At 39.3% G+C, this 230,686-nt stretch carries 211 protein-coding genes, 1 tRNA gene and 2 pseudogenes (2 of these 214 cut by a window edge); 155 read left to right on the forward strand and 59 right to left on the reverse strand.

Going from position 1 to position 230,686, the window contains the following annotated elements:
* Positions 1 to 1,772, reverse strand: partial view of an ATP-binding protein gene (locus ATS76_RS02125; protein WP_058550853.1) — the 5' portion only. The gene continues 889 nt to the left of window position 1, outside the view; 1,772 of the gene's 2,661 nt are visible here — the first part of the coding sequence; the start codon lies at positions 1,770 to 1,772; its stop codon lies off the left edge, out of view.
* Between the two features lie 425 nt (positions 1,773 to 2,197).
* On the opposite strand from ATS76_RS02125, the gene prfC reads away from it, so the two are divergent.
* From prfC to ATS76_RS02145, 4 genes are all read left to right on the forward strand, one after another.
* The gene (gene prfC / locus ATS76_RS02130; RefSeq protein WP_058403052.1) at positions 2,198 to 3,787 is read left to right on the forward strand and encodes a peptide chain release factor 3; all 1,590 of its coding nucleotides are present in this window, start codon (positions 2,198 to 2,200) and stop codon (positions 3,785 to 3,787) included.
* 62 nt (positions 3,788 to 3,849) lie between these two features.
* Positions 3,850 to 5,592: an arginine--tRNA ligase gene (gene argS / locus ATS76_RS02135; RefSeq protein ID WP_058550854.1), complete on the forward strand. Its 1,743-nt coding sequence runs from the start codon at positions 3,850 to 3,852 to the stop codon at positions 5,590 to 5,592.
* A gap of 364 nt (positions 5,593 to 5,956) precedes the next feature.
* Entirely contained in the window at positions 5,957 to 6,595 is a 639-nt protein-coding gene (gene pdxH / locus ATS76_RS02140) for a pyridoxamine 5'-phosphate oxidase (RefSeq protein ID WP_058550855.1), read from the forward strand.
* A gap of 21 nt (positions 6,596 to 6,616) precedes the next feature.
* A complete protein-coding gene (locus ATS76_RS02145; RefSeq protein ID WP_058550856.1) occupies positions 6,617 to 7,384 on the forward strand; it encodes a TatD family hydrolase in 768 nt (255 codons plus the stop codon).
* Here ATS76_RS02145 and ATS76_RS02150 read toward each other — a convergent pair.
* Positions 7,351 to 7,971 carry an AhpA/YtjB family protein gene (locus tag ATS76_RS02150; RefSeq protein WP_058550857.1) on the reverse strand — a complete coding sequence of 207 codons (621 nt, stop codon included), beginning with the start codon at positions 7,969 to 7,971 and terminating at the stop codon, positions 7,351 to 7,353. The two genes, ATS76_RS02145 and ATS76_RS02150, sit on opposite strands and share 34 nt — an antisense overlap.
* A gap of 142 nt (positions 7,972 to 8,113) precedes the next feature.
* Between ATS76_RS02150 and serB the strand changes: the two genes are divergently transcribed.
* Positions 8,114 to 9,133 carry a phosphoserine phosphatase SerB gene (gene serB / locus ATS76_RS02155; RefSeq protein ID WP_058550858.1) on the forward strand — a complete coding sequence of 340 codons (1,020 nt, stop codon included), beginning with the start codon at positions 8,114 to 8,116 and terminating at the stop codon, positions 9,131 to 9,133.
* Between the two features lie 18 nt (positions 9,134 to 9,151).
* On the opposite strand, the gene ATS76_RS02160 is transcribed toward serB, so the two are convergent.
* On the reverse strand, positions 9,152 to 11,629 hold the full coding sequence (locus ATS76_RS02160) for a PilZ domain-containing protein (RefSeq protein ID WP_058550859.1): 2,478 nt from the start codon (positions 11,627 to 11,629) through the stop codon (positions 9,152 to 9,154).
* Between the two features lie 358 nt (positions 11,630 to 11,987).
* On the opposite strand from ATS76_RS02160, the gene radA reads away from it, so the two are divergent.
* The gene (gene radA / locus ATS76_RS02165) at positions 11,988 to 13,373 is read left to right on the forward strand and encodes a DNA repair protein RadA (RefSeq protein WP_058403046.1); all 1,386 of its coding nucleotides are present in this window, start codon (positions 11,988 to 11,990) and stop codon (positions 13,371 to 13,373) included.
* Between the two features lie 75 nt (positions 13,374 to 13,448).
* A complete protein-coding gene (locus ATS76_RS02170; RefSeq protein WP_058550860.1) occupies positions 13,449 to 14,381 on the forward strand; it encodes a hypothetical protein in 933 nt (310 codons plus the stop codon).
* A 76-nt stretch (positions 14,382 to 14,457) separates the two neighbouring features.
* Here the strand turns inward: ATS76_RS02170 and serA are convergent, their stop codons facing one another.
* The 5 genes from serA to metK form a co-directional block, all read right to left on the reverse strand.
* On the reverse strand, positions 14,458 to 15,687 hold the full coding sequence (gene serA / locus ATS76_RS02175) for a phosphoglycerate dehydrogenase (protein WP_058550861.1): 1,230 nt from the start codon (positions 15,685 to 15,687) through the stop codon (positions 14,458 to 14,460).
* A 9-nt stretch (positions 15,688 to 15,696) separates the two neighbouring features.
* On the reverse strand, positions 15,697 to 16,350 hold the full coding sequence (gene rpiA / locus ATS76_RS02180; protein ID WP_058550862.1) for a ribose-5-phosphate isomerase RpiA: 654 nt from the start codon (positions 16,348 to 16,350) through the stop codon (positions 15,697 to 15,699).
* A 53-nt stretch (positions 16,351 to 16,403) separates the two neighbouring features.
* Entirely contained in the window at positions 16,404 to 17,000 is a 597-nt protein-coding gene (locus tag ATS76_RS02185; RefSeq protein WP_058550863.1) for a 5-formyltetrahydrofolate cyclo-ligase, read from the reverse strand.
* Between the two features lie 20 nt (positions 17,001 to 17,020).
* On the reverse strand, positions 17,021 to 17,569 hold the full coding sequence (locus tag ATS76_RS02190; RefSeq protein ID WP_058550864.1) for a hypothetical protein: 549 nt from the start codon (positions 17,567 to 17,569) through the stop codon (positions 17,021 to 17,023).
* Between the two features lie 167 nt (positions 17,570 to 17,736).
* Positions 17,737 to 18,888: a methionine adenosyltransferase gene (gene metK / locus ATS76_RS02195; RefSeq protein ID WP_058550865.1), complete on the reverse strand. Its 1,152-nt coding sequence runs from the start codon at positions 18,886 to 18,888 to the stop codon at positions 17,737 to 17,739.
* Positions 18,889 to 19,193: 305 nt separating this feature from the next.
* On the opposite strand from metK, the gene tkt reads away from it, so the two are divergent.
* From tkt to ATS76_RS02235, 8 genes are all read left to right on the forward strand, one after another.
* Positions 19,194 to 21,185, forward strand: a complete 1,992-nt coding sequence (gene tkt, locus ATS76_RS02200; RefSeq protein WP_058550866.1) for a transketolase — start codon at positions 19,194 to 19,196, stop codon at positions 21,183 to 21,185.
* Positions 21,186 to 21,369: 184 nt separating this feature from the next.
* Complete coding sequence (ppnP, locus tag ATS76_RS02205; RefSeq protein ID WP_058403038.1) at positions 21,370 to 21,684, forward strand: pyrimidine/purine nucleoside phosphorylase; 315 nt, start codon at positions 21,370 to 21,372, stop codon at positions 21,682 to 21,684.
* 171 nt (positions 21,685 to 21,855) lie between these two features.
* Complete coding sequence (gene hpf / locus ATS76_RS02210; protein ID WP_058403037.1) at positions 21,856 to 22,212, forward strand: ribosome hibernation-promoting factor, HPF/YfiA family; 357 nt, start codon at positions 21,856 to 21,858, stop codon at positions 22,210 to 22,212.
* 139 nt (positions 22,213 to 22,351) lie between these two features.
* Positions 22,352 to 23,587 carry an NRAMP family divalent metal transporter gene (locus ATS76_RS02215; RefSeq protein ID WP_058550867.1) on the forward strand — a complete coding sequence of 412 codons (1,236 nt, stop codon included), beginning with the start codon at positions 22,352 to 22,354 and terminating at the stop codon, positions 23,585 to 23,587.
* 76 nt (positions 23,588 to 23,663) lie between these two features.
* Positions 23,664 to 24,119 carry a GNAT family N-acetyltransferase gene (locus ATS76_RS02220; protein ID WP_058550868.1) on the forward strand — a complete coding sequence of 152 codons (456 nt, stop codon included), beginning with the start codon at positions 23,664 to 23,666 and terminating at the stop codon, positions 24,117 to 24,119.
* A gap of 78 nt (positions 24,120 to 24,197) precedes the next feature.
* Positions 24,198 to 24,530, forward strand: coding sequence for a type II toxin-antitoxin system RelE/ParE family toxin (locus ATS76_RS02225; protein ID WP_058550869.1), 333 nt, complete (start codon positions 24,198 to 24,200; stop codon positions 24,528 to 24,530).
* On the forward strand, positions 24,517 to 24,831 hold the full coding sequence (locus tag ATS76_RS02230) for a helix-turn-helix domain-containing protein (RefSeq protein ID WP_058550870.1): 315 nt from the start codon (positions 24,517 to 24,519) through the stop codon (positions 24,829 to 24,831). The genes ATS76_RS02225 and ATS76_RS02230 overlap by 14 nt, the downstream gene beginning before the upstream one ends.
* Positions 24,832 to 24,837: 6 nt before the next feature.
* A complete protein-coding gene (locus tag ATS76_RS02235) occupies positions 24,838 to 25,173 on the forward strand; it encodes a hypothetical protein (RefSeq protein ID WP_058550871.1) in 336 nt (111 codons plus the stop codon).
* Between the two features lie 723 nt (positions 25,174 to 25,896).
* Here ATS76_RS02235 and ATS76_RS02245 read toward each other — a convergent pair.
* The 3 genes from ATS76_RS02245 to ATS76_RS02255 form a co-directional block, all read right to left on the reverse strand.
* Complete coding sequence (locus ATS76_RS02245) at positions 25,897 to 27,084, reverse strand: vWA domain-containing protein (RefSeq protein WP_058550873.1); 1,188 nt, start codon at positions 27,082 to 27,084, stop codon at positions 25,897 to 25,899.
* A 266-nt stretch (positions 27,085 to 27,350) separates the two neighbouring features.
* Positions 27,351 to 28,199: an AAA family ATPase gene (locus ATS76_RS02250; RefSeq protein ID WP_058550874.1), complete on the reverse strand. Its 849-nt coding sequence runs from the start codon at positions 28,197 to 28,199 to the stop codon at positions 27,351 to 27,353.
* Positions 28,200 to 28,251: 52 nt separating this feature from the next.
* Positions 28,252 to 28,491 carry a DUF1653 domain-containing protein gene (locus ATS76_RS02255; RefSeq protein WP_058403032.1) on the reverse strand — a complete coding sequence of 80 codons (240 nt, stop codon included), beginning with the start codon at positions 28,489 to 28,491 and terminating at the stop codon, positions 28,252 to 28,254.
* 60 nt (positions 28,492 to 28,551) lie between these two features.
* On the opposite strand from ATS76_RS02255, the gene ATS76_RS02260 reads away from it, so the two are divergent.
* The 11 genes from ATS76_RS02260 (at position 28,552) to rpoS (ending at position 36,137) form a co-directional block, all read left to right on the forward strand.
* Entirely contained in the window at positions 28,552 to 29,031 is a 480-nt protein-coding gene (locus ATS76_RS02260; protein ID WP_058550875.1) for a DUF2947 domain-containing protein, read from the forward strand.
* A 74-nt stretch (positions 29,032 to 29,105) separates the two neighbouring features.
* Positions 29,106 to 29,738: a hypothetical protein gene (locus ATS76_RS02265; RefSeq protein WP_058550876.1), complete on the forward strand. Its 633-nt coding sequence runs from the start codon at positions 29,106 to 29,108 to the stop codon at positions 29,736 to 29,738.
* A gap of 40 nt (positions 29,739 to 29,778) precedes the next feature.
* Positions 29,779 to 30,066, forward strand: coding sequence for a cell division protein FtsB (gene ftsB / locus ATS76_RS02270; RefSeq protein ID WP_006791955.1), 288 nt, complete (start codon positions 29,779 to 29,781; stop codon positions 30,064 to 30,066).
* Complete coding sequence (ispD, locus tag ATS76_RS02275) at positions 30,056 to 30,757, forward strand: 2-C-methyl-D-erythritol 4-phosphate cytidylyltransferase (protein ID WP_058550877.1); 702 nt, start codon at positions 30,056 to 30,058, stop codon at positions 30,755 to 30,757. Before ftsB ends, ispD begins: the two co-directional genes overlap by 11 nt.
* Positions 30,754 to 31,251, forward strand: a complete 498-nt coding sequence (ispF, locus tag ATS76_RS02280; protein WP_058550878.1) for a 2-C-methyl-D-erythritol 2,4-cyclodiphosphate synthase — start codon at positions 30,754 to 30,756, stop codon at positions 31,249 to 31,251. The genes ispD and ispF overlap by 4 nt, the downstream gene beginning before the upstream one ends.
* On the forward strand, positions 31,248 to 32,300 hold the full coding sequence (gene truD / locus ATS76_RS02285; RefSeq protein ID WP_058550879.1) for a tRNA pseudouridine(13) synthase TruD: 1,053 nt from the start codon (positions 31,248 to 31,250) through the stop codon (positions 32,298 to 32,300). Before ispF ends, truD begins: the two co-directional genes overlap by 4 nt.
* The gene (gene surE / locus ATS76_RS02290; protein WP_058403026.1) at positions 32,281 to 33,045 is read left to right on the forward strand and encodes a 5'/3'-nucleotidase SurE; all 765 of its coding nucleotides are present in this window, start codon (positions 32,281 to 32,283) and stop codon (positions 33,043 to 33,045) included. Before truD ends, surE begins: the two co-directional genes overlap by 20 nt.
* Entirely contained in the window at positions 33,035 to 33,673 is a 639-nt protein-coding gene (locus ATS76_RS02295; protein WP_058403025.1) for a protein-L-isoaspartate(D-aspartate) O-methyltransferase, read from the forward strand. Before surE ends, ATS76_RS02295 begins: the two co-directional genes overlap by 11 nt.
* Before the next feature lie 9 nt (positions 33,674 to 33,682).
* Positions 33,683 to 34,261, forward strand: a complete 579-nt coding sequence (locus ATS76_RS02300; protein WP_058403024.1) for a YqaA family protein — start codon at positions 33,683 to 33,685, stop codon at positions 34,259 to 34,261.
* A gap of 41 nt (positions 34,262 to 34,302) precedes the next feature.
* The gene (locus ATS76_RS02305; RefSeq protein WP_058550880.1) at positions 34,303 to 35,127 is read left to right on the forward strand and encodes a peptidoglycan DD-metalloendopeptidase family protein; all 825 of its coding nucleotides are present in this window, start codon (positions 34,303 to 34,305) and stop codon (positions 35,125 to 35,127) included.
* A 35-nt stretch (positions 35,128 to 35,162) separates the two neighbouring features.
* The gene (gene rpoS / locus ATS76_RS02310; protein WP_058403022.1) at positions 35,163 to 36,137 is read left to right on the forward strand and encodes an RNA polymerase sigma factor RpoS; all 975 of its coding nucleotides are present in this window, start codon (positions 35,163 to 35,165) and stop codon (positions 36,135 to 36,137) included.
* Between the two features lie 85 nt (positions 36,138 to 36,222).
* Here rpoS and mutS read toward each other — a convergent pair whose 3' ends face one another.
* Complete coding sequence (gene mutS / locus ATS76_RS02315) at positions 36,223 to 38,805, reverse strand: DNA mismatch repair protein MutS (RefSeq protein WP_058550881.1); 2,583 nt, start codon at positions 38,803 to 38,805, stop codon at positions 36,223 to 36,225.
* Positions 38,806 to 38,826: 21 nt separating this feature from the next.
* On the opposite strand from mutS, the gene ATS76_RS02320 reads away from it, so the two are divergent.
* On the forward strand, positions 38,827 to 39,318 hold the full coding sequence (locus ATS76_RS02320) for a CinA family protein (RefSeq protein ID WP_058550882.1): 492 nt from the start codon (positions 38,827 to 38,829) through the stop codon (positions 39,316 to 39,318).
* 65 nt (positions 39,319 to 39,383) lie between these two features.
* The gene (recA, locus tag ATS76_RS02325; protein WP_058403019.1) at positions 39,384 to 40,427 is read left to right on the forward strand and encodes a recombinase RecA; all 1,044 of its coding nucleotides are present in this window, start codon (positions 39,384 to 39,386) and stop codon (positions 40,425 to 40,427) included.
* Positions 40,428 to 40,689: 262 nt separating this feature from the next.
* On the opposite strand, the gene ATS76_RS02330 is transcribed toward recA, so the two are convergent.
* Positions 40,690 to 42,813, reverse strand: a complete 2,124-nt coding sequence (locus tag ATS76_RS02330) for a TonB-dependent siderophore receptor (protein WP_058550883.1) — start codon at positions 42,811 to 42,813, stop codon at positions 40,690 to 40,692.
* Positions 42,814 to 43,341: 528 nt separating this feature from the next.
* The gene (locus ATS76_RS02335) at positions 43,342 to 44,511 is read right to left on the reverse strand and encodes a DcaP family trimeric outer membrane transporter (RefSeq protein WP_058550884.1); all 1,170 of its coding nucleotides are present in this window, start codon (positions 44,509 to 44,511) and stop codon (positions 43,342 to 43,344) included.
* A 435-nt stretch (positions 44,512 to 44,946) separates the two neighbouring features.
* Here ATS76_RS02335 and acs point away from each other — a divergent pair, with 435 nt between their 5' ends.
* The 3 genes from acs to ATS76_RS02350 all read left to right on the forward strand — a co-directional run bounded on the left by acs (position 44,947) and on the right by ATS76_RS02350 (position 49,542).
* Complete coding sequence (acs, locus tag ATS76_RS02340; RefSeq protein ID WP_058550885.1) at positions 44,947 to 46,887, forward strand: acetate--CoA ligase; 1,941 nt, start codon at positions 44,947 to 44,949, stop codon at positions 46,885 to 46,887.
* A 95-nt stretch (positions 46,888 to 46,982) separates the two neighbouring features.
* Complete coding sequence (locus tag ATS76_RS02345) at positions 46,983 to 47,636, forward strand: response regulator transcription factor (RefSeq protein WP_058403015.1); 654 nt, start codon at positions 46,983 to 46,985, stop codon at positions 47,634 to 47,636.
* A 316-nt stretch (positions 47,637 to 47,952) separates the two neighbouring features.
* Entirely contained in the window at positions 47,953 to 49,542 is a 1,590-nt protein-coding gene (locus ATS76_RS02350) for an AbgT family transporter (RefSeq protein ID WP_058550886.1), read from the forward strand.
* An 88-nt stretch (positions 49,543 to 49,630) separates the two neighbouring features.
* Here ATS76_RS02350 and purU read toward each other — a convergent pair whose 3' ends face one another.
* Positions 49,631 to 50,461, reverse strand: coding sequence for a formyltetrahydrofolate deformylase (gene purU / locus ATS76_RS02355; RefSeq protein ID WP_058550887.1), 831 nt, complete (start codon positions 50,459 to 50,461; stop codon positions 49,631 to 49,633).
* A 194-nt stretch (positions 50,462 to 50,655) separates the two neighbouring features.
* Complete coding sequence (locus ATS76_RS02360; protein ID WP_058550888.1) at positions 50,656 to 52,542, reverse strand: hypothetical protein; 1,887 nt, start codon at positions 52,540 to 52,542, stop codon at positions 50,656 to 50,658.
* Between the two features lie 187 nt (positions 52,543 to 52,729).
* On the opposite strand from ATS76_RS02360, the gene ATS76_RS02365 reads away from it, so the two are divergent.
* From ATS76_RS02365 to ATS76_RS02375, 3 genes are all read left to right on the forward strand, one after another.
* Positions 52,730 to 53,707 (forward strand): DNA topoisomerase IB, encoded by a 978-nt coding sequence (locus tag ATS76_RS02365; protein WP_058550889.1) that lies wholly within the window; start codon positions 52,730 to 52,732, stop codon positions 53,705 to 53,707.
* A gap of 277 nt (positions 53,708 to 53,984) precedes the next feature.
* Positions 53,985 to 55,241: a L,D-transpeptidase family protein gene (locus ATS76_RS02370; RefSeq protein WP_235590901.1), complete on the forward strand. Its 1,257-nt coding sequence runs from the start codon at positions 53,985 to 53,987 to the stop codon at positions 55,239 to 55,241.
* Between the two features lie 11 nt (positions 55,242 to 55,252).
* Positions 55,253 to 56,251, forward strand: a complete 999-nt coding sequence (locus tag ATS76_RS02375) for a D-Ala-D-Ala carboxypeptidase family metallohydrolase (protein ID WP_058550891.1) — start codon at positions 55,253 to 55,255, stop codon at positions 56,249 to 56,251.
* A gap of 57 nt (positions 56,252 to 56,308) precedes the next feature.
* On the opposite strand, the gene pelG is transcribed toward ATS76_RS02375, so the two are convergent.
* The 14 genes from pelG to ATS76_RS02445 all read right to left on the reverse strand — a co-directional run bounded on the left by pelG (position 56,309) and on the right by ATS76_RS02445 (position 76,195).
* Positions 56,309 to 57,673 (reverse strand): exopolysaccharide Pel transporter PelG, encoded by a 1,365-nt coding sequence (gene pelG / locus ATS76_RS02380; protein ID WP_058403009.1) that lies wholly within the window; start codon positions 57,671 to 57,673, stop codon positions 56,309 to 56,311.
* On the reverse strand, positions 57,661 to 59,178 hold the full coding sequence (gene pelF, locus ATS76_RS02385) for a GT4 family glycosyltransferase PelF (RefSeq protein ID WP_058550892.1): 1,518 nt from the start codon (positions 59,176 to 59,178) through the stop codon (positions 57,661 to 57,663). Before pelF ends, pelG begins: the two co-directional genes overlap by 13 nt.
* The gene (locus ATS76_RS02390) at positions 59,171 to 60,154 is read right to left on the reverse strand and encodes a tetratricopeptide repeat protein (RefSeq protein WP_058550893.1); all 984 of its coding nucleotides are present in this window, start codon (positions 60,152 to 60,154) and stop codon (positions 59,171 to 59,173) included. Before ATS76_RS02390 ends, pelF begins: the two co-directional genes overlap by 8 nt.
* Entirely contained in the window at positions 60,147 to 61,448 is a 1,302-nt protein-coding gene (locus tag ATS76_RS02395) for a PelD GGDEF domain-containing protein (protein ID WP_058550894.1), read from the reverse strand. The genes ATS76_RS02390 and ATS76_RS02395 overlap by 8 nt, the downstream gene beginning before the upstream one ends.
* On the reverse strand, positions 61,445 to 61,960 hold the full coding sequence (locus ATS76_RS02400; protein WP_058403005.1) for a hypothetical protein: 516 nt from the start codon (positions 61,958 to 61,960) through the stop codon (positions 61,445 to 61,447). Before ATS76_RS02400 ends, ATS76_RS02395 begins: the two co-directional genes overlap by 4 nt.
* A gap of 14 nt (positions 61,961 to 61,974) precedes the next feature.
* Positions 61,975 to 65,256: a tetratricopeptide repeat protein gene (locus ATS76_RS02405; RefSeq protein WP_058550895.1), complete on the reverse strand. Its 3,282-nt coding sequence runs from the start codon at positions 65,254 to 65,256 to the stop codon at positions 61,975 to 61,977.
* The gene (locus tag ATS76_RS02410; RefSeq protein WP_058550896.1) at positions 65,256 to 67,967 is read right to left on the reverse strand and encodes an endo alpha-1,4 polygalactosaminidase; all 2,712 of its coding nucleotides are present in this window, start codon (positions 67,965 to 67,967) and stop codon (positions 65,256 to 65,258) included. The genes ATS76_RS02405 and ATS76_RS02410 overlap by 1 nt, the downstream gene beginning before the upstream one ends.
* A 344-nt stretch (positions 67,968 to 68,311) precedes the next feature.
* Complete coding sequence (locus ATS76_RS02415; protein ID WP_058550897.1) at positions 68,312 to 69,301, reverse strand: sensor domain-containing diguanylate cyclase; 990 nt, start codon at positions 69,299 to 69,301, stop codon at positions 68,312 to 68,314.
* A 241-nt stretch (positions 69,302 to 69,542) separates the two neighbouring features.
* A complete protein-coding gene (locus ATS76_RS02420; protein WP_058550898.1) occupies positions 69,543 to 69,926 on the reverse strand; it encodes a DP-EP family protein in 384 nt (127 codons plus the stop codon).
* A gap of 16 nt (positions 69,927 to 69,942) precedes the next feature.
* A complete protein-coding gene (locus ATS76_RS02425; protein WP_058550899.1) occupies positions 69,943 to 73,194 on the reverse strand; it encodes an nSTAND1 domain-containing NTPase in 3,252 nt (1,083 codons plus the stop codon).
* Positions 73,195 to 73,349: 155 nt separating this feature from the next.
* On the reverse strand, positions 73,350 to 74,180 hold the full coding sequence (locus tag ATS76_RS02430; RefSeq protein ID WP_058550900.1) for a mechanosensitive ion channel family protein: 831 nt from the start codon (positions 74,178 to 74,180) through the stop codon (positions 73,350 to 73,352).
* Between the two features lie 37 nt (positions 74,181 to 74,217).
* A complete protein-coding gene (locus ATS76_RS02435; RefSeq protein WP_058550901.1) occupies positions 74,218 to 74,937 on the reverse strand; it encodes an LrgB family protein in 720 nt (239 codons plus the stop codon).
* Positions 74,930 to 75,283: a CidA/LrgA family protein gene (locus ATS76_RS02440; protein ID WP_058550902.1), complete on the reverse strand. Its 354-nt coding sequence runs from the start codon at positions 75,281 to 75,283 to the stop codon at positions 74,930 to 74,932. Before ATS76_RS02440 ends, ATS76_RS02435 begins: the two co-directional genes overlap by 8 nt.
* A 120-nt stretch (positions 75,284 to 75,403) precedes the next feature.
* Positions 75,404 to 76,195, reverse strand: coding sequence for a crotonase/enoyl-CoA hydratase family protein (locus ATS76_RS02445; RefSeq protein ID WP_058550903.1), 792 nt, complete (start codon positions 76,193 to 76,195; stop codon positions 75,404 to 75,406).
* A gap of 244 nt (positions 76,196 to 76,439) precedes the next feature.
* Between ATS76_RS02445 and ATS76_RS02450 the strand changes: the two genes are divergently transcribed.
* From ATS76_RS02450 to ATS76_RS02460, 3 genes are read left to right on the forward strand one after another with little or no spacing between them, the layout of a single operon-like run.
* Complete coding sequence (locus ATS76_RS02450; protein ID WP_006794135.1) at positions 76,440 to 76,760, forward strand: HI1450 family dsDNA-mimic protein; 321 nt, start codon at positions 76,440 to 76,442, stop codon at positions 76,758 to 76,760.
* A 44-nt stretch (positions 76,761 to 76,804) separates the two neighbouring features.
* Positions 76,805 to 77,617 (forward strand): DUF481 domain-containing protein, encoded by an 813-nt coding sequence (locus ATS76_RS02455; protein ID WP_058550904.1) that lies wholly within the window; start codon positions 76,805 to 76,807, stop codon positions 77,615 to 77,617.
* 25 nt (positions 77,618 to 77,642) lie between these two features.
* Positions 77,643 to 78,131, forward strand: a complete 489-nt coding sequence (locus tag ATS76_RS02460; RefSeq protein ID WP_058550905.1) for a hypothetical protein — start codon at positions 77,643 to 77,645, stop codon at positions 78,129 to 78,131.
* A gap of 38 nt (positions 78,132 to 78,169) precedes the next feature.
* Here ATS76_RS02460 and ATS76_RS02465 read toward each other — a convergent pair whose 3' ends face one another.
* Both ATS76_RS02465 and ygfZ read right to left on the reverse strand, forming a co-directional pair.
* The gene (locus ATS76_RS02465) at positions 78,170 to 78,655 is read right to left on the reverse strand and encodes an FKBP-type peptidyl-prolyl cis-trans isomerase (protein ID WP_058402994.1); all 486 of its coding nucleotides are present in this window, start codon (positions 78,653 to 78,655) and stop codon (positions 78,170 to 78,172) included.
* Between the two features lie 12 nt (positions 78,656 to 78,667).
* On the reverse strand, positions 78,668 to 79,579 hold the full coding sequence (gene ygfZ, locus ATS76_RS02470) for a tRNA-modifying protein YgfZ (protein WP_058550906.1): 912 nt from the start codon (positions 79,577 to 79,579) through the stop codon (positions 78,668 to 78,670).
* Between the two features lie 161 nt (positions 79,580 to 79,740).
* Between ygfZ and ATS76_RS02475 the strand changes: the two genes are divergently transcribed.
* Together ATS76_RS02475 and ATS76_RS19360 are read left to right on the forward strand one after the other, a co-directional pair.
* Positions 79,741 to 79,992, forward strand: coding sequence for an FAD assembly factor SdhE (locus ATS76_RS02475; RefSeq protein ID WP_058550907.1), 252 nt, complete (start codon positions 79,741 to 79,743; stop codon positions 79,990 to 79,992).
* Between the two features lie 55 nt (positions 79,993 to 80,047).
* Positions 80,048 to 80,404 carry a hypothetical protein gene (locus tag ATS76_RS19360; protein ID WP_058550908.1) on the forward strand — a complete coding sequence of 119 codons (357 nt, stop codon included), beginning with the start codon at positions 80,048 to 80,050 and terminating at the stop codon, positions 80,402 to 80,404.
* Here the strand turns inward: ATS76_RS19360 and nadB are convergent.
* Positions 80,379 to 81,989, reverse strand: a complete 1,611-nt coding sequence (gene nadB / locus ATS76_RS02485; RefSeq protein WP_058550909.1) for an L-aspartate oxidase — start codon at positions 81,987 to 81,989, stop codon at positions 80,379 to 80,381. The two genes, ATS76_RS19360 and nadB, sit on opposite strands and share 26 nt — an antisense overlap.
* A gap of 246 nt (positions 81,990 to 82,235) precedes the next feature.
* On the opposite strand from nadB, the gene rpoE reads away from it, so the two are divergent.
* The 10 genes from rpoE (at position 82,236) to pdxJ (ending at position 90,916) form a co-directional block, all read left to right on the forward strand.
* Positions 82,236 to 82,817 carry an RNA polymerase sigma factor RpoE gene (rpoE, locus tag ATS76_RS02490; protein WP_006794143.1) on the forward strand — a complete coding sequence of 194 codons (582 nt, stop codon included), beginning with the start codon at positions 82,236 to 82,238 and terminating at the stop codon, positions 82,815 to 82,817.
* A 1-nt stretch (position 82,818) separates the two neighbouring features.
* Positions 82,819 to 83,430: a sigma-E factor negative regulatory protein gene (locus ATS76_RS02495; RefSeq protein ID WP_058550910.1), complete on the forward strand. Its 612-nt coding sequence runs from the start codon at positions 82,819 to 82,821 to the stop codon at positions 83,428 to 83,430.
* Positions 83,431 to 83,434: 4 nt separating this feature from the next.
* Entirely contained in the window at positions 83,435 to 84,385 is a 951-nt protein-coding gene (locus tag ATS76_RS02500; RefSeq protein ID WP_058402990.1) for a MucB/RseB C-terminal domain-containing protein, read from the forward strand.
* 19 nt (positions 84,386 to 84,404) lie between these two features.
* A complete protein-coding gene (locus tag ATS76_RS02505) occupies positions 84,405 to 84,854 on the forward strand; it encodes a SoxR reducing system RseC family protein (RefSeq protein WP_058550911.1) in 450 nt (149 codons plus the stop codon).
* 250 nt (positions 84,855 to 85,104) lie between these two features.
* On the forward strand, positions 85,105 to 86,895 hold the full coding sequence (lepA, locus tag ATS76_RS02510) for a translation elongation factor 4 (protein WP_058402988.1): 1,791 nt from the start codon (positions 85,105 to 85,107) through the stop codon (positions 86,893 to 86,895).
* Between the two features lie 16 nt (positions 86,896 to 86,911).
* A complete protein-coding gene (lepB, locus tag ATS76_RS02515; RefSeq protein WP_058550912.1) occupies positions 86,912 to 87,847 on the forward strand; it encodes a signal peptidase I in 936 nt (311 codons plus the stop codon).
* 2 nt (positions 87,848 to 87,849) lie between these two features.
* Positions 87,850 to 88,527 carry a ribonuclease III gene (rnc, locus tag ATS76_RS02520; RefSeq protein WP_006794149.1) on the forward strand — a complete coding sequence of 226 codons (678 nt, stop codon included), beginning with the start codon at positions 87,850 to 87,852 and terminating at the stop codon, positions 88,525 to 88,527.
* Positions 88,517 to 89,449, forward strand: coding sequence for a GTPase Era (era, locus tag ATS76_RS02525; protein ID WP_058402986.1), 933 nt, complete (start codon positions 88,517 to 88,519; stop codon positions 89,447 to 89,449). The genes rnc and era overlap by 11 nt, the downstream gene beginning before the upstream one ends.
* Positions 89,450 to 89,469: 20 nt before the next feature.
* Positions 89,470 to 90,162, forward strand: coding sequence for a DNA repair protein RecO (recO, locus tag ATS76_RS02530; protein WP_058550913.1), 693 nt, complete (start codon positions 89,470 to 89,472; stop codon positions 90,160 to 90,162).
* Positions 90,163 to 90,184: 22 nt separating this feature from the next.
* On the forward strand, positions 90,185 to 90,916 hold the full coding sequence (pdxJ, locus tag ATS76_RS02535; protein ID WP_058550914.1) for a pyridoxine 5'-phosphate synthase: 732 nt from the start codon (positions 90,185 to 90,187) through the stop codon (positions 90,914 to 90,916).
* 74 nt (positions 90,917 to 90,990) lie between these two features.
* Here pdxJ and barA read toward each other — a convergent pair whose 3' ends face one another.
* On the reverse strand, positions 90,991 to 93,777 hold the full coding sequence (gene barA, locus ATS76_RS02540) for a two-component sensor histidine kinase BarA (RefSeq protein WP_058550915.1): 2,787 nt from the start codon (positions 93,775 to 93,777) through the stop codon (positions 90,991 to 90,993).
* 125 nt (positions 93,778 to 93,902) lie between these two features.
* On the opposite strand from barA, the gene rlmD reads away from it, so the two are divergent.
* The 5 genes from rlmD to eno all read left to right on the forward strand — a co-directional run bounded on the left by rlmD (position 93,903) and on the right by eno (position 101,394).
* Positions 93,903 to 95,228, forward strand: a complete 1,326-nt coding sequence (gene rlmD / locus ATS76_RS02545; RefSeq protein ID WP_058550916.1) for a 23S rRNA (uracil(1939)-C(5))-methyltransferase RlmD — start codon at positions 93,903 to 93,905, stop codon at positions 95,226 to 95,228.
* A gap of 8 nt (positions 95,229 to 95,236) precedes the next feature.
* The gene (relA, locus tag ATS76_RS02550; RefSeq protein ID WP_058550917.1) at positions 95,237 to 97,393 is read left to right on the forward strand and encodes a GTP diphosphokinase; all 2,157 of its coding nucleotides are present in this window, start codon (positions 95,237 to 95,239) and stop codon (positions 97,391 to 97,393) included.
* 2 nt (positions 97,394 to 97,395) lie between these two features.
* On the forward strand, positions 97,396 to 98,193 hold the full coding sequence (mazG, locus tag ATS76_RS02555) for a nucleoside triphosphate pyrophosphohydrolase (RefSeq protein ID WP_082664313.1): 798 nt from the start codon (positions 97,396 to 97,398) through the stop codon (positions 98,191 to 98,193).
* 151 nt (positions 98,194 to 98,344) lie between these two features.
* Positions 98,345 to 99,979 carry a CTP synthase gene (locus tag ATS76_RS02560; RefSeq protein ID WP_058402981.1) on the forward strand — a complete coding sequence of 545 codons (1,635 nt, stop codon included), beginning with the start codon at positions 98,345 to 98,347 and terminating at the stop codon, positions 99,977 to 99,979.
* Positions 99,980 to 100,095: 116 nt separating this feature from the next.
* Positions 100,096 to 101,394 carry a phosphopyruvate hydratase gene (gene eno, locus ATS76_RS02565; RefSeq protein WP_058550918.1) on the forward strand — a complete coding sequence of 433 codons (1,299 nt, stop codon included), beginning with the start codon at positions 100,096 to 100,098 and terminating at the stop codon, positions 101,392 to 101,394.
* 667 nt (positions 101,395 to 102,061) lie between these two features.
* Here eno and mutH read toward each other — a convergent pair.
* Positions 102,062 to 102,733, reverse strand: coding sequence for a DNA mismatch repair endonuclease MutH (mutH, locus tag ATS76_RS02580; RefSeq protein WP_058550921.1), 672 nt, complete (start codon positions 102,731 to 102,733; stop codon positions 102,062 to 102,064).
* A gap of 530 nt (positions 102,734 to 103,263) precedes the next feature.
* Between mutH and rppH the strand changes: the two genes are divergently transcribed.
* From rppH to ATS76_RS02630, 10 genes and pseudogenes are all read left to right on the forward strand, one after another.
* Positions 103,264 to 103,782, forward strand: coding sequence for an RNA pyrophosphohydrolase (rppH, locus tag ATS76_RS02585; protein ID WP_058402976.1), 519 nt, complete (start codon positions 103,264 to 103,266; stop codon positions 103,780 to 103,782).
* Between the two features lie 30 nt (positions 103,783 to 103,812).
* Positions 103,813 to 106,077 carry a phosphoenolpyruvate--protein phosphotransferase gene (gene ptsP, locus ATS76_RS02590; protein WP_058550922.1) on the forward strand — a complete coding sequence of 755 codons (2,265 nt, stop codon included), beginning with the start codon at positions 103,813 to 103,815 and terminating at the stop codon, positions 106,075 to 106,077.
* 91 nt (positions 106,078 to 106,168) lie between these two features.
* A complete protein-coding gene (locus ATS76_RS02595; RefSeq protein ID WP_058550923.1) occupies positions 106,169 to 106,978 on the forward strand; it encodes a sulfite exporter TauE/SafE family protein in 810 nt (269 codons plus the stop codon).
* A 12-nt stretch (positions 106,979 to 106,990) separates the two neighbouring features.
* Positions 106,991 to 107,794, forward strand: coding sequence for a prolipoprotein diacylglyceryl transferase (lgt, locus tag ATS76_RS02600; protein ID WP_008132732.1), 804 nt, complete (start codon positions 106,991 to 106,993; stop codon positions 107,792 to 107,794).
* Positions 107,795 to 107,801: 7 nt separating this feature from the next.
* Positions 107,802 to 108,377, forward strand: a pseudogene (locus tag ATS76_RS02605) (thymidylate synthase); the annotation flags it as partial.
* Between the two features lie 128 nt (positions 108,378 to 108,505).
* Positions 108,506 to 109,726: a tyrosine-type recombinase/integrase gene (locus ATS76_RS02610; protein WP_058550924.1), complete on the forward strand. Its 1,221-nt coding sequence runs from the start codon at positions 108,506 to 108,508 to the stop codon at positions 109,724 to 109,726.
* Positions 109,727 to 109,739: 13 nt separating this feature from the next.
* The gene (locus ATS76_RS02615) at positions 109,740 to 112,073 is read left to right on the forward strand and encodes a site-specific integrase (RefSeq protein WP_058550925.1); all 2,334 of its coding nucleotides are present in this window, start codon (positions 109,740 to 109,742) and stop codon (positions 112,071 to 112,073) included.
* The gene (locus ATS76_RS02620; RefSeq protein ID WP_058550926.1) at positions 112,073 to 114,142 is read left to right on the forward strand and encodes a site-specific integrase; all 2,070 of its coding nucleotides are present in this window, start codon (positions 112,073 to 112,075) and stop codon (positions 114,140 to 114,142) included. Before ATS76_RS02615 ends, ATS76_RS02620 begins: the two co-directional genes overlap by 1 nt.
* A complete protein-coding gene (locus tag ATS76_RS02625; RefSeq protein WP_058550927.1) occupies positions 114,142 to 114,618 on the forward strand; it encodes a hypothetical protein in 477 nt (158 codons plus the stop codon). The genes ATS76_RS02620 and ATS76_RS02625 overlap by 1 nt, the downstream gene beginning before the upstream one ends.
* A complete protein-coding gene (locus tag ATS76_RS02630) occupies positions 114,618 to 115,451 on the forward strand; it encodes a thymidylate synthase (RefSeq protein ID WP_058550928.1) in 834 nt (277 codons plus the stop codon). The genes ATS76_RS02625 and ATS76_RS02630 overlap by 1 nt, the downstream gene beginning before the upstream one ends.
* Before the next feature lie 438 nt (positions 115,452 to 115,889).
* Here the strand turns inward: ATS76_RS02630 and ATS76_RS02640 are convergent, their stop codons facing one another.
* The 5 genes from ATS76_RS02640 to ATS76_RS02660 are packed head-to-tail and all read right to left on the reverse strand — an operon-like array spanning position 115,890 to position 118,276.
* Complete coding sequence (locus tag ATS76_RS02640; protein WP_058550930.1) at positions 115,890 to 116,231, reverse strand: hypothetical protein; 342 nt, start codon at positions 116,229 to 116,231, stop codon at positions 115,890 to 115,892.
* A 39-nt stretch (positions 116,232 to 116,270) separates the two neighbouring features.
* The gene (locus ATS76_RS02645) at positions 116,271 to 116,831 is read right to left on the reverse strand and encodes a recombinase family protein (protein WP_058550931.1); all 561 of its coding nucleotides are present in this window, start codon (positions 116,829 to 116,831) and stop codon (positions 116,271 to 116,273) included.
* A 1-nt stretch (position 116,832) separates the two neighbouring features.
* The gene (locus ATS76_RS02650) at positions 116,833 to 117,132 is read right to left on the reverse strand and encodes a hypothetical protein (protein ID WP_058550932.1); all 300 of its coding nucleotides are present in this window, start codon (positions 117,130 to 117,132) and stop codon (positions 116,833 to 116,835) included.
* Between the two features lie 11 nt (positions 117,133 to 117,143).
* Positions 117,144 to 117,461, reverse strand: a complete 318-nt coding sequence (locus ATS76_RS02655; RefSeq protein WP_058550933.1) for a hypothetical protein — start codon at positions 117,459 to 117,461, stop codon at positions 117,144 to 117,146.
* The gene (locus tag ATS76_RS02660; RefSeq protein ID WP_058550934.1) at positions 117,458 to 118,276 is read right to left on the reverse strand and encodes a DNA-binding protein; all 819 of its coding nucleotides are present in this window, start codon (positions 118,274 to 118,276) and stop codon (positions 117,458 to 117,460) included. The genes ATS76_RS02655 and ATS76_RS02660 overlap by 4 nt, the downstream gene beginning before the upstream one ends.
* A gap of 390 nt (positions 118,277 to 118,666) precedes the next feature.
* Here ATS76_RS02660 and ATS76_RS02665 point away from each other — a divergent pair, with 390 nt between their 5' ends.
* The 20 genes and pseudogenes from ATS76_RS02665 (at position 118,667) to ATS76_RS02760 (ending at position 142,819) form a co-directional block, all read left to right on the forward strand.
* On the forward strand, positions 118,667 to 119,533 hold the full coding sequence (locus ATS76_RS02665) for a WYL domain-containing protein (RefSeq protein ID WP_058550935.1): 867 nt from the start codon (positions 118,667 to 118,669) through the stop codon (positions 119,531 to 119,533).
* Between the two features lie 50 nt (positions 119,534 to 119,583).
* Complete coding sequence (locus tag ATS76_RS02670) at positions 119,584 to 122,028, forward strand: type I restriction-modification system subunit M (RefSeq protein ID WP_058550936.1); 2,445 nt, start codon at positions 119,584 to 119,586, stop codon at positions 122,026 to 122,028.
* 1 nt (position 122,029) lies between these two features.
* A complete protein-coding gene (locus ATS76_RS02675) occupies positions 122,030 to 123,361 on the forward strand; it encodes a restriction endonuclease subunit S (RefSeq protein ID WP_058550937.1) in 1,332 nt (443 codons plus the stop codon).
* Between the two features lie 5 nt (positions 123,362 to 123,366).
* Positions 123,367 to 124,911, forward strand: a complete 1,545-nt coding sequence (locus ATS76_RS02680; RefSeq protein ID WP_082664314.1) for a DUF262 domain-containing protein — start codon at positions 123,367 to 123,369, stop codon at positions 124,909 to 124,911.
* Positions 124,908 to 126,959, forward strand: coding sequence for a DUF262 domain-containing protein (locus tag ATS76_RS02685; RefSeq protein WP_058550939.1), 2,052 nt, complete (start codon positions 124,908 to 124,910; stop codon positions 126,957 to 126,959). Before ATS76_RS02680 ends, ATS76_RS02685 begins: the two co-directional genes overlap by 4 nt.
* Positions 126,949 to 129,711, forward strand: a complete 2,763-nt coding sequence (locus ATS76_RS02690; protein ID WP_058550940.1) for an NERD domain-containing protein/DEAD/DEAH box helicase — start codon at positions 126,949 to 126,951, stop codon at positions 129,709 to 129,711. Before ATS76_RS02685 ends, ATS76_RS02690 begins: the two co-directional genes overlap by 11 nt.
* Positions 129,704 to 131,116, forward strand: a complete 1,413-nt coding sequence (locus ATS76_RS02695) for a DUF7017 domain-containing protein (protein WP_058550941.1) — start codon at positions 129,704 to 129,706, stop codon at positions 131,114 to 131,116. Before ATS76_RS02690 ends, ATS76_RS02695 begins: the two co-directional genes overlap by 8 nt.
* 12 nt (positions 131,117 to 131,128) lie before the next feature.
* The gene (locus ATS76_RS02700; RefSeq protein WP_058550942.1) at positions 131,129 to 134,206 is read left to right on the forward strand and encodes a type I restriction endonuclease subunit R; all 3,078 of its coding nucleotides are present in this window, start codon (positions 131,129 to 131,131) and stop codon (positions 134,204 to 134,206) included.
* Positions 134,207 to 134,238: 32 nt separating this feature from the next.
* Complete coding sequence (locus ATS76_RS02705) at positions 134,239 to 134,757, forward strand: hypothetical protein (protein WP_058550943.1); 519 nt, start codon at positions 134,239 to 134,241, stop codon at positions 134,755 to 134,757.
* Between the two features lie 3 nt (positions 134,758 to 134,760).
* A complete protein-coding gene (locus ATS76_RS02710; protein WP_058550944.1) occupies positions 134,761 to 135,639 on the forward strand; it encodes a DUF4868 domain-containing protein in 879 nt (292 codons plus the stop codon).
* 10 nt (positions 135,640 to 135,649) lie between these two features.
* Positions 135,650 to 136,255, forward strand: a complete 606-nt coding sequence (locus tag ATS76_RS02715; protein ID WP_058550945.1) for a hypothetical protein — start codon at positions 135,650 to 135,652, stop codon at positions 136,253 to 136,255.
* A gap of 46 nt (positions 136,256 to 136,301) precedes the next feature.
* Complete coding sequence (locus ATS76_RS02720) at positions 136,302 to 137,591, forward strand: HEPN domain-containing protein (protein WP_058550946.1); 1,290 nt, start codon at positions 136,302 to 136,304, stop codon at positions 137,589 to 137,591.
* Positions 137,592 to 137,715: 124 nt separating this feature from the next.
* Positions 137,716 to 138,015 (forward strand): annotated as a pseudogene (locus ATS76_RS02725) (thymidylate synthase); the annotation flags it as partial.
* Between the two features lie 21 nt (positions 138,016 to 138,036).
* Positions 138,037 to 138,915 (forward strand): UTP--glucose-1-phosphate uridylyltransferase GalU, encoded by an 879-nt coding sequence (gene galU, locus ATS76_RS02730; RefSeq protein ID WP_058550948.1) that lies wholly within the window; start codon positions 138,037 to 138,039, stop codon positions 138,913 to 138,915.
* A gap of 339 nt (positions 138,916 to 139,254) precedes the next feature.
* Positions 139,255 to 139,944: an SPOR domain-containing protein gene (locus ATS76_RS02735; protein WP_058550949.1), complete on the forward strand. Its 690-nt coding sequence runs from the start codon at positions 139,255 to 139,257 to the stop codon at positions 139,942 to 139,944.
* A gap of 77 nt (positions 139,945 to 140,021) precedes the next feature.
* Positions 140,022 to 140,621, forward strand: a complete 600-nt coding sequence (locus ATS76_RS02740) for an SPOR domain-containing protein (protein WP_058550950.1) — start codon at positions 140,022 to 140,024, stop codon at positions 140,619 to 140,621.
* A gap of 48 nt (positions 140,622 to 140,669) precedes the next feature.
* Positions 140,670 to 141,263, forward strand: a complete 594-nt coding sequence (locus ATS76_RS02745) for a FlgO family outer membrane protein (protein ID WP_058550951.1) — start codon at positions 140,670 to 140,672, stop codon at positions 141,261 to 141,263.
* Between the two features lie 13 nt (positions 141,264 to 141,276).
* Entirely contained in the window at positions 141,277 to 141,969 is a 693-nt protein-coding gene (locus tag ATS76_RS02750) for a FlgO family outer membrane protein (protein WP_058551053.1), read from the forward strand.
* 7 nt (positions 141,970 to 141,976) lie between these two features.
* Positions 141,977 to 142,669 (forward strand): FlgO family outer membrane protein, encoded by a 693-nt coding sequence (locus ATS76_RS02755; RefSeq protein ID WP_058550952.1) that lies wholly within the window; start codon positions 141,977 to 141,979, stop codon positions 142,667 to 142,669.
* 75 nt (positions 142,670 to 142,744) lie between these two features.
* A tRNA-Arg gene (locus ATS76_RS02760) sits at positions 142,745 to 142,819 on the forward strand.
* 173 nt (positions 142,820 to 142,992) lie between these two features.
* On the opposite strand, the gene ATS76_RS02765 is transcribed toward ATS76_RS02760, so the two are convergent.
* The 5 genes from ATS76_RS02765 to ATS76_RS02785 all read right to left on the reverse strand — a co-directional run bounded on the left by ATS76_RS02765 (position 142,993) and on the right by ATS76_RS02785 (position 148,065).
* The gene (locus tag ATS76_RS02765) at positions 142,993 to 143,400 is read right to left on the reverse strand and encodes a DUF1206 domain-containing protein (RefSeq protein ID WP_058550953.1); all 408 of its coding nucleotides are present in this window, start codon (positions 143,398 to 143,400) and stop codon (positions 142,993 to 142,995) included.
* Positions 143,401 to 143,494: 94 nt separating this feature from the next.
* A complete protein-coding gene (locus ATS76_RS02770; RefSeq protein WP_058550954.1) occupies positions 143,495 to 144,352 on the reverse strand; it encodes a hypothetical protein in 858 nt (285 codons plus the stop codon).
* Between the two features lie 404 nt (positions 144,353 to 144,756).
* A complete protein-coding gene (locus ATS76_RS02775; protein WP_010555880.1) occupies positions 144,757 to 145,689 on the reverse strand; it encodes an exopolyphosphatase in 933 nt (310 codons plus the stop codon).
* 145 nt (positions 145,690 to 145,834) lie between these two features.
* A complete protein-coding gene (locus ATS76_RS02780; protein WP_058550955.1) occupies positions 145,835 to 147,283 on the reverse strand; it encodes a dihydrolipoyl dehydrogenase in 1,449 nt (482 codons plus the stop codon).
* Between the two features lie 53 nt (positions 147,284 to 147,336).
* Positions 147,337 to 148,065 carry a glutathione peroxidase gene (locus ATS76_RS02785; RefSeq protein ID WP_058550956.1) on the reverse strand — a complete coding sequence of 243 codons (729 nt, stop codon included), beginning with the start codon at positions 148,063 to 148,065 and terminating at the stop codon, positions 147,337 to 147,339.
* Positions 148,066 to 148,176: 111 nt separating this feature from the next.
* On the opposite strand from ATS76_RS02785, the gene ATS76_RS02790 reads away from it, so the two are divergent.
* Entirely contained in the window at positions 148,177 to 149,076 is a 900-nt protein-coding gene (locus ATS76_RS02790) for a LysR substrate-binding domain-containing protein (protein ID WP_058550957.1), read from the forward strand.
* On the opposite strand, the gene ATS76_RS02795 is transcribed toward ATS76_RS02790, so the two are convergent.
* Positions 149,073 to 150,266 (reverse strand): flagellar assembly protein FlgT, encoded by a 1,194-nt coding sequence (locus tag ATS76_RS02795; RefSeq protein ID WP_058551054.1) that lies wholly within the window; start codon positions 150,264 to 150,266, stop codon positions 149,073 to 149,075. The two genes, ATS76_RS02790 and ATS76_RS02795, sit on opposite strands and share 4 nt — an antisense overlap.
* 139 nt (positions 150,267 to 150,405) lie before the next feature.
* On the opposite strand from ATS76_RS02795, the gene ATS76_RS02800 reads away from it, so the two are divergent.
* The gene (locus tag ATS76_RS02800) at positions 150,406 to 150,864 is read left to right on the forward strand and encodes an LPP20 family lipoprotein (protein WP_058550958.1); all 459 of its coding nucleotides are present in this window, start codon (positions 150,406 to 150,408) and stop codon (positions 150,862 to 150,864) included.
* A gap of 482 nt (positions 150,865 to 151,346) precedes the next feature.
* Here the strand turns inward: ATS76_RS02800 and flgN are convergent, their stop codons facing one another.
* From flgN to flgA, 3 genes are all read right to left on the reverse strand, one after another.
* Positions 151,347 to 151,778 carry a flagellar protein FlgN gene (gene flgN / locus ATS76_RS02805; RefSeq protein WP_058403566.1) on the reverse strand — a complete coding sequence of 144 codons (432 nt, stop codon included), beginning with the start codon at positions 151,776 to 151,778 and terminating at the stop codon, positions 151,347 to 151,349.
* On the reverse strand, positions 151,771 to 152,091 hold the full coding sequence (flgM, locus tag ATS76_RS02810; RefSeq protein WP_058403541.1) for a flagellar biosynthesis anti-sigma factor FlgM: 321 nt from the start codon (positions 152,089 to 152,091) through the stop codon (positions 151,771 to 151,773). Before flgM ends, flgN begins: the two co-directional genes overlap by 8 nt.
* Before the next feature lie 75 nt (positions 152,092 to 152,166).
* A complete protein-coding gene (gene flgA, locus ATS76_RS02815; RefSeq protein ID WP_058550959.1) occupies positions 152,167 to 152,874 on the reverse strand; it encodes a flagellar basal body P-ring formation chaperone FlgA in 708 nt (235 codons plus the stop codon).
* A 142-nt stretch (positions 152,875 to 153,016) separates the two neighbouring features.
* Between flgA and ATS76_RS02820 the strand changes: the two genes are divergently transcribed.
* The 31 genes from ATS76_RS02820 to ATS76_RS02970 all read left to right on the forward strand — a co-directional run bounded on the left by ATS76_RS02820 (position 153,017) and on the right by ATS76_RS02970 (position 183,512).
* Positions 153,017 to 153,949 carry a chemotaxis protein CheV gene (locus ATS76_RS02820; protein WP_058403539.1) on the forward strand — a complete coding sequence of 311 codons (933 nt, stop codon included), beginning with the start codon at positions 153,017 to 153,019 and terminating at the stop codon, positions 153,947 to 153,949.
* 20 nt (positions 153,950 to 153,969) lie between these two features.
* Positions 153,970 to 154,800: a CheR family methyltransferase gene (locus ATS76_RS02825; RefSeq protein ID WP_058403538.1), complete on the forward strand. Its 831-nt coding sequence runs from the start codon at positions 153,970 to 153,972 to the stop codon at positions 154,798 to 154,800.
* A 141-nt stretch (positions 154,801 to 154,941) separates the two neighbouring features.
* The gene (gene flgB, locus ATS76_RS02830; protein WP_006792698.1) at positions 154,942 to 155,349 is read left to right on the forward strand and encodes a flagellar basal body rod protein FlgB; all 408 of its coding nucleotides are present in this window, start codon (positions 154,942 to 154,944) and stop codon (positions 155,347 to 155,349) included.
* A gap of 5 nt (positions 155,350 to 155,354) precedes the next feature.
* Positions 155,355 to 155,786 carry a flagellar basal body rod protein FlgC gene (flgC, locus tag ATS76_RS02835; RefSeq protein ID WP_058403537.1) on the forward strand — a complete coding sequence of 144 codons (432 nt, stop codon included), beginning with the start codon at positions 155,355 to 155,357 and terminating at the stop codon, positions 155,784 to 155,786.
* A 13-nt stretch (positions 155,787 to 155,799) separates the two neighbouring features.
* A complete protein-coding gene (locus tag ATS76_RS02840) occupies positions 155,800 to 156,480 on the forward strand; it encodes a flagellar hook assembly protein FlgD (protein ID WP_058550960.1) in 681 nt (226 codons plus the stop codon).
* Between the two features lie 59 nt (positions 156,481 to 156,539).
* A complete protein-coding gene (gene flgE, locus ATS76_RS02845) occupies positions 156,540 to 157,901 on the forward strand; it encodes a flagellar hook protein FlgE (RefSeq protein ID WP_058550961.1) in 1,362 nt (453 codons plus the stop codon).
* Positions 157,902 to 158,069: 168 nt separating this feature from the next.
* Positions 158,070 to 158,813: a flagellar basal body rod protein FlgF gene (locus ATS76_RS02850; RefSeq protein ID WP_006792702.1), complete on the forward strand. Its 744-nt coding sequence runs from the start codon at positions 158,070 to 158,072 to the stop codon at positions 158,811 to 158,813.
* A gap of 20 nt (positions 158,814 to 158,833) precedes the next feature.
* On the forward strand, positions 158,834 to 159,622 hold the full coding sequence (flgG, locus tag ATS76_RS02855; RefSeq protein ID WP_006792703.1) for a flagellar basal-body rod protein FlgG: 789 nt from the start codon (positions 158,834 to 158,836) through the stop codon (positions 159,620 to 159,622).
* A 15-nt stretch (positions 159,623 to 159,637) separates the two neighbouring features.
* Positions 159,638 to 160,321, forward strand: a complete 684-nt coding sequence (flgH, locus tag ATS76_RS02860) for a flagellar basal body L-ring protein FlgH (RefSeq protein WP_006792704.1) — start codon at positions 159,638 to 159,640, stop codon at positions 160,319 to 160,321.
* A gap of 12 nt (positions 160,322 to 160,333) precedes the next feature.
* Positions 160,334 to 161,428, forward strand: coding sequence for a flagellar basal body P-ring protein FlgI (locus ATS76_RS02865; RefSeq protein WP_058550962.1), 1,095 nt, complete (start codon positions 160,334 to 160,336; stop codon positions 161,426 to 161,428).
* Between the two features lie 122 nt (positions 161,429 to 161,550).
* The gene (gene flgJ / locus ATS76_RS02870; RefSeq protein WP_058550963.1) at positions 161,551 to 162,546 is read left to right on the forward strand and encodes a flagellar assembly peptidoglycan hydrolase FlgJ; all 996 of its coding nucleotides are present in this window, start codon (positions 161,551 to 161,553) and stop codon (positions 162,544 to 162,546) included.
* Positions 162,547 to 164,550: a flagellar hook-associated protein FlgK gene (gene flgK / locus ATS76_RS02875; RefSeq protein WP_058550964.1), complete on the forward strand. Its 2,004-nt coding sequence runs from the start codon at positions 162,547 to 162,549 to the stop codon at positions 164,548 to 164,550.
* A gap of 2 nt (positions 164,551 to 164,552) precedes the next feature.
* Positions 164,553 to 165,785 (forward strand): flagellar hook-associated protein FlgL, encoded by a 1,233-nt coding sequence (gene flgL, locus ATS76_RS02880; protein ID WP_058550965.1) that lies wholly within the window; start codon positions 164,553 to 164,555, stop codon positions 165,783 to 165,785.
* A 334-nt stretch (positions 165,786 to 166,119) separates the two neighbouring features.
* A complete protein-coding gene (locus ATS76_RS02885) occupies positions 166,120 to 167,088 on the forward strand; it encodes a flagellin N-terminal helical domain-containing protein (protein WP_058550966.1) in 969 nt (322 codons plus the stop codon).
* A 496-nt stretch (positions 167,089 to 167,584) separates the two neighbouring features.
* Positions 167,585 to 168,556, forward strand: coding sequence for a flagellin N-terminal helical domain-containing protein (locus ATS76_RS02890; RefSeq protein ID WP_058550967.1), 972 nt, complete (start codon positions 167,585 to 167,587; stop codon positions 168,554 to 168,556).
* A gap of 164 nt (positions 168,557 to 168,720) precedes the next feature.
* The gene (locus ATS76_RS02895; RefSeq protein WP_058550968.1) at positions 168,721 to 169,689 is read left to right on the forward strand and encodes a flagellin N-terminal helical domain-containing protein; all 969 of its coding nucleotides are present in this window, start codon (positions 168,721 to 168,723) and stop codon (positions 169,687 to 169,689) included.
* An 86-nt stretch (positions 169,690 to 169,775) separates the two neighbouring features.
* Positions 169,776 to 170,201, forward strand: a complete 426-nt coding sequence (locus tag ATS76_RS02900) for a flagellar protein FlaG (RefSeq protein ID WP_058550969.1) — start codon at positions 169,776 to 169,778, stop codon at positions 170,199 to 170,201.
* A gap of 27 nt (positions 170,202 to 170,228) precedes the next feature.
* The gene (fliD, locus tag ATS76_RS02905) at positions 170,229 to 171,635 is read left to right on the forward strand and encodes a flagellar filament capping protein FliD (RefSeq protein ID WP_058550970.1); all 1,407 of its coding nucleotides are present in this window, start codon (positions 170,229 to 170,231) and stop codon (positions 171,633 to 171,635) included.
* A 41-nt stretch (positions 171,636 to 171,676) separates the two neighbouring features.
* Positions 171,677 to 172,105, forward strand: a complete 429-nt coding sequence (fliS, locus tag ATS76_RS02910) for a flagellar export chaperone FliS (RefSeq protein ID WP_058550971.1) — start codon at positions 171,677 to 171,679, stop codon at positions 172,103 to 172,105.
* On the forward strand, positions 172,095 to 172,370 hold the full coding sequence (locus ATS76_RS02915; RefSeq protein WP_058550972.1) for a hypothetical protein: 276 nt from the start codon (positions 172,095 to 172,097) through the stop codon (positions 172,368 to 172,370). The genes fliS and ATS76_RS02915 overlap by 11 nt, the downstream gene beginning before the upstream one ends.
* Complete coding sequence (locus ATS76_RS02920; RefSeq protein WP_058550973.1) at positions 172,363 to 174,483, forward strand: motility associated factor glycosyltransferase family protein; 2,121 nt, start codon at positions 172,363 to 172,365, stop codon at positions 174,481 to 174,483. The genes ATS76_RS02915 and ATS76_RS02920 overlap by 8 nt, the downstream gene beginning before the upstream one ends.
* 5 nt (positions 174,484 to 174,488) lie before the next feature.
* A complete protein-coding gene (locus tag ATS76_RS02925; protein WP_058550974.1) occupies positions 174,489 to 174,968 on the forward strand; it encodes a GNAT family N-acetyltransferase in 480 nt (159 codons plus the stop codon).
* Between the two features lie 119 nt (positions 174,969 to 175,087).
* Positions 175,088 to 176,413 carry an aminotransferase class III-fold pyridoxal phosphate-dependent enzyme gene (locus ATS76_RS02930; RefSeq protein WP_058550975.1) on the forward strand — a complete coding sequence of 442 codons (1,326 nt, stop codon included), beginning with the start codon at positions 175,088 to 175,090 and terminating at the stop codon, positions 176,411 to 176,413.
* Positions 176,413 to 177,165: a cytidylyltransferase domain-containing protein gene (locus ATS76_RS02935; RefSeq protein WP_058550976.1), complete on the forward strand. Its 753-nt coding sequence runs from the start codon at positions 176,413 to 176,415 to the stop codon at positions 177,163 to 177,165. Before ATS76_RS02930 ends, ATS76_RS02935 begins: the two co-directional genes overlap by 1 nt.
* A gap of 17 nt (positions 177,166 to 177,182) precedes the next feature.
* Positions 177,183 to 178,238, forward strand: a complete 1,056-nt coding sequence (gene pseI, locus ATS76_RS02940; protein ID WP_058550977.1) for a pseudaminic acid synthase — start codon at positions 177,183 to 177,185, stop codon at positions 178,236 to 178,238.
* 2 nt (positions 178,239 to 178,240) lie between these two features.
* The gene (locus ATS76_RS02945) at positions 178,241 to 179,611 is read left to right on the forward strand and encodes an FAD-dependent oxidoreductase (RefSeq protein WP_058550978.1); all 1,371 of its coding nucleotides are present in this window, start codon (positions 178,241 to 178,243) and stop codon (positions 179,609 to 179,611) included.
* Positions 179,604 to 180,566 (forward strand): glycosyl transferase, encoded by a 963-nt coding sequence (locus ATS76_RS02950; RefSeq protein ID WP_201023485.1) that lies wholly within the window; start codon positions 179,604 to 179,606, stop codon positions 180,564 to 180,566. Before ATS76_RS02945 ends, ATS76_RS02950 begins: the two co-directional genes overlap by 8 nt.
* Positions 180,559 to 181,227, forward strand: coding sequence for a class I SAM-dependent methyltransferase (locus ATS76_RS02955; RefSeq protein ID WP_008132655.1), 669 nt, complete (start codon positions 180,559 to 180,561; stop codon positions 181,225 to 181,227). Before ATS76_RS02950 ends, ATS76_RS02955 begins: the two co-directional genes overlap by 8 nt.
* Positions 181,218 to 182,153 carry a DegT/DnrJ/EryC1/StrS family aminotransferase gene (locus ATS76_RS02960; RefSeq protein ID WP_058550980.1) on the forward strand — a complete coding sequence of 312 codons (936 nt, stop codon included), beginning with the start codon at positions 181,218 to 181,220 and terminating at the stop codon, positions 182,151 to 182,153. Before ATS76_RS02955 ends, ATS76_RS02960 begins: the two co-directional genes overlap by 10 nt.
* Complete coding sequence (locus tag ATS76_RS02965; RefSeq protein WP_152995618.1) at positions 182,134 to 182,778, forward strand: class I SAM-dependent methyltransferase; 645 nt, start codon at positions 182,134 to 182,136, stop codon at positions 182,776 to 182,778. Before ATS76_RS02960 ends, ATS76_RS02965 begins: the two co-directional genes overlap by 20 nt.
* On the forward strand, positions 182,769 to 183,512 hold the full coding sequence (locus tag ATS76_RS02970) for a WbqC family protein (protein ID WP_058550981.1): 744 nt from the start codon (positions 182,769 to 182,771) through the stop codon (positions 183,510 to 183,512). Before ATS76_RS02965 ends, ATS76_RS02970 begins: the two co-directional genes overlap by 10 nt.
* On the opposite strand, the gene ATS76_RS02975 is transcribed toward ATS76_RS02970, so the two are convergent.
* Genes ATS76_RS02975 through pseB form a run of 3 tightly spaced genes read right to left on the reverse strand, consistent with a single transcriptional unit; the run spans position 183,501 to position 186,526 of the window.
* The gene (locus ATS76_RS02975; RefSeq protein WP_058550982.1) at positions 183,501 to 184,361 is read right to left on the reverse strand and encodes an aldo/keto reductase; all 861 of its coding nucleotides are present in this window, start codon (positions 184,359 to 184,361) and stop codon (positions 183,501 to 183,503) included. The two genes, ATS76_RS02970 and ATS76_RS02975, sit on opposite strands and share 12 nt — an antisense overlap.
* Entirely contained in the window at positions 184,358 to 185,509 is a 1,152-nt protein-coding gene (gene pseC / locus ATS76_RS02980; RefSeq protein ID WP_058550983.1) for a UDP-4-amino-4,6-dideoxy-N-acetyl-beta-L-altrosamine transaminase, read from the reverse strand. The genes ATS76_RS02975 and pseC overlap by 4 nt, the downstream gene beginning before the upstream one ends.
* Before the next feature lie 15 nt (positions 185,510 to 185,524).
* The gene (pseB, locus tag ATS76_RS02985) at positions 185,525 to 186,526 is read right to left on the reverse strand and encodes a UDP-N-acetylglucosamine 4,6-dehydratase (inverting) (RefSeq protein ID WP_058550984.1); all 1,002 of its coding nucleotides are present in this window, start codon (positions 186,524 to 186,526) and stop codon (positions 185,525 to 185,527) included.
* Positions 186,527 to 186,711: 185 nt separating this feature from the next.
* Here pseB and ATS76_RS02990 point away from each other — a divergent pair, with 185 nt between their 5' ends.
* Together ATS76_RS02990 and ATS76_RS02995 are read left to right on the forward strand one after the other, a co-directional pair.
* On the forward strand, positions 186,712 to 187,497 hold the full coding sequence (locus ATS76_RS02990; RefSeq protein ID WP_058550985.1) for a flagellin N-terminal helical domain-containing protein: 786 nt from the start codon (positions 186,712 to 186,714) through the stop codon (positions 187,495 to 187,497).
* Positions 187,498 to 187,658: 161 nt separating this feature from the next.
* A complete protein-coding gene (locus ATS76_RS02995; protein ID WP_058550986.1) occupies positions 187,659 to 189,095 on the forward strand; it encodes a sigma-54 dependent transcriptional regulator in 1,437 nt (478 codons plus the stop codon).
* Positions 189,096 to 189,413: 318 nt separating this feature from the next.
* Here the strand turns inward: ATS76_RS02995 and ATS76_RS03000 are convergent, their stop codons facing one another.
* On the reverse strand, positions 189,414 to 190,007 hold the full coding sequence (locus ATS76_RS03000; RefSeq protein WP_058550987.1) for a DNA-3-methyladenine glycosylase I: 594 nt from the start codon (positions 190,005 to 190,007) through the stop codon (positions 189,414 to 189,416).
* Positions 190,008 to 190,138: 131 nt separating this feature from the next.
* On the opposite strand from ATS76_RS03000, the gene ATS76_RS03005 reads away from it, so the two are divergent.
* The 31 genes from ATS76_RS03005 (at position 190,139) to ATS76_RS03155 (ending at position 220,631) form a co-directional block, all read left to right on the forward strand.
* Positions 190,139 to 191,251, forward strand: a complete 1,113-nt coding sequence (locus tag ATS76_RS03005) for a sensor histidine kinase (RefSeq protein WP_058551055.1) — start codon at positions 190,139 to 190,141, stop codon at positions 191,249 to 191,251.
* Complete coding sequence (locus ATS76_RS03010; protein WP_058550988.1) at positions 191,248 to 192,714, forward strand: sigma-54-dependent transcriptional regulator; 1,467 nt, start codon at positions 191,248 to 191,250, stop codon at positions 192,712 to 192,714. The genes ATS76_RS03005 and ATS76_RS03010 overlap by 4 nt, the downstream gene beginning before the upstream one ends.
* Positions 192,715 to 192,872: 158 nt before the next feature.
* On the forward strand, positions 192,873 to 193,205 hold the full coding sequence (fliE, locus tag ATS76_RS03015) for a flagellar hook-basal body complex protein FliE (RefSeq protein ID WP_058403505.1): 333 nt from the start codon (positions 192,873 to 192,875) through the stop codon (positions 193,203 to 193,205).
* A 20-nt stretch (positions 193,206 to 193,225) separates the two neighbouring features.
* Positions 193,226 to 194,941, forward strand: coding sequence for a flagellar basal-body MS-ring/collar protein FliF (fliF, locus tag ATS76_RS03020; RefSeq protein WP_058550989.1), 1,716 nt, complete (start codon positions 193,226 to 193,228; stop codon positions 194,939 to 194,941).
* The gene (gene fliG / locus ATS76_RS03025; protein WP_058403503.1) at positions 194,934 to 195,974 is read left to right on the forward strand and encodes a flagellar motor switch protein FliG; all 1,041 of its coding nucleotides are present in this window, start codon (positions 194,934 to 194,936) and stop codon (positions 195,972 to 195,974) included. The genes fliF and fliG overlap by 8 nt, the downstream gene beginning before the upstream one ends.
* Positions 195,975 to 195,977: 3 nt before the next feature.
* Positions 195,978 to 196,784, forward strand: coding sequence for a flagellar assembly protein FliH (fliH, locus tag ATS76_RS03030; protein WP_058550990.1), 807 nt, complete (start codon positions 195,978 to 195,980; stop codon positions 196,782 to 196,784).
* 18 nt (positions 196,785 to 196,802) lie between these two features.
* A complete protein-coding gene (gene fliI / locus ATS76_RS03035) occupies positions 196,803 to 198,137 on the forward strand; it encodes a flagellar protein export ATPase FliI (RefSeq protein ID WP_058403501.1) in 1,335 nt (444 codons plus the stop codon).
* Entirely contained in the window at positions 198,137 to 198,583 is a 447-nt protein-coding gene (gene fliJ, locus ATS76_RS03040; RefSeq protein ID WP_058403500.1) for a flagellar export protein FliJ, read from the forward strand. Before fliI ends, fliJ begins: the two co-directional genes overlap by 1 nt.
* A 95-nt stretch (positions 198,584 to 198,678) precedes the next feature.
* The gene (locus ATS76_RS03045) at positions 198,679 to 200,967 is read left to right on the forward strand and encodes a flagellar hook-length control protein FliK (protein ID WP_058551056.1); all 2,289 of its coding nucleotides are present in this window, start codon (positions 198,679 to 198,681) and stop codon (positions 200,965 to 200,967) included.
* A 57-nt stretch (positions 200,968 to 201,024) separates the two neighbouring features.
* A complete protein-coding gene (gene fliL, locus ATS76_RS03050; RefSeq protein ID WP_058550991.1) occupies positions 201,025 to 201,552 on the forward strand; it encodes a flagellar basal body-associated protein FliL in 528 nt (175 codons plus the stop codon).
* Between the two features lie 9 nt (positions 201,553 to 201,561).
* The gene (fliM, locus tag ATS76_RS03055) at positions 201,562 to 202,653 is read left to right on the forward strand and encodes a flagellar motor switch protein FliM (protein WP_010555915.1); all 1,092 of its coding nucleotides are present in this window, start codon (positions 201,562 to 201,564) and stop codon (positions 202,651 to 202,653) included.
* 20 nt (positions 202,654 to 202,673) lie between these two features.
* Entirely contained in the window at positions 202,674 to 203,072 is a 399-nt protein-coding gene (gene fliN, locus ATS76_RS03060) for a flagellar motor switch protein FliN (protein ID WP_006792745.1), read from the forward strand.
* Entirely contained in the window at positions 203,069 to 203,452 is a 384-nt protein-coding gene (gene fliO / locus ATS76_RS03065; protein WP_006792746.1) for a flagellar biosynthetic protein FliO, read from the forward strand. The genes fliN and fliO overlap by 4 nt, the downstream gene beginning before the upstream one ends.
* A gap of 4 nt (positions 203,453 to 203,456) precedes the next feature.
* Positions 203,457 to 204,197, forward strand: coding sequence for a flagellar type III secretion system pore protein FliP (gene fliP, locus ATS76_RS03070; RefSeq protein WP_058550992.1), 741 nt, complete (start codon positions 203,457 to 203,459; stop codon positions 204,195 to 204,197).
* A 40-nt stretch (positions 204,198 to 204,237) separates the two neighbouring features.
* Positions 204,238 to 204,507, forward strand: a complete 270-nt coding sequence (locus ATS76_RS03075) for a flagellar biosynthetic protein FliQ (RefSeq protein ID WP_006792748.1) — start codon at positions 204,238 to 204,240, stop codon at positions 204,505 to 204,507.
* Positions 204,508 to 204,510: 3 nt separating this feature from the next.
* Positions 204,511 to 205,290 carry a flagellar biosynthetic protein FliR gene (gene fliR / locus ATS76_RS03080; protein WP_006792749.1) on the forward strand — a complete coding sequence of 260 codons (780 nt, stop codon included), beginning with the start codon at positions 204,511 to 204,513 and terminating at the stop codon, positions 205,288 to 205,290.
* A gap of 9 nt (positions 205,291 to 205,299) precedes the next feature.
* Positions 205,300 to 206,430: a flagellar biosynthesis protein FlhB gene (gene flhB / locus ATS76_RS03085; protein ID WP_010555918.1), complete on the forward strand. Its 1,131-nt coding sequence runs from the start codon at positions 205,300 to 205,302 to the stop codon at positions 206,428 to 206,430.
* Between the two features lie 73 nt (positions 206,431 to 206,503).
* Positions 206,504 to 208,612 carry a flagellar biosynthesis protein FlhA gene (flhA, locus tag ATS76_RS03090; protein WP_058550993.1) on the forward strand — a complete coding sequence of 703 codons (2,109 nt, stop codon included), beginning with the start codon at positions 206,504 to 206,506 and terminating at the stop codon, positions 208,610 to 208,612.
* A 20-nt stretch (positions 208,613 to 208,632) separates the two neighbouring features.
* On the forward strand, positions 208,633 to 210,108 hold the full coding sequence (gene flhF / locus ATS76_RS03095) for a flagellar biosynthesis protein FlhF (RefSeq protein WP_058550994.1): 1,476 nt from the start codon (positions 208,633 to 208,635) through the stop codon (positions 210,106 to 210,108).
* Positions 210,101 to 210,961, forward strand: a complete 861-nt coding sequence (locus tag ATS76_RS03100) for a MinD/ParA family ATP-binding protein (RefSeq protein WP_006792753.1) — start codon at positions 210,101 to 210,103, stop codon at positions 210,959 to 210,961. The genes flhF and ATS76_RS03100 overlap by 8 nt, the downstream gene beginning before the upstream one ends.
* 26 nt (positions 210,962 to 210,987) lie before the next feature.
* Positions 210,988 to 211,698 (forward strand): RNA polymerase sigma factor FliA, encoded by a 711-nt coding sequence (locus ATS76_RS03105; RefSeq protein WP_058551057.1) that lies wholly within the window; start codon positions 210,988 to 210,990, stop codon positions 211,696 to 211,698.
* Between the two features lie 39 nt (positions 211,699 to 211,737).
* Positions 211,738 to 212,121 carry a chemotaxis response regulator CheY gene (cheY, locus tag ATS76_RS03110; protein ID WP_008132609.1) on the forward strand — a complete coding sequence of 128 codons (384 nt, stop codon included), beginning with the start codon at positions 211,738 to 211,740 and terminating at the stop codon, positions 212,119 to 212,121.
* Between the two features lie 18 nt (positions 212,122 to 212,139).
* On the forward strand, positions 212,140 to 212,907 hold the full coding sequence (locus ATS76_RS03115; RefSeq protein ID WP_058550995.1) for a protein phosphatase CheZ: 768 nt from the start codon (positions 212,140 to 212,142) through the stop codon (positions 212,905 to 212,907).
* Positions 212,908 to 212,922: 15 nt separating this feature from the next.
* Positions 212,923 to 215,184, forward strand: a complete 2,262-nt coding sequence (locus tag ATS76_RS03120; protein WP_058550996.1) for a chemotaxis protein CheA — start codon at positions 212,923 to 212,925, stop codon at positions 215,182 to 215,184.
* Positions 215,185 to 215,242: 58 nt separating this feature from the next.
* Positions 215,243 to 216,391 carry a protein-glutamate methylesterase/protein-glutamine glutaminase gene (locus ATS76_RS03125; RefSeq protein WP_058550997.1) on the forward strand — a complete coding sequence of 383 codons (1,149 nt, stop codon included), beginning with the start codon at positions 215,243 to 215,245 and terminating at the stop codon, positions 216,389 to 216,391.
* Complete coding sequence (locus ATS76_RS03130; RefSeq protein WP_058550998.1) at positions 216,384 to 217,148, forward strand: flagellar motor protein; 765 nt, start codon at positions 216,384 to 216,386, stop codon at positions 217,146 to 217,148. Before ATS76_RS03125 ends, ATS76_RS03130 begins: the two co-directional genes overlap by 8 nt.
* Position 217,149: 1 nt before the next feature.
* On the forward strand, positions 217,150 to 218,109 hold the full coding sequence (locus tag ATS76_RS03135; RefSeq protein ID WP_058550999.1) for a flagellar motor protein MotB: 960 nt from the start codon (positions 217,150 to 217,152) through the stop codon (positions 218,107 to 218,109).
* Positions 218,110 to 218,121: 12 nt separating this feature from the next.
* Positions 218,122 to 218,892 (forward strand): ParA family protein, encoded by a 771-nt coding sequence (locus tag ATS76_RS03140; RefSeq protein ID WP_058403489.1) that lies wholly within the window; start codon positions 218,122 to 218,124, stop codon positions 218,890 to 218,892.
* 3 nt (positions 218,893 to 218,895) lie between these two features.
* Positions 218,896 to 219,690 (forward strand): chemotaxis protein CheW, encoded by a 795-nt coding sequence (locus ATS76_RS03145; RefSeq protein ID WP_058551000.1) that lies wholly within the window; start codon positions 218,896 to 218,898, stop codon positions 219,688 to 219,690.
* Positions 219,691 to 219,714: 24 nt separating this feature from the next.
* Positions 219,715 to 220,212 carry a chemotaxis protein CheW gene (locus ATS76_RS03150; RefSeq protein ID WP_058403487.1) on the forward strand — a complete coding sequence of 166 codons (498 nt, stop codon included), beginning with the start codon at positions 219,715 to 219,717 and terminating at the stop codon, positions 220,210 to 220,212.
* A gap of 17 nt (positions 220,213 to 220,229) precedes the next feature.
* Complete coding sequence (locus ATS76_RS03155) at positions 220,230 to 220,631, forward strand: DUF2802 domain-containing protein (protein ID WP_058551001.1); 402 nt, start codon at positions 220,230 to 220,232, stop codon at positions 220,629 to 220,631.
* A gap of 35 nt (positions 220,632 to 220,666) precedes the next feature.
* On the opposite strand, the gene ATS76_RS03160 is transcribed toward ATS76_RS03155, so the two are convergent.
* Positions 220,667 to 221,320 (reverse strand): OmpW/AlkL family protein, encoded by a 654-nt coding sequence (locus ATS76_RS03160; RefSeq protein WP_058551002.1) that lies wholly within the window; start codon positions 221,318 to 221,320, stop codon positions 220,667 to 220,669.
* Between the two features lie 261 nt (positions 221,321 to 221,581).
* Between ATS76_RS03160 and dapE the strand changes: the two genes are divergently transcribed.
* Entirely contained in the window at positions 221,582 to 222,778 is a 1,197-nt protein-coding gene (gene dapE, locus ATS76_RS03165; RefSeq protein ID WP_058551003.1) for a succinyl-diaminopimelate desuccinylase, read from the forward strand.
* A gap of 50 nt (positions 222,779 to 222,828) precedes the next feature.
* On the opposite strand, the gene ATS76_RS03170 is transcribed toward dapE, so the two are convergent.
* Positions 222,829 to 224,535, reverse strand: a complete 1,707-nt coding sequence (locus ATS76_RS03170; RefSeq protein WP_058551004.1) for a lysophospholipid acyltransferase family protein — start codon at positions 224,533 to 224,535, stop codon at positions 222,829 to 222,831.
* Between the two features lie 155 nt (positions 224,536 to 224,690).
* Between ATS76_RS03170 and ATS76_RS03175 the strand changes: the two genes are divergently transcribed.
* On the forward strand, positions 224,691 to 225,611 hold the full coding sequence (locus ATS76_RS03175; protein ID WP_058551058.1) for a 2-hydroxyacid dehydrogenase: 921 nt from the start codon (positions 224,691 to 224,693) through the stop codon (positions 225,609 to 225,611).
* A 203-nt stretch (positions 225,612 to 225,814) separates the two neighbouring features.
* Here the strand turns inward: ATS76_RS03175 and smrA are convergent, their stop codons facing one another.
* From smrA to ATS76_RS03190, 3 genes are all read right to left on the reverse strand, one after another.
* Positions 225,815 to 226,393 (reverse strand): DNA endonuclease SmrA, encoded by a 579-nt coding sequence (gene smrA, locus ATS76_RS03180; protein ID WP_058428560.1) that lies wholly within the window; start codon positions 226,391 to 226,393, stop codon positions 225,815 to 225,817.
* 129 nt (positions 226,394 to 226,522) lie between these two features.
* Positions 226,523 to 226,768, reverse strand: coding sequence for a hypothetical protein (locus ATS76_RS03185; protein ID WP_006792771.1), 246 nt, complete (start codon positions 226,766 to 226,768; stop codon positions 226,523 to 226,525).
* A 107-nt stretch (positions 226,769 to 226,875) separates the two neighbouring features.
* Positions 226,876 to 227,319 (reverse strand): hypothetical protein, encoded by a 444-nt coding sequence (locus ATS76_RS03190; protein WP_006792772.1) that lies wholly within the window; start codon positions 227,317 to 227,319, stop codon positions 226,876 to 226,878.
* 113 nt (positions 227,320 to 227,432) lie between these two features.
* Here ATS76_RS03190 and ATS76_RS03195 point away from each other — a divergent pair, with 113 nt between their 5' ends.
* Positions 227,433 to 227,816, forward strand: coding sequence for a response regulator (locus tag ATS76_RS03195; RefSeq protein ID WP_006792773.1), 384 nt, complete (start codon positions 227,433 to 227,435; stop codon positions 227,814 to 227,816).
* Between the two features lie 65 nt (positions 227,817 to 227,881).
* On the opposite strand, the gene rpsT is transcribed toward ATS76_RS03195, so the two are convergent.
* Entirely contained in the window at positions 227,882 to 228,142 is a 261-nt protein-coding gene (gene rpsT, locus ATS76_RS03200) for a 30S ribosomal protein S20 (RefSeq protein ID WP_006792774.1), read from the reverse strand.
* Positions 228,143 to 228,436: 294 nt separating this feature from the next.
* Between rpsT and murJ the strand changes: the two genes are divergently transcribed.
* Together murJ and ribF are read left to right on the forward strand one after the other, a co-directional pair.
* Positions 228,437 to 229,975 (forward strand): murein biosynthesis integral membrane protein MurJ, encoded by a 1,539-nt coding sequence (murJ, locus tag ATS76_RS03205; RefSeq protein WP_039036801.1) that lies wholly within the window; start codon positions 228,437 to 228,439, stop codon positions 229,973 to 229,975.
* A gap of 83 nt (positions 229,976 to 230,058) precedes the next feature.
* On the forward strand, positions 230,059 to 230,686 hold the 5' portion of the coding sequence (ribF, locus tag ATS76_RS03210) for a bifunctional riboflavin kinase/FAD synthetase (protein WP_006792776.1). The gene runs 323 nt beyond the window's last position; the window shows 628 of its 951 coding nt (coding positions 1-628); it begins with the start codon at positions 230,059 to 230,061; the stop codon falls past the right edge of the window.

Raw genomic sequence — 230,686 nt, forward strand, 5'->3', positions numbered from 1 at the left:
CGTCGCGTGGTTGTCGCATCTGCTTGTTCAAATGGCTTAAAAACACGAGAAATTTGATGCTCAGACATACCAATACCGGTATCGGAGATTACAAATTCAATAAGGTTGCTTTTAGCATGATAATGTACACAAATAGTGACATGCCCTTGCTCTGTAAATTTAACAGCGTTGTTTGCTACATTAATTAAAATTTGCTTTAAGCGTGTTACATCCGTGTATATAGTTTGTGGTATTGGTAGGTCATAAATAATATTAAGTTCTAAACGCTTTTCTTGAGCCAGCGGCGTTATGATTGATTCAATATCATGAATTAACTGTACAACGCTCACTGAGGTTTGCTCGACAGCTAACTTTTCAGCTTCAATTTTAGATAAATCCAAAATATTGTTAATCAGTTCAAGTAAGTGCTTTGAATTTCGTAAAATAGTACTTAAATGTTGTTTGTCGTTTACTATTTTATCGTTATGTAGCAACTGCTCCGTAAAGCCCATAATAGCGGTGAGAGGGGTTCGTATTTCATGGCTCATGTTTGCTAAAAAGCGGCTTTTAAGTTGGTTAGCTTGCTCTGCTTGAGTAATGGCGAGTTCAAGTTGGCTGTTCATTGACTCAAGCGCTTGAGTTCGGCTTTCTACCTTGTCTTCTAGATGGTGTTTGTATTCTTCGAGCTGTTGCTGATAATGCCTAATTTGATTAACCATGTGATTAAAGTCGTTAAACAATATGCCCACTTCGTCATCGGTATGAGCAGGTAAGCTTACCGCTAAGTCTCCGTCACCGACTCTGTGGCTGGCTGCACCTAACAGTTCTATTGGGTTTAACAATAAGTTACGTACAACAACAAATATTAAAATGGGTAACGAGATCACTGAAATAATAACAATCAGACCTGTAATTAAACTAATTGCCTTGCCCGACTGGTGAAGCACCGCTTTGGGGATCGTTGATACGTAATAGTAACCACCGCTCATTTGTACGGCAAAAATCATACGTTCTATTTTATCTATACTCGACAGCTCAATAGTAGAGAGTGTGCCGATGTCAGCTAAATCATGAACCTTATTAAGTTCGTATTCGCTAATATATTGGCCACGTAAATTGTAGTTAGAGCTAAATAATATTTTACCGTCTTTGGTCAGTAACAAATTAAGCGTGTTGTTATAGGGCGCTTCTAAAATACTGGTATTTAAAATTGAAGGTTCAACATTTACAACAATAAAGCCAAGTTGTTGAGGACGCTTTAGGTAATAACCCACGCTGTCGATTCGCTGTACAAAATATAAGCTAGTGGTACCGTCGGGTTTTTGAACCATAAACTGCTGTTGGCTTAAATTACTTTGTATAACCTGATTAAAAAAGGGGTAGTTTTTAGGCGCTATAGTTAAATTATTTGAATGATAGGCGTCACTTTTACCGCTAGCCGACACTAAATTTATGCTAATAATATCAGGGTAGGCTTCATTATAACTGGCAAATACATCCATCAGAGCGCCAAGCCTACGTGTATAATTTCCGTCTGAAAGAGCGTCATTGGCTAAAAAGTCGTTAAGTACCGGAGAACGAGAAAGTAACTTAGTGGTAGAGTGAAAAGAGTCTATGTAGTTAAACGCTTTTTGTTGCTGCTGCTCAACAAAGCGGCTCATGATCAAATCGGCTTGTTTTTGAGTTGAGTTCGTTACATTAGTTAACGTAAAGCCACCTAAAAATAGCAGGGGCAATATAACAAGCGGGGTTATATACCATAATAATCTAATGCTTAACTTACTGGTTTTCATTAACTAACTAATATCCTTTACGCAATCTTTTTATAGTATGCGTTACAAGTTTATTAAACAAGCCTGCGATTTACTCATCGTTAAAATATACACTTTAGTTAGAGATATACGCTCCAATAAACAGAGGTTTTAATTACTTAATTAGTCGATAGTTTGTATTTAGGCAGCGTCTTATTTACAAACAAAATGGCTTAAGCTCAAATATTAATAAAAAAGATCAGTTAATAACTAACCATTGATTGTTTAAAGGGTCAAGATCAGCGAAAATAGTCTTTAATTACGATTAACATAACGGATCGCAAACGAGGCGCTAATTTGCTCTTTGTTTTGGTGTGTTGAGGTTTCGAGGTTTAGTTATTTTAGCCTTTAAACGTCTGCACACTTCATAGTGATATTATCCGTATTTAAACTATAAGAACTTTTTAATGGCAGACCAAAATCTCCTTAGCGAAATAAGTAAACGACGTACCTTCGCAATCATCTCGCATCCGGATGCGGGTAAAACCACCATCACCGAAAAAGTACTATTGTTCGGACAAGCGATTCAAAAAGCCGGCACTGTAAAAGGCCGTGGCTCTAATCAGCATGCAAAGTCTGACTGGATGGAAATGGAAAAAGAGCGTGGTATATCGGTTACGACCTCTGTAATGCAATTTCCGTATAACAATGCGCTGGTTAATTTACTTGATACTCCTGGACACGAAGACTTCTCAGAAGATACTTACCGCACGCTGACTGCGGTAGATTCGTGCTTAATGGTTATTGATGCCGCAAAAGGTGTAGAAGAACGTACTCGTAAACTGATGGAAGTTACGCGCCTACGTACTACCCCTATTGTTACCTTTATGAATAAGTGTGACCGTGATATTCGTGACCCAATGGAGCTCCTTGATGAAGTAGAAACAGAGCTAAACATTGCCTGTGCGCCTATTACGTGGCCAATTGGTTGTGGTAAAGAGTTTAAAGGTGTTTACCATATTCATAACGACGAAGCGGTTTTATATAAAACAGGCCAAGGCCATACTATTCAAGAAGTACGTACAGTAAAAGGCCTTGATAACCCAGAGCTTGATACTGCTATTGGTGAAGAACTCGCAGAGCAACTACGTGAAGAGTTAGAGCTTGTCATTGGTGCTTCAAACGAATTTGATCTTGAACTATTTTTAGCGGGTGAACTTTCGCCAGTGTACTTTGGTACCGCCCTTGGTAACTTTGGTGTTGACCACGTTCTTGACGGTTTAACGCAGTGGGCGCCTACGCCATTACCACGTGAAACAGAAGACCGCCAAGTCGTTGCATCAGAAGAAAACTTTACCGGTTTTGTGTTTAAAATTCAGGCCAATATGGACCCTAAACACCGTGACCGTATTGCTTTTATGCGCATTGTGTCGGGCAAATACAGCCAAGGCATGAAAATGAACCATGTACGCCTTGGTAAACAAGTCAGTATTTCTGATGCGGTAACGTTTATGGCGGGCGATCGTGAGCGTGCAGCAGATGCATTCGCAGGCGACATTATAGGCCTTCACAACCACGGTACCATTCAAATTGGTGATACCTTTACGCAAGGCGAAAAGCTTAAGTTTAGCGGTATTCCTAACTTTGCCCCTGAACTGTTTCGTCGTATTCGTTTGCGCGATCCGCTTAAACAAAAGCAGCTATTAAAAGGGTTGGTACAACTTTCTGAAGAAGGTGCAGTACAAGTATTTAGACCGCTGATTAATAACGATTTAATTGTAGGCGCGGTAGGTGTACTACAGTTTGACGTAGTGGTAGCGCGCTTAAAAGCTGAGTACAACGTAGATGCTATTTACGAAGGTGTAAACGTAAATACAGCGCGCTGGGTAAGCTCAACTGACGTTAAAAAGTTTGAAGAGTTTAAACGTAAGTGCGAAAGCAACTTAGCACTTGATGGTGGCGATAACCTAACTTACATAGCACCGAGCCGTGTAAACCTTAATTTATCAACAGAGCGTTACCCAGAAGTAACCTTTAACCATACGCGCGAAAACTAGAATCAACTGACTACAGTCAACTGAAAGCCTGCTTAGGCGGGCTTACAAAGGTAAATAATATAATGAACATTCGTACTATTTTAGTAGAAAAAGCCATTGCAGCTATGATCGCAGCAGGCCTACCTGAAGATACAAACCCAGCGGTTACACAAAGCACACGCCCACAGTTTGGTGATTACCAAATTAACGGTGCAATGGGCGCCGCTAAAAAAATGAAAAGCAACCCACGTGAGCTTGCGCAAAAAATTATTGATAACCTAGATGTGACCGACATTGCTGAAAAAACAGAAATTGCTGGCCCTGGTTTTATAAATATTCATTTAAAGCCTGAGTTTTTAGCCAAAAGCGTAGAAGCGGCTAACAGCGATGCAAAGCTTGCCGTAAACGAGCACGCTAACCCGCAAACTGTTGTGGTAGATTACTCATCGCCTAACCTTGCAAAAGAAATGCACGTAGGCCATTTACGTTCAACCATTATTGGTGATGCCATTGTACGCGCCCTTGAATTTAGAGGCGATAAAGTAATTCGTCAAAACCACATGGGCGATTGGGGCACACAATTTGGTATGCTAATCGCGCATTTAGAAGATCAAATTAGCCAAGGCGTGGACTTAGAGTCGGTAGCGCTTGCTGATTTAGAAACGTTTTACCGCGACGCTAAAAAACGCTTTGACGATGAAGAAGGCTTTGCCGATAAAGCCCGCGACTATGTAGTTAAACTACAAGGCGGCGATGCGCACTGTGAAAAACTATGGAAATTATTTATAGCAACCTCAGTTAAGCACTCTGAAGAAGTTTACAAACGTCTAAATGTAACGCTTACTCAAGCTGATATTATGGCTGAAAGTGCCTACAACAGCGAGCTTAACGATATTATTAGCTTATTAAAAGATAAAAACATTGCTGTAGAGTCGCAAGGCGCACAAGTGGTGTTTTTAGATGAGCTTGCAAATAAAGATGGCGAGCCATCTGCGTTTATCGTGCAAAAATCAGGCGGTGGTTTTTTATATGCAACCACCGATTTAGCCGCGTGTGATTACCGCTCAAATAAATTGGGTGCTGAACGTATTTTAATATTTGTTGATGCACGCCAGAGCCTTCACTTTAATCAGGTAGAGCTTACAGCACGTAAAGCTGGCCTTTTACGTGATGAAACAAGCTACGAGTTTTGCCCGTTTGGCACCATGATGGGCGCCGATGGTAAACCCTTTAAAACCCGTACTGGTGGCACTGTTAAACTTGCTGATTTACTTGAAGAGTCAATCAGCCGTGCAGCAACAAAACTAGCAGAGCGTGAATCTGACTTATCGGATCATGATCGCAGCGAAATTGCGCGTAAAGTAGGTATTGGCGCAGTTAAATATGCTGATCTTTCTAAGCACCGTACCAGCGATTACATATTCAACTGGGACAGCATGCTAAGCTTTGAAGGCGCTACAGCACCTTACTTACAATATGCTTATACTCGCGTGCGTAGTATTTTCCGTAAATCTGGTGTCGATGCCGCTACGCTAAATGCTGATGTAGCCATCGCTGAGCCGCAAGAAAAAGCGCTAGCGCTTAAACTACTTCAGCTTGAAGAAGTGCTTGATTTAATGATCAATGAGGCCACTCCGCACGTATTATGTGGTTACTTATACGAGCTAGCCAGCTTATACATGACATTCTACGAAGCTTGCCCAGTACTTAAAGAAGGCGTAGAGCCAAGCGTGCGTGACAGCCGTTTAGTGTTGTGTAATTTAGTGGCAGATACGTTAAAAACTGGATTGGATTTGCTGGGTATTGAAGTCATGGAGCAAATGTAATCACCGTCGTATTTTAACCTAATACTGCGTTATCCACCCCGACTTACCCTAATCACATACAAACCGTATGCTCATAGGGATAAGTAGGGTTGGATGCCTTGTCTTAGGCTAAACTACTTAGGTGAACGTCTGCTTCGTGTAGTTCGCTTTGACTGCGTTGTCGTGCTTTTTTAGCCTAAGTCACATACTAATTGTATGCTCCTTGGCATAAAAAATCATTTCGCCTTGTCAGCACTCCTACACTTGCAGATATTGTTAGGTGTTTATACTTGCCGTCTCCTATATGTGCATCAATTTTGTAGCTGATAGCTGATAGCTGATAGCTGATAGCTGATAGCTGATAGCTCTTTAGAAGGATTTGTTTATGAAACTCGAAGACATCCGTCGTGAATACCTGCAAGACGCGCTAAGCGAAGATAATTTGCAAGATGATCCATTCAAACAATTTGAAACGTGGCTTGAGCATGCTGTGGGCAGTAATATCCCAGACCCAACGGCCATGGTGGTCGCTACGGTTGATGAAACCGGGCAACCTTCACAGCGTATTGTATTGTTAAAACATTTAGACGATAACGGGTTTGTATTTTTTACTAATACCGGCTCACGTAAAGCACAAGAGCTAAAAGGTAATAACAAAATATCGTTGCATTTTCCGTGGCACCATATGGAGCGCCAAGTAATTGTGTACGGCGAGGCTAAACCGCTGCCTACATCTGCCGTGGCAAAATACTTTTTATCGCGTCCTAAAGAAAGCCAATTAGCGGCCTGGGCTTCAGCACAAAGCAGGCCCGTGTCGTCGCGAAAAGTACTTATGGAAACTTTTGCGAATATGAAAAGCAAGTTTGCCAAAGGTGAAATCCCATTGCCAGATTTTTGGGGGGGGTACTGTGTAGTGCCTACTAAAATTGAGTTTTGGCAAGGCGGCGCTCACCGTCTACACGACCGCTTTATGTACCAGCGCCAAGATGATAATAGCTGGCAAGTTACACGCTTAAACCCTTAATAAATAGATGATTAAGTAACCGTGCAATTTATTGACTCTCATTGCCATCTCGACTTTAGCGAGTTTGATTCAATTCGTGAATCGCTCATAAACGAGTGTATAGCAAAGGGAGTCAATCAGTTTGTTGTGCCGGGTATTACGCTCGCTCAATCGCATACTCTTATCAAACTCAAAGCTACTTTTCCAAGTATAAAAATAGCAGCAGGGTTACATCCTTACTTTTTAGATCAACATAAAGAATCGCACATAGAAGCACTTTTTGAGTTCGGGGTTGCAAATAAGCATCATTTAGTAGCTATAGGTGAGTGTGGGCTTGATAGAAGTATCGAAGACCTTGCAAAGCAAACGAGATTGTTTGAGCAGCAAATAAAAATTGCTAATGAGCTAAATTTGCCGCTTATTGTGCATCACAGACAAAGCCATGATTTAATTGCGCATGCGTTTAAGCGCTGCAAGCCAAAATATGGCGGGGTGATACATGCGTTTTCTGGCTCACTACAGCAAGCACGGTATTATATTAAACAGGGTTTTAAATTAGGTGTGGGTGGGATTATAACTTACGAGCGCGCAGCTAAAACCCGTAATGTAATTACTCAGATTGAACCTCAGCACTTAGTGCTCGAAACCGATTCGCCCTCAATGCCACTAAATGGTCATCAAGGTGAGATTAATACGCCGCTTCATATCCCTAATGTGTTCAACGTACTGTGTAGTTTAAAACAAAGTAGCGATAAAGAGGTGCTAGCTAAAATGCTCTACGACTCTTGCTCAGAGGTTTTTCGTATATAGCGGTTGACTTGCCAACGCTTTAAGCCACGCCCCAGTTGCCATGTGAAAATACATGCAATAACTAGCATTAACAAAACCTGACGACCCAAATCATGAAAATGGCTGTGGCTATCTGAAATAGCAGCTCGTGTTAAATAGGTTACGGAAACAAACCCTAGAGGGCGATCATCATCGCTTACAACGGGCTCTACAAAAGGGGTTTTTAGCTTACTTATTCCTGGAGTCGACTCTGGAAGTTGACCTAAAATGTGGTGTGACTGCCAATTATCACTGCTGGCGACTAAAATGCCTTGGTGATCATAAATGGTAGCCGAAAGTACAAATTCGTCTTTAGCTATATCGTTACATATCGCATTTAGTTCGGGTTTGTTTTTTTCTATCAGTGGCGTTTTAACATTTAATGCCATAAATTGGGTTAAACTTTTTGCCGTGTTATCGGCGCTATCGTACAACAATTGATGACTTTGAAAGCTACTATTTACACCAACCCAGCTAAGTAATACAAAACAGCCCGCAGCTAGCAATAACCGCAAGAGTCGCTTTTTTTGTGATGCTGATATTGGATTTTTTAGATGGTTATTTTTCATAGTCACCGTATATGCTGCTGACAGAATTTTGATTTGATGTTACAACTACTACTATAACCTTAAACTGACCCTGATGGCGAATTTAGCACTATTTTCATCAACTTTTTTAAATCAGGTAAATAAAAATAAACACGGAGATCCCATGTCGCAAATCAGCATGGCACAGCTTATTTCACAGCAATCATTATCAATGTTAACGCTTAACCAATGGTTTGCTCATAAAAATGGGGTTTTTACGCTGTTTGACGGTGTACCAAATACACAAGACGGATTATTTAGCATTGCGTTTGCAGGTGATTTTAATGCAACGAGTATAGATACATTCATTCAGTTTTTAGCTCACCATGGGCAAACGGTTACTGCGCTTTGCCAATATCAACCTGACTTAGGGTTATCACCAGCACTGTGCTTTTATACTCAAAATACAATGCAATCTATCAACCCACTAACGCTTAAAGCGTTTTCAGAAACACTAGAATGTCAACTAGTACAAATTAATACCCCGCCTAACCTATACGAGCCAGGCTTGCTAGTGATGGATATGGATTCAACAGCGATTACTATTGAATGCATCGATGAAATAGCGCGTTTAGCAAATGTTTATGATGATGTAGCATCCGTAACTGCACTTGCCATGGCGGGTAAACTTGATTTTAGTGAAAGCTTAAATCAACGAGTCGCTAAGCTTAAAGGCATTGAAAAAAGCCTTATAGATGAGTTAAAAAGTACCTTACCACTTATGCCAGGCATAAAAGCTTTATGCCAAGTATTAAAACATCACAATTGGTATTTAGCTATTGCCTCTGGTGGTTTTGTACCATTTGCAGAGCGTGTTCAGCAGCTTATTGATTTAGACGAAGTACATGCAAATGTGCTTGAATTCGAAGACGATAAGCTAACAGGTAAAGTGTTAGGTACTATTGTAGATGCACAGCAAAAGGCAGTTATTTTAGAGTCCTTGCAGGCTAAGTTAGGTCTTAAAACAACACAAACCGTAGCGATTGGCGATGGCGCTAACGATCTTGTTATGATGGCAAAAGCTGGCCTTGGTGTGGCAGTACATGGTAAACCTAAGGTTGTTGAACAAGCGCAAGCCGCTATTTGTAAAGGCTCGTTATTACAGTTACTTTATATGTTAGCTATTCCGCTAGGTAAAAAGTAATAGTCAATGTTAAACCGCTCAGCGAGAGCGGTTTAACCAAATCAGTTTCCGGCGTCCCATTTGGTCAACTTTTTGTTGATCGAACTCAAAATGGCTCAACGCTTCTTCGGTAATATCAACCACATCACCTACACCTGTTACAGACCATAAAGCTTCTTCTAACTCTTTGGCTTTATGCAGAGCGTATTGGCTAACATAGCTAAGCTCGTTAGAGAGGTAGTCTGTATCTGGGCGACCGGTACGTGAAATATATAAACGCATAACAAATATAATTTCGGATTTAATCCCTTTGCTAATTTGTTCGTTAAAACTGCTGTAATCTTCACCGAGTATGCACTGACTTTGGATTGCATCGGTGGCTTTATCTTTACGGGGATCAAAATTGATTGCGAGAGTAAACGCAAGCGGTGGGTCTTGCCTGCTGCGATCTTTTATATTTGGGGTGATCACATTTAAAATTTGCTCGTCTGTTAATATACTCGATACATCTGTTTTATTACTAAGTAAGCCAAAGTTTTGCAAAAGTACATGCAGCGGGTTTGAATAAAGACCGAAGCCAATTGCGCCCACTTTAAAATGTGCCGCTTCTTTATGTAAATACAGCGGGAATTGGCAAACACTTTTAGTGACCATGTTTCTTAATGCGGTTGAAAGCCCTTCTATTTTAGGCGCTTCTTCGCTTACTTTTAATTTATTTTTGTTATTTTCAATTAACTGCGTAAAAAAGCTAACGCCTGCATGAGGTAAATCAGCCACTCTATTTGCTTTTAAATTAACGGTGGTCAGTGATTTACTAATGGCCATAACTTCATACTTGAGCTCGCCCAATTTATGTTTTTTAGTTATTTTTTGTAACTCAGGAAATGTTAAAAGGACGATATCGCCTTTTTTAAAGTTAACAGGCTGATCGCACTCTAGCTGCAGTCCCATAACTGAAAAGTCACGAGTATGGCCATTAAGCACAGTATCATTTATATGCAATTTGACGTCGGTTTTATATAAATAACGCTTATGAGAACGTAAATTTACATACTCGAGCGCAACAATGTCTAAATAGGGAGCTGTTTTATGCTTTGCATGACCAAAAAGCTTAAGCTGATTAACAAGTGCCTTATCGTAAGTTCGCGCTTTATAATGAGCTTGCTCAACACTGTTACCTATACTGGTTAGCACCACAATATATTTTACGTCTTTTACTAGTCCTTCAACACGTGGGGAGGGCGGCTTATTGAGTTTTTCAATATTACTGCCCGCAGAGTTAGGCAGTGAAAGCGGTATGTATGCATCATCAGGATGACTTGGCATTATTTGAATTTTAAAACACTGCCAGCTTTCTTTTTGGCTACCAAATCCCAAGAATAAATCACGAAGTTTTGGGTTTTTATTAAGTTCGGTTCGTGTTGCAGAGTAAAAATAAACTTTCCCTGATGAGACGTGAGTAAATGTATACAGGTAATCTTCTTTTACTGCGGTTGTTTGTGTTAATAGTTCCGACACACGTTTGTGGTTAAGTATGTTATATAAACAAGGTACACTTTTTTCATCGGTAAAATAACGCTGAATAAAAATATTGTTTTCGGTGGTTAAGCTTAAGCTAGGATAATACTGGTCATCTTTTTTACTTAAAAACACATACAACGAAGTAACGCGAGGTATGTAATATTGCTCATACCCCTTAGATACAACGGCATCAAGCGTGTTATCTAAATTAACTTTGTAGCGGCGTTTATTTCCGTGGATAAAGCTTTCTAAAAAGTTATCAAAGGCTTCATTATTCTCAACATAAGTTCGCTTTAAGCGAATATGGTTGAATTCACGTGAAATATTCTCAACGGCAACCACTTCATATTGAATACCATTTTTTAAACCTAGTTCAAAGTCTTGTTCTAGGCCCACCAAACGCATTGCTATTAGTTGGCCTTTTCTAATTATATTTCGCTTTGCAAGCTTAATTTTACAGCCACTCAAAGAGATATCAGAGGTACTTGCCTTAATATTTTTGTTATCGTTATATTCAATTGTTACTTTAATTGAATAATTCATTCTTTCTTCTGCGCGGCTTTCGTAAGATGCAAACTTTATTACATTGGTATTTAGTAAATCTTCTTGCTCTTGCTTATTCCCTTTTTCGGCGGCTTCTTTTTGCATTACACGGTGATTATTTTCCGTATTCATAACCGCTTCATAGACAGCAAGTGTGTATTCGCCATGCTGTTTTAGAGCATTTTCAAACACTTCAATAGCCGTTTCATCCATAAAATGCTGTTTACCGTTGTGTTCGTAAGGTTTTACTTGCCCTGTAACTAAACCACGTAGATCGATAAAGCGCGCAACAGGCTGAGAAAGGCGCGACATTTCCATTTTAATCAAAAACTGCTCAGGCTTTGTAAGCTCTGCTGTTTTTGATTTAAAAATTAGGTCAAACTTAGCGTTGCCTAAATATTGTTTTAGCTCATTCACGAGGGACTCGTGTTTGAGCATGATGTCATCAGCCATTTATAAAACCATCACCGTCTCTTTGAAAAGTAGGTATACTATTAAATCCATTTATTAGAAATTCAATAAACGTAAATCATGCTATGTTATTAATATAGGTACGATTTTTTGAGTAACTACAATTTAGTCTTTATTATTATGTGTTATGCGCCATTTTATTGGCAAGTTACTTTTATTCAATTTTAAAGCAAAAACTGTGCCCTAAGATATATAAAAGCAAAACAGTTAATTAGGTAATGATTGTGGCTTAAGAAATTTCCACAGGCAAGCTATGTTGCTATGTAAATAGGTGAAATGGCAAAATAACAACAAAACAATACGTATTTTTAAATTCAATGATTAATAAATAAGGTTATTAATGGCTAAAGCGGCAAAAGTAGAGTTTGTTTGTACAGAGTGTGGCATGAATTACCAACGTTGGCAGGGACAATGTCGCTGCGGTGCTTGGAACACATTAGCTGAATTTAAACCCTCAGCAGGGCAAAGCAAAAAAACTGCAGCAAGAGCAAGTGTTGGCGGCTATGCCGGCGGAGTTGGTGGTGGTTCTAAAAAAATTAATGATATTGCGACCGTTGAAGCCGAAAAACAACTCACTGATATAGGCGAGCTGGATCGAGTGTTAAGTGGTGGTGTTACTACGGGCTCGGTAAATATTATTTCGGGCGATCCGGGTGCGGGTAAAACAACGCTTTTATCTGACTTAGTCGCAAGAATGTCAAAGCGTATGCCATCTCTATACTGTACAGCAGAAGAGTCTTTGTCGCAGTTTAAAAATCGCGTTAACCGCTTAAAGCTAGACTATGACGCCGACGAGCTTTATTTACTCTCAGAAACTAGCGTTGAAACCATTATTGAAGAGCTCGATAAAAATAAAATTAAGTTTGCAGTTATTGACTCTATTCAGGCTGTTGTTACCGATACAGCAAATGGTAGTCCGGGCTCACCTTCGCAAGTTAAAAGTGCAGCTCAAGCGCTTACCCAGTATTGTAAGCAAAATGACGTGACTATGTTTATTATTGCTCATGTGAATAAAAACAATGAAATAGCAGGCCCGCAAACTTTAGTGCACATTGTTGACGCGCTATTACACATAGACACCAATGACGGACAAATTCGTACCTTACGCGCCAATAAAAACCGTTTTGGTGATATTGATACGGTCGGTATTTTTAAAATGTGTGAACGCGGAATGTTAAGTGTAGATAACCCAAGTGAGATATTTTTGTCGGGGTCGACAACTGACTCTCCGGGTTCGTCTATTACCTGTATCCGTAAAGGTAATCGTAATTTATTACTAGAAATACAATGCTTAACAACAGAAACCGAAGCTGAATTTCCACAGCGCGTCTGTGTTGGTTTAAATATGAACCGAATAAAAATGCTTACCGGTATTTTACGCAAGCATACAAAAACTAAAATATTTCATGACACCTTTTTTAATATTGTAGGTGGTTTAAAAATTGATGAGTCAGAAACTTGCATAGATTTAGCGCTCGTTACCGCACTGCTTAGTAGCTTGAATGAATTTGTTGTACCACGCACAACGTGTATTATGGGCGAGCTTAGCTTAAATGGCGATGTCCGCCCAATAGACAGCGGTGTACCTCGAGTTAAAGAAGCTGCGCAGCATGGCTTTACAGAAATATTTATCCCGTTTCGTAATTACCATAAATCAATGGAAGGCTTAGGCGCTAAAATAACTCCAGTAAAAACGGTACATGAGTTATTGAGCCTAATTAATTAACGCTTACAGCGGTTGCTATGCAATGTTACTCTTAAGCAAGTACAATTTTTATAAAAAATAAAATAAGGAAATAACATGAAAAAATTAATAATAGCTGCAGCGATTATTGCCGCAGGTGTTGGCGGCGTTAGCTATGCTAACTATGTTGCAACCCAAGAGGTTCGTGCTGAAGTAGACAAGCAGCTGGCCATGGTGAGTGAGCAAACGGGTGCAACATTTAAATATGCAGGCTTATCAGCAAGTGTTATTTCAAAAAGTGTTGAAATTACAAACATGGAAGTAATAAGCCCTGAGGGCGAGAGTGTTGCCAACGTTCAAAGTATTGAAGTTAAAGGCTACGAAACCGATAAAATTTCACCGCATACATCGCTTGATGTAAAAAATCTGACACTGAGTAAAGACTTTATTGCCACACTGCCAGCTGACACAAACGCAATATTAGCGTCAGCAAGTTACAACCTGCATTCATCCTTAGATTATAATGAAGAGTCGGGTGAGAGCGATATGGTTGTAAAGCTTAATGCTAAAGATGTGATTAGTTTTAATATGGATATAGGATTAGCTAATTCTAAACCGCTTATGGATACGTCGCTTGCTATGAGCAAAGAGCAAAAGCAAGCGGGCGATACCCCTCTAACTTATGAGCAGCAGCTGCAACAACAAACACGTATGATGCAAGCAATGAGCAAACTTGAACCACGTAACGCAAGCTTTGTCATAAATAACCAAGGTAAACTTAAAGAGTTATTAGAAAGTGAGCTTTCAAAGCAAGGTATGACTATTGAGCAAATGCAAACAATGCTAGCCCAGCAGTTAGAGCAAGCACCTATTACTGAAGAAATTGCTAGTGAGTTAACAAGCTTTGCCAGCGGTTTAAATTCGTTAACTGTTTCAGCAAAGCTACCTGAAGGCCAAACTATGATGGAAGTTAACCAGCAATTAATGATGCTAGCTGGTAAGCCAGAAGAACTGGTTAAGTTTATAAATTTAGAAGTTAAGGGCGACTAATCACGATAAGTTGTTAAATCATAATTTAAAAAGCCGCACTTGTTTAATCAAATGCGGCTTTTATTATAGATAATGTTTAGTGAAGAATACGTGCTCTGATTGTTCCTTCTACTGCACTCAGCTCTTTTAGTGCTACTTCAGAGTGGTCGGTATCAACGTCAATTACCACATAACCAATTGCTTCATCAGTTTGTAAGTACTGAGCTGCAATGTTAATGCCGTGCTGAGCAAACGCTTGGTTAATTTGCGTAAGTACACCAGGGCGGTTGTGATGAACGTGCAATAAGCGGCTGCGGTTAGCAAGCTCTGGCAGAGATACTTCAGGAAAATTAACTGCAGTGATAGTCGAGCCGTTATCTGAATATTTAGCTAATTTACCAGCCACTTCAATACCAATATTTTCTTGGGCTTCTTGTGTTGAACCACCAATATGCGGGGTTAAAATAACGTTATCAAAATCACGTAGTGGCGAGATAAATTCTTCATCGTTAGATTTAGGTTCAACAGGGAAAACATCGATTGCTGCACCGCTTAGCTTTTTCTCAGTAAGTGCTTCTGCAAGGGCGTCAATATCAACTACCGTGCCGCGCGAGGCGTTAATTAAAATAGCGCCTTGTTTCATTACAGCAAGTTCAGCTGAACCAATTAAGTTTTTAGTTTGCGGTGTTTCTGGCACATGCAAACTAATTACGTCAGATCGCTGAAGTAGTTGAGTAAGATTATGCACTTGTTTTGCATTACCGAGTGTTAGCTTATCTTCAATGTCGTAAAACTCGACGTTCATACCAATGTTTTCAGCCATGATACCGAGCTGAGTACCAATGTGGCCATAGCCAATAATACCCAAGGTTTTACCACGAGCTTCAAACGAGCCTGTTGCTGTTTTTAACCACTCACCACGGTGAGCCGCAGCATTGCGCTCAGGGATCCCGCGTAGTAAAAGCAAAATTTCGCCAAGTACTAGCTCTGCAACAGAGCGAGTATTAGAAAATGGGGCGTTAAATACTGCAATGCCACGTTCGCGAGCACTATTTAAGTCAACTTGGTTAGTACCGATACAAAACCAGCCTATAGCAATTAGCTTTTCTGCTGCATTTAAAACAGCTTCATTAATATGAGTACGAGAACGCAGACCTACAAAGTGCGCGTCTTTTATACGCTCTTTTAGCTCGTCTTCAGGCAGCGATGTTTTAACGTAGTCTATATTGCTGTAACCATTTCGTTTTAGCGTTTCAACTGCGCTTTGGTGCACACCTTCAAGCAAGAGAATTTTAATTTTGTCTTTTGCTAACGATACCTTACTCATAACCTCATCCTATTTAATTTGAGGCCCATTTTTAGTGCCGATAATTACTTTATCAGCACCACGCATCGCAAATAGGCCATTGGTAACTACGCCAACAATTTGATTTATATCTGTTTCAAGTTGTTTAGCATTGGTAATATTTAAATTATATACGTCTAAAATAACGTTACCGTTATCGGTAACTACACCTTGGCGATAGACTGGATCGCCGCCTAATTTCAATAATTTACGTGCTACGTAACTGCGCGCCATTGGAATAACTTCAACTGGAAGTGGGAAGTCACCCAATGTGTCTACTAGTTTTGTGTCGTCAACAATACACACAAACTGCTTAGCAACTGCAGCCACAATTTTTTCACGGGTAAGTGCTGCACCACCGCCTTTGATCATTTCGTTTAGGGCGTTAATTTCATCCGCGCCATCGACGTAAACATCGAGTGTATCTACCTCGTTTAGCTCAAATACTTCAATGCCGAGTTCTTTTAAACGTGCAGTTGAGGCTTCAGAGCTTGATACAGCGCCTACCAAGGTATCTTTAACGGTGCCAAGGGCATCAATAAAGTGATTAACGGTTGAGCCTGTGCCTACACCTACTATGGTGTTTTCTTTTACAAACTCGAGTGCAGCCCATGCGGCTGCTTTTTTTAATTCATCTTGTGTCATTATTTTGTGCTCTTGTATGTCAAACGTGTGCTGTAAGCATGTGAATAATCACATCACCAGCAGTAATTTTTGCTCGGTGTTATTATAGTTTTAAGTGGTACGTCCCAAGATTCTACTGGTAATAAATCAACTTTTTGGCACTCATGTGCAAGGCCTATAAGTTGTGGTTTTTGCCAGTTTTCATCATGTAAACGAGCCAACGTTCTATCGTAAAACCCACCTCCCATTCCTAAGCGATTACCTTGGTTATCGAATGCAACTAACGGCATAAGTAAGTAGTCAAGCTTGGGTAAAGGGCATATTTGACTGCAATTTAGCTTAGGTTCAAAGATACCATAGCGATTTGCCCTCATGGGTGAGTTTTTCTCATAGCGCTGAAACAATAAGGTGGCGCCATTAAATGGGTGTATTACTGGTAGGTAAATAACGTGATTTAAGTTCCATAATTCTTTAATTAACAAGGAGGTATCAAGTTCTCCGTCATTACTTAAATAAATGGCGATATGCTGACTTTCAGCTGTTTTTTTTGATTTTAAGTATTGAATAAAATTCATACTTAATGATTGAGATGCTAAATTTTGCTGTTTACTAGACAAATTATTACGTAATTCGCGAATGGATTTTCTTATTTGGGCGCGTGATTCGCTCATTTTGTAAACTTACCACTTAGTTAAAAAGAAACCAGATCAGGAAACGCCAAGTACACCGCAAGTATAATAAGCAACGTAACAACCGTAGCAATTAACGAATAAAGCAATGCATTACTGCGTTTTTTAGGCTGAGTTATTAGCTCATCTTCAAGCAATAGCTCTTCGTCTTGCCATTCGTCTTCATCTACTTCAGGGTTTTTTGTTTGGTTTTCGGGTAGGCGCTGTTCTAAGTCTTCGAGTTTTTCTTCTAACCTAATTAAGCTGCTAGTTATGTAGTCTAGCGCATCAAAAATACGTTCATCTCGTTGGTTATCACTTACCGTTTGAGTGGCTTTTTCTGTACTTGTTGATACCGCTTGAAGTTTACTTTTAATGCCCAAACCCACAAGTAGCTTAGCTTGTTTTAACGCTTTGTTTTTATCGCTAGGCGCAAATAAAGGCTTACCATTAAAAAATAAGGCTACTTTTTCTTCTGAGATCTTTAGTTTTGCCGCCAGGTTTGTACACGCTGTTTTTGTGTCAACGTTATCAGCGAGTCCAGCAAACATAACGCGAAAATTATCGGTCATTTAAATATCCCTAAAGCTTTATAATTTAATGAGTATATACCTAAAGTATAAAAAAGTTCGAGGACCAATTAATAGTTATTTGTATAACCATAAATTAGCAGTGTTAAACAAAATAAGAAGCTATAAAAAACGGCCCTTAAAAGGACCGTTTTTTTATTGCTTTGGTCTTAAAGACCTGAAGCTGCGCGAAGTGCTTCTGCTTTATCTGTGCGTTCCCACGGGAATTCGTCACGGCCAAAATGGCCGTAAGCTGCAGTAGGAAGGTAGATAGGGCGCTCTAAATCAAGCATTTGAATTAAGCCGTATGGGCGTAAGTCAAAATGTTCACGAATTAGTTCGATTAAACGTGCTTCTTCTAATTTCCCAGTTCCAAACGTTTCAACACTGATTGAAGTAGGCTCTGCAACACCAATAGCGTAAGACACTTGTAATTCACACTTATCAGCAAGGCCAGCAGCTACTACGTTTTTAGCCACGTAACGTGCAGCGTATGCAGCTGAGCGGTCAACTTTTGATGGATCTTTACCAGAGAAAGCACCACCACCATGACGGGCCATGCCGCCGTAGGTATCTACGATGATTTTACGACCAGTTAAACCACAGTCACCCATTGGGCCACCAATTACAAAGCGACCTGTTGGGTTAATGAAGAATTTAGTTGCGCTTGTGATTAGTTCAGCAGGAAGTACTGGCTTGATGATTGTTTCCATCACTGCTTCAACTAAGTCATTTTGTGAGATATCTTCGTTGTGCTGAGTTGACAGAACAACTGCGTCAATACCAACTGGCTTGCCATTTTCGTATGCAAAAGTAACTTGAGATTTTGCATCTGGACGTAACCAGTTAAGCTCGCCGCTTTTACGCACTTGCGCTTGGCGTTGAACTAAACGGTGAGAATACGTTATTGGTGCAGGCATTAATACTTCGGTTTCGTTACATGCATAACCAAACATTAAACCTTGGTCACCAGCGCCTTGTTCTTCTGGGCTAGTGCGGTCAACACCTTGGTTAATATCAGGAGACTGTTTACCAATTGTGTTTAAAATTGCACACGAGTCTGCATCAAAACCCATGTCTGAATGCGTGTAGCCAATTTCACGTACTGTTTTACGTGTAATCTCTTCTATATCAACCCATGCGCTAGTCGTGATTTCACCACCAACCATAACCATACCAGTTTTCACGTATGTTTCGCACGCAACGCGGGCATGAGAGTCTTGCTCTAGGATAGCATCAAGAACCGCATCAGAGATTTGGTCGGCGATTTTATCCGGATGACCTTCAGAAACAGATTCAGAAGTAAATAAATGTTTTGCCATTGTATTTCTGCTCACAAATATTGCGCTTCACAAACGTCGGTATTAGCGCTAAAAAATTAAGGGGCGTATTTTATCTAAAACAAAACACCTTGCATAGTGTTTTTACGCCTAGACGTCTAAATAAAATTAGTTATGACATTATGGTCTTAAAAAATATTCATAATACCTCATTTTTATAGGGTTTTTAATTGCACACAGCCCCCACAATAAGTAAGAATGGTCGTTATAACAGTGCTCATATAATTTGAGTACATAAACGAACACATAAATACCCGCGCAAATACATATATAAGGTAGGAGAATTCATGCCATCTCGCAAAGAACTTGCAAATGCTATTCGCGTCTTGTCAATGGACGCAGTACAAAAGGCCAAATCTGGTCACCCTGGAGCCCCTATGGGCATGGCTGATATCGCAGAAGTATTATGGCGCGATTATCTAAAACATAATCCATCAAATCCAGAGTGGGCAGACCGAGATCGATTTATTCTTTCAAACGGCCACGGTTCAATGCTTATCTATTCTTTATTGCACTTAAGTGGTTATGATTTACCGCTGGACGAAATTAAAAACTTCCGTCAAATGCACTCTAAAACACCAGGTCACCCAGAATATGGTTATGCGCCAGGTATCGAGACTACTACGGGCCCATTAGGTCAAGGGATCACAAACGCGGTAGGTATGGCAATTGCTGAAAAAGCGCTTGCGGCACAATTTAACCGTGAAGGGCACGACATTGTCGATCACCATACCTACGCATTTATGGGCGACGGTTGTTTAATGGAAGGTATTTCGCACGAAGCCTGTTCACTTGCCGGCACATTAGGCCTAGGTAAGCTAGTTGCCTTTTGGGACGACAACGGTATTTCTATTGATGGTGAAGTTGAAGGTTGGTTTAGCGATGACACACCAGCACGTTTTAAAGCATATGGCTGGCACGTAATTAGTGATGTTGATGGCCACGACGGCGATGCGGTAAGTGCTGCAATAGCAGAAGCAAAAAGCGTTACTGATAAACCAACGCTAATTTGTTGTAAAACAATTATTGGTTACGGTTCACCTAATAAATCAGGTAGCCACGATTGTCACGGTGCACCACTTGGCGATGACGAAATTAAAGCGTCTCGTGAGTTTTTAGGTTGGACAGGCGATGCCTTTGAAATTCCTGAAGACATTTACGCACAGTGGGATGGAAAGGCTAAAGGTCAAGAGCTTGAATCAAGCTGGGACGAAAAGTTTGCAGCCTATGCAAAAGCACACCCAGAGCTTGCCGCTGAATACAAACGCCGTACAAATTCAGATTTACCTGCGGATTGGGCTGAAAAGTCTCAAGCGTACATTGAAGAGTTACAAGCAAACCCGGCGAATCCAGCGTCACGTAAAGCGTCACAAAATGCATTAAATGCATTTGGCCCATTATTACCAGAATTTATGGGTGGCTCTGCCGATTTAGCAGGTTCAAACTTAACAATTTGGGATGGCTCTAAAGGCCTAACTGCTGACGATGCAAGCGGAAACTACGTTTACTATGGTGTACGTGAGTTTGGTATGTCGGCTATTATGAACGGTATTGCGCTTCATAAAGGGTTTATTCCATATGGTGCAACGTTCTTAATGTTTATGGAGTACGCACGCAACGCAGTGCGTATGGCTGCATTAATGAAGCAACCAAGCATTTTTGTATACACGCACGATTCAATCGGTCTAGGTGAAGATGGTCCAACTCACCAACCAGTTGAGCAAATTGCCAGCATGCGTTTAACGCCTAACCTTTACAACTGGCGCCCATGTGACCAAGTTGAGTCGGCAATTGCATGGCAACAAGCTATTGAACGTAAAGATGGTCCTACATCGTTAATATTTACACGCCAAGGCTTAGAGCAACAAGCGCGTGACGCACAACAATTAAGCGATGTTAAAAAGGGTGGTTACATTCTAAGCTGTGATGGCAACCCTGAGCTAATTATTATTGCAACAGGCTCTGAGGTGCAATTGGCACAAGATTCAGCTACTGAATTACGCAGCCAAGGTAAAAAGGTACGTGTTGTATCTATGCCATGTACTGATGCATTTGAAGATCAATCTGCACAGTACAAAGAAAGCGTATTACCAGCAAGCGTTTCACGCCGCGTAGCGGTAGAAGCGGGTATTGCAGATTACTGGTACAAATACGTAGGCTTAAATGGCGCAGTAGTGGGTATGACTACTTTTGGTGAGTCTGCACCAGCTAACGAGCTATTTGAGCACTTTGGCTTCACAGTAGAAAACATTGTAAGCAAAGCAAACGCCCTTTTTTAATCGCTTTGATTAAGTAAGTTAAGCAATCTAAAAACCCGCATATGTTTGCGGGTTTTTTTATGCCTTATATGAAACAACTTCACCTTACCCCGTATCGCTTTTCTTGCAAGAAAGTGAGCTATCAGGCAAGGTAGTGCGATAAAATTTATGAATCATAATATTTAAATTAATAGCAGGAGCTAAAATGTCTCAGTTTGAAAATGTAAGTGTAGTTAAAAAAGCAAACGTGTATTTTGACGGTAAAGTATCGAGCCGTACGGTTGTGTTTAGCGATGGAACAACTAAAACACTAGGCTTTATGCAGCCGGGTGAATTTGTATTTGATACCAGTAAAAAAGAACTCATGGAGTTGTTAGGTGGTCAGTGGGATATTTTATTACCAGGCGAGAGTGAGTGGAAAACATTTAACGCGGGCGAATCGTTTAATGTAGATGCTAACGTAAGCTTTAAAGTAAAAGTAACAGACTTTGCCGATTACTGCTGTTCTTACACAGACTAAACGTTAGACGTCTGAAAGCCCATACCTTATGGGCTTTGCATAAAGTTTGCGCAACCTATGATTTAAATCAGATAAACGAGTAAATAAACCTCAAAAATCTCTCTTTTTTCCTTGTGTTAATCTAAATAGCCCCCAATACTATTTATGAGGTAACAAATAAAAGGATACCCTATGAAAATTAATCTTTCTGGTCACCATGTTGAAGTTACTGACTCTATTAGAGAGCACATCAACGAAAAATTTTCTAAAATTGAGAGCCATTTTCCATCACTTATTTCTCTCGATATGATCTTGTCTAAAGAGCATCATAAAATCCAAGCAGAAATTAGCACTAATTACGAAGGTGCGCGAATATCAGTAAAAGGGGAAAACGAAGTAATGTACCCAGCTATTGCAAGCGCAGCTAAAAAACTCGATGCAGCACTAAAACATCGAAAAGGCCAAATAAAAGCAAACTTACACGAAAAGCCTGTTAGTACAACACCAGAAATAGCTCATGAGATCATCCAAGAGATGGATCTTAAATAAACGGTCAAAATGTTACATAAAAAAGAGCCTTTAGGCTCTTTTTTATTGCCTGTAATTTAGGTAAGTTATTCGCTCTTTCGGTTTATTAATTGTAAAAGTTAATAAAAAGAACACACGGCACACATATTTTGAGAAATTAATGCAGCAAACACAAGCAATATGGAAATCTCGCATAGGCGCCCTTGGCCCGGGTATTTTAATGGCCACCGCCGCAATTGGAGGCTCACACTTAGTTGCATCAACTCAAGCAGGCGCATTATTTGGTTGGCAACTTTTTTGGCTTATATTGGCGGTAAACGTATTAAAATATCCTTTTTTTCGTTTTGGTATGGAATACACCTTAACCACTAAGAATAGCTTAGTAGAAGGCTATAAAAACAAAGGGCCCGTTTATTTTTATAGCTTTATAGGGCTTAACATACTTGCAGCCATAGTAAATACCGCTGGTGTATTACTGCTCACAGCAAGTTTACTGCATTATGCGTTGCCAATAGTGATAGAAGTAACGCTGCTATGTTGGATATTGCTCGGTGTATGCTTAGCCATATTATTGTTAGGGCACTTTAAAGCGCTAGACAGCGTTGCTAAAGGCATAATGGGGCTATTAACGTTAGCTACAGTTATTGCACTGGTTATTGCGTTTAGTAATGACCCAATGGCGCCAGCTGATTATGTTGGCCCATCACCTTACGAGCTGGCTATGCTAAGCTTTATGGTCGCGTTAATGGGCTGGATGCCAGCACCAATAGAAATATCGGCGCTTAGCTCGCTTTGGCTAAAAGAAAAACAAGCCCAGCAAACAGTCACTAAAAGCCAAGGCTTGTTTGATTTTAACGTAGGGTATTGGTTAACAGCGTGCTTAGCATTGGTGTTTTTTAGCTTAGGCGTGCTGGTGCAATACGGGCAAAGCAGCAATATAGAACTTGGCGGTGTTGCTTTTGCTAAACAACTTATCGATATGTACGCACTCACAATAGGCGAGTGGGCAAGGCCGCTAGTATCAGCCATTGCTTTTTTATGTATGTTTGGCACCACACTCACCGTGCTTGACGGCTACGCGCGTACACTTAACGAATCACAAAAACTACTTGGTTTTAAGCAATCAAAACACAGCTTAAATAGTTGGCTTGTACTACAAGCACTAGCTGGCATGGCCGTTATTTTATTTTTTAAATCAGCCCTTGGCCCCATGCTTACCTTTGCCATGACACTTGCTTTTGTAACCACCCCCGTTTTTGCATGGCTTAACTTTAGCCTTGTACGCTCAGAGCCCGCCATTAAACACAGCGTGCTATTACGCAGCTTAACGTGGTTAGGGCTAGTGTATTTAGTCGGTTTTGCTGCTGCGTTTGTAGTGTGGAAATTAGCAGCTTAAATTTCGCTATTTACTTAAGGGCTTTACTTAAGTGCATTAGTTAAAGCCCTAAAGCTTAAAATTAAACGAGGCATAAATGGATATAAGAACAGGCGAGCTTTCAAACCCCCACGTTATAAAGTTACTACAAGCGCATCATAACGATATGCTAAAACACTCGCCTGTAGAAAGCGTACATGCGCTTGATGTAACTAAACTCACTCAGCCCAATATAATCTTTTATAGCTTATGGATTGATAATAATTTGGCGGGTGTTGGCGCATTAAAAGCGCTCAATGCCACTCATGGCGAAATTAAATCAATGCGCACTTCAAGCAGCTATTTACGCCAAGGCATCGCTGCTAAATTGCTCACGCATATTATTGAGCAAGCAACTTTGCGAGGTTACAAAAAGTTAAGCTTAGAGACCGGCACGGCAAAGGCATTTTTGCCCGCACAAAAGCTTTATACTCAGTTTTGCTTTAAAGAGTGCGAACCGTTTGGTGATTATGAGTTAGATCCGTATAGCTTGTTTATGAGTAAAGTGCTTTAGCTAAAGCAAGAGATACCTGCCGCTACTTGTCTAAAATCTTTAATTGAATTTGTACGCTATCTGCGTATACTTTAATGTATGAAAAGCCTATTTGTTGAATCAAACATATTCGAAAAGTACCGAGAGTTGTACTTGAGTGATGACGAGTATCGTTTATTTCAAGCAGATCTCATGGTTAACCCAAAACAGGGCGATGTTATTCAAGGAACAGGCGGCTTACGTAAAATACGAGTTGCGAGCAAAGGAAAGGGTAAGCGTGGTGGTTCAAGAGTTATATATTATTACTTGGACGACAAAAGACGTTTTTATTTACTCACTATTTACAGTAAAAACGAAGTAACCGATTTAACAGTAGATCAGAAAAAGCAATTAAAAGAATTCTTAGAGGTATGGCGTAATGAGCAAACGTGATTTATTTTCAGAATTAACTACAGCACTTGTGGACGCCAAAGCGCATTCACAAGGAAAACTTACGTTACGTACTCATACGGTAAATGATATCAACGATCTTGCTATCTCACCTGATGAAATAGTAAATATTCGAGAAACATTTAATATGTCGCGTGGTGTATTTGCAAACATTTTACATACTTCAGCAAGAACGCTCGAAAACTGGGAACAAGGACGGAGTGCACCGAATGGGCAAGCGATAACTTTATTAAAGCTTGTGCAGCGACACCCTGAGACACTAAATCAGATAGCTGAGTTGTAGGGTTTTATGGAATACAACGCCATTGAAATTGAAACTATTCAGCTGAAAGTTATAACAGAGGCAATAGATGAAATGGTCAATCATGAGGCCATGAATTTCCCGAAACGAAATACTGATGTAATCGTAGGTTTTTCGTCAAGCACTCACAAAAAAGTTTTTAACATCTTACTTGTAGATTTCCTATCAAATCTTGATAAAGGTTTATTTAATAACTCTTCGTCTTGCCTCAAGGCATTAAGAGAAGTATGTAATAGCCCATCCTTCAATGCTAGCAACTCAATAGCCTGTCTTGAAAAAATGTTTTTATTTTTAAAGAATGGCTTGAGGAAGAAGTTAGCATAGATACGTGGTTTCCTTCTATTGAGCTGAATATAGACTTAAAAATTCGACGTTTTGATTTTATAAAAATCTGCGGTAATACCTGCAAGCACAGTCTTGGCAGACTTACTAAAACAGCAAATGATCTGCGCAAAATATTTCAAAATAATGGTAAAAACATATCAGAAGAAGAATCATTCCTAGCGCTTGAAGACTTCCATGAAAGGTTTCATACAGGCATATTAAGCTACCACGCTAGCTACCTTTGTGAAATGATAAATAATATTCGCTGGGGGATACATTTATATTTGCTTCCAGAGTTTCAGCGTAGTCATACATGGATAAATAGGGATGAAGGTAGTTATAAGTACTTGATTCCTTGTAATATAAAAACCCAGTTTACGAAAAACTGTTACTGGGAGTTAATGAATGAAGTTAGGAGGAAGCCTCATGTTCAACCGTTCTCCGCTGATAAAGATCTTAAAATTGAGTATTAAGTAGCTTTCGGGGTACAATAATTTTGTTGTTTTCGATGGCGCAATTTATGCGAGTGTTATTTGCAACTCGGTAAGTGGGTTGTTTCTAGTTAATTCATCATTTTTGGCGGATGCCGCGGCTTCGTCACTTATCCCACTTACGCCAAAAGTAACTTTGAAAAGGTTGGTTAAGTCGAAGGCGTCACCCAACAAAGTTATAGGCTCACGCCTGAAGTTCAGTTGCTAGCGTTGAGCCGAGGTAAATTAATATCTAGCTCAGCTCTTTTATTGCTCTACTTATCCCATCTAAACTCAGCGCATACATGCGGTTGTTCATTAGCTGCTTTATAAAATCAATTGATTGATAGTACGGCCAGTGTTCAACGGGTTGTGGGTTGAGCCACGCGACTTTATCAAAGTGATTTGTTATACGTTGCAACCATGCACTGCCGGGCTCTTCATTGTAATGCTCTACCGAGCCGCCCGGGTAGGCTATTTCGTATGGGCCCATAGTGGCATCACCCACAAATATTACTTTATAGTCGCTGGTAAACTTGTTTATGAGCGTCATGGTGTCAATAACGTTTGAATGGCGGCGCGCATTGTCTTGCCATACGTGCTCGTATAAACAGTTATGAAAGTAGTAAAACTCTAGGTGTTTAAATTCGCCGTGGGCGGCGCTAAATAATTCTTCGCAGGTATGAATGTAGTCATCCATTGAGCCGCCAATATCAAATAGCATCAATACTTTTACGGCATTATGGCGCTCGGGTGCCATTTTTACATCTAGCATGCCGCCTTGTTTGGCAGTTGCACGAATGGTCTCGTTTAAATCAAGGGTGTCGCTTGCGCCAGTGCGGGCAAATTTGCGTAGCTTTTTAAGGGCCAGTTTTATGGTGCGTGAACCAATTTCGAGGTCAGAATCTAGGTTACGGTATTCGCGCTTATCCCACACTTTTACTGCTTGGCGGTTGCGGTTGCCGTCTTGTCCTATACGCACGCCTTCTGGGTTATAGCCGTATGCACCAAAAGGTGATGTACCGCCGGTGCCCACCCATTTATTGCCGCCAGCGTGGCGTTTTTGTTGCTCTTCTAAACGCTCTTTCAGGGTTTTCATTAGCTCGTCTAGCCCACCCATCGCTTTTAGTTGGGCTTTTTCTTCATCGCTTAGGTGCTTTTCAAACTCTTTACGCAACCAATCTTCAGGTAGGTTGTGTTGCTGCTTTAAGCTCTCGAGCAGGTCTAAGTCGGCAATACCGCTAAAGTAGTCGCTAAAGGCTTTGTCAAACCTGTCAAAATGAGTTTCGTCTTTTACCATTATGGTACGGGCTAGATGGTAAAAGGCGTCTACGTCGGCAAATATAACGCCTTTTTTTAAGGCGTTAATTAAATCGAGCAGCTCGCGCAGGCTTACCGGTAGGCGGTATTTGCGCAGTTTGAAAAAAAACTGTACTAACATATAAGGGCCTGTTTATCTTTCGAGGTTAAATTTGCAGCAGTGTGTTTGGTATTTAGGCAAGGCAGAGCCTATGTAGTGTGGTTATTCCCCATAAATAGGCGATAACACAGCATAAATACCAAACACGCGCTGCCTGAAGGTTCGTTCTAGGGACGATTAACTCTTTGTTGCTCGGCTTTTACTTAGCCCACTAGGTTACAAACCTCGCGCCATGATTAAATCGTCCCTAGTTAGAACAAATTTTAATCCTGAAAGGTCAACAGGCCCTAGCGACGGCTCATAAACGCGAGTTTTTCGATTAGACTTATGTCTTGCTCGTTTTTAAGTAAGGCGCCAAACATTGGCATTAAACCGCCTTTTTGTGCTTTGTCGTGCAGTGTTTTTGCGTCTATGTCTTCTGCCATTAAAAGCTTTAACCAATCGAGTAATTCGCTGGTGGAGGGCTTCTTTTTCAGGCCATTGGCTTCACGTAAGTTAAAAAATACCTCTAGCGCTTGGCGTACTAAATCTTGTTTAACATTGGGGTAGTGTACGTCAATAATTTGCTGCATTTCGTCACTACTTGGAAAATCAATATAATGAAAAAAGCAGCGGCGTAAAAAGGCATCTGGCAATTCTTTTTCATTGTTTGAAGTGATGATCACAATAGGGCGCTCTTTGGCTACAATGCGCTCGTTGGTTTCATAAACATGAAACTCCATTTTATCGAGTTCGAGTAGTAAATCGTTTGGGAACTCAATGTCGGCTTTATCTATTTCATCAATTAAAAGTACAGGGCGTTTACCGTTAAGCTCGGCATAGTTAAACGCTTGCCACAGTTTACCTTTAACAATATAGTTGCCAATGTTGTGTACGCGTTCGTCACCGAGTTGGCTGTCGCGCAGGCGCGATACGGCATCGTACTCGTACAAACCTTGCTGCGCTTTGGTGGTCGATTTAATGTGCCACTGAATAAGCTCGGTATCTAAACTTTTTGCAAGCTCTTCGGCCAACATGGTTTTACCCGTGCCTGGTTCACCTTTAATTAATAATGGTTTTTCGAGCATAATGGCAGCATTTACAGCCTGTTTTAGCGAGCTGCTTGCGATGTAATTGTCAGTAGAATTAAATTGCACGGTTTACCCTTGTCTGGTCTGAGCAGTATTGAATGGGCTTATAATGCCACAGTTAATCTGCAGGTCCAAGGTAGGCAAAACGAGGTATAGTTTTACCCTCTTTTTCAACGGTTTCTAAAAACATACTAAGTGGGCGTGCCCAAATACCAAATTCACCGTACAAGGCCTGGTAAATAACTAGTTGCTCGTCTGTTTCGCTATGGGTTGCTTGATATAAAACTTTGTACTGCGGGCCTTTGTAGTGTTGATATAAACCTGATTTGAGGGAAATTGGTTTTATTGCTGTAGTCATGTTTTGATCTCTTGTATAATTTACGTTTGCACTTTGAATGCTAACTAATTTGCCAATATTATGAACTATATTTCGTTAGATGATTACAAAAAGGCGTGGGTTTTTCGCCATAAAGATATTCCGGTATCAAGCGATGACGCAGTTAAAATAAAACCAATGAGTGACGAGCGCGCAGCGGTGCTTTGGAGCACAATGGTAAGTCGTGAGTTTGACCACCCCGATTTTTTTGATGACAGCATGTGGTGCGGCCAAGATAAAAGCTTTAGTGGTGAAGTTAACTGGGAAGCTGCTTGGGAAAATGGCGATGCTTTACCACCTCAAGAAATTTTAGAGTTTTTAGGATGGGAAGCAAATACCACTGTTTATTTTTGTATGGCACGCGACAATATTATTGAGACGTCGTTTGATGTATTTAAACGTAATTGGCAAAATTTTATGTTTTTAGCCGATGGCAGTTTACTAATTGGTAAAAAACGCAACAGTGTTGTGCAATTTTTAGAGTCGGGGAAAGCTAAGTTAGGTGAAAAGCCAAGCGCTTAATTTATTATGCATGCTTAAAAACTATTCAGTACTGTGTTATAAAACAGTTATCTGAATGTTTTTGAGTAGAACAATTGGTCGCGAAAAATCAGTCACTTGGTGAACAGCAGCAAGTTGAAATTTGGCAAACTGATGCGCAAAAAGCGCTTTATGCGCAGTTGTGCAATGCATTTTATCAGCGAGAAGTTCAGCGGTTAGTTGCTGAACCTAATGCCGATAAGCTGCGTAGGCAGTTAAAAAGTTTGCCTTATTACATTGAACGAGCTGCATCGCTTGTAGTAAACGGGCATTCACCTTTTACGCTTGATGCACAAAATGGCACGTGGCTCGAAAAACAAAAAGCAACACCGCCCGATGTAAATGAACAAGCCAATGAACTTTTTTTTCATGCACATGCCAAAGTGGGGTTGATTGTTCCTGTTATAGTAAACCAATATGACAAGTTACACCTCAGAATAGACAGCATTGATCAGGTGTCTGAAAATAAGTTGCATTGCAACGAGCTAGGGTGGTTTGATTTTTTAGGTAATGCCCTAGAGCAGCAATATGCACAACTTTTAAAGCCAAGTAAGTTGAGTTTAGCCGCTGCGTGCTGTGGGCATCAGTGGCAGTTTTCAAAACGTTGCACGCCACGTATTTTATCATTACGTGAAATGCTACTGGCAGGGAATATTAACTGGCGCAATATAAAACGTCCTTTAGCTTAGTTAAGCTAAAACTTTTAAATTATTAAATAAGGAGTGTTAAATGCGTGTTTTTCAAGTTTGTTTACTGTGCTTAGCACTGTTTGTTCAATACAGATTATGGTTTGGCCAAAATGGTGTGCAAGACTACTCGCGCTTAAAAGGCGCGGTGGCAACCCACCAAGACACGAACGAAAAGCTAATAAAACGTAATAAAGTGCTTAAAGCCGATATAGAAGATTTAAAACTTGGCCTTGAAGGCATTGAAGAACGTGCTCGTAACGAATTAGGAATGATTAAACCGGACGAAACATTTATTCGTGTTTTACCGGGTAACCAATATGAGAAATAAACAAACCATAGTCGCGATTGTACCCGCAGCGGGTGTAGGCAGCAGAATGAAGCACAATGCACCTAAACAATATATACAATTAGCGGGTAAAACAATTTTAGAACACACCCTAACAAAACTATCTCAATTACCACAACTACAAGCTATTGTTGTTGCCCTCAGTGATACAGATCCATACTTTGACGATTTACTACTAACAGATGCTCGTATCGTTCGAACTACTGGTGGAAAAGAGCGAGCTGACTCAGTGCTAAATAGTTTGTTATTTTTAGCACCTAACCCACCAGATTGGGTATTAGTGCACGATGCAGCGCGCCCGCTGGTGGACATAACAGATATAGAGCGTCTGATTAATGAGTGCCTTAGTGCAAATGAAGGCGGGATTTTAGCCAGTAAAGTAAAAGATACCATTAAACGTGGCGGTACACACTCAAAGCAAACCGTACCAAGGGATGATTTATGGCAAGCGCTCACGCCTCAATTTTTTAAGTACAATGATCTTAAAGATGCGCTGCAAAATGCGTTACAAAATGGCGCAACTATTACTGACGAAGCCAGTGCTATTGAGTGGGTAAATCAACCAGTAAAGCTTGTAGCTGGTCGCAGCGATAACATTAAAATAACCACGCCAGAAGACTTAGCTTTGGCGGGGTTTTTATTAAATAAACAACAAAACGAGAGCGCAGTATGATACGAATTGGCCATGGTTTTGACGTTCATAAATTTGGCGGCGAAGGCCCGTTAACTTTATGTGGTGAAAAAATTGATTACCCGCAAGGCTTTTTAGCACACTCTGATGGCGATGTAGCTATTCATGCATTATGTGATGCTATTTTAGGTTCACTTGCTATGGGGGATATTGGTAAGCACTTTCCTGATACAGCGAGCGAATATGAAAATATAGACAGCCGTATTTTGCTTCGTCATGTTGTTAAATTAGCTAAAGACCAAGGTTACGTTTTAGGTAATGGCGATGTAACTATTGTGGCACAAGCACCAAAAATGCTACCGCACATACAGGCTATGCGCGTAAATTTAGCCAGCGATTTAAACTGCGATCTTAGCCAAATAAATGTTAAAGCTACCACAACCGAAAAGCTCGGTTTTGAAGGGCGCAAAGAGGGTATTTCTAGTCATGCAGTGGTTATTATGAGTAAAGAACCTACGAGTACAACAAACGCATGAGCGACTTAAATTATTTATACGGTGCGCCACTTTCTAAAGCTGATTTTAAAACCATTGCTGAAGACTTTATGGTGGATGAAGAGCTGGGTATTGAGTTTACTGGTAGTGGTGAGCATATATGCTTGCAGGTGGTTAAAAAGGGCGAAAATACACAATACGTGGCTAAAATTATCGCTCAAAAGGCCGGGGTATCGCCTCGTGAAGTAAGTTATGCAGGCATGAAAGATCGCCATGGTGTGTGTAGTCAATGGTTTAGTGTAAAAGTACCAATTAAAAAGCACATAGATTTTACAGAGCTTAACAGCGAGAGTATTTTTGTAGTATCTCAGCAGCGCCATGAGCGAAAGCTACGAACGGGTTGCCACAAAGGCAATAAATTTACCATTACTCTTCGTAATGTAACCGAGCCGCTTGATATATTATGCCGCATAAACGCGGTTCGCGCGGGTGTACCTAATTATTTTGGCGAGCAGCGTTTTGGTCGCGATGGTCATAATTTAGTGATGGCCGAAAAAATGTTTGCTGGCGAGCGTATTCGCGATAAAAAGTTACGCGGTATTATTATTTCAGCTGCGCGTTCACATATTTTTAATCAGCTTGTAAGTTTACGTGTAAAAGAGCACGGTCTGGCTAAAACGATGCATCGCGAAGTGTTTATGCTCAGTGGTAGCAATGCGTTTTTTGAAGATGCGATTAACGACGAAAACATAGAACGTTTAGCTTCTGGCGATATAGTTATGTCGGCACCAATGGCTGGTAAAAGTGATAAAGGGTTAACTGAGCAAGAAAAAATATGGCTTAAACCGTATCAAGCATGGTGCGATGGCTTAGGTGAGTTAGGGCTTAAAAATGAGCGCAGAATGTTACGTTTGATTCCTGATAGTTTAGCTGTAGAAACGCTAGATGACGCGACCCTTAAGCTCAGTTTTGGTTTACCCAAAGGGTGTTTTGCCACCGCGTTATTACGTGAGCTGGTGGACTATAAAGATGCAAGTCCCAAAGAGCGAAAAGATAAGGATGATGGCATAAATGAAAATACTGTTAAGTAACGATGATGGCGTTAATGCTAAAGGCATAGCGGTTTTATATAACGCACTTACGCAAATTGCAGACGTCACTTTGGTGGCTCCAGACCGTAATTGCAGTGGTGCGAGTAACTCGCTAACATTAATGAACCCATTGCGGGCAACACCGCTAGAAAACGGATTCATATCGGTCAATGGCACACCTACCGATTGTGTGCATTTAGGTGTTAATCAATTGGTTTCAGAAAAACCAGACTTAGTAGTGGCAGGTATTAACCATGGTGCCAACTTAGGTGACGATACGCTTTACTCTGGCACTGTTGCCGCTGCTACTGAGGGGCGTCATTTAGGGTTGCCTGCAATTGCGGTTTCCCTTTGCTCACACCATGGCGAGCACTTCGAAACAGCTGCAGCGGTCACAGTCAATATTATTAAAGAGCTTGCATCGCACCCATTACCAAAAGATCAAATCATTAATATTAACGTGCCCGATGTTCCGCTAAGCGAGTTAAAAGGTGTGCAGGTTACGCGTTTAGGTGCTCGGCATAAAGCCGAAACCATGACCAAGCAAACCGATCCATGGGGAAGAAGTATCTATTGGTATGGCTCGCTTGGTACTGAGAGTGATGCAGGCGAAGGAACAGACTTTTATGCAATTAATAATGGCTTTGCATCTGTAACACCTTTAAGCGTTGATATGACAGCGCACGACAGCATAAATGCCCTTGGAAACTGGTTATCTGATTTGGAAATAAACCGTGCTTGCTAATTACACACGCAGCGCGAAAGTATTATCAGATTTACTTAAACGTGAAGGCGTTGAGGATCAAGGTGTACTTGATGCTATTGCAAATATACCGCGTCATTTATTTATTGATGATGTGTTGCAACATAAAGCTTATGAAAATACTGCGCTACCTATAGGCCAAGGACAAACTATTTCACAACCCTATATTGTTGCCCGTATGACTGAGCTACTTAGGCTTGCAGGTGTGCGCGATAAAGTATTAGAAATTGGCACGGGCTCTGGCTATCAAACAGCGGTGCTTGCTAAAACGTTTACTAAGGTTTACTCGGTAGAGCGTATAAAAGCACTGCAATGGCAAGCAAAACGTCGCTTGCAGCAGCTTGATTTATACAACGTAACAATGAAGCATGGAGATGGCTGGCAAGGTTGGCAATCTCAAGCACCATTTAACGGTATTATTGTTACGGCTGCGGCTGCTACCTTACCTCAGGACTTGTTAAGTCAATTAGCCGATGGCGGTGTATTATTAGCGCCGATTGGTGAAGTTGAGCAAAAGTTAACAATGGTTATTCGAAAGGGCGAAAGCTTTACAGAACATGTTATTGCACCAGTAAGATTTGTACCTTTGGTGCCTGGTGATATTGAATAGGAATTCACTTTGAAGTTGTTTACTAAGTTGTACGATATGGCCCTAGTATGGGCAAAGCACCGTCATGCGGAGCGTTATTTAGCAGGAATGAGTTTTGCTGAGTCTGTTTTTTTTCCAATCCCACCAGATGTAATGTTAGCGCCAATGTCGCTTGCACAACCTAGCAAGGCGTGGCGTTTTGCAAGCTTTACTACCATTGCTTCTGTCCTGGGCGGTGTAATTGGTTATTTACTTGGATTTTGGCTTTTTGAACCTGTTGTAGAGCCGCTAATTGCACAAATGCATTGGCAAGAAAAGTTTGATGTAGCGTTAAATTGGTTTAAAGAGTATGGCGTTTGGGTGGTATTTTTAGCTGGCTTTTCACCCATACCTTATAAAGTATTTACAATTGGTGCTGGCGTTTTACAGATGGCATTTTTCCCCTTTTTAATCGCTTCAGCAATTGGGCGCGGCGCCCGATTTTTTCTGGTTGCAGCGCTTATGAAATGGGGGGGAGCGCAAATGGAGAAAAAATTACGTCAATATATTGAAGTGCTTGGCTGGGCATTAGTGGTATTAATTGCTGTTGCGTACTTTTTATTGCGTTAAGCTACATAAAATAGCGTTATTTAAACATGGAGAAAAGTACGATGAATAAACAATTTATACTTTATGTTGCTTTGTTCATTAGTGTTTTTCTCTTTGGTTGTTCATCTCGCCACGTTCCGGCTCCTGTTAGTAGTTTAAATAACAATGTTAATGACTCAAATCATTTAATTAACATTGTGGGTGGCAAATACACAGTACAAAAAGGCGATACGCTTTATTCTATCGCGTTTAGCGCAGGGAAGGATTTTAGAGAAATTGCTGAAAACAATTTAATTTCAAGCCCTTATGTTATATACCCCGGCCAGTCAATATCCCTGATATCCACGAGCAAAAAAATAAAAAGCTCAAAAAAATATACGAATTTGAGTAAAAAGTCTATAAAAAACACACAAAATAATAACAAAAAATTAAAGAAAGGACTTGATCAGCCAAAAAAACGAGAGTATGTTCAAAAACAAGCCAGTAATAAAGTTAGTAACCAAAAGCAGTTATCGAGCGGTAAATTAGCGTGGTTTTGGCCAGCAAAGGGCAAAATTACCAAACGCTTTTCTAATAAGGAAAACGGCTATAAAGGCTTACAAATTACTAATAAAATGGGGGCTACAGTTTTAGCCGCTGCACAAGGAACGGTGGTGTATGCGGGTAACGCTCTTCGAGGCTACGGTAATTTAATCATTTTGAAACATAATGATGATTATCTAAGTGCTTATGCACATAACTCGAAATTACTTGTAAAAGAAAAGCAAAAAGTTAAGGCAGGACAAAAAATAGCAGAAATTGGCAATTCAGAGTCTTCGGTTACCGCGCTTCGCTTTGAAATTCGTTACCGGGGGAAAGCTGTCAACCCTGCTAAATACCTTCCTTAGATTTTAGGTATTGATAATTGCTCTGGAGAAGGCTTATGGCTAATGCAGCAAAAATTGAAAAAAATATCAGCAATGACGACAAGTTTGATGAAAACACCGTTGAAGAAGCAACACCGTTACTTGAAAAAGTAGATGACGAAGACATATTTGCAAAAGAAGAAGTTACTAAAAACCTTGATGCCACACAACTTTACTTAGGTGAAATAGGTTTCTCTCCATTATTAAGCGCAGAAGAAGAAGTATTTTTTGCTCGCAAATCTTTAAAAGGCTGCGAAGCCTCTCGTAAACGCATGATTGAAAGCAATTTACGTTTAGTTGTTAAAATTGCCCGTAGATACAATAACCGTGGACTTGCACTACTTGATTTAATTGAAGAAGGTAACTTAGGTTTAATTCGCGCTGTTGAAAAGTTTGACCCTGAGCGCGGGTTTAGATTTTCAACTTACGCAACATGGTGGATACGTCAAACAATTGAACGTGCCATTATGAACCAAACACGCACCATTCGTTTGCCTATCCATGTAGTGAAAGAGCTTAATGTTTACTTACGTACAGCACGAGAGTTAACCCAAAAGCTCGACCATGAACCAACTGCTGAAGAAATAGCTGAGTGCTTAGATAAGCCAGTTGAAGACGTAACCAAAATGCTACGTTTAAACGAAAAAATAGCCTCGGTTGATATGCCTATTGGCGGCGAAAACGACAGCGTACTGCTAGATATTTTACCTGACGAAAAAGGCAATGGTCCAGAAGGTGAAGTACAAGACAACGAAATTAATAAGCACATTGTTGATTGGTTAGGAGAGTTAAACCTCAAGCAACGTGAAGTGCTCGCTCGCAGGTTTGGGTTACTCGGCTACGAGCCATCTACACTTGAAGATGTAGGCCGGGAAATAGGCCTAACACGAGAGCGAGTAAGACAAATACAAGTCGAAGCACTACGTCGTTTAAAAGATATTTTGCAACAAGAAGGGTTAAGCACTGATAGCTTATTTAATCAGTTTTCTTAATAGCACATTTAAGGCCTTACAAGGCTGGAATAAAAAAGCCGAAGAAATTAATCTTCGGCTTTTTTATGTTTTTTACAAGGCAAACTTAAAGCAATGTTTTTAATTTATAAAGCAATTCGTGAGCTTGTCTGGGTGTTAAGTTATCTGGATCAATTGACTTTAACTGTTCTTCCACTTGTGAAGGCTCAATAATTGCTTCGTTATTAAATGAAAATGTTTGTTGTTCTGTATTAGGCGCCGTTACACTTTGATGGTTTTCAAGTAGCTTAAGTTTTTGTTTAGCTTGCGCAATTACAGCTTTAGGTACGCCTGCAAGAGCGGCGACTTGTAAACCAAAGCTTTTGCTTGCTGCACCGTCTAGCACGGTATGCATAAATGCGATTGTGTCATTATGCTCTATTGCATCTAGGTGAACGTTTACAAGGCCTTGAGTTTGCTCTGCAAGCTCTGTAAGTTCAAAGTAGTGTGTTGCAAATAGTGTTTTAGCTGAAATTTTTGATGCTAAATGATCGGCCGTGGCATACGCAAGCGAAAGCCCGTCGTAGGTGCTTGTTCCTCGCCCAATTTCATCCATTAACACCAACGACTGCGCTGTCGCATTATTTAAAATAGTGGCGGTTTCGGTCATTTCAACCATGAAGGTTGAGCGGCCAGAGGCTAAATCATCACTTGCACCGATACGCGTAAATATACGGTCTATATTACCTATTTTCGCGCTATCAGCAGGCACATAGCTGCCAATGTGCGCCATGAGTACAATAAGCGCTGTTTGGCGCATATAGGTTGATTTACCACCCATATTTGGACCTGTAATAATCAACATTTTGCGCTGGCTATTCAGCTCTACAGGATTTGCAATGAAGGGTTCTTTCATTACTTGCTCTACAACGGGGTGACGGCCTTGTTTAATGCTAATGTTGTCGTTGTCGCATAACTCTGGTTTAGCATAATTAAGCGCAAAGGCGCGCTCTGCTAAGTTGTTTAGCACATCTAAGTCAGCAAGCGATGCGGCCATTATTTGCAGCTGTTCAATGTGAGGGGCTATAAATTCAAATAACTCTTCGTATAGTTGTTTTTCAAGCGCGAGTGCTTTTGATTGGCTACCAAGTACTTTGTCTTCATGCTCTTTAAGCTCAGGAATAATATAGCGCTCATTATTTTTAAGCGTCTGGCGACGAATGTAATCAGCTGGTACTAAATGAGAATTAGCACGGCTTACTTCTATGAAAAAGCCGTGCACTCGGTTATAGCCAATTTTTAATGTGCTAATACCTGTGCGTTCACGCTCGCGTTGTTCAAGCTGCTCAAGTACATTTGTGGCACCTTTACTTAGGTTACGCCACTCATCTAATTCACTATTATAACCAGGTGCAATTACGCCCCCATCACGAATAAGTACTGGTGGATTATCAATAACAGCACGCTCTAGTAATGCTTGTAGCTCAGGTAGTTCTGGCGAGTGTTTGATAATACTCGCTATGCGCGGGTCGCTCGCATCATTTAATAAGTTATGTAGTGGTGCAAGTGCCTGTAGTGCACTGCGCAGGCGTGTTAAATCTCTTGGGCGTGCAGTACATAATGCTAAACGCGCTATTACACGCTCTATATCACCAATATCTTTTAGCGACTCGTGTAATTCGCCGCAAAGTTGTACGTCTAAAATTGCGCTAATAGCATTTAGGCGAGAATTAAGCTCGTCTTTATTTCGAACAGGTGTATGAATGCGGCGTTTTAATAAGCGCGATCCCATTGCTGTAGCGGTTTTATCAAGTACTTGGGCAAGCGTATTTTCAAACCCGCCAGATAGGTTAACAGTAAGCTCTAAGTTTTTACGGGTTGCGGCATCTAAAATAACAGCATGCTCGTTATGTTCAAGCGTAATGGCGCGAATGTGAGGTAAAGCAATTCGTTGTGTATCTTTTACGTATTGCATTAAACAGCCGGCGGCTACGAGTGCAGTATGTGCTTTATCTACACCAAAGCCGACTAAATCTTTTGTACCAAATTGATCGCATAATAAGTGCTGGGCCGTATCTAAATCGAACTCCCATTCAGGGCGGCGGCGAGCGCCTTTGATATGCTCAATCAAATGGGTGTTTTCAAAGCTTTCGCTATATAAAAGTTCTGCTGGTGACAAACGCTGTAGTGTCGAACTAAATGCCTCATCGGTACTGACCTCTACAATGTTAAAACGACCAGAATTTATATCAAGGTAAGCGATTCCGTATTGGCCCTTTTTATTCTGCCAAACACTAGTCAGTAAATTGTCTTGTCGCTCTTGTAGCAGCGCTTCATCCGAAATGGTGCCCGGTGTTACAATACGCACTACTTTTCGCTCAACAGGACCTTTACTGGTTGCTGGGTCGCCAACTTGTTCACAAATAGCAACAGATTCGCCCATTTGTACTAAACGGGCTAAGTAGTTTTCTACGGCATGATAAGGTACACCGGCCATAGGAATTGGGTCGCCACCGGCTTTGCCGCGCTGGGTTTGCGAAATATCGAGCAATTGCGCTGCACGTTTTGCGTCGTCAAAGAAAAGCTCATAAAAATCACCCATACGATAAAACAATAAAATATCGCGATGCTCTGATTTTATTTTTAGATACTGCTGCATCATAGGGGTTTGTTGTTTTATAGTGTGTGGTGCAAAAAGATCAAACGACATGTATTTACCCAAAGGCTGAATATGGAATTACATCAAGAGATTAAAACACTTGCTGCGCAATTAGGTGCTATTTTAACGGATAAATGCTTATGGATCACTACTGCTGAATCATGTACAGGTGGAGGGGTCAGTTATGCCCTCACAGATACCCCCGGTAGCTCTGGATATTTAGGCCGAGCTTTTGTTACATACAGCAATGAAGCGAAGCACGAATTACTCAATGTAGCGACGAATACGTTAGAGCGATATGGTGCTGTGAGCGAGCAAACAGTAAAAGAAATGGCGCTGGGTGCAAAAAATATCGCTAATGCTGACGTTGCTATTGCTATATCGGGTATAGCTGGGCCGGGTGGAGCAACACAAGATAAGCCTGTAGGTTTTGTATGGTTTTGCCTACAAATTGCAGATAAACAATTTACATTTAAACATATATTTAGTGGTGACAGGGCAAGTGTAAGAGCCCAAGCTATTGAATTTTCATTAAAATTTGCGATTAAAAAGATAAAGTTATAAATTTTGCTTGATACTGTGATTTCATACAGTATACTTGTTTGCATTAGCCGGATTTGGAGAACAAAATGAACGATAATAAACAAAAAGCGTTAGATGCAGCCCTATCACAAATTGAGCGTCAATTTGGTAAAGGATCAATCATGAAGTTGGGTGACAACAAAGCCCTAAATATTGACGCCGTGTCTACAGGTTCACTAGGGATCGACATTGCTTTAGGCATAGGCGGTTTACCAATGGGTCGTATTGTAGAAGTGTATGGTCCTGAATCATCGGGTAAAACTACGCTGACTTTGCAAGTTATCGCACAGGCTCAAAAAGAAGGCAAAACATGTGCCTTTGTTGATGCTGAGCATGCTCTAGATCCAGTATATGCACAAAAACTAGGTGTTAACATTGATGAGCTTTTAGTATCTCAACCAGATACGGGTGAGCAAGCGCTAGAAATTTGTGACATGTTAGTACGTTCAAGTGCGGTTGACGTGGTTATTGTCGATTCTGTTGCTGCACTTACACCAAAAGCTGAAATTGAAGGCGACATGGGCGACTCGCACATGGGCTTACAAGCACGTTTAATGTCGCAAGCATTACGTAAGCTTACGGGTAATATTAAACGTTCTAATACGTTATGTATTTTCATCAACCAAATTCGTATGAAAATTGGTGTAATGTTCGGTAACCCTGAAACAACAACCGGTGGTAACGCACTTAAGTTTTACGCGTCAGTTCGTATTGATATACGCAGAATTGGTTCTGTAAAGGAAGGCGATGAAGTTGTTGGTAATGAAACGCGTGTTAAAATTGTTAAAAATAAGGTAGCGCCTCCGTTTAAACAAGCCGAATTTATCATCATGTATGGTGAAGGTATTTCTAAGCAAGGTGAACTAATTGATTTAGGTGTTAAGCACAAAATTGTTGAAAAAGCAGGTGCTTGGTACAGTTACAATGGCAACAAGGTAGGCCAAGGTAAAAATAATTCGATAAAATTCCTAAAAGAAAATGTAGAAATTGCGAACGAAATTGAAGGCAAACTACGCGATATGTTATTGCTTAAAGCGACAATTGAGCCAGAAGACGGTGAAGATGTGCTAGGTGATGAAGGCGACCTTTAAGCTTTACAATGTTCTCTAAGCTTGATTTGACCCGAGCTTTATAAAAACGCTAACCAGTAATGGTTAGCGTTTTTTTATGTTTAAACATCTATTAAGTCAATAATAACGATTCGCTTAACTAGCTGAGCTATTTTTGCGAAAGTAAGTCCAAATAGCATTAGGTTGATTTCCTAAATTATTATTGCGGGTGCTATTACAAATTAAAAAACGACACAGAGTATGTGTCGTTTAAATTAAGTTATATAAAGACGTTTAATTTGCTTTATAACTGCCAATTAACCGATAGGGCGTAGTTGCGTGGCGCGCCATAGTAACCTTGCGCCCAATATAGGCTATGTAAGTATTTTTCGTCAGTGGTGTTATTAATGTTAAAAGTAACCCCTACGTTTTGAGTGACTTTGTAGTTAGCCATTAAATCAAGAATACCGTAAGCACCTTGGTTTGTTGTTACAAGCGCTGCCCCCGTTGGATCTGATACTTGCACTCGGCTAACGGAATCTTGCCAGCGGTAGTTTGCGCCAAATGTTAAACCCTCAACAAGCGGTACTTGGTAAGTAGCGGCCACTTTTAATTGGTTCTCGGGGGTGTAGTCTTTTACTAAATCATCACCTTCAATGCTCAGGTTACTAAAGCTTATGCTTGCACTTAAGTCTTCGGTAAGTTTCCCACTTAGTTCTATTTCAAAGCCGTCGCTGTTAATACCTTCGGCACCGTAGTAGCGTGTATCACTTGGTAGTGAATCAGGAAGTGCGACTGCAAGCCCTTCTTGCTTAGCATCAAAATACGCTAAAGTTAAAAACACTTGATCGTCTAAAAGCTGTGCTTTTAAACCTATTTCACTACTTTTACCTGTAATTGGTGCAAGTTGTTCTGCGTTTATATCAAGTTCGTTTTGTGGCACGAACGTTTCGGTGTAGCTTGCATAAGCCGAGAGTGACTCAGTAAAGTCGTAAACAGCACCAACATAAGGGATTACTTCGCTGTCATCACGTGTTTGCGCTACACCATATGCTGTGCCTTTTGTTTCCCAGTCTGTATAACGAACGCCCGCAAGTATACTTAGTGGTGCACTTAGTTTTATGCGAGTTGAGATATAAGCTGATTGCTGTTTGTTTTCAATGTCACTACCGTTTAAACCGTCTGCAAGTGTTGCCTCTGGCGCTACTCCATCCCATGTATCAAGTGACGGCATGGCAGGAAAGCCATTGCCCGTAGTATAATCATAGAGTGACTGTTCGGTATAATCCATATTGGCTTGGCTTACCCCAAACGATAGGTCATGCTCTAAGCCAAATAAATCAAACTTACCACTGGCGTATAAATCAAACAGATCGTGTTTGTCTTCGTAATCATAACGACTAGCGTAACCTGTTAAGCCAAGTCCTGTTTCTTTATTAGGCGTGCCATAAACGTAAAAAAGCTCCGAGTCTTGCTCGTTTTCAATGTGTGCATAACGAGCAGTTGCAACCCATGTAGTCGACAAATTTTGTTCAAGAGTTACATAAACTTGCTCAGCGCTATTATCCCAGTATGACCAGTCAGAAGCGGTGCTGGTAGATGAATCGTAGTCTGTGGCTGAGCCATCAGTATAATAAAGTGGTAATGCTCCCCAAAGTGGGCTGTCGGCATCTTTTTGTTGATTAACGTAGTTAAGGCTTAGCGTTGTGTCATTTGTTATTTTGCCTTCGTAGGCTAAATAACCAATTGTTTTATCTGTTTCGTAACGATCTAAGTATGACTCGGCTTGTTGCTTAGTAAATACGGCGCGCACCGCATGTTCATCGTTTATAGGTGTTGAAACATCAAGCTCTAAACGCTTGTTATTCCAAGAACCATAAGATGCAGATGCATGAGCTTGTGTTATGTAAGTTGGCTTTTTAAGTACCATATTAACGGTTGCGGACGGGTTTCCTGCTCCCGTCATTAAGCCGTTGGCACCACGAACTATTTCTACACGGTCGTATATAGACGTATCTAAAGTACCTTGAATTGAACCTGAGCTTTGTGGAATACCTAAACCATCTACCTGAAAGTTAGTTATTTCAAAACCACGAGCTTTGAAGTAAGTTCGGTCTGTTTCTATTTGTTCTACTGTGACACCCGGTGTACTTTCAAGCACAGCGTTAATGTTGTCTAGTGAAAAGTCGTCCATTAGTGCACGTGATACAACAGATATGCTTTGCGGTGTTTCTTTAATTGAAAGGCCTAATTTTGTTGCAGACTGTGCTTCTTCGGTAATGTAATTTTTATGATGTTGCCCGTACACAGCTATTTTTTCTAGCGGGTCACCTTTTTTATTTTCTTCATCAGCAAATGCATAACCAGATAAAATTAAAGAGGTAACAAGGCTTAATTTTGACAAACGTAAAATAGTAGGGGACGACATAATGGTTCCAGTAAGTTTAAATTGGAATTTATGTTAATCTAAATGATATTGATTTGCAATTGCGTTGGTTGCTATTTTTTATTAATACCAATTTACTTAATTTAGTGGCTATTTTGAGCGAGGGGGGAGATATGCTAGATAGCTAGGCAAAAAACTCGCTATTTAGTTGTTCTCGGCAATTGCTCCTGTATTGCTCTACCTTCTGCATTCATGCAGTCGTAAATGAAAAATTTATTAATATAGGTAGCGACACGTTTAGCCCTGTAAAGTGATTAACTAGTATTATGGATTGGTACAAGTTCAATTTTATTTAACCAGGCGGGGGGCTTATGCTTTGAGGTTTAATTTACAGCAGCCTGTTTGGTATATGAGCTAATAAAATGTTAATCCTTAAAAATAAATAGGCTGTAATCGCTTCAACCCTTTATAAATTACTTAAATTGTTATGTAGACGCTTGCTGTAAATACGTAGGTTAAATACATAAAAAAGCGGCCTAGGCCGCTTAATTTATTAAGTCAACTTTAAAATTAAAAAGCGTATTTAACAGAGAATTGCAGGCGGTCTAAATCACCATCAACACCGCTTTGGGTTTCTCGTTCAGCATGTTTTAACTCTGCACCGAGCGTCAGGCGTTTAACTGGCGAGTATAAAATATTAGCGCTGTAACTTTGAGTCGATTCGGTTGGATCTCCAGAAACACTTAGCAAGTCGGTGTTATTATCTGCAGAAAAGAACGAGTAAAGGAATGTTGAGCGCCATTGGCTGCTCCATTTATGCTGATAAGCCACAAAGCCTGAAGTTGAGTCAATTGCGTCTAGTTCATCCCCATTAAGTACGGCACCATGAGCAACATTTAAACCCACATACCGACCTAACCCTTTACCTTGTGTAAGCATAAATTTAATGTTGTCGTCGCCTACTTTAAACATACCCGATGCACTAATACCAAATGACGTTTCATCGGCATCAATACTACCTACTTTATATGTTAATTGGCGAGCTAGCGCGGTAACGACAAGATTACCCCAATCCGCTTTGTGGGTATATCGTGCAGTAAAGTCAGGAAGTGACGCATCATCTGTTGCAACACGTGCTCCACCTGCTGTTGTAATTGTGCTTTCAGGGTTTTCTAATGAAAAAGACCATGCGCCAGTTGTGTATTTAATTTGAGCTTGGCGAACGAATACAGTTCCTTCAGCAGGGCCTACAAAGTCTAGCGTTTCAGGAAGGGCACCCACGTTTTGAAAGTTTGACCATGTTTGACCAAATAACCATCCGTCATAGGTTATAAAAGCATGGCGAATACGTGGTGCGAAGGAGTTTGATACGCGCTCATTACCACCAGCTGCAGATGCAAGAAAATCGATTTCAATTTTGCTGTTAATTTTTTTGCCGTTATCGAGTAAAGTCGACGTACCAAAATTAAAACGCGATTGACGTGCATGCATATCAAATACTGCATCTGAGCTGTCATCATCACCTACCGTTAGTGTGCTTGGCACATAAAAATCACGACCAACACTTGTACCAGCAGAGGCACCCGCTGAATAATCACTCCACATTGTGTCGAGTTTAATATATCCGCCGTAAGTGAACTCAGTGTCACCAATTTTTGCAGCCGTCGCTGCATAAGAAGTGCTTGATAGTGCACATAAAACAGCGCTTGCTGCGAGTGTTTTTAATGGAGTAAATTTCATACTGGTATCCCTTGTTTAGGCTACTTGTTGTTTATTATTTTTCACTCGTTTTTGCTCAATATTTGCTACAAGTACAAATTACGAATAAAAATAAATGTTGTCAGTGTGTTTAGTGTTTATAAATATTTTTGTAATTTTTAAACAATGCATGCAATAGGTTTGTTTGCTTAATTGTTCACCATAAATACTTTAGTTATGTGTAGTGTTTACTCAATTACCTATTGGTCTATAAGACTAAGGTTTAACAATTAGGTAGCTTCTTGTTACCTTTATTTAACACTTTGTATTGTTTACGTAAAAATATTTAAGTTTATTAATTATATAGTACAAACACGCAATAAGTAGGTGAGTACAACTAAGGTCTAATACTTAATAAAGCACTGCTGAGTAATCCTTGTTAAGAGCCTAAGGCAAGTAATTAAAACGGAGACTAAGATGTCACAAAGTATCTATCCAGTTCCTAAGCATATAAAAGACACAACACTCGTTGATAAAAATAAATATAATTCGATGTACCAACAGTCAATTAACGACCCTGAAAGCTTTTGGAAAGAGCATGGGCAACGTCTTGACTGGTCTACTCCTTATTCAATTGTAAAAAATACATCGTTCGATAAGGGCCATATCAGTATAAAATGGTATGAAGATGGTTATTTAAATGCATCTTACAATTGTATCGATCGCCATTTAAAAACCAAAGCCGATAAAGTCGCGCTTATTTGGGAAGGGGATGATCCGTCACAAAGTGAAAACATCACATACCAACAGTTACATGACGAAGTTGCCAAATTTGCTAATGGTTTAAAAAAGCTAGGCGTGAAAAAAGGTGACCGAGTTGCTATTTATATGCCTATGACTCCACAGGCAATTTATGCCATGCAGGCGTGTGCACGAATTGGTGCCATTCACTCGGTTGTTTTTGGTGGTTTCTCACCATCAGCAATTGCCGATCGCATAAAAGATTCAGGCGCAAAAGTGGTAATAACGTCAGACGAAGGTCGACGTGCGGGTAACTGCGTGCCATTAAAAGCGAATGTTGATGAAGCTGTGTTACAAGATTCTGTAACCACTATTGAGCATGTGATTGTCCACCAGCTGACCAAAGGGGAAGTTGATTGGCATGATCACGATATTTGGTGGCACGAATTAGTTGCTGACTTACCAGCACAGTGTGAACCGGAGCCAATGAATGCAGAAGATCCGCTATTTATTTTGTATACATCAGGTTCAACAGGCCAACCTAAGGGTGTTGTTCACACAACTGGCGGTTACTTAGTTTATGCGTCAATGACCCATGAGTACGTGTTTGATTTGCAAGACGACGATGTATATTGGTGTAGCGCAGATGTAGGCTGGATCACAGGGCACAGTTATATTGCATATGGACCGCTAGTCAACGGTTGTACACAAGTTGTATTTGAAGGCGTACCAACATACCCAACGGCAGGAAGAATGGGGGAAGTGGTCGATAAACATGGTGTCACTATTTTATATACCGCACCTACAGCGATTCGAGCATTAATGGCTAAAGGTGATGAACCCACAGCAACCTCAAATCGCGATAGTTTACGCATTTTGGGTTCTGTAGGAGAACCAATTAACCCAGAAGCATGGAACTGGTATTACGAAAGCATAGGAAAGTCTAATTGCCCAATTGTCGATACCTGGTGGCAAACAGAAACGGGCGGTATTATGATCACGCCATTACCGGGTGCAACAGATACAAAACCCGGTTCTGCAACACATCCGTTTTTTGGAATTGCACCGGCACTTTATGATGCTGAAGGGAATACACTAGAAGGTGCGGTTGACGGTAATTTGGTTATTTTAGATAGCTGGCCATCACAAGCGCGAACTGTTTATGGCGATCATGAGCGTTTTGAGCAAACTTACTTTAGCGCATACCCTGGAGTCTACTTTACAGGTGATGGTTGTCGTCGTGATGAAGATGAGTATTACTGGATCACAGGGCGTGTTGATGATGTGCTCAATGTATCTGGGCATCGCTTGGGTACTGCCGAAATTGAAAGCGCCTTAGTTGCACATGAAGCTGTAGCCGAAGCCGCCGTAGTCGGTTACCCACATAATATTAAAGGCCAGGGGATTTATGTTTACATTACGCCCAACGAAGGGGTCACGGTGAGTGACGAGCTTACAAAAGAGGTTCGAAATTGGGTTCGTAAAGAACTTAGCCCAATAGCCTCACCAGATATGATTCAATGGTCGCCGGGTTTGCCTAAAACACGCTCAGGTAAAATAATGCGTCGTATATTGCGTAAAATTGCTGCTAATGAACACCAGCAGCTAGGTGATACGTCAACACTTGCCGATCCGTCGGTTGTGGATGAGCTTATTGAAAATCGATTAAATCGTTAAATATGCGTTAAAAGCTTGATTACAAGTTAATTCTAAACGTAGTATATCGGCTGTTACTTAGGAATAAGTATCAGCCGAATATTTAGGAGTGAACCATGAGTCAGTTTTTAATAGCGGACGATCATCCGTTATTTCGTGAAGCACTAAAGGGCGCATTGAGCTCTAAATTTGAAGGGCTTGAAGTATTCGAGTCGTCAGATTTTGACAGTACATTGCAGGTGTTAAGCGAACAAGAAGATCTTGATATATTACTGCTAGACCTTCATATGCCAGGAAATGGCGATTTGTATGGTCTTATTCGTATCCGAGAAGAGCACCCAAGTTTACCCATTGCTGTGGTTTCAGGCAGTGAAGACGTTAATATTGTTTCTAAAGTAATGGGTTATGGCGCTATGGGATTTATTCCCAAATCATCACCATCTGACGATATTGCCAGTGCTATAAACCAAATACTTGAAGGCGATACGTGGCTGCCGAAAGAGCTTAAAAATAAAGTAGCCGAGATTGAAGGTGAAGACAGAGAAATTGCAGCGCAAGTCGCTTCGCTTACACCTCAGCAATACCGCGTTTTACAGTATTTACATGAAGGACTACTCAATAAACAAATTGCTTATGAGTTGCATATTTCAGAAGCAACAGTAAAAGCACACATTACCGCAATTTTTAGAAAACTCGGTGTCTATAACCGCACTCAAGCCGTACTTATCGCGGCTAAATTACAACTAGAGCCTATTGAGCCAGCTCAATAATAGTTTTAAGGGTTTTGAAGCGATTTATTACCGTTATATTTTACCCGCTATTTTGAATTGGTATTTTGGCGCAAGCGCATATTGACGGTTATGTTTTGAAACTCGCTAAATTTAGAGCAGGCGTAGGTTAACTCCTCTAGGCAGCGTCTGCTTAGCATTTATGCTTTTTTATCTTTTACTGATAAAAAAACACGCTTAATACCTATTCCTCCTTTTGTGTTATTTGACTTTACTCACAAACCATTCACCTTTTAAACATGATCTAAATTACAAATAATGCTAGGTTACGGCAATTTTATAACTTTAAGAGCAGGGTATGACAGACTCCACACACTCACCTAGCAACAACCCAAATAAGGGATTATTTAATCGGTTTTTAGCCACCGTCGAATTTTTAGGCAATATGCTGCCTCATCCAATTACACTATTTGCAATATTTGCAGTGGCGATTGTTGTGTTTAGCGGCATTGCAGATTGGTTTGGATTAAGTGCAATAGACCCTCGCCCGTTAGGCGCTCCAGGGCGCGCCGCTGACGGCGTTATTGAAGTCGTAAGCTTATTAAGCGCTGAAGGTTTACAACGCATTATGGCTGGGCTCGTTACCAATTTCACAGGGTTTGCTCCCCTAGGTACCGTGTTGGTTGCATTATTGGGTGTGAGCGTTGCTGAGCACTCGGGTTTGCTCTCTGCGGCTATGCGAGGCATGGTAATGGGCGCCTCTAAACGTTTAGTTACGTTTATGGTCGTGTTTGCCGCTATTATGTCAAATACGGCTTCAGAGCTTGGCTATGTGGTTTTAATTCCGCTCGCAGCGATGATTTTTCATAGCTTAGGGCGTCACCCATTAGCTGGCCTTGCTGCTGCATTTGCAGGTGTGTCGGGGGGCTATAGTGCTAACTTATTATTAGGTACTATTGATCCGCTCCTTGCAGGTATTACAACTCCTGCAGCTCAAATGATCGATCCAACCTATGTTGTTGGCGCAGAGGCAAACTGGTATTTCATGATGATATCGGTGCTTTTAATTTCAGTGCTGGGTACTTTAGTAACTGAAAAAATAGTTGAGCCACGCCTAGGCAAATATAATCCAGATGAAGCCAGTATTGACCTGTCACAAAACAGCATCGATACCCTTACCCAAAAAGAAAAGTCAGGTTTAAAATGGGCAGGCGTGTCTTTATTAGCAGTTTCTTTATTACTTGCTTGGACCATAGTTCCTGACGATGGCATTTTACGAAATCCTGCAACGGGTGAAGTCGCGGGCTCTCCTTTTTTAAAAGGGATTGTGGTTATTATTTTTGTGACATTTAGTATTCCTGGTTTTGTATATGGTCGTGTTGTTGGCACTATGAAAAACGATAAGGATGTTATTAACGCCATGAGTAAAAGTATGAGCTCGATGGGGTTATATATTGTTTTGGTATTTTTTGCGGCTCAGTTTGTAGCATTCTTTAAGTGGACTAATTTAGGCACTATTTTAGCTATAAATGGTGCGGCGCTTTTACAAGCTTTAAACCTGACAGGTCCTGAAGTATTTGTATTGTTTATTTTAATGTGTGCACTAGTAAACCTAAGCTTAGGCTCGTCGTCAGCGCAATGGGCGATTACAGCGCCTATTTTTGTTCCTATGCTTATGCTAATCGATTACGCGCCAGAAACTATTCAAGCGGCTTACCGTATTGGTGACTCGGTAACAAACTTAATAACCCCGATGATGAGTTACTTTGGTTTAATCCTTGCTGTGGCTGTTAAGTACAAAAAAGATATGGGAATAGGTACTCTGGTTGCCACCATGCTGCCATACAGCATTATATTTTTTATTGGGTGGGTCATTTTGTTTTATGTATGGGTATTTTTACTGGGCATGCCGGTAGGGCCTGAGTCTCCAACATATTACACGCCATAATTACTTATTATATGCGAACAATAAAAAGCCAGCTAAGCTGGCTTTTTTTATAAAATGAACGCGGGGTAACTACAAAAGCTTATACGCGTTAGCTAAACACCACGGTTTTATTACCATTTATAAATAGCTTGTGCTCTGAAGCAAGTTGCAACGCTTTACAAAAAACCGTTTTTTCAACGTCTTTCCCCATTTTTGCCATCATTTCAGCTGTGTTAGCGTGAGTCACACTTGTCACGTCTTGCAAAATAATTGGGCCTTCATCTAATTCATTATTTACAAAGTGAGCCGTTGCACCAATAATTTTTACGCCGCGCTCAAATGCCTGATGATACGGTTTTGCACCAATAAATGCGGGTAAAAAAGAGTGATGAATATTAATAATTTTACCGTCAAATCGGCCTACAAATTCAGGGCTTAAAATACGCATATATTTGGCTAAACCAATTATATCTGGGTTATAACTAGCAATTAAATCACCTACTTGTTGGTCATGTTCACTTCGGCTTAGCCCAACATGCGATACCACATGAAATGGCACATCAAATCCTTTCGCAAGTGGTTCTAAGTCAGGGTAGTTAGCAATAACAGCGAGTACTTCAATATTAAGTGTTTGTTCAAACTGTTTTAATAGCATACCACCTAAGCAGTGTGCTTCTTTGGTGGCAAGCAACACTACTTTAGTTTTTGCATCGTCATGCAGTGCAAGCTTGGCGCCTTCAGGTAATAAAGCGCGTAGCTGCTCTAAAAAGTCACTTTGTGGTTGCCCTGTCAGCTCAGTGCGCATAAAAAAACGTTTCGCGTCTTTGTCTACAAATTCATTATTACGTGTAATGTTCAAGTTGTTTTTATGGCAAAGTCCGGTGATTTTAGCAATTAAACCTACATCGTCGGCACATTGGGTGGTTAGTATGTAACTCATTTTCCTCATTCTTACCCTGTGATTAATGTTTCATTATTTGTGTTTTAACACATAAAGCAAGGGCTTTGTGGGCTAATCAAATATTAATCATGTTATTGGGGGGCTTGCGTTAATTTTTAGTTTAATAATAGCTTGGCGTGATGGTAGAAGTAGAAAAATGCCACCCAATTACCAGTGGCATTTTTATAAATAAGTTAGGTTTTTGGCTTAGATGCCAAGTCGTCCTCTTGGCGTAAAAAACCAGCGGCTTCTTCATCGTCTTTAGTTAAAGCAGGTTGCATAGGCATTGCGCGGGTTTGTTGATTTAGCTGATGCAGTTGAGAGGCATTACCTAAATCGCGTTCACTCGTTATTGACGCAATTGATTCGCGGTCTTTCAAAAAGGCGATTACATCTTTTTTGATTGCTTGTAATTGACCTTCATCTTTGTGCATTTCCATAATATGGCGAGGATGTTCAAGGTTTTTCATACCTGTTGCGGCAAAGGTTGTCGAAACAATACGTGAAACAATAACCCAAGGCGTTATGCTGCTGCGTACTAGGGTGTTTTCAGAGCGTGTACTGTCGTGAATCCCTGTACCTGTTGATATTTTGGACTCTGTAAATGTGCCTTCACATTTAAAATACACCAGTAATGATTCAAATTGCATTTCGGCAAAAAACAAATGGGCACTGTTACTTAACAGCTGTGCAAAGGCTTTAATTAATACACCAATCAGTAATAAGTGAACACTTGCCATTAATAGCTCACTAAACTCTATAATATTTTGATTATTAAACGCTTGTTCAATGGTGTTTATATTTGCAGCTTCAATATAGTGGTAAATATTAATAAATGAATAAGCAAGTAATACGGTAAAGCTAAGCGCTGCAATGTAGAGCAAGTTACCGCTAATTAACGCAACTAAACGCGAAAGGCTAAACTGTCTACCTAAATCCATAGTGTGCAGTTTAGGTTGAATTTCTTGAATCATTTCACCTTTAAATCCGCCTTTACCTTCAATTTGCTCTTGTAGCTTAGGGTCTAATTCACGGTAAACCCTATTTGGTACTTCTTTGTAACGACGGTTTGCCATCACTAAATTATCAAGGTTTATAAAAATTTCGTCAGGGTGAACAGACTCTTGCCAGTTTTCTCGAAGTTCTGATACTTCTGCACTGGGGGTCACTACGTTTAAACGTGCTTTAATCATTACAAATACGAGAGCACAACTCAGTGCGGCTAGTATAATAATGGCTGTTAAATACAGCCCTGCATTGAGGCTGGGTAATTGTTCTAGCCAGTTGTCTATTTGTTGTTTACTAATGCGTTGCTCCTGCATTAGCCACGACATAGAAAGGCCTATAGCAATGGGTAATATAAACGATAAAGAAATGATCTTAGCAAGCGCACCCGTGCCCAATGCTTCAATGTTTTTTTCTGCATGACGAGAAATAGGTTTGCCAGACGAACGCCAAGAAAACAGCACATAAAACATTAAAATTGCGCTATATATTGGAAAAGCAAGTTCCCCCGCTTCGCCTGTAAAGCCTGATAGTGATACAAATGCAACCAACGCATAAGCAATAAGTGCAACCAGCGTGCTAACCCATGAGCCAAATAAACGTTGGGCAACATTACGTATTGGATAGGGTAAAAATAATAGCTTTGGTATTAAGCTGTGTAGTAAGCGAGATAAAAAGCCGTTTGGTTCTTTAAACGTACTATTTTTGCGCCCAACAAGCATTTCTTCTAGTGTTTGTGCCGTGTAGGCTACTTCGTTTTTTTCTTCTTGTGCAGTAGATGTTTGTGATTTACTAAAGTTAAATGCCAGCGATGTAGGGTGGTTCCTGCCTACAAAGTACTTAAGTGTGGCGTAAATGCCACCCGATAAGGTACGAATACCGAGTGCGAGTATCAGCATGCCAAATATCATTAAAATCCAACCTGCGGTTGCATCTTCTTTTACTGAGCCAGATGCGGTAACTAATAGGCCAACACCTACAACAGACTCAATAAGTCCTCTTACGGCCTTTACTTTTCCCTCCAGTTTAAAAGGGTTTTTTAGTCCAAGATCGATTGATCCGTAATCAAAAGCCATTAAATGCTCCTTATAAATAGCATACCCTAAAAAGGGAATATCAGCAGAGTTACAATAACGTATACACTTTAAACATTATTGCTTAATTTTTGATTGTATATCAATAATATTGTTCAGTTTAAGGTTATTTGAATATGTTAGTTTAAATCTTTTAAGGTTGTCATGATCAAATCGGAGTGCAGTGCTTATGAAGTTAATCTATGTGGATGATAATTTACCTGGTATCACTCGAAAGCTTAAAAATAAGCAATGGCAGTATTTCGATCCCATTGGCAAATTAATAAAAGATGAAGCGGTTATTGAGCGTTTGAATGGCTTAGCATTTCCGCCTGCTTACAAATGCGCATGGTTTTGCCCCGAAGAAAACGGACATATTTTAGCCACAGGTTTTGATAGTAAAGGGCGAAAACAATACCGATACCACCCAGAGTATAGAGCACAGCAAGAAGCTAAAAAATACCAAGCTTGTGGTGTATTTGGCCACAAACTTCCTTTATTGAGAGCCCGTTTAGAATCAGATTTACAAGGTGGTGAGCTAAATATAGAGCGAACATTAGCTGCGGTAGTTAGGCTTATGGATTTAGGAGCGCTAAGAGTTGGCAATGAGCGGAACGTAAAACAAAATAAAAGCTTTGGCGCTACAACATTACGCACACGACACGCAAAGCTGACTGGGAAAAATATTCAGTTAAAATACCGGGCAAAATCGGGAAAAGAACGTGAGGTCAACATTACTGACAGAGTGCTAAGCCATGTAATTAAAGACTTACAAGATTTGCCTGGCCAGCATTTATTTCAGTATATAAGTGAAGGTGAGCGTACTAACGTAACATCGAGCGAAATAAACCAATACATACAGCTAATAATGGGAGAGGAGTTTAGTGCAAAACATTTTAGAACTTGGCGAGCAAGCGTAATTGCATTTAAGCAGCTCGCTAAGGCCAAAGGCGCACTTACCTTAAAAAGCATGCTCGATTGTGTGTCTCAACAATTAGGCAATACCCCAGCAATAGCGCGCAAATCTTACGTTCATCCGGCTTTAATTGCCCTATGTAAAAAAGATGAAGCAGCACAAAATGCGTGGCGTGAGTCACTTACTTTACCTCGAAAGACAAAATATTTGAGCCGTTACGAACGTGGTTTTTTAGCATTTTTAAATGATTAATCGGGATAGCAACTTTACACACTTGAGTATATTAATTACACAAATAGGCTGCGTTATAACTTAGATGAATTAAATTTTATTTTTAAAATTAAATAATATCAGTAGTTTACTGTGTTTTTTGTTATTGGCACTTACGTTGCACCCTTAGTTGATAAATTAACGGCAAGTACAAATTTTTTTATCAACACTATTTAGCGAGGGGTACAACGTGAAGGGACTATTTATAAAAAAATGTTTTACTAAAACAAACAAAGCTACTTTGAAGGGGGCTTTGTTTGTGAGTTTAGTAAGTATGTTTGCTTCACCCATACTAGCGAGTGATGATCTAGACGGTACTTTACTTGCCAGCACTTCACTGACCACATACAGCTCGCAGCACTACACGCAAACAAGTGATAGCTATTACTTTGATCAATATTCAGCCCAATTAATAAAGCGTACTGAAAAAGCGATTAATTGGTACCAAGAGATAGTGAATCGTGGTGGGTTTATTCCTTTACCAGCCAGCGAGTTGCTAGAACTAGGCAGTAACAGTAGAGCTGTGAGTTTATTAGCAATGCGTTTATTTCAAGAACAAGATTTACACACTAACGTATGCGGTGAATCGCCATGCCTTTTTGATAAACATATTGAGCGCGCTGTAAAACAGTTTCAATATCGTCATGGCTTAAACGTTGATGGGCGAGTAGGCCAGAACACGTTTGCCAAGCTTAATATTTCAGCTGAGCAAAAACTCAATACATTAAAGTTAAACTTTTATAGAATTACTAACTTTGCCGGTTCGAGCGATGAACACTACGTGTTTGTAAACATTCCTGAGTATCAGTTGCGTTATGTGAAAGTAGGTGATGTAAAACTTCAAAACAACGTGATTGTTGGTAAACCTAGCTGGGAAACACCGGCATTTAGTGACGAAATAGAAAAATTTGTAGTTAACCCTGAGTGGCGCATACCTATTTCAATTGCTACTAGGGAAATAGCCCCTAAAGTAGCAGAAGATCCTGATTACCTTGTTAAAAACAATATTGAAATCAGAAAAAACAGCTACATAGACTCACAAACAGTTAACCCCAGTAATATTGATTGGGATTCAATTAAGCCTTATCAGTTTGATCATTTTTTAGTGAAACGTGCGGGTGAAAAAAATCCCCTTGGTGAAGTAAAATATTTGTTCCCTAACCCTGAGGCAATTTATGTACATGATACACCTGCAAAGCAGCTCTTTAGACAAACAAGACGTGCGCTATCGCATGGCTGTATAAGAATTGAAGACCCTTTTTCACTTGCACAAGAAATAATTAAACACCAAGGTGAAGAACATGCATTGACACAAGTTAACGATGCACGCAGTGAAAACAGCACACAAACATTTTATTTGGACGAGCCATTACCCATTCATTTAGTTTATTGGACTGCGTGGGTGGATGAAAATAAGCTCGTTAACTTTAGAAATGATATTTACAATCGCGATCAAAAAGCACGCCTTAAAAATGATAACCAGTCGGTTATTGCGGCATTATTAGAAAGTAAATAATGAGAGGTAATATGAAATTAATCGGTTTTTTATTAATCAGTATGTTGGCTACTCTGCTTAGTACGCATTTATTTGCCTCTCAGCCTGCTAAAACGGCTCATCAGGTTGTTGATATACAAAACAGGCCTGCTTTTGAGGACGCAGAATTTAGTTTAAAAATTAACGATATTGTCATGCCATACTCGCTTTTTTCGGTGTTTGTAATGCCCAATGAGCAGGTTGAATTTGAAGTGCTCTATGCGCAATCACCTGACGCCTACACATTAATTAGCGATCAAAAGTCCATGCTAACTGATACTAATCGTTGGCAATGGCAGGCCCCGGATACTCCCGGTTTAACATCGGTAATAATTGAATCGCCAAATAAAAAACAACGTATGGTAATAAATGTGTTTGTAAAAGTACCTGCCGATAAAGTAGAGGGGGGTAAGTTAAAATATTACCAAATAGGGCACTACCCGAAGCCATCGCAAATCAAAGATTCAAAACATTATATTGTTCCTGATGGGTTTGTTGAAGTGACTCCTAAGAATGAAAGTACCAAATTATCGCCTCACTTTTCTTTAAAAGAATTTGTGAGTAAGCAAAAAAGTAATCATCCCAAGTATCTTTTTTTGCAAAGCAAACTGCTGCTTAAGCTAGAAATAATTCGTAAGGAACTAATTTTAGAAGGCATTCCAGTTAGTAACATGGTGGTGATGAGTGGTTACCGAACACCTTATTACAATAGAGCCATTGGGAATGTGAAACTAAGCCGTCATGTGTTTGGAGACGCTGCGGATATTTTTATCGATAACGATGGAAATTACCGTATGGATGATATAAATAAAGATGCCAAATATACTATTGAAGACGCGAAAATGATGGCCAACGTCGTAGAGTCGTTAGCCAGACGTGAATCATTCAAAGGTTTATTGGGCGGGTTAGGAGTTTATGGCCCTAAAGCGCACCGAGGGGCATTTATTCATGTAGATACACGTGGCTTTAAAGCCCGCTGGGTAAGTAAATAAAGTTTACACCTAATAAACAATAAATATATTGGCTACTTTTATTAGGTATAAGCGTCTTTATTGCAACATAAACGTTTCGTATTCTAGGTCTTCAAACTGCTTTGATAGCCAAAACAAGCCTACTACAGAGGTAATTATTGTAGAGAGAGCAAACCCGTAGCCATAAAACTGTGGCCCAAGTGCAATAGATAAATACGTAAGCACAATGTTTAATGCTAAAAATAGGCCTGAGAGCACTAACACAGTAAAGCGCTTATCAAGATAGAACAATATATTGAGAATAGATAAAAATATTACCTGCACGCCTACGCCCACTACATCAATAAAAAGGAGTGTTTTATAGTTAGGATCAATGCCAATATAGGTAAGGATTTGCTCGCCCCATAATAATAAACACGCAACGGTAATGCCTTGAATTTTAAATATGTCGTACAAGCCGCCTCTTGCTGTCGTGATCATGTTATCTTTTAAAAAGTATATCTCTTCGAGTGAGGAGCCCCCCCTAATTGCAGAATAAAAACGGTCATATTGCTCTACAAAGTCGGTTTCCATTCTTACTAAAAATACAGCCATCCCGGGGATAATCGATAAATAAGCCAGAAATATGGGAAGATCGTAAATTGGGCTGGCCCTCAGGGGACCTATGATATGAATGGATGTGCTTGGTGAAAACCAAAACAAAATTTTGTCAGCCCACACACCAATATTGTAAAATAGCCCGCAAAAAAACAGCATGTAATAGACTTTTTTTCGACTAAGAAAGTCAAAGCTGATTAGCTTATTTCCAGGGTAGCGGCGAATAATCATGAATAAAAAACTAAAAAACAGCAGCGCTTCACCAGCAAAAAAAGCAAAAAATAGTCCATCGAGCTGCCAATCTCGTAGTAAAAATGCGAGTAGTACCATGAACGCGTAGCCGCTGAGCATGGTAATTAATATAAGGCGGTACTCCTTCATACCCGATAAAAATATAGCACCTAGCCATTGATTACATAGGCTAACAAAACCACCTAAAATAATAATTTTAGTTACAACGGGTAAAGGCAAAAATGGCCACACAGCAAACCCAACCAGTAATGCACCTATCGTTGTAATAAGTTGCGCACCAAGTAAATTGGGTAGTACCGAGTCATCATCTTTTGTAAAAAATAAATCAGCAACAAACCGCGTAAGCATTAGCTGTAAGCCGCCAGTTAATATTAACGAGGCCGCCATCATGTAAGTGATAAGCGTTAAAAACTGAATAATCAGTAATTTAGGTAGTACAATCCCAAGGCTTAAAATACCAATCAGCATCAGTGCAATAATTGATAATAACCAAGGGCCCGAGCCAATTAAACCTGCGTAGCTATAGGCTTCAAATACAGAAAGAAGCGTGTTTTTTTTGAGAATTTTTCGAATCTCAAAACCTATTCCGGCCATGACATTGTATCCTTATACAGCTTGTTGTATCGGGCAAACATGTGGCTTTCGTCATAAAACGCTTTTACACGTTTTAAACCACTGGTTTGATACTCATGCCATTTTTCATTGTTCTTTAGTATGTTTGCTATTTGTAATGCAGTTTCGCTAGGAGATGCAATTGAGACGACTTCACCAGCTTTACCCAGTGCTTTGTCTTGATCTGTTGCTCCTTCAATAATTTCTCGGCATGAACCCACATCATTGGCCAGTACAGGAACGCCTGCTGCCATTGCTTCTAGTAATACTAAGGGTTGCGCTTCAGAAATAGATGTTAAAGCAACAAGGCCTAATTTAGGGAGTATTTCGGCAATATTTTGCATACCTAAAAATTTAACATGGTGTTCTAAATCAAGGCTTCCCACCAATAATTGACACTCCTTGTAGTATTTAGGGTCTTCTTCAAAAGGGCCTATGATCCAGCCCTCTATTGTGGGCATGCTTGATTGCACTTCTTTGATGGCACGAATAAAGGTTTTAATGTCTTTTATTGGTACTACGCGGCCAATTAATCCGACGGTTAATGGAATAGTTTTAGAACGTGCAGCAAGAGCTTTAGCATAATGAGCGGTTTTAATGCCGTTAGGTACGACTAGCGAGCGCTCTTCTAAGGCTCCATCTTTAATTTGGCGTTGCCTATTGCCTTCGTAAAGTGAAATGATTTTATCGGCTTGGTGATAACTTGTGCGGCCTACTTGTTCAAAGAAAGTGATCCACATTCGGCGAATAAAGCCCATTTCTGTATTTAAATTTTTACCTAAAATTGCTTCAGACTCTTTTATCCAATCGGCTTGAATTAAGTCTATTTTTCGCTCTTTTGTATAAATACCATGCTCAGTTAAGAGGTAAGGCGTGCTATTAATTACACTTGCACCAGCACCTAAAAAACCGGCATAACCTGTCGAAATAGAGTGTATGAGTTTAACTTTTGGTAATTGGCGGGCAATATCTGCAATTTTAAACAAAGGTTTATACAAGTTACGATACGACCAAAAAAAATCAATAAAAGATGATTCGTCGCAAAATGTAAAATAGTAATCAGCTAATACTTGCCAAGATGACTCGCTATATAAAAAATCAGCCTCGTTTATGCCTTTTTTTTGTCCAAGTTGTTCAAATGCAAATTTAAGTAATTCAGTAGGAATAGGCTCTTTTGAGTCTCTAAAGTAACTTTGTAGTTGCTGCCAAAATTCAAATAACTCTTTTTTATATTTAACGCCGTGCTTTGCTTTTATATCAGTATTATTTTGCTCTACTAAATAATGAACATGCAATTTTGTGACATTTTTTGGAAGTGTATATTTAATGTCACCATAATGCTCAGAAGCACCGCCTAAAAAAATAAGCTCAAAGTTATAATGAGGTAGCCCTTCGATAATTTGATGAACCCAACTTGATACCCCCCCACGCACATAGGGATAAGTACCTTCTAACAATAATAATATATCAGCATTGGATTTAGGCATTCCAATACTCCTGTAATTGGCGAAGCTCGCTTCCTTTAGGTTGTTCAGGTAGCTCACTTAAGTAGCGTTTACAGTCATCATATTTATTCATACAAAAGGCAACTTCGGCTTTGTAGGGTAAAACATGGCGACGCGCCATACCTAATTCAGTTGCTTGTACAAGAAAATCAAGCGCACGTTCGTAATGACCCAGCGCTAAATAAACACGCCCTAAAAATACATAATTAGCTGGTTTTTGCGCGTACTCAATACTCTGTAAACTGAGCGCTTCAGCTTTTTCTAATACATATGTTTTTAGAGCGCCTTGTGCGAGCCCTAAATAACTAAGCTCCCAATACACTTGGGCTAATTGTTGCTGTAAATTACTCAGCTCAGGTTGTTTTGTGGTGCTGGCTATTTGTTGCTGATAAACACTAATTTTTTCGTTTAATTTTGTTTCTTTAGCGTCAAGTGTTGAGTAAGCCAGTAAGCGTATATCGTCTTCTAAATCTTTGAGGGCTAGTTTTAAAATTGGGATTGCTTGGCTGTCGCGCATGTGCCGAGCAGCCATTACCGCGGTTAAGCGTTTATTGGGTTCTGTTGCATACTTTAAAATAGCTTTTATGCCACCAATTGAATAAGTAGGGTTTATTGAAATATCGCGAACTTCAAAGGGGAGCTCTGGAATTTCATGTTCTATTATTTCGGTATCGTCATTTTTAAGTGGCTTACATAGCGCGAACGTAAGCGCCAGCACGACACCTAAAATACCAAAAACAGGTAGGCTAAACAGTAACAAGAAAAATAATAGCGAGCCATTTATAAGCGTTGTTTTATATTTATTAGGAATAAAAACGTAGCTTACAAAGGTAAAAAGTATGCTTGCAATGCAATGCAGTAAAATAACAATAAGCCAGTTTGGTGTGCCTAGAATCTCTCGCAGTGCAAAATATTCACATAAAAATGCAACTAAGGCGGCTATCACTACTTTAATCATGTAGGGTTACCAGTTTTGATAGTTCGTCTTTATTGACCGGAAATGCCACTTCTTTCTCTATAATAATATCGAGTTCTGTTAAGGTTTTACCGGTACGCTCTTTACACCAGCTGTTCATTCGCATTACAAAGCCGTCTTTTTCAAGTTCATCGGCAAGCGGCATCAGTATTAATAAAACTTGTTTTTCATTATCGTATAAATAAATGTCTAACCCTCGGCGAGCCTCGGTTAAATACTCCATTAGCCTTCGAGATTCATCGTTAATACTTAGCGCGTTTACCTTTAAAAAGTATGAAGGTATTTTATAACGCTTTGCTTCTTTGTTTGCGTGTTTAACTTGGCGCTTAAAGTAGGGCGACTCTTCACGTGTCATTATTGGGTTAGTGATTTCGTGACGCAATAAATCACCAATGTGTCCGGCCATGACTGCAAGTAAAGTGAGGGTGTTTTCTTTAAGAGCAAAAAACTTCACTTTTTCAACTAAAATAGCCCCATAAATTGTGTCGTTAACATCAATCAATGGGATAGCAATATGATACTTGCTATCACCCGATGAAGCTTTTGGGTTTTTAAGTGACACCAGTTCTTTTTCGTCAAACATGGCGGCTATTAACGGGTCTGAATTAGATGGCTCGCTCATTTTACCTATAGCAGCTAGTGCAGGCTCTCGTATTTTATCGTTTTCTACTTTATATAGGCCTGCTTTTTCAATCGAACCATATTCTATAAATAGATTTAAAATAACCTCTGCGGCACTGTCTAAGCGCCTTTCTTTTAACTTTCCAATTGATTCGCGTACGGCTTGTAATGACTCACGTAAACTAAGCGTATGTCCAGCAAGCATTTGTTCAATGCGGTCATGTGATGAGCTAATTAAATGATATTGGCGCGTAAATTTTTCAAGTCGATCAGATACATATGCAAGTTGAATACTTTGCTGTTGATTAGTGCGCTCCCATACATCTCTAAATTCACCTGCCACCATAACCACAATAATGTAGCCAATCATAGCGTTAATATTAAACTCACTTTGAGGGTCTAATATAGTGCTTTGTATTAGCAATAATTGCCCTACGAGTAAGGTTAAAATACTAATAAAACCTTTTGAGAACCCATAGCGAAGAGCCACAAGTAGCGGTCCTAATACCGGCCAAGAAAACCCTCCTTGCGTCCAATAGGGATCCTCAGCGTTAAATAGAACAGGCAGCCCTAAAGCTAAAGCGGTAAAAAAACATACCTCAGCCCATATCTGCAGCTCAGGAACGTCTCTTGGGCGTAAGAAATGTGTTTTCACTCACTAACCTCAATGTAAGACACTAAATCGGCAATGACATCTTGCGCCGTTGCTGCAATGCTATCGCGTCCCCAACCGCTCTTTGCAATGGTGCCGGTCCAAATGGGTGTTGTTTCCCCGTTTTTTGTAAGCGATAAAGTAAGTGCAACCACAGGCTCTCCATCAAGACCTGCTTTATAACGCCATTCTTCAATACTGCCACTAAGTACATAGTCAGCTTGTTGAGTATTGAGCCATTGCATTGCATTGTTTAAACGGTATTGATCGTCTAAAGGTGGGAGGTCTTTACTGCTATTTCTTGGCGCACGAAGTAACTTAGGTAGCTTATTTTGTTGCCAAATACTCGCTAAAATATCTTCAGCGCGTTCACCTGCCAGTGGTGTTTGTGCATGATTAACAAGCGGTAATAAAGCCACGGTTGTTGATGGGCTAATTTCGATGTCATCAGCAATTCGGCTTGTTGTACACGCCGACAAGAGCAAAACCAAACTAAGTAAAACTAAGCGAAACATATTCTCTCCTAACATTAAAAATGTATGTAATATCCTAATTGTAACTGTGTATCTGAGTTACCGACTTTATTACTACTTTGGTAACCGAGCTGTAATTTAAATAAATCATCACCAAGGACAGACCACCCGGCGCCACTGGAAATAGACACATCTATTGTATCGTTCAGTGTTTGATAGCCTGTACTTATGTCAAATAGCCAAGACGGGCTGGCACCCAAGTATGGGGGCGTTAATGAGCCTGTTGATGCAAATGAAGTACCTAGGGCAAAGCGCCTAAACGGCTCAATAACTATTCGTCTGGGTCTTCTGTCTGTATTAATCGCAGTATTTACTCGTTCAAAGTCTTGCCATTGCGCACTAAAGTAGGCGTTCCAAATAGGGCGATCTTTTAAAATACTGTATTGGTAGCGTGCGTTATATTCTTGTCCATTAACGAGTGTGCTGTTGTTGTCTCTACGCGTGAACGACATTGCAGCAGCCGATAGCTGCAGACTTTGTCTGTTATCAATATTATAATTTATATAAGCCGTGGCTTTATTAAGTTGCGCATAACTTAATAACACTTCAGATTGGCGGTTTTCGGCGTTGTATTGTAAGTTTACGCCAACTTGAGTACGCGTATCCCACTGATAACGAGAGTCTAAACTTAAGCCTTGTCGGCTAACAATATCGCCCTGATGCGTATCAACTTTTGCATTAAAAGCCCACCGGCCAAACGTCATAGTGTTTTCTATTGCGAACAGCAGTCCGTTATTACCAAGGTTTTGCTGATCGCTAAGGCTCAGTTTCCACTGGCCTTTTGCATAAGGAAAATAGACATTTATGTCGTATTGCGTACTATTTAGCCCGGCTTGCGGTGATAGGTTTACTTCAAGTGCGCGAAAATAAGCTGTTCGTGCGTTTCTTAAAAAGCCTAGTTGAGCTTCGTTTGGTTCGTTAATTAGCTCTTCATACCAACGTTGCATAGTTGCATAAGGTTGATTTAGGTATAAAAGCGCGCTTAATTGATCGTTTTCGCTAAGCGTATTTTTGTCAACTAATTGTTTAATTTTACTAAATTCACCTTGGGTCATGTACAACTGGAGTGTTTGCCAAGGTTCAAGTTTTTGCGCCGCACGGCGCGATAACCACCAATTTGCTTGTGCTGTGCCTATGGTTTCAGGGGCTAGCTCATCGAGTGTGTTTAGCTGCATTAAATGTGGCATAGCCATAGCGCCAGCCCATCTAAACATAAGCCCTCGGTATGCGTATTTATCTTTCGGTAAATGCTGAAGAAGATAATGATTAAGCTCGGTGGCGTTAGCGTAATAGCCAAGTTGTTTCATTACATCGGCTAAATTTACTAATGTGGTTAAGTCACTGGGCTCAGCTATCGCTAGTTTTCGTAGGTAAAAATAAGCACTGTTATATGACTTTTCATAAATTGATAAACTCGCCAAAAGCTGACCCCACGCATACGTTGGGTCGTTGCCTGCATAGTTATTTAAAATACGTGAAATCATAATGCTGTCATGCATTTGCAGTGCTAACCAGCCTTGTGCTAGTACCACATCGGGGCTGTATTCGCTCAGTTTTGCGGCGCGGTTAAGTGTTGTATACGCTGAATTCAAATCGCTTTGATTTTGATACCAGTTAGAAATAATTAACCAAGCAGGGTAGAGCGCCTTGTTGTAGCGTTGCTTGTTTAGTTCGTTGTGGATTCGTTCAACGGCGTTTGAATCGTTTATTTGCGTACTTAAGTTAGCAATGTCAATTAGCTGACTTTCGCTCAGTGAAGGTTGCTGCCACAAATACGTCAATAATTCATGTGGGTTGCCTTCAAATCTAAGTTGCTGGTACTGCAATAAATCGCCTGCGCCTAATTTACCCAGTGCTTTGAGTTGCTCAAGGGCATGAAGCTGTTCTTTTTTATTTTTTACCCTAAGCGCCATGTCAACGCGGGCACTCCAAAACTCGTCATCTGTACTTTGCTGCTTTTGCTTTAAAATAGTTAGTGCCGTGTTAAAGTCGTTTTTTAACCAAAACGCGCGAGCTAGCCACATTAAATCCTCTTCGTTTTTGGGACCCTGATAAATAGGCCACAAATTACGTAAACCGTTTAAATTACCTGTGTCATGTAATACTTTTGCTTTCCAATATTGCGATAAAACGCTTTTACCGTTTATGCTTTCAAAACGCTCTATGTGTCTGAGCTCTTGTTTGGCATCGCCAATAAATTCGTTAGTTTGCATCCATTTAGTAAAGCCATTGCCTTTTAGTTGCCTATTTTTAGCTTTATAAGCGTAAATGTCGTTAGCGTCTTGGTACAAGTATAAAGCCGTTGCATCGTTAATACTGTCTGTAAGCATTGATGCGGTAACAGCTTTATTTATCATTAACCATTTAAATTCTTTAAGTGCTTCTTTTGGCTTATTAAGCCAGCGCTTTACTTTCCAGTTAAGTAAATGAAGCTCTTTATCGTTAGGCTTTTGTTTTAGTAGTTTTGAAAGCAATATTTCAGCGCCATTAGCATCGCCATTAGCTAAGTGAAGCTGCATTGACTGTGTTAAGTATTTATTATTGTTAGGTTCTTCGCGCAGCAGTTTTGTAGCTGCAATAATTGCATCTTCTTTATTGCCTGCTAAGTCAGCGAGATAAAGTGTGCGCTTTATGTTTGATTGATCCCCATATTGCTTCCACCACGCATAAGCTTGCACCGCTTCGTTTGCCCCGAGAGCGGTTTCAATGGCTTTTTCAGCTATTGTTTCGCTCATGTTATTTTTGTAAAGCAGCAGCGCTTTTGCAGGCTCGCCTGCGGTTAGCCAATAATCAGCGGCAATTAACGGCTTTTTGTGTGTTTGATAATAATGTGCAAGCTTAACATTCAAACCGAGTGCCTTAGCGATGCTAAGAATGTCTTCGTTCCATGGTTTATAGGCACTAACCTTCAATGAAAGCTCTTCAAATCGATCATCTACATTGGCACCACTTGCAAGCCATAATGAGTAAAGTAACTTTATTTCAAGTTCTGTTTTACGCCGACTTTTTGTTAGTCTTCCTAGCTCATTAGTTGCGTTTGAATATTCACTCAATGCAATATGCAGTTCAACTAATTTAGCACGCAGTTTTTCATTGTTTGGGTCAGTATTAAGTGCAGCGTGTAGGTATGACTTTTCGAACGTGTAGTCTTGTGAAAGTGCATCGTCTTCAAAAAATAAGGTGTGCGGAAATAGCGCATACAACGAAAAACAGCTAACAGCGAGTATTGTTAAAATTGTTTTTATTGAAACCAAATGAGGGCGCTTTTTGGTATTCATTACTTAGCAACCCCTGCGCAGTTTAAATAACCAAAAAAATCACCTGCAGGCAGTTTAAAGTGGGTTATTTTTCCACGAGTGATACCTTTATACCTTTTTCCCATGTGAGATATAAATTGGCATGAGCGGGCATTCACTAAATCAAGTGTTGCAGGTATCCACGCTTTAAAACTAACAGCGCCATTTACTTGCCATGTATCTATTACTACATTGGCAGAGGCTAAATAAGGGGTATTATTTTTTTGGCTGTGGTCAAAACTAATACGCGAGATACCCTCAATAGTGTGTACGTAGTTGCCTTGTTGAGTTACCCCTAGCAGCCCATCGCTTTGTGATATGTTTGCAATATCAAAGTCGCTGGGTATGCGAAGGGTGCGAATATTTTTTGAACTAAACAACCAGTCACCTTTACTATTTTTAGCTAAAGCAGAAAAGTAAAAATCTTTCGCAATTTTTGCATAGTGGCTTAAGTATACCGGTGTATTAGGTCTTTGTAATACATAGTCAATATTATGCTTTAGGGCATCAAGCCCTGCAGGAACTTCGCCAGAATAAAAATGATAGTAAATAGTATAGGGCTTTAACCTGTATGGCTTTTCGGTTATTTCAAAGGTTTCTGTTAGTCGCTTAAATCCGTAATACGGGCCATGCCATAAATTAGTGTATACGTTTTCGTTCAGTATTGGTGCGTAAATTTGATACAGTAAATCACCCTCAGGGCGCGCAATCGGCGATATATGTGAAAGGCTAGGGTTATCACTATTTACATCAGTATTGCCGCCATTTACGTTTAGTACACCAGCATTACGCGCTATTTTTAATGCGTCTGGACCAGGTGTAGCATCGCCCGACCACAACATAAGTACTGTTTTTTTTCCTTTAGGTACTAGCCTTTCGTTAATGTAATTAATGGTGCCGGTAATTTCTTTTTCTAAGCTAATTGTGTCATAGCCAGGTACATCTAAGTGAAACCCATAGTCTGTATCTTCTTCGTCAATCTCTTTTCGGCCCGAAAGCGCGGTCCAAAAGTAAGGGTGGCTATAAGTATGCGAAGCCACTTCTACATAGGGAAGCTCAAAAATACTGCGCGCAATTTTTTCTAGCTTATTACTGTGTTTAGCATGAATCCCTCCAGGCTCAATATCAGCCTGAATAATGGAAGATGTTATGGGAAGTTTATAAGGTTTAATAATGTCATCGCGAATGACCTCTGCGGCATAAGGACTTCCTTCAAAGTGTGCAATGCTGGTAAAGCCATCACCATCTATATGCATAGTAAGCATTCGTCTGCCACTTTCGGTTGTTGTATCGGGTGCTAATATAGCGGGTAATCCCATTGCTTTAGTAAGCAGTGTAAGTGGGTCAACAACCCAGTTACTGCCTTCCATTGGTAGCGTATCAATTAACCATGGGGCAACAATAACCGCGCCATATTTGGTTTTGGCACTTTGTACAATTGTGCTGCTATCAGCTGCTTTGATATCAATAAGAGTGGTGGCTTCTGGCGCTAATTTTAATAAATAAGGTTTGGTAATGGCTGGTGAAGAACCTGACTCACCTTTTAACCATGGTGCTAAATAGTTAAGTTTATAAGGCCCTGGTGGGGAGCTGTTCAGCGTTTGCACGCCTAATGCTGCTAATAATTTAGATGATTGTGGTAGCTCATCAACAATTAATTGAGGCACAACGCCTAAGTTGCTCTCAAGCCAGTTTATAACCGTCGCGGAGTAGAAGCCGGCCATGTTGGTCCACGAAATAATTCCAGCATGTAAACTTGGGTCAACTAATGGCAGGTCTCGCTTGGCCATATCAATATAGTCAGGAATATAACCTAAATATTCAATAAGAGTGGCCAGCTTTAAGTGAACCGTAGAATAAATAAGAGGTTTTAAGTCACTATTGTACGGAATAAGCACACGCCTAGGTACGGGGCTAATAGCTGATGTTCCCCAGGTTTGTAAATGCCCATCGGTCACCCAAGCATTAAACCCTGAAGCAATAATTTTTTCAGCCATTACAAGACGTTTATCAGGTTTTGCATAATCAATAACTTGAACGTTAAAACCTAAACTTTGCGCTTTTTTAAGTTGGGCAGCTAACCAAGCTTGATCGCTCTCAGTGGTAAATTTGTAGCTATCATCAAGCGGATTAAAATGGCTAAATAACCCCTCAGCGACTAAATCGGTTGCAAGGTTTTGTAGGTTAGGGAGTAACTCAAAGCCACGATTGAGCACTAATTGCTTTTGAAATACTAAAGAAAGATCTTTTATTATTGAAACTAATCCAGCCTGCTGCGCTGATTTGTTGTAGCGTGCATTGTCTAATAATTGATAGCTATCAAGGGTGTCTAAAAACAACCCACTAAAGCCACGTTTTTTTAATGCAACAGCCGAGCTATTTAATTGTTGTTGCCATTGTGTTGAAGTTAAATCGGAAATGTAGCTATTCCAATTAGGGTTTGTGGTGAGTGAATAATCACTTTCATTGTATGATTCGCCAATGCTCAAATAAGCATAAACTGAAATGTTACGTTCTTTAAACCAATTTAATTCATGCTCAGTCACTAACTCAGGTTGCACAACAACGCGCGAGTAAAAAGTCATTTCGGCTAGGGGCATTGGGGCTGAGTAGTAAAATGCGATGCTGTTATTAACGGGTTTTGCTAGTAACTGCGCTGATACTAAAAGCAAAAGCCATAAAATATATTTCATTAATGATTCGTTATATTAATTTTAAACTATTGCTCAAAGGAAGGCGTTCCGAGGCTGTTCTAGTTATTTTGTATTAATTATTAATTATTAAGTATTATTATATGTTAACAAAAATAAAAGGTCTATCATGTTGTTTTAAATTTATACTAACTTAACTTGTTATTTAGGCGGTTTTATTATTGCAAGTTTATGAATTTAAATAAATAAAACCGTTAATAAAGGCTTGGATTTTAAACGGAATTTGTAAAGAAATGTAAATATTTATTGTCAGTTCTGGATAAATTTAAAAGCTACTTCACTTATAAAATGGCTTTTAAAAAGTTTATTGTTTTAAATAGTAATCATTACCTGATACAAATCATGTTTCTTCCTTCCGATTTAGCTCTATACAAAGCGGTATCGGCCGCACACATTAATGCTTCAGATGTTCTGTATTGGTTATTGTATTCACATGCTAAGCCTTGGCTAACACTAATTTTAACGTTGTCATGTAGGCCTATTTCTCTAAAATTTAAATTTAAAATTCTATCTTGGATACGCTTGGCTATCATTTCAGCGTTCGAAATATGAGACCGTGGTAATATCACGGCAAACTCTTCTCCACCGTATCGGGCAACTAAGCTGTCTTTTGACGGTAGGCATTCTTCAATTGTTTTTGCTACTTTTTGTAAACACTTGTCACCTTTTACATGCCCAAAGTTATCGTTAAATAGTTTAAAATAATCAATATCAATCAATATAAAACTTAATGGCTGCTTGTTCATTAGGCATGTTTGCCAATCTTTGTGGATTGTTTTTTCTAGCGTGCCACGATTTGCAATACCCGTTAGGTGATCGAGCTTTGAAAGTGTTTCGAGTACTTTATACTTTTTTATATGTTTAGAAATGTCATGCATGATGCAAATAAATAAAGGAGTATTATTGGTTGTGGCTGGTGGAATGCACGAAACCGAAAGTTCTACATCTAAAAAATTACCATTGGCTTTAATTATTTTTACTTCTTTGGGGCCATGATTAAGGGGCGTTTGATAATTGTTTTTCCAACTTTCAAACATGTATTCATAATCGTTACGGTATTGCTCTTGTAAAAAATGCTGCCACTTTTTACCAATTAGTATATCTGAAGGAACATTAAAAAATCTTGCAGCTACTGGGTTTACCGATTCAAACACACCGTGTGCATTTACAATAAAAATAGCATCGGCCATCACATTAGTAACATTAATAATCGCGCTTATTTTTTCATTGTTAACGGTATTAGAAATGCTGCTCATTAATGCAGATACAGCGTTGTCGGTGTTATTTGCTCTGCTATTTTCATTATTGTTAGACATGGTGTTGCTCATTTTTATTGTTAATGAAACTTGATGTCTAGCAGTTTATTCAATTTATGGTTTTTAAACCTTTCGATAACCTTCTGGTTTAACTTATTGATTTTTATTTGCTTGTTTTGTTTTTTTTGGTGCTAATAGTTTGGCTTCTTAGTTTTCAGAGTAGCTGGGAAGGTGCCTAAAGTATCAAATGTTGCACAAGGCTAAATCAGCCCTGTGTAATTTAGAAATTAATCGTTGTTAATTAGTTTTCTTCTTCATTTTCAACTTGAGGGTCGGTACTTGTATAAGGATTACCATTGCACTCAACGTTAAATACTAAACAGGCAATGCCAGGGTTTTCATCAGTGTCGATAATAGCAATTGTACGGCCGTTATCGCTTACTTTAAAACTGAAGTCTTGGGCGCAAGGCGTTTCTTTATTAACATCGGTGATAGTGGCGCCAGTAAATAAAAAGCCTTTAGCAAGCGTGGCTTCATCTAAACTATAAATACCCGCGGTTTCGGTTCTTACAACTCCGCCGCCAGTCACTTCTTTGTCATTTATAAAGTATGTGAAGTTAGCTTCGTCGTCACTGCCTAGTACAATGTTAACTGTAAAGTGAATTTGTTCTTGAGTGTTATTCATATTACTTCCTTTGTATTCATAGTTGAAAGTTATTAATGCCCAGTTTAACTAGGCGTGCTTTTATCTTGGGGACTTCGTTAGCTCGATTTAAACAAGTGTACGCCTGTACCAGCGGGTACATTATTTTAATACTCTGATTTTTTTTTACTGTTTTTGTTATGGCTTCAAGTGCATCTAAGCAGAACTGCTCCCGATTTATACTAGTTGTAGCCAATTGTGCTTTAATTAAGCTTATCTTCGTAAGTACTAAATGATCGCCACTTTGTATTTGGCTGATTTTATATTTTTGAAAATTATCATTATTTTCAAGCGCCGTTAATAACACCTGTGCGTTAAGCGGTGACTTTCTATCAATAAAATACTGTATGAGACTCAATTGAGTATTAATTATGAGGTTATTTCTAAAATCTTTATTTTTTGTGAAATTAATAATTTCAAAAACTTGCTTATCGATATTTTTATCTGCTGAAATAGTTAAGTTGTGGGCTAAAAATCGATAGTAAGCACGCTGAAAGTATTTGCTTTTTGGATCTTGTAATCGTGCATCATTAACTATTTTTGTTGCTTGTTGTGCCTTTTCGTAGGCATGTTTTTTATCTGGTAGGTAACTCAGAAGGTAGCTTTGTTGGATATAATTATTTGCAACGGCTTTAAATAAGCTCGCATCATTAGGATATAGCATCAACATATTATCTAATTCAGTTGCTACATCTTTATATATTAATAATGCTGTATTGAGATTACCTAGCCTTTCTTCTGTTTTTGCAAGCCAACTTAGAGTATCGGCTTTATCGCGCAATAAGTTTTTATAATTGGGTTTAAGCTCAAGCGCTTTATTTTTAAGGGTGAGCGATTTTGTAAAGCGTTGTTTTGCGCCAGTGTAGTTAAATTGCTTTAAATATAAAGATCCCAGCGAATTATGTGAATACGATAACTCCATAATTGAGTTAAAATCATTTGGTGCTAATGAATACATGATTTCGCTATATGAATGGTACTTTTTAAATAATGGCTCAGTGGCAGCGTAATCGCTTTTATCGTAATGAAGCTGGCCGAGCCAAAAGGCATTCGCACCGGCGAGTGTGAGAAGCTCTAAGTTGTTTTGCTGAATTTTTAATAATGCCTCAAGGCGTATGCGGGCGTTTTCAAAGGCGGTGAAGGCCTCAATGGTTTTCCCGCGAGAATAGGCCACTTCCCCCATAGCTTCCAGGGTTTGTGCGTACTGAAAGCGACTTTTAAATTTGGCTTGTTGATTACTAAAGTTAAATAGCGAGCTTGGTTCATCAACTTGATTGGTAAAATACTCAAGTGCTTTATTACTAATGCCATCAAGTAAGTCCATACGCTTTACGCTGCGTAATTTATCGGCAAAATCACCTACCATAAACCCTAGTAAGCTTTCGGCCTCTTGGCGTTTTTGCTGTGCTAGTTGCTGCGCTTGAAAGCTGGTAACACTCATAAATAGGGCAACACAGGTAAGTAAGCAAAGCAAAGAGACGGTACCGCGTTTCAGGGTGGTTTTTGTCTTACTATGCTTAAGAGAGCTGGTTATAAGGGCGTGTTCGTCATCGCCTAGTTCGAATGTGTTGTCGTTCAATAAGGTAACGGCCTCTTGCAGCGGTTTTCCTGTCGCAAGGAGGTAAGCATTACTTTTACCTTCATCTATCCAATTTTGTGCTTGGTGTTGTAAACGGCTTTTTATTGCTAATGAATCTTTGTGATCGCTTATCCACTGCTTCGCGCGTGGCCATTGACGTAATAATGCTTCGTGCGAAAGGCTAAAACAGGCTTCGCCATTTTGTAAGTGCGATACAAATAAGCGGCTGTCGACCATAGCTTGCGCAAGCTCTTTTTGGCTGGTGTTGGTTAACGCTTTCCAGCGGGCAGCGCGGCTAGTAATAGTTTTACCATCAGGGTTTAGCGTTATTAATTGTGATAACACGCTTTTTAGTTGCTGTTGTTGCGCTTTAGAAAGCCCTATAAATACATCTTCTGCTTTTTTGCCTATCGCGCCCTCAATACCGCCAAGTTTTTTATACACACTGTGTAACAACTCATTATTATCACTGCGCTGTAAATACAGCTCTTGCAGTGTGTATTGCAGCATGGGGAGTGCATCGGGATTGTTGGCGGTATCGGCGCAGAGTATTTCATCCAGTGGTGTTTGGGTTTGTGGGTCATGTGAAAAGGTTAAATTAGCGGTTATTGCTGGCAAGCGAATAATTTGTTGAAGTTCGTGCCTGTTCGGTGGTGTTAAGTCGTAATGCGCGCCATTAGCTTTGCCAGCCATTAGGCTTGGTTGCTCAACCACTAAAGGATAAAAGTCGTTTCTGCACGCACTAAATACAATCACCGCTTTAGACGTTGCTAAGCGTTCAATAACCGATAAAAATTGGCTACGCGTTTCATCATCAAATAAAGGTGATGAAAGAAGGACTTCTAAGCGATCAATGAACAAAAATAATTGCGGTTTGTTAAGTGTTGGTACTGATTTATTTAAGGCATTAGTTAAAGTATTAATAACATTATTGGTGTTTTGCGTTAATTGCTGGGCAAGTTTTTCGGCACTCAAACCATCAAAGACAGGCAGGTTATTTATATCCCAATCAAGCATGGCTGACGCTAAATCTAAATAAAGCCGACTGTGGTCAATATCTGCGAAATCTAGTTGAGTATACGAAACCACACCAATCCCATTGTAGCCGCGCTTATCAAGCAGTTTAGGTAAAATGCCCGCGCTCACTAAGGATGATTTACCTGTACCACTTGGGCCTAAAATTAAGCAAAAAGCGCGACCAAAATTCACTTGGCTAGCTACCCTTTCTAATAAAGTGGCAATGGCCTGGTTACGGCCAAAAAACAGGTGGTTATCGGTTGTATTATAAGCGCTTAATCCTAAAAAGGGCGATCCACCTTGCCAGCTTGTTACTTTGGGGGCTTCTTCACTTAAAGGAAAGTCTAACTTTGCAATAATACGGTAGCCACGTTTTCTTATTGTTTCTATGTATTGTGGTGCACTTGCTTTATCGCCAAGGGCTTTACGTAACTGTGTAATTATTTTATGTAGCGGGTTATCGCCTACTTCAATATTTTTCCAACAGTGGGTAAGTAGTTCGTCACTACTAACAAGCTCCCCTTTTTTTAAGCATAAATAAATTAAAACATCCATGGCTTTTGGTTCTAGCTGCTTGTTTTTACCTGCATGTTGAATGCTGTTTGATAGGGGGCTTACCTGCCAATCGCCTAAATAAAATGGGCTGAGGTTCATAGTGACTCATTATTGTTTTTGTGGTTCTAAAAATGTATCGGTTTTTAAGCTGTAACTTAATAGTACAGAAAAAATAACAAACCAATATGACTTTAGTCAGTGGTGTTGAGTTAGTTTAACGCCAGCCCTTGGCTAGACCAGCGTTGTATTTACAGTTATGAGTCGTTTTTATTTATAGTAACAACACGTTGCGGGAAAGGTATTTCGATATTGGCGTCGTTAATGGCTTTGTATACACCGCCGTTTATAGCTAACTTTGTTTCTATAATTTTCGTAGTGGGTACCCAGTATCGGTAGCTAAGGGTAACGCCGCTATCGGCAAAGCGCTCTATGCCTATTTGTGAGTGCGGGTTTTGAGCAACTAACTCGTGTGCGTTCAGTACCTCTTCAATAAGATCAATAGCGGTATCAGCACATGCGCTATAGGCAATATCTATTTCACCCTTAACTAACGAGTAACTAAATGAGTTATGAATTATTTCGCCCATAATATGTTTGTTAGGGATGGTGATTTCTACTTTTTCTTCATCTATTAAAATGGTGTAGCCAAGCTCTATTGTTTTAACTTGACCGCTTACATTTTTAACTTCAATGGTATCGCCAACTACAAATGGGCGTGTAGCGATAATGGCAAGGCCAGCACCATAATTAGACAACATGCCCTGTAGTGCTAAACCTGCACCCAAAGAAGCTGCACCTATTGCCGCCACAAAGGGAGTAACACTTATCCCTATTTTGCCAAGCGCTATAATAATAACCATAACAATAAGCAGTACTTTTACAACACTACTAACAAAGTTTGTAAGCGTAATATCCACATTATGGCGAGTCATTAAATTGGCGACTATTTTAGATAGTTTTTGTGCTATCCAAAGGCCAATCAACAATATAAAAACAGCCCCTACAATTTGCATGCTGTAGGTAACTAAATACTCAGTGAGCATGTTGTAATACTTTTCAAACTGTTCGATTTCAGAACTGATCATTATGGGCTCTTAACTCGTGTAATTAAATTTTTGTAAACTATAGCAAACTGTTTACTAAAAAAGGATAGAGGAGTGGGACTATTATGGCGGTTAGCAATGCACTGAGCGCCATAGCTACTGATGAAAATGCACCTATTTTAGGGTGTTCAGCAAGTGCCGCTGCTGTCCCAATAGCGTGGCAGGCCGTCCCCATAGCAACACCTTGGGATTCATGACTGCCTATTTTTACCAATTTAAACAGCATGAAACCAAATAATGCCCCTAATAAGCCAATAAAAATAACCATAGCGGCGGCCAAAGAGCTGATCCCCCCCAATGAATCTGTAACAATTAACGAAATAGGCGTTGTGACGCTAAGTGCCGCCACAGAGGCACTTAGCTCAGAAGGAACCTTAAAAAATACACTTAATAAAAAAGCCACAAAAGTTGCATTTACTATACCTAAACTGCAAGTGCCTACTATGAGTAATAGATTTTTACGAACATGAATAAATTGCTGATATAAAGGCAGTGCTAAAGCCACTATGGCGGGCTCTAAAAGCCAGCTTAGTAGCTGACTATGATAAGCAAACTTGGAGTAAGGCAGGTTTAAGTTAATCAATAACAAAGCAATAACGGCAATACTTAAAAAAACAGGGTTTGTTATTGACTTTAAAGCACTGCTTTTCATGCGTACGTTAAACGCCCTAAGCAGTAAAAACAAAGCAATAATTATAGGAACACACAACCACCAAATGTCAGGCTTTAATTCAGTCATTGTTTTTTCTGCTTTTGAAAAAAAACATCACTGAGCTAACTAACAATAATGTACTTACTGGCACAAAAAAAATAACAGACATTAAAAAAGGCCAGTTAGATTTTATAAGGTTTAGATGTTCAATAAAGCCAACGCCAGCGGGAATAAAAAAAATAGGCATCACATTTAAAATTGGAGAGGCGCAGGGTTTTAGATGATCCTCTTTTACTATCCCTGCTAGCAGTAACACTAATAAAATAACCATAGCGAGTAAAGGGGCAGGGAAGCTGCCTCCTGTAAAATGCATAATAAGTTTAGCACAGGCTAAACACAGCAAAATGATTGCGCTACTTAACAGGTATTTCATCATTATTACTCAATTTTATAGAGGGCTTTTAGTTTAACAACCAATAACAATGTGTACATTGTCCCTTAGTATTAACGTCGTTTTAGTATTAACGTCGTTTTAGTATTAACGCCGATTTAATTACCACCGCTTAGCGTTGTTGTATTCTATATCGGATTTACCCTTTGCTTTTGCGATGGCTTTTTTTGTATTTGGGTTTGTTAGTAAACGAATTTGGCTCCAAGTTTCTTTTGCGAGTATTTTTCGTTGCTGTGACTGATAGCTTAATTGAGTAATACGCTTAATAGCAGCTAGGGTATCGGGTGAGCGCTCAAGTAATGTACTTAGCAGTGTTTGGGTAGCAAGTTCTGTGTTGTTTGTTAGCTGTGTGACGAGCCCTAGCTCGTTTGCTTGCTCTGCGGTTATAGGGGTTGCATGGCTTGCAAGAAAAAGTGCTTGGTCGCGTTTAACAAGGCCGCCCATCATTACATTTGCCCCCATGTCAGGGCAAAGCCCCCAGCGAGCTTCCATTATGGCTAGCTTGGCGTCATTGTGTACAATTCTGTAATCTGCTCCTAACGCTATTTGTAACCCTCCTCCTAAGCAGTTGCCATTAATTTGTGCAATAACAGGTACGCTTAACGATTGCCACCCTAGTACAACTTTTTGCGCTAAGTTTTGGTTGCCGGGTAACCATTTAAACAGTAATTTTATTATATTTACAGGTGAGGCCATAACCGCGGTAATATCAAGCCCTGAACAAAAATGTTCGCCATCACCTTTTATAATCACTGCACGAATAGTACGATCCTTTTTTATGTTTTTAATCGTGTTATTTAACGATACAAACATGGCAAAGTTTAATGCGTTTTGTTTGTCGGCACGACTCAAGGTAACCGTTGCAATACTGTCTTGTTTTTCTAGTTTTATCATTATCAACTCCTCTGACCTGTTGCTCGAGCTTATGCGGTTACAAAAGGGAAGTAAAGTGATGTGGTTTTTAAAATAGATTGAATTTATTTGCAAATGGGCAGTCTGAATTACTTGGTTTTATTTTGGTAATACATAAAGTGTGATTTGAGGTTAAAAAAGTCAGGTTTTTAAACGCTTTTTTTATCAAATAGGTAATCAGATTTGATAACATAGCGCCAATTATAAAGTTTAAGGTTACGCAGATATGTCGGGTCCACGTTTATTTACAATCGAAGAAGCAACACATCAAGCTTATGATATTTTTTTAGAGTTAGCACCGAGTAACTTAAGCGATGATGACGTTGAAAACTTTAATGAGTACCGAGAAGATCTTGGCTTTATTGAAGAAGATGAACCGGACGACCAGTGGCAAGATTTTGTTGCGCTTGAAATTGAGCCAGAACACTTTATTCAAGTGCTAGTGGGTTTAGAGTTTGATAATGAAGATGTGCTATTTGCAAAAATTTTAATTAGCCGTGATAAAGACGCCCCGTTTTGCCATATTTTATGGAAAGAAAGTGAATAAGCCATGCTGTTTGTTTATTTTTGATTAAGTGGCGAGATAGAATTTTGCGTAAGTATTTATTTTTAATTTTTATTTTAATTAGTGGCTCTTGCTGGGCTGTTGATCCATTTGAAGATTTTCATGAGTATGGGCAGCTTTCTGACGAAGAAATTCATGATTTACACAAAGGCGAAATGCTTTACGGCGATACTGAGTTTGGGTTTATTTTGTCTCGGGGTAATATCAATTCAACCAGCTTTAAGCTCAAAGGTAACCTTTACCAAGATTTTGAAAAGTGGCGAAACCAATTCAAAATTGACTCCCTTTATAAGCGCGACGAAAATGACGACACTGGAGACAGCGATGTAACTGCAAACCGTGTGTTTGTATCTGCACAAGGTAACTACAAAGTAGGCGTTAAAAATTCATCGTTTTTTATTTATGGCGATTACGAAGAAGATCAGTTTAGTGGCCTTAAATTTAAAAGCACCATTGCAACAGGGTATGGTGCGCGTGTTTATCAGGGCACCAAGAACAAAGTAGATATTGATATCGGGCCTGGTTTGTACCGTTCTGTAGCTGATGAAGACTCAGCGGTGAGTGAAAGCGAAGAAAGTAAAACCGGTTACTTACTTCGTGTTGCTATGCAATGGGAGCGACTGGTTTCAAAACGCACACGTTTTAATCAAGATGTGAGTATAGAGCAGTCATTGTCAGGGTTAAATTCACGATTAAAATCTGAAACTGCGCTGATTAGTCAGGTTATAGGGGCGGTGTCTCTTAAGTTTGCTTATATGTATCGTTATAATTCAAAACCAGAAGATGATAAACTTAAGTTTGATTCTGAGCTCAGTGCTACTTTAGTGTATAGTTTTTAAGTATTTTATTTAATTAGAGAATAATATGTATCAGCATAAACAGTATGCGGTGTTTATTTTTTTTGTTTTGACCTGGATTGGTGGCTTTGTTGCTTTAGCGTGGAATTTAATTGGGGCAGATTGGCCGTTAATTATTTTTGCAGGTGTATTGGTACTGGTGGGCTTTTTGTTTCATGGCTTAACAGTTAAAGTAAACGATAAAACAATTAGCTGGGGATTTGGCCCTGGTGTGGCAGGCCAGCAAATTACGCTTAGCGATATCTCTGAGGCGAAAGCAGTTCAAAACTCTTACAGGCATGGTATTGGTATTCGTATAACTCACGATGGGTGGGTTTATACTGTGTCTGGTTTTAGTGCTGTTCAGCTAACGCTTAACGATGGCACCTTGTATAGAGTGGGTACAAACGACCAACAAGGGTTACTAGACGCACTAAAAAAACAGAACGTACCAGTGGCACAGCCTAAAAAGCAACAAAGTGACCCCAAGGTGGTTAAACGTAATAATATGATATAAAAAAAGCGCCTTAGGCGCTTTTTTTATAAAAGGTTTTATTAGTGGTCGTGACCACAACCACCTTCGCCATGTACATGGCCATGGGTAAGCTCATCAGCTGTTGCATCTCGTACTTCAAGTATTTCAACATCGAAGTTTAGTGTAATACCTGCAAGCGGGTTATTGCCATCAACAATGACCTCTTCATCTTGGATATCAATAATCATTACTGATTGGTCGCCATCATCTGTTGATGCACGAAATTGCATACCCACTTCAATTTCCATACCATCGAACATCGACTTTGGTACAGCTTGCATTAGGTTGTCATGGCGTTCACCGTAACCATCTTCAGGTTCTACTTTTACGCTTAGCGTGTCACCAGGTTGCTTACCTAGTAGTGCGTTTTCAAGGCCCGAAATTAGATAACCAGTACCCACAATAAAATGTAGCGGCTCACCACCGAACGAGTTATCAATGCTGTTACCATCATTATCCATCACTGAATAATGCATTTTTACCACTTTGTTTGCCGCAACGGTCATAGTCATTCCTATTTATTCATCATCTAAAGAGTAGGGCAGAGGCAGAATGTTTAGCTCTACCTGAGGCGCGTGTTTTGCACGAAGTACTTGCGTTGTTTCAGTATCGTTTGGCAACACAACAAGGCCAGTTAAGATCTTTGTTTTTTCATCAAAGCTTTGCGCAATAAGCTTACCAGCACGACGCCAGTTTTCACCCAGTTGTACTTCAAGTTCGGGTTCGTCCAGCATACTTTCACTTTGGCCTGATACGATATACATGGCTCGCTTATTTTTACCAAGGTATTTCATACGGGCTACAGTTTCTTGCCCTGTATAGCAGCCTTTTTTAAAGCTGATTCCACCAATGGCTTGTAAGTTAACCATTTGCGGCACATATTCACCAATTGCATCACTGTTAAGTTGTGGCTCGCCAGCTAAAATTGCTGCTTGTTGCCATGGGGTATCATTATCGAGCGTAGAAACAGTGTCAGGTACTGCAAACTGGTTATCGACCATAAGCAGAACTCGGTTATTAGCCAGTTTTAATGCCTTACCGCTTGCAAAATCGCATGCTGAAGTGCTTTCGTTAAAGGTAATATTCAGCTCATCTAATGTAGCGGATAAGTCATCACCAATAAGACCAATGAGGCGCTTTGAAGAGGCGCTTATGTCTACTTTTGCAAATACAGCGTATTTTTTTAGCTCAACTAATGATTGCTCTACCTCGGCACTGCTGCCAGATAAGTAATAACTGTCTTGGTGAGAAAAGAGCTTAAATACACCCCAAAGTTTTCCTTTGGCACTACAATGACCGGTCCATAAAAAATTGCTGGTGGTTAATTTATTTAGATCTTGAGTAATTTGCCCGTGCAGATAAGATAATTTATCAGCACCCGTAAGGCTAATAAGTTGGTGAGATAACGGACATGCGTAAACGCTAGACATAAAAACCTTCTTTGCAATACAAATGAAGTGACATAATAACGCAGTTGTTACGTATGGTACAGACAAGCACCCGCAGGGGTGTATTTATTTTATAGTTGATTAATAGCTGCTAAACCGGCTTGTGTTTGTTAAACTCGAGTCAATTCAGTATGAGGTTTAAAATGGTTGAAATTCATAGTAAAGCACGTATTCGTTGGGCTTGTCGTCGTGGTATGTTAGAGCTAGATGTTTTGTTTATGCCGTTTATAGAAGAAGCATACGATTCTTTAAATGCAGAGCAACAAGCTATATTTCAGCGCTTGTTAACACAAGAAGACCCTGATTTATTTGCATGGTTTATGGGGCATGAAAAATGTAAAGACGAGCAGCTAAATAGCATGGTTCAACTTATATTAAACAGAGTTCGTGTATAGGTTCACAGTAAGAAATAATAAAGCAGACCACAAACCCATTGTGGTCTTTTTTTGTGTGCTTACATTAATAATGTGCTTATTTTTAAGTTCTGTCCTGTCTATTATAATTTGTGTTATTGCCAATCTAATAGCTGGGATTTTAGTAGAGCGTAAAATAACTGTATGCCAACCGCACATGGGCGTGATTATTTTAGAGCCCAATTTGTTTAGATTCGAAAATCACGCTTATAAAGTAGAAGGGCAAATAAGTACCAAAAGCAGAGTGTTCACGGGCAGTGTTTGGCTATTCATAAAAGGATTTAGTAACAACCATTGGCTTATTATTTCAGCCAATGGTGTTGATAAGCAAAGCTATGCCCGATTAAAACGAGCTGTTTTGAGCGCTGTTAATGGCGCTCAGGAGTCAAAATAGTGGGAGTTGGGTTTTCGTTTTGATCAGGATAATCAATCGTGTAATGAAGCCCTCTACTTTCTTTTCTTTGCATGGCACTTCTAATTATTAACTCTGCCACTTGTACTAAATTACGTAGTTCTAGCAGGTTGTTACTTACTCTAAAGTTAGCATAATAATCGTGTATTTCTTGTTGCAGCAGCTCAACGCGATGCAATGCGCGCTCTAACCGTTTAGTTGAACGAACAATACCAACATAATCCCACATAAACAGACGTAGCTCATGCCAATTATGAGTGATGACTATTTCTTCGTCAGAGTTAGTTACGCGGCTTTCATCCCATTGTGGCAAGGTCATTGGCTCTGGCGCATGTTCAATTTTGCTTAAAATATCTTTTGCTGCGGCATGGGCAAACACAATGCATTCTAACAATGAGTTGCTTGCCATTCGGTTTGCACCGTGTAAACCGGTGTAGGCAACTTCACCCACGGCATAAAGATTATCTAAATCTGTTTTACCGTTGAAGTCGGTTATTACACCACCGCAAGTATAGTGTGCGGCAGGGACAACCGGAATCGCTTCTTTTGTGATATCTAACCCAACACTTAAGCATTTTGCATAAATGGTAGGGAAGTGCTCAATAATAAACTCTTTATCTTTGTGACTAATATCTAAATAAACACAATTTGCGCCTAAGCGTTTCATTTCAAAATCAATTGCACGAGCCACTATGTCACGAGGGGCTAACTCTTCGCGTTCGTCAAAGTCTTTCATAAAGCGGGTGCCGTCGGGCCGTTTTAAATAGGCGCCTTCACCGCGCATTGCTTCGGTAATTAAAAAGTTTTGTAATTCTGGATGGTATAAGCTGGTGGGGTGAAATTGGTTAAACTCCATATTAGCCACTTTACAGCCAGCTCGCCAAGCCATAGCAATACCGTCACCGCTCGATACATCAGGGTTAGATGTATATAAGTACACCTTACTAGCTCCACCGGTGGCAAGCGCTACAAATTTAGCTGATATAGTTTCGACTTTTTTAGCTTTTTTGTTCCACACATACATACCCTCTACGTGTGTACCTGTTCGGCCTGTATTTTTATCAGTGATTAAATCAATTGCATTATATTGCTCAAGTAGAGTGATATTTTTATGTAATTTTACTTGGCTTATTAACGTTGTTTGAACGGCTTTACCTGTAGCATCGGCGGCATGCAAAATTCGACGATGGCTATGTCCGCCTTCTCGCGTTAAGTGAAAACGTTCTTTGCCTTTGCTGTCAAACTCCATGTCAAAAGGCACGCCTTGGTCAATTAGCCATTGTAGGCAATCGTGTGCATTACTTGCTGTATAATGAACTGCTTTACGGTCACATAGGCCGCCGCCAGCATCGAGGGTATCTTCAACATGCGATTCAATACTGTCATTTTGTTTATCAAATACTGCGGCTATGCCACCTTGTGCATAAAGTGTAGAGCCTTCGGTAAGCGCACCTTTACTAATAACGGTCACGTTACAATAATTAGCTAAAGATAAGGCAAGAGATAAGCCAGCCGCGCCGCTTCCGATAATAGCGACATCTGCGATGTGATGTTTATTTTGGTTCATGTCAGGGGTACTTTGCGGTTACAATGCTTAAATAAAGCAGTATTTGTTTTTAATATCCGTAGTTGTATCATATTTGCCATACCACTACGTAGTGATTTTAATGGCTTAGCGCCGTTATTTATGAACTATTTTATATAAAAATAATATTAAGCAGAACTTTTTATTCATGTCGGGGTCAGAGTATTTGTGAACAATGGCGATAATATGAATAACAAGCAAAAATCAGACATAGGAGTACCGGCTCGAATGAGCGAGCAGGAATTGGATTTAGTGCTAGTAAGAAGAGTGCAGCAGGGCGATAAAAATGCCTTCAATCTATTAGTAAAGAAGTATCAAAACAAGATTGCAGGTTTGATCTCTCGTTATGTATCAAACCAAGGTGATATTGCTGATGTAGCGCAAGAGGCTTTTATAAAAGCTTACCGTGCACTTCCCAACTTTAGAGGCGATAGCGCTTTCTATACTTGGTTATACCGTATTGCCGTTAATTGTGCTAAAAATTATCTAGTTGCGCAGGGGCGTAAGCCGCCAGCCAATGATATTGACGCCGAAGAAGCTGAATTTTATGATTGTGGTGACTCCATGCGTTCAAACGCATCACCTGAGAACCTTTTATTGAGTGAAGAGGTTCGCGCTGTAATTTTTAATACAATTGATAGTTTGCCTGAAGACCTTAAAACCGCAATAACTCTCAGAGAAATTGAGGGTATGAGCTATGAGGAAATAGCTGTGGTAATGGATTGCCCTGTAGGTACAGTACGTTCGCGTATATTTCGTGCCCGTGAAGCAATTGATAACAAATTAAACCCATTAATAGGCGAGTCTTAGTATGACAAAAGCACACCTTAACAAGTTAGATAACGAATCGTTATCTGCATTACTTGATGGCGAGCAGCACCTAGCTGATGCAAAAATTGCAGAGCAAGATGTTTCTACGTTTGGTCGTTATGCGTTAATTGGTGATGCAATGCGTGCTCAAAAAAATAATCACGACATCCATATTGATATTAGCGAACGCGTTGCATTAGTACTAGAAAGCGAGCCTGTTTATGCCGACTTTACTCAGTCGAAAGAGCAGTCAAAAGTGGCCGATAAGTCAGACGAAAATAACGTAGTGGCATTTAATTGGCGCAAACCGGTTGCGCAGCTTGCAATAGCTGCAAGCGTGGCAATGTTTGCGATTGTGGGAGTGAGTACTTTGCCGCAAAGTGATCCACAGCAAAATGAAATTCCATTACTTCAAACCACACCGTTAACAGGTATGGCGTCACCAGTGAGCTACTCATCAGCGCCAGCCCTTGAAAACGCAGAGCAAGGTTTGCGTGAGTTACAACAACAACGCATTGGTGCGTTAGTGTTAGAGCATCAGCGTCAAGCACGTGTTGCTAACTCTCTTCAAACAGCGCAAAATGAAACGAAAGCGCAAGAGGAAAAAAACTAATTAAATGAAAGTAATTACTTTTGTTCTGTCGTTGGTACTAAGCTTTACTGCCGTTGCCAACGACACAAACCCTGCCAAAACGCTATTATTAGAAATGGCCAATGCTGTCCATAATCGTAACTTTGATGCCTCGTTTGTGGTTGTTAAAGGTAAATCAATGGAACCCTACCGATGGGTGCACGCTAAACAAGGTGAAACTGAACTCGAACACTTAAGTTTGCTCAATGGCGCAGGCCTTGAAATGATTAGAGTCAACGACCAAGTAACGTACTTTGAACCTCAGTCTGAACCTTATTCACTAAAAACAGATTCTATTGCAGGCCCTATCCCTGAAGTTCTTTTTAAAGATATACAGCAATTAAGTGAACACTATGATTTTGTATTAGGCGGAAAAGGCCGTATTGCAGGTAGGGCAGCGCAGTTAGTGCGCATAGAGTCAAAAGACGAGCACAAGTATAACTACTGGATTTGGCTTGATATGGAGTCTGCGCTGCTATTAAAAGCTGCGTATGTTAACCATCAGGGTGAAGCACTTGAACAGCTTCAGTTAACCCATATTAGTGTGACTGAGCAACCAGCACCAATGCTACTTGAAGTATTAAATCGAAACTTCCCTACACCACTACCTGAAAACGAATTGGAAGGAGTTGATAGTTCTTCAACTAATTGGGAGATAAGCTGGTTACCAGCTGGTTTTGAATTACTTAAGTCTGACAGGCATAAACTCGATTTAAACAATGAGTTAACGGATTACTACCTTTATTCAGATGGGTTTGTTGAGATATCTGTGTTTATTCAGCGACCACTACCAGGCAAGCGCTTAAGTGGTGCACTCACCTCTGGCGCCACTACGGTTTATGTGCATAATGGCGGTAATTTTGATGTATCGGTTGTTGGTAATGTGCCAAGTTTAACCGCTAAGGCTATAGCCGAATCTGTTACGCGCGCATTATAAACGATTCGCAAGGATTGTTATGATTGAACAAACTCTTACTGTTGTGGCCCTTAGTGGCCACACAGCGCATTTAAAAGCCGAGCAAAAGCAAGCTTGCGCTGGCTGCAACGGTCGTTGTGGCTCTCAGGTATTTAGTAAATTATTTGGCACTGAAAAAAAAACACTTCCTTATAAATTTGAGTCTCCTGTCGAAATAGGGCAGAAGGTCACTTTATCCCTTGATGATAGCCATATGGTAAAACATGCGTTTGCTGTGTACATGCTGCCGCTGTTTTTAAGTATTACTTTTGCACTTGTAACTTCTGAGTTATTAATAATGGGCGAAGGTTGGCAAATAGTCGCAGCTGTTTTGGGGGGGCTTTTGGGGTTTTATATTGCCAAAACACGGGTTAAATCGCTGAGACACGATATAAAAGTAGTAAAAATTCATCCAATTAGTATCCCTTTAACTCAAATAGATGGTGATTGACGCCAATTAAATGTAAAATTGGTGCTTTATACCCAAGTAACTTGGAAATACAGGAAGTCGTGATTTAAAGCAGTGTAATAAAAGTTAACCAGTGCAGTTGTTGTGTTATCAATTATTGATTGTTTATATCATTTTTCGTCATTATGTATGTTGTTAAATTAATTAACACAAAACATGCTAAAGCAAGTATTTGCAAGTCACTTAGGTATCCATATTTAGTCCTTTAATTAAGAAGTATTGAACTCAGTTTATGAAGCATATCCGTAATTTTTCGATAATCGCCCATATTGACCACGGTAAATCGACCCTTTCAGATCGTTTGATTCAAGTTTGTGGCGGTTTAACCGACCGTGAAATGCAAAAACAAGTTTTAGATTCAATGGATATTGAGCGCGAACGTGGTATTACCATTAAAGCGCAAAGTGTAACGTTGAACTACAAAGCAAATGACGGCGAAACATACCAACTTAACTTCATTGATACACCAGGACACGTTGACTTTACCTATGAAGTATCGCGTTCTTTAGCTGCATGTGAAGGCGCATTATTAGTTGTTGATGCAGGACAAGGCGTTGAAGCGCAAACTTTAGCAAACTGTTACACCGCGATAGAAATGGACTTGGAAGTAATTCCAGTATTAAACAAAATTGATTTACCGCAAGCAGATCCACTGCGTGTTGCTGAAGAAATTGAAGAAATTATTGGTATTGATGCCCTAGATGCTGTTCAGTGTAGTGCTAAAACCGGTGTTGGTATTGCCGAAGTGCTTGAAATGATCGTTAAGGACATTCCGCCACCAGTCGGTGAAAAAGACGAGCCTCTTCAAGCGCTAATTATTGATTCATGGTTTGACCCATATCAAGGTGTTGTATCACTTGTGCGTATCAAGCATGGTGAGCTACGTACGGGCGACAAAATTAAAATCATGTCTAACGAGCACATTCATACAGCCGATCAAGTGGGTATATTTACACCTAAGCAAACCAATACAGGGGTTTTACGTACCGGTGAAGTAGGTTTTGTTATTGCGGGCATTAAAGAAATTCACGGTGCACCAGTTGGTGATACGATTACGCATCAAAGAAACGCAGCGCCACAGCGTTTACCTGGCTTTCAAAAAATTAAACCGCAAGTTTATGCAGGTATGTTCCCAATTGCGTCTGACGAGTATGAATCATTCCGCGATGCCCTTAACAAGCTAAGCTTAAACGATGCGTCGTTATTTTTTGAGCCAGAAAATTCAACGGCACTTGGCTTTGGTTTTCGTTGTGGCTTTTTGGGTATGCTCCATATGGAAATTATTCAAGAGCGTTTAGAGCGTGAATACGATATTGACTTGATCACAACAGCTCCAACGGTAATTTACGAAATAGTAACGAAAGACGAGCGCACTTTCCAAATCGACAATCCGTCTGATTTACCTGCAGTTAATGACATTGTAGAAATTCGAGAGCCGATTGTAGAAGCAAACATATTAGTGCCGCAGGAATACTTAGGTAATGTCATTACTTTATGTATTGAGAAGCGCGGTAGTCAAACTAAAATGACTTATCATGGTAAGCAAGTTGCAGTAACGTATGAGTTACCAATGGCTGAAGTGGTAATGGATTTCTTTGATAAGCTTAAATCTACAAGCCGTGGTTTTGCATCACTTGATTATAACTTTAAGCACTTTCAAACATCAGACATGGTTCGCGTTGACATTTTAATTAATGGTGAACGTGTTGATGCGCTAGCAATTATTGCACACAGAGACAGTGCGCAATCACGTGGTCGTCAGCTTGCTGATGCGCTTAAAGAGCTTATTCCGCGTCAAATGTTTGATATTGCAATTCAAGCCGCGATTGGTCAGCATGTTATTGCGCGTACAACTGTAAAACAACTACGTAAAAACGTAATTGCTAAATGTTACGGTGGCGATGTGAGTCGTAAGAAAAAGCTACTCAAGAAACAAAAAGATGGTAAAAAACGCATGAAACAAGTAGGTAATGTAGAAGTACCTCAAGAGGCGTTTTTAGCTATTCTGAAAGTTGGCAAATAACAACAAAGGATTATAAATGGCTGGTTACTTTTCAATTTTATTGGTGCTGTTAACCTTAGGCTCAGGCTTAATATGGTTAATAGACCACTTACTGTATGCACCAAAAAGGCAAGAGCGTTTAGCGTTAGCGCAAACGTCTGCTGGCGCAAAGTTAGATGATGAAACAGCAGCATTAATTGCACCAGAGCCAGTATTAACTGAAACTGCAAAATCGATTTTTCCGATGATTGCTGCTATTACTATTTTCAGATCGTTTATATTTGAACCTTTTCAAATTCCGTCAGGTTCGATGATGCCAACACTATTGGTGGGCGATTTTATTTTAGTACAAAAGTATTCATACGGTATAAAAGACCCTGTTTGGCGTACTCAATTAGTTGAGATGGACGAGCCTGAACGTGGTGACATTGTTGTTTTTAAGTTTCCTGGTAATGAAACAATTGACTACATTAAAAGAACAATAGGGCTACCTGGCGATAAGGTTGTATACCGCGATAAACACCTATACATTCAGCCAAAGTGCGGCGAAGGTGAAGTAAGCCGCAGTAACTTACAATGTGGTGAGTACAACAAGATTGACATGGAAGTGAAAGATAGAGGCGAATTTATGCTAAAAGGCATGGAATCGGTTCGAATAAATGAATCGCTTACAGAAGATGGTCACGATATTTTAATTTACCCTGAGGTTCCAGAGAAAAAAGGTCGCTACTTCAGACAAGCTGGTACTCGCACCGATGAGTGGGTTGTACCCGCAGACCACTATTTTATGATGGGTGACAACCGAGATAATAGTGAAGATGGTCGATTTTGGGGATTTGTACCAAAAGAAAACTTGGTGGGGAAAGCTGTCTTTATATGGATGAGTTTTGAATTTGAGAATGGCCCTGATGATGTTTTACCAGGATGGGTTCCAACTGGTGTTCGCTTTGAACGCCTAGGTAATATTCAGTAACAATGAAAAAAAATGTAACAGAGTTATACAACAAAATCGGCTACGAGTTTTCTGATCAAGGTTTACTTGAACAAGCAATGACACACCGTAGCCACAAAGGTCAACATAATGAGCGCTTAGAGTTTTTAGGCGACTCAATTTTGAGTTTTGTTATTGCCAATGCACTTTATGCCAAATTTCCAAAGGCACGAGAAGGCGACTTAAGCCGCATGCGTTCAACATTGGTACGTGGTCAAACACTTGCTGAGTTTGGTGTTGAATTTGGTTTAGGTGATTACCTGCGTTTAGGCCCCGGTGAGCTAAAAAGTGGGGGTTTCCGCCGTGAATCGACACTTGCCGATGCAGTAGAAGCCATTATTGGTGCGGCGTTTTTAGATTCAGGTATTGAGCGTTGCAGCGAGCTTATTTTATCGTGGTACGAATCACGCTTAGATGCTATTTCACCAGGGCTTAACCAAAAAGATCCGAAGACCCTGCTGCAAGAGCATCTACAAGGCCGAAAATTGCCTTTACCAGGCTACACTGTTGTAGATACAAAAGGCCAAGCGCACAATCAAACATTCACGGTTGAATGTATTGTTGATGGAATGGATAGCATAATTTCTGTTGGTAGCTCACGCCGTAAGGCTGAACAAAAAGCTGCTGAAAAAGCATTGAAGATAATTAAAAATGAATCTTGATACCCTAATACAACCTCATGAAGGCGATGTTGATACATTTTGTGGCATGATTGCCATTGTAGGACGTCCTAACGTAGGTAAATCGACTTTACTCAATGAGATTATTGAGCAAAAAGTAAGTATTACCTCTCGTAAGCCGCAAACAACGCGCCACCGTATTATGGGTATTCATACAGAAGGTAAGTATCAAGCTGTTTATGTTGATACGCCGGGACTTCACATAGAAGAAAAGCGCGCAATTAACCGTTTAATGAACCGTGCTGCGTCTAGTTCAATTGGTGACGTAGAACTGATTATTTTTGTGGTTGAAGGAACGCACTGGACTGCTGATGATGAAATGGTACTAAATAAAGTATCGCAAAGCGGTAAACCAGTGATGTTGGTCATTAATAAAATTGACCAAGTAAAAGACCGTGATTTAGTGCTTCCTCATATGAAGTTATTAGGCGATAAGTTTGACTTTGTAAGCATTATGCCGGTTTCGGCAAAGCAAGGTAAAAATATCGACCTTATTAAAGATGAAGTAACAAAGCGTCTTCCGCCATGTGAGTTTTATTTTCCAGATGACTACGTAACCGATCGCTCGATGCGTTTTATGGCTGCCGAAGTGATCCGTGAAAAGCTAATGCGTTTTATGGGTGAAGAGCTACCTTACTCGGTCACTGTTGAAATAGAACAGTTTAAATGGCAAGAAAACGGTGTTTGGCATATCAACGGGTTAATTTTAGTTGAACGTGAAACACAAAAGCGCATGGTTATTGGTAACAAAGGCGAAAAGCTAAAAGTGATTGGCCGTGAAGCTCGAAAAGATCTAGAAGAAATGCTTGATAACAAAGTATTTTTAGAGCTTTGGGTAAAGGTTAAATCTGGTTGGGCTGATGATGAACGTGCCCTTAGAAGCCTAGGCTACGGTGAAGACTAAGACAATAAGTAGCCTACTTTATGGATAGTGACTTCTATACTGCATATTTATTACACCGACGTCCTTATAGTGACTCACAAGTAATGCTTGATATGCTAGTAGAAGGAGTCGGTCAGCTTAGAATGATCGCAAGAATTAGTGGCCGCCAGGCCACTAAACACAAAGCGCAATTACAGCCTTTTCAACCTCTACTTGTTCACTACAGTGGTAAGTACGATTTAAAATACATTAATAAATTTGAGCTGCACGGCGCACCGCTTTTTCTATCAGGTGATGAGCTTTATTGTGGTTTTTATTTAAACGAGTTAACAAACAGAATAGTGCCTGTTAATGAGCCAATAGAACAAGCTTATGAGCTTTATAAATCTCATTTAGAAAACTTAAACAGTGGTGCCGATTTGCAATCTGTTTTGCGTTCTTACGAATTTCAATTACTCGAATTATTGGGTTACGGTGTTGATTTTAGTTTTGATACCAATGGTGAGCCAATAGATGAAGCGCTTACGTATAGTTATTTTCCTGAGCTTGGGTTTGTTATTCAAGAAGATACCCGCTCAGGCTTTAGCGGTGAACAGCTCCAAGCAATAGCAAATCATGACTTTAGTCGAAAAGATGTGTTATATATGGCAAAACAGTTAAGTCGCTATTTACTAAAACCTTTACTAGGTAATAAGCCATTAAAAAGTCGTGAATTATTTACGGCCTCTCAATAAACGTAATTTTACAGGTAAAATAATGAAAGATATTCTTTTGGGTGTAAACGTTGATCATATTGCAACGCTTCGCCAAGCACGAGGCACAACTTATCCCGACCCAGCGCATGCAGCGAGCGTTGCTGAGCACGCCGGTGCAGATGGCATTACCATTCATTTACGTGAAGACCGCCGTCACATTCAAGATCGTGACGTATATGTAATGGCAAAAACAATTCAAACGCGTATGAACCTCGAAACAGCAGTAACTGATGAAATGATTGCTATCGCTCTTGAGGTAATGCCTGAGTATGTTTGTTTGGTACCAGAAAAACGTGAGGAATTAACTACAGAAGGCGGTTTAGACGTTGCGGGTAACATAGACAAAATAAAAGCGGCAACTAAAACCCTTAGCGATGCAGGTATCAAAGTCTCATTATTCATTGACGCGGATACTGCACAATTAGATGCTGCAAAAGCCTGTGGCGCACCTTATGTTGAAATACACACCGGTGCTTACGCAGATGCTACAAACGATACTGACTTAAGCAAAGAGCTTGAACACATTCGTCAAGGTGTACAATACGCAGCAAGTTTAGGTCTAATTGTGAACGCAGGGCATGGTTTAAACTACCATAATGTAAAACCAATAGCCGCAATGCCAGAAATTTATGAGTTAAATATAGGCCACGCTATTATTGCGCGCGCCGCTATTGACGGCTTAGATAAAGCAGTACGAGATATGAAGCGCTTGATGCTTGAAGCGCGTATTTAATAGTAAACTTTACTTTTAAGACGTAGCTGACACCAGCTGGTTTTGAGTCAGTATTCAAAAATAAAAAGACGCGATTACAATGCGTCTTTTTTATTTTTACCATTCATTTTTGCGTCAACCAATAGGTTTTCAAGCTCATCTTGTAGCTCAAAAAGTTCAGGCTCTACATTTTCGAGCACGCACTCATTTTTAAGTGAAGTTTCAATAGTTTCAGCTAACGATTTTAATTTTGGTACACCAGTGTAGCAGCACGCACCATGGAATTTATGCACAATGCTGAGTACTTGTTCACAATCTTCATCATCAATAGCTTTAGTAAGTAAATTCAGCGTTTCTGGTACGCTTAAAAGCAGCATATTGAGCATTTCAAGCGCCAATTCGTTTTTTCCACCAGCCCGTTGTAATGCGAGCGGCCAATCTATTCGGCTACTCTCAAAAGGCGCTGGGCTTTGGGGTATTTCATTTTTGCTTTTGTCACGGTTTATTGGCGTTTGTGGGCTGTGGTCGCTAATAATTTGTTTAAGCGTATCTTCATCAATAGGCTTGGTTAAATACCCTTTAAAGCCATCTTTCAGTAGTTGTTCTTTTTCGCTATGCAATGCATGTGCGGTTACCGCAATAATAGGCGTGTCTTCATTAAGCGACGACTCTTGAATAAGTTTACACGCGGTTATGCCATCCATTATTGGCATTTGAATGTCCATAAAAATAACATCGTACTTATGGCTTTTACTTAAACTATAAGCCTGTGAGCCATTGTGAGCGGTATCAATAAGCTCAACTTGCTCATCAAGCAGTGTACATATCAGTTTTAAATTAGCGTCGTTATCATCAACAACTAACACTTTGAGTGGCAACAACTTTTGCTCGCTCTGCTCTATATTGTGAACAGGGTGGTCGAGTCTATATGGCGCAGCAAGCACCTCGCATAGCTTACGATGATTAAGCGGCTTACTTAAACAGGCATCTGCACCGCTGCCAATAAACGCCTCTCGCATATTATGTGAAACGGTGTTGAGCATTAAATATAAATAATCGGTCGAGTCTCTTACTGTTTTTACATAGCCTTTTAATAGTTGCATATGATCAACCGATGCCATGTGACCTATTAAACAAATATCAAATTTAGTTTGGGTATTTTCTATGGCTGACAAAAAGCTGGCTTCGTTAAAGCACGGCGTTACGTTTGCTTGCCACTCTGTCAACAACGACAATACTGCATGATGCGTATGCTCGTGTGGCTCTAAGTATAAAATACGTTTACCAATAAGTGATTTACTTGGCAGATCGTTGGTAAATACGTGATTAGGGAGTCTAAAAACGCTATTAAATGTAAAGCATGTTCCGTTACCAGGCGCTGAGTTTAACGATATGCGCCCATTCATCGCTTCAACAATATGTTTGGTGATAATCAGGCCGAGTCCGGTACCCCCAAATTTACGCGTAATGCTCGAATCTGCTTGGCCAAAAGGGGTAAACAATGAATCTTGTTTATCCATTGGTATACCCACACCGGTGTCTGTTACCGACACTAAAACAGAGGCACTTTCTTCATCAAGTAAGCGGTAGCTAATATCTACTTTTATAGAACCTTGTTCGGTAAATTTAATTGCGTTACTTAGTAAATTAATAAGTACTTGTTTAAAGCGAGTGGGATCGCCAGTCAAATCGTCAGGGACTTGCGGGTTTATATAAATAGAGAGCTCAAGCTGTTTTTCATGAGCGCTTGGAGCAAGCAGTGTCATGACTTCGTTTACAGCATCGCGCAATTGAAATTGAATAGACTCAAGTTCCATCGCACCAGCTTCTAGTTTAGAAAAATCTAAAATATCGCTGATAATGGTCATTAAGCTATTAGCCGACAACATGATTGTATCTAGGTAATCTTTTTGGTGCTTGTTCAGTGGTGTTTTATAAAGCTGGCGAGTAAACCCCATTACACCATTGAGTGGCGTACGTAACTCGTGACTCATTTTTGCTAAAAAGTCAGACTTAACACGGTTAGCATCCTGCGCTTCTTTTTTTGCCATTGTGAGCTGAATATTCTGCGTTTCATACTGTTCAAGCGTTTCACGGTAATCACTGGTTGCTTGGTCAATATTTTTTTGCATTTCGTCTTTTTGCATCACCATGGTATCGGCTATCGTGTTTAGCCCTTCACGAAGAATATCAAATTCACCTAACATGGTATCGGTAAGGCCTGTACTTCTTTTTCCTTCAACGAGCTTGTCGGTTGCAAGTACTAACTTATTCAAAGGGGTCATAAACATACGGCTAAGTTTAAATGCCATAATTGCCGCTAATACCAAAGATAAAATAATAACAATGCCACTAACAAGTAAGGCGCGTTGTTGACCAATCACGGCTTTATCTTTGTTTAGCTGTAAAATAACCGTGCCCAATGTTGTTTGAAAAGCAGAAGAATCCCACTGAGTGTTAGGGGAAGAGTGCCCAATAATGGGGGTATAAAACGTGATGATATCTTTTGAGGACTCTATTTTAGTGACTTTAAGTGATTCAAGAGACGTTTGATTAATTAATTCATCAAATGAGCGGTGGTAATTACTCGTCATCAACAGCTCGTTGTTAGTGTCAAATATAGCAATTGATTTAATAGACGGTGAGTGGCGATTATGTGTAAAACTGATTAAACGATTAAGTAATACTTTATTTTTATCAAGAAGTGGCTGCTCTAGGGCAATAGCTAAGGGCTCTGAAATAGTTGCACCTTGTTGATATAAAATTTCATCAAGCTCAATGTAACGATTTACTGTAAAATAACCACCAAGCAGCAATCCAATGATCACCGTAGGGATCAGGGTCAAAGTTAAAACAGAATCACGTAAGCCTAATTTGGTCATAGTGGGAGCATTATTATCATTATTAGTATGTTTTGAGTATATACGTTTCGATGCTTATTCTCAAAGCTTCCCCTAGGTGTGATTAGTAACGAGTTTTAACCTAAATAAATGTAAGGTAATGCCACATGGCACAAATTTTTAAAGCGAAAAAAAAACCTCTTCAACAAAAGTCAGTGGTGCTCGATATAACAAATATGGATCACCAGGGCCGTGGCATAGCAAAATATAACAATAAAGTATGCTTTGTTGCAGGTGCATTACCAGGCGAGCAAGTAAAAGCAACGCTTGTTGATGATAAAGCGCGTTACAGTAATGCTGTTACACACAAAGTGATTAAAGAAAGTAAAGCAAGGGTAGCGCCTTTTTGTGAGCATTATAATCACTGTGGTGGCTGTCAATTACAGCACTTAGATGTGAATCAGCAAGTAGTTGAAAAGCAAACCGCGGTTGAGCAGCTTTTCGAAAAATTTGCCAAACAGGCAAATTTAAACTGGCAAACTCCATTATTAAGTAAACCAACACATTATAGGCGAAGTGCACGAATAGCGGTTATGTTTGATAAGGCTGCTAAAAAAATGCGTATAGGTTACAGAGCGAGCGGTTCTAAAAATGTTGTTAGTATCAATAAGTGTGCAGTTTTGACTGATGTCTATGAAGCTGTTTTTACACTTTTTGATGAATTAATTAATCACAATAAGTCACTACACAGTATAAGCCACTTGCAATTATGCCAAAGTGAAACGCATAACTTTGTGGTTATTCGTCACACTAAAGCGATTAATGATGAAGTAAAGGCAGTGGTTAAAAAAGCCTGTATGCCTTACAAATACTCAGTCATTTGGCAAAGCGAAAGTGATGTAATTGACCATACTAATATTACTATGCCTTACTATTACCTAGATGAATTTAAACTAAAATTAGAGTTCGGTTTAGGTAATTTTATTCAAGTTAATGCGCAAGTTAATCAAGCTATGTTAAAACAATCGGTAGATTGGCTTGGTTTAAATGGCGATGAAAATATATTAGATTTATTTTGTGGTATTGGTAACTTTTCGCTCGTGCTGGCAAAACAAGCAAAAACGGTAATTGGTATAGAAGGGGTTGCTTCTGCGGTTGCAATGGCCGCGCAAAATGCGCAAACTAACTCTATCAGTAATGCGCAGTTTCATTGTTACGATTTAACGCAAAAAATACAAAATGCGCAATGGTTTAATAAAAACCTAGATGTGTTGGTACTAGATCCTTCACGTACTGGTGCAATGGCTATATTAGAGCAATTACCTTTAAAGCAATTTAAAACAATTTTATACGTCTCTTGTGACCCTGTTACTTTAGCCCGTGACAGCGCTATTATTTTGCAAGCAGGCTTTGAGCTCAACAAAATTGGGCTAATGAATATGTTCCCTCATACTGGGCATATTGAAACTATGGCGTTATTTCAACGGAGGTAAAGCGCATTATGGTAGCGACACGTCAATCACATCAACAAGATGAAACGGGTGATCTTTTTACACGGTTAAAAGCACTCGATCTGTCTACAGAAAAGATTCAGTTGCTTAATAAGGCGCAAGCGCTTTGTGTTAAAAGTGATAACCAAGCTTGGCAAAATACAGCCATCGAAATGGTAGAAATTTTAGTCGAGCTAAACCTTGATGCCGAATCGTTAGCCACGGCCTACTTAACACCTTATTTTTTAAATGACGTTGTCTCCCTTGAAACCGTTCAAGAGCAGCTCGGTAGTAATATATCGTTGCTGTTAACGGGCGTTTCTCAAATGGCGACTATCAGTACTTTGTCGCATCAAGGCAAAGGCACTGTTCAAGTTGATAATATTCGTAAAATGTTATTAACCATGGTTGAAGATGTGCGGGCTGTGGTAATAAAGCTTGCCGAGCAGGTTTGTCATTTACGAAACGTGAAAGACGCCGGTGAAGAGGAGCGGGTTATTGCCGCTAAAGAAACCGCGGATATTTTTGCTCCTTTAGCAAACCGACTTGGAATTGGCCAATTAAAGTGGGAGCTTGAAGATTTATCGTTCAGGTATTTACTCCCAGACACTTACAAAAAAATAGCCAAGCAACTTGATGATAAACGACTTGCCCGCGAAGCCTACATGGAAGACATGGTAGAGCAAGTTAAAAGCCGTTTAAGTGAAGCAGGTATAGAAGCTGAGGTATATGGCCGGCCTAAGCATATCTACAGTATTTACAAAAAAATGGCGCAAAAAAACTACGAGTTTGATCAACTTTTTGATATTCGTGCCATGCGTATTGTGGTTGACCGCTTGCAAGATTGCTACGGTGCGCTGGGTATAGTGCATACCAACTGGCGCCATTTAAATAAAGAATTTGATGATTATGTTGCAACGCCTAAGCAAAATGGTTACCAGTCAATTCATACCGTTGTTTTTGGCCCTGAGGGTAAAACCGTAGAAATACAAATTCGTACACAAGACATGCATCAGGATGCAGAACTAGGCGTAGCTGCTCATTGGATGTACAAAGAAGGGGCCTTACCCGGACGTGGTTCGGGTTACGAGCAAAAAATTAGCTGGCTACGTAAATTACTGCAATGGCAAGAAGAAGTGGTGGATGGCGGCGATTTAGCTGAAGAGCTAAAAAACCAAGTTGTTGAAGACCGTGTGTATGTATTCACCCCGCGTGGCGATATTTTTGACCTACCATTAGGGGCCACGCCGCTCGATTTTGCTTACTACATTCATTCTAATGTGGGACACCGTTGTATTGGCGCAAAAGTATTTGGCAAAATAGTGCCGTTTACGCATCAATTAACGACGGGCGATCAGGTCGAAATTCTCACACAAAAGCAGGCTAACCCGAGTAGAGATTGGTTAAATCCGTCATTGGGCTACATTAAATCGTCTCGTGCGCGGGCCAAAATACACCATTGGTTCAAGCAACTTGATCGTGATAAAAATTTAAGTGCGGGTAAAGAAATTCTTGATAATGAGCTACAAAAGCTTGATTTAACATACAAAGATTTAGCTCCAGCAATTAAGCGATTTAACTTTAAAGAGCTTGATGACTTAATGGTCGCGATAGGGGCGGGGGATGTGCGCCTTAACCAAATGCTTAATTTTGTTACTGACCGCACAGAAGACGAACCCGTTATTCGTTTTAAAGCACCAAGCAAAGTAACGGGCGATAAAAACGGCATAGTGGTTGATGGCGTGGGCAGTTTAATGAGTCATGTAGCTAAATGTTGCCGACCAGTGCCAGGCGATGAAATTATTGGTTATATTACGCAAGGCCGTGGTATAGGCGTTCACCGTGATGATTGTGATGCATTTAATAACTTGAAAAAACAGCATCCAGAGCGTGTTGTAGAAGTTAGCTGGTCTGAAGATATAAATGGATCATACGCGCTTAGTATAAAAATTGAAGCAAGCGACAGATCTGGACTCATTCGCGATATAAGCTCTGTACTTGCTAACGAAAAAGTAAACGTAATTAATATGAACGTTAATACTGTGGGTGCTGACCAGTTAGCGGTATTTACCATGCAAATAGAAGTACACGATTTATCGGGTACAAACCGAGTGCTCTCTAAATTGCACCAAATTGAAGGTGTTCACCACGCTAAGCGAGGGCAGTAGCTTTGGCTAACCATTCAGCATTAACAGAACTTTTGAGTATTATGCAAACACTCAGAGATCCCAATGGCGGCTGCCCGTGGGATCTTAAACAAGACTTTAAATCAATTGTGCCGCATACACTTGAAGAAGCCTATGAAGTTGCCGACTGCATCGAATCGGGTAATTTAAATGAGCTTAAAAATGAGCTTGGTGACTTACTGTTTCAAATTGTGTTTTATGCCCAATTAGCGCAAGAACAAAGCTTGTTTGATTTTAACGATGTAATAGAACAATTAAATGCAAAGTTAACACGTCGTCATCCTCATGTTTTTGGCGACAAAAAACCGCTCAATGATGAGCAGTTATCATTGCAGTGGCAAGCTATTAAAGCCCAAGAGCGAAGCGAAAAAGCATTAACCAATACATCATTGTTGTGGCAAGATATTCCTGCAAATATGCCAAGCCTTAGTAAGGCTAAAAAAATTCAACAGCGAGTGGCTTCAATGGGTTTTGACTGGCCGACTTATCATGGTGCGCTTGATAAAGTAAACGAAGAAGTACTTGAAGTTAAAGAAGCAATAACGCACGACCCCTTATCGGATCACACAGCAGAAGAGCTTGGCGATTTACTATTTGCCACCGTTAATGTGGCTCGCCACGTCAAACGTGACCCAGAGCAGCTCCTCAGAAATGCAAACGATAAGTTTTCTGCCCGATTTGAAAAGGTACAAGCATATTTGCAAGCGCAAGGTAAAAGCCTAGAGACAGCAAGCCTTGAAGAAATGGATAATGCGTGGGAAGCAATTAAAAAACATAAATAAAATAGCGCACGTTTTTTAATCGCCCATTCGCTAATTTTAGCTGGATTGCTAAAGCGTGTTTTGGTACAATTTCGCCCCGTCTTGATGATATGCCCATAGCCACTTTTTTGGGTGTTATATTCCTTTTAATTCCTGATATTCTAGGGTTCGCATGAGTACAAAATTTATCTTCGTTACTGGCGGGGTTGTTTCTTCGTTGGGTAAAGGTATTGCAGCAGCATCGTTGGCGGCTATTTTAGAAGCCCGTGGCTTAAATGTTACTATTTTAAAGCTGGATCCTTACATCAACGTTGACCCAGGCACAATGAGCCCAATTCAACACGGTGAAGTATACGTTACAGAAGACGGCGCAGAGACTGATCTTGATTTAGGTCACTACGAACGTTTTATTCGCACCAAAATGACTAGCCGAAATAACTTCACGCAAGGCCGCGTATATGAAGACGTATTACGTCGCGAGCGTCGTGGTGAATACCTAGGCGCCACTATTCAGGTTATTCCTCATATCACTAACGATATTAAACAGCGTGTTTATGAAGGCGCTGAGGGGCACGATATTGCCATTGTTGAAATTGGTGGCACGGTAGGTGATATTGAATCACAACCGTTTATCGAAGCAATTCGTCAAATGGGCACAGAGATCGGTCGCGAACGCGCACTCTTTATTCACCTAACGTTAGTGCCTTTCTTAGGCCCTGCGGGCGAAGTAAAAACAAAACCAACACAGCACTCGGTTAAAGAGCTTCGTTCTGTTGGTATTCAGCCAGATATTCTTATTTGTCGCTCAGATCGTAAGTTACCTAATAACGAGCGTGCAAAAATTGCATTGTTTACCAATGTTGAAGAAAAAGCGGTAATTTCACTACCCGATGTAGACAGTATTTACAAAATTCCAGCATTGTTAAAATCACAAGAGCTAGACAATTTTGTATGTCGTCGTTTTCACTTAGACGCGCCTGAAGCTGACTTAGTTGAGTGGGAACAAGTACTATACCAAGAGTCTAACCCTACGGGCGAAGTGACCATTGGTATGGTTGGTAAATACATTGAATTACCCGATGCGTATAAGTCGGTTAACGAAGCATTAAAACATGCGGGTCTTAAAAACCGTTTAACAATTAACATCGAATATGTAGATTCACAAGACCTAGAAAGTAAAGGCGTAGAATTACTTTCTCACCTTGATGCTATTTTAGTTCCAGGCGGTTTTGGTGGTCGTGGTGTTGAAGGTAAAATTTTAGCAGCTAAATACGCTCGTGAAAATAAAGTGCCTTACTTAGGCATTTGTTTAGGTATGCAAGTAGCGCTTATTGAGTATGCACGTAATGTAGCAGGCTTAGCTGATGCTAACTCTACTGAGTTTAATGCCAAATCTGCAGCGCCGGTTGTTGGCTTAATCACCGAGTGGTTAGACGCCGAAGGCAAAGTAGAAGTTCGTGACGAAAAATCGGATCTTGGTGGCACAATGCGTTTAGGCGCACAAAAATGTTACTTAACACCAGGCTCTAAAGTGCACGAAGTTTACGGTAGCGACGAAATTGTAGAACGCCACCGCCATCGTTACGAAGTAAATAACAACTTTGTAGACCAGCTAGAAAAAGCGGGTTTAACATTCTCTGGTTTATCTGAAGATAAAAAACTGGTAGAAATTATTGAAAACAAAGATCACCCTTGGTTTATTGCCGCGCAGTTCCACCCGGAATTCACGTCAACACCACGTGATGGTCATCCGCTATTTGAAGGGTTTGTAGCAGCAGCGCATATCCACCAAAAAGCGTCATCGTAACTTATAAAAAGCCGTGCATGTATTGTACGGCTTTTTTGTTTTTAAGACTGACTAAGCTATATCAAACATAGTAAAGTTAACAAAACTCACCATTTTGGGAATATAGAGGAAACAAGATGTCAAATATCGTAAAAGTAATTGGTCGCGAAATCATGGACTCGCGTGGTAACCCAACTGTTGAAGCAGACGTACATTTAGCCGATGGTTCTTGGGGTCGTGCGGCAGCACCTTCAGGCGCATCTACTGGTACTCGCGAAGCATTAGAGTTACGTGATGGTGACAAAGCACGTTACTTAGGTAAAGGCGTATTAAACGCGGTTGGTTACATCAATAAAGAAATTGCTGATGCGTTAGCTGGCCAAGATGCACTTAACCAAAGTGCAGTTGATAAAGTAATGCTAGATTTAGACGGCACTGAAAACAAAGAAAAATTAGGTGCAAATGCAATCTTAGCAGTATCACTTGCAACTGCTAAAGCAGCTGCACAGTCTAAAAAAGTAGAGCTTTACGAGCACATTGCTGATTTAAACGGCACACCGGGTGTTTACTCTATGCCATTGCCAATGATGAACATCATCAATGGTGGTGAACACGCAGATAACTCAGTAGATATTCAAGAGTTTATGATCCAACCTGTTGGCGCTGCAAACTTCCGCGAAGGCCTACGTATGGGCGCAGAGGTTTTCCACAGCCTTGCAAAAGTACTTAAAGCAGACGGTCATTCAACAGCGGTTGGCGATGAAGGTGGTTTTGCGCCAAACCTTGAGTCTAACGAAGCGGCACTTGCAGCAATTAAAGTTGCGGTAGCAAACGCAGGTTACGAGCTAGGTAAAGATATTACTTTAGCGATGGATTGCGCTGCATCTGAGTTTTACGACAAAGAGGCAAACATTTACGATCTTAAAGGTGAAGGTAAAAAATTCACGTCTGAAGAATTTAACTTCTTCTTACAAGATCTTACTAATCAATACCCAATCGTTTCAATTGAAGATGGCTTAGATGAGTCAGATTGGGATGGCTTTGCACACCAAACTAAATTAATGGGCGATAAAATCCAATTAGTAGGTGATGATTTATTTGTAACTAATACTAAGATTTTAAAACGTGGTATCGACAACGGTATTGCTAACTCAATCTTAATTAAGTTTAACCAAATCGGTTCACTAACTGAAACGTTAGCGGCTATTAAAATGGCAAAAGACGCTGGTTTTACTGTTGTTATTTCTCACCGTTCTGGTGAAACTGAAGATTCAACAATTGCTGATTTAGCTGTTGGTACTGCTGCAGGTCAAATTAAAACAGGTTCATTGAGCCGTTCTGACCGTGTTGCTAAGTACAACCAATTGCTTCGTATTGAAGAGCAATTAGGCGCTAAAGCACCGTACAATGGTTTAAAAGAAGTTAAAGGTCAGTAATTCTTTTTTAGACGCTGATTTTAAATTTTAAGCTATAAATCCTCGCCAATGCGGGGATTTTTTATGTTGCTTGTAGTTTTTTTTGTTAGTATGAGCTTCAATTTACAGGGAATTGTAGTGCTAAAACTTTTCATTTTTTCTGCAGTGCTTTCCTTATCAATGCATATACAACTTAATGGCTATAATTAAAATGGATATTCATGTCAATGATCTTAGCTACTTGTTATTTATTTTGCCTGTAGCAATTATAATGGTTTTTTTATTAAAAAAAGTGACATCTAAAACAAACGTTAAGCATAACGTTATGCTTAATTTTATTTTAACGATGTTATTTTTTCCTGCAGGGTTTGCACATTTTATTTGGTGTATTTATACATCAATAAAAAAGCGAGATTGTAACACTCAATAATTTTAATCTAGTGGGGGAATTCCCCCCTTTTTTAGGAGTTTTAAATAATGTATTTTCACTCATCTTTTTATTACATTATCGTTTTACCATTTTTGCTTATTTTTTCAGGCTTGATTTTTTTTCTAAATAAAAACTCTAATACTAAAAGTAGTATAGGTTTGAGTTTGGTTTTGACATTTGTGAATATCTTTTTTGGTCTATTTCATTTGTTTTACGTTATTAACAAAGTGCTCAACGAAGTCCCTGATAATAAAATGCTCACAAAGTGAATTGCTGCTTTAAAATGTCACCTGTAAAACAGGTTTTTAAGTAAAAACCACGCGGAAGAGTTTTAATTATTTGCCCGTTTGGGCCAATGGCATCGGTCACAATTTTGCTATTCGCGGCTTTTGGGCGTATTTGCATTGCATCGCCTAAATGGCCTGATATTTCATCAACCCTACCAAGCGCAATCAACTCCATTTGTTCTTCCCAATCTCGCTGTAGTTTTGCATCTTGCTCGGGCGTTGGTTGCCATAAAAAGCCGCTGCCTATGGTTCTATTAAACGGTGCGATATCACGCTCGCTTAAAACTGGAAGCCATAAAACATGGTTAAGCTTTTTACGAACCGTACTAGTGTGCCATGTCATGCCTGTTACATTTATTAATGGCGTTACAGATACAAAGGTGGTTTCAAGAGGTTTGCCTTTATAAGAAATAGGTAGCGTTTTAAGTTCAATACCTAAATCTTCAAAATCGGGTAGGGGTTTAGAACCCGCGGTTGCACCTAAAACGTATTCAATTAATTGACCCGTCCAGCCTTTTTCTCTTAATAAGTCGTCAGGGGTTTTAAAGTTATATTGTTCAGCAAGCTGCCCAAGCGTAAGGCCAGCAATACTGTTTACACGTTGAGTAAGATCATTAATTGAAAGTGGTTTAGTTGGGCGCATAATATTAATTTTAGTTGAATAAATACCACTGCCATGATAGCAAAACAGCTAAGCCGTGGATATCTTTAGGTTTGTGTGTTTTTTGTTCGCTGTTGTGGTGTGTTAATTTTATACATAGTTAAAATTATGGATAACTCGTTAAGTTACTGACTAACTTGGTTTTTTTTAGTTTGTAAGTTTTGTTCGTATTGGTCGTTTTAAAAGTTAATGGGATAAATACAACTATATGAACATGTTTATCCACAGAATCTGTGGAGAACAACACGTTTTAGATCTTATATTGTGGATTTGTTTGCAAAATGAACGTGTTTTTTAAAAGTTATGCACAAACTGTGAGTAACTAGAGTAAAACAATAACTGCAATAGCTTTTGCACATTTTTTTAAAATTTATTGCTCTCATCTGTATGTTTTATCTACTGGGTTAAAGCATAAACGTCATTCACCCGTGGGCTTGTCTATAATAGTGTTTGCCGTATTGCGACTAATGTGGAACAATCATTAAAAATCGACTTACAAATGAGGCACTAAGGTGATTGATGCCGAAGGTTTTCGTGCCAATGTCGGAATTGTAATTTGCAATAATCAGGGACAAGTATTTTGGGCCAGACGCTACGGTCAGCACTCTTGGCAATTTCCCCAAGGCGGTGTTGATGATGGTGAAACACCAGAACAAACTATGTACCGTGAATTACACGAAGAGGTCGGACTGCGACCAGAAGATGTAGAAATTGTCGCAAGTTCAAAACATTGGTTACGCTATAAATTACCCAAACGATTAATTCGTCGCGACTCAAGTCCGGTGTGTATTGGGCAAAAACAAAAATGGTTTTTACTGAAACTTCGTTGTAAAGATGAAGATGTAAACTTACTTAAAACTCATCACCCAGAGTTTGATGATTGGCGTTGGGTGAGTTACTGGTACCCTGTTAGGCAGGTTGTGTCGTTTAAACGGGATGTTTACCGACGTGTAATGAAGGAGTTTGCTCCTTTTGCTATGCCCTTTAATAAAAGAGAACACCATAAAGACCATTGGCGAAGTAAAAGGTAATAACTTTATAATAAAATAAAGGAGCAGGACATGCTGGCAACACTAAGATCTATTGCTGAGTCTGTATCGCAACAAGCGAATTTAGACACTGCTTTAGTGTGCTTTGTGCAAATGGTGAAAGACGCCATGAAAACCCAGTGCTGCTCTATTTATTTTGCCGACTACAGCCAAGACAATTTTGTATTAATGGCTACCGAAGGGTTAAACCCTGATGCGGTAGGCAAGTTTAGAATTGGTTTTACAGAAGGTTTAGTGGGGTTAGTTGCTCAACGCGAAGAACCCATTAATATAGCTTTTGCTAAATCGCATCCGCGCTTTAAGCTCTCTCCTGAGGTAAACGAAGAAGGCTATAATGCTTTTTTATCGGTACCTGTGGTTCATCAAAAAAAAGTACTGGGCGTTATTGTTGTTCAACAAAAAATGGCCCGTGTATTTAGCCAAGATGAAGAGTCGTTTTTAATAACGCTTTCTGCTCAACTTGCTTCACAATTGGCTCATGCCGAAATTAAAGAAGTACTTCGTCAAGACGAGTCATCTCATCAAACATCTGTTTTAAAAGGTGTATCTAGTGCGCCGGGTATAGGTATAGGTACCGCATTTGTACTTTTACCAAAACTTGACTTTAAATCAATTGAGCTCCAAAAAAATAGTGATGTGACTGAGCAGCGTCGCCTGTTTACGCAAGCAGTGGCGGCTACACGTAAAGAGTTTAATACGCTTTCGATGACGTTGAGTGACTCTATTCCTCAAGAGGCATTAGCCGTATTTGATGTGTATCAACAGTTATTAGATGCTAAAAGTTTAGGTCACAATGTTGAGGTTCAGTTACTCGAGGGATGGTGTGCAAAAAGCGCACTTAAAATTGTGATTGAGCGTCTAATTTCGCAATTTAATGCGATGCAAGACCCATACATAAAAGAGCGTGCTGTTGATGTGAAAGACATTGGTTTACGCGTATTACATCACTTAGTTAACACCGAACACGCAGTAAAAGATTATCCAGCAGATACCATATTAATTGCAAATACATTAACCCCCGCGATGCTTGCTGAAGTACCAAAAGGGCATTTAGCAGGGGTTGTTAGTGTTAATGGCTCAGCCAATAGTCATGCATCTATTTTGACTCGCGCAATGGGGATCCCCGCTATTTGGGGGATAGAAGATTTACCATTACTTCAATTTGATGGTAAACCAATGATATTAGATGCGTTTGCAGGGCGTTTGTATATCTCACCCTCGCAAATGTTATTAGACGAGTACGCAGACCTACAGCATCAAGATAATCTGTTAAATAATCGTTTTTTAGCAGAGAAAGAGTACGAGTCTATTACTTTAGATGGTGAACACGTCAGTTTATTGTTAAATGCAGGGCTAGAATTAAAAACAGATCAAAACAACGCACATGTGTGCGACGGCGTCGGCTTATACCGTACTGAAGCGTGGTTTATGCAAAAAGGCCAGTTTCCTTCTCAGTTAGAGCAAGAAAATTGGTATCGAGAAGTGCTCACCAGTTATTACCCAAACCCCGTCGTAATGCGTACGCTCGACATTGGCGGCGATAAAGTGCTTGACTACTTTAATATAACCGAAGAAAACCCATTTTTAGGTTGGCGTGGTATACGTATTAGCCTTGATCATCCCGAGTTATTTTTAGACCAACTCAAAGCAATGCTTAAGGCAAATATAGGTTTAGGCAATTTAAAAATAATGCTGCCGATGATCAGCGGCACAGAAGAGGTAGATGAAGCATTGGGGCTATTTGAACAAGCTTACTTTGAACTAAACGAAAACTTCCCTGAGCAGCAAATAGATCGCCCCGATATTGGTATTATGCTTGAGGTGCCTTCCAGTGTGTTTATGTTACCTGAATGGTCTAAAAAGGTAGATTTTTGTTCAGTAGGCAGTAACGACTTAACACAATATTTATTGGCGGTAGATAGAGCCAACGCGCGTGTTGCTGAGCTTTTTAATCCTTACCACCCAGGGGTGCTTAGGGTTTTAAGTAAAATAGCCGATGAGTGTGAAAATTATGAATTACCCTTTAGTTTATGTGGTGAATTAGGGGGGGACCCAGAGGGGGCCATATTGCTAATAGCCATGGGATATAGACGGCTGAGTATGAACTTATCGTCTTTAAATAAAGTGAAATGGGTGCTTAGGCGTTTAAGCGTTGCCGACATGGAACAGTTGTTAAGCGAGTGCTTAGCACAATCAACAGCTAAACAAGTTTTGCGTTTAACGCGCAATTTTATGTTAGAGCATAAATTAGGTGACCTATTTTATACCCCAAAGTAAAAGGTGCTTACTTAATTAATTTTAATACGCAGATGCTATTCGTTTTATAATCCTTTACCATATAAGCCTTCAAAAGGCATTTGAGATAACTATGTATGACTTAGGTTTGTTGGTCGCATGTTGCGCACTACTAGGCTGTATTGTCGGTTTTTTAGCAGGATTATTAGGTATTGGCGGTGGGTTAATAATTGTGCCTGCACTGAGCACATTGCTGATTTTATTTAATGTTACATCTGCAGAACATGTTGTGGTTATTTCGATTGCGACCTCTTTGGCCTCTATTTTATTTACTTCTACGTCTTCAGCATTGGCTCATCATAAAAATGATAATGTGCCTTGGCATGTTGCACCTTGGGTTATGACAGGTGTAGCAATAGGGGCTTTAATTAGTGGGTTTGCAGCAAGCTTAATACCAGAGCAGTTACTACGCAGTGTATTTGCAGTGAGTGTTGTATTTATTGCAGCCAGAATGGCGCTATCATCACGTAATAAACCCTCATCCACTAAGTCGCTCCCACCAGGGCCTATTTTAGGGTGTATTTCCGCTATTATGGGCGGTTTATCAGGGTTGATTGGTATTGGTGGTGGAGCGTTAATTGTACCTATGCTCAATTATTTCTCCATTGATATAAGAAAAGCCATTGGGTGTGCTGCCGTCTCGGGCATTGTAATCGCTTTATTTGGCTCTATTGGCTACATTAGTGCGGGTTGGAAGGTGACCGACTTAGCACATGGTTTTGCAGGGTTTGTATATTTACCTGCGTTATTTGGTATTGTTATTACATCGTGGTTTGTGGCGCCTTACGGGGCTAAAGCAACTCATTATTTACCTGTTAATACAATAAAGAAAGTTTTCGCGGTACTGCTTGTTGTTATCGCAATTAAAATGGTTTTTAGTTAAAGGTTTATTTTTATGGCACTTGAGTTTCCTCAAATCGATCCAATTATTTTTTCGATTGGACCACTGAGCGTACGTTGGTACGGATTGATGTATTTAATTGGTTTTGCATTTGCGATGTGGTTTGCAAATCGTCAAGCGGCAAAGCCTAATTCTGGCTGGACCAAAGAGCAGGTAAGCGATCTATTATTTTATGGCATGCTGGGGGTAATACTTGGTGGTCGTATCGGTTATGTATTGTTTTACCAATTTAGTTATTTTTTAGAAAATCCACTGTATTTATTCCGCATCGATCAGGGCGGCATGTCGTTTCATGGTGGTACGTTGGGTGTAATTACAGCCGTTGCCATTTTTTCGTGGACACGTAAAAAGTCACTTCTACAAGTTGGCGATTTTGTAGCGCCACTAGTGCCAGTGGGGTTATTAGCAGGGCGTATAGGTAACTTCATAAATGGTGAATTATGGGGGCGTGTATCAGACGTTCCTTGGGCTATGGTATTTCCAACCGGTGGGCCGCTTGCTCGCCACCCGTCGCAGTTATACGAAGCCTTTTTTGAAGGGCTTGTTTTATTTTTAATTATGCTATGGTTTATTAAAAAACCACGCCCAGCTGGCAGTGTTGGCGGCGTATTTTTACTAGGTTACGGGGTGTTTAGGTTTGGTATTGAATACTTCCGCCAACCAGACGCGCAACTAGGCTTATTTGCCGACTTTATCTCTATGGGTCAAATACTGTCACTCCCTATGATTATAGGTGGTTTAGGTTTATTAATTTGGGCATATAAAAACCCGCAGCAAGTAACAGCAGCAAAGGCATAATAAAAGCATGAAACAATATTTAAAATTATGTCAGCGTATCGTTGACGAAGGTCAATGGGTAGAAAACAAACGCACAGGCACACGTTGCTTAACCGTTATAAACGCCGATTTAGAGTACGATGTAGCAAACAATCAGTTTCCTATGATCACCACGCGTAAAAGTTACTATAAAGCGGCCATTGCAGAGTTGCTTGGCTATTTACGAGGCTACGATAGTGCAGAGCAGTTTCGTAATATTGGCTGTAAAACCTGGGATGCTAATGCCAACGATAACCAAGCCTGGCTTAATAATCCAAACCGTAAAGGTGAAGATGACATGGGGCGCGTTTACGGTGTTCAAGGGCGAGGTTGGCAACGCCCTGATGGTTCAACACTCGATCAGCTAGCAAAAGTAATTAACAATTTAAAAAATGGCATTGATGATCGCGGCGAAATAATCACGTTTTATAACCCAGGTGAATTTGAACTGGGTTGTCTAAGACCTTGTATGCATACACATACGTTTTCACTATTAGGTGATACGCTTTACTTAACATCTTATCAGCGTAGTTGTGATGTTCCTCTTTTATTACCCTATAATAGAAATGCACAGTATGGAAATGAGGAAATTAAAAATTCCTTTTTTTTGTACTATAATAAAGGTAATTCGATACATTAATTAATTGCACAGTATGCTATGAGTACTGTGACTTAGGGCGAAGTGGGTGTTAAATGAGATTTAAAATAGTAGAAGGAGAGCAAATTGATTTAAAGGAATCAGAAGCAGCAAAGTCAGTTTCAGAATATGAATGTCTAAATGAAGAAGTTACAGTAACTGGAGTTGCTGTGTTCAATTCGAAACATCAAGTGCTTCCAAACGTTTCAAATTGGCTGTCAGAAGCTTTACGGCATGGAAAAACTCCGCTAACTACAATATCCACTTACGCAAAAAATCTTTCGTATTTGTTTGATTATTTAAACGAACAAAGCACATTGAAACATCAGGAACTCGATAATGCATTGCTGGATATTCAAGAGCATAATTTTAGTGAATATTTTGCTTACTTAAGGCAAGGCAAAGGTCTTGCTTCAACCACTATTAGTAACCGGGACGCTACATTCCAAGCGTTTTTTAATGACTATCTCTGTAAGGCTCGAAATGATGGTAAAGCACTTCGTGATGATAATCCTTACGAAGACGGTTTAATTTACGGTTCTTCAAAGTCTAAGTTAGTTGAAATGTGCAGTTTAGATGAATTGACTGCACTGATGTTATGTACAAATCACGAACGAGAAAAAGTCTTACTTCAATTCATGTACGACACTGGTCTTAGGCGTTCTGAAATACCCAGAGTGAAGAAAGAACACATCGATACAGCATTAAATACAGATAAACAAATCTACATAGTAGATGCTGACACCATTTCAATACCATCGGAATATAAACAAGTATTTGTAGCAGGCTCAAAAGGTAGGAAGCGCCAAATTAATGAAAGATATACATTAACAAGTATTCACACTTTAGCGAGGTTGCGACGATACTTTTCAACACCTGAATATAGAGTTAGAACGAAAGAGTTTGGCATAGACGCCCCCGCATTTCTTAATTCTCATGGTACACCATACAATTCGGGATCTGTAAGTAAGTTATTAAGTCGTGTATCTAAACGTGCATTAAAAAAAGGGCTGATAAAGAGAGCAATTCATCCACATATGTTAAGACATGGCTTCGCTGGGTCTGTATTAAGATCCCCGGATTTAGGCGATCATGCTGTTGATAAATTAGTATTGCTTCAGACATGTCTTGGACATGCATATTTGAAAACAACTCAAGTTTATACTCAATTACCTTACGAAACCTACGGCAAGATTGCCGACAATAATGGAGAAATATTAACTCGTTCGCGTTTGATGGAGCAGTTGAACGCTCAAACTAAGACTAAAAGAAAGTAGTCAGGAGTTAATAATGCAAAATCCAAAAGTTAAAACTTTAGAAAACTTCGTAAATGAAATAGATACGAACCGCAATAAAGCTTGGGGTATTTCGGTTTCTCATATCCCTAAGAAAAATGGATATTCAGCAGCCGCATCTTGTGCTGAGTTAAACAGAAATCTTGGACTTAAGATTGCTTCATCTAAAAGTAATGCATACAGCCCTTATCTTGAGAAATTGAACAATATTCTTAAAGAAGAAGGTGTAATTTTAAAAGAGCAGATCGCGTCAGCACTGGAAGTCCGAAGAACAACAAAGTATTGGTGGGATAACCTAACTACAGAAGAAAAGCTTAGTGTTAAAACTTTCGGAAATTCAATTCGTTTTAAGACGTATATTAAGAATTGGCGCGGAGGTAAAGGGTATCAAATTGTTACAGATCTTGGTAACGAGTTGAACGCTGAGCTAATAGAATTAGGAGGGCTTGATTGCAATTACCGCGCAGTTAAGGACAGAGATGTTCTTTATGATCAAGAATATAGGAACAAACAACAAGAAGCAGTGCAACGGTGGGACGAATTAGCGACAAAGTCACTCAATTCATATAAAGAATTTGTTGGAGTTGAAAGTTCCGATGAACCATTCGTGCAGCTAAAGCAATTAGCCGCTTTAGTTAGAAATGGAGCAGCATCAGCCTCAAGTAAAAAGAAGCCGCAGGAAGCGTACAGTCACTTGTGCAGATTTTTAGAGCAGAATGATATTGATCCCAAATCATCGCTTCAAGATATTTTAAGTGAGTTTTTACTAGTTAGATTTAAGCAAGACTATGTTATCCCTAAAATGCATGGCGGAAGCATTGCACCTAGCAACGCTCCAACAATCGTTAGTTCGGTTCGACAGCTACTGAAACGCGCTACAAAACTCAAGGACATCAATTTTCACAGTTTCTATGACGTAGAAATGAAAACTCGCGGTCGTGTTACAGATACTTATAAGCCTTATTTAAAAAGTGAGCGTCAGGCGATAACTGAGGCTATTCAAGCCTCAATTGATGACATCATAGTTTTATTTGAACCATACCAAAAATCAGGAGAAGGTGAATATCCTTTAGATGAAAATGGTTTCATTAAGCCCAGTTTTTCTAAAATTGAAAATGCAAGATATTTGTTTGAAAATAATTTAAATTGCACTCCGACTTCTTTCAATGATGCTCAAACGCCTGAAGAAAAAGGCTTTCTTAAAATAATCGGAAAGCTAGATATTGGGTTGCACAATGTATATCGAAGTTGGGGAGTACCTTCGATTATTGATGCGGATGTGATCGCACCATTTGTTTTTCGTTTAGCGCAAATTACTGGAATGAATGCGGATCCTCTATTTGATCTGTACGTAGATGATTTTGTAATTGCCCACGAAACCACACAAAAACCATGTTTGAGATATTGGAAAGAGAGAAGCTCTGGAGGTATGCAACTCCATTTAGACCTTTTTGAATCTAAGCTTCAGTGGTTATCGAAAAAGCAAAGCGAAGAAGTAAAGGACGTATTCGAGAACGTCATTAGAGTTACTGAGAGCATCCGCAAAGATGCTCCGGAGCATATTAAAGATAAGTTGTTCATATATAAGAGTACAGGGCAAACAACACATGGAGAAATTAGATCTTTTTCCGATTTGAAGCGGCAAACAACTTCTATCTATTCTAATTTTGTCGTGAAACATGATTTAAAGTCTGAAAGTGGGGAACCATTAGTATTTACAATTAGTCGATTTAGACCAACGTTCGTTAGTGAGTTAGTTGAGGCAGGTGTAAGTATTAGAGAAATCCAATTAATGCTTGGCCATTCAAACATAGAAACAACAATGAATTATTTGGACAAGTTAGACTTTAATAGGATAGCTAGAGAGAAGTTGACTGAAGCAATTAGTAAAATCCATAATCGTATTTTTGTTAAAGCTGATGATGAAGTGTCTAATAAGTTTTTAGACAATCCGGATAAAGTCATTTTCACAACCCCACTTGGGGGCTGCTCAAATATATTCTCGCCACCAGATTTTGTTAAGAAAATGTCAGGATTTAAGAAGGGAAGTCCTTGCTCTCAGTATAATAAATGCCTGTCATGTGAAAATGTAATGATAACCGTTGATAAGCTACCAATGCTTTTTGCAATGAAGAGAGATTACATGCTCTTGATGCAAAGAAATCGAATTATGGATACTCCACATGGTTATGTAATTGAAGAAAATCTATGTCTGTTAGATGAGATTCTTAATCCTAAGAAGTCTGATTTTGATGCAGAAGTTCTGTTTAAAGCTGAGAAACTTGCACAATTTGAAGAAACAGCAGTCATAGATGGAGTAACAGCATAATGGAAAATTACAACATCGATGCAAGCGTGACATTAGTTAAAAACTTCGCTCAAAATAAAACTGTTTTGATTCCAATTATTGGACAATTCAACGAACTTAAAAATGATATGGAATTGCCAGCTACCGTCAGTTGGTTACCTAATTTATTAAATTTAAAAGTCACAAAGAAAAGTCAGTTTCATGAGCATGTCTGGGATTATAATGAGGACTACCTTAATCCTCCTAAATCAGTTCAGGGGGCTAAGCTTCGAATTGACTTTAATGATTATCCCAGTATTCCTGATTTTGTTATGACAGAGATCAAGTGCCTTCTGCACATGTGTACAGTAATTCCTATAGCTTTTAGTAAAAAGAAGAAAAAGACTAAAAGAAAAGAACGAATTGCTATCAGGCCAAATACAGTGATAACCCAGTTTCGAGCTGGGTTAAGGTACATCGATAAAGTATTTGAAGATTTAAGCTCTTTAGGCCAAGAGTTCGTAGACGAGCGCTTTCAAAGTTTGACAGATATCTTGGATAGTGATTTTAGGGAAACCGCGAAAAGTTTTGAATATATAGCTGGGACAGAGCTGAGAAGGTTTTTTTATTATTTGACCCATCCTTTTACCAAAAATATTTTAGGCTCTAGCATTAAAATCGATTTTGAGTCATTGGAATGGCCTGCACATGAGATTAAAAAAAGAGAAGCAAAGCAATATTTTGAAAACGAAGACTTTGAACAGTTGATGCTTCATTCCACTTTTACTGTAATTGATTTCTTAACTCGAATATCTCAGGAAATTGAAGATAAAACTGCTTTAAAACATTTTAATGCTTTCAATAAGAAGCGCGATTTAAACTTTGATTTTGATGAAAGCACTCTTAATGATTATGTTCTATTGAGACTATGGTCAAAAGGTTACTCTCAAAGTTTTATTGCTTCTAAATGCCAGATCCCAAGTGAGTTTTGCGATCCTTCAGGAAAGTTATATTACCACGAGGAAATTCGAAAAGTCATGAATAGTAAACATAATATTCGGCACTTTGATCATGTCAGAAACTATGTCAACCAAGTTTATTACGCTTCGTCATTTTTAACTGCTCAGTTAACTGGCATGCGGCCAGAGGAGTTGAGTGAAATTAGAATTAGTAGTTGTTTGATTGAACATGAAGGGTTTGACGTCTTAGTTTCAAATGTTAAGAAAAATGATTTAGAAAACTTAACCTTGTTTGACGATAAATGGGTTGCAATACCAATAATGAAGGACGCTATTAAAGCAGCTTCGTTGATTTCACCTTTAAAGAATAACGACTTTTTATTTAGCAACATGGATACAGTTTCACCAGAAAAAACTGCAAGTAGTATGGGTTCAGCGGGAATTAAGCACTTTATTGATAACTACTTAAATGTTGTTTTAGGAAAAGAACGAACTAAGGCAATTAAATTCAATGCTTATATGTTTCGTCATTCCTTAGCCTATCAACTGCACCGAATTGAACTTGGGCTGCCATTTATTTCTTTTCAGTTGAAACATGTTGTTGATGACGTTGGTAAATACACAAGTTTTGGAAGTTCAAGTGGAACAACTTTGGGTTACGGTGAAATAGCGGAAAACATAATAGCTAATAAGTCGATGAATAAGTCAATTAGACGCGACGCTGAAGTTGAGCGAATTAAAACGGTTATGGATCCTGATGGTGTTTATGCTGGTCCTAAAGCTCAAGAGCACAAAGCTAGGTTAAATAAAGTTTTTCAAGGCTATATGGATCTAGGGTATACCAAGGATGAGATCTTTGATGCTATGGCAGAGCAGGGAATGGCGGTGATTAATGTTGGAACTGGGTTTTGCTTTGGTGGAATGGAAGATTATGACAAAAGTATCCCTTGTATTGGCTCCCTCAGGTGCAACCCAATTAGATGTAAAAATGCTATAGTGGGAAAAGCAAATATCCCCAAATGGAAAGAGGTTTACGCGTCTAACGTTGCCTTACTTGGTAAAGATGGTTATGAAGATAGACAAAGCCAGCTAACTGAAGCAATTGAAGAGGCTAAACAAGTTTTAATTTATTTAGGGGAGGCTGTTGATTGATGAGCACACAAGCCTATGATGAGAAAAATCAGCTCGATTATGATGAAAACACCCGTAAATTAAATAATGCCCTTAATGAAATAAGTAAGAACAACAGTTTAAAAGCTACCATCCAAGAAGTCTCTAGGTTATCCGGAGTTAGTAGAAATACTGTTGCCGATAGAGGGTTTCCAAAAACTAGACTTAAAGAAATAAAAGAACAAAGAGAAAAAAAGGCTCTTGAGAATAAAGTACAAAAGCAAACTGAACTCGAAACTATTACAGAAGAACGTGATAAAATCGCAAAAGAAGTTGTTTATTGGTTTTCTGAATTTGTAAAAGCAAAAGATGATAGGGATGATTTTGAAAGACAGCTACAAAGATCGATTGATAATGCAAGTTATTACAAACGAGAGTTCGACAAACAGAAAGAAACAATAAAGGCTCTTCAAGCTAAAAATGAACAATTACAAGATTTACTAAGAGATTTAAAATAATGAAAGCATATTTAGAATTATTAAAAGATGTACTCGAAAACGGCACGCAAAAAGGTGATCGAACGGGGACTGGTACAACTTCTGTTTTTGGCCGCCAGATTAGGCATGATCTTTCAAAAGGATTTCCGTTACTGACTACCAAAAAACTTCACTTTAAAAGTATTGCCAATGAGTTAATTTGGTTTTTGAATGGTGATACAAACAACAATTGGTTAAATGAAAATGGTGTAAAAATTTGGGATGAGTGGGCTTTAGAGGATGGTTCATTAGGGCCAATCTATGGTGCTCAATGGACGGCATGGCCTACAAAAGATGGCGGAACAATAAACCAAATTGACTATGTAGTTGATACACTTAAAAACAACCCAAATAGCCGAAGAATACTATTTCATGGATGGAATGTTGAGTATCTGCCTGATGAAACCGTCAGCCCTCATGAAAACGTAAAAAATGGCAAAATGGCATTACCTCCTTGTCACTTGCTTTATCAATTCTATGTAGCTAACGGAAAGCTCTCTGGTCAATTGTATATTAGAAGCTCAGATATTTTCTTGGGACTTCCATACAATATTGCTAGCCTGTCTTTGCTCGTTCATATGCTCTGCCAACAATGTGATCTTGAGCCGGGTGAAGTTATAGTGAGCTTTGGTGATTTACATGCCTACTCTAATCACATGGAGCAAATTCAAGAGCAAATGTCTCGTGAGCCTAAATCTTTACCCGAACTTAAGATAAATAGAAAACCAGAATCTATTTATGATTACAAGTTTGAAGATTTTGAAATTGTCGGTTACGACGCACATCCAAATATTAAAGCGCCTGTCGCGATTTAAATTCTTAAAATTTGGAAACCAATATGGACAAAAGTTTGATTTTACTTTTGTCCATGAACATAACTCTAATATCAAACTTATGTTCATCCCTAAAACAAGGTGAACAAATATTAATACTTGTGTCCACTTACTTTGTAGTGGCAGTGGTGAATTTGGAGCCTTGCCAAACAAGGCTTGGATAAGATTACTTGCTACTTGATCTGAACATAGTAAAGGCAATTATTACACTTGTTAAAATCCTTTGATTTATCTAAGTGACATGCAAGCTTCTTTTCTCCTACAAAACAAAGCGCTGTTCTGGAAAATTCTCGATAGATGTCGATGTTATCAATTTTAACAGCGGATGGAGTTTTAGGTGACGAATTAGGTAGCTGCGATTTTTCCATGTTTGGGACCTCAGGTTAGTTGCTTAAGCAATGGTTAATTTAATTTCTCAAGTTACTTCTTTGTTAATGAATTCCGAGTAAAAAATTGTGCTCTATCTTCGTGCATAAACTGATCGCTAACATGAACCACAAAATCCATCATTGTCATTTCAATAACATCATACTTTGAGTCGATAAGATAAGAGTTTCCGAAATACGTTGAGATTTCTAATCTATCTGCTTTTATTACGCGGCTAATTATTTTTGATGTCACTGCTTCTTTATAACGAGTCAAGCCCATTGTGTCTTTGTATTCAATCAAGAGTAAGAGAATATCAGCATGATGAAACTCAGGCTTGATAACTTCATCATAAAGAGAAATAACGCAACTTTGTTTTATTTTTAATTTGTGCATTTAGATTGCCCGCTTTTTTAATTCGTATAGGGTAAAAATTCATTCATCACGAATTCTTCTAATAGTAGTTCTTGAAACTTTATATTTTTCGGCTAGTTGGTTAATACTAAAAGACTTGCTACTTAACAGTTTTCTTATGTTGTCTCTATCTTGTTTTAGCAGCGACAGAGGTCTGCCAAAAGTTACTCCAGCTTTGATTGCAGCATTGCGCCCTTCACTTGTTCTAGAAACAATAAGATCACGCTCTAGCTGAGCAAAAGTGCCTATTAAGTTAACCATTGCCTTAGCAAATGGACTCTGATTACTAGTATCAATAACGCCATCCAAGCTTTTAATGGTGGCACCTTTATGATGTATACTTTCTATTGTAGATAGAACAGATTTGAGTGACCGTCCCAACCTATCCAGTTTTGTTACAAATATTACATCGTCATTACGAATGTATTGGATTAACTCATCAAGCTGTTTTTCATTCTCGTCTGATACACCTGATTGTTTTCCATAAAATATAGGGTCACAGCCAATTTCTTTAAGCGTATCTAGTTGAATACGGAGATCTTGTTGATTTGTCGAAACCCTAGCGAAGCCAATTTTTGCCATGTTACATCTCGAATTCAGGTTCTTCATTTTTCTGAATTTCGTTTGCTACATCCCAGCTCATATAACTAAGAAGCATCATCGTATTTGATGTCATGAAGGAGTTCTTGTAAATCGCACCAGCAGATGCCAAGCTTTCCAACGTTTCAAACTGGTCAACGTTAACTGTTATAGATATTTCTACATCATTCTGTTCCCCATTCTCAAAAAGCAGCCATTGCTTCGCAGGTTGATCAAGAACCAATATATTTCCGCTGTTCAACGCCTCTGTTAACTTCTGATCTGTATCGATTACATTTTGCATTTAATTACCTCTTAATTGGATTTTATAAATTTGATTTCACTGGGAGAGTAACCATTTCTAAGCATTTCAAACTCATCAACAGATACTTTGATACGGTGTCCCGGCCCCAATAGCGTATAAATATGATTTGACGCAGTAACTACTTGTCTCATAGCTGGCGAGATAGATTTGATCATAGAAGTACATGCGTAATCCCCGTAACAGTACCGTTCTAGTTGATCTTTCTTCACAAGCCCCCACAAAAACAAGGATTTTGCACTGCTTTTAATTGGAGTTGCTGGAACAATTTCCACAATGAACCAATCGAACAATATTGTGCTAGGTTTCATACCTCGCCTATTCCTTTCGATTTAAATTCAAGTTCTCTTTCTTTCAGCAACTTCTCAAGTGATTCAATAGTGAATTCCTTTTCTGCCAATTTTCTTTGAATATTTGTTAATTTATCGGTTGCTTGATTTTTATCTTCTATAGCAACCTCTACTTGAGTTTTAAGTCTTACTTCAACCTTTTCTAATTCTGAAGTTTGGATTTTTTCAATATGAAGCTGCTCTTTACATAAATCTAATTCTTTCAGTGCTTCTGCATTAATAGACTCAAGTTGTTCTATCTTTAATAGTAAATTTTGCTCTTTTTCAGATAGTGCTAAATTTGCGTCTTCCAATAGCTTTATCGCTTCTAGCTGCTGTTCATTCAATGTATCCGCTTCTTCTATTAATCGATTTGCCAAATCTTGCTCATCGACTAATTGTTTATTAGTTGTCATCAAAGTTTCGTATGCGGCTCTAGCCTTCTTCTCAGATATACGCGTTGCTGCTTGATCACTTTCTAAAGCAAAGTCATTTACTTGTTTAGAAATATCCATCAGAAATGTACTTACTTTTTCTTCTAACTCTGCGGAAAGAACATGCCCTTCTGTAGTTACCTCGGTATCCTTAGATACCAAGCCTTCTTTTTCTTCATATTCATTCCATAGTCCCAGTAAATACTGCGGACCACCAGAGCCGATAACATCACGTAATGTCCATCCCGTTATCTCTCTTTTTTGCTGCTGTAATATTCCCGATGCTTTTATTACTTGCTCTAGCGAAATTTTTGGCTTTCTACCTGATTTCTTTAACTCAATAACAGAACTTTCTTTTTTCACGCTTACTCTCTTTAATCTCAACCAATCAACCAATCAACCAATCAACCAATCAACGACGATTTTTATTTCATTATAATATGTTTTCTCAGTTTTAAAATTATAAAAATACAATAAAATCAACTAGATAGTACACAGTGAGCACTGTGGTGATTTTTATTTATTTAAATATCAGTTAGTTAAATTCGCTAAAAATTCAAACAAAAATTTCAATTTATTTAGAAAATAGGAGAGTTATTGATTTTGAGCATAATTATTGAGTAGCAGTTAGTGGAGCTTTGCACCAGAACTTTAGGACTTATATAAAAGATGCTATCAAAATGATTGCTTATTGGTTTTTATTAATGTAACTTTGATAATTAATAATCATAAAAATAACTAATGAAGCATTAGATGGATTTAGAAAAGCTAAACTACGCACAACGTGAGCGCCTTGCGTTTATTGATTTTTGCCTACAGTTTGTAGGGCAAATAGCGCGTGCAGATCTGATCAATCACTTCAAAACTGGCCTTGCATCTTGCTCAAGAGATCTAACTCTATACAAAGAGTTAGCGCCTGATAATCTTGAATTAAGGCATGAAGATAAACAGTATTATCGTACAAATGAATTCCAGCCTGTATTTACCCATAATCCTGAAGCCGTTTTAACTAGTCTTTGCCGAGGTTTTGGCGATGGATTATCGAATGGTTCACAACCATCAAAACATTGTTTTGATGCGACTCGTTTAATCCACCCATCACCAAATGTAATTGCGACTTTAATGCGTGCAATTAATAGTAAGAAAGCGGTCCGATGCGATTATGTCTCCCTATCGTCTGGTGAAAGCAGTAGAGAGATTGTCCCACATTCCATTGCTAACAACGGTCAACGATGGCACGTAAGAGCACTCGATCGCAAAACCAATGAGTTTCGTGATTTCGTCTGTACGCGATTACAAAACGTTTCAGAAATTCATCAGCCAGTAAGTGACAATCAACTCGCTGCAAAAGACATCAGTTGGAACAACATTATCAATGTTGAGTTAAGTGTTCATCCATCTATTAAGCACAAAAAGGCGATAGAACTAGATTACAACATGATTGATGGTGTTTTACGGTTAGAAGTAAGAGAGGCCCTGCTTGGCTACCTAATGCGTCAGTGGAATGTAGATTGTACTAAAAATGCCTCCTTAGTGGGTGATGAGTATCAACTTTGGCTAAGCAATATAAACGAATTGGAAAACGTGGCGAGTATGACAATCTCGCCCGGATACAAATAGAATTTTAAGATTAAATCAAAGTGAAAGAATCGCTTTTTATAGGAATAACAATGGATCACAGCGTACATAACAAATTAGTTTCTTTCATCTGGTCAATTGCTGACGACTGCCTCCGAGACGTATACGTGCGAGGTAAATATCGTGACGTAATTTTGCCAATGGTGGTATTACGCAGATTAGATACTTTACTAGAACCAACCAAAGAAGCAGTGCTTGCTGAAGTTAAGTTTCAACTAGAAGAAATGGAAGCTACCGAGCTTGATGATGCGCCCTTAACCGCAGAGACTGGTTATGTGTTTTACAATACGTCAAAGTGGACTTTAAAAAGCTTGTTCAGCACGGCTACAAACAACCAGCAAATCTTATTAGCAAACTTTGAAGAATACCTAAACGGCTTTAGTGCCAACGTAAAAGAGATAGTCGAGTGCTTTAACCTTAAAGCACAAGTGCGGCATATGGCGGGTAAAGATGTATTACTAGATGTACTCGAAAAGTTTGTATCGCCATACATCAACTTAACCCCGCACGATAAAGAAGATCCTGATGGTAATAAGCTTCCGCCATTGTCGAATCTTGGCATGGGTTATGTTTTCGAAGAGCTGATCCGTAAGTTTAATGAAGAAAACAATGAAGAGGCAGGTGAACACTTTACTCCGCGCGAAGTAATTGAATTGATGATCCACCTGTTGTTTGACCCGCTGAAAGGTAATTTACCTGACCCATTAACTATCTATGATAGTGCGTGTGGTAGTGGCGGTATGCTTACTGAGGCGCAGAACTTTATTGAAGAAAAGTTCCCAATCGAAGGCACAAAACGCGATATTCACCTGTTTGGTAAAGAAATTAATGATGAGACTTACGCCATATGTAAGTCAGATATGATGATCAAGGGCAATAACCCAGAAAATATTCGTGTTGGCTCTACGCTTTCAGTTGATGAGTTTGCTGGGAAAACCTTTGATTTTTCTGCACAAAATCCACCTTATGGGAAAAGCTGGGCCAGTGAACTAAAGAATATTAAAGATGGTTCTGACGTTATTGATCCGCGCTTTATCGTTGAATTAGCTGATTATTGGGGCAATAAATCAAAAGTCGATGCCACCCCTCGCTCTAGCGATGGGCAGTTGCTATTCCTCATGGAAGTCGTTAGCAAGATGAAGCCATTGGATATCAGTCCATTGGGTTCTCGCGTGGCTTCTATTCACAATGGCTCCAGCTTATTTACAGGAGATGCAGGCTCTGGTGAGAGTAATATTCGCAGGTACATCATTGAAAACGATATGCTCGATGCCATCGTGCAACTACCAAACAACTTGTTCTATAACACGGGTATCACTACTTATATTTGGCTGCTTAGCAATAACAAGCCTGAGGAGCGCAAAGGTGAAGTTCAGCTTATTGATTCCAGTCTACTCTTCAAAAAATTGCGAAAGAATTTAGGTAACAAAAATTGTGAATTTGCGCCTGAGCATATTACAGAGATTATGCAAACATACCTAAGTGCTTCTAATGTCGAGCGTAAGTTAAATGACAACAATGATCCTGTCGGAATTGCAGCTAAGGTTTTTGATAACCAAGATTTCGGTTACTACAAAGTCAACATTGAACGCCCAGACAGACGTTGCGCTCAATTTAAAGATGAGCTGATAGCACCACTGCGTTTTGATAAATCACTGCGAGAACCTATGGAATACTTGTTTAGTGAGTATGGCGACAAGGTATATGAAACAGGCTTCTTAAAGAGTATTGAAAAAGAGGTAGTCGCTTGGTGTGAAGATAGTGACATTAGTTTAAATGCCAAAGCAAAAAGCAAACTGCTTGATACCAAACAGTGGCAAAAACTTAGAGAGCTTGTAAATACGGCTAACCAATTAAAAGCTTCCTTTGAAAATAAGGGCTTAAGTGGTAGCTCTACTAATGAAAGCAACGACTTCAACCAATTCAAAGCACATGTTGATGCTGAGCTAAAAACGTTAGAAATTAAACTTAGTGCTTCAGAGAAGAAAGCCATTCTAGATGCAGTAAGTTGGTACGATGAAAATGCCGTAAAAGTGGTCAAGAAAGTCGTTAAATTTAAACAAGATAAGCTTGACGAACTATTACATCACCTAGGCTGTGAAGCGTCAGAATTAGCTGAATTTGGTTATTACGAGATAAAAGGTAGAAAGTTAGAATTTACCACTTACGAACCTAATACAGACTTACGTGATGCAGAATCAGTACCTCTGACCTATAACCAAGATAAAGACACAGATAACAGCGAAATACACCAATACTTTCTTGATGAAGTAAAACCAAATGTTAGCGAGGCTTGGATTAATTTAGACAGCACTAAGATTGGCTATGAGATCAGCTTTAACAAGTACTTCTATCAGCACAAGCCATTGCGTTCAATGGATGAAGTTGCCACCGATATTATCGACTTAGAGCAAAAAGCTGAAGGCTTAATTGCGGATATTCTCGGTGTTGATTTAGCCGAAGTACAAGGAGAGTAAAATGGCTGAGTTAGCATCTATGTCTAAGTATGAGGCATATAAAGACTCAGGTGAAGGTTGGATTAGTAAAGTACCTGAACATTGGGAAATAAAAAAACTAAAACACATCTTTTTCGAGAAAAAGCATACTCAAAATATGAGTCTAAATTGTGGATCAATTAGCTTTGGTAAAGTCGTTACTAAAGATGATGATAAAATCCCTCATTCAACTAAGGCTTCATATCAAGAGGTGTTAAGCGGTGAGTTTTTAATAAATCCTCTTAATCTAAATTACGATTTAATAAGTTTAAGAATAGGATTGTCAGAAATAGACGTTGTAGTTAGCGCTGGATATATCGTGCTAAAAAATAAAGTAAATATGAGCAAAGAGTACTTTAAATACTTACTACATAGATATGATGTTGCCTATATGAAATTGCTTGGTTCAGGTGTTCGCCAAACAATTAATTTTAATCATATAGCCAATAGCTTGCTATTAATGCCTCCGATGCATGAACAAACTGCCATTGCCAACTTTCTCGATAAAAAAACTGCGCAAATTGATGAAGCTATTGCCATCAAAGAGAAGCAAATTGAGCTGTTAAAAGAGCGCAAGCAAATCATCATCCAACAAGCAGTTACTCAAGGTTTAAATCCAGCCGTGCCAATGAAAGATTCTGGTGTCGATTGGATTGGTAAAATACCTGAGCATTGGAATGAAGTAACGAAAATTAAATATATTTCATCTTTGAAGGGGCGACAAGGGTGGCAAGGTTTAAAAGCTGAAGAATATACAGATGAAGGACCACATGTTTTAAGTAGTGCTCACTTTAATAATTATATTATCAATTGGAATAAATGCCCTCGTGTTTCTTACGAAAGGTATTTGATGGATACAAATATTCAATTGCAAATAGGCGATATCTTGCTCATGAAAGATGGAGCAAATATGGGAAAACTTGCATTTGTCAGTGATTTACCCGGTCCTGCTTGTTTGAATAGTCATTTGCTTTTATTTAGGTCTTTGAAAGATAAACACAGTGGCAATATTTACTTCAATTCGAAGTATATGTTTTTCCACATGATGTGTGTAGAGTTTCAAGACTACGTCAAAATCAACGGAACTGGCGCTACTTTCTTGGGTATTTCTCAAGAATCTATCGGAAACTATCAACTATGTTTACCTCCGATGGATGAGCAAGAAATGATTGTATCTTTTCTAGAGAAAGAGAGCTTGCGTTATGATGAAGCTATAAGCCAACAACAAGCACAGATAGAAAAACTCAAAGAATATAAAACCACACTAATTAACAGCGCTGTAACGGGCAAAATTAAAGTACCGGGAGTGGTTTAGTAGGGATGACTAAGCGTAAGGATGTAGTAAACAACCCAATGGACATTGCCGTTACCAGTGTAACGGCTGCTCAGTTATTCTCTGGCGATGTAATCGATGTTGATAAAGAGTCGCAAACTGACTTTAAGGCGCGATTAAACCTTCCTGAATATCAGCGGCCCTACAAATGGTCTCCTAGCGATGTAGAAGCTTTATTAGGTGACCTAGAGGCTTATTTTAATACGAATACTGAAATGATTGATTCGCAGAGTAAGCATGATAAACCGATGCTCTATTTAGGCAGTGTGGTGTTGCATCAGGTTACTAATGGCTCTGAAACTATTTTAAATATTATTGATGGTCAACAGCGTATTACGACCTTGCAGTTGATTTGCATGGCAATTGCAGCAAAAAATGGTAACAGTTACTCCCTGCCAAATATGCACTATGGTTCGCCAAGCAGTCATGAGCGCATAGCCAAAAACTATCGATGGCTAACAGCACAATCGCTCCCGGAGTCTTTGCTAGCACTCGATTTAAACCGTATTAACTTTACAGTTGTAATCACACAATCTGAAGATGAAGCCTATCGTTTTTTTGAAACCCAAAATACAGGTGGCGTAAGACTATCTGGCCCACAAGTCATTAAAGCCCACCATTTACGTGCGATACCCAGTGAAATACAAAATAACTTTGCGAGAAAGTGGGAGTCATTTAACTACTTAGATGGTGTAGTTAATAGGCTACTTAAAGCGAGGCGCTGGCAGGCATTGGGTTTTAAACCTGTTCCTTCTCACCGAACACCTGAAAATGTTAAAAAAGCAATTGTAAAAGAGTTTGCCGAGAACACGGGCGGTAAAAATGAAGATTTAGCCTTTAGCCGTGGCGCTCAAATAAAAAGTTTATCAGGAGCAATATCACAGCAACTTGTTGATGGCTATTTAGCTAAGCAGCCCCTAAATGCAGGTATAAATACGGTTAATTATTTAGCTTATTTTAATGAGTTATATCACACCTTGATGGTTGAGCAGTCTCAACCTTACTTAGAGCCATTTTATTCGTTTTACAACGAGGTGGTGTTAAAGGCAAATAACAGCGATTTTTTAACGGAATTATTTGATATTGCTATTTTGCTATACGTTAGTGAATTTGGAACAGAGCATCTTAATGAAGCCTGTTTTTGGTTAGCTCGATGTGTTTTTTCTATTCGACTTTACAATGAAAAAACAGTTAGAGAAGATTCTATTTCTTCATTTGTTAATAAGTACCCCTTACTAGATTGGATAACCACGGCTTATGAGCACAAGCAGCTAGTTACAATGTTGCAAAGTTTTGAGCGAGATATAACACCCGATAACATTGGAATATCAGATAGAGACAGTAAGCTTGCTCGTGGTGTGAAGCAAAAATTCTTAAAAGGTTATGCTAAGTTTTTTAACATACTTATAGCTGAGCGCACTGGTAACCAAATAGCTGAGTCTTTTGATGCTGATTTAAAACAAGGCATAGCGAACAAATTAGCAGAGCTAAAAGAGCCTAATATTAAAATATTACAGGAGTGTGTAGCATGAGTTTACCTTTATCTAACAACACTTCTAGCGTTAGTCAGGTCGAAACAAAAGTGCAAACGCCACAAGATTTATTAATAAAAAAAATCGCGTTTGAAATCCCATCTTATCAGCGGCCTTATGTGTGGGGCGGTGAAGGCGTTTTAAAGCTGTTACAGGACATAGAACAAGCATTTATCGCCAAAGAGCATCAATATTATATTGGCACTGTGCTTTCTTCTCAATTGCCGAAAAAAGCTAACAAAGATGCCTCCGTGAGCTTTGAATTGATCGATGGGCAACAGCGCATGACTACCTTAATGCTAATTGCCATTGCATTTAAAAAAGCCAATGTTGATTGTGAGCTTTCAAACGTTGCGATATTAGAGAATTCTCCTCGTGTTACGTTTTCAATTAGAGAAATGGTACAAGGTTTATTGTGCTCATGGACTGATTTAGAGTTTACCCATAAGCCCTCTGATGAAGATATTCATAAGAACGAGTACACCAAACATTTAGCCGAAGCGTTAAATACGGCAACGAGCTTTATTAAAGAAATACGTAAGGACAGTAAAAAAGGTGAAGCGCATTTAGTTGATTTTGCTAAGTACTTTCATCAGCAAGTGCGTTGGGTTAACAACATTATTCCTGCTGGAACCGATTTAAATAAACTGTTCGCGACTATGAATACCAGTGGTGTGCAGTTAGAGCAATCCGATATTTTAAAATCGAAACTATTAGGTAAGCTGAGCAAAAACCGCCAAGAGTATGATGGCTTGTGGCAAGTGTGCGAAAACCTAAATAACTACTTTGAGCGCAATGTGAGGCGAGTGTTTACAGCTTCTGACTGGAAAGAAATTCAAGATGTAGAGCTAGCTAGTTTTGACAAAACAAAGTTTAAGCTTGCCGATGCCCCTTTGTATCAAGATGGTGTAGATACTGAATCTGATAATGTTAGAGGACTAACGCTTGAAGAGATTGTAAGTGATGTATCATTGTTAGGTAAGTCTGAGTCTACAAAGGGCACTAACAGCAATGCTAACGATACAGATGATGAAGTATATTGCCGTTCTATTATTAGTTTTCCGCTGCTTTTAATTCATACATTTAGAATCTATAACGCTCAATCAGGCAATGATGACATTGAGAGCCGTGTTAATGGTGAGCGCCTTAATCAAGCATTTGAATCGTTTGTAATAAATGCTTCTGAATCTGAAGTAATTAAGTTTTTAGATTGCTTATGGCAAGTACGCTACCAATTTGATAAGTGGGTTGTGAAGTGGGTAGAAAAGGGCGAAGAGTCCACGGCAGTTTTACGATTAAGTAATGTTAATTTCTCAAAGACTCAAAGCAGATTAAACCGAGTACCTACAGAAATTACAGAACTAAGCCAACTTCAAAGCGTTCGATACTTCACAGGTGAACGAAGCGCTCAGTATTGGCTTACATCTTTTCTAGGCTGGTTAGTTAAAAACAATACGGAAGATAAAAATATAGTACTGGCTAAGTTAGAAGATATTGATAATAAGATGTCACTCGCTTTGTTCCATGCCGAACTTAGCCAAAAGCAGGCAAGTTTTAACTACCTTACGAAAACAGAAGGCAGTTTTGGATCTTCAAATGAAATGAGTGATTATTTAAAGCAAATCAACGGCACTGGGTTTGAGCATTATTGGTTTCAGAAGCTGGAATATGTGCTCTGGAAAAATGAACAAAATAGAACTGACGAGAAATTCAAAAAATACCGTATTAGCTCAAAAAATTCTGTTGAGCATGTTCACCCGCAACATGAAGAATACGATATGCGGCTAGAAGGTAGCTATTTGGATGCTTTTGGCAACCTTGTGTTACTGAGTCCGGGTGAAAATTCGTCCTACAGTAATCAAACCGTTGGTAAAAAACAGGAAGACTTCAAAGCTAAACCAGTATATGACTCACTCAAGTTAAAACAAATTTTTGAGTTGAAGGAAAACGATGAGTGGGACAAAGACAAGATTAAGCAGCATCAAAAAGAGATGATCTGTTTATTGGAACAGCATTATTCAGGACGAGAGGCATTTAATGGGATTTAAAGCTTTCAGAGGGAGCGCATTTAACCACAGTCATGAGAACCAAGCGTTTAATGCTTTGCATGATATGCTGCAAGCAGAGTGGGATGAACGTGATGATCAGTTATATTTGTTCGGTAACTTTTTTGTTGCAGGCAAAGAGTTTGATGCATTAATCGTTAAGAATAATGCGATCATTGTTATCGATTTCAAAAATTTTGGGGGTGAGCTAACATTTTCTGAAAATGGCCCTTGGTACTGTGATGATGTTGTTGTTAAAGGCGGTAACAGTCGAAATCCATTTTTACAGCTTCGCAGCAATAAGTTTGCTCTACTCGATTACATAAAAAGCGGGCATATTGAAATTCAATCTAAACCAAACCTTGGTCATATAGCGGGTTTAGTGATTTTTCATCAACCAATAGAAATAGATGATACTCAGATACCACAACAAATTAAGAGTTGGTTTCATATATGTGACTTAAGTAAAGCTATTCGAACAATTGACGGTATAGCAAGCGCAGAGATTGATATGTCTTTGCATGAGCTTAATATGATTGCTGATGCTTTTGCCGCGCCTGAATACTTCCCTGATGGTAAGCCTGTTACTAGAGCAATATCTGTTGAGCCTTATACCTCATTCGAAACTGAATTTACGCCTATTGGGTTTCAAAAAACAGCCTTAGAACAAGCAGAGCGATGGTTAACATCTGATATATGTGCTTTGGTTGTGAAAGGCATGTCTAGCACGGGTAAACGAACCCTAGTTAGAGAAATAATTAAGCGAATAGAGAATAAAAATAAGAGTTTGTTGCTCTTGGCCCCGAATGCTCGAATTGCAAATAAGTATACCGAGATGGGGCTTGGAGAGTTTAACTCAATATATCAAGTACTCTACAGCAGTAAGAGTGATGGAGTAGTAAAGAAATCAAATGGCGTTGAGTTAGCTAAGCACCCTGTGATACTTAGTAGCGAACAAGTTAAAGACAAAGTTTTGGTAGTTGTCGAGTCACATTTAATCAGCAATAGTTACTATGACATGGATAATGCGATTTTTGGGTCAGGCCATATGGTTAATGATCTATTAACTGCGTTTGAGAATAATCCGCCAAAATTACTTTTGGTTGGCGACCCATATCAACTATCTCGTGGCGACTTAGACCAATGTTTGCTATCCGGTCAAGCTATTCGAGACAAAGAACTAACGATAGACGAAGCATTTTTAGAACAACAGATCGAGTCAGAACCTAAAGAGTTACATGACTTTCAGTTTGAAATTGCACAGCAGATGCAACACAAACACTTTAATAAACTGCCTATTGCAGATAGTGAAGTTGTATCACAGATAGAAAATAGTCCTACAATTGGTACTGATATAACATCAGGGCGTTATCACGGTGTTTATTTAACAGCGTTGAATGATATGGCTCAAAAAATCAATTTTGCGGCTAAGCAAAAAGTTCTAAAACAAGCCAACCCTTATGTTCTAAATGCTGGAGATCTTATTGATTTCCACACAAGTTCACCAGTGATTAGCCCAAAAAATATATCGGTTGATATAGAGTCCAGCAATGACTGGGTGCATTCAGGAGAAATAGCTAGCGTTACTGAGGTTGATGACAAGATTGATACCATTGAGTTACAGCTAAAAGGCCGCGATATGCCGACAGTTGTGCGTATAGGTTATTTGAATTGCCGAGTGCCAAGCTTAGGTGATGTGAACGTTTCTTATATTATTGATTATTTACATGCGGATAAGCCGGAATTAAGTACTGATCAAATGTTAGTGCTAAGTATTAAGGCAAGAGAGCAAGCTGTCGAAGCATTTAAAGGGCTTAAAGGTAAATTGGACAGCATCAATGACAAGAAATCTGATGAATATTTATCAGAGAAGAAAAAGTATTCTGAATTAATACAAAATCATATCGCCCATAGTCCTTTATTAAATGCGGCTAGAATTCGATATGCATACGCCATGACGGTACATAGAGCGCAAGGAAGGCAATGGAATTTAGTTTATTTGGATGCTAGTAGAGGCCCTAGTGGTGACTCTATTACCAATGATGGTTTTTTTAGGTTTTTATATACAGCAAGTATGTCTGCTGAAAATGGTTTGAAGTTACTTAAATACCCTAAATTAACTCCGCTATATCAGACTCAATTCATTCCAAACAACAATTGTAAAATTGGAATGTTTCCTGTAAGCAAAGGCTTTAACTATCAAATTCCTGAACGAGCAGAATTAGAAAAATTCAATTATCCCGTTGGAATGAATACTGATGTAGTTGAGCTTAAAGCTATTTGCTTTTCCGTATCAAATTGTCTTAGTAACTCTTCGTGGCGGATCAGTGAATTAAAGCAGCATAGCTATCAAGAGCTTTATACTTTTGAGCACAGTACGGGTAAGAAAGTTCGTGTTCGATTTACCTATGACAAAAATATTAAAGTCAAAACATTAGCTTTTCCTGATGAGTCAAAAGAGCCGAGTTTAAGCGAAGAATTAAAAACACTCTTAGCAAGCGAAATAACGTTTGATGAATCTAGACTAAATACGGCTCTACAATCACTTCGAAATTTTGTAGAAGAATTAGGTTTCGAAATAGTTGACGCGAAGCGTTCAGGTGACTGGGAGATGCAAGTTCTTTGCGCGAAGGATAAAGAGGCTATTCAGTTAAAAACTTGGGTAATAAAAACTGGGTTATTATCGAAAATAATGCCTGAAAAAGCGACCTCTGAAGAGGTTATAGGTCTTTTTAAGGAAGCTTTAAATGAGTAGTGAAGTATTTGCACAAATTCGAGAACTGAAGCAGCAAGGCAATTTTGTTGATGCATGGAATTGTGGTTACGTAGTTTTTCAAAACGAACCACAAAATACATATTTAAGAACTTCCTTATTTTGGATTTGCTATGCGGCAATAAAGGCGATTCAAGACCCGATTTTAGCTAGAGAAAACAAAGCCCCGAATGGTAATGAACAAGAAATTGTTAATTCATGGATTAATTGCCTTGCTGAATTAAACCTTCCGGTTCCATGTGAAGAGTTAGACTTCCGATTTTTCAATTTGTTTAAGGGCTGTGGAGAGCACTACGAGTCTTATATCCAGATGTTAACTTACTATGGCTCTAATCTTTATCAACCAGCCGATTTAGAGCCATATAAAACAGAAAAAGGTGAGTCTCCAAGCCTAGTTGTTAGATTAGCAAGGCAAACGAGTAAAGCGTGGTTATTACACCATAAAGAATGGAACCTAAGTTTAGAAAGTATTTTAGATTTACTAAATTATGCGCTTAATAGTGCCCTCGATAGAAACAAAGTTTGGCTTCAGTATGATACTTGTAAATGCCTAGCTAGTGTCGGAAAGTTCAATGAAGCGAGGAATATTGCAATAAAAATTATAAAGAGCAAAGTATCAGAGCCTTGGGCTTGGAGGGCATTAGCTGATACTTATATTAGTCAAGACTCCAAAGCTGCAATATCCTGTTATTGCAAAGGTATTTTAAGTTCTCATGAACCCCCAGCTAGCGTACCGATGTATTTTGGTCTGGCTCAATTATTTGCTTATAGAGAAGAGTTTGGTTTTGCTTCAGCAGCATTGAGTAAATTAATAGAAATATACAACGCAAATGGCTGGCAAATAAAACCAGAGCATGAAGAGCTTATTCAGCAAGGGTGGTTTGATGCCTCTGCTATTGAATCGGTTAACTTTAATGAAGTTATTAAAACCAGAGCAAATGATGCCCTTCAATATGCAACCAAGAAGTTAGAAGTGGCGGTGGGTATTGTTGATTCGCATCACCGTTCAGGTAAGAGATTTAGTATATATCTTGACTTAAACAAAAAAGTAACCGCAAGAAAAGGTGTGCTTTTTGGTAAAGGATTACCAGAGGTAGGAACGTGGCTAGAGTTAAAACTTGCTAATGACGGACAGCAGTTAGAAGTATTGGAAGCGCACAAGGTTGAACCAAAACAAAGTGAGAGAGTGAAATTAATTGAAGGCACTCTAAAGCTCAATCCCAAGGGCTTTGGCTTTGTTGATGATGCTTTCGTTGCTCCTTATTTATTGAACGGTTTTAACGATCAAGAGTATGTCAAAGCAACAAAAATTTGGGACAAAGATCCCAAGAAAGGAACCCCTAGTTGGCGTGTAATAAAAATAGTTAAAAGCCAGTCAACGCATTAAGGAGAATAAGAAATGGTTAGTCAAACAAACGAACAAGCATTAGAAGCTGCGATAGAAAAAGCATTAACGGGAACTTGCCTAGAAGACATTAAAGCAGGTGTGCAAGAAGCTGCACCTGATTTTGGCAACAAGTTTTATAAGCTTGGTAAACCAACCGACTTTGATATGCATTATGCGTTAGACACTAATTATTTCTGGCAGTTTTTAGAAAATACGCAAGAAGATGAGTTGGAAAAACTTAAGCGTAATAGCCCGAATGATTGGCAGCGTAAAGTGCTAGAACGTTTTGACAGACTAATCAAAAAACACGGCATCTTGCATCTGCTCAAAAAAGGGTTGAGTGTAGATGACGCGCATTTAAACTTAATGTACCCAGCACCACTGGCAAGTAGTAGTGACAAAGTTCACCAGAACTTTGCGGCAAATATTTTCAGCGCAACTAGACAGCTTCATTATTCAAAAGCAAACCCGCTTCAAGAGATCGACATGGTGCTGTTCATCAATGGTATTCCTTTAATAACACTAGAACTTAAAAATGCATGGACGGGACAAACAGCTAGATATCACGGTCAAAAGCAGTATCGTAATGATAGAGATATAACTCAACCCTTACTGCAATTTAGTCGTTGTTTAGTTCATATGGCGGTTGATACCGATGAGGTGTATATGACCACGAAGCTTGCAGGTAAAAGTACTTTCTTCTTGCCATTCAACAAAGGTAATGGACATGGACAAGGTAATCCACCAAACATGTTCGGTCATAAGACAGCGTATTTGTGGGAGGAAGTGTTTACTAAAGAAAGCTTGGCTAACATTATTCAACATTTTGTTCGCTTAGATGGTTCAAGCAAAGATGATCTCAAAAAGCGCACGCTTTTCTTCCCTCGTTACCATCAAATGGATGTTGTTCGTAAGTTAGTAAATCATGCCGCCACGCATGGCGTGGGTCAAACCTATTTGATTCAGCATTCGGCTGGATCTGGTAAATCCAACTCGATTACATGGGCTGCATACCAGCTTATTGAAACTTATCCACAATCAGAAGATGTAGCGGGAAGTAGAGGTGTAGAACAGCCGTTATTTGATTCTGTGATTGTTGTAACGGACAGAAGGCTTTTAGATAAACAGCTAAGAGATAATATTAAAGAGTTTTCTGAAGTTAAGAATATTGTTGCTCCTGCTTTTAAATCATCAGAACTCAAGTCAGCACTTGAAAATGGTAAGAAAATTATTATCACCACGATTCAAAAATTCCCTTTCATTATTGACGGTATTAGTGATTTAAGTGATAAACGTTTTGCTGTGATCATTGATGAAGCGCATAGCTCTCAGTCCGGATCTGCTCACGACAACATGAACCGAGCGATGGGTAAATCTGAAATAGAGGAAGCTGAAGACGCTCAAGATAAAGTGCTTCAAGCCATGCGCTCAAGAAAGATGCGAGGTAACGCATCTTACTTAGCATTCACAGCAACACCAAAAAACAGTACTTTAGAGAAATTCGGGCAGCAGCAAGAAGACGGTAGTTTTAAGCCATTCCATCTGTATTCAATGAAGCAAGCGATTGAGGAAGGCTTTATTCTTGATGTCATAGCGAATTACACCACTTATAAAAGTTACTATGAGATTGAAAAGTCAATTCAGGACAACCCTGACTTTGATACCAAAAAAGCTCAGAAGCGACTTCGTGCATATGTAGAGACAAGCCAACAAACCATTGATACAAAAGCTGAGATCATGCTTGAGCATTTCATACCGCAAGTGGTGAATAGTAAAAAGTTAAAAGGTAAAGCAAAAGGAATGGTAATAACTCAAAATATTGAAACAGCTATTCGTTATTACAAAGCTATAACTAGGTTACTAGAGCTGCAAGGCAATCCGTTTAAAGCTGTTATAGCGTTTTCAGGAGTCAAAGAAGTTGATGGTATTGAATATACCGAAGCAGATATGAATGGCTTTCCTGAGGGAGACACTAAAGATTATTTCGATGTTAACTTTAAGCGTAAAGACCCTAGTGATCCAATTCCAAAGCATATAAATCAAGACGAATACCGTTTATTAATTGTTGCAAACAAATATCTTACGGGTTTTGACCAGCCAAAACTGTGCGCAATGTACGTTGATAAAAGACTAGCGAGTGTACTTTGTGTTCAAGCGTTGTCTCGTCTCAACCGCTCAGCACCGAAACTTGGCAAAAAGACCGAAGACTTGTTTGTTTTAGATTTCTTCAATAATGTTGATGATATTAAAACATCATTTGATCCTTTCTATACCTCAACAACCTTATCAGAGGCCACTGACATTAATGTATTGCATGAGTTGAAAGATTCGATGGATGATGTCGGTGTATACGAATGGCATGAGGTTGAAGATTTTATTAAACGTTACTTCAATGACGAAGATGCACAGACACTTAGTCCAATTATTGATACCGCTGCCAACCGTTTTAACTATGAATTAGAGCTTGAAGACGAAGATAAAGTTGATTTCAAAGTAAAAGCGAAACAGTTCGTGAAAATATATGGGCAGATGGCTTCAATCATGCCATACGAAATTGTTGCATGGGAAAAGCTATTTTGGTTTCTAAAATTTTTAATACCAAAGCTTATTGTTATAGATCCTGATTCAGCAGCGCTTGATGAATTATTAGAGGCTGTTGATTTAAGTTCTTATGGCCTTCAACGGGTTAAGTTGAACTATGGTATTGGACTTGATGCTGAAGAAACAGAATTAGCGCCGCAGAATCCTAATCCACGAGGTGCGCATGGCGGAAAGGAAGAACGAGACCCGTTAGATGATATTATCAAGAACTTTAACGAAAGATGGTTCCAAGGCTGGAGTGCAACTCCAGAGGAGCAGAAAGTTAAGTTTATTAATATTGCAGAAAGTATTAAACAGCACCCAGATTTTGAAGCTAAATACCAAAACAACCCGGACCCACATAACCGAGAGCTAGCATTCGAAAAAATGCTTAAAGAGGTAATGTTGGCAAGACGTAAAGATGAGTTAGATCTATATAAACTATTTGCAAATGATCCAGCTTTTAAAGTCTCTTGGATGCAGAGTATGCAAAGAACGGTTGGTTTATAGTTGATATTTTCAAATGGAGTTGGAGAGTCTAAATGACTAAACTTGCAAAGCTTTTCTTGGTTTTAACTTCTACGGCCCCAATACTTTTAACATTGGCCTTTGTAGAGTTTTTGACTAAGAAAAACTGGTCGATAATCATACCTTTAGTAGTGGTTGTTTTGCTTTTTACTGTGTTTTGCTTCTATGTATTGAATCAAGCGCCAAAAAAGCTAGAAGTATTTAACATTAATAGTATCTCAATCAAACCTGCTGATAATGAAATTGTTGGCTTTGTTTTGGCCTATTTGGTTCCAATTCTCAATGCTAGTTACAATGAAGTAAACTTTGCGCTTATGGGCTTTATATACTTGCTATTTGTAGTAATAGCATGGAATAGCAACGCTTATCATTTTAACCCGCTTTTGGGTGTTCTTGGGTATAACGCGTATGAAGTTACAACTAAAGAAAATATTACCTATGTGCTCTTAACTAGAAAGACAATTAGAAAAAACGCTGATGTAAATTCAGTTTGTCAACTAACACAATATATGCTGCTTGATATAAGGAAATAAAAAATGACAACTCGGAACAATTTCTTTGTTTTGGTAAAAGATGGAAATGAAATAGAAGTAAAAAGGATAGCGCTTGGTAATGAGTTGCAAGTTGAGCTTACGACTATGTTTTCTCACCAAGAAGCTGAATTTTTGAATAATGACACTCAAGTCATACCATTTGACGGTCAGTATAAGCCTGAGCACGATGAAGTATTGGCAATAGGTGGGTTTGACCTTCCACAAGTATTCAAAGACGCGATTGATAGTCCTATGACGTTGGAGCCTTTGCACTTTAATGAGGAAACAAACTCGAAAATAGTTGCCGTTTTCTGTGGTTCTAATGATGGCGATGAAGGTTATACAGTCTTGGTTCAGTTGTTTGAGGGTACTCGTTTAATCAAGCCAAATATGATGAATATTGTGTTTGGAGCAAATGATGAATTTCAAAAACTTGAATATTACGGGATGACTCTTGATTCCAAATTGATTGCCCTCTACAAAGACAACCAATTGCACTTCAAGTCATATCACTTTACAAGGCGAGTATTTGACCTTTCCAATCATTATAGAGAAGCCACTAATCAAGAGGTGTTGGCACTTGCTAGTCATCAACACTTTACTGCAATTGAAGAAGAAGCGTTCTTGCTTATGGCTGATCATGTTGTTAGGCAAACAATCGCAAGAATTCAAAGAAACGATGTACTTGAGACATTCTCAGTGCAAGACTTAAGTGCGAAAGCAAATGAAGTTAATTTCGATATTGAAGTGAGTGATGGTGAGATAGTCTTACCCAATGTAAAAAAAGAATTAAAGCTTGTGCTTAGTTTTCTTGATGACCAAATGTTCTTGGGGCCTATAACTGGGCAAACAAGGGTATCTAATTCAAGTCGAGTTATATAAAGGTGCAGATTTGAATTTTTCAATTGATGACATGGAACTTTACCTTTCGGTATGTGCACTGGTAATTTCTTTAGCAGCTTATTTAAATCATCGAAAAACACGAAAGTTGGCGGAAAATACTTATCAGATAGCCTTGTCTACCAAGCACGTAACAGAAATTGAATATTTTAAAACAATGCCATCAATTGAGATAGTTGATGTTGTAAGTGTTGATGATTTAGATCGAGTTATTTTGCACTTATCAAATATGAGAACAACACCATTCAAAATAAATAGTGTTGATGTAGCAAGGTTTTCGCCTAAGAAAAGGTCAATTTCAAACTATATCAAAGCTAAACTTGATTCAAATTTTGACTGGGATTTCGAGAAAGTTATTGGGTATAAATGGAATCCGATGGGCGACTTGGGATATTCAGAGAAATATATATCAGAAGCTGTAGAGTTTCTAACCGTAAAAGAACAAGAAAGAATATTAGTAACTATTCCTGACTTTAGTGAATACAGAACCTATCGGTTTACTGTGAATACTAGTCATGGAAATGTGAGTTTGTCTGGAACTGCCTCAAAAGAAGGCAAAGTTCATTTTTGTAATGAGTTTCATCAGTCGTTTTCATAAACGATTGCTTTAAAACTCTGTTTTCTTTATTTAAAAAGGAAGAACATTGAACGTAGAATATTTAGTTGTAATAGATGCAAAGGAACCTATCTGCAAGTCGGTTGATTCATTTGGAAATTTGCTTCAAGCTAATGACGGCATTAAGATCAGTGGCGATAAAATTACATATGCTGATTGTAGTTTTGGCTATGATGTCAGCTTTGATAATGTAGATAGTTCCATTCAACGATATTTCCACTTGACCCTAACTCTATTTGATACTCGAAATGAGAGCCAGTTCTTAGAGTTGCTTAGATTGCTAAAATCTATTATTGGTAAAATCAGTGGAAGACAGCCAGAGGTATTGTGGGACGATATCTCAAGTAACCGCTGCAATGAAGCTTATCCTGTAATACATGAAACTGAGAACTTACTTAGAAAACTGATTACAAAATTCATGTTTGCTAACTTAGGGCTAAGGTGGACAAAAGAGGCCGTGCCTGTAGAAGTTGATAACTCGATAAAAGGTGACAACATCGATGATGAAAAATCAACCAGAGCTAAAAAGTCCTCTAATCGTTCAGGCAACTACCTTTACCAATTAGATTTTATTCAATTGTCAAAGTTACTTTTTAAGGAATATGCAACAGGCAGCCTAGACAAAGTAAATGAAAAAATCTCTAAGGCTACTTCAATCGAAAGCTTAGATATCGATGAGCTACGAGAGTTAGTTCCTCAATCGAATTGGCAACGGTACTTTTCTCCTATAGTTAATTGCAATAGTTCTTTCTTAGAAAAAAAGTGGAGTCGACTCTATGACCTGAGATGTAAAGTTGCTCACAATCGATTCATAACAGAAGATGAGCTGAATGAAATAAAGAAAGGAACTCAAGAAGTTAATAAGGTTTTTGAAGAAGCGATAGATAAGCTTAAGCAAGTTAATGTCACTGAGGAGCAAAAAGAAGAAATTGCTGAGAACCTAATCTCTACTTCAAGTGAGGAGTTTTCCCAGTTTTCTAAAAATTGGGAAAGGCTATTGTTGTCGCTAAGGGACTTTACTGACTACATTCCTAAGAATGCTGAAGAAAAAGAACAGTATGAAGTACTTTCAAACTGGGAAGAACTTACGCAGTTTGCCCAAAATAAAAAGTACCTTAGTGAGGAATTTATTAAAACTATGTCAAAGTTGAATGAGTTTAGAAATAAGGTCATTCATAATCCAGATTTCGATTTAGCAAGTGCAAACATATTAGAAAAAAATACTTTGATAGGCATGCTAGAAAATGATATCTGTGAACAAATCGGTGGACTAGAGATCAGTTACTCTAGAATGATGGAGGCTGCTTGGCATCAGTAAACCATTAAATGCTAAATGGTTCTAATTTAGCTACATACAGTGCATAATTTTAAAATGCACTGTATGATATGTTGCAAAATCAGTTAATTTTTATCGTATTGTGCACAAATTAGGGGTTGTAAAACCTTTGGGGCTAAATTTCAATCAAATTCAATGCTTTGTGTTGCTTGCTCTGGTCGCTCAAATTACCGGTCATAAACCGGGTAAGGCATATCATAAAATAGCTAATGCTCATATTTACGAAAATCAGCTCGAGTTAATGCGCGACGTACAGCTTAAACGCGAACCATTTGAATCGCCCAAGCTTACAATTAACCCAAAGATTAAGTCACTAGAAGACATAGAAACCTGGGTTACCCGAGACGACTTTGAAGTAACTGGCTATCAATGCCACGACGCAATTCAATATCCATTTTCAGTATAATAACCGATTAAGGAAAACAACATGAAAGCAGTGATCCCAGTAGCGGGCCTTGGTACACGCATGCTACCAGCCACTAAAGCAATTCCTAAAGAGATGCTTCCTGTAGTAGACCGTCCTTTAATACAATACGTAGTTAACGAAGCGGTATGTGCAGGCATAAAAGAAATTGTACTTGTAACGCACTCAAGTAAAAACTCTATTGAAAACCATTTTGATACCAGCTTTGAATTAGAGGCAACGCTTGAAAAGCGTGTTAAGCGGCAATTACTTGCCGAAGTACAAGCCATTTGCCCTAAAGACGTAACAATAATTCACGTACGCCAAGGTGAAGCAAAAGGGCTAGGTCATGCTATTAACTGTGCAGCCCCAATTATTGGTAACGAACCTTTTGTGGTTATTTTACCCGATGTGATCATAGACGACGTTGAAAGCGATCTTAAAAAAGACAACCTCGCCGAGATGATCGCTCATTTTGAACAAACAAAACACAACCAAATAATGGTAGAGCCTGTACCAATGCAGGAAGTTGATAAGTTTGGAGTAGTGGATTTAGGTAGCACCGAAATAGCGCAAGGTGAAAGCTCGCCTATTGTTAACATGGTAGAAAAGCCACCGGTTGACGAGGCTCCTTCAAACCTAGCCGTGGTTGGGCGTTATGTGTTAAGTGAAAATATTTGGCCGCTACTCGCAAAAACTCCACAGGGTGCTGGCGATGAAATTCAGCTTACCGATGCTATTGCCATGCTTATGCAAAGTGAAAAAGTAGATGCGTACGCAATGAAAGGCCGAAGCCACGATTGCGGTAGTAAAATTGGTTATTTAAAAGCAACCATTGAGTTTGCACTTCGTCGTGATGAATTTGCCGATGAGCTAAAAACATTTATTAAAACACTCATATAACCGTTTACATTAAATCAGCAAAAGGCGCCTAATTAGGCGCCTTTTTTATTGTTTTTTGCATAATTTGTTTTTTTAATGTAAAAATTAGAATAGTTTTGATTACTTTACAGACATAATGTAATTTATGTTGTAATGTTTATTTTAAGTGGCATTAAAATTGTATTGAAAAGTGTTCTCATGAAGGAGTCAAAAAAACATAAGCCTATTGAATTAAATACGTTTATGTACATAAAGGGCTAGGGTATGGCTCGAAAACTTAAAGTAAGGTTAAACGCTTTCTAAAGAGGATGTTTAACTGAAATGTAAGTGTGATTACACTGCTTTCAGGACAGCGAATAAATGTTAATAAATAATAAAAACATAACAGGATTACTTTTAAGCCTGCTGATACTGCTATTTGGTACAGCATGCTCGATTACACCTGAAGTAAAATCAGTCCCCACACTTGAAAAGCAAACCAATTCGCCCGAGTATGTACCTATTACTGCATTAGAGCTTGCTCAGTTAAAAGATGCAGCATTGCAATGGCAGCAAGCCAGAGCAGGTATAGAGCGTATTTTAAAGCTAGAAAAAGAAATTACCTACCTTGTTAATCACATAGATATTATTAACAGTAAAGCAATAGCTCAGTCTAGTCAGCCTACAAGCAACTCGTACAGCACGCGAACAATTCACAATCAGCAAGCTGCAAGGTCACGTAGCCAAAGTGTTAACCAATACAGAAACAAAAAGCAGACAGTTAAGCTTAATACACCAAGGCATATTTTTGCTTTGCAAGTAGCATCGGTTGATTCAGAAAAAGACATAGCAAAAGCGTGGAAAGAGCTAAATACCAAAGCAGCACCTCTATTCAGAAAAAAAATACTAACCAATGTTGAAACCGCAAAAATAAATAAAAAAACGTTTTATAGGCTTAAACTAGGGTCGTACCAAAATCTAAAAAATGCCAAAGCAGACTGTGAAGTATTTAAAGTATACAAGCTCGACTGCATAGTCAGTAACTACACAGATAAACCAGTAAAGCTGTAGTTAAAATAGAAACTTGCTAAAAAATTATTTATCCATAAAATACCTCACCATAGTCAAAAGGATGGTAGGTAAAAAGTATGGTTATTAAAAAGGAATTTATTAATACATTATTTTGTATTGGGTTTTTGTTGTACCTAACTGCGTGCAGTTCACAAAAAAAAGTACAACCAAGTTTAGCGACATCAAATACCGTTCTTATTTCAAATACTGACTTACAAGCACTTAAGCAATCGGCTAAAGAGTGGAAAACAGTTGAGCCCAAAGTTAACGATTTACTTGAATTAGAAGGCCAGCTTTCAAAGCTGACGACTCGCTTAAAAGCCATTGACGAAAACAATGTGGCCCAGAAAAACACCGCTTTAACACCCCCTGCAACAGAAAGTATTTTAAAAAGTGATCAGGCTTTTTTTGCTATTCAGGTGGCAGCATTTAATAGTGAAGCTAAATTAAATACCGAAATGGCTAATTTAAAACGTAAAATACCTGCGTTTTTTAACACTAATTTAGCGGTCAATATTGAAACTAAAGTAATAAAAACCAATACATTTTATCGTTTAAAGTTAGGCGCATATAAAACAAGTAAACAGGCAACAACCGATTGCGAAGCATTAAAACGGCAAAAAGTGAGTTGTTTTGTCACTTATTACACGCAGCAAAAACCACAACCACCCCTCTAGGCATAATAATTGCTTAGTCTCTTGTATGATCACAAGAGGATGGCAACTATGCGCCTTTTACTACCCTTATTACTAATTAACTTGGCCGGGTGCAGTTTAATTCCTGAACCCGAGCCGAGTGTGAGCACGTATGCCCCCAAAGCAGCGATGGCCCCTTTTACAGTAAGTGACTACGTGCACAACTTAACTGTGCAATTAAGTCATTTAAAGGGCCCATTAAGCAACAATACTCGCATAGGGGTTAGTAGCTTTTACTTTGCAGATGCGCTCGATTCTAAGCTAATGACGCAACAAGTGTCGGGCTTAAGCCAACAAATACAAGAAAGTATACTCACTAAAATGACGCAAATGGGTTATCACACGGTCGAATACCGCTTAGCTAATAATCTACACTTATCTCATAACGCCGATAGTGCGTTAACGCGAAATTTAGAACAGCTACGAGAACGCCAAAATATTGACCTTATAATTACAGGCACTGTTACACGCCAACAGCATGCATACATTGTCAATGCGCGTATGGTTAACATTAGCAACAAACAAGTTTTATCTGCTGGCAGTACCGAGATCCCAATCAATGTAATGTGGGGTAATGAAAAAATTCAGCAGCGCGATGGCTTACTTTATCGCAGTGAATATTAACGAGGAGCACACAATGAGAAACTTATTAATCACGCTATGTTTGCCATTAGGGTTTGGCTGTTCGCAAATAACGAACACAACTAGCACCGACTCAGCGGTTGCGCAAAGTAACCAAGCACCGCTGCTGGCTACAAGCCAACGTAAAGTAAGTGCTCCAGTTAACCATGATAACGTGTTTCAGTCGGGATTAGCTCAGCAAACTAACTACACTAAATCGACGCCGCCAATGCATAAAAATATAAATCACTATGTGCGCGGAATAATGCAAGACATGGTCGAAAACTTACAATACGTTAATGACAAAACACCGCTAGCGGTATCAAGCTTTGTATTTTTAGACGACGATTACAGTAATGGCAGTTTATTAGGGAATCAAATTGCAGAAAGCTTTATGCATGAGCTCCATAATTTTGGTGTACCTGTCATTGATTTTAAAACCACCGATTATGTTCGTGTAACGCAAACCGGCGACTTTGTTTTTAGCCGAGACTACCTAGAGCTCGACCCAGAGCAAAACTTTCAATATGTATTGGCAGGCACATTAGTAAGCCATCAAGGCGGAGTTTTAGTAAATGCACGAATTGTTGGCTTAACCAGTAAGGCTGTTGTTGGTTCGGCGCAAGGGTTTTTACCGCAATCAGTGATTGATGCGTTAAATGGCAACTACCGTACCGATGGCATTATGCTAAAACAAGCGAGTGAGTGAGGTGAGTATGCGCTTTACACTAAACACCAATTTACGGACGTTATCAATAGCAGGGTTAGTCGTTGCTCTATCTGGTTGCTCACTAACACACCACCATGTGCATGATTCAAATACACACACAGCAACGCAAGCAAATAACGACTACATGCTAAATGGTGATTACGATGCACAAACACACAACCAAACTGTGCAGCTAGACAATGATTACGATACGTCAAAACCTTTTAAGCCACTAAAGCATCATAAAACGCTTGTTAATTACGTAGAGCAAATGGCATTAGACTTAGTTGACACACTCGAGTACGACGCAGAGGCCGATACATTGGTTAATATTGCTGTAAGCACATTGGTAAACCTTGACTCGTCACTCAATAAAAGTAACCAGTTGGGTAACCAAATATCAGAAACACTAATACATCAACTACAAAAGTTTGGTTACAGTGTGGTTGATTTTAAAACCACCAACACAATAGACGTAAACAGACGTGGTGACTTTGTGTTTTCGCGAAATATTAAAAAGCTAAGTGAAGAGCACATGGCAAGCCATGTATTAGCGGGCACCTTAATTTACAGACAAAACGGTGTAGTAATAAATACACGCGTTATAAATGTTAACACCAAACAGATTGTGGCCAGCAGCCGAGAGCTTATTCCGCATTATGTACTAAGTAAAGAAGACATATATTTATCAAGTAATTAACTCAAATTCCCATTGATTTAAACCTTGATATTGAAAATCAGATGCCGTTATAATTTAACTCTAGCACACCGCTGTGGCCTCTTAGTTAAATGGATATAACGGCCCCCTCCTAAGGGGCAGTTGCAGGTTCGATTCCTGCAGGGGCTACCAATAAAATCAATGAGTTATGCTTCATCACGTCTGCTTTTCAATTTCTGTGTAGCACATATGTAGCGTCGTAAATTGAAATATAAAGAATTTAGCGCTGTCCTTTTATTAAAATAGCTAAATTACATTCAGGCTGCTTTGTGCCAATTGAGGACACTCATAACCTTAGTCACTTGTTATTTTTTGCTGTTTCTGACTAGCAAATACACTCCAAAAATTACTAAACATATTCCAATTCCTGCTGATAAATAAACGTGAAAATAAAATTTATCTGGGTTGTCTGCCAATGTAACTAATACTTCTTTGCTTCTATGTTTATGAATGATGCCTTTTTCTTCTGCCAAAAAACCCCAGAGAAGAAAAAACGCTCCGATAGCAATTATGAAGTAAGATTTGAAATCACTTTCTTGGTTGCCCATTTCAGCTTCTAATTCGCTGAGAACTTCATCACTAGACCTTTCTGGTTTAGAAAGTTCATCTTGAAGCCGTCTGTAGTTCTCAGGAAATTTTTCACTATCAATGCTATCCAAAGCTTCGTACAGCTCTTTTAAGGAGTATTTTGAATAGTCTATTTTTTTACTCAAAACAACCTCTGAAAAACATAACGTCGCCAGCAGGGGACGAAAAACCAGAGCGAAGCGGCGGCTTTTTGTTCCCTCTGGCTGGCCTTGTTAAGCATTATTGAAGCTCGATATATATTCTATAGAGATCACCCTTGTAGCGTTCTCCATATACTTGATATCCGCCGTCACCATATACGGTCCTGACACATATTCCAGCACCAGTGTGCCCTTTTTCGAATTTAAGCTCACCGTAGCTTTCTTTTGAGCGGCTTGCATAAAGCGCCCCAGGGAGAGAGTAGGTGTATTCACGTTCTATTTCTATAGGGATTAACTTTCCTTCTTTAGCAAGCTCGTTAGGTGTTTTCCCTAGCTCTTCAATCACATCTTCATAATGCTCAAAGTCGACGCCATACTGGTATATTTTTCCGTTTTCGGTGTATTTATGGAGCCTTATATCCTCGTACTCGACATCTTTTCGCCAATACCTATCCGCGTACATAGGATCAGTAATAAGTATTGATGCAGAATCAACAAATATTTCCCCTAGATGCTCATACTCAATTTCTGATTCTGGTATGACGATTTCCTCATCGGAATCTAAGTCGTAGTAGGTTAGCGCCCTGCCAATGTAGGTGGCCTTTTCAAGTTCATGCTTTAGCCGCGTTACTTCACGATTTTTGCTAGACAGTAGCTCTAAATCTCCGTCCTTATCTTCACTTAATCGCCTGATTTCTTCTTCGCGGAGCTTAATGCGTTTAGATAGGACTTCCTCAATATACTCAGGCGTTTTCTTTTCGAAATCAGAAGCTTTATCTTTCCAGAGCTGTAAATTCTTCTCGATTATTTTTATTTGCTCATCTTTGGCAGAAACCGTTGATCGCAAATTTTTTATATATGCTACGTAGATCCAGCCCGCAACCAGCAGAGCAACACCATTTGAGCCAGCTTGAAGGTAGTTTAGTAATTCCTGCATATCTCTCCTTTGGTGTGCTTAACATGTTTATAGCGAGCGAATTGCACGTTTTTCTACCACAGCGTCGCTCGTTTATTTAAATCACTTATTTGTAACAAACTTCTTAACTATTTGCCAGCACTACCAAAATATAGACGTTCTGGTTTTTACTTAAGGGCAAAAATGAGCGATTAGGTCGTTTTCTTGACTATGCAAGCAATATACTTTGACGAAATTGAAAAGTAACTGTTAACGACTACTTCTCGTTCAAAGCTGCTTTTAAAAAACCTAAAATATTAATAACTATTGAGTTGAAGCGTTAGTAAAACAGTTATTTTTATAGCTAAAAATTTATAACTACACATAAAAAAGCGAGTAAATGAAAATTTACTCGCTTTTTTATTTTGATATTTAATCGTTAGTAATTAGCCATCATTAGTAATTTTATCGATCAGCTCAGTGAGTACTGTGTCGGCTTGGCTGGTCTCTACTTGGCAGGTGCCTGCATTTAAATGGCCGCCGCCGCCGTATTTAAGGCATAACTCACCTACGTTTGTGTTTGAGCTGCGGTTAGTAATTGACTTACCAATTGCATACACTACGTTTTGCTTTTTAAGCCCCCACATTTTATGAATTGAAATATTGCAGTCGGGGTACATAGCGTAAATTACAAAGCGGTTGGTGGCGTAAATGGTTTCTTCTTGAGTTAGATCTAATACCACTAGGTTTTTATGCACTGTTGCGCACTGTGTTATTTGTGCTTTTGCTTTTTCGTTGTGCTCATTATAAAGCGCAACTCGCTCTGCAACATCTTCCATTTGCAAAATGTCGTCGATGCTTTGATCTTTACATGCATCAATTAGTTTCATCATTAATTGGTAGTTTGAAATTTTAAATTCGCGGAAGCGGCCCAAGCCTGTGCGGGCATCCATTATAAAGTTCATTAACACCCAGTCGGTTGGATTGAGTATTTCGTCTTTTGAAAACTGTGCCGCATCGCCTTTGTCTACAGCGTCCATCATGTCTACTGAAATATTAGGAAATTTTTCAGCGCCACCGTAGTAGTCGTATACTACACGCGCAGCAGAAGGCGCTTTAGGGTCAATTATGTGATTTTTAATGTCGCTTGCGTTTCGAACGGTTTCACTTAAGTGGTGGTCAAATGCTATGTGACAACCCGCTACGTAGGGAAGGTTAGTGGTAATATCGTTAGCGGTGATGTCTATTTTTCCATCTTGCATGTCTTTTGGGTGTACAAACAAAATGTCATCAATTAGATCTAAATCTTTTAGTAGTACAGCACATACAAGGCCATCAAAATCGCTACGAGTGACTAGTCTAAATTTATTATTGGGCATAGCTATTCCATCTTTTTAATTAAATTACACATTGAGTGTAACAGCTAAACTATTTTTTGAGATACCAGTGCTTAAAAATTATATAAATAAAAAAGCCAAAACAGACGTTTTGGCTTTTTGATAGCAAGTGTTTATTTTTTGTAAGTTATGCGCCTGGGCCACATTCCATGCAGTGGTTAATGATATCTGGGCCAAACTTAAGCTTGGCGTTTAAATCGCGCAGTGCGGTGCGTAAGCCTTCTTCAATAACCGGGTGGTAATACGGCATATTAAGCATTTGTGGTACGGTCATTTTATTTTGTACTGCCCATGCAAGCAGATGCGCTATGTGCTCGGCTTGTGGGCCAATAAATTCGGCGCCTAAAAATAAGCCGGTGCCTTGCTCTGCGTATACACGCATATGGCCCTTATTTTTAAGCATTACGCGGCTCCTGCCTTGATTTTCAAAGCTTACTTCGCCTACTTCAAAACAGCCACATGAACCTAAACGGTCTGTTATTTGGGTAAAGCTTTCACCTACCATGGCTATTTGTGGGTCGCTGAATACTGCGGCAATTTTGGCCCTGCGTAGGCCAATGCGTACATCTGGAAAACGCCCTGCATTTTGCCCTGCAATGGTTCCCTGATCAGACGCCTCGTGAAGTAGCGGGATCATGTTGCTGGCATCGCCGGCTATGAATATGTTTGATTCGCCACATTGCATTGTATGCGGATCGGCATGCGGTACACCGCGCTCGTCAAGCTCTATGCCTGTATTTTCGAGGCCTAGTTTGTCAACATTGGGGACTCGGCCTGTTGCGGCTAGCACATAGTCAAACTGTTCAGTGTGTTTTTCACCTTGCTTGTCGGTGTATGTAAGCTGTGCTTTGTCGCCCACTTGCATCATGTCTGATACATTTGAGTCGGTATCAACAAAAAATTCTTTTGCAAAAACTGTATTTGCATAGTCTTTTACTACGGGGTCGGTGAGGGGGCCAATAGCGCCACCAACGCCAAATAATTTTACATTAACGCCTAAGCGACTAAGTGCTTGACCTATTTCAAGGCCAATTACGCCCGGGCCAAATACGGCAACAGATTCTGGTAGGTCGTCCCAATCAAATACGTCGTCGTTAATGATTAATTTGTCACCAAAATTATTAAATACACCAGGGTATGAAGGGCGAGAGCCTGTGGCTATAACAAAACGCTTGGCTGTAATAATAGTATGGTCATCAATTTGTACACGGTTTGCATCTAAAAATTTAGCGTAACCTTTAATTTTGTCTTCGTCAGGAAGTTCATCTACGGCTTCAACTACGAATCCTGCAAAACGATCGCGTTCACTTTTAACGCGTGACATAACTGCTTTGCCGTCTATTACAGGCTTTGAGCTATGCACACCAAATGCAGGTGCCATTTCGATAGAGTGCGCAGCTTCTGCTGCAGCTATCAATAATTTACTCGGCATACAGCCAACGCGTGCGCAGGTTGTGCCATAGGGACCTGATTCGATCATAAGTACGTTAGGGGTAAACTGTTTGGCGTTTCGGTATGCACTGAGTCCTGCGGTACCTGCGCCAATAACTACTACGTCGGTTTGCAATTGTTTCATCGTTTTTTTCCTTTAGTAAATAGGGGCGCTTGGCCCCTATTTAAAATTACTTATTAAGCAAAGTATTTTTCTAGGTCGTCTGAGCCACCAATGTGTTTACCACCAATAAATATTTGTGGAACGGTGTCGCGGCCAGAGATTGCTTTAAGGCTTGTTAATGATGCACCTGCACCCATAGTAATTTCTTCATAGGCAAATCCTTTTTCTGTAAGAAGCTCTTTTGCTTTTTTACAGAATGGACAACCAGGTTTAGTGAAAACGCTTACTGGCTCTGGTTTAGCTTGTTTAGGGTTGATGTAATCAAGCATGGTGTCAGCGTCAGACACTTCAAACGGGTCGCCTGGTAGATCTGGTTCGATGAACATTTTTTCAATTACGCCATCTTTTACCAGCATAGAGTATCTCCAGCTGCGCTTACCAAAGCCTAAATCGTTTTTGTCTACTAACATGCCCATGCCGTCTGTAAACTCGCCGTTGCCGTCTGGTAGTAAAGTAATGTTTTGCGCTTCTTGGTGTTCAGCCCATGCATTCATTACAAATGTATCGTTTACTGATAAACACACAATTTCGTCTACGCCATTTTGTTTAAATACGCCAGCTAACTCGTTGTAGCGAGGAAGGTGAGTAGATGAACATGTTGGGGTAAATGCGCCTGGCAGTGAAAATACAGCGACTGTTCTGCCTTTAAAAATTTCGTCTGTTGTTACCGATTTCCATTCGTCGTTTTGACGTGTTGCAAATGTAACGTTAGGGATTGTTTGACCTTCAATATTTTTTAACATGGTTTAGTTCCTCTTGATTTGTTAAAGCCATTATGGCGAAAATTTAAATATAGTTCTAATCGTTTGTTTGTATTAAACTGATAGTCAAAAGCTATCAGGTTGGAGCTGAACATGAACTTAAAAGATTTTGAATACGTTAAAGCTATAGCGCAACATAAACATTTTCGTAAAGCAGCCGATGCGTGCTTTGTTAGCCAGCCAACACTGAGTGGGCAGGTTAAAAAGCTTGAGCAAACCTTGGGTGTTTCTTTATTTGACCGCTCAACTAAACAAGTTACCCTAACGGCTAAAGGAGCACGTTTACTAGCGCAAATAGAGGTTATTTTAGAGCAAACCCAAATACTCAAAGAGCTTGCTTCTACCTCTAACGACCCATTACAAGGTAAGTTAACAATTGGTATTATTCCAACTATCGCACCGTATTTATTGCCTACGTTGTTAACTTCGATGAAAGAGGCGTTTGTAGACAGCCAATTTTCGTTTATCGAAATGCAAACAGCGACCATATTAGATGCGCTTAATAATGGTGAGCTTGATTTTGCAATTTTAGCCGACGTACCAGAGCTTAAGCACTACCATACTATCCCACTTTATAAAGAAGACTTTTTAGTTGCTGTTTCACAAGACAACGCGTTGGCTAAGCATAAAAAAGTAGCGCTAAGCGATCTTCAAGGATGCAGCCTATTGATGTTAAGTGATGGTCATTGCTTTAAAGATCAAGCCCAAAAGTTTTGTTTTTCAGCAGGGGTTGATGTGTCTAGTCAATATAAAGGCAATAGCCTAGAAACGTTACTTGCATTAGTGGCGATGGATGATGGGGTTACTTTTGTGCCAAAGTTAGCTTGCACGCAGCGAACAGGCATTGATTATATGCCTATATTTCCCAACCAACAGCGTAATGTTGTATTTGCATGCAGAAAGCATTATCCGCATTTGGCAGGGGTTGAGCAATTAGGTGAGTGGTTGTCGGCTCACCCTAATTTAAAAACACAGCTTGCTAAAGCGCTTTAAAGATCTTGGCTTATTACTTCAACTACATCGTTGATTTGTACGCCGGGCAAAGGTTGGTCGTCAATGCTAACTGCAACCGCAGTTTGTTGATATAACTGCTCTACACGTATTTTATTAAGTGTTGTAGTGGTATGAGGCATTACATTACCTGCAGCATCAGTTAGGTAATTATGGTGTGCAATACTTAGCATTTGTCCTTTTTTTAGGCCATGAGCTTTACCTAAATTAATCACTATTTTGCTGTTTTCCATATGCATTATTTTACCTTGTGTTGGAAAACAGGCTAGCACAGCTTGTAAATCATAACTTAAGGTTTGATTTATATCTTGTATGCTTTGGCCGTAAGGCGATTGCCAAAATCTATCACTGTTGACATCAATAATAGCGGTTTTATCAAACGGCCAAATACCTTGGCTTTGATAGCTATTAGTCCAAAGTTGCTCGTAGGTTGTGCCATTAAAAAGGCTAAACTCTATTTTGTAATTGCGTTGGTAGCTGTCGTCTTGCCAAAAAGCATAATCGCTATTGAGTTTATCGCTTGTTGATAGGTCGGTAATTTGGCTAAGTAACACGTATTGAGCGTTAGTACGGGATGCTATTTCCTCTAACTGTATTTTTGAATAGTCATACTGTTGTGAAAAGTAATTATCTACATTTAAAGGTATATTGTAATAAGCAACGGGTAGGGCGCTCATTTTTGATTTTTGTAAGGTGGTGAATATTCGCTTGCTAATTGCTTTGTTTACGTCAAATATTTGACCCATTCTGGCTTGCTCTCGATGAGCTAGCTGACTTTGTGTTACGGCAACAAATTTGTTAAAGCTGCTTTGCGGGCACTGCTCTGTTTGCGCAAATATATCTAAACGCAGGGTAATGGCAAATTTATCGTCGTATTTATTTTCACTTACAAGTTCAATTTTTTGAATTTCGCCGTGGCTACTAATTTTTAACTGATCTTGCATTAACACGCCGTCTACCAAGGTTTGTACAGAGCTAACACGTGCCCCAGAAAAAACCAACGCTTGAGTTATGGCATCTTTTATAGCTGCTGATTTGGCCGTGCTTATGTCGTCGTTTTGAATAAGTGCATGCCCGGTAGATTCATACCACTGCGCATTTGAAAAAGCCGAAAACGTAAATAACGCAGTTGCGCTTAGTCCTGCAAATGCCTTTAATAAAAACGATTTCATACTTTTACTCCAAATATACGTTAGCTTTACTATCAAAGCAGCAAGGACTGTACCAATGTTATTTATCAACGAAGATAACGCTATTAATGGCATTAAACGTGCATAAATCAAAATAATTAATATATTAGGGCATAAAACTATGCGAGCAATTTCATTACTGATCACATTAGGGTGTTTAACTTTAAGTGGATGCAGCAGCGTGTTTGATAAGCACGTAGAATACAAATACGTTGAACCTAATAATTACCCCGTGTTAAAAGCGGTAGGTTACGCGCCTATTAGTTTACAAAAAGGAGCGAGTGCTTCTCAAAAACAGCTTATGGCTATCAAAGCCTCTAAGCTAGAGGCCTACCGAGAGCTCACTGAACAAGTTTATGGGCAAAAGGTGACCGCAGGTATGAGTGTTGAAAACGCAGTAGCAAAAGACGATTACTTACAAAGCAAAGTGCAAGGCGTAATTAAAGGTGCGCAAATTATTAAAACTTATGCGGTAGACGATACTTATGTTACTGAGCTTGAACTCAACATGAAGCGTGTGCACGACCTATATATTGGTGAAATAAAACCACGTGAAGTTAAAAAAGTGACTTATTACTAAGACCTGTTGATTTTTGCGGATTAAAACTTTTCAAACTAGAGGTTATTTAGCCACTGCACGAGATATGTAAGCCAGTAGGATAACTGCTCCTGCGTTATTCTACTGGGTATACCAATTCGCTTAATTAAGTCATCTATTTTAAAGCTATTAACGCGTTTTGCCCCGCAAAAAGATTAAGTATTATTGCGGATTGGTATTACATCCATGTAGGCAATAAAGAGTAAATAACCTCTGGATATACCCCTTCGAGCAGCGACTGCTGACCATCAATGCTGCGTTATCGTTAATTTATTGGGAATCTCACACTATATGGGCTCCGCCTTGCCTAAAACCCAAACAAACTGCTGAAAATTAACCCACCAGAGTACAACACGCACTAATGAAGTTTATTTACATTTGCTAAGTGATTTTGAGATTCTTTATATTAAATAACAGGTAGGTAATGTTTTAAAGGCGGCGCTATTAAGCTGGATGGTTTCTGATTAAGCTTTTAAGTTTCGCACGAGTTGGCCGTTAGTGTTAACTTCACCGCCAGACTGGTTGTATGTAGTGGATGACGGGGCTCCAATTAAAATGCTTTTTAATTGTTTAACGCTTAGCTGAGCTTGATGCGCTGCATGTGCGTTTACTTCATTTTGTTTTTGGCATTTTTCTAACTTACTACGAACTTGGGAAATAAGCTCTGGAAGCTCTTCTGATTGTTCGTCGTTTTTAGCAAGTAACTTATTAAGCTCTTGGTCGAGGGTATTTAGTTTGGTTAATAAAGACATTTTTTGTTGGGTAATTTCTTTTAAACCTTCACCTCTTCTTGAGGCAATAGCTGTTAGCTCGTCGTTTAATAAAACATCGAGAGAGTCTAAGCACTTATCTTGCTCGTTTAGCTTAACAATAATTAAGCTATTATGATCAGCCATATACATCAAACTCGAAGTCAGCTAGATTTTTTGCAAGCTTTTCACTGTCAATTTGATACTTACCTTCAGTGATTGCTTTTTTAAGCTCAGCAACTTTGTCACTATCAAATCCAGACGACTGTTGTGCTTTTTCTTGCAAAGTTTTTAACTGCTGTGCTTGTGGTGTTAAGCTCACAGAATCGCTGGCAGCTTTAGGTGTAGCCGATTGAGCCGCTTGTGTATTTGCATTATCTCTTTGCAAATCAACCTTTTGTTGTTTAGCATTAGCTAAAGCGCTTGGTTGTTGATTACCTGAATTGACTTGATTAACCATAATAAAAATCCATAATTTACCCAACTAATACCAGTTTATCGGCATATCTTTAGTAAACTTTAATATTATTTTTAATTAAATATTTACTTGTACAGACCCTACACCATCTACACGCGCATTTAAAACTTTACCTGTTTTTTTGTTCTCTACACGTATTTGATCGCCTAATGTACCATCTTCAAGCGCAACGCCAGTTGTTTTTATTTGTAACCCTTTGGTACTTGCATAAATGTTAATTGCATCACCTTTGCACACCATGCATATCTGATTCAGCAATATTGGCATACCTTCGCGAATGTTGCGTTTACTTCTGCTTCCAATAAGTACTTTTGGTTCGTCTAGATATTGTACTCTTACAAAGTGCGTTGGTTTCATTTCAATGGTTAGATGATCGCTGGTTATTACTTCACCCCGCGCAATATTATCAGTAGTAACAACAACTGGCGCCATTTTTTGCACCTTAATATGAACGTATTGCGCCCAGCTTTGCAGATCGTCGCATTTTATTTGTATTGTAATTTGCCTGTTAAACGGGGGTTCACTCGATGAAATAATAGTGGGTGTTGTTGAACAAGCACGATCGGGTATACGGCTGTCCAACGGTAATGCACTAAGTTGTATTTGCTTACTATCGTGTTCACCAATTTGTTCAGCGATGTAATTTACAGCCATTTCTTGAAGTAATGCTTTACTAAATACCTGAGCAGATACAGGGAATGCTAAACCTAGGCTAGCAACAAAATAAAAAACACTGTATCTTTTGATTTTTTTTAACAAACTCATAATGTTTCGACTATGCTTATGGTTTCAAACAGGGTATAAATATTTTGCGTCAAAATTAAGACGCACCCACGATGTTGTGTAGCTTTGTATATATAGGAAGCAATTATCGTTCCGTATTATTTGTTTTCTAAAGGAGATTTTAATGGCAGGCATTTTAGACTCAGTAAACCAGCGTACTCAGCTGGTTGGCCAGAACCGCCTAGAATTACTATTATTTAAACTCAGAGGGCGCCAGCGTTTTGGGATCAATGTATTTAAGGTAAGAGAAGTTCTTCAATGTCCTCCGCTTACTAGTATGCCAAAGTCGAACACTTACATTCGTGGTGTTGCACATATTCGTGGTCAAACTATTTCGGTTATTGATTTATCAATGGCTGTAGGTGGACGCCCGATAGACAATATTCAAGACAGCTTTATTATTATCGCCGAATACAATCGCTCTGTGCAGGGCTTTTTAGTTGGTGGTGTAGAGCGCATTGTTAATATGAACTGGGAAAAAATAATGCCGCCGCCATCGGGGGCGGGTCGTTATTCTTACTTGACTGCTGTTACAGAGATTGAGAACGAACTTGTTGAAATACTCGACGTTGAAAAAATCCTAAATGAAATTTGCCCTGTTAACACCGAAGTAAGCGCAGAAGTTGCTGAAAGTGGCGATATTCAGAAAGACTTGGGTGAGCGAATAGTATTTATAGCTGATGATAGTGCGGTTGCACGCAATCAGGTAAAACGTGCGCTAGAGCCGCTTGGTGTGCAAACGGAACTTGCCAAAAATGGTAAAGAAGCACTCGTAAGACTCAAAGAAATTGCCGAGCTTGATTGCCAAACCGATATTACAGAACGTGTGGCGCTGCTTATATCTGATGTTGAAATGCCAGAAATGGATGGCTATACACTAACGGCAGAAATAAAAGCAGACCCAAAACTTGCACCTTTACATGTTATTTTGCATACGTCACTCAGTGGTGTATTTAACCAAGCAATGATTGAAAAGGTAGGGGCAGACGATTTTATTGCTAAATTTAACCCAGATGAATTAGCCACTGCGGTTAAAAAATGGGTTCATTGTGAATAATCAAAACAGGTGCTACTAATTTGAATAACAAAGACTTGCAGCAAAATGAATACGATCAATTTCGTTCATTTTTAGAACAGCAATGTGGTATTGTTCTTGGTGAAAATAAGCAATACTTGGTTAAAAGCAGGCTTGCGCCATTAATGGCTCGTTTTGATGTAGGGTCGTTATCTGAACTTGTTAGCAAAACACTAGGGCCACATGAAAGGCAATTACGAGCGGCTGTTGTTGATGCGATGACCACCAACGAAACTTTGTGGTTTAGAGATCAATACCCGTTTGAGCTTCTGCAAAACCGCTTGTTTCCTGAGTTTAAAGAGTTAAGGCGACCAGTAAAAATTTGGTCTGCGGCCAGTTCGTCTGGGCAAGAGCCTTACTCTATTTCTATGTCGGTTGCGGAGTTTCAGGCTAAACAGCCTGGTGTATTAAAAATGGGTGCTCAAATAATTGGTACCGATATTTCTAATACCATGCTAGATATGTGCAAAAATGGCGAGTACGACGCGCTAGCTTTAGCACGAGGCCTATCGGCTGAGCGCCGTAAAAAGTTTTTTACAGACAGCGGCAATGGCATGGCAAAAGTAAACGATACATTGAAAAAGCAAGTGAGTTTTAGGCACTTAAATTTACTCGATTCGTATGCGTTGATGGGTAAATTCGATATTATTTTTTGCCGTAATGTACTTATTTATTTTTCTCCTGAAGTAAAAGCTAAAATTATTAAACAATTTGCGCAAGCACTTAACCCTAAAGGTTATTTATTTTTAGGGGCTTCGGAGTCAATGGCCGGATTAAGTGACGAATTTGATATGGTTAGATGCAACCCTGGCATTATTTACCAAAAGAAGTAAACCCTCTTTCTTTCCTTTAAAACGACACACTATGTGTCGTTTTTCATTTTAAATCATTCGATTACAAAAAATATAATCACTCAATTATAAATGGCTTATTTATTGCTTTATTCAAACTAAGTCAATTTTTTGGAGATGGTTATGGCTATCAGTTTTGATAAAGCTTTAGGTGTGCATCAGCATACTATGTTGATCCGTTCACAACGAGCAGAAGTGCTAGCGAGTAATATTGCTAATGCTGATACGCCGGGCTACAAAGCAAAAGATATTAATTTTGCCTCAGCATTAAAAGCGGCAAAATCACACCAGCAAAGCGGCAATACAATGGTAACTACTAATGAAAAACACATTGGTGGTGGTACCCGAAGTGTGGGTGGTGATGAATTATTTCGTACGCCAAATCAAACAGATACAGGTGATGGTAACTCAGTGGATGTGCAAGTGGAACGGAACTTGTATACACAGAATGCTATGGAGTATCAGGCCAGCTTACAATTTTTAAGCGGCAAGTTTAAAGGCCTGAATAAAGCCCTCGGTAGTCAAGGATAATAATTATGAGTTTATATAACGTTTTTGATATTGCTGGTTCTGGTATGAGCGCACAAAATGTGCGTTTAAATACCACTGCGAGTAATATTTCGAATGCCAATACAATTAGCTCTTCTCAAGACAAAACGTACCGGGCGCGACAACCTGTATTTGCTGCAGAGCTTACAAAAGCTTCTGAGTCGGCAAGTAACAATCAGGGCTCCTCTGTTGGTGTTAAGGTGCTGGGCATTGTTGAAAGCAGTGCACCATTACAAATTGAATACAACCCTAATCACCCGAGTGCGGATGAAAATGGTTATATTTACAAACCCAACGTTAATGTTGTAGAGGAGATGGCTAACATGATTTCTGCCTCTCGCTCTTATGAAACAAACGTGCAAGTTGCAGATGCAGCTAAGCAAATGTTAAGTAAAACTCTGCTGCTAGGTCAGCGTTAACCGAGGGTAGGTTATGAGTAACGATATTAGTACATCTTCATCCTATTTAGACTCTTTACGGTGGCAGGATACAACACCAACTACAACCGAAGAGCAAAGCGATGCGTTAACTCAAGAAGATTTCTTCTCGTTGTTAACCCAGCAATTATCGTTTCAAGATCCGAGCAAGCCTGCGGATAACGATCAAATGATTGCGCAAATGACCAACTTCACGATGGCTGAAGGCATCTCAAACCTTAATAGTAATTTTGAGTCACTTGCAGCTTCGATGACATCTAACTCCGCTTTACAAGCGTCAACATTAGTTGGAAAGCAAGCATTACTAGAGTCAGATTCTTTAGATTTAAATGCAACGGGTGAGGCCAAAGGGTCAGTGGTTGCAGAAAGCCCAGTAGAGAGTTTAACGCTTCGTATTACAGATGAATCTGGACAACTTGTAAGAAGTATTGAACTAGGATCGCAATCTGCTGGTGCAATACGTTTTGCTTGGGATGGTAAAAACGAAGCGGGTGAACGTTTACCTGAGGGTGAATACAATATAGTGGCTGAAGGCAGCACCAACGGTGAATTTTCAAGCCTTCCTATTGCTACGTTTAAAAATATTGAAAGTGTAAATATAAATGGTGCTAATGGCATCATTATTAACACTAAAGAAGGTGCGGTTAGGCTGACTGATGTCGCAGAGATCGCGTAATAGAGTTTAATAATATTTCGCCTGTTTGCAGGCTGTATTTAATAGGTTAGAGGTCAATTATGAGCTTCAATATTGCATTAACAGGCATAGCTGCCGCACAAAAAGATTTAGACGTTACCGCAAATAATATTGCGAACGTTAATACAACCGGTTTTAAAGAGTCACGCGCTGAGTTTGCTGATGTATATGCCTCTTCAGTGTTTAGTTCTGGTAGAACTAAAAATGGTGACGGTGTTCAAACTACTATGGTTGCCCAGCAATTTCACCAAGGTTCGCTGCAATTTACTAATAACTCATTGGATTTAGCCATTACAGGTGAAGGCTACTTTGCAATGAGCCAAGATTTGGGCGCACAAGATTTTACCTACACACGAGCAGGGGCTTTTAAATTAGATAAAGATAACTTTATCGTTGATGCCAAAGGTAACTTTTTACAAGGTTTCCCTGTAGATGAGGCTACCGGCGATACGACCTCTGTTAGTTTAAGTACTTCGTCAGCACTGCAAATCCCTGATTCGTCTGGATCACCTCGTGCAACGGCAACGGTATACAGCTCATTTAATTTAGATTCACGTGCAGATGCGCCTGCGTTGCCATTTGATCCAACAGAAAGTGCTTCGTATAACTCATCAACTTCAACCACTGTTTACGATTCACTGGGTGAGGCACATGTTTTACAATACTTTTTTGTAAAAAATGATCCGACGACAAACCCTAATGAGTGGGATATACATGCAACGCTCGATGGTTTAGTTGTTGATCCAGCAACGGGCGCTGAGCAAACTACTGCGCCATATACACCTTTAACTACCCTAGGTTTTAGTTCAAGCGGTTTACCTGAAACAACAAATGGGGTTGCTAATGCAAACCCAAGCAGTTTCGATGAGTTAGTTTTACCTGCGGGTGCTGGGACTGGTTTATCTTCGTTACTGACTAACGGCGCGTCATTTCCTGATACGGGCGTAGAGCTTAATTGGCGAGATGAGGCTGCAACTACAAATAAGCAGCCAACTCAGTACGCAAGCCGATTTGAAGTTAAAGCGCTAGACCAAGATGGTGCTACGGTTGGTCGTTTAGCGGGTATTGATATTGGTACCGACGGAAAAATAGTGGCTTCATACAGTAATGGCGACACATCTTTCTTAGGTCAGGTAGCGATGGTTCGTTTTTCTAATTCACAGGGTTTATCGCAAGTTGGTGATACCTCTTGGAAAAAGAGCTTAACGTCAGGAGAGCCAATTGCAGGTGAACCAGGTTCGGGTACATTAGGTTCAATAAATTCATCAGCACTAGAGCAATCTAATGTGAACTTAACGAATGAGTTGGTTGACCTAATTAGTGCTCAGCGTAACTTCCAGGCTAACTCTCGTGCGCTTGAGGTTAACTCAACACTGCAACAGGCAATTCTACAGATTCGTTAATTTAATACTTAACACCATTTTAAGGGCTGCTTTTTAAAGTGGCCCTTTTTACTTTTACTTTTACTTTTACTTCATTTAGTTTGTTTTATAACCATTTCACATCATTTCCTATTGTGGCATCTATTTTGCATTTCCTGTGTATAGAGATTTTTGAAACGAGTCGATGCTATGGACAAAATGGTCTACATTGCGGCCTCAGGCGCTAAACAAAGCCTACAGGGGCTGGCCCTCAAAGCCAATAATTTGGCGAATGCGAATACCACTGGATTTAAGTCAGACTTTGCACAAGCTCGCTCTATGCAGGCTTTTGGCGAAGGGTTGCCGTCGCGTGTTTTTTCTATGCAAGAGCGTCCGGGTTCTAATATGACATCTGGCGGCATAGTCGAAACAGGCAGAGACCTAGATATTGCAATGAGCGATAACGCGTGGTTAAGCGTGCAGGATGCCTCAGGCAATGAAGCTTACACCAAGGTGGGTACATTAAATATTACCGCTGAAGGTATGTTAATGACCAGCCATGGTCGTCAAGTAATTGGCGAAGGTGGGCCTGTCATTTTACCAGTACCGATCGAAAAAATTGAATTTAGTGAAGACGGCGCAATTCAAGTTCGTCCGCAGGGGGCGCCTGCTACGTTTTTAGAAGAAGTTGACCGTTTGAAGGTGGTTGAAGCTAATAGTTTTCAACTAGAAAAAGGGAACGATGGTTTATTTAGGCCCAAGGCAGGAGAGGTTGTTGATACTTCTGCCAATGTCAAAGTATTAAGCGGAACCTTAGAAATGTCTAATGTGAACCCTGTTCACGAAATGGTCGATATGATCAGCCATCAACGTCAATTTGAGTTACAAGTAAAACTGATGAAAACAGCTGAAGATCTTGATAGATCACAAGATCAGCTGATGCGCATAGTTTAACTTTAAATGAGGACACGATTATGAATCCAGCATTGTGGATCAGTAAAACGGGGCTAGACGCTCAACAAACCGATATTTCGGTTATATCAAACAATTTAGCGAATGCCAGTACGGTCGGTTATAAAAAAAGCCGCGCTATTTTTGAAGATTTACTCTATCAAAATATTAACCAGCCCGGAGGCCGCTCGTCACAAGACACCGAAATGCCATCTGGTTTAATGTTAGGTGCCGGTGCAAAAGTAGTGGCTAACCAAAAAAACTTTTCTCAAGGTAATATGCTAACTACTGAGAATTCATTGGATTGGATGATCTCAGGGCCTGGCTTTTTTGAAGTATTACAACCCGATGGCAATATTGCTTATTCTCGTAATGGGCAGTTTACTACCGATGGCGATGGTCGAATTGTAACGTCTGGTTCTGGCTATGTTGTGCAACCAGAGATGAATGTTCCCGATGATGCTCAATCAATCACTATTTCACAAGATGGTGAGGTATCTGTGCGTATTTCAGGCCAAGCCGACAACGTTGTTATTGGCCAGCTTACAATTAGTGATTTTATTAATCCATCGGGTCTTGAGCCTGTAGGGCAAAATCTTTATACCGAAACGGCAGTAAGTGGCGCGCCGGTGCAAGGTAACCCGGGTGTAGAAGGCTTAGGCACAATTATTCAGGGTTCACTTGAAACATCAAATGTAAATGTAACAGAAGAATTGGTTAACCTGATTGAAACGCAGCGAATCTATGAAATGAACTCAAAAGTTATTTCGGCTGTTGACGAAATGATGAGTTACATCAATCAGCAATTATAAGGTGTAGGGGGAATTATGCGTCATTATATGTTATTTGCGGTAGGTACATTATTTTTAAGTGGCTGTGTCTCAACACAAAATAGTGATGTTGTTCAAGATGACCCCTATTATGCGCCAATGTATCCTGAACCAAGTATGGAGCCGGTAGTTGCAACGGGTTCGTTATTTAATACTAATGTATCAAACGACTTATACGCAGACAGAAAAGCACTGCGTACTGGCGATATTATTACTGTTAATCTACAAGAGTCTACTCAAGCAACAAAAGCTGCTAAAACAGAAACTGATAAGCAATCTGATGCAAGCCTAGACCCTGTAATAGGGCTTGGTGGTTTACCCGTTAACATTGGTGGCGATAGTATTCAGTTTGGTATTGGTAGCGATGCCTCTTTTACGGGTGATTCTAAATCAAATCAATCCAACAGCTTATTTGGCAATATTTCGGTCAATGTTATGCGTGTTCTACCTAACGGTAACTTAGTGATTCGCGGCGAAAAGTGGTTAACGTTAAACACTGGCGAAGAATTTATTCGTTTGGAAGGTTTGGTACGCCCGCAAGATGTGAGTTCTGATAATACAGTTGAGTCAAACCGAATAGCCAATGCACGTATTCAGTACTCTGGCAAAGGGCAAACACAAGAAGCGCAAAGTGCAGGTTGGTTAACACGTTTTTTCAGCAGTTCGATTTTTCCTTTTTAGAGGGCATTCATTATGAATGTATTAAAGTTAATTTGTTTAATCACGCTAATAGGTTGCCATTTTTCGGCAAATGCAGAGCGTATTAAAGATATTTCTATGGTCGAAGGGGTTAGATCGAACCAGTTGGTAGGTTATGGCTTAGTAGTCGGTTTACCGGGTACAGGTGAGCAAAGCCGGTTTACTCAACAAAGCTTTAAAGGCATGTTGAGCAATTTTGGAATTTCGCTACCTGCAAGCTTAAGTCCTAAAATTAAAAACGTTGCTGCCGTTGCTGTACATGCTGAATTACCTGCTTTTAGAAAGCCAGGTCAAACAATTGACATAACCGTTTCATCTATCGGTAGTGCGGGTAGCTTGCGTGGCGGTACTTTGTTGCAAACGTTTTTAAAAGGGGCTGATGGCAATGTATATGCTGTAGCTCAAGGCAGTTTAATTGTTGGAGGCCTAGGTGCACAAGGTGCTGACGGCAGCCGTGTTGTTATTAATACCCCGACGGTGGGGCGCATCCCCAGTGGCGCAACAGTAGAGCGTGAAGTTAAAAGCCCGTTTATGCAAGGTGACTTTATAACCTTTAATTTAAATCGCCCTGATTTTACAACAGCAAAGCGCCTTGAAAAAACAATTAACGATTTAGTCGGGCCTAACAGTGCAAAAGCAATCGATTCAGTATCTGTTCGTGTGATTGCTCCTAGAGATGCCTCTCAACGCGTATCTTATTTATCAACACTTGAAAACCTAGAGTTTAAACCTGCAGATATGTCTGCCAAAATTATAGTTAACTCCCGTACTGGTACTATTGTAATAGGCAAAAATGTTAAGTTGCAGCCTGCTGCAATAACGCATGGTGGGTTAACAGTTACTATTACAGAGCAGCAAAACGTGACTCAACCTAATGCGTTGGCTGAGGGGGAAACGGTAGTGACACAGCAATCAATCATTGATGTTAACCAAGATGATTCTCGTGCATTTGTTTTTAACCCGGGTGTTAGCTTAGACGATTTAGTACGCGCTATTAACGAGGTAGGCGCTGCACCAGGCGATTTAATGGCTATTTTAGAAGCCCTAAAAGAAGCTGGAGCTATTAACGGTCAACTTGTTGTTATTTAATATTTATTAAGCTTTAGCAAATGCTTTGCTAAAGCTTCCCTTTTACTCCCTCATCCACATTTCCAATCTGGCTTAAATTTTGCATTTTAATTTATATTATTCACTATTGTGTCAAAAAGCTGATGGAAACTAATCATCTAGACAAACAAAACTTTTTTGATTTAGGCAATTTAGATTCACTTCGTAAAGAAGCCTTAAGCAGTGGTGATGCATCGACTGATGCGTCTAAAGCCGCTCTAAAAAAAGCAGCTGCGCAATTTGAAGCTATTTTCACTCAAATGTTACTTAAAAGTATGCGTAAAGCTAACGAAGCGTTTGAAGATAAAGAAAGCCCGCTTAACTCAAGTAGTGTTAAGTTTTTTGAAGACATGCACGATCAACAGTTATCTACTGAGCTTTCATCAAATGGCTCTTTAGGCCTTGCTGATTTAATTGTTCAGCAGTTATCGCCAGACGGCAAAACTTTTATGCCGGGCTCTGTATTGAGAACCACCAATGACTTTTTAAGTGATATGCGTGCTGGCTCGTCGCTTCCTCATACTCAAAATGAAGAAAATGCAGCGATTAATGTGCAAAACAATAAAGCCGATTCTAAAGTGCCTGAAGCATCTTCAGCGCCATTCGAAAGCACAGAAGAGTTTGTTACTACAGTGTGGGAACACGCTAAAACTGCAGCACAAAAAATTGGCTTAAACCCTGCTGTAATGGTTGCACAAGCGGCACTTGAGACTGGTTGGGGTAAGCACATTATTAATAAGAGCGACGGCAATAGTTCAAATAACTTATTTAATATCAAATCAGATAAAAGCTGGGATGGCGAAAAGGCAAGTAAAGTAACCCTAGAATTTGAAGAAGGGACACCTGTTAAAAAGCAGGCTAGTTTCAGAGCTTATGACTCGATAAAAGAGAGTGTTAACGACTTTGTTGATTTTTTAACTCAAAACCCTCGTTATCAAGAAGCATTACAAAATACTGCTAAGCCAAGCGATTTTTTAGATTCTTTACAAAGAGCTGGCTATGCAACGGATCCTAATTACGCGGACAAGATAAAAAAAGTACTTAACAGTGCTCAATTAAAAGATGTTGCAACAAGCGTAATTCGCCAAGGAGTAAAGTAAATGTCGTTTAACTTATTAAATATTGCCAGTTCAGGGGTTAGAGCTAACTCTGAACTACTGCAAACGACAAGTAAAAATATCGCGAATGTAAATACCGAAGGCTACGTGCGAGAGCGCACTGAGCATACAACTATGATCGATAACCAGGTAGGAAAAGGAGAAACCTATCGCTTGTTAAATCAGTTTGCGCAAGAGCAATTAAATAGAGATACCTCTAATAAAACGTTTTTTGATCAGTTTGTTACAGAAGCAAATCGTGTTGATAGTTTGTTTTCAGAAGACTCTAATAGTTTATCTACTAGTATAAACTCATTGTTTAATAATGTTCAGGAGTCGCTAAATCAACCTTCATCGACTGTCGCTCGCTCGCTTGTGATGACCGATGCTGAAAACTTAGTGAATCAAATGGACAGACTCTCAGGCATTGTTTTTGATCAGAAAAATATTGTTAATGAACAGCTAGACGTATTTACAGAAGAGGCGAATGGCTTAATTCAAAAAATTGGCACATTAAATCAGAATATTTCCGCTGTAAACGGCACTAATAACCAAGCAGATGCGAGCTCTACTTATAATGAACGCGATAAGGCTATCCGTGATTTATCTGAGCTAATAGACATAGAAACACTGGATGGACCAAACGGTGAAAAACTTGTATTTATGGGTACAGGTGAAGCAGTTGTAATGCAAAATGGCTCGTTTAATTTGTTTTCTATGCGTGGCGATCCTGATCCAAATTTTAAAGAGCTTAGGCTAGATGTAAATGGTGGCAAGGCAGTGCCGCTTGAAGTTGATGTATCTAAATTAAAAGGAAAAATCGGCGGATTACTGGCATTTAGAGACGATGTGCTAGTCCCGGCTCAAAATCAAATTGGCCAAATGGGTTTAGCAATAGCTGATTCTTTTAATGAACAAAACAAGCTAGGTATGGACGCTAATGGAGAGCTTGGGGGAAACATTTTTAATATTCCTACGGTTGGTGGCTATGCTTATGCAGCGAATACGGGTAGCTCAAGTATGACTGCAACGCTTGAAGCGGGCAAAGGCGGTGAATTGCCGGCAAGTGATTTTATAGTCACTTATACCAGTGCGACAACGGTAGAGATTCAGCCAATAGATAATAAAGGTGAGCCGCTAGGCACTGCATCGACAGCAAATATAACTGCCGGCGTCATTGATTCATCTACAATCACGAGTGGCGAATCGTTTGGCTTAGAAATTAATGTTGCGGGCGCTGCAAATATAGGTGATCAGTTTCAAATAAAGCTTAACTCTGAGTCGGCGGCAAATATGTCTTTAGCAACCAACCGTGGTGAAGATTTAGCCCTTGCAGCACCAATAAGAACAGCAAACGACATTGACAACATAGGTAACGCCACAATTACGGTTGGTGAAGTAAGTGATGTTACTACAGGTAGCTTTACAACATCACCAGCAGGGCTTACAAACGGGCCTATTACTGTTGTTAAAACCGCTAATCTAAATGAATACACAATAAGCGATGGTGTGAATAGCAGTACTTTTACAGCAACTTCGCCAGCAAAAGACATGTTGCAACAGGCTGGTGGTGGCTTTGAATTATATGGTTTTGACTTTGATATTGAAGGTAGCCCTGAAACCGGCGACACATTTACGCTTGAGTTTAACGAAGGTGGTTTTGATGATAATCGTAACGGTCAAAAGTTAGCGGGGTTACAACAAGGTGAACTAGTGCGCCAAAATGTTGTTACCGGTGCAAACTCAGACAACCACAAAACATTTAATCAGGCTTATGCTGGGTTGGTTAGCGATATTGGCGTGGTAACTAATCAAGCAAAAACAAATGGCGACGCGTTTGAAGCGCTTGCTCAGCAATCTGAAGCCTGGTACGAATCGCTTTCTGGTGTAAACCTAGATGAAGAGGCTGCCAATTTATTACGTTTTCAACAGTCTTACGCCGCTTCTGCGCAGGTGCTTGCAACCGCTCGTACTATTTTTGACACTATATTAAGTGCTGCGAGGTAATTATGCGCTTATCAAATAATTTGATGTACCAAAGTAGTTTAAATTCAATTTTGAACAATCAACAAAATGTTAGTAAGGCTCAAGAGCAAGTTAATACTCAAAAGCGTGTGTTAACGGCGTCGGATGATCCTGCTGCGGCTTCTCGCGCACTTCAATATACCGATAGAATTCAGAGTAATGAGCAGTACAGTAAAAATATAACCATGCTTAATAGCCGCTTGAATATAGAAGAAGGTGCCCTTGAAAACATAAAAGGCGCCTTAGAGAGAGCACATACTTTAACCATTCAATCAGGTAACGGTGCTTACAGCGCCGCTGACAGAGAAGGGCTTGCCGAAGAAATCAAAGCGCTTCAAAGTACAGTCCTTGATTTAATGAACTCTAAAACGGAAGACGGGAAATACATTTTTTCTGGTTATCAGGATAATACACAGACTTACTCGCTCGATTCATCTACTGGCTTGTACGTGTATGGTGGCGACCAAGGTCAGCATATGATTAAGATAGCTGAAGGGGTTAATATTAAATCAAGTGATAATGGGTTTGATGCATTTGAAAAAGTGGATGCGCGTTTAGATGTTGTTTCTAACGATGGAATTGTATCGGGAGGAGTTACAAGTTCTAAGGTGTATGTCACAGAACAAGGTCAATTTGATACGTTTCATAAAACTAATTATAACCCTGATCCGGCAGCGGCTGCGGGTGCCAATACACTAAATGTGATCACAACGGCGGGAACACCCAATACTTATCAAATTGAGCAAGCAGGTACAATACTAGCAACCGGCAATATTAACGACTCTACTATTAAGTTTGCTGGTATGGAGATAAGTGTTACTCCAGTTGCAACAGGCCAAATTGATATTACGCTTGAAGCACCTAAAAAAGAAAATGTGCTCAACTCTATGAGTGAACTTATTGCGGGCCTGACTAACCCTGCGTTAACTGAAGAGGAATATGAACAAGTTCTTGCAGACTCGCTTGTTCAAATTACGAACGCAAAAAATAATGTGTCTCTAACACAAGCTGGGCTGGGTGGGAGAATAAATACAGCAGAAAAAGTACTGCAATCAAATACAGATTTAGATATCAATAACAAATCAGCACGATCTGACTTAGTGGATATAGATATAACAGAAGCAATAACTGAGTTAACTAAACAAGAAACAGCACTTCAGGCATCACAGGCAACCTTTGGCCGTTTAGCAAACCTTTCATTGTTTGATTACTTGTAATTAAACTCAGAGTAAGGCAATACTTTGCCTTACTCTTTAAAACTCTTCGCTTTTAATAAATACTTTATTTAAATTAACCGCTTACTTCATAAATAAAAGCACTTTATAAACATTTTTAATGGTGTTTGTATTTATCGATGAATTTAAATTTTGTATATTTTAATTTAATAAATTCAGTAAGTTAAAAAATAAATCTGATTTTTTTAAAAAAAAGCTAAAGGATTTTTTTTCTAGACCGATAACTTAATTAACCAAGCACAGCGTTGAAATTACAACCACTGCTTAATCTAGTAAGTTTGAGAGTAAATGATAAGTTTACTTTAGGAGAGACATCATGGCTTTATATGTAAATACAAATGTTAGCGCGTTAAACGCACAAAGACAATTAAGCAATTCAGGTAATGCACTTGATACATCATTCCAACGTTTATCATCTGGTATGCGTATCAATAGCGCAAAAGATGATGCGGCAGGCCTACAAATTTCTGACCGTCTTACATCACAAGTAAATGGTCTAAATCAAGGTAACCGTAACGCGAATGACGGTATTTCTCTAGCTCAAACTGCTGAGGGTGCACTTGATGAAGTAACATCAATGTTTCAGCGTATTCGTACCTTGTCACAGCAAGCTGCGAATGGCTCGAACACAGATGAAGATCGCTTAGCAATTCAAGAAGAAATTCGCTCGTTATCATCAGAGGTAAACCGTGTTGCTGAAGATACAACATTCGGTGGTCAAAACCTTCTTGATGGTTCATATGAAGCTAGCTTTCAAGTTGGTGCTGATGCTGTACAAACTATCGGTTTTAGTATGCAAAACGTAGGTGCAACTGCAGCGGTAAATAGTGTTTCTGCTAACGGCGGTTTCACAATGTCAGGTATTGCTGTAGTAGCGAGTGCGGTAACTGGTAACCGTTTGTCAGGACTTGCTGAAGGTGCTTCAGACATTGGTGGTGCTGCGCTAGCAACAGATACATTCGCGGCCTCATTTATAGCCACTGCAATAAGCGTATCTAGCCAAGAAAATGCGCAAATAGTATTTGCGGGCATGGACTCTTTAATTGCCGTAGTTGACAAAAAACGTGCTGAACTGGGTGCTGTTCAAAACCGTTTTCAATCAACAATTCGTAACCAGTCAAATATTGCTGAAAACCTATCTGCGGCACGTTCACGTATTCAAGATACCGATTTCGCATCAGAGACTGCAAACTTAACTAAGATGCAGATTTTACAACAAGCAAGCCAAACAATTTTAGGGCAAGCTAATCAGCGTCCACAGGCAGCACTTAGCCTTCTAGGTTAATTAAAATTTTAAAATGAAATTAGTCAATTTATTGGCGAAGAAGAAATGAAAGCGCCCTTGCTTAATGGGGTATTAACAAAGGCGCTATAGGATTTTGCCAGCGGAGGCTTTAATCCAAGTTGTTCTAACATTTGTAGAACATATATGTACTAGCATAAACTATGCCATTAGTTTATTTTAGTCACCCACTCTCAAACTTATCAAATCATAAGGCCCTTAACGGGCCTTATTTCTTAATTATACTCCTTCAACTTTCAACTGCCCAATTTTAAATCAGAACACACCGCGTAACGGAACCTCAGTCTTTAATAGCCTTTAAAATAAAGTTGGCCTAATGCTTGCTTTTATCTTTGTAAGTTTATTATTAACTTGCAAAGTGGCAGATAGTTGCCCCTAGGCAGAATATACCGCCTACATATCTAGTCACTTTGTCAAATACCCACTTTCTTTGAATGAGATAGTGACCTAACTTTGACAGATAAGAAGAGAGTTTATTATGGCTTTATATGTAAATACCAATGTAAGTGCGCTTAATGCACAAAGACAGCTTGATAGAAGCGGCGGTGACTTAGATACGTCTTTCAAACGCTTATCGTCTGGCCTTCGTATTAACAGCGCAGCAGATGATGCCGCCGGTTTACAAATTTCAGATCGTTTACAATCGCAAATATTGGGCCTGAATCAAGGTAACCGAAATGCGAACGATGGTATTTCTTTAGCGCAAACTGCTGAAGGTGCTATGGATGAAATTACCTCTACTTTTCAACGCATTCGAACGCTTGCACAACAGGCGTCAAACGGCTCTAATACAGATGAAGACAGATTAGCTATCCAAGAAGAAATTCGTCAACTGTCTGATGAAGTTAACCGTATAGCTACCGATACAACTTTTGGTGGTCAAAATCTGCTTGATGGTACTTATTCTGCAAGCTTTCAAATTGGTGCCGATGCGGTTCAAACGATCGGTTTTAGCATGCAAAATGTGGGCGCAACAGCAGCTGTAAATAGTGTTTCAGCAAACGGTGGCTTTACACTTTCAGGTATTGCAGGTATTGCAAGTGCAGTGTCAGGACAACGTTTATCAGGTTTAGCTGATGGCGCATCTGATATTGCCGGTGCTGCGTTGACAACTGATACATTTGCGGCAAGATTTATTGCAAGTAATATTAGTGTTTCGTCACAAGTTAATGCGCAATTAGTTTTTGCTGGTATGGATTCGCTAATTGCTGTTGTAGATAAGAAACGATCAGAGCTCGGTGCTGTGCAAAACCGTTTTCAATCAACAATTCGTAACCAAGCTAATATATCTGAGAATTTATCTGCTGCTAAGTCCCGTATTAAAGATGCTGATTTTGCAATGGAAACGGCTAACTTAACTAAAAACCAGATTTTACAACAAGCAAGTCAAACTATTTTAGGACAGGCTAATCAGCGTCCGCAGGCCGCACTTAGCCTACTTCAGGGTTAATAAGATCACAGCCAGTAGAAATTAAATACAAATAAAGCTAAAGCTTTCGCTTCAATGGACGATAAATGATTTAGAGGACTAAAAATCCAGGACTCTAAATCACGGATAATAACAGGGTAGGGGTATCCCGTTACTATCTATCGAACTTTGAAGCGGAGGCTATCATGGCTTTATATGTAAATAGTAATGTGAGTTCTTTGAACGCACAAAGACAATTGAGTAAATCAAGTAACGCATTGGATACTTCATTCCAACGCCTATCTTCAGGTATGCGTATCAACAGTGCAAAAGACGATGCTGCAGGTATGCAGATTTCAAACCGTTTATCATCACAAGTTAATGGTTTAAATCAGGGTAACCGAAACGCAAACGACGGTATTTCACTTGCTCAAACTGCTGAAGGGGCACTTGATGAAGTAACATCAATGTTCCAACGTATTCGTACACTGGCACAACAAGCATCTAACGGTTCAAATACAGACGAAGATCGCCTAGCGATTCAAGAAGAAATCCGTTCACTGTCGTCAGAAGTTAACCGTGTAGCAGAAGATACGACATTCGGTGGCCAAAACTTATTAGACGGTAGTTATGATGCTCAATTCCAAGTTGGTGCGGACGCTGTTCAAACTATTGGTTTTAGTATGCAAAATGTAGGTGCTACAGCTGCAGTTAACAGTGTATCTGCAAACGGCGGCTTTACCATGTCAGGTATAGCTGTAGTAGCAAGTGCTGTAACTGGAAACCGCTTATCAGGTCTTGCTGAAGGTGCATCAGATATTGGTGGTGCTGCACTGGCCACAGATACTTTTGCGGCATCATTTATAGCGACAGCTATTAGTGTATCAAGCCAAGCAAATGCGCAAGTTGTATTTGCAGGGATGGATGATTTGATTGCTGTAGTTGATAAAAAGCGTGCGGAGTTAGGTGCTGTTCAAAACCGTTTTCAATCAACTATCCGAAATCAGTCAAATATCTCAGAAAACTTATCTGCTGCTAAATCACGTATTCAAGATACCGATTTTGCACAAGAAACAGCTAACTTAACTAAGATGCAGATTTTACAACAGGCTAGCCAAACAATCTTAAGCCAAGCAAATCAGCGTCCACAAGCAGCGTTATCGCTTTTAGGCTAATTGATTTGAACTATGAGCCACTTTAGACTAAGCAAATAGCTCAAATGTGGCTTATAGTCTTATTATATGTTTCGAGGGTAGCCGAGATGATTGATTTAAATTCTACACAAAAAACGATAGATGGGCTTAGTGTTGTAAGTACATCTATTACAAAAGATGCGGTAAAAGAAGAAAAGCTTGAAAAGGGTACAGCTTTAACAGCAAGAGAAGCTGTTGATTTGAAGAATGCTCAAAATCTTGAAGATCAAGAAGGCAAAGAAGATAAAGATTTGTTTGTCGAGGTAAAAGATAATCTAGAGAAGTTAAATGAGTATATCCCGGTAACATCAACGAACTTAAAATTTGAGTTTGATGATGGTGGAGATCTTCCTATCATTAAAGTGCTTGATAAAAGTAACGATGAAGTAATTAGAGAGATACCCACCGAAGAGTTTAGGGAAATAGCTAAAGCTTTAGATGAATTTGCCGATAAATTAACTAATAAAGGTTTACTGTTTAACAAAACAGTTTAGGCCATTTCAGCTATTTAGGATTATATTATGCCTCTTATTACATCTGCGGGTATTGGTTCAGGTCTCGATTTGGAAAGTATCATTTCGGCGTCAGTTGATGCTGAAAATGTACCTAAAATGAATGCCTTTGCAGCGAAGGATGAGGCGCTTCAAGTCGAGTTATCAGCGATAGGTGAAGTTAAATCAGCCTTATCGCAGTTACAGGACACAATTGAAAAGTTAGCAGATCCAGATAACTTCAATAAACGAGTTGCTAATATAACCCAGCCGACAAGTGATGACGGAGACTTGATCTCTGTTACACCTACCTCAGATATCACACCAGGTGATTTTAAAATAGAAGTAGTTGCAATAGCTCAAGGTAGCCGAGCACTATCTGAGGATGGATTATTTGCTACTAATGAAGACGTTGTGAGTGCTTCAGGCGGTACATTATCGTTTTCAGCAGGCCCTGATAAGACTTTCGATTTAACCCTAGACGCCGGTGCAACTCTTTCTGACTTGCGTGATGCTATAAACGACTCTGACAGTAATTTTGGTGTTACGGCAAATATTATTAACACCGGGACCGAAGCGAAGCTTGTTTTGACTTCTACTGTAACAGGGGCCGGAAACGATCTGGTCATAACAAACGATAACGCTGAACTTGATAACGTATCCACTGTAGCAAATGCTGGTGGTGTAGGCGGCATTGGAATAGCAGCAGAAAACACCGCAAAAGATGCAATTATTAAAGTAGATGGTATTACCATAACAAACGACACAAACACCTTCAAAGATGCTGTACAAGACATGACTATTACAGCGAAGCGTGAAAGTGTTGACAATGAAACAGCCAAGCTCTCAGTTGATTTTGATCGAGAAAGTGCAACAACGTTAGTTGATGAATTAATTACAAATTACAATAACGTTATAGGTCAGCTAGGGTTTCAGTCACGCATTGGTAAGCCTTTAAATAGTGACTCCACTATTCGTTCTTTAAGTTCGCAAATGGTAAATACACTATCTACTAACTTAACAGATGCAGGTCCATTTGAAAGTATTTTTGATATTGGTTTAGGTGTCACTAAAGAAGGTTACTTAGAAAAGTCTTCGATAGTGCGTAGTCTGAACGACGCATTAGACAATAATTTTGATGATATTGGCAAGGCTTTTGCAGGTGAAAACGGTATAGCCTCAAAATTTGAGGAACTGCTAAATAATTATGTCGATTCGAACGGCATTATGAAGCAGCGAGAGGACAGTTTAAATGGACAAATTTCTGATTTAGAAGATGATGTTGAAAATCATCAATTCAGAATGGAATCTTTGGAAGCCAGACTTCGTGAACAATATGCAGGGTTAGATGTACTGCTTGCGCAAATGCAGTCAACACAAACCTACTTGAGTGCACAATTGGCAAGTCTTCCGGGCTTTACACGTTCAGATAGTTAAGCATAAAGAGTTGATTTAGCAATAAAATATACAGGTGAATTATGTACAACGCTAAAGTAAAAAATTATCAAAAAGAAGCTTTAAAAACGCGAGTTGCAGGAGCTGATAGGTATGAAATTATTCAAATGCTAATGGCTGGTGCAATAGAGAAAATGGTTTTAGCAAAAGTAGCGATTGAAAAAAAACACTTGGAGGCTAAAAGTGAGCATATCTCAAGAGCATCCGCGATTATTAATGCACTTCGTGGCTGTCTAGATTTTGACGCTGGTGGTGATGTTTCAGATAACTTATACTCATTGTATACCTACATGTCTGAGCGTCTATTGGATGCGAGTATAAAAAACGACCCTGAGATAATTACTGAAGTATCGAACCTATTAAAGGAAATTAAATCAGCATGGGATGCAATCCCGCATGAAGTAAGAGAACAAACGTTATCTGAAAACGGCATCGATGCTCATGTTGGATAAAATTGACTCTCTGATTTCGCAGCTTGAGGCTGCGATTGATGACCTTGATTTTGAAGTAGCACAAAATTTAGATCGCAAGCTCCTAGATGAAATAAAAGCGACCGATCAAATATCGTTAAGTGAAAATGCTACATATTTTCTCTCTATCGCCGCAAGGCATCAAAATGCGATGAATAAGGTCGACGACTTAAAAAAACAGTCTTTTAAGAATATTACTCAGTTTAATAAAAACCAAAAGAATATTAAGAAATATCAAAATGTCTAAAAATGATCTGCAAAGTGCTCAACAGTCAATAAGTGAGATTGAAGAGACCCTTAATTCAATTTCGCAAAAACAAAAAAACGAAGATGCTTTTGTAGATAAGGCGAACACGACTTTCGACAATAATATCGTAGCGTTTAAAAAGTATTTTCCTGATATTGCCGAGAAATTTAGTTCGCATCAGCCCAGCAGTAAATTTAATTTATTTCTAAATCCAAATGGCTCAGCTAACTTTGTTGATTATGACACTGGTGTTCCGATTTATAGTGAAGATCCACACTTCCAATCTAGTGAACAAATTAAAAGTATGTTAGAAAACCCAATATTGGGAAAGGTTGATCATACTCAGTTAGAGTTCATAAAAAATGAAACAAACTTCATTCATATAGATTTGATGGCTGATATTGGTTCAATTTATAACGAAGCTCAGCGTGATTTAGACAAATCCAACGCGCTTGCTGAATATGTACCCAGTGCAATTATTTTTGGTGTAGGTCTAGGTTATTATTTAGAAACTTTTTTTGATAACTTTAATGCTGCCTACATTAGTATTTTTGAACCTAATGAAGACTATTTTTTTGCGAGTTTATTTACGTTTGATTGGGCTAGCTTCCTTAATAAAGTAGATGAATCGGGCAGCTATCTATATTTTTCTATTGGTGTGCCAGAACAAGAAATGTATGAAGCTCTATACAATAGAGCAAATGATATTGGTGCTTTTAGCGTCGCAAGTGCCTTATTTTTTCAGCATTATCCTTCTGAGTCAGTAAATAAGCTCATTGCTGAATTTAAAGATAACTTTCATCAATTTTTTATGGGTTGGGGTTTTTTTGATGATGCATTATTAAGCATTGCTCATACTGTTAATAATTCAGAAAAAAATATTAACCTTTTTAAACCTTCTCAAAAAATTGTTGATAAATACAATCAGTATCCTATTTTCATTGTAGCGAACGGTCCTTCATTAGATAATGATATTGATACGATTAAAAAGCTTAAAGATAAGGTTATTATCGTTGCGTGTAATTCAGCAACCACATCATTATTAAAGCAAGGTATAACACCAGATTTTCATGTCGCACTTGAAAGAACAAAAGCAACAGAAGACTTTTTAACTGCATTCATTCCTGAACATACCCGCCAAAAAATAAATCTACTTGTGCTAAATGTAATGTACCCAAACGTACTCGATTTGTTCGGTTGGTGTGGAGTGGCTTTGAAAGGGAATGAAGCGGGTACCTCTTTATTTCATATTTCAGAGTTTTTAAAAAATAATCGAATTACAACAACTATTGGCTATAGTAACCCCCTAGTTGGTAATACTGCGCTTAGTTTCTTTGGTAGCATGGAGTTTAAAAATATTTATTTGTTTGGTACTGATAATGGTTATAAAGATCCTAATCATCATCATTCAAAAGGAAGTTATTACTACTCTGGTGAAGGCAAAACAATTCATGCACCACTGAAAATGGGTGGAGAGCTTGTTGTGCCTGGTAATTTTGGCGGAGATATAATTACTGATCACTTTATGCATACAGGCAAAGTGCAAATGGAGCGTTTTTTAGAGTCTAAATTAGACGCTAACATTAGTTGTTATAATTGCAGTGATGGTTCTGCTGTAAAAGGCAGCATGCCATTGAGATCAAAGGATATTTTATTAGAAGAATTTAACTTTTCTAAAAGTGAAGTCATCAAACATATAAAAGAACAGCCATTTTCAGACTTAGATGAAAACGTGTGTTTAACAGATTATTTGGATTTTGATGAGTTTGAACAGCTATGTAACACAATGGCTGATATTCTTGATAGTGAAACTTTGACCAGAACAGATGCATTGAAACAGCTACTGGAAAGTTTAAGGTATTTGTTTTCATTCAAAAACCATCCTCGTTATACACATTTGTTTTTGCTACTTGAAGGTGAGTCGCTTTACGTTACCTCTGTGCTTATTTCGTTACTTTATAACTTTGGTGATGAGACAACGATAGTTCCTTACTACGAGAAAGCTAAAACACTTTGGCGAGATTTTATTGCGGATGCTCCACAGCAATACAGAGACCGTTGGAATGAGTTAAGTGATTACAGCTTTGATTACTCAAAACCTTCTGTGAGCTAGTAAATATGCAGATTAAGAGTAAACGATTTGTTCTTACGCTCTTAACTGAGGCTCATGCTTCAAATCGATACCTCAGCTGGTTTGAAGATAATAAAGCTAAAGAGTTTATTAGCTATACATCGTCATCTTTAAACGAATTGAAGGCTTATATTAAAACTAAAAATGAAGACCCAGCAGCTATTTTGCTGGGTATTTTTGCTGATGGTGAGCATATTGGTAATATAAAGTATGAGCCTATCAACTTAGTTAATAAAACCGCGACAATGGGGATTTTGTTGGGGGAGGCTAAATGGCGTGGTAAAGGTGTTGCAGCTGAGGTTATTTCTGCAAGTGCAGATTACTTAGCTAAAAACTTTCATATAGAAACAATTATACTGGGTGTCGATAAGGGTAATATACCTGCAATATCTGCTTATAATAAATTGGGTTTTGAAATTAGCGAGCAAACTGACCATGGTTTGTTTATGAAAAAATCACTTCTATAAAAAATATCTATTCTTCCTAAGCCTTTTCTTAAAATAGCCGATAAGTTATTAGAGCGTAAGCGAAATTTCATTATAATGGTTGATAAATAATTTAAACTTATTATTTCTAAGGAAAAAACATGTCATCAAAAAGCAATTCGGGTGCTGAGCTGTGGCAAAAAGCCAAAAAAATTATTCCAGGTGGGAATCAATTACTTTCAAAGCGTGCTGAAATGTTTTTACCCGATCAATGGCCTGCCTATTATAAAAAGTCTAAAGGCTGTGAAGTTTGGGATTTAGATGATAATCATTACTATGACTTCTCTATTATGGGAATTGGTACTAGTTCTTTAGGTTACGCTAATGATGAAATTAACGATGCGGTGATAAATTCGATTTCTAACGGAAGTATGAGTAGTTTGAATTGCCATGAAGAAGTTGAATTAGCAGAAAAACTTATTGAAATACACCCTTGGGCAGGAGCTGTCCGCTTTACTCGTACTGGTGGGGAATCGTGTGCGTTAGCAGTGCGAATTGCCCGCGCCTATAGTAAAAAAGATGTTGTTGCCTTTTGCGGCTACCATGGTTGGCATGATTGGTACTTAGCAACAAATATAACTGACGCTGAAAATTTAGATGAGCAATTATTACCTGGTTTAAGGCCTGCTGGTGTACCTAAGCAATTACAAAATACTGTGGTGCCATTTAAAGAAGGTGATATTGATGGCTTTAAGGCAATCATAGATGCTCACGGTGATAACCTTGGCGTTGTTATGATGGAAGTTTTTCGTCATGGGTTGCCGGATGTTGCCTTTCTTCAAGCTGTGAAAGATTTAGCTGTTGAACATAACATTGTTGTAATTTTTGATGAAATATCCTCAGGGTTTAGACTCAACACAGGGGCTTCTCATCTTTTAACATCGATAGAGCCAGATATTTGTGTACTAGGAAAGGCACTGGGTAACGGCCATCCAATAGGGGCTATAATAGGTCGTTCTGAAGTGATGGATGCAGCGCAACAATCTTTCATTAGTAGTTCTTATTGGACCGAACGAGTTGGCTTTACAGCTGCGTTAAAAACATTAGAAATATTTCAAAGAGATAATATTCCCAAACGCTTAAATGAAACTGGCGCAAGACTAAAATCTCGTATTGAAGAAGTGGTCACTCAAACAGGCTTTAACCTAAAAATTATAGGTATTGATAGTGTCCCTATATTTATATTTCCAGGTGATCATGCATTGGCATTAAAAACACTATTTACCCAAGAAATGCTTAAAAGAGGGTTTTTAGCGAGTAATGTTATTTACCTTTCGATTGCCCATACCGAGAAGCTTTGCGATAAATATATTGATGCAATGAGAGATGTTTTTTATTTTCTTCAGCAGTCGCTAGACAGTAATGCAGATATAGAAAGCCTAATCAATGGGCCTGTATGCCACAGTGGCTTTCAAAGGTTAAATTAATGAAATCAGTTGCTGCATTTATTCAAGCAAGAATGGGATCTTCTAGATTACCAGGCAAGGTGTTAAAAGAATTAAATGGGATCCCCGTTATTTTGCACATTGTAATGCGTTTAAAGCAATCTAGGTACATTGATAATATTGTTCTTCTTACTTCTTTTAACGAAGAAAATGATGAGTTGGTTAAGTTAGCCAAACGCCATAATATCAACGTGTTTAGAGGTTCAGAGGATAATGTTTTAGCGCGTTTCCAGCAAGCAAGCCAAGCATATCCATCAGATCATATTGTGAGAATAACAGGCGATTCACCTTTTGTAGATGTTGGCGTTTGTGATTTATTATTGCAGACATACTTTGAAAAACAGGTTGATTATGCCTTTTTGAGTGAACAGTTTGCCGAAGGCGTTGATTGTGAGGTTTTTAAAACGAGCGTACTATCCTCTTTAAATACGGCTGCACTCAGAGAGTCTGAACGTGAACACGTGACGTTACATTTTTACGAAAATAAACTAAATCAATTTTCTACCTATGAAATGCAAAACACAACAGATGACAGCAGCTATCGGTTTACATTAGATACACCTGAAGATTGGCAGGTTATTGAAGAATTAGCACGCTTTACTAACGATACGGTTAACATTAACTATCAAAATATAAAAAATATACTTGATGCTTATCCTCACATTAAACAGATTAATAGCCAAGTTATTCGTAACGAAGGGTTAGCTATTTCATTACAAAATGAACAACATTAATTAGCTTTGGACTTATTATGCAAATTAACAATAAAATAATCGATGAAAATAGTCCGTGTTACATCATAGCTGAAATGTCTGCAAACCATGGTGGAGACATAAATAAAGCGAAAAAATTAATCGCTGAGGCTAAGTTAGCTGGGGCAGATGCTGTAAAGCTACAAACTTACACGGCAGATACAATCACACTAAATTGTTCGAAGCCAGATTTTTGTTTGCCTAGCGATAACCCTTGGCAAGAACATGTGTCTTTGCACTCTCTTTATCAAAAAGCGTTTACACCTTGGGAATGGCATCAGGCGCTGTTCGAAGAAGCCAAACGTTGCGAAATTGATATATTCTCTTCCCCATTTGATGAATCTTCCGTTGATTTACTTGAATCATTAAATACACCGGTATATAAAATTGCCTCTCCGGAAATAACAGATATTCCCCTTTTGAAATATGTTGCGGCAACAGGCAAGCCTGTGATTCTTTCAACAGGAATTGCTGAGTTAGCTGACATTGAACTTGCGGTTAGTACATTGCGCAATAACGGGTGTGATAGCATTGCAATTTTAAAGTGTACAACAGCTTATCCAACCCCATTAGAAGAATGCAACTTAGCAACAATTTCCGATATAGCTAAACGATTTAATTGTATTGCTGGTTTATCTGATCATACACAAGGAATTATTTCACCGATAGTAAGTGTTACATTGGGTGCAAAAATAATTGAAAAGCATTTTATTATTGATAAATCTGACGATTCAGTAGATGCCTTTTTCTCATTAGATAGAGACGAATTTTCATCACTGGTTAGGTCAGTAAGAGACGCCGAAAAAGCCATAGGTACTGTGAGCTATGACATAACAGATTCAGCGAAAAAAAATATGTTAGCTAGGCGCTCACTTTATTTTGCTAAGGATTTACCTAAGGGCCATGTTATTACAAAGCACGATATCAAATCGGTTAGGCCAGGCTTTGGCTTACACACTAAGCATTTTGATGATGTACTAGGGCTGTGTTTAACAAGCGATGTAGAGCTGGGTGATAGAGTTAGTTTTGCGTTAACGAATAAGTTAAGAGGCTAGCTATGAAAACATGTGCAGTGGTCGGTGGTGGGATTTGTGGAATAACGGCAAGTATTTTGTTGCGCAAGCATTACGATCGCGTTGTATTAATTGAGCAGTCTGAATCGTTAGGAGGCTTGTTGAATTCAGTCGCTGACGATGCTGGTAATTATTACGATCAAGGCACACATATTCCAGCTAGCACGGGTGTTTCTGAAATAGACGAGATATTATTCAATCTTCCTCAGTTTTCTAAAAATTGGCATACATTTACACAGCTCAAAACAGGGAATTACTTTGCAGGTGAGTGGGATTTAGAAACGCAAACTATTGATGCAAGAAAGTTAGATTCAGCACTTTACAAACAAGGCATCGGTGAGTTTATGTCGCTCACATCGGAGTCTGAGGCCGATAACATTGAGCAATATTTGTGCGAAACTTTAGGTGTAGTGTTTTATCAATATCTTGCAAAACCAGTTATAAATAAGCTTTATGGCAGCGATGTATCATTTACTGATTTAGCTAAAAATACCAGCATAAATTATTTTGGTGCTACAAGAATAAAAGCATTTAATGCATCTTTGTCACGCGTGTTAAAACAACATCCTGAGTTTGATAAAAAGCTGGGTTATCATAGCGCCGCTGAATTTGAAGCGTTACTTGTAGCGCAAGGTACTAACCTTCCAAATTATTACTACCCAAATAGCGCTAAAGGCGCGCAGACTTGGATCGATCAATTACAGGCAAAAGCAGAGTCTTTAGGCGTTGAAATTCGCTGTAATAGCCAAGTTTTAGACATTGAATATCAAGATGATTTAGTCACCGCGTTTAGCCTTAGCGATGGCTCACGTATTAAATGTGATTTATTATTTTGGAGCGCCCCGCCTGTATTTGCACTAAAGGCCGCTAATTTATCGATCGCAAATTATAAACCTATATTTAGGACTGCAAATATCTTGCATTTTACCTTTGATAAGCAGCCTTTAAATCGAGAATCGCATTATCTTTGGAATTGGGACCCATGTTCGGATATTTTCAGGGTTACGCTGTACAATAATTTAAGACAAAGTGACAAGTATCAAGTATCGGCAGAGGTTTTAAGGTATAAAGCAGACCCTACATACACATTAGAGCAGGGTATTATTGATCTTAAAAATATGGGGGTGATATCGCCTGATACAAAAATGAAAAGTGGGTGCGTTCAAAAAATAGATAATACTTTTCCTGTACCTACGCATGAGTTTTGTAATACAACGCAGCTAAATTATGAAACATTAACGAACTCATTTAAAAATATTATTGTGTCGGGTAGGTTTAGCGGTCGTTGTTGGTTGTTATCTGACGTACTTGCTCTTGCTCATAAAGAATTAAAAGAGTATTGCACTGTTGGCTGATTTTATTTTTTATTGTAGTGGGACTGCGAAAACAGGCTTTGGGCATCTATCAAGGTGTCTGAATGTTGCTAGAGCGACCTTTGCATTGCAGCCTTGTAGTAATATTATTTTTTTTGGCGACTTTGATCAATTTTCTACCCAGCGTATTAATAATTTTGGGTTCACCGTAGCAAGCAGTGACTTTACTTTTGAGCCTCATATGACGGTGCTTGCCGATAGCTATCAGTTTACTTTTGAGCAATTATTTGAATTAAAAAAATTAGGATTGAAGTTATGTATCATTGACGACTTTGATCAATATAATTACGACTTTATAGATCTTATTGTGAATTTTAGATTTAACGCTGAAGCGTTTTGTCGCCCAACTGCCAAACATAGGTTAGGAGTACGTTACTTTTCATTTGCTCAAGAGTTATTATCATTAAGGCAAAGTCGCTCTCAAGTTCATTTTAAAAATAGTATTGAGAGTATTTTGGTTTTTATTGGCGGTAATGATCGATTTGATGTGGCTACCCATGTTGTTTACGCCTTAGATAAGTTGTTTGTAAATAAAGAAATTATTCTACTAGATCAAAAAATGCCTTCTATTAGTTTAAAAAATAATACTTACCAAGCTTTAGGATTTGTTGATGATATGTCTGCTGTTTACAAGCAAACTGATTTGATTATTAATGGCGGGGGACTTACAAAATATGAAGCCGGTTTTTGCCTTATACCTAATTGTGCTATCTCGCAAACGAATGCACAACATAAAGACACTTTGGAACTTGCCAGCGCACATTTAACCTTTGACTTAGGTCTTGCTGAAGATGCAACGGTTGAAAGCTTAACATTAAACATTGAGCGATTTTTACATTCAGATATTAAATTGCAAAGAGCTACAATGCTCAAATCATATTTTCTCGATTCAACCGAGCAATTCGCACAAGAAATCATAAAGGTATCAAATGAGTGAGTTTAATTCTAAACAAGCAGAGTGGGATGAAATTGCTCGTATAAACAGTGATTTTAAAGCACAGGTCGGGCGCCCCTTTGACGATACACTCTGGCAGGCTCTTTGCGATGATGTTGAGCAAAAACTGATGCTCTCAGCGCAGGGGAATAGTATTTTAGATGTAGGCTGTGGCAACGGATTACTACTATCAAAATTACAAAAATGCTCACAATATGCAGGTGTTGACTATTCTCAAGCAATGATCGATGAAGCAAAAAAATTGCTTCCTCAAGGCGTCTTTTATCAATCACAAGCCAGTGATCTTCAGTTTGCAGACAATGAGTTTGAAAGAGTGCTGAGTTACAGTATTTTTCATTATTTCCCAAGCTATCAATATGCACTTGATGTGATTAAAGAAATGATACGAGTATGCAGGCCCGGTGGCGTAATTTTGATTGGCGATATACTAGATAAACACTTTGAGCATGATATAAAAAGTTCAAGTGATCTGGAATATGAAAAAACGATTCCATTAATACATCGTTATTCTCTATGGCGCTTTTTTTCTTTTGAGCAACTAGAAACTGATTTACAGCACTGTGTCAAAAAAGTAGAAATACTTACTCAGCCAGAGAGCTTTCCTTTATCTCGTTATCGTAAGGATTTGAGGTTATGGGTTTAACTCAATTACAGAGCTTTATTGCCACTAAATTTGACCGCCAGCATGCATTATTGACTAGCTCTGGAAGCTTTGCGCTTATAACTGCACTCAACGCCTCTCAGGCTCCAAAGGGTAGCTCAGTAATAATGCCAGCAAGTTGTTGCCCTATTGTTTTGTTTGCTATTCAAATGGCAGGTTACAACGTTATTTTGGCTGATGTTTCGTTGTGCTCTTTGTCTATGGAGGTTACTAATATAGAAGCTGTTTTTAATGATTCTGTATCAGTAATAGTGGCCGTTCATGGTTACGGACACTATTGTAAAATTGATGAAATAGAAAAGTTTGCAAAACACAATAACATTACACTAATAGAAGATGCATGTTTGGTGTATGGCAGTAAATACAAAGGCAAACCGTTAGGTAGCTTTGGCGACTTCTCTATTTTAAGTTTTGGGTATGATAAACCTATTGATAATCAATATGGCGGAGCTATTTTAACTAACTCTGAGCGGCTATTTGAATGCGCTAAGGAGTTTTTAAACGAGAATAAAATGGCTCAATTTAGTGACGTAAAACAGTTAGAAGTATTAAATGGCCGCTTTTTAAATTTAAATAAGCAAATGCAAGTGCGAAAAGAGAATGTAGATTATCTGCAAAATAATATTACTAATTCGCTTTTTGTAAAAGCAAGTTTTGATGCTGAAGTAACGTATTGGCGCTACCCTTTACTTATAAAAAATAGAAGTCACTTTTTAGCTAAGGCAAAAGAGAGTGGCATTATTTTTACTAAGCATTATAAATCGTTAGGTGAATTACAAACCAATGGACATTATCCAAATGCGTCACTGATTAATGATCAAATTATAAATTTATTTGTCCGTCCCGAAACACCTCAAGAGCAATTAACCAATATGGTAATGTTTATAAATGACTACCAAGACAAGTAATACTTTAAAGTCGTATTATCAGTCTCTGTATAAAGAGTATGGTGACAGCCACAAATCAGTACAGCATGTATCAAAAGAATCACAAGATGTAAGATTTGCGATATTTCTGAATATGATTTCATCAAGTAGCCGAGTTATCGATTTAGGCTGTGGGCTGGGTGATATGCTTTCGTATCTAAGAAAAAACGGTTTTACCGGTGAGTATTTAGGTTATGACTTTGTACCAGAGTTTATAGACGCCGCAAATGCCAAGTTTACCTCAGATACAAAAGCTCAATTCAAAGTGTTTGATATCTATGAGGATGAGATAGCACAAGGCTATGACCATGTGCTTATTAGCGGTGTGTTCAATAATAAAATGACTGATAACATGGGCTTTTTAACACTTACCTTACAAAAAAGTATTCAGCAGTGTGAGCAGTCGGTTATTTTTAATGCGTTATCGACATTTGTGGAATTTAAAAATGAGGCTCTTTTTTATGTCTCACCCTTAGAATTATTTGAATTATGCAAAACAACAATGACACCTTTTGTTTCCTTAAAGCATGACTACGTTACTAAGCCAGGTGGTTACCCTTATGAATTTACAATGCAATTAAGTAAAAGCGAAATAACATGTTACTGAGTATAATGCAGCCTACTTACTTACCCTGGTTAGGTTATTTTGGGTTAATTAACAGCGCCGATAAATTCGTATTTTTAGACAACGTAAAGCTTGAAAAAAGTGATTGGCATGTTAGAAATAAAATTAAATCGGGTAAGCAAGAGCTTATGCTGACTTGTCCGGTAAGAACCCCTAAAGGAAGAATGACAGCAACAATTGAAAATACTCAATTTGTCAGTGCAAATCCTTGGCGAAGAAAGCATCTTAAAAGCATTGCTGAAAGCTACGCAAAAGCACCGTTTTTTAGTTCCTTGTTTCCACTATTAGATCCCATTTATAAAGACGAGAGCATTACTTGCCTGGCTCAAATGAATATTAAAATCATTAAAGTATTGATGGGGTATATGAATATAACCACACCAACATTTACTGCTTCTCAGTTTAAAGGCGTGTCTGGTGTTAAAGATGCTCGGCTAGTATCTATTTGTCATGAGTTAGAATGTAATACTTATTTATCACCAGTAGGTGCGCAGGCTTACATTGAACAAGAGACCCCAGGCGGGGCATTAGTTAAAAATGGTATTGATGTTTTTTATCAAAACTTTATTCATCCTAAATACCCACAAATTAAGGGTGAGTTTATCTCTCATTTGAGTGTGATTGACTGCTTATTTAACGTTGGGCCTGTTGAAACAGCTAAATTAATTAATACATGCACGAGAGCACATACTCACTACCAATCGTTATCGGTTTAATTGCCAAAGTGCTGGGTTAATAAAACGCTCATCAGGTAGGCTAAACTCAGATAAATCAATATTGGATAAGCTTGAAGTTAAGCAGCTTAAAATTTCATTAAGCTGCTGTTCGTTGTTGACGCCTACAACCACTTTGTCTATTTCATCAATATTAACCACATAATTTAATGTTAGTGATAACTTTGAGACATTTAAGTGATTACTCAGCGTGGTAAGCTTTTCTAGTAAAGGAGCAATAGGTTTAAAATAATCTGGGAAAGTGCCACTTTCCATTAGCAATAACCCCTGAAGAAAGGCTGAACGAGTATGAATCTCTATATCTGCAGCTTTTAGTTGTTTTAATGAATTTGATTGAGCGAAGCGCTGATCAAGAATATTAAGAGGTAACTGAATCAGATCTGCAAATGCTAATACATCATTATTAAGCTGCTCGGGGGAATATAAAGATACTCCCACTTTTTTTACTTTATTATCTGCTTTAATTTGCTTTAAGCAATCAAGTGCAACAGGGAATTGACTAAAATCTTCAAAGCGATGAAGTAGTAATCCATATAAAGCGTCACAATTTAAGTCGCAAAGAGACTGTTTAACCGTTTTTGTTATAAATTCATCAACATTGATTAAATTAGATATAGGAGGAATTTTACTTACTATATTGAATGAATTTACTAGGCACTGGCCTAATTCTTTTTCAGCATTACCATAAGCTGATGCAGTATCAATGGTCGTTATATTTTCGCTTTTAGCGAGGTTGAGTATTTTTTTTATTTCTTTGCGGTGTGTTTTGCCTAGTGTGTTACTTATTCCGTAGTCAACACCAAATTGAACAGTACCTAGTGCTAGCTTCACAGTAACTTACCAACCTCATTAATAATATAGCTTTGTTCTTGCTCTGTTAATTGAGGATGCAAAGGGATTGTGAATGCTGTTTTATAGTATTTCATTGCGTTGGGGTAGTCGCTGTCTTTAAACCCCATTGCTTTATAAAAAGGTTGAGTGTGTATTGGAATATAATGAAGGTGACTAACAATGCCTTTACTTCTCAATTGTTCAATAATATGCCTATGAAGGTGGCTGTGGCCGTCAGCAAGTTTAACTACGTATAAATGGTAGCTCGAATAGCATTTTGTAAGTTGTGTTAAATGCGAGAGAGGCGTAGTTTCAAACGCATCAGAATATGAAATAGCGAGTGCGTTTCTGGTTGTAACAAATTCATCAAGTTTATCAAGTTGGCTGAGGCCAAGTGCTGCTTGCAATTCTGTCATTCGGTAATTAAAGCCAAGCTCTACTTGCTGGTAATACCAAGGGCCATGGCTTTGCTCAGTCATTTCATTTGGATCATTAGTGATCCCATGACTTCTTAAGCGCTGTAATTTTTTTGCAAGCTGTTGATTATTAGTAACCGCCATACCGCCTTCGGCAGAGGTAATTATCTTTACCGGGTGAAAACTAAATACGGTTATATCTGAAAATTCACAGCAACCTACTTTATTGCCATTATATTGCGCGCCAATAGCATGTGATGCATCTTCAATGATTTTAAAACCATACTGCTTTGATAAATCATAAATGGCTTTCATATCACAAGATTGGCCTGCCAAGTGCACAGGGATAACGACTTTAGGTAAACAATTATTTTGTTTTGCGCTAATCAGCTTATCAGTAAGGGCTGATACAGACATATTGCCAGTTGCCAAGTTTATATCTACAAAGTCTACTTTAGCACCACAGTAAAGCGCACAATTGGCAGAGGCCACAAAAGAAATTGGCGAGGTCCAAACAGTGTCACCTTCGCTTACATTTAATGCTAAGCATGCAATATGTAGTGCCGAAGTCGCGCTATTAACAGCAATACCATATTGAGCATTACAATAGTTTGCAATAGCAGCTTCAAAAGCCGGTACTTTTGGCCCTTGAGTCAGCCAGTCAGACTGTAAAACAGCTACAACACTATCAATATCTGCTTGGCTTATTAGTTGTTTACCGTATGGAATCATTTATTTTATTCAGCTTTAACTTAATGCCTGGGTGTTAAATTCTCTAATCTCATCAATCGTCATGTAATGCGAATTATGAAGAGAGTTATATTCAAATCCTTGCTCTACCTTTTTACCCTTCTCACCAATCGCGTTAACGGTAAAGTCATTACTGCGACTACTGAACTTAATACCAGGCGCAATTACAAAGTGATCATTATATTCATAGGTTTCAAAACACAAGTCTGCAGGGCACATTACTTCATGAAGTTTTTCACCAGGGCGAATGCCAATTATTTTTAGTGGTAAGTCAGGAGCCATCGCTTTGGCAAGATCGGTAATACGGATTGAAGGAATTTTAGGAACGAAAATTTCACCGCCTAACATACGTTCAAAGTTAGTTAGTACAAAATCGACGCCTTGTTGAAGGTTTATCCAAAAACGAGTCATTTCATCGTGTGTGATTGGAATATGGTCGCGCCCCTCATCAATAAACTTTTGAAAAACAGGCACAACAGAGCCGCGAGAGCAAACCACATTACCGTAGCGTACAACAGAAAAGGTAGTGCGGTTGCCACCTGCAATATTATTAGCGGCTACAAAAAGTTTATCTGATGCCAATTTAGTGGCACCATACAAATTAATCGGGTTTGCAGCCTTATCAGTAGACAGCGCAATTACTTTTTCGACATCGTTATCAAGAGCTGCATCAATCACGTTTTCAGCGCCATTAATATTTGTTTTAATACATTCCATCGGGTTGTATTCAGCTGCCGGAACCTGCTTCAAAGCAGCTGCGTGAATAACATAGTTTACACCGCGCATGGCACGTATTAATCTGTCTTTATCTCTTACATCGCCAATAAAATAACGCATACAAGGTTGGTCAAACTCTTGTTGCATTTCAAATTGCTTAAGTTCATCGCGTGAAAAAATAATGATCTTTTTTGGATTGTAACGCTCAAGTAGCGTTTTGACGTATTTTTTCCCGAATGAACCGGTACCACCGGTGATTAAAATTGTTTTGTTATCGAACATAGTGCTACCCAAATTATTTATTATTGGCGTTATATGACACGCAAACGTGATTTTTTAATACGCATCTCAATACTTTAACCACTAAGCAAGCAAAGTGCCAAGTTAATTTAGTCTAACCATGGTACAAAGCACAAAATTTCGCAAATTAAGCTATAATTTAATCAGTCAGCACCACGGAGGCCGTTATGAAAATTCAATCACCATCAGCTAACTTTTTAAACCAAACTCAGCAAACAAATAACAAACTTGCAGAGCAACTAGCAACCGGTAAAAAAGTAAATAGTGCAGCAGATGATGCCGCAGCGTTACAAATTATTGATAGGCTTACTTCACAGCAAAATGGTTTTAGCCAAGCTGTAAGTAATGCGTATGACGGAATTTCATATACCCAAGTAAGCGAAGCTAACTTGAGTGGTGTAAATGATGCTGTCACGCGCATTCAAGAGTTATCTGTTCAAGCGGGTAATGGTGCACTGACTGATAATGATCGTGCTGCGCTACAAGAAGAAGTCGTGCAGCTGCAAAGTCAAATTAACGACACGTTCGAAAACGCTAATTTTGCAGGGAAACCGTTGTTTAATGGTGAGCCTGTATCATTTCAGGTAGGCTCTGATGCAAATATCAGTCAAACACTAAACCAATCTGATGGAAGTCTTGCCCCGACGCTATCTACTATAGATATCTCAACTCAGGCTGGAGCACAAGCAGCTATCGATATAACCAAGCAAGCAAATGATGAAATAAATGCGCAACGCGCTGAGTTAGGTGCATTTCAAAATACGTTGGCAAGTACAATTAAAGGATTAGGGGTGCAGCAAGAAAATATTGCAGCTAGTCAAAGCCGAATTCAAGATACCGATTATGCGCAGGCAATTTCGCAACAAGTGTCTAATGACATTTTAGCGCAATCATCAGTTGCACTTCGTGGGCAGGCTAATCAATCTGCTGAGTCTATTTTAGGTTTACTTTAAATATTAATACTTAATAGTTAATTCTTAAGTATTATTGATCTTACTAGTGCGTCTGTTTTTTGGCGTTTATGTCAAAAAACTGCCGCTATCACTTGCATCCGTGCTTAACTGGCTTACAATTTAGCTAATTATATTAAATAGTGAAGCACGGCTCGCTAACTATGATCCTGATTTTAGATAATAATAACAATCGCTCTATTGGGTTAAACGCATCACTTGGTTTTATAGGTGAGGTTACTCATCGTTTAGATGAAGACAACTTTGAACAAGAGTGTGCAAAATATAAGCATCACGAGTGCATGGTCATTTTAGGTGCTTTACAGTCACTCGATCACGAAAGCTTAATTAAGCGCTACCCAACACTTCCATTTTTACTAATTGGTGAAACGTTAAGACCGTTACTTAGCATTGCTAATGTAGTTGGGCTTATTTGCGAGCCATTTAATCACGAAGTTACCACACAGTTACTTCATGATTGCCAGCAGTATCATCGTATGTTGCCGGGGGAGCACAAAAATAGTCAGCCGCATAAGTCTTTTGATGGCCTTGTTGGTGAAACACAAGCAGTTAAAGAGGTCCGCTTTTTAATTGAGCAAGTTGCAAAAACAGATGCAAACGTTTTAATTTTAGGTGAGTCAGGTACAGGTAAAGAAGTGGTTGCGCGTAACGTGCATTTGCTATCTAAGCGAAGTACAGGACCCTTTGTACCAGTAAACTGTGGGGCCATTCCGGCAGAGTTACTAGAAAGTGAGCTTTTTGGTCATGAAAAAGGGGCGTTTACAGGGGCTATCTCTGCTCGTAAAGGTCGTTTTGAGTTAGCGCAAGGCGGTACGCTGTTTTTAGATGAAATTGGTGATATGCCGCTACAAATGCAGGTTAAACTTTTACGCGTATTACAAGAACGAAGCTATGAGCGTGTAGGTGGTACTAAAGCAATTCAAGCCGATGTGCGTGTTATTGCTGCGACTCACCGTAACCTTGAAACCATGATTGAAGCCGGCAGCTTTCGTGAAGATTTGTATTATCGGCTAAATGTATTCCCTATAGAGAACCCGTCGTTAAGTGAGCGTGCTGATGACATCCCGTTATTACTTAAAGAGTTAATGCGTCGCGTAAACGAGCAGACGGGAACTACAGCTAAGTTTACTGAGCGCGCAATTGAAAGCTTAAAAGAGCATGCGTGGCCGGGTAATATTCGTGAGCTTGCGAATTTAGTTGAGCGCATGGTCATAATGTTCCCCGAAAAGGTAGTAGACATACCTGATCTACCGAATAAATATCGATATATTGAAGTAGATGCTTATGAGCCTGAGTACCCTGAAGAACTAATGGAGAAAGATGCGTTTAACGATATATTCAGTACTGGCTTTAGTGACTATGAAAACGAACCCGAAGCAGAGTTTAATAGTAACGCGGGTGGCTTACTTCCAGATGATGGCATTGAGCTTAAAGAGTATCTAGCTGAGCTTGAAATAAGCCTAATAACGCAGGCACTAGAACGATACGACTATGTGGTGGCCCGTGCCGCAGAAATACTGGGCGTGAGACGAACAACACTGGTCGAAAAAATGAAAAAGTATAATCTTTCACGAGATTAAGGTTTAAAAGCAGCTGTCAGTGTTTAGTTATAAATTGGCCAAACACATTAGATAATTAACCCCTCGTTTTGTAAGTGCGGTTTTATACCGCGCTTTACTTAAAAATATTAGCAAGAGCGCGAAGTAAGTTCGCACCTACACGGTTTTTACTTTTGTTGTAGACGCTAGGTTTGCTCGCGTGAAAAGCCTAGCTATTAATCATTTAAATAAAACGTTATTTCACGAAGAGAAAAACGAAGGTAAATGAGAAACCATAGTTAACTTACGCTTTACTTCTTTAAAGCGCAGCGTCTCTTAACCTCTTTGTGAACTGATCACTTACTCACTAAAAGCCTTAATAATTTCTTTTTTTCTGAAGCAATCATTACTATGGTCGTTAACCATACCGCAAGCCTGCATATAGGCATATACTGTTGTAGGCCCTAAAAATTTAAAACCTCGCTTTTTTAAATCTTTTGCAAAAGCTGTTGATACCTCAGTGATTGCGGGGTAGTCCTCAGCGTTATTTAAATTACTTACAATCGGTTTATTATCGACAAACTTCCATTGATAGTTACTAAAGCTACCAAATTCTTTTTGTATTTCTATAAAGCGCTTTGCGTTGTTAACAGTTGCCGCAATTTTTAATCTGTTGCGAACGATTGTTTTATCAAGCATGAGTCGCTCTACATCATCAGCTGTAAACAAGGCCACTTTGTTTACATTAAAGTTAGCAAATGCGTTTTTATAACCGCTGCGCTTTTTTAAAATTGTGTACCAACTTAAGCCCGCCTGAGCTGACTCAAGGGTTATAAATTCAAACAGTGTTTGGTCATCGTAAACAGGCACACCCCATTCTAAATCATGGTACAAAACATAATCGGGCTTAGTGGTGTCTAGCCACGGACAGCGGCACTTTTTTTGCTCACTCATGTGTGATCCTTTTTATTCGCGTCATTTTTATGTCGCGTTATTATTATTGTAAGATTATGAAAATATTGCAATTTAATTTTGGTACGTATTGTGCATTAAGCCTTGTATCTATACAAATTCGAGACTTGATTATGGCCCTTGCGAGCGTGCTAAAACCACAATTTATTTCTGCAAATCAGTATAACCCATGTTTACTTCAAGAGGAGTACATAGGTGAATTAAGCGATCTGCGTCAGCAAGCAAGTTGGCTTTCTCATTTAGTTGATACTATGCCTGCAGGTGTTGTTGTGCTTGATGGTAAAGGAATGATTGCAAAGGCCAATCAAATAGCGATTGATATGTTGGGTGAGCCTTTAGAGGGCGAGAAGTGGTTTAGTGTTATTCAGCGCTCTTTTAGACCGCATCAGGACGATGGCCACGAAGTATCACTAAAAGATGGACGGTTAATAAAGCTTGATATAACAGCGTTAGCTCCCGAGCCGGGCCAACTTATTTTAATGACCGATTTAAGTGAAACTCGCCGTTTGCAAAAGCGTGTTGCCCATATGCAGCGCCTCAGTGCGTTGGGTAAAATGGTGGCGTCTCTTGCGCATCAGGTACGCACGCCGCTTTCAGCGGCCATGCTCTATGCTGCTAATTTAGGCTCTAAGCGCTTACCAGAGGCATCTCGTGATAATTTTCAAACCAAGTTAATGTCACGTTTAAAAGATTTAGAAACTCAAGTAAACGATATGCTACTTTTTGCCAAAAGCGGCGATCAGCAAGTTGTTGAGCAAGTGTCTATGCAGCAATTACTCAGCGAAGTAAAGGCGGGCGCTGATGCGATGGTGACACTAAACGATAGCCACTTAGCTGTCAGTCTCCCAGAACCAGATATTCAAATAACAGGTAATAAATCAGCCATAGCCAGTGCAATTCAAAACTTAATTCATAACAGTATCCAGATCACTGGTGCTGGCGCAGAAGTGCATTTAAGTGCCGTTACCGATGAGCTAGATTCAGACTATGTGCGCATTAGCGTTGCTGATAACGGGCCCGGTGTTGATTTAAGCCAAAGCGATAAAATATTTGAACCGTTTTATACCACTAAAAGTCAAGGTACGGGATTAGGGCTTGCTGTTGTGAGTTCAGTTGCAAACGCACATCAAGGACGTGTTGAAGTGACTAATAATATAGGCGGTGGAGCATGTTTTAGTTTGCTTTTACCTATTCGCACCGCATCTAAATTAGAGGAATCATTATGAGTAACACTATTTTAGTTGTAGAAGATGATGCAGGGCTTCGTGAAGCTTTAATTGATACACTCGAAATGTCGGGGATTGAATGCATTGCGGCTAATTGTGCAGAGCAAGCCATGCTTTTGCTTAAAAAAGAGCAATTTTCGCTGGTGGTGAGTGATGTACAAATGGGGACTATGAGTGGTCTAGATTTACTACGAAGTATTAAGCTTAACCACCCTGAGTTACCTGTTTTAATGATGACGGCGTACGCCACCATAGATGACGCGGTTGAAGCCATGCGCTTAGGTGCGATTGATTACATGGCAAAGCCGTTTGCACCTGAAGTTTTGCTCAACATGGTAAGCCGCTACTTACCTGAAAAAGCAAAAGAGACAGATGGTCCAATTGTTGCCGACCCAAGTAGTATTCAGTTATTAGAATTAGCAAGCAGAGTAGCACGTTCTGATGCAAGTGTTATGGTGCTTGGTCCTAGTGGTTCTGGTAAAGAAGTCTTAGCTCGTTACATACATGATAAATCGAATCGATGCGATGAGCCGTTTGTTGCAATTAACTGTGCAGCAATTCCTGAAAACATGTTAGAAGCAACTTTATTTGGGTATGAGAAAGGCGCGTTTACAGGTGCAATTCAAGCATGCCCGGGTAAGTTTGAGCAAGCGCAAGGCGGAACCATCTTGCTCGACGAAATAACTGAAATGGATCTCGGACTACAAGCTAAATTATTACGCGTTTTGCAAGAGCGCGAAGTGGAGCGCTTAGGTGGACGCAAGACAATTCAGTTAGATGTACGCATACTTGCAACAAGTAACCGTGACCTAAAAGAAGCGGTAAGCGAAAATCAATTTAGAGAAGATTTATATTACAGACTTAACGTGTTTCCGTTAATGTGGCGACCGCTCAATCAGCGCCCAGGGGATATTATTGTATTGGCTAAACATTTAATTGAACGCCATTTAAGCAAAAGCAAAGAGCCTATGGCTTACCTCGATAGTGGCGCAGAGAAAAAATTACTTGCTCACTCTTGGCCAGGTAATGTGCGTGAGCTTGATAACGTTATACAACGTGCGCTTATACTTAGGACTGGTAATACTATTAATGAGCATGCTATTTTTATTGAAAACATAGCCGCAACAGATTTTGTAATGACGCCTACATCTATTAGCACACAAAGTGCTAATCAGTCTCAGGCGAACACTGCTGATAAAAGTATTGAGCATGGCCCTACTAGCTCTGCTTATTATGATGAAAAGTCATCATTAGTAGAGCCGCCAAAACAAGACTTATTAGCTGTTGATACGGGCAGTTATAAAGATGAACTCAAAGATAAAGAACACCGTATCATTTTAGAAACGTTAGCAAGGTGCCAAGGTAAACGAAAAGATGTTGCTGAAACCCTCGGTATTAGCCCTCGTACTCTACGTTATAAACTAGCGCAAATGCGCGACTTAGGTATTTCACTTCCTGCGTAGCCTCACATTTAGCCCTTGATTCAGGTATTGAATTTAAGGGCTGTCAAAACTCTGACTCACAAAATTAAAATTTAAGTTATTGAAAAGTAACGCTTATTATTTGGCATGGTTTGTGCTTTATCTATGTTAAGAGTTAACTGCATTGTCAGAGAAAAATTATGAAAATTCAAAATAGCGCTGTATTTCAAGAAATGCAATCAATGGCTTTAGAGGCTGGTCGTAGTAATCAAGTTGAACGACTGCCAGTAAAAACACAAGCCTCATCAACGGCTCAATTTGGCGACATGCTGTCAGATGCAATTAATACTGTGCACGGCTTACAGCAAGATGCTAAGCAAAAAGTGGTTGCAGTAGAGACCGGCGACAGAAGCGTCTCTTTGGCTGAAGCGATGATTGCATCTCAAAAATCGTCAGTGGCATTTGAAGCGACAGTACAAGTTCGTAATAAACTTGTTGAAGCTTACAAAGAAATCATGAACATGCCTGTTTAACTAGGTAGTGGAGAATTATTGTGGCGCAATCTAATCAATCAACCGACCTTGCACTTGCTACTGGTGATATTGACCAAAGCGATAGCGACGATCAACAAGAACAAAAATCTGGCTATTTAAGTTCGTTAAACGGTGTTGATTTATTGCGCCAAGTAACGCTTGTTATTGCTTTAGGCATTTGTTTAGCAATTGCTATATTCATCATTATTTGGGCTCGCCAGCCAGATATGCGCCCGCTTGGTAAAATGCAAACAGAAGAGCTAATACAAACGCTCGACTTTTTAGATGCACAAAAAATTGAATATCAAGTTGATGGTAATGTGGTACTTGTCCCTGAAACCGAATATCAAAACATTAAGTTGTTAATGACTCGTGAAGGGTTAGAGCAAGGGCCTACATCGGGTTCAGATATCATCATGCAAGACATGGGCTTTGGTGTAAGTCAACGCTTAGAGCGCGAACGCTTAAAGCATGGTCGTGAGCAACAACTCGCACGTACAATTGAAGAGCTTAACAACATTACTCGCGCACGTGTATTACTTGCCATCCCAAAAGAAAATGTATTTGCGCGCAGAGAGAAAAAACCTTCAGCAACCGTTGTACTGACTCTTAAGCGAGGGCGTTCACTTGACAGCGAAGAAGTAGACTCTGTTGTTGATATGGTTGCATCGGCTGTTCAAGGTTTAGAGCCAGCTCGTGTAACGGTAACGGATCAAAATGGTCGCTTATTAAATTCTGGCTCACAAACATCGCTTGCTGCACGTTCGCGCAAAGAGTACGACATAGAGCGTAAGCGTGAACAAGAGTATCTTGAAAAAATTGATAGCATTCTAATTCCCGTCGTAGGGCTTGCAAACTACACTGCACAGGTTGATTTAAGCATGGATTTTAGTGCCATTGAAGAAACGCAAAAGCGCTACAATCCAGATCTGCCTGCAGTAAGAAGCGAAACAACGTTTGAAGAAAATAATATAGGCGGTTTAGCGGTAGGTATACCTGGTGCGTTGACGAATCAGCCTCCAGTAAACTCAAACATTCCTGAAGTAGCTGGCCAAGGTGGAGCTGGTAGTGCAACTTCACCATCAAGAACGCATAAAGAAGCTACGCGTAACTATGAGCTAGATACAACTATTTCACATAAGCGTCAGCAAACAGGTGTAATACGTAGAATAAGCGTGTCGGTGGCTGTTGATTACACTCCAAAAGTAGGTGAAAACGGTGAAACAACCATGACACCGCGCTCAGTGGAAGAACTGTCAAATATACGCCGTTTATTACAAGGTGGTGTTGGTTTTGATATGCAACGTGGTGATGCACTTGAAGTGGTAACGGTTCCGTTTGTGCGTGAAGCAACTGATTTTGACATTAGTGTGCCGCTTTGGGAACAAGACTGGTTTATGAAAATAATCCGCTTAGTACTGGGTGCCCTCGTTATTATTGTACTGATAATGGCGGTAGTTAAACCGATGCTTAAACGCTTAATTTACCCAGACGATACACTTGAAGAGTATGACGAAGATGCCTTAAGTGCTGGTGTAGATATTGGCGATAGCACGTTAGATATGCTAAACAAAGACTTTGATTCTGCTTCAATTGGTTTCTCAAGCGATGGTACACTTCAGTTACCAGACCTACATGGCGACGAAGACTTACTAAAAGCAATTCGTGCCCTTGTAGCCAATGAACCAGAACTCTCATCACAAGTAGTGAAAGCGTGGTTAACAGAAGATGACTGATCAAGAACAAAAACAATTACCGCCAGCGTTTGATGTTGATAAGCTCGATGGCGTAGATAAAGCCGCAATATTACTGTTGAGCTTATCAGAAGAAGATGCAGCGCAAATCCTAAAACACCTAGAGCCTAAGCAGGTGCAAAAAGTGGGTATGGCAATGGCGGCGTTAGATGACCTTTCGCAGGCTAAGATTAGTGCAGTTCATAATTTGTTTATTGAACAGATTCAAAGCTTTAGCACTATCGGGTTTCAGTCAGAAGACTTTATTAAAAAGGCGCTTACCGCTGCATTGGGTGAAGATAAAGCCGCTAGCCTTATTGATCAAATTGTTATGGGATCGGGTGCTAAAGGCCTTGATTCGCTTAAGTGGATGGACTCTAAGCAAGTGGCAAACATTATTCGTAATGAGCACCCGCAAATACAAACTATTGTGTTGTCTTATTTAGAGCCTGAGCAGTCTGCAGAGATTATCGCGCAGTTCCCTGAAAAAGTTCGCCTTGATTTGACCATGCGTATAGCCAACCTTGAAGAAGTTCAACCAGCTGCACTACAAGAACTTAATGAAATAATGGAAAAACAATTTGCCGGTCAAGCGGGTGCACAAGCTGCGAAAATGGGTGGCTTAAAAGCAGCGGCAGACATCATGAACTACTTAGATACAAATGTTGAAGGCCAGTTAATGGATTCTATTCGTGAACATGACGAAGAGATGTCTCAGCAAATTCAAGATCTAATGTTTGTATTTGAAAACTTAATGGATGTGGATGACCGTGGTATTCAAGCTATATTACGAGAAGTACAGCAAGATGTATTAATGAAAGCAATCAAAGGTGCTGACGACGGTCTGAAAGATAAGATACTTGGTAATATGTCTAAACGTGCCGCGGATATGCTTGCCGATGATCTAGAGGCTATGGCGCCTGTGCGTATTAGTGAAGTTGAAGCTGCCCAAAAAGAAATTCTATCAACGGCACGTCGTTTATCTGATTCCGGTGAGATTCAGTTAGGCGGTGGCGGTGGCGAGGAGTTCTTGTAAACCATGAGTAAACTCAAAGGGCGTCCACTTCGAGCTGAAGAAGCCGATGAATTATTAAAAAACTGGGCTATCCCAGATGTAGCACCTAACGAAAAAAGCTTTGGTAACCGCTCAACAGCCTATGGTACGCCCCTTAGTGAGCTTTATAAAAAAGAGCTTGCCGAAGAAATGCCCGCTGATGAACCACAAGAACCGGAACTGCCTAAGCTTACTATGGTTGAGCTTGAACGCATTAGGCAAGATGCTTACGAAGAAGGTCTTAAGCAAGGCCATGAACAAGGCTACATTGACGGCTTTGAAAAAGGCGTTAGTGAGGGAAAAGAGGCCGGTTACAAAGAAGGGTTAGAGCTTGGAAAAACTCAAGGGCAAGAAGATATTAAACCGATTGTTGAAGAGCAGCTAATTAGCTTAAAAAGCATTTTAGAGGCGCTTAATTCACCGCTAAAAAAGGTGGACGAACAAGCCGAATTGCAGCTTGTTCAATTGGCTAGCATGCTTGCTGAGGCTGTGATTTACCAAGAAGTACAAACATCGCCAGATGTTATTTTACATACATTAAAACACAGTATTGATTCGTTGAATGCGCAGCAAGAAACAGTGAAAATTCACCTAAACCCGACCGACCTCGATATAATCAAAGAAAGCTATGGCGAACAAACTATTGCACAAAACAACTGGCAATTGGTTCCCGAACCCACGCTTGATAGAGGTGGATGTGAGGTGAAAACCGCGCAATCCTCTCTTGATATGACTCTAAAAACACGTGTCAAAGAAACGTTGGATAGCTTTTTGCATAGTAGCAATATCTAAGTATTTTTTAGGCGTACTATGTCTGCTCAAAGTGCTTCTTTAAGCGAACGCTTATCGCAATATCAACAAAATATTAAGCCCCATACACCTGCTGTAGCGGGGATATTAACGCGTGTAGTTGGCCTTACTCTAGAGGCTAAGGGCTTACGAGCGCCTGTTGGTAGTCAATGTAAAATAGAAACCATGAATGGTTTTGTTGACGCCGAAATCGTTGGCTTTAACGATCAAACCTTATATTTAATGCCCAACGATCATATTTCTGGTGTGCTACCTGGTGCGCGTGTTATTCCTCAAATAAATAATTTGGGTTTACCTGTAGGCATGAGCTTATTAGGGCGTGTTGTTGATGGGTTAGGCAGACCACTCGACGGTTTAGGCAAAATTAATGCTGAGCATTACTTAAAGTTTGCCCAAAATACAATAAACCCATTAGCAAGACGGCCCATCAGCCAACCCATGGATGTAGGTGTACGTGCTATAAACTCAGTGATCACCGTAGGCCAAGGTCAACGAATGGGATTGTTCGCAGGCTCTGGTGTAGGTAAATCTGTATTATTAGGCATGATGACACGGGGCAGTGAAGCCGATGTCATTGTAGTGGGTTTGGTAGGTGAGCGTGGCCGTGAGGTAAAAGAGTTTATTGAGGAAATACTTGGTGTAGAAGGACGTAAACGTTCGGTTGTTGTTGCTGCACCGGCTGATTCATCGCCGTTAATGCGACTAAAAGGCTGTGAAAGCGCAGTTACTATTGCTGAGTATTTTAGAGACCAAGGCTTAAATGTATTACTGTTACTCGATTCAGTAACACGTTATGCCATGGCTCAGCGAGAAATTGCTTTAGCAGTTGGAGAGCCACCCGCTACAAAAGGTTATCCACCCTCGGTTTTTGCAAAGTTACCCGCCTTGGTTGAGCGAGCGGGCAATGGGGGAGAAGGGCAAGGTGCAATTACGGCCTTTTTTACTGTATTGAGTGAAGGTGACGATATGCAAGACCCAATAGCTGATGCCGCTCGCGCCATACTCGACGGTCATATTGTACTTTCTCGTGAGTTGGCCGATAGCGGACATTACCCCGCAATAGATATCGAAAAATCAATATCTCGAGTTATGCCTCAAGTAGTTTCTGAACCTCATATGCAGCAAGCGCGAGTGCTCAAGCAGGTGTATTCGATGTACCAACAAAATAAAGACATGATCACGTTAGGTGCGTATCAAAAGGGAACCGATCCTATGCTCGATCAAGCAATAAACATGATGCCTAGGGTTAACGGTTTTTTACAGCAAGGTATGCGTGATGTAATAAGTTATGACGATGGGCTACAAGGTCTTGCTCAATTATTAGGCCAAGGATAATGGCTAAAAGTAAATTCGAATTATTACTAAAGCTTGAAAGCGAAAAAGAAGAAAACTTGCGTATGAGTTACCTGCAAGCAAATCAAAACTTGCTCGCAAATCAGCAAAAACTTCAAGGCTTAAATGACTTTCGACTTGAGTACTCCCAGCAATTACATTTAAAAGGGCAGTCGGGTTTATCAAGTGCAGGTTTTGGGCAGTATCATGCGTTTATTGCAAAAATTGAAGAAGCTATTCGCCAACAAGCAAGTACGGTTAATACAGCAAAGCAAGTTGTTTCACAGCGAAAAACGCTGTGGCTAAAACAACAAATAAAAGCGAAAGCGGTTGCTAAGTTGATTGAGAATCAAAAAGTGAAAGCTGCAGCTATAGTTGCTAAAAACGAACAGAAAATGTTAGACGAGTTTACATCTAATCAATTTTTTCAGCGTCGAAAACTTTCTTAAGTTAGGCACGTTTATTGCTTTATTAATGGGTGGTATTTAATTTTGGGCAATGTGCGGTGACATGTTGCCGTAACCGTATTAGGTGATTTATGGCGATGAATGATATGTCTGTTTCAATTGCGGCTGATAAAGAGTCTTTTTTAGCATTTAAAGACAGTGGCTTAGCTACTTCCGGTGATGAATCAGGTGCGGAGTTTTTTACTCAGCTACTAGATGCGCACAATGCATTTGAGCCTATAAAAAAAGAGTTTGAACAGACTCAGGCTGACGGGCAGTTTGCTGCTTCATCAGCTTCAGATGTTGAAAAAAGCTCAGTGAGCCACATTGATGACAAAAATGCTGCCAAATTAGATGCAGAGTCTGGCAATGACATTTTCGAACAAATTAATTCATCCCAATCAATAAATACTGAAGTCACAAAAACAAGCGAAAATGCGAAAGATACAAACCTAACAGATACATCTACAAAAAAAACACCGCTCGTTATTGCTGATTTAAACGAAAAGCTGCCTGTTAAAGATTATGTTGCTGTGCCAGCAAAAGATTTACCTGTTAAAGATGAAGCTGGTAAAATAATTAGACCCCATTCGCCAATTGCGGACAGCAGTAAAAGTGGTATGGCAAATTTAGTCGATGATGCTGATATTAGTAGCTCGTTAAATTCAGAAAAACAAAATAAAACGTCTATTGCACAGGCAGTTGAAACACAGCTAAATATAAAATCGGATACAGTTAAACATACTGCAGAAACGCAAAGTATAAATCAGGGAACTGATGCAAAAGACGGCGGGGCAGAGGCTAACAAAGGTACTTTTGCGGATAAAATAACCGCTTCACAAAGCTCAGCACTTTCTGACGCGAGTATCAATTCTGATAACACTGTTTTAAAAACGGATGTTGATAAAATTGCGACTACCCAAAGCACGCCAGAGAACAGTAATAAAATTAATGCCAATACTGTAGCTCAAAATGCTGTAGCTCAAAATACAGTTTCGGAACCAGCAGAAAATACGTCAAAAGCAATTTCAGCTAACTCAAGTATCACTGAAACCGAAAAAGCAGACGCGATAGATGCGCTAACGGTTAAAGATGCAAATGCAACAAAAACAGATAAGGTATTAGCAAGTTTATCGCCTGAACAACTATCAAAATTAAATGATCAGATTAAAGCAGATTCACTCTCTTCATCAAATAGCGTTGAAAAATTGACGGCTTTAAAGCAAATGCTCACTCAATTTATAACGGATAACGAACAGACACAAAGCACTGAAGTTAAGTCGTCGCCTAGCGGGCAATTTAATACACTTTCTGGGACTGAAAAGCAGGGTCTGCTGACTCAATTAAATACTTTTATTAAAACCGAGCATCCAAAAGGTGAACAGTTAGCGACTATTAAGCAAGCGATAGGTGAGCTAAAAGTCTCGATTGCGGCAGATGCTAGTCAATCGTCAGATACTAAATTTACAATATCTCAAAAAGCTGTAAATGATTCACAGAAACTGCCGCAAGCAAATGAATTGCAAATAGACAAAGCGGTTACCTTAGCGGTAAAAAGTGAAGAGACAACAAAGCCAGTTACTTTTATAGCTTCACAAACACCAAATACGGTGAATAAGCCACAAAAAGTGAGTGTGAAATCAGGTTCTGAAAGTAGCGCAGATCCAACTAAATTAGCCGCACAGCCTACTAGTGATGAAGAGCTAACAAAAGCGCTTGACCAACTGCAAAAAGAGGGGCTAAAAAATACCACAGCTGAGCAGTCACCGGCTAAAGTTACGCAGTTGTTTAACACCATAACTAATGCATTAAATACAACTCAAACCAGTACCCAAAGCTACTATGATTCGATTGATTATGAAATGGGGGTATTGGATCAACAGGTTACGCAAAATCAGCAGTTACAAAGCACAGCACAGACAAAGCAGGTGAGTATTGATCCTGGTATGATGCAGGCGATTAACATAGTTAAAAGTGACGCGGCCAAATTGTTACAAGAGCGCGTTAGTTCAATGTTAAGCATTAATAACAAAGAGGCTGAAATTCGTCTTGACCCACCTGAAATGGGCAGCATGCAAATACGCGTTCGTAGCGATGCAGAACAAGCACAAATTAACTTTGTAGTACAGACCCAGCAGGCTAAAGAGGCACTTGAACAATCTATGCCTCGTTTGCGCGAAATGCTAGCACAGCAAGGTTTGGAGCTGGGTGAGAGCACTATTTCATATGGCCAGTCAGGTGGCGAAAATGCTGAGCAAAATGAATCGGGTTCGGGGGAACAATTGGCCCAAAATGGAGTAGTAAATAGTGAAAGTGATGAGCCAGCAAATAGCCCAGAACAAACTTCTGCGCTACAAACATCATCATCAATAGATTACTATGCCTAACTACTGCTATTATAATAACTAAAACAAGCAAATACCTTTGCGATATAAGGAATGATGATGGCTGAAGAAACAAGTTTAGAAATAGAAGAAGCGCCTAAAAGTAAAAAAAAGCTGATAATTATTATTGCAGCAGCATTGCTAATTGTAGGTGGTGCTGCGGGTTTCTTCTTAATGTCGGGCTCGGATGAGCCAGTTGAGACGTTAGATGAAGAAACAACTCTTTCAGAAGAAGCGCCAGAGGCTTCTGGTTCATCTGCAGAGATAGGCAGTGCTCTTTACGTTGCGATGCCTAGACCATTTGTATTTAACGTACCGGGCTCTAGCAGAGATAGAATTGTACAAATTAAAGTGCAGCTTTTGGTTCGTGGCGAAGTTAATGAAGAAACCGCTAAAAAGCATATCCCGCTTATCGAAGGTAAGTTACTCAGCGTATTTTCAACGACTACTGCAGATGAGTTAAGTACCAGTGCAGGCAAAGAAACACTGCGTTTTTCTGCACTGGAGACAGTGCAAACCGCCTTAAATGACGTTGAAGGCAGTAAAGTAATTGAGCGGGTATTGTTTACCGGCTTTGTAATGCAATAAGGGGTTAGCGTGAGCGACTTATTATCCCAAGACGAAATTGATGCGCTATTACACGGTGTTGATGACGTTGAAGAGGAAGATATAAACGATGGCGAAGATGGCGGGGGAAGTACGCTTCAGTACGATTTTTCTTCGCAAGATCGAATCGTACGTGGTCGCATGCCGACGCTGGAAATTGTTAATGAGCGCTTTGCTCGCCATATGCGAATTAGCCTATTTAATATGATGCGCCGTACAGCGGAAGTATCCATTAATGGCGTTCAAATGATAAAATTTGGTGAGTACGTACATACCTTGTTTGTACCAACCAGCTTAAATATGGTGCGTTTTAGACCGTTAAAAGGAACCGGTTTGATCACCATGGAAGCACGTTTAGTGTTTATTTTGGTGGATAACTTTTTTGGCGGTGATGGGCGCTACCACGCAAAAATTGAAGGCCGTGAATTTACCCCCACAGAGCGCCGAATTGTGCAAATGCTACTAAAAATAATCTTTGAAGATTATAAAGAGGCATGGGCACCGGTCATGGATGTGTCCTTTGAGTACCTCGATTCAGAAGTAAATCCTGCTATGGCTAATATTGTAAGCCCGACTGAAGTTGTGGTTATTAGCTCTTTTCATATTGAACTTGATGGCGGTGGCGGTGATTTTCACATTGCTTTGCCGTACTCAATGCTCGAACCAATAAGGGAACTTTTGGATGCAGGTGTTCAATCAGACACCGAAGATACCGACTTACGTTGGAGTAAAGCATTACGAGATGAAATAATGGATGTTGAAGTTGATATGTCGACTCAGCTTCTAGAGGTCGACTTAACACTTCAACAAATAATGGAGCTTAAAGCAGGTGATATCATTCCTGTTGAAATGCCAGAGCATATTACTGTATTTGTAGAAGAGCTGCCCACATTCAGAGCTAAAATGGGTCGTTCTCGTGATAATGTCGCCCTACAAATTAGTGAAAAAATTAAACGACCTGATTCAGTTAAATCTGAGCTGCATGTATTTACTAAAGGCGGCAAGAAAATTGACTCAGATGCAGAGTTAGCAGAATTAGAAGAAGATTTACACCTTTCAGACGGTGTAGACTTAGACTGGTAATTGATTAAAAGGTTAAACGTATGAGCGATGATCAAGATACAATGGACGAATGGGCAGCCGCACTTGCTGAGGCTGAAGGCGGCGATGATGCTGGCGAAGCGCAAGTTGCCGAACTTGATGAATTAAGTGATGAAAAAAGCGAAATAACGGGCGAAGAAAAGCGCAAGCTCGATACAATTTTAGACATCCCAGTGACAATATCGATGGAAGTTGGGCGCTCAAAAATTAATATTCGTAATTTACTACAACTTAACCAAGGTTCAGTAGTAGAGCTAGATCGTGTTGCTGGTGAGCCATTAGATGTATTGGTTAATGGTACCTTGATTGCCCATGGTGAAGTGGTTGTGGTAAATGACAAGTTTGGTATTCGTTTAACGGATGTTATCAGCCAAGTAGAGCGGATCAAAAAGCTACGATGAGTGCCTTTTTTGCGCTAACAGCGTCTGTATTTACAAAAACAGAGTCGGTTACACCTACGGGCGATTTAATTTCCATGGTGCTTTCGCTTATTGTGGTGCTAGTGCTCATTGTTGTTCTGGCTATTTTTGTAAAAAAGCTTAATCCTAATTTGGCAAACAGTGATGAATTTAAAGTGGTTCGAAGTCTTCCCTTAGGCTCCCGCGAACGCTTAATGGTGGTAGAGATTGATAATGCGCAGCATTTATTAGGCGTCACGCCGCACAGCATTAACTACCTTCATAAATTAGAATCACCACTGAGTGAAAAAGAAATTCCAGAACTTGCTAAACAATTTAGCAAACTGTTAAATCCCAAATCAAAACAAAATAAAAAGAACTGAACCTATGATTAAGTGGCTGCTAATTATTTTCGCCATTATGTTTGTTCCAAGCGCAAGCGCTGAAGGTATCGATGCGCTTACCATTACAACAAACGCAGATGGCACACAAGATTACTCAGTGACGTTGCAAGTTTTAGCCATTATGACGGCGCTGAGCTTTATACCAGCCGCCATTATAATGATGACGTCTTTTACACGAATTATTGTTGTGTTGGCTATACTCCGCCAGGCAATTGGTTTGCAGCAAACGCCATCAAATCAGGTACTGTTGGGCATGTCTTTATTTTTAAGTATTTTTATCATGGCGCCTATTTACCAAAAGGTAAATGACGTAGCCATAGAGCCTTATTTGAGTGAGCAAGTGACTTCAGTTCAAGCATTGGAGCTCGCAAAAGAGCCAATGAAAGCATTTATGCTCTCGCAGGTTCGTTTAAAAGACTTAGAAACATTTGCTAAGATAGCAGGTTACGACAAGCTAGAATCACCTGAAGAGACCCCGTTAATTGTACTTATACCCGCATTTGTAACAAGCGAATTACAAACTGCATTTATTATCGGGTTTATGTTTTTTATACCTTTTTTAATTGTTGACCTGGTTGTTGCATCTGTACTCATGGCTATGGGTATGATGATGCTCTCCCCCATGATTGTCTCCTTACCCTTTAAAATAATGCTGTTTGTACTTGTAGACGGTTGGAGCTTAGTAATGGGAACTCTAGCAAAAAGCTTTGGTTTAGGCACATAGTATGTATTGTTTGAATGTAACTAAAAGATAGGATTACAGCATGGAACCGGAAATTTTTGTTGATATTCTTAGCGATGCACTGTTTTTAGTTATTAAATTAGTATCAGCTATTGTTGTTCCAGGTTTAATTATTGGCCTAGTGGTTGCGGTGTTTCAAGCGGCTACGTCTATCAATGAGCAAACGTTGAGTTTTTTGCCTCGCTTATTGATCACTATTAGCGCGTTAATTGTTGGTGGCCACTGGTTCACTCAGGAGCTAATGGATTTTTTTACTCGGTTAGTGCTGCTTATCCCCGAAATTGCAGGTTAACAAGTGGAGTACCCGTTTTCAGTTGTCATTCAATGGTTGAGCGATTTTTTACTCCCTTTAGTACGAATTAGCTCCATGATTATGATAATGGCGGGTCTTGGCGCTAAAAATGTGCCAACACGTATAAAGCTGGGTTTATCAGTCGTCGTGACTCTGTTGGTTGTTCCTGTGCTTCCTCCTGCTACATTCACTAACCTGTTTTCGTTCGAAATGATTTTAGTAGTGATACAGCAAATGCTTATTGGAATCGCGATTGGCTTTGCCTCTACCTTACTCCTCAATACCTTTGTATTGGCAGGTCAAATACTTGCTATGCAAACCGGTTTGGGTTTTGCTTCTGTTATTGATCCCTCAAATGGGGCTAGCGTTCCGGCGGTTGGCCAGTTTTTTCTTATTTTAGCAACACTATTATTTTTTGTATTTAATGGCCATTTAATGATGATACAAATGGTTGTGCATAGTTTTGAAGTGCTGCCAATTGATGGTAATTGGTGGTCGGTAGACCACTATTGGGATATTGTAACTTGGGGCGGCTGGATGTTTACAACAGCTTTAGTGCTCTCACTTGCACCATTGACAGCAATGCTGGTTATTAATATTTCATTTGGCATTATGACACGTGCGGCGCCGCAGCTAAATATTTTTGCGATTGGTTTTCCATTCACGCTTGTAGCAGGGCTTGTCATTATTTGGGCAACATTAGGCAACTTTATTCTGCAGTTTGAATTTCAGTGGCTTAAAATGATCGAACTCATGTGTACCTTAGTTGGTTGCTCGCCTTAGGAGTGCGTTATGGCTGAAGATTCAGGTCAAGAAAAAACAGAAGAACCCACAGGGAAAAAAATAGAAGAGTCTAAAAAGAAAGGGCAGGTTGCTCGTTCTAAAGAACTAGGTACTATGTTTGTACTTATTTTTTCAGCTATTTCACTGTTAATGTACGGCCCTGAAATTGGTAAGGGTTTATACAATATTATGGGCAGAATGCTTAGCCTTAATCGAAATGAAACCTACGACACTACTAAAATGTTTGCGGTTTGGTCTAGTGTGGCTGATGCGCTTATTTTTCCTATGGCTATGTTTGTATTCATTATTTTGTTTGCAGGCATTATAGGCAACACTTTATTGGGTGGCTTTAATTTTAGTTGGCAAGCAGCCGCTCCCAAAGCAAGCAAAATGTCTCCGTTTAAAGGCTTTAAACGTATGTTTGGTCCGCAAGCAGCGGTAGAGCTCACTAAAGCTATTTTAAAGTTCTTAGTCGTTGCAAGCTTTGCTTTTTTTCTAATTAATACTTTTTTCGACGAAATTTTACACTTAAGCATTGAGTCTGCGCCTAACAATATTATTCATGCGCTCGAAATACTTTCGTGGATGTTTTTGGCATTATCATGCACATTGGTAATTATTGCGGCAATTGATGCGCCGTATCAAAGTCATACTCACCATAAGCAGTTAAAAATGACACTGCAAGAGGTAAAAGACGAGTACAAAAACTCTGAAGGTGATCCTCAAATAAAAGCGCGTATTAGGCAAACTCAAAGGCAAATGTCTCAAAAAAGAATGATGCAAGACGTGCCTGATGCCGATGTTGTGGTTACTAACCCAACGCATTATTCTGTCGCGCTTAAATACGACACCGAGCGAGCAGGTGCTCCTATAGTGCTTGCAAAAGGCGTAGATGAACTTGCTATGCAAATACGAAAGGTGGCAAATGGTAACGATGTACCGATTGTTGAGTCGCCCATGCTTACGCGAGCGCTCTATCATACCGCAGAAGTAGGTGAACAAATTCCTGATCAACTCTTTACTGCCGTTGCACAGGTTTTAGCTTATGTTTTTCAGTTAAAACGTTTCAATAAAGGTCGCGGAAAACGCCCGACAAAGCTCAATAAAAAGCTCCCCATCCCAGATGCTTACAGGTATTAATATCACTCCTTTATTAACTTGGAATAGTTATTGCTAATTCTACGTAGTGTCAATTTTTTGAAATTGTAGAATTATGAGTTTTAAAGCGGTATTACAACAACTTAACGCAGATAAAAAAGAATATGCAAAAGGCGTAGGTACGCCTTTGCTTGTGCTTGCAGCTTTGGGAATGGTCATTTTACCGTTACCGCCATTTTTACTTGATATCCTCTTTTCATTCAATATTGCTTTGGCGTTGGTGGTACTACTCGTAACGGTTTACACCATGAAACCGGTTGAGTTTGGTATGTTTCCGGCCGTGTTACTTATCGCTACAATTATGCGTTTAGCACTTAACGTAGCAAGTACACGTGTTGTACTACTTGAAGGACATAATGGTGGAGATGCCGCGGGGAAAGTGATAGAAGCCTTCGGGTCTGTTGTTATTGGCGGGAACTATGCTGTTGGCCTAGTGGTATTTTTAATTCTTATCATTATTAACTTTGTTGTAATTACCAAAGGTGCAGGGCGTATTTCTGAAGTATCGGCACGTTTTACACTTGATGCAATGCCAGGTAAACAAATGGCAATTGACGCCGATTTAAACGCAGGATTCATTAGTGCAGAGCAAGCGCGTGATCGCCGCGAAGAGGTTACTCGCGAAGCCGATTTTTATGGTTCAATGGATGGTGCAAGTAAGTTTGTAAAAGGTGATGCTATTGCTGGTATTGTCATTTTAATTATCAACATTGTTGGTGGTTTATTTGTTGGCATGATCCAGCACGATTTAAGTTTTGGCCAAGCTATGGAAGTTTACACACTGCTTACGATTGGTGATGGCCTAGTAGCTCAGCTTCCCTCACTGTTGCTATCGATTGGTACAGCGATTGTAGTAACACGTCAAAACGAGTCACTCAATATGGGCGACCAGTTTAAGAAACAACTTGGCAACGAGAAGTCATTATTTATAGCTTCTGGTATCTTAATTACCATGGGCTTAGTACCGGGCATGCCTCATTTAGCATTTTTAAGCCTAGGCGCATTATTAGGTTATTTAGCTTATTACACTCAACAAAGTAAACTAAAAGTCGCTGCAGCAGAGGCTGAAGCTGCTGCAAATGGAGCTGCTGGTACGGGTGTTGCCAATAAACAAGAACAAAAAGAACTGGGGTGGGATGATGTTCAGCAAGTCGATGTAATTGGATTAGAGGTAGGGTACAGGTTAATTCCTTTGGTTGATCAATCTCAAGGCGGAGAACTACTAAATCGTATTAAGGGAGTACGTAAAAAGCTTTCTCAAGAGCTGGGCTTTTTAGTTCCACCAGTACACATTCGCGATAACTTAGAGCTTGACCCTAATGCATACAGAATTACGCTTATGGGGGTATCTACAGGTGAAGGTGAACTCAAGCATGGTGATGAACTGGCGATAAACCCTGGTCAAGTATTTGGGCCAATTAAAGGGGTTGAAACTAAAGACCCTGCTTTTGGACTTGATGCGGTATGGATAAAACCAGATCAAAAAGACGAAGCACAATCGCTAGGTTATACCGTGGTAGATTCAGCCACGGTTGTGGCTACACATATTAGCCAGTTACTCACAAACAGCGCAGCACTGCTATTAGGCCACGAGGAAGTACAGAACTTATTAGACATGTTAGGTAAAAGTCACCCTCGCTTAGTTGAAGGTTTAGTTCCTGACGTATTACCATTAACTGTGATTGTAAAAGTACTACAAAACTTACTTAATGAAGGGGTTGCAATTCGCGACATGCGTTCAATTGTACAAACGCTTGTTGAGTATGGCCCGCGTAGTCAAGACCCCGATGTATTAACGGCTGCAGTGCGTATTTCATTACGCCGATTAATAGTTCAAGATGCTGTAGGTATGTCGTCAGAAATCCCTGTCATAACCTTGGCGCCTGAGTTGGAACAGATGTTGCATCAGTCACTACAAAATGCAGGCGACGAAGGTGCCGGTATAGAACCAGGACTTGCAGAGCGACTTCAAGTGTCACTAAACGAAGCGCATCAAAACCAAGAAATGTCCGGTGAACCTTCAATATTGCTAACGTCGGGAATGTTACGCACTGTGTTATCTCGTTTTGTTAAGTACACCATCCCGGGTTTAAGGGTGATGTCTTATCAAGAGGTACCAGATGAAAGACAGATCAAGATAGTCAGCTCTGTAGGCCAACAATAAGATTTTAAAGGGGTTGAATCATGAAAATAAAACGTTTTTTTGCTAAAGATATGCGCACAGTACTTAAAGAAGTTAAAGAAGAATTAGGTGTTGATGCGGTTATTATGTCAAATAAAAAGCTAGCTAACGGTGTCGAAATTGTAGCAGCAGTTGATTATGACAAAGCAGCCCCTAAAAAAGAGCAACCGCAAAGTGCGCCAGCACAAAGTTTTGCAAAGTCACAGCCAGTGCATAATTTTGTAAAACCAGAGCCACTTCGCGCTAAGCCAGAGCCACAAGCGAAAGTAGCTGATAGTCTTCAAGCATTATTAGAGCGCCAAGCTCCACGTCCTCGCTCTGCAGAACTGGCTTCTATGTTTTCGCAATCAGGTATTGATACTACAGACAACTACCAAGAGCCAGTGCAAGAGCAGCGTCCTCGACCTATATTTACCAATGAACGTCAAGCTTCAGCTCGTCCGCAAACACAAGCAGACAGCCTTGGGTTTGATGACCTAGAAAGTGATTTTGATGACCTTGATACCCCAGTGACCAACCGTCAAGAAACTAAACATAATGAAAGTGAGCAAATTTCGTCAATGCGTGACGAAATGAATGCCATTCGTCAGTTGTTAGAGCATCAAGTATCAGGGCTTATGCAACAAGACATGGCAAGGCGCGACCCTACTCGTGCATGCATGATTGATCGTTTAGTTGGTATGGGTATAGATAAAGATGTTGCAGAGCAAATGGCGTGCTTTGTACCTGACGATGTGTCTCGTCAGCAGGGTTGGAAAGCACTTTTAACAATGGTTGAAGATCAGATGCAGACAACCAATAACGAAATTTTACGTCAAGGCGGCGTATACGCTTTGGTTGGCCCAACTGGGGTTGGTAAAACAACCACAGTTGCTAAATTAGCTGCACTTGGTGCACAAAAGTACGGTGCAGACAAAGTCGCTTTAATCACAACCGACACATACAGAATTGGTGCTTATGAGCAACTTGCTACGTATGGTCGAATTATAGGCTGTGGCGTTAAGCAAGTTAAAGATGCTAATGAATTAGCTGAAGTTTTATATCATTTACGAAATAAACGACTAGTATTAATTGATACTGCGGGTATGAGCCAACGCGACTTACGTTTAACTGAGCAGCTTAATACTCTTATGCGTAACCAGCGCGTTGATATTCGTAGTTATTTAGTGCTCAGTGCAACATCGCAAATACACGTGTTGCAAGAAACCGTTAGACACTTTAAGAAAGTGCAGTTAAGTGGTTGTATATTCACCAAATTAGACGAATCTTTAAGTTTAGGTGAGATTATTAGTATTGCGATTCAAAATCGCCTTCCAATAGGGTATCTTACTAACGGTCAACGAGTACCAGAAGATATTCGAGTTGCAAATGCTGAAAAACTAGTTAAAAAGGCTGAGCAACTCTATTTAAAAAGAGCAAAAGCACAACATTCAAGGCACCAAGCAGTGGCGCCAAGCACAGTAGGGATGTATGATTAACACAGTATTAGATCAAGCAAGTGGCCTGCGCAAAATGAGTCAAAACAATAACAACGGCGTAAAAGTTATCGCTGTCACTGGCGGTAAAGGTGGAGTAGGAAAAACAAATGTTTCTCTTAATACTGCAATTGCATTAGGCCAGCAAGGTAACAGAGTATTGGTTCTTGATGCCGATTTAGGCTTAGCAAACTGTGACGTTATGCTAGGACTGCGTGTTGAACGTAACTTATCACATGTTTTATCTGGTGAATGCGAACTCGATGAAATTCTAGTTGAAGGCCCCGCAGGTATTAAAATTGTACCCGCAACGTCGGGCTCTCAAAGTATGGTTGAATTGTCGCCTTCAGAGCATGCGGGACTCATCAGAGCTTTTAGCGAATTAAATACAGAATTTGATATTTTAATTGTAGATACCGCTGCAGGTATTTCTGACATGGTGCTGAGTTTTTCTCGCGCAGCACAAGATGTCATGGTTGTTGTATGCGACGAGCCCACATCAATAACAGATGCCTACGCGCTGATAAAAGTATTGAGCCGTGAGCATGGTGTATATAAATTTAAAATTGTTGCAAATATGGTCCGCAGCATGCGTGAAGGGCAAGAGTTATTTGCAAAACTTTCCAAAGTAACCGATCGTTTTTTAGATGTATCAATGGACTTGGTTGCAACGGTTCCCTACGACGAAAATATGCGTAAGGCAACACGCCGTCAAAAAGTTATTGTAGAACTTTTTCCAAATTCGCCTGCGGCACTGGCGTTTCAAGCGCTAGCAACAAAAGCAGTTAAATGGCCAATACCTAACCAACCATCGGGTCATCTGGAGTTTTTCATAGAGAAACTAGTAAACGGCTAATTATGACAACATTGGTGAATAAAGTTATGGGATATCAATCAGCACAAAATTTAAATGTGATTGTTGAAAAACATGCATCACTCGTCAAAAAAGTGGCATGTCACCTTATAGCGCGTTTACCTGCCAGCGTTCAGCTGGACGATTTAATACAATCAGGCATGATTGGCCTGATTGAAGCATCTAAGAGCTTTGATGCAACCAAAGGCGCCAGCTTTGAAACGTTTGCAGGGATTCGTATTCGTGGGGCAATGCTTGACGAAATGCGACGTGGCGATTGGGCACCCCGTTCAGTGCATCGCAAAAGCCGTTTGGTGGCTGAAACAATTGCTTTTTTAGAAAAAAGCTTAAGCCGTGAGCCTACAGATATAGAAGTTGCTGAAAAACTTGAAATTTCGTTAAATGAGTACCATCATATCTTAAACGATGTAAATGCAAGTAAAGTACTAGGTATAGAAGACCTTGGTGTCGACGAGGATGTCATCAGTCCAGTTGATCAAGATTTAGCGCTAGACAAACCGTTTAATAACGTTAAAAATGAGCGGTTTAATGAGTCTTTATTAGGTGCGATAAAATCTTTGCCAGAACGAGATGCAATGGTGCTGTCTTTGTACTATAACGATGAAATGAATTTAAAAGAAATAGGGCATATACTCGATGTAAGCGAATCGCGTGTAAGTCAAATACATGGTCAGGCGATGATTAAGCTCAAAGCTAAAATCAATGACTGGATAAATTAGTAGTAAGTAAACAAGGTTAAGACCTCACTGGGGGATGTTTTGGATAAAAACATGAAAATTCTGGTTGTTGACGATTTTTCAACAATGAGACGTATTATTAAAAATCTGTTGCGTGACTTAGGTTTCACTAATGTTCAAGAAGCAGACGACGGGTCAACCGCTTTGCCAATGCTACAAAATCAAGTATTTGATTTTGTTGTTACCGATTGGAATATGCCAGGAATGCAGGGTATAGACCTACTAAGAGCAATACGTGCGGATGATAAGCTTAAACACATCCCGGTATTGATGGTAACGGCTGAAGCTAAAAAAGAACAAATTATAGCGGCAGCACAGGCAGGTGTTAATGGTTATATTGTTAAGCCATTTACTGCTGGAACACTCAAAACTAAATTAGAAAAAGTATTTGAACGTTTAGGCTAATGATAGGGGGAGAGGCTTATGTCAGCACTTGCTGCGCCTCAAATAACTTTAGAACAAGCTCGTCAGCTCGTTGTTTATCTAGAAAACGGTGAGCAAGACAAAGCCAATCAGTTAATTTTAGATACTGCTTCTAAGGAGCAATCTGAAATATTTGCTGAAGTTGGAAAGTTAACCCGTCAATTGCATGAAGCTTTAAAAAGCTTCGAGCTAGACACTCGCTTAACTGACTTAACTACCGATGCGATTCCAGATGCAAAAAAACGGCTTAATTATGTTATAGAAATGACAGAAAATGCCGCAAATAAAACAATGGATGCTGTTGAGGCTAGCCTACCAATTGCTCAGCAGTTGGCGGATGAGATATCTCATATCAAACCGACATGGGATCGCCTAATGAATCGAGAGATTGAGTTAGGAGAGTTTAAATCGTTATGCCACAGCATTGATAAGTTTATGAACAATTCTCATCATAAAACCGATGAGCTGCAAAGTTTGATGACAAATGTACTTATGGCGCAAGACTATCAAGATTTAACCGGGCAAGTTATTCGCCGGGTTATTGAGCTTGTTAGAGAAGTCGAAGAAAGCTTGATCCATCTTTTGACTGCCTTTGCTGATCAAAACGACGGTAAAGCCGAAAAAATAGAACAACAAAAAACAAATGAACCATTAGACGAACAAACTTTAGCAGGTCCAGAAGGCCCTATTATTGATAAAGAATCACGTAATGATGTTGTATCTGATCAAGATGAAGTCGATGATCTTTTATCAAGTTTGGGCTTCTAAGAGGAGAGTAACTGCATGTTTGAAGTCGATGAAGATATTTTACAAGACTTTCTTGTAGAGGCAGGAGAAATCCTAGAGCTTTTATCTGAACAGTTAGTTGAGCTGGAAAACAATCCAGAAGACACCGAATTACTCAATGCCATATTTAGAGGGTTTCACACTGTAAAAGGTGGTGCTGGGTTTTTAGCCATGACGGAGTTAGTTGACGCATGCCATGGTGCAGAAAATGTATTCGATTTACTCAGACAGGGTGTACGAACAGTTAACTCTGAGTTAATGGATGTGATTTTGCAGGCACTCGACACTATTAACGAGATGTTTGCTACCATTCAAAACCGCGATAAACCTGAGCCTGCCGATCCCGAATTACTTGAAGTTCTTCACAAACTGGGCTTGCCTCCAACAGAGGAAGAGCTTGCTGGTGAATCTCCAATTGATACGGCAGATGAGCCTCAACATGAAGCTGTAGAAACGCTTGCGGCAGAAGAAACTTCATCAGCAGATGAAGAAGACCCATTTGCCTTTGATGAGTTATTTAGCGGCGGTTCAGCTGCGCAAAGCGATGAAGAAACTCAAATAGATGAAATAACAGAAGATGAATTCGAAAACCTACTAGACGAGCTACACGGAAAAGGCCAAAGCCCAATAGCTGAAAGTTCGCCAAGTAGCAGTGATGTGAGTGGAGACATTACAGACGATGAGTTTGACAATCTACTCGATGAACTTCATGGTGTTGGAAGCTTTGGCGCTGTTGCCGCTAGTGAGCCTGTAAAAGAGCAACCAGCAAGTAATAATCCAGTAGAAAATACTGCAACGCCATCAACAAATACATCGGCAAGTAATACTAGCGATGATGAAATTAGTGATGATGAATTTGAGGCTTTACTAGATGAACTTCATGGCACCGGCGCCCCTAAATCAATAGAGAGTCCTGCAGCTTCAGAGTCTAAGCCAGCGCCAAAAGCCGCGGCTAAGGTAAGTGAGCCTGTTAAAAAGCCTGAACCTGTAAAAGCCGCTGCGCCAAAACCAGTGCAAAAACCTGCAGAAAAACCGGCAGCAAAAGCAGCGCCTGCTCCAACGCCTGCAGCTGTGAAAAAACCAGCTCCTCCTCAAGCAGAAACAACAGTCCGAGTTGACACAAAACGCCTAGATCAAATAATGAATATGGTGGGTGAGCTTGTACTCGTTCGTAACAGGTTGGTAAGTTTAGCAACAAACTCAGAAAGTGAAGCAATGGGTAAAGCCATTTCTAACTTAGATGTTGTGACAGCTGATATCCAAGGCGCAGTAATGCAAACGCGAATGCAGCCAATTAAAAAGGTATTTGGCCGCTTTCCTCGCGTTGTTCGTGACTTAGCACGAAGTTTAAATAAAGACATTAGCTTACAGCTTGTTGGTGAAGAAACTGATTTAGATAAAAACTTGGTTGAGGCACTTGCAGATCCACTTGTTCACTTAGTTAGAAACTCAGTTGACCACGGAATAGAGATGCCAGCAGCTCGTGAAGCAGCTGGCAAACCTAGAACGGGTAATGTAACGCTTTCAGCTTCGCAAGAAGGCGACCATATCTTGTTAACTATCAAAGATGATGGTGCGGGTATGGATGCTGAGAAGCTCAAAAAAATAGCAATCAGTAAAGGCGTTTTAGATCACGATCAAGCGAGTCGTTTATCGGATACCGAAGCGTACAATTTAATATTTGCACCAGGATTCTCTACTAAGGAAGAGATCTCTGATATTTCAGGGCGTGGTGTGGGTATGGATGTTGTAAAAACTAAAATAACTCAACTTAATGGCTCAGTAAGTATTCAGTCAGAGCTAGGTGTTGGTACAATTTTAGAAATTAAAGTACCGCTAACACTTGCCATATTACCTACCTTAATGGTTGTAGTTGGTGAGCAAACATTTGCACTACCATTGGCTGGTGTTAGTGAAATATTCCACTTAGATTTAACCAAAACAAATGTAGTTGATGGTCAACTAACGATCATTGTACGTAAAAAAGCAATACCGCTGTTTTACCTCGAGCATTGGTTAGTTAAAGGAGCAGATCGTACTCAACGCAAAGCTCAAGGCCATGTTGTTATTGTTCAAATAGGTACTCAGCAGGTTGGTTTTGTCGTTGACTCCTTGATAGGGCAAGAAGAAGTTGTAATAAAGCCTCTTGATGCACTTCTTCAAGGCACTCCAGGTATGGCAGGTGCAACTATTACGTCAGATGGTGGAATTGCACTTATTTTAGATGTTCCCAATATGTTAAAACACTACGCAGGCTAAATCATAAAGCAGGCACACAATTAAGTGTGCCTGCATAGAAATTTAATAAGAGAGCTAAATGGCCGTAAAAGTTTTAGTTGTTGACGATTCAAGCTTTTTTCGTCGTAGAGTAAGCGAAATTCTTGAGCAAGACAGCGACATACAAGTAATTGGATTTGCCATAAATGGCAGAGAAGCTGTTGAAAAAACGGCCCAACTGCGTCCTGATATGATCACAATGGATGTAGAAATGCCAGTGCTTGATGGTATTAGCGCGGTTAAAGAAATAATGGCCAGCAATCCTACACCAATTTTAATGTTTTCTTCTTTGACCCGTGCTGGCGCAACAGCCACACTCGATGCTCTTGATGCGGGGGCGATGGACTTTTTGCCTAAAAAGTTTGAAGACATAGCACGTAATAATGAAGATGCCATAAAGCTTCTCCAAGCTAAAGTTAAAGAAATTGGCAATAGACGCATTCCCAGAACTTTTAAGCCAGCGTCGTATTCTAAACCCGCAACGCGTGCGGTACCTCAAAGAACTAGCACTTCTTCCATCAGGCAACCTGATAGAAGTTTTCAGCGTTCAGCCCCTGAACCATCATTAACCAAAACACAGAGCTCCCTTCCTTCTCGTGCCAGTGGAAAGCAATATAGATTAGTCGCTATTGGTACGTCTACAGGTGGCCCCGTTGCTTTACAAAATGTGCTTACGCAATTACCAGCTAATTTCCCGCATCCTATTTTACTCATTCAGCATATGCCAGCTGCTTTTACACCGGCATTTGCAGCTCGCTTAAATGGTTTGTGCAAAATAAAAGTAAAAGAGGCACAACAAGGTGACCGGTTAGACCCAGGAACCGCTTATTTGGCGCCTGGCGGTCAACAAATGATGGTTGAAGGACGAGGTGGTTCAAAAACATTGCGTGTTTTTGAAGATAATAGCGAGCGAATTACTTATAAGCCTAGCGTCGATGTAACGTTTGCAAGTGTAGCTAAGGCTTTTCAAGGCGATGTATTAGCAATTATTTTAACTGGCATGGGCGCCGATGGTCGAGATGGTGCGAGAATGTTAAAACAAACTGGGGCTACTATTTGGGCACAAGACGAAAAAAGCTGTGTTGTTTATGGTATGCCACAAGCTGTTGCTAATGCGGGACTTTCAAGTGAGAGTTTAGCGCTGGATGATATTGCAACGCGGATAAAAAGTGAAACCGGTTGTGGATAAGCTCTCCGTACTTGGGTTAATAGTTGCACTAAGTGCTATAGCAATTGGCTATCATTTAGAAGGTGGTGTGATTGCAGCGCTTTTTAATGGTCCGGCGCTCATTATTGTACTAGGTGGTACTTTAGGTGCTGTCATGCTTCAAACATCTGGCAGTACTTTTAAAAAAATGCTTAGAATGAGTCACTGGGTATTTGTTATGCCAAGCTATGATATTGATGATGCGATTGAACAGGTTAAACGTTGGTCGCATAAAGCGAGACAAGAGGGCTATTTAGCACTAGAAGATGAGGCATTAACGCATTCAGATGTTTATGCCGCAAAGGGGCTCAGCCTATTAGTTGATGGTGGTTCAGGACAAAAACTCAGAGATACACTTGAGATAGACTTATTGTTAGAACGTGAACGCTTACTAGAAGCGGCTCGGGTTTACGAAGCAATGGGCGGCTATAGTCCTACCATTGGTATTTTAGGGGCCGTGCTTGGACTTATTCAAGCAATGTCTTTTATTACTGACCCCCAATTACTAGGTGCTGGAGTTGCTACTGCTTTTATTGCGACGATATACGGCGTGGGGTTGGCTAATTTATTATTTTTACCCATGGCAAATAAGCTTAAGCAACGTGTAGAAGAAAAGATGCTTTACCACGAAATGCTTGCTGAAGGTATCATTGCAATTAGCGATGGCCAAAGCCCTATGAATATAGAGTTAAAGCTTGAAGCTTACCGTGTTGAGCGGCCAAACCTAGTGGACGCATAAAATGATGCGTCGACGTTTGGGTCGCTCGGCCCAAAAAAGTCAGCACACAGAACGCTGGTTGGTGTCGTATGCTGACTACATGACCATCATGTTTGCTTTTTTTGTTGTAATGTATGCTATTGCAATAAACAAAGAGGAAAACTTTCAAATTCTATCGGATTCTTTAGAGCAAGTGTTTGATAAATCAGCACGTGTTTATTCTCAGCAAGGGACGGGGGTAGATGGTACCGGAATACTCACCGATAGAGTCACTCCTGAGAAAGAGTTACTGTATGGTGAAAGTATAAACAAAGAAGAGCAAGGCCCCGAGTTACTCGATGGCCAAAGTGATACGAGCAATATCCAGCAAAAGTATTTAGGAAAACCGCTCGATAGTTTATTAACAAAACTTCAATCTGCGCTTATTGACGAGATTCGTGATGGTGAGGCTAGCCTAGAATTACATCAAGATTGGCTGATTATCGAACTAAGTTCAGGTATGTTGTTTTCTAGCGGTAGTGCTGTTGCACATTCTCGAGCAAAACAAGTTGTTAAAATTGTTAAAGATATTATTGAACCGGTAGATAACTATATACGGGTTCGCGGTTATACAGATGATGAAACTATTCGAAATGAAATATTTAGCTCTAATTGGGAATTATCTGTAGCTCGGGCGACTTCTGTTTTAGTTGAGCTTGAATCATTAGGAATAAATTCAGCCAGAATGGCCATTGAAGGGTATGGACAATATTCACCTTTTGCTGAAAATAATACAGAAGAGGGGCGCGCTGAAAATCGCAAAGTGGTTATAGCTTTATCTAAATATGGATTGCCTAATGAAGCAAATACACTGGCTGAAGAACAAGCAGCTGAGATTAAAGAGCCAGAGCCAGAAGTAGAGTTGCCGTCAGACGATGACACAATAAAAATTATTCGTTTACCACATGGTGGCATACGTATTACTACACGTAATGAAAAGTAACTGGGATGTAATGTGAAGATTTGGACTGTAGCAAACCAAAAAGGGGGGGTTGGTAAAACAACTACTGCGGTCAGTCTTGCTGGGATTTTAGCACTACAAGGTAAGCGAGTTTTACTCATTGATACTGACCCGCATGCTTCTTTGACCTATTATTTTGGTATTGATTCAGAAGATTTAGAAGTCAGTGTTTACGATATTTTTGCTCGTGGAACCAGTATGCAGAGCGAGGAAATACTTCAAGCATTGTGTCCTTCTACACTTGAAAACTTGGATATTTTGCCGGCTACTATGGCTATTGCTACGCTTGATAGGAGTATGGGCAATAAAACAGGCATGGGGTTAATATTGAAAAAGTCGCTTGCAAAAATAAGCGAACATTACGACTATGCTATTTTAGATTGTCCACCTGTTTTGGGTGTATTGATGGTTAACGCATTAGCTGCCAGTGAGCGAATTTTAGTGCCTGTACAAACAGAGTTTCTTGCACTTAAAGGCCTTGATAGGATGATGCGCACAATGGAATTAATGCAGAGCTCACAGGCGAAAAGTTATGAATATACTATAATACCTACAATGTACGATAAACGTACAAAGGCATCGCTTGAGGCTTATAAAACTTTACAAGAAACGTACGGTGATAAAGTTTGGCCTGGTGTTATTCCCGTTGATACAAAATTAAGAGACGCAAGTTTGGCTCAAAAGGTACCAATAGAATTTTGCCCTCGTTCTCGTGGTGTATTTGCTTATAAAGCATTATTAGAATATTTAATTGAACAAGGTTAATGAATGAGTAAGCAATTATTTGCTAATGAAAAAGTAATGACTCAGTATTTAGGTGCCTTGCTTTGTGAAGAGGAGCTTGCGAGTGATTTAGAGCCCGTAGCAAAGCTTTTAGAAAATATACCGGATGATTCACATGATGTAACTGCGGACCCTAAACTTAAAAAACCGGATGTTGAAGTAAAAACAGAATTAAGCACTCAATTACCTGTAGTAAAAAATAAGCAAGACGTTAAAGAGACAAAAACGGTTGTTGAAGATAATATTGATTCGCCAAAAGAGGTAACAAGTACAAGTGTTGATTTAGCTGAAGAGGCAAAGCCAAAGCTCTCAAATAACAGTGAATCAGATTACTTTGATGGCGAATTTCAAGCATTATTTTTCGAAGTTGCAGGGCTTACGTTGGCTGTGCCACTCAAAGCTTTAGGCGGTATACACCAATTAGGTGAAGTAAATCACCTGTTTGGTAAGCCAAAATGGTTTAAAGGCGTTATGCTAAACCGAGATGAAAAATTAAATGTTGTTGATACTGCGCGATGGGTAATGCCAGAAAAATACGACGAAAAACTTGAAGCATCATTAGACTATCAATATTTAATCACCTTGGGTGATAGCCAGTGGGGATTATTAGCAGAAAAGTTAATAAATAACATTACATTGACAAAAGAAGATGTAAAATGGCGTACCGATCAAAGTAAGCGCCCATGGCTTGCTGGGGTTATTAAAGAAAAAATGTGTGCTTTAATAGATGTAGATAATTTAAATACATTATTAGAAGAAGGCTTAGATAGCCGTCAGTAGTAATGACCATTATGGGGTAACAGCATGAACCAAGAGAAATTACTGTCAGCAAATAAAAATGCGGATAATAATGATGAAATATTACAATGGGTTACATTCAAGTTAGAAGAGGAAACCTACGGTGTAAACGTAATGCAGGTGCAAGAAATACTGCGTTACACTGAAATTGCTCCTGTACCCGGTGCACCTTCTTATGTAATAGGCATTATTAACTTGCGTGGTAACGTGGTAACCGTTATTGATACACGCGCTCGATTTGGTTTGTCGGCAGCCGATGCTACTGATAACTCGCGTATTTTAATTATTGAAGCAGAAGAGCAAGTTATTGGTATTCTAGCCGATAGCGTATCTGAAGTTGTTTATCTGCGTAGCTCTGAGATTGACAGTGCACCAAATGTAGGTACGGAAGAAAGTGCTAAATTTATACAAGGTGTGTGTAATCGAGATAACGAGCTTCTTATATTGGTTGATCTAAATAAATTACTTAGTGATGATGAATGGGACGAGTTAAGCGATTTATAAGCTTTACCAGATAAACTATGCTGTTACTTAGTATTGCTATAAGCGCGTTAGCGATAGGATTAATATCGTTAACGCTTACTATGGCACTTAAAAATAAACACACCAGTGATGCAGGTGATTTGCATCAAAAGCTTAAAGAGTGTGCAGAGCAGATTCATATTCTCAGAAGCGAAGCTGCAGAGCTAAGAACAGGTTTACTTAGTATAGGTAAGCGAGTTCTTGAAGTTGAACAACAAAACCAAGATTTGATACATCAGCAGTCAGCTCAAAAGTACGATGATCCCGATGCTAAGATTTATTCTCGTGCTGTAAAAATGGTTGAATTGGGAGCTGACTTAGACGAGGTGATACGCGAGTGCGAGTTACCCAGAGCGGAAGCTGAGTTACTGTTTTCATTACACAAAAAAAAAGGCGCTTAGCGCCTTTTTTGCACACATAACACAACACTTTAATATTAAAAGCTATACTTTACACCAAACATAGCAACCACAGGATCAAGTTCTACAGTTGATGTTAATGCCTTTGAACCATTAGCATATACTGTTGCATCTGTATCGATATCCATCACAGAAACCATAGCGTGTAGTCCCCAATTATCATCAATTTTGTAATTAGCGCCTACTTGTACTAACAAGCCAAAAGAATCATCAAGCTCAACTTCTACATCGTCCGTACCAAGTGTTGCTTTAAGTGCTTGTGAAGGTTGTTCGTCAAAAAAGGTTGTATAGTTTACGCCAACACCTATGAATGGTCTAAGCTGATAGCTTGTATCTAAAAAGTGGTATTGTGCTACCAGTGAAGGTGGAAGATGTTTAATATTGGCAATTTTATTACCAGCTAAGCCACCTGTTCCATTCACATCGTGAGAAAACGGTGTTGCAGCAATTAATTCTAATACCCATGTATCATTAAAAGCATAATCTATCGTAATACCCAACTGGGTATTTGAGTCACCTTTTAGGCCCAATGAAGGAGCTTCGTTAATTGCTGATCCGCTATTGTCTGGGTTTACATTAATAGCACCTACATTAACGCTGAAGTCTGCGTTTGCAGCCGGAGAGAGTGCTAATAAAGAGGTGAATATTGCAATGCTAATTTTAGTTTTCATGTTGTTCTCCAAGAACTACTTTTTGATTGGCGCTATTATTGCGTTTAACAAATATGAAAAACCTGTGCTAGATCAAAGTTTCAGAAATGATTGAACATTGAAAAGTGTTTTATTGATTTAGATTAATTTTAACGCTGTTTTGTAACTGCAATGATTGACAATTTTTGCAATTAATAATCATCAGAATGTATAAATGCTGACATCTCTTAGTCATACTCTCACTATTTAATAATGCCTTACTTAGTAATAAAGGTGTTAAAAATGTCTTTAGTGGTTTCACAACAAGCAATTATATCTCATAGGTTAAACGCCGAATTAATAAAACAACTACAAACGCTTATCCAATTTAAATCAGTGACGCCAAATCAAGCTGGCGCAATAGATTGGCTAGTTGAGCAGTTATACGAGCTAGGTTTTTGCTGTGAAAAGTTTACGAGTAATGGTGTCACTAACCTAATTGCACGTATTAAATTCAAAGAAGGACCTTGTATCGCCTTTTCAGGGCACATTGATGTGGTGCCCGCAGACAATGATGATTGGCTAAGCCCTCCGTTTGATGGAAAAATAATTAATGGGGTAATTTACGGAAGAGGTGCTGCTGATATGAAAGGAGGTGTGGCAGCGATGCTAAGTGCCACAAAAAAATTAATAAATAACACATCATCAAAAGCGGGAACTTTTTATTGGCTCATTACCTCTGATGAAGAGGGAGAAGCTGAGTTTGGTTCTGCGCAAATAGCTAATAAGCTTTCCTCAAATGGGGTTGTTTTGGATGGGTGTATTGTAGGCGAGCCTACAAGTTCTTCACATGTTGGTGATATAATTAAGAACGGCCGTCGTGGTGCGCTTTCGGCTCGTATTTTGGTAAAGGGCAAAGCAGGTCATGTAGCTTATCCTCAAAATACCATTAATGCCGCACACATTAGTACAAAAATAGTCAGCAAATTGAGTGAGCAAGCGTGGCATTTAGATGACGCAGGCTCAAAAACCACACTGCAAGTCACAGGCATAAATACTGATAATGTGGTTGATAATTTAGTTCCCAGTCATTGCGAAATCACATTTAATATTCGCTATAGCCATCGGTACAACAGTAAAGAAATCAAATCAATATTGATTAATTCGTTGGATGAATTTTCACATTGCACAACGATTAACTGGGAACGACCATGTGAACCATATTATACCCACACTGAGAATACTTGGAGTTTAATTTCTTGTGTTGAACAAGCCATATATAGTCAAACCGGAAACTACCCTCTTCTAAGCACCAGCGGAGGAACATCTGATGGGCGTTTTTTTGCTAACAGCCACACTCAAGTGATTGAGTGTGGGCTAAAAAACAAAACAATTCATCAAATTAATGAGCATGTATCTATTGATGACTTAATTAAAGTTGAGGCTATTTATTATGATTTACTATCACGTATTTTTATAAATGACAGTAATTTTAAATGAGCTCGCTTTTTAACAGCAGGTAGGTAGCACCGAGGGTCACCTCGCCTTGATTAGCTTAAATATCGTTTGGCTTTATTTTCTTTTACACTTTTTAAGTCCACTAATACTAAACCGTCAATACAATTGTTAAAGTCGGGATCTATACTAAAACTTAAAAATTTCACTCCGCCAGGTTTGCATAGCTCGGTGTATTGTTTAAATAGCGTAGGTACTTGCGCGCCCATATTAGCAAGAACATGTTTTAGCTCAACAAAGTCCTCTTTTACATCGTTTTTGCAAAAAATAATATCACACTGTGCGAGCTGTTGTTCACTGGGTTTAAATTCGTTATTAGGAGTGGCAAGTATTCCATCTGCTTTATAATAATGTTGGTAGTAATGCACTAACATAGCTTTTGCCGGATCAGCGAGAGTGTTAGGTACGCTAACAGCACCAAATAAATAGCGATATTGAGGATAGCTTTTAATAAAAGCACCAATACCGTACCATAAATAATCTAGACTTTTACGGCCCCAATACTTTGGTTGAACAAAACTACGACCAAGCTCGATTCCTTGATCCAAGTAGGGTTCCATGGCATCGGTGTATGTAAACAGGCTATCGGTATATAGTCCTTTACGGCCATGCCTATCAATTATTTCTTTAGCACATGCTAATCTATAGGCACCAGCTAACTCTAACTGTGTTGGATCCCAAAGCACGAGGTGTTGATAATCCATATCGTATTTATCTATATCGCGGCGTTTACCGCTGCCTTCACCGACGGCTCTAAACGCTATTTCTCTCAACCTGCCCAGTTCTCTAAAAATAGGTGAGCTACCTGTATATTGATATAGATGAATATGCATTCCATCTTGTGTTTTCCCCAGAAGCTGGCACGCCTCTATCGCTTTTTTCAGCTCTTTTCTGCATTCTGGAACAGCAATCGGTGTTTGTGTTTTTAGTGGTAACGGCTTTTTGCTTGTGAGGCGGTACAGTTGTTTTCTAATTAAGTTAACAACCTCTTTGTCTTTCAAGTTTTCTATTAGGTATGACGCAGGAGGAATAGACGCACCAATTTCAAACTCTAACGATTTTTGGCGTTGTTTAAACATTTCTTTTACTAATAATAAGCTAGCCAATGGTTTATAAATTATTGAAGTACCATAAAATAACGGGCTGTTCTTAGCTTTAATATAAATGGGTAATATAGGACAATTCGCTTTTTTTGCCATACGTAAAAAACCGCTGTTCCATTTACAATCTTTGATACCTGTAGGGCTCAGCCGTGATACTTCACCAGCGGGAAATATCAATAATACCCCCTCATTTTTTAAATGCTGGTGAATATTATAAAGCTCTTGTTTTTTACTTGTGCCAGATAAGTTATTTACAGGTAAAAGTAAGTCGTGCATTGGAGTCACCGACATGAGCATACGGTTAGCAACAACCTTTAAATCTTTTCTTACGCTTGAGATCACTTTAATTAATGCAAGCGCATCTAAAGAGCCTATAGGGTGGTTTGCAACAATAATTAATTTACCTTCGCTAGGAATATGCTCTATTTGCTTTGGCTTGTAACGTGTATCAAAGTTAAGCTCATCGAGAACTTGTTCAACAAATTCTAGCCCTTGTAAATGAGGGTAGGTGTCGGCAAAGGCCACAAACTCTTGTTCATGTAGTAAATAGCCTAATCCCTTTTTTACTAGGCTTTTTACTTTTGGTGAGCTTTCTAATTGTGGTAAGTTTGCTGCAATTACTTTATCAACACTGATCATACAAGCCTCTTTTTAATTTAGCACGACTGCCATATCTGTAGAGTAAAAAAAGGGTGTGACAGTTATTTTGCAGTTGTGTGACCTTTTAAAGTGTAAAGGGTGCCAAGTGTTGATTAGTCAGTATGGATTTTATAAAAACTTATTTGGAAGTAACTATGTCGGTATTAGTAGCAATTACAGGTCGAGATAACACAAAGTTAATAGCGCAATTACAAGCCCGATTACCCTCTACAAAAATACAGCAGTGGCCAGATTGCAATAACCTAGAAACTATTGATTTTGTATTAGCATGGAAAGCACCGCATGATATGTGGGCAAAGTTGCCAAACCTTAAAGCGGTATCGTCATTTGGTGCGGGTGTAGACAGTATTGATTTAAATTTGCTTGGTGATGACGTAGATGTGGTGCGTATAGTTGATGAAAAATTGGCACAAGATATGACCGAATATGTGCTTACGCATGTTTTAGCGCAAAAATTGCGATTAAAAGAATACTTTATTAAGCAAACACAGCAGCAATGGAAACCTAAACGCGCTTATGAACAAAATAAGGTAGGAATTTTGGGTTTTGGGGAGCTAGGCAAAGTATGTGCGAAACGACTTATTGCCAATAACTTTACTGTAAATGCTTGGGCTCATACACATAAAACCAGTAATACAGTTAATTTATTTTATGGCGAACAAGGGCTTCAAAATATGCTTAGCAACATTGATTATCTAGTCTGTTTGTTGCCATTAACCAAAAAAACGAAAGGTATTATCAATAAAAGTACAATTAGTATGCTTCCTAATCATGCTGTTATTATTAATGTTGCACGAGGAGAGCATGTTATAGAAGCGGATTTACTTAAAGCCTTAGAAGAGAATTCGCTTCGGGCTGCAGTCATTGACGTGTTTGAACACGAACCTCTTAGTGAAGAGCACCCTTATTGGCAGCATGATAAAATAACCCTTACACCGCATTGTGCTGCATTATCAGATATAAACAGTGTTTCAGCACAAATAGCAGAAAACGTTGAACGCTTGCAGCAAGGTATTACTTTAAATAATCGAATAGATAGAACGAAAGGATATTGATAAATTTAAAGAAACAGCTTGTTAACATATGTAATTTTTATTAATGTTGTATATGTTCTCAACAATAAAAATATAAAGAGGGTGAAATGAAAACAAATCAGGGTGGTGCTAGATTAAGCTTAATTATAATTTCTATAATAATATTAGGCGTATCTGCTTGGTTTAATCAGCCAACTATTTTATAGAATGGCACCACAGCAAGTTTAGCGCTTGCTGTGGATTTCTCTATTTTCGTGTTTTTTATCGGCACTTTTTTTGAGTAAAACATAAGTCGCACCACTCCCTCCATGATGCCTCTGTGCAGTATGATATGCCAAAACCGCCGGTAATTCAGGTAGCCATTTATTTACAAAACTTTTTAGTATTCCTGGTTTAGTTTTATTTTTAATTCCTACACCATGCCTAATAAGCACCACGCGTACATTTTGCTGCTGACAGTCATTAATAAAATTAAAGAGCGTATTGCGTGCGTTTTTAAGTAGCTGGCCATGAAGGTCTAAGGTCGCATCAACTTGATACTTTGCTAAACGTAAGTTTTTAAATACAGGGCCTTGTACTCCGTCTTTTTTAAAACTTAATATAGCAAATGGCTCAACAAGCTCTACAGACTCTGTACTTAAGTAGTTTTCATCTGTTGATAGAGTATTTTCAGCCGCTTGTCGCTTTTGTTGTTGCGCAAGTGAAGAATGAGGGCTGCTTGATAACGGTTTAATAGTATCACTGCTAATAGGGGTCACATCTTCCATAGAAGATAAAAACAAATCAAAATCAGATAAGGACATACCGAAATCTCAAAATAATGTAGTACGAGGTCAATATTATCTTAGTTCACCTAATTACCCAACCATTTTGATTTATACAATAAAAAAAGCCCAGCAATGCTGGGCTATAAAATATTCTAGGGGAAATTGTTAGCTCTGAGTTACATTAAGTTGCCCAAATGTATAAACCTTAAACAGATAAAATGTATTGATCAATACTAAACTCATATTTGAAATAACACTCGACGACATAAGATCTAAGCTAAATGATAAAAATAACAGGCCACATGCACTTATGGCGGCTACGCGCAGTAATGTTATGTGGTTAATAAAGAATGCACCTAAACCTAGTGCAAGTAGTATCGTGTTTAAAAGCCAATCTAGCTCGTTTAGCATGGTCGTTTCAATAGTTCAGTTGTTGAAAAAAGGAGCGCCATTATGGTGATCTTTTGCGCACCTTTCAACCAAGTAATTTTACATTTTTCAGATTAGTTTTATTAATGCTAAAAGTAACTTTTAATCGCTGAAATGAGACCGTCGTCGGCAATAACTTGATACTTTTGGCAGCTCTGAGGATTCTGTAAATCACTACATAAATAGAGAGATTTACGCTTATCGTCAAACTTAGGATGTAAATGCGAGTCAACAAGCGTTGCACCGTATCCAAATACACCAGGCCAATAAATACTTTTGCTAACCATCCCTAATTTTTTATAGGTGAGTAAAGTTGGTTTTGGAAAAGCTATAATGATAACTGCAATAATAGCGAGCGTTATTAACAGCCCTTTTTTAGGTTTAGGGTTTTGGCTATTTAACTCTGTATCAATAGTGTGTTGTTTAGTTTGTGCCTGCCTTTGAGAAGTTGCCCGAGTTTTATTTTTTTGTGTTGTATTTTTTCTTGCCGGTGTTTTACCTAGCAAGGATTGTTTTTTTGGTGTTTTTGACATAAAGCAGATCTGGCCTTTTTTACATAGGTCTTTATAATTCAAATAGTAAATTTATATACTAAGCTAATTATTATAATAACGTAAAGTTAGCTTATAGCCTATGAGGAATGAAGATGGACACGCAGCTATCAATTTTAATAGTGGATGACGTTAGCACGGTGCGTAGTTTTTTGAGCCAAACGCTCATGCATCTAGGGATAGACAATGTAAAGGAAGCATCTACTGCCTCACAGTGTATTAGTGAATGCCAAGCAGCAAAATACAGTATGATTTTTTTGGATATTGAGTTACCGGATGGAGACGGAAAAGAATTAATTGCACAAATCAACGAGATGAGTCCAGAAACGAATGTAATTATGGTGTCTGCGCATTCAGCTGTTGAAAATGTAAAAGATGCCATAGATAAAGGCGCTAAAGGGTTTATCGTAAAACCGTTTACACCTAAAAAAATAGCAGCCATGCTTAAAAAGTTTTATCCAGATTTAGAAATTATGTAGTCCAAAAACTTTTAAGTAAAAAAAAACCGGCAAAAGCCGGTTTTTTATATTCTAACAAAAACAAATTATAGCGCTTTGATCTTAGCTGCTAAACGGCTCTTATGACGAGCTGCTTTGTTTTTGTGGATTAGACCCTTAGTTGCGTAACGGTCTAGGATAGGTGTAGCAACAGAAAAAGCTTGCTGTGCAGCTTCTTTATCGCCAGCTTCAATAGCAACAACTACTTTTTTGAAGTAAGTGCGCATCATTGAGCGACGGCTTGCGTTGTGCTGACGGTTCTTTTCGCTAGTGATAGCGCGTTTTTTTGCAGACTTGATGTTAGCCAAGGTTTGCTCCTAACAATCTTAAAATAAAGCTTAAATTAAAGGCCGTGGAATATGCCTGTTTCTATCATGAATGTCAATTAAATTTAACTATTCAAGAAAAACTGCTCCTTATAACGAACATTAATTTGCCGCTTTAGCAGTTAATGACGCTATTGTAACAAAGCACAGACCCCCAGCCTAGTGCTTTAAAGCGATTTATAAAAAAGACTGTGGCATAATCGCGTATCTTAGGGATTTTTAAGTAGGTTTAAGGTGTCAAAAGGTTTATTTCGCTCCGGTATGATTGTTAGTTGTATGACTATGATCTCGCGTATTTTAGGGCTCGTAAGAGATGCCGTTGTTGCCAATTTACTTGGCGCAAGTGCTGCGGCTGACGTATTTTTATTTGCTAACCGAATTCCTAACTTTTTACGTCGCTTATTTGCAGAAGGCGCTTTTGCACAGGCATTCGTACCCGTTTTAAGTGAAATAAAAGAGCAACAAGGTGATGATAAAGTTAGGCTCTTTGTTGCCCAAGCTGCAGGTACGCTGGGCACTATTTTATTGTTAGTGACTATTTTTGGTGTAGTGGCTTCGCCGGTTATTGCCGCTTTATTTGGTACCGGCTGGTTTATTGATTGGTGGCAAGGCGGCCCCAATGCAGAAAAGTTTGAGCTGGCCAGTTCGTTATTAAAATTTACCTTTCCGTATTTGTTGTTTGTAAGTTTAGTCGCGCTGAGCGGTGCGGTAATGAATGTTTACAACCGTTTTGCCGTTGCCGCATTTACTCCTGTGTTACTCAATATATCAATAATCACCTGTGCAATTTTTTTACATGATAAGTTTAGTGTTGGTGCATATGCCCTCGCTATAGGTGTATTTGTCGGTGGCATTGTTCAGTTGTTATTTCAATTACCTTTTTTATTCCGCGCTAAAATGTTGGCTCGCCCGCGTTGGGCTTGGCATGACGAAAACGTCAAAAAAGTGCGTAAGCTTATGCTGCCTGCATTGTTTGGCGTATCGATAAGCCAAATTAATTTATTACTAGATACTATGATTGCCTCGTTACTGATGACAGGCTCTATAGCATGGCTTTATTACTCAGACAGGCTAATAGAGTTTCCGCTTGGTTTGTTTGGAATAGGTATTGCGACGGTTATTTTACCCGCACTCTCTAAATTGCACAGCAGTAAAAAATTGAGCGATTTTCAGCATACGTTAGATTGGGGAGTTCGCTTTGTAATATTTTTAGGTATACCAGCAATGGTTGGCTTAATGATAATAAGCCCACTTATAATTACGGTCCTATTCGATCATGGTGCCTTTAAAGAGGACAGTGTTGATCATGTAAAAGCGGTAAGTTTAGGTGTTGTAGCTTACTCTGTTGGGTTAGTTAGTTTTATGTTGATTAAAGTGCTCGCGCCTGGGTTTTATTCACGTCAAGATACTAAAACGCCCGTACGCATTGGTATTATAACCCTTGTGCTAAATATGGTATTTAATATTATGTTAGCCCCTTTTATAGGTTACTTAGGGTTAGCACTCGCTACATCAATGTCAGCCAGTTGTAATGCATTTTTACTTTATAGGCAGCTAAAAAAAGAAAATGTTTATCAGTTTTCTTCTATGAGTTTGCGTTTCACTATAAAGTGCATCGTTGCAAGTTTAGTCATGGGCTGTGTTACATGGTATGTAAGTAGTTACTATTTCTGGGCCTCGTGGGCTTTCGCACAACAAGTTATATTATTAATTGCCCTTGTTGTATTAGCAGGAGTTAGCTATTTTTCAATGCTCTTTTTAATGGGTGTAAGACTAAATACGATAAAAAGTGTAGCAATTACTGAATCAAACTAAAAAAAAGATTATAATCGGCAGCCTTGTGGCTTTTCCTTGATATAAGTCGTGATAATACTTGCTGAAAAAAGGCTTTAGGTGGCATGGAGTTAATTAGAGGTATACACAATATTCGCCCACACCATTTTGGGTGTGTGTTAACTATTGGTAATTTTGACGGCGTTCACTTAGGTCATGCGCAAGTATTAAAAGGCTTGTTAGCTGACGCAAAAGCACACAATTTACCCAGTACGGTGTTGTTGTTTGAGCCTCAACCTCAAGAGTTTTTTGCAAAAAATAATGCCCCAGCAAGGTTAACTCGCTTACGCGACAAGTTACGTTTATTAAGTGATTTAGGCATTGAACGTGTAATTTGTATTAGCTTTAACCAGCGGTTTGCAAATATGCATGCAGAACAGTTTGTAAACGAGATATTAATAAAAAAACTCGGTGTTAAAGCGTTAACGGTGGGTGACGACTTTAGATTTGGCCAACAACGTAAAGGTAATTTTAATTTACTTGTAAATATGGGCAAACAAGCAGGCATGGATGTACAAAGCACTGCGAGTTTTCATCAGTTAAATGCTAGAGTAAGTAGCACGTTAATACGTGAGGCATTGGCATGTGGCAACTTAGCCGATGCAAAAGTGATGCTTGGTCATAATTATGCGATTTCTGGGCGTGTTATACACGGTTGGAAACGAGGCCGTGAACTTGGCTTTAGAACTGCAA

Source organism: Pseudoalteromonas sp. 10-33 (assembly GCF_001469195.1).
GTDB lineage: Bacteria > Pseudomonadota > Gammaproteobacteria > Enterobacterales > Alteromonadaceae > Pseudoalteromonas.

Bases quoted from the DNA above. Each gene is read 5' to 3' on its own strand.
- flgN (WP_058403566.1), bottom strand. From the start codon at position 151,778: ATGGCTGATCATAATAGCTTAATTATTGTTAAGCTAAACGAGCAAGAT.
- fliL (WP_058550991.1), top strand. From the start codon at position 201,025: ATGGCTGAAGAAACAAGTTTAGAAATAGAAGAAGCGCCTAAAAGTAAA.
- ATS76_RS02690 (WP_058550940.1), top strand. From the start codon at position 126,949: ATGGGATTTAAAGCTTTCAGAGGGAGCGCATTTAACCACAGTCATGAG.
- barA (WP_058550915.1), bottom strand. From the start codon at position 93,777: ATGACCAAATTAGGCTTACGTGATTCTGTTTTAACTTTGACCCTGATC.
- fliD (WP_058550970.1), top strand. From the start codon at position 170,229: ATGCCTCTTATTACATCTGCGGGTATTGGTTCAGGTCTCGATTTGGAA.
- ATS76_RS02995 (WP_058550986.1), top strand. From the start codon at position 187,659: ATGATCCTGATTTTAGATAATAATAACAATCGCTCTATTGGGTTAAAC.
- ATS76_RS02185 (WP_058550863.1), bottom strand. From the start codon at position 17,000: ATGAGCGAATCACGCGCCCAAATAAGAAAATCCATTCGCGAATTACGT.
- fliI (WP_058403501.1), top strand. From the start codon at position 196,803: ATGTCTGCTCAAAGTGCTTCTTTAAGCGAACGCTTATCGCAATATCAA.
- pelG (WP_058403009.1), bottom strand. From the start codon at position 57,673: ATGGCCGGAATAGGTTTTGAGATTCGAAAAATTCTCAAAAAAAACACG.
- flgJ (WP_058550963.1), top strand. From the start codon at position 161,551: ATGGAAACTAATCATCTAGACAAACAAAACTTTTTTGATTTAGGCAAT.
- surE (WP_058403026.1), top strand. From the start codon at position 32,281: ATGAAAATACTGTTAAGTAACGATGATGGCGTTAATGCTAAAGGCATA.
- ATS76_RS02435 (WP_058550901.1), bottom strand. From the start codon at position 74,937: ATGACTGAATTAAAGCCTGACATTTGGTGGTTGTGTGTTCCTATAATT.
- ATS76_RS02740 (WP_058550950.1), top strand. From the start codon at position 140,022: ATGGTTATTAAAAAGGAATTTATTAATACATTATTTTGTATTGGGTTT.
- ATS76_RS02630 (WP_058550928.1), top strand. From the start codon at position 114,618: ATGAAAGCATATTTAGAATTATTAAAAGATGTACTCGAAAACGGCACG.
- ATS76_RS03000 (WP_058550987.1), bottom strand. From the start codon at position 190,007: ATGAGTGAGCAAAAAAAGTGCCGCTGTCCGTGGCTAGACACCACTAAG.
- rnc (WP_006794149.1), top strand. From the start codon at position 87,850: ATGAAAAAAAATGTAACAGAGTTATACAACAAAATCGGCTACGAGTTT.
- ATS76_RS02420 (WP_058550898.1), bottom strand. From the start codon at position 69,926: ATGAATAACACTCAAGAACAAATTCACTTTACAGTTAACATTGTACTA.
- ATS76_RS02780 (WP_058550955.1), bottom strand. From the start codon at position 147,283: ATGAAACAATTGCAAACCGACGTAGTAGTTATTGGCGCAGGTACCGCA.
- ATS76_RS02425 (WP_058550899.1), bottom strand. From the start codon at position 73,194: ATGAACCTCAGCCCATTTTATTTAGGCGATTGGCAGGTAAGCCCCCTA.
- ATS76_RS02465 (WP_058402994.1), bottom strand. From the start codon at position 78,655: ATGACCGTTGCGGCAAACAAAGTGGTAAAAATGCATTATTCAGTGATG.
- relA (WP_058550917.1), top strand. From the start codon at position 95,237: ATGGTAGCGACACGTCAATCACATCAACAAGATGAAACGGGTGATCTT.
- ATS76_RS03100 (WP_006792753.1), top strand. From the start codon at position 210,101: ATGATTAACACAGTATTAGATCAAGCAAGTGGCCTGCGCAAAATGAGT.
- lgt (WP_008132732.1), top strand. From the start codon at position 106,991: ATGGCACTTGAGTTTCCTCAAATCGATCCAATTATTTTTTCGATTGGA.
- ATS76_RS02415 (WP_058550897.1), bottom strand. From the start codon at position 69,301: ATGTCTAACAATAATGAAAATAGCAGAGCAAATAACACCGACAACGCT.
- ATS76_RS02410 (WP_058550896.1), bottom strand. From the start codon at position 67,967: ATGAAATATATTTTATGGCTTTTGCTTTTAGTATCAGCGCAGTTACTA.
- ATS76_RS02800 (WP_058550958.1), top strand. From the start codon at position 150,406: ATGCGAGCAATTTCATTACTGATCACATTAGGGTGTTTAACTTTAAGT.
- ATS76_RS02920 (WP_058550973.1), top strand. From the start codon at position 172,363: ATGTCTAAAAATGATCTGCAAAGTGCTCAACAGTCAATAAGTGAGATT.
- era (WP_058402986.1), top strand. From the start codon at position 88,517: ATGAATCTTGATACCCTAATACAACCTCATGAAGGCGATGTTGATACA.
- truD (WP_058550879.1), top strand. From the start codon at position 31,248: ATGAGCGACTTAAATTATTTATACGGTGCGCCACTTTCTAAAGCTGAT.
- ATS76_RS02795 (WP_058551054.1), bottom strand. From the start codon at position 150,266: ATGAAATCGTTTTTATTAAAGGCATTTGCAGGACTAAGCGCAACTGCG.
- ATS76_RS02430 (WP_058550900.1), bottom strand. From the start codon at position 74,180: ATGATCAGTTCTGAAATCGAACAGTTTGAAAAGTATTACAACATGCTC.
- ATS76_RS02655 (WP_058550933.1), bottom strand. From the start codon at position 117,461: ATGAAACCTAGCACAATATTGTTCGATTGGTTCATTGTGGAAATTGTT.
- pseI (WP_058550977.1), top strand. From the start codon at position 177,183: ATGCAAATTAACAATAAAATAATCGATGAAAATAGTCCGTGTTACATC.
- ATS76_RS02160 (WP_058550859.1), bottom strand. From the start codon at position 11,629: ATGGCTGATGACATCATGCTCAAACACGAGTCCCTCGTGAATGAGCTA.
- ATS76_RS03005 (WP_058551055.1), top strand. From the start codon at position 190,139: ATGGCCCTTGCGAGCGTGCTAAAACCACAATTTATTTCTGCAAATCAG.
- ATS76_RS02685 (WP_058550939.1), top strand. From the start codon at position 124,908: ATGAGTTTACCTTTATCTAACAACACTTCTAGCGTTAGTCAGGTCGAA.
- rpoE (WP_006794143.1), top strand. From the start codon at position 82,236: ATGAGCGAGCAGGAATTGGATTTAGTGCTAGTAAGAAGAGTGCAGCAG.
- radA (WP_058403046.1), top strand. From the start codon at position 11,988: ATGGCTAAAGCGGCAAAAGTAGAGTTTGTTTGTACAGAGTGTGGCATG.
- ATS76_RS02965 (WP_152995618.1), top strand. From the start codon at position 182,134: ATGACTACCAAGACAAGTAATACTTTAAAGTCGTATTATCAGTCTCTG.
- ATS76_RS03135 (WP_058550999.1), top strand. From the start codon at position 217,150: ATGATGCGTCGACGTTTGGGTCGCTCGGCCCAAAAAAGTCAGCACACA.
- ATS76_RS02710 (WP_058550944.1), top strand. From the start codon at position 134,761: ATGACAACTCGGAACAATTTCTTTGTTTTGGTAAAAGATGGAAATGAA.
- mutS (WP_058550881.1), bottom strand. From the start codon at position 38,805: ATGTCGTTTGATCTTTTTGCACCACACACTATAAAACAACAAACCCCT.
- flhF (WP_058550994.1), top strand. From the start codon at position 208,633: ATGAAAATAAAACGTTTTTTTGCTAAAGATATGCGCACAGTACTTAAA.
- purU (WP_058550887.1), bottom strand. From the start codon at position 50,461: ATGAGTTACATACTAACCACCCAATGTGCCGACGATGTAGGTTTAATT.
- fliH (WP_058550990.1), top strand. From the start codon at position 195,978: ATGAGTAAACTCAAAGGGCGTCCACTTCGAGCTGAAGAAGCCGATGAA.
- ATS76_RS02350 (WP_058550886.1), top strand. From the start codon at position 47,953: ATGACAGACTCCACACACTCACCTAGCAACAACCCAAATAAGGGATTA.
- metK (WP_058550865.1), bottom strand. From the start codon at position 18,888: ATGGCAAAACATTTATTTACTTCTGAATCTGTTTCTGAAGGTCATCCG.
- ATS76_RS02255 (WP_058403032.1), bottom strand. From the start codon at position 28,491: ATGACTACAGCAATAAAACCAATTTCCCTCAAATCAGGTTTATATCAA.
- ATS76_RS02745 (WP_058550951.1), top strand. From the start codon at position 140,670: ATGCGCCTTTTACTACCCTTATTACTAATTAACTTGGCCGGGTGCAGT.
- fliN (WP_006792745.1), top strand. From the start codon at position 202,674: ATGAGCGATGATCAAGATACAATGGACGAATGGGCAGCCGCACTTGCT.
- ispF (WP_058550878.1), top strand. From the start codon at position 30,754: ATGATACGAATTGGCCATGGTTTTGACGTTCATAAATTTGGCGGCGAA.
- fliG (WP_058403503.1), top strand. From the start codon at position 194,934: ATGACTGATCAAGAACAAAAACAATTACCGCCAGCGTTTGATGTTGAT.
- ispD (WP_058550877.1), top strand. From the start codon at position 30,056: ATGAGAAATAAACAAACCATAGTCGCGATTGTACCCGCAGCGGGTGTA.
- fliS (WP_058550971.1), top strand. From the start codon at position 171,677: ATGTACAACGCTAAAGTAAAAAATTATCAAAAAGAAGCTTTAAAAACG.
- ATS76_RS02970 (WP_058550981.1), top strand. From the start codon at position 182,769: ATGTTACTGAGTATAATGCAGCCTACTTACTTACCCTGGTTAGGTTAT.
- ATS76_RS02755 (WP_058550952.1), top strand. From the start codon at position 141,977: ATGCGCTTTACACTAAACACCAATTTACGGACGTTATCAATAGCAGGG.
- ATS76_RS03150 (WP_058403487.1), top strand. From the start codon at position 219,715: ATGAACCAAGAGAAATTACTGTCAGCAAATAAAAATGCGGATAATAAT.
- fliJ (WP_058403500.1), top strand. From the start codon at position 198,137: ATGGCTAAAAGTAAATTCGAATTATTACTAAAGCTTGAAAGCGAAAAA.
- ATS76_RS03105 (WP_058551057.1), top strand. From the start codon at position 210,988: ATGGGATATCAATCAGCACAAAATTTAAATGTGATTGTTGAAAAACAT.
- argS (WP_058550854.1), top strand. From the start codon at position 3,850: ATGAACATTCGTACTATTTTAGTAGAAAAAGCCATTGCAGCTATGATC.
- pdxH (WP_058550855.1), top strand. From the start codon at position 5,957: ATGAAACTCGAAGACATCCGTCGTGAATACCTGCAAGACGCGCTAAGC.
- ATS76_RS02375 (WP_058550891.1), top strand. From the start codon at position 55,253: ATGAAATTAATCGGTTTTTTATTAATCAGTATGTTGGCTACTCTGCTT.
- mutH (WP_058550921.1), bottom strand. From the start codon at position 102,733: ATGCGCCCAACTAAACCACTTTCAATTAATGATCTTACTCAACGTGTA.
- ATS76_RS02785 (WP_058550956.1), bottom strand. From the start codon at position 148,065: ATGTTAAAAAATATTGAAGGTCAAACAATCCCTAACGTTACATTTGCA.
- ATS76_RS02645 (WP_058550931.1), bottom strand. From the start codon at position 116,831: ATGGCAAAAATTGGCTTCGCTAGGGTTTCGACAAATCAACAAGATCTC.
- eno (WP_058550918.1), top strand. From the start codon at position 100,096: ATGTCAAATATCGTAAAAGTAATTGGTCGCGAAATCATGGACTCGCGT.
- ygfZ (WP_058550906.1), bottom strand. From the start codon at position 79,579: ATGTCTAGCGTTTACGCATGTCCGTTATCTCACCAACTTATTAGCCTT.
- hpf (WP_058403037.1), top strand. From the start codon at position 21,856: ATGAAAATTAATCTTTCTGGTCACCATGTTGAAGTTACTGACTCTATT.
- ATS76_RS02215 (WP_058550867.1), top strand. From the start codon at position 22,352: ATGCAGCAAACACAAGCAATATGGAAATCTCGCATAGGCGCCCTTGGC.
- lepA (WP_058402988.1), top strand. From the start codon at position 85,105: ATGAAGCATATCCGTAATTTTTCGATAATCGCCCATATTGACCACGGT.
- ATS76_RS02150 (WP_058550857.1), bottom strand. From the start codon at position 7,971: ATGAAAAATAACCATCTAAAAAATCCAATATCAGCATCACAAAAAAAG.
- ATS76_RS02475 (WP_058550907.1), top strand. From the start codon at position 79,741: ATGGTTGAAATTCATAGTAAAGCACGTATTCGTTGGGCTTGTCGTCGT.
- ATS76_RS02990 (WP_058550985.1), top strand. From the start codon at position 186,712: ATGAAAATTCAATCACCATCAGCTAACTTTTTAAACCAAACTCAGCAA.
- ATS76_RS02365 (WP_058550889.1), top strand. From the start codon at position 52,730: ATGAAGTTAATCTATGTGGATGATAATTTACCTGGTATCACTCGAAAG.
- ATS76_RS02650 (WP_058550932.1), bottom strand. From the start codon at position 117,132: ATGCAAAATGTAATCGATACAGATCAGAAGTTAACAGAGGCGTTGAAC.
- ATS76_RS02220 (WP_058550868.1), top strand. From the start codon at position 23,664: ATGGATATAAGAACAGGCGAGCTTTCAAACCCCCACGTTATAAAGTTA.
- ATS76_RS02620 (WP_058550926.1), top strand. From the start codon at position 112,073: ATGGAAAATTACAACATCGATGCAAGCGTGACATTAGTTAAAAACTTC.
- flgH (WP_006792704.1), top strand. From the start codon at position 159,638: ATGCGTCATTATATGTTATTTGCGGTAGGTACATTATTTTTAAGTGGC.
- ATS76_RS03125 (WP_058550997.1), top strand. From the start codon at position 215,243: ATGGCCGTAAAAGTTTTAGTTGTTGACGATTCAAGCTTTTTTCGTCGT.
- pdxJ (WP_058550914.1), top strand. From the start codon at position 90,185: ATGAAAGATATTCTTTTGGGTGTAAACGTTGATCATATTGCAACGCTT.
- flhB (WP_010555918.1), top strand. From the start codon at position 205,300: ATGGCTGAAGATTCAGGTCAAGAAAAAACAGAAGAACCCACAGGGAAA.
- ATS76_RS02895 (WP_058550968.1), top strand. From the start codon at position 168,721: ATGGCTTTATATGTAAATAGTAATGTGAGTTCTTTGAACGCACAAAGA.
- smrA (WP_058428560.1), bottom strand. From the start codon at position 226,393: ATGTCCTTATCTGATTTTGATTTGTTTTTATCTTCTATGGAAGATGTG.
- ATS76_RS02680 (WP_082664314.1), top strand. From the start codon at position 123,367: ATGACTAAGCGTAAGGATGTAGTAAACAACCCAATGGACATTGCCGTT.
- ATS76_RS02735 (WP_058550949.1), top strand. From the start codon at position 139,255: ATGTTAATAAATAATAAAAACATAACAGGATTACTTTTAAGCCTGCTG.
- ATS76_RS02700 (WP_058550942.1), top strand. From the start codon at position 131,129: ATGGTTAGTCAAACAAACGAACAAGCATTAGAAGCTGCGATAGAAAAA.
- fliP (WP_058550992.1), top strand. From the start codon at position 203,457: ATGATTAAGTGGCTGCTAATTATTTTCGCCATTATGTTTGTTCCAAGC.
- ATS76_RS02675 (WP_058550937.1), top strand. From the start codon at position 122,030: ATGGCTGAGTTAGCATCTATGTCTAAGTATGAGGCATATAAAGACTCA.
- ATS76_RS02500 (WP_058402990.1), top strand. From the start codon at position 83,435: ATGAAAGTAATTACTTTTGTTCTGTCGTTGGTACTAAGCTTTACTGCC.
- lepB (WP_058550912.1), top strand. From the start codon at position 86,912: ATGGCTGGTTACTTTTCAATTTTATTGGTGCTGTTAACCTTAGGCTCA.
- ATS76_RS02960 (WP_058550980.1), top strand. From the start codon at position 181,218: ATGGGTTTAACTCAATTACAGAGCTTTATTGCCACTAAATTTGACCGC.
- ATS76_RS02775 (WP_010555880.1), bottom strand. From the start codon at position 145,689: ATGCCCAATAATAAATTTAGACTAGTCACTCGTAGCGATTTTGATGGC.
- ATS76_RS02225 (WP_058550869.1), top strand. From the start codon at position 24,198: ATGAAAAGCCTATTTGTTGAATCAAACATATTCGAAAAGTACCGAGAG.
- ATS76_RS02445 (WP_058550903.1), bottom strand. From the start codon at position 76,195: ATGATAAAACTAGAAAAACAAGACAGTATTGCAACGGTTACCTTGAGT.
- ATS76_RS02625 (WP_058550927.1), top strand. From the start codon at position 114,142: ATGAGCACACAAGCCTATGATGAGAAAAATCAGCTCGATTATGATGAA.
- pseB (WP_058550984.1), bottom strand. From the start codon at position 186,526: ATGTTCGATAACAAAACAATTTTAATCACCGGTGGTACCGGTTCATTC.
- ATS76_RS02670 (WP_058550936.1), top strand. From the start codon at position 119,584: ATGGATCACAGCGTACATAACAAATTAGTTTCTTTCATCTGGTCAATT.
- ATS76_RS02935 (WP_058550976.1), top strand. From the start codon at position 176,413: ATGAAATCAGTTGCTGCATTTATTCAAGCAAGAATGGGATCTTCTAGA.
- serA (WP_058550861.1), bottom strand. From the start codon at position 15,687: ATGAGTAAGGTATCGTTAGCAAAAGACAAAATTAAAATTCTCTTGCTT.
- ATS76_RS02595 (WP_058550923.1), top strand. From the start codon at position 106,169: ATGTATGACTTAGGTTTGTTGGTCGCATGTTGCGCACTACTAGGCTGT.
- tkt (WP_058550866.1), top strand. From the start codon at position 19,194: ATGCCATCTCGCAAAGAACTTGCAAATGCTATTCGCGTCTTGTCAATG.
- recA (WP_058403019.1), top strand. From the start codon at position 39,384: ATGAACGATAATAAACAAAAAGCGTTAGATGCAGCCCTATCACAAATT.
- flgE (WP_058550961.1), top strand. From the start codon at position 156,540: ATGAGCTTCAATATTGCATTAACAGGCATAGCTGCCGCACAAAAAGAT.
- ATS76_RS02190 (WP_058550864.1), bottom strand. From the start codon at position 17,569: ATGACCGATAATTTTCGCGTTATGTTTGCTGGACTCGCTGATAACGTT.
- flgK (WP_058550964.1), top strand. From the start codon at position 162,547: ATGTCGTTTAACTTATTAAATATTGCCAGTTCAGGGGTTAGAGCTAAC.
- ATS76_RS03170 (WP_058551004.1), bottom strand. From the start codon at position 224,535: ATGATCAGTGTTGATAAAGTAATTGCAGCAAACTTACCACAATTAGAA.
- ATS76_RS02770 (WP_058550954.1), bottom strand. From the start codon at position 144,352: ATGCAGGAATTACTAAACTACCTTCAAGCTGGCTCAAATGGTGTTGCT.
- ATS76_RS02460 (WP_058550905.1), top strand. From the start codon at position 77,643: ATGTATCAGCATAAACAGTATGCGGTGTTTATTTTTTTTGTTTTGACC.
- ATS76_RS02560 (WP_058402981.1), top strand. From the start codon at position 98,345: ATGAGTACAAAATTTATCTTCGTTACTGGCGGGGTTGTTTCTTCGTTG.
- ATS76_RS02440 (WP_058550902.1), bottom strand. From the start codon at position 75,283: ATGAAATACCTGTTAAGTAGCGCAATCATTTTGCTGTGTTTAGCCTGT.
- flhA (WP_058550993.1), top strand. From the start codon at position 206,504: ATGAGTTTTAAAGCGGTATTACAACAACTTAACGCAGATAAAAAAGAA.
- serB (WP_058550858.1), top strand. From the start codon at position 8,114: ATGTCGCAAATCAGCATGGCACAGCTTATTTCACAGCAATCATTATCA.
- ATS76_RS02900 (WP_058550969.1), top strand. From the start codon at position 169,776: ATGATTGATTTAAATTCTACACAAAAAACGATAGATGGGCTTAGTGTT.
- ATS76_RS03155 (WP_058551001.1), top strand. From the start codon at position 220,230: ATGCTGTTACTTAGTATTGCTATAAGCGCGTTAGCGATAGGATTAATA.
- flgM (WP_058403541.1), bottom strand. From the start codon at position 152,091: ATGGTTAATCAAGTCAATTCAGGTAATCAACAACCAAGCGCTTTAGCT.
- ATS76_RS02505 (WP_058550911.1), top strand. From the start codon at position 84,405: ATGATTGAACAAACTCTTACTGTTGTGGCCCTTAGTGGCCACACAGCG.
- pelF (WP_058550892.1), bottom strand. From the start codon at position 59,178: ATGCCTAAATCCAATGCTGATATATTATTATTGTTAGAAGGTACTTAT.
- ATS76_RS02405 (WP_058550895.1), bottom strand. From the start codon at position 65,256: ATGAATACCAAAAAGCGCCCTCATTTGGTTTCAATAAAAACAATTTTA.
- ATS76_RS02930 (WP_058550975.1), top strand. From the start codon at position 175,088: ATGTCATCAAAAAGCAATTCGGGTGCTGAGCTGTGGCAAAAAGCCAAA.
- ftsB (WP_006791955.1), top strand. From the start codon at position 29,779: ATGCGTGTTTTTCAAGTTTGTTTACTGTGCTTAGCACTGTTTGTTCAA.
- ppnP (WP_058403038.1), top strand. From the start codon at position 21,370: ATGTCTCAGTTTGAAAATGTAAGTGTAGTTAAAAAAGCAAACGTGTAT.
- fliE (WP_058403505.1), top strand. From the start codon at position 192,873: ATGAAAATTCAAAATAGCGCTGTATTTCAAGAAATGCAATCAATGGCT.
- rpiA (WP_058550862.1), bottom strand. From the start codon at position 16,350: ATGACACAAGATGAATTAAAAAAAGCAGCCGCATGGGCTGCACTCGAG.
- ATS76_RS02945 (WP_058550978.1), top strand. From the start codon at position 178,241: ATGAAAACATGTGCAGTGGTCGGTGGTGGGATTTGTGGAATAACGGCA.
- acs (WP_058550885.1), top strand. From the start codon at position 44,947: ATGTCACAAAGTATCTATCCAGTTCCTAAGCATATAAAAGACACAACA.
- flgC (WP_058403537.1), top strand. From the start codon at position 155,355: ATGAGTTTATATAACGTTTTTGATATTGCTGGTTCTGGTATGAGCGCA.
- ATS76_RS03190 (WP_006792772.1), bottom strand. From the start codon at position 227,319: ATGTCAAAAACACCAAAAAAACAATCCTTGCTAGGTAAAACACCGGCA.
- flgL (WP_058550965.1), top strand. From the start codon at position 164,553: ATGCGCTTATCAAATAATTTGATGTACCAAAGTAGTTTAAATTCAATT.
- galU (WP_058550948.1), top strand. From the start codon at position 138,037: ATGAAAGCAGTGATCCCAGTAGCGGGCCTTGGTACACGCATGCTACCA.
- prfC (WP_058403052.1), top strand. From the start codon at position 2,198: ATGGCAGACCAAAATCTCCTTAGCGAAATAAGTAAACGACGTACCTTC.
- ATS76_RS02170 (WP_058550860.1), top strand. From the start codon at position 13,449: ATGAAAAAATTAATAATAGCTGCAGCGATTATTGCCGCAGGTGTTGGC.
- ATS76_RS02925 (WP_058550974.1), top strand. From the start codon at position 174,489: ATGCAGATTAAGAGTAAACGATTTGTTCTTACGCTCTTAACTGAGGCT.
- ATS76_RS02915 (WP_058550972.1), top strand. From the start codon at position 172,095: ATGTTGGATAAAATTGACTCTCTGATTTCGCAGCTTGAGGCTGCGATT.
- recO (WP_058550913.1), top strand. From the start codon at position 89,470: ATGGATAGTGACTTCTATACTGCATATTTATTACACCGACGTCCTTAT.
- pseC (WP_058550983.1), bottom strand. From the start codon at position 185,509: ATGATTCCATACGGTAAACAACTAATAAGCCAAGCAGATATTGATAGT.
- ATS76_RS03185 (WP_006792771.1), bottom strand. From the start codon at position 226,768: ATGCTAAACGAGCTAGATTGGCTTTTAAACACGATACTACTTGCACTA.
- ATS76_RS02820 (WP_058403539.1), top strand. From the start codon at position 153,017: ATGGCAGGCATTTTAGACTCAGTAAACCAGCGTACTCAGCTGGTTGGC.
- ATS76_RS02360 (WP_058550888.1), bottom strand. From the start codon at position 52,542: ATGGCTTTTGATTACGGATCAATCGATCTTGGACTAAAAAACCCTTTT.
- flgA (WP_058550959.1), bottom strand. From the start codon at position 152,874: ATGAGTTTGTTAAAAAAAATCAAAAGATACAGTGTTTTTTATTTTGTT.
- ATS76_RS02695 (WP_058550941.1), top strand. From the start codon at position 129,704: ATGAGTAGTGAAGTATTTGCACAAATTCGAGAACTGAAGCAGCAAGGC.
- ATS76_RS03160 (WP_058551002.1), bottom strand. From the start codon at position 221,320: ATGAAAACTAAAATTAGCATTGCAATATTCACCTCTTTATTAGCACTC.
- ATS76_RS03175 (WP_058551058.1), top strand. From the start codon at position 224,691: ATGTCGGTATTAGTAGCAATTACAGGTCGAGATAACACAAAGTTAATA.
- ATS76_RS03075 (WP_006792748.1), top strand. From the start codon at position 204,238: ATGGAACCGGAAATTTTTGTTGATATTCTTAGCGATGCACTGTTTTTA.
- rlmD (WP_058550916.1), top strand. From the start codon at position 93,903: ATGGCACAAATTTTTAAAGCGAAAAAAAAACCTCTTCAACAAAAGTCA.
- ATS76_RS02705 (WP_058550943.1), top strand. From the start codon at position 134,239: ATGACTAAACTTGCAAAGCTTTTCTTGGTTTTAACTTCTACGGCCCCA.
- ATS76_RS03115 (WP_058550995.1), top strand. From the start codon at position 212,140: ATGTCAGCACTTGCTGCGCCTCAAATAACTTTAGAACAAGCTCGTCAG.
- ATS76_RS02850 (WP_006792702.1), top strand. From the start codon at position 158,070: ATGGACAAAATGGTCTACATTGCGGCCTCAGGCGCTAAACAAAGCCTA.
- flgG (WP_006792703.1), top strand. From the start codon at position 158,834: ATGAATCCAGCATTGTGGATCAGTAAAACGGGGCTAGACGCTCAACAA.
- ATS76_RS02320 (WP_058550882.1), top strand. From the start codon at position 38,827: ATGGAATTACATCAAGAGATTAAAACACTTGCTGCGCAATTAGGTGCT.
- ptsP (WP_058550922.1), top strand. From the start codon at position 103,813: ATGCTGGCAACACTAAGATCTATTGCTGAGTCTGTATCGCAACAAGCG.
- ATS76_RS02235 (WP_058550871.1), top strand. From the start codon at position 24,838: ATGGAATACAACGCCATTGAAATTGAAACTATTCAGCTGAAAGTTATA.
- ATS76_RS02400 (WP_058403005.1), bottom strand. From the start codon at position 61,960: ATGTTTCGCTTAGTTTTACTTAGTTTGGTTTTGCTCTTGTCGGCGTGT.
- ATS76_RS02330 (WP_058550883.1), bottom strand. From the start codon at position 42,813: ATGTCGTCCCCTACTATTTTACGTTTGTCAAAATTAAGCCTTGTTACC.
- ATS76_RS02345 (WP_058403015.1), top strand. From the start codon at position 46,983: ATGAGTCAGTTTTTAATAGCGGACGATCATCCGTTATTTCGTGAAGCA.
- ATS76_RS02610 (WP_058550924.1), top strand. From the start codon at position 108,506: ATGAGATTTAAAATAGTAGAAGGAGAGCAAATTGATTTAAAGGAATCA.
- ATS76_RS03120 (WP_058550996.1), top strand. From the start codon at position 212,923: ATGTTTGAAGTCGATGAAGATATTTTACAAGACTTTCTTGTAGAGGCA.
- ATS76_RS02955 (WP_008132655.1), top strand. From the start codon at position 180,559: ATGAGTGAGTTTAATTCTAAACAAGCAGAGTGGGATGAAATTGCTCGT.
- ATS76_RS02305 (WP_058550880.1), top strand. From the start codon at position 34,303: ATGAATAAACAATTTATACTTTATGTTGCTTTGTTCATTAGTGTTTTT.
- ATS76_RS03045 (WP_058551056.1), top strand. From the start codon at position 198,679: ATGAATGATATGTCTGTTTCAATTGCGGCTGATAAAGAGTCTTTTTTA.
- ATS76_RS02750 (WP_058551053.1), top strand. From the start codon at position 141,277: ATGAGAAACTTATTAATCACGCTATGTTTGCCATTAGGGTTTGGCTGT.
- ATS76_RS02640 (WP_058550930.1), bottom strand. From the start codon at position 116,231: ATGCACAAATTAAAAATAAAACAAAGTTGCGTTATTTCTCTTTATGAT.
- ATS76_RS02245 (WP_058550873.1), bottom strand. From the start codon at position 27,084: ATGTTAGTACAGTTTTTTTTCAAACTGCGCAAATACCGCCTACCGGTA.
- murJ (WP_039036801.1), top strand. From the start codon at position 228,437: ATGACTATGATCTCGCGTATTTTAGGGCTCGTAAGAGATGCCGTTGTT.
- ATS76_RS02335 (WP_058550884.1), bottom strand. From the start codon at position 44,511: ATGAAATTTACTCCATTAAAAACACTCGCAGCAAGCGCTGTTTTATGT.
- ATS76_RS02885 (WP_058550966.1), top strand. From the start codon at position 166,120: ATGGCTTTATATGTAAATACAAATGTTAGCGCGTTAAACGCACAAAGA.
- ATS76_RS02450 (WP_006794135.1), top strand. From the start codon at position 76,440: ATGTCGGGTCCACGTTTATTTACAATCGAAGAAGCAACACATCAAGCT.
- ATS76_RS03195 (WP_006792773.1), top strand. From the start codon at position 227,433: ATGGACACGCAGCTATCAATTTTAATAGTGGATGACGTTAGCACGGTG.
- ATS76_RS02260 (WP_058550875.1), top strand. From the start codon at position 28,552: ATGAACTATATTTCGTTAGATGATTACAAAAAGGCGTGGGTTTTTCGC.
- rpoS (WP_058403022.1), top strand. From the start codon at position 35,163: ATGGCTAATGCAGCAAAAATTGAAAAAAATATCAGCAATGACGACAAG.
- dapE (WP_058551003.1), top strand. From the start codon at position 221,582: ATGTCTTTAGTGGTTTCACAACAAGCAATTATATCTCATAGGTTAAAC.
- ATS76_RS02665 (WP_058550935.1), top strand. From the start codon at position 118,667: ATGGATTTAGAAAAGCTAAACTACGCACAACGTGAGCGCCTTGCGTTT.
- ATS76_RS03145 (WP_058551000.1), top strand. From the start codon at position 218,896: ATGAGTAAGCAATTATTTGCTAATGAAAAAGTAATGACTCAGTATTTA.
- ATS76_RS03010 (WP_058550988.1), top strand. From the start codon at position 191,248: ATGAGTAACACTATTTTAGTTGTAGAAGATGATGCAGGGCTTCGTGAA.
- nadB (WP_058550909.1), bottom strand. From the start codon at position 81,989: ATGAACCAAAATAAACATCACATCGCAGATGTCGCTATTATCGGAAGC.
- ATS76_RS02865 (WP_058550962.1), top strand. From the start codon at position 160,334: ATGAATGTATTAAAGTTAATTTGTTTAATCACGCTAATAGGTTGCCAT.
- ATS76_RS02390 (WP_058550893.1), bottom strand. From the start codon at position 60,154: ATGATTAAAGTAGTGATAGCCGCCTTAGTTGCATTTTTATGTGAATAT.
- ATS76_RS02230 (WP_058550870.1), top strand. From the start codon at position 24,517: ATGAGCAAACGTGATTTATTTTCAGAATTAACTACAGCACTTGTGGAC.
- fliO (WP_006792746.1), top strand. From the start codon at position 203,069: ATGAGTGCCTTTTTTGCGCTAACAGCGTCTGTATTTACAAAAACAGAG.
- flgB (WP_006792698.1), top strand. From the start codon at position 154,942: ATGGCTATCAGTTTTGATAAAGCTTTAGGTGTGCATCAGCATACTATG.
- ATS76_RS02495 (WP_058550910.1), top strand. From the start codon at position 82,819: ATGACAAAAGCACACCTTAACAAGTTAGATAACGAATCGTTATCTGCA.
- ATS76_RS02615 (WP_058550925.1), top strand. From the start codon at position 109,740: ATGCAAAATCCAAAAGTTAAAACTTTAGAAAACTTCGTAAATGAAATA.
- ATS76_RS02840 (WP_058550960.1), top strand. From the start codon at position 155,800: ATGAGTAACGATATTAGTACATCTTCATCCTATTTAGACTCTTTACGG.
- ATS76_RS02890 (WP_058550967.1), top strand. From the start codon at position 167,585: ATGGCTTTATATGTAAATACCAATGTAAGTGCGCTTAATGCACAAAGA.
- ATS76_RS02790 (WP_058550957.1), top strand. From the start codon at position 148,177: ATGAACTTAAAAGATTTTGAATACGTTAAAGCTATAGCGCAACATAAA.